Source organism: Bradyrhizobium macuxiense (genome assembly GCF_007993935.1).
Lineage (GTDB): Bacteria > Pseudomonadota > Alphaproteobacteria > Rhizobiales > Xanthobacteraceae > Bradyrhizobium > Bradyrhizobium macuxiense_A.
Window position 1 is genome coordinate 115,096 of sequence record NZ_VITY01000002.1, and the last position, 230,686, is coordinate 345,781.

Sequence of the window (230,686 nt, forward strand, 5' to 3'; positions counted from 1 at the left end):
TTTCGGGCCCAAGGCGCGCGCTACCAAAATATCGAAAACAACCCCATGCAAAGCAGCCGGTCGCCGCCGCCGGCATCCGAATGACGACTTGACACGTCGGGCAAATCAGCGCCACACTTCTAATATTCCGAAATCACATAAATAGCTGTCGTGGCGGTGACCGTCACCATGTCCAGGGATCACTACCCCGCGCGCGACGACTTCCGCTCGCCGGTCACGGCGTTCTCCGCCGCCCGGTTCATCAGCGAGGCGTAGTCGTGGCCGAACAGCACTTCGCAGAAGCGGATTGCGGCCTTGACCTGCTGCTGGCGGAAGGACCGGACCCGGGCATCGCCGCCGCGCAGCGACTGCACCAGCCCCTCGGTCGACTGCTCGACATAATGTTGCAGGTCCGAGAAGGTCCGCAGCGTCACCTCGTTGATGGCGAGCTCGCTGGCATAGGTGCGGCACACCGCGACGAAATCGATCAGGGCGGCGGCGTCCTCGACCTCGGACTGGTCGATCTTGGCGCCGGCGGTGATGTCCTTGTCGGCGCGCTGGCGCAGGATGCGGCGGACCCGGCCCGGCACGCTGTCGATCTCCGATTGCAGCGCGTTGGAGGTATCGGCGCGGACCGACGTCAGCTGGCGCCCCCAGGTGGAATCGTTGCGCAGATCGAGCTCGGTGCGCAGGCCGCGGACGCCGTCATGCAGGGTCTTGAGCTGCTCGCCGACATAATCGAAATGTCCGCGCCGGATGTCGGTGCGCAGGCAGGCGGCGACGAATGACAGGTCATGCAGCGCGATGGTGACGGCAATACCATAGGGCGTTGCCGCAACCCGCAGCTCGTCGTCGGAGGCCGCCATCTTGATGGCGAGGCGGACGATTTGCCAGGGCGCGGCGAGCCGCTGCGCAATCAACGACAGCGCGAAGGGCAGCAGCTGCGGTGTCTGGAGCGACGGCAGCTTCAGCGCGTCGGTCGCGGAGGCGATCTGGGAATCGGCAAAAACGCGGATCTGGCTCGGCAGCCGGCTGCCCAAGGTTTCCAGCGCCTCGCGGGCCTGCAGGACAAGGCCGATCGGCAGCAGATCCTCGACGACGCTCGGCGGGCCGACGCGCGACAGCGCGCGCTGGCGGTCGTCCTGGGTGGGTGATGCGACCTTGATGATGGCCTCTGCGGCTGCAAGCTGGAACTTGCGCGCGGCAACCTCCATCGGACCGCTCTCGGTCGCCGCCGCCAACGCCGCCTCGAACTCGCGGGCCGCCTCAGGCGCGCCCTCGCGAGCCAGCCACTGCCAGATCGGCAGCAGCGAGGCGCGCCGGAGCTGGCCGGGCCGGGTCGGGAAATTGGTCTCGGCGAGGAACGGCTCGAGCGGCCGGAACAGCAGCCGCGCCGGATCGTCGCTGCGCGGCTCGATCCGCTCGTCCTCCTCGGCGCCGCGCACGATCTTGCGCAGCTGCTCGAGCACCAGATTGGCCACAGTGACATCATCGCCACGTTCGACCGCGCGCTCCAGCTCCCGCATCAGCAGCGCCTGCGATTGCGGCGGAAGCTGCGCGAGATAATCCCTCAGCCGCTCGGTCGATTTCTGGCTCATGCGCCCGGTCGTGAAAGCTTGGTGCCCGGCAAACGCCGCAGCCCGTCCGCTTGGGATGATAGAGGTGGGCGCGTTAAGAACGCGTTTAGGAATAATGCGGTCCCGAGGCCGGACTTGCACGGGCCTTAAGCCTGATGGGAGTTGAGCTGGATCGGCAGCGGAGGTTCACCTCCCTTGGGAGAGGTCGGCGCGTAGCGCCGGGTGTTACGGTCCCTCCTTCGAGCTGCGGCCCCTCACCCGATTTGCTTTGCAAATCGACCTCTCCCCGTTGGGGAGAGGTGAAGCAAGTGCATGGCCGAACCGATTCGATCCAAACTCATCCTGCCTAGACCGCCGGCAACACCAGCTCGGCCCGCAGGCCGCCGATCGGCGCGTCGCTCAGCACGAGCTTGCCGCCATAGAGGCCGGCGAGGTCGGTCACGATCGACAGGCCGAGCCCCGAGCCGGGCTTCGACTCGTCGAGCCGCTGGCCGCGGCGCGACACCTGGGCGCGCTCGGCCTCCGACAGGCCGCGCCCGTCGTCGTCAACCACGATGCGCAGCCTGGGGCCCACGCCCGACGCCTCGGGCGGGACCACGCTGACCTCGATGAACACCTGCGAGGCCGCCCATTTGCAGGCGTTGTCGACGAGATTGCCGACCATCTCCTCCAGATCCTGCCGCTCACCGCGAAACCGCGCCGCCGGGTCGGCCTTCGCCTCGATCGAGAGGTCGCGGTCACGATGGATCTTCTCCATGGTCCGGCGCAGCGCCTCGATCGCAGGCGCGACGTCGGTGATGGTAGAGACGATGGTGGCGCGGGCGGCGATCCGCGCCCGCTCGAGGTGATGCGCGACCTGGTCCCGCATCACATCGGCCTGCTCCAGCACCTTGCTGGCAAAGGGATCGGCGGCATGCGCGGCCGCCTCGTTCACGATCACCGACAGCGGTGTCTTGATCGCATGCGCAAGGTTGCCGACATGGGTGCGCGAGCGCTCGACGATCTCCCGGTTGGCATCGATCAGCGCGTTGGTCTCGCGCGCCAGCGGCGCGATCTCGACCGGAAAGCGGCCCTCCAGCCGCTCGGCGCGGCCGGAACGGATATCGGCAATCGCATCCGAAATGCGCTTGAGCGGCGCAAGGCCGTAGCGCACCTGGAAGATCGTGGTCAGCAGCAGCACGATGCCGAGGGCGGCGAAGGTGCCGCCGAGGTAATAATCGAAGCTGCGCGTCTCATCGAAGATCTCGGTGGCGTCGCCGGCGACGCTGACCAGGAACTTGCCGTCGACGCCGAGATCGACCGGCCGCTCCACCACACGCAGGCTCTGGCCTTCGGGCCCGTCGACATAGCCGAGGCGGACGCCGGCGGCGGTCAGCTCGGCGCCGTGCTCCTCGAGCTTCGGCAGCTTCTTGTCCCACAGCGAGCGCGAGGCGCGGGTCTCGCCCTTTTCGGTATCGGTGCGGGTGATCTGCCAGTACCAGCCCGACAGCGGCAGGTCGAACAGCGGCTCGCCGAGCGACTGGAACTGGCGGTCGGCCGGCTCGTCCGGCGTCGCCACCTCAGCGATCAGGGTGCGCAGATAGAGATTGAGCCGCCGGTCGAAGGCGCGCTCGGTCGCGTCGCGATAGACCGACGACAGGATGACGCCGGTGATCGCCAGGATCACCACCACCCAGGCGGTCGCCGAAACGAACAGGCGGGTTGCAAGCGAACTGCCGCCCATCAGGGCACGTGCTCGAGCGTCGTGTCAGCGGGCCGCGACCTGACGAGTGCAGACATGGCGAATCCAGTCCTCCTGGCGCGGATCATGCCGATGCCCGCATGGCGATCAAGCGCCTTAAGAGCATGATCCGAATGTATAGGAGATGCTCTTATCCCTTTGTTTGGTCGCGCCTTCTTCTTCGCGCGAACCAAAACATCCAGTTTGCTCGAAATCGCTTTAAAGCGCGATGCGATGTGGCTGGTTCGACATCGCGCTTTAGCCTCTCTTGAGCATGATCTTTTCGGAAAACCGCTTCACACTTTTCCGGATCATGCTCTAGGCCGGCGGCGACAGCATGTAGCCGAGGCCGCGAACCGTCTGGATGATATCGACTTCCAGCTTCTTGCGGATGCGGCCGACGAACACCTCGATGGTGTTGGAGTCGCGGTCGAAGTCCTGATCATAGAGATGCTCGACCAGCTCGGTGCGGGAGACCACGCGGCCGGTGTGGTGCATCAGATAATCGAGCAGATTGTATTCGTGCGAGGTCAGCTTGATCGGGTTGCCGTTGACGGTGACCCGCTTGGTGCGGGTATTGAGCGCCACCGGCCCGCAGTTCAGCTCGACCTGGGCGTGCCCAGTGGCGCGGCGCAGCAGCGCGCGGATCCGTGCCAGCACCTCCTCCAGATGGAACGGCTTGGCGACATAGTCGTCGGCGCCGGCGTCGAAGCCCTGAACCTTGTCGCTCCAGCGGTCGCGCGCGGTGAGAATCAGCACCGGCATCACCCGCTTGTTCCGCCGCCAGGCCTCGAGCACCGAAATACCGTCCATCTTCGGCAGGCCGATATCGAGCACCACGGCGTCATAGGGCTCGCTGTCGCCAAGGAAATGCCCCTCCTCGCCGTCGAACGCGCGATCGACCACATAGCCGGCGTCCGTCAGCGCGGTGGTGAGCTGGCGGTTCAGATCCGGGTCATCCTCAACGACGAGCAGACGCACTTTGGCCTCCGAGAGTGAGCTTTGCGATAGTCCGGCATCAAATGAGGCTTCCGGCCGTGAACGGCTTATGAATGGATCCGCAACGCAAAGCTTATTTTTTCGTCAGGTGCACCATCCCGGGAACCCACGCAAGGCGCCGGATGCTGTTCCGTAGTTAAGCCCCAGTGTCCGAATTCGCGTTTGAGGGTGTCCTAGTTCGGATTAAGCGAACAAAACCCGAGCCTTGGCCGAATGTTCTCAGTCCCCGCTGAGCGGCCATATTCCACGTTCTGGACACATAAGTTCCGATGATGCCCCATTTCTCGTCCGACGCACGCAATGTTTTCCGGCGTTCACCGTGGGTTGACGGGAGGCCTTGCACGTCTTTGGGAACTTTTCCGCTCTCTCGTCTTTCTCCATTTTTTGGGGCAGCAACGTCAGCTTTGGAGAGAGGAGCCATGAAGCGGCGCCGGCGAATTAGGCAGATATATCCCCTTGAAGAACGCCTTACCGAAGAAGCCAAACGGCTACGCAGACGGGCTAAGGCACTCCCCCCAGGTCGAGAGCGCGAGGCGCTGCTGAGACGAGCCAGGCACGACGAAACCACTGCCCATTTGACGGAGTGGCTTCTGTCCCCCAGTCCCAACGCGCCCATCTAGGAGGGCGCCCAATGCAGACAAATCACCATCATATCGATGGCGTAGAGGTCGCCTTCGTCAGTCTCGGGACCGTGTCGTTCTTGGCCCTCATCGCGAGCATGATATGGCTTCTGTTGGGATGATGTCTCGGTAGAAGCCGCCTCAGCGACAGCGGACCGAAGCTGACGACACGTTTGCGCGTGCTGCGCCGGGCCTTTTTGCTTGCTCTCAAGAAGCGGCCCCAGAGAGGGGCACAAGCTGGGGCCGCAAGTTTCTCATTTTGATCGTCCAAGGCGCTGCCCGGCAGGGGTGCAGCACCCGAACGTGAGACAACCCGGCGCGCGTCGCGCTCGTTCCTAATGGAAACGGCCCCGGCACCCTTGGAGGCAATGCCGAGGCCGTTCCGTATTTCCATTCTCACGCCGAACCGCCGCTTGCAGGTAATAGACGGCCCCTCTGGGCTTGTAAGTTGATCTTAATGAAATAGCCGCCCAGCGACCGCATGATTCGCGAGGACTCTGGTTCCAGAAATCACATGTGTGAATCAAATTGCCGGAATGTCCTGATTCGTTCGTCGGAACGTAGGACGGCACCAAGCGCCGCAGCTTCCATCGATCAGATGCGGATGGAATGAGATGGGGTTTCAGATTGCGGTAATATAGAACCTAAGCCTAGAGGTGTGTTCTCTCATCTTCTCGCAACCAGCCCGTCGGCTCCGTGAGCGGTGTCACGGACGGCCGCTGGTTAACCTTCGGCGGGCATTTAATTATCGCGGACATGAGCAATGCGCTAATCCAGCGCGGCGGGGTACAGGGACCGGGAATAGTTTGTTGCTTGTTTCGAAGATCAAGACGTTTGCCGTGGTTGCCGGCTGGCTTGCGCTGGTCTTCATCGCGTTCGTCACCTTATCCCCAATCCAGGACCGTCCGTCGTTCTTGCACCCGCAGGCCGAGCGCTTCGCCGCCTATGCCGTGATGGGACTGGCCTTTGTGCTGGGTTACCCGCGGCGTACCGCGCTGATCGTGCTGTTTGTGGTGTTCAGCGCCTTCACGCTCGAAGCGATGCAGTTGCTGACACCGGACCGTCACGGCCGGCTGCTCGACGCGATCGTCAAGGTCGCGGGAGGTTTTGCCGGCATCGGCGCGGGTCACTTCATCCTGCTGGTGCTGCGCAGCCAGTTCGGCCGCTTGAGGTCGCGCGCGGAGCATTCGCCGAGTTAATCGCGCTTCGGCGCCTCCGCCGACTTGTTGCCCTCTTGTGTCATGCATTGCTGAAAAAAGTGCAGCCGGTCGCCGTTCATTGGCACGGCCCCCGGTCGCTTGTACGGGTAGACCATGTAGGCCGCGCGCAGGCACCGCTTCGCCGTCTCGGCATCGGGTGCGGCGATGGCGGCATTCGACGACAGCAACAGCGCCAGCACGGCGCTGAACCGAATGGGCGCGCCGCTCACGGCCTCTCGCATTCCGAGTAGAACACGCCATTCGCGGCCGCCAGCCGCTGCAGGCAATGCCGCTTGTCGGTCACCGCGCCCTCGACCGTGAAATCGTAGGCCTGCGCCTTCAGGATCAGCGCGTAGCGTCCCGGCGACAGCGGCGCGTCGTCGCGTGGCTGAACCTCGAACATCTGCGGATCCTCGCTGAGCGGCGCAGCGCGGAACGGGATCGAGATGTTGCGGATCACCCAGGTGTCGTCGCCCGGCGAGACCACCGGCTTGCCGGTCGCATCGAACGTGGTCTGCTGCGTCACGCGCGCGATCAGGCGCACGTCGATCGGGTCGGAGGCGCCGCCGGCGCCTTCGCGCCGGAACACGATGAAACGCAGATGCCCGTCCGGCAGCGCGGTCTCGCTCGGCTTGGTGATCGCGGCTGAAATCGCAATGCGTGGATCCGGCGCACGGCCCTGGATCAATTGCAGCTCGTACAGCTTGCCGCCGCTCTCGGCGTAGACACCATAGGCGGTCGGCAACGGCCGTTTTGGTGCAGACGGTTCAACGGGCACGGCCGGCGCAGGCACGGCTGCGACGACCGCTGGCCTCTGCGTTTGAGGCGGGGCCGGCGCGAGCGTGCCCGCAATCATCGCGCGCGCCGGCGCCAGCGACACACCACGCTGCTGCAGCAGGACAATGGACGCGATCAGTCCAAAGAGAGCCAGCATGACAAAGTAGCGCAGCGGCGCCGATGACGACCATCGCGGACGGCGCGGCACCCCGGCCGGCGCGGCGGACTCGAGCGGCGCGACGAATGCCTCCTCGGCATCGATCCGGGGAGGTCCTTCGATCCGCCGCGCGGCGCCCGCCGCCAGGAATTCCGGCAGCGCCCGCGCCGGCGGCACCGAAAACGTCTCGACCAGATGATCCCTGGTGTGCGCCTCGACGCCCTCGATCGCGGCCTCCAGCGCCTGCATCAGGCGCTGTTTCTCGCCGGGATCCTCGTGCGCGAGCTGCTGCAGCTTCTGCCGCGCCAGCTCGTAGACCGCGCTGCGCAGCTGCTGCGGGTCGGAACGCACGGAGTCGATGGTCCGCGCCAGCACCAGCGCGAACTCCACCTCGGGATGCGCAGGGCTCACGTCCCTGACCGTCCTGTGAGCCGGCGTCGACGTCATAAATGTTAGTCTGGTTTGCTCTTAATGTTACAACATTGTAGGCGGTTTTTAATGTTAACACAAATGACGACACCCGCGGATGACGCCGCGGTTTGACGTTACCGATCCGAGCAGCTGCAGGGTTCATTGCGCCGATCTTTGCAAATCCTGGACGACTGGTTCTTCGCGCCGAAGCGGGACCGCCGATCGTGGCCGGATCTCCTGCTGCTCGCGGGATGGATCGCGCTGGCCGGCTTCCAGATCGCCCGTCACGTGATGTGGCGCGACGAAGTCCGCGCGCTCACCATTGCCCTGAACGGCGACGACCTGATCGCCATGCTGAAAGGCCTGCATGGCGAAGGCCACCCTGCCCTTTGGTATCTGCTGCTGCGCGGCGCGCATGCGGTGTTCGGCCGGGTCGAGGTGCTGCCCGGCGTCGCCTTCGTGGTCGGGCTCCTTACGGTCGCCCTGCTGATCTTCCGCTCGCCATTCCCGCGGCCGTTGATCCTGCTGATCACGAGCCATGCGCTGCTGTTCGAATATGTGGTGATGGCGCGGAACTACGGCATCTCGGCCCTGTTCCTGTTTGCGATCGCAGCCTGCTATCCGGTGCACCGCGACCGCGGCCTCCTGCTCGGCGCGCTATCGTTCCTGCTCGCCAACACCAATGTCGTCGGCGCGATCATGGTTGGCGCTTTCCTGCTGTTCTGGCTGCTCGACCTGCTCGAGGCCCAACTCGCGAACCAACCAGGCTGGCGCTGGTCGCCGCAGCTGACCAATTTCACGATCAACGCCATCATCGCGACGATCGGCGTCGCGATCTGCGCGGTGACGATGCTGCCGACCTACAATGATGCGGCGGCCCGCGACTGGTCGCATGCTTCGCCGCTGGCGGCTGCAGCGCTTTCCCTGGTGAATCCCGGCGCGACGTCACTGGGCGCGCTGTTTGCCAATCTGCTGCCGGGGATCGCAGGCTCGGTGCTCTTGTTCGGCGCGACGCTCGGGCTGCTGCCGCGGCGTCCGGCCTTTCTCGCCGCCATCGCCGCCTTGCTGCTGACCTCGCTGTTTTTCGCCGTCGCCGCCAACGGTGCCTACCGTCACGCCGCGGTCTGGCTGTGTTTCCTGATCACGCTGTACTGGATCGGCTGGGGCCGGATCACCGCTACATCCGCCTCTCGAGCGTGGCACGATCGGCTGTTGCCCGCGACCGGGCGGGTGTCGGTGCTGCTGGTGCTCGCGATCCAGAGTGCCGCCGGCATCAACGATCTGCGCAATGCCGCGACCGGCGCCGTCGCGAGCCGCAGCGCCGATCTCGGCCGCCTGATCGCCTCGCGCCCCGATCTCGCCAACGCGGTCATCCTCAGCGAGCCGGAGTATCTGGTCGAGGCATTGCCGTATTACATCAAGAACCCGCTTTATCTCGCGCGCGACCGCAAATTCGGCAGCGTCGTGATCTTCTCGCGCAAGGGCAGGATGGACAGCGATCTCGGCGAGACCTTGCGCCTGGCACGCGCGCTCCGCGAGACATCAGGTGTGCCCGTCCTCATCCTGCTGGCCTATCGGCTCGATGAGGTCGTGCCCGACCGGATCTATGACGAGGGCAAGGACTGGCGAACATTCCGCGCCTCGGCCGCTGAGATCAGCGATTTCCGCGCAGCGACCACGATGCTCCGCCGCTTCGGCCCCGCCAAAACCGACGAGAGTTTCGACGTCTATCTCCTCAACTAGGCGATCGATCGAGGACACCATGAAGGGACCCGCGCGATGGCGCTGATGGACAGCAAGATCGAAACCCGCAAGCCGCCGGCCGCAGGTGTCCGGCAGTACCTCGCAATCCTGCGGCTCGATCACAGCACCAAGCACATCTTCATCGTGCCCGGGATCATTCTCGCCTGGCTGTTGCGCGGCGCGAGGAGCGAGCATCTCGCCGCCGACATCGCGCTTGGACTCGTGGCCGCGGTCTGCGTCGCGTCGGCCAACTATGTCATCAACGAATGGTTCGACCGCGACTTCGACCGGCATCATCCGACCAAGTCGCAACGCGCGGCGGTGCAGAGCGCCATGGACGGCAAGATCATCGGGCTGGAGTGGCTGGTGCTGCTTGCAATCGGTCTCGTCTGCGCGGCAGCGAGCAGCCGTCTGATGCTGCTGGCAAGCAGCATCTTTGCCCTCCAGGGCGTCGTCTACAACGTCCCGCCGCTTCGCAGCAAGGACAAGGCCTATTTCGACGTCATCTCGGAGTCCATCAACAATCCGCTGCGGCTGTTGATCGGCTGGGCGATGGTCGACCCGACCTCGCTGCCGCCGGGCTCGGTGATCCTGTGCTACTGGTTCGGCGGCGCGTTCCTGATGGCCGCCAAACGGCTGTCCGAATATCGCGAGATCGCCGCGTCCCATGGCAGGGAGCTGCTGGCGCGCTACCGCGCGAGCTTTGCTGATTATAGCGAGGTGTCGCTGACCGCCTCGTGCCTCAGCTACTCGCTGTTCTCGGTGTTCTTCCTCTCGGTGTTCCTGGTGAAGTACCGCATCGAGTACATCCTCGCGATGCCGCTGGTGGTGATGCTGTTCACCACCTACTTCTCGATGTCGACATCGCCGGGATCGTCGGCGCAGAAGCCAGAGAAGCTCTATGGCGAGCGCGGCCTGATGCTGATTGTGCTGGCGCTGGTCGCCGTGTTCCTGGCGGCGAGCTTCGTCGACATGCCGTTCCTCGCGCGCCTCGCGGAGCAGCACTACATCACGCTGGAATAGCCGCGATTGGTTAGCGGCGGCGCGGATGCGCCTTCTGGTGCCAGGCCCAGGCCGAGCGAATGATGTGGCCGAGATCGGACCGGCTCGCCTTGAAGCCGAGCCCGCTCTCCGATTTCGAGGGATCGGCGACCAGGATGGGCGGATCGCCGGCCCGGCGTTCGCGCACCACGCTCGGCACCGCCTCGCCGGTCTCGGCGCGGATCGCGTCGAGCACCTCGCGCACCGAATAGCCGGTGCCGGTGCCGAGGTTGAACACGCCGCCGGCGTCGCCTTTCAACAGCAGCTCGAGGGCTGCGATATGGGCGCTCGCGAGATCGTCGACATGGATGTAGTCGCGCACCGCGGTGCCGTCAGGCGTCTCATAGTCCTCGCCGAAGATCGCAAAGTCCGGCACGTGCCCGAGCAGCGCCATCAGCGCGCGCGGAATCAAATGCGTTTCGGGATCGCGAAGCTCGCCGATGGTGCCGGAAGCATCGGCGCCGCAGGCGTTGAAATAACGCAGGCAGACCGATTTGAACTGATAGGCCGCGCGATAATCGGCCAGCATCTGCTCGATCATGTATTTGGAGCGGCCGTAGGGATTGACGGTCGGCCCCGCGGCGCTCTCGGGAATCGGATCGCGCCCGGCGTTGCCATAGACGGCGCCGGTCGAGGAAAACACCAGGCGGTCGCAGCCCGCCTCCCGCATGCCGCGCAGCAGGCCGAGCGTGCCGGCAACGTTATTGCTGTAATATTTCTGCGGATCCGCGACGGACTCGCCGACCGCGCTGAAGGCGGCAAAATGCATCACGGCGAGCGCATTGTGTTCGCGGATCGTGGCCGTGATCCTGTCGTGATCGGCAACGTCGCCGGTCACGAGCGGTCCCCATTGCACGAAGTTGCGGTGACCGGTCGACAGATTGTCATAGACGACCGGGAGAAACCCGGCCTCGGCAACGGCCTTGGCGCAATGGGATCCGATATATCCCGCGCCGCCCGTGATGAGGATCGAACCCCTGCTCGCCATCGAAAATGCCGTCCCTGCGCGGGCCAATCCCGCGCCTCAACAGATGCAATGGTCGATGGGTACGACATTCCGTCGGGCGCGGCAAAATGCCGATGGGAATAGCGTTAAGACCGGACGGATTTGCGCCAGCAGTGACGGTTAACGCGAGCCCAGCGGAACGTTGGTCCGCTGCCCGATTGGCGGCCCGTAGCGTGACGGCCTGCCGTAAGGGTAAACCGGTGTCGCCGGCGGGACCGGCCGGGTCGCCTGCGGCCGCGATGTCGGGACACCGCCGCCCGGGCCATCGATCGAATAGCGCTGTGCGCCCTGCGTGATCTGTCCGGTGCCTTGCGCGAGCGCCGGGGCAGCCGTGGCGACGACCAGCGCCGCAATCGTGACAAGGCCGGCCAGCTTCATGTCGATGCCTCGATGGGTTGGATCGGGATCAACCGGTCACGCCTCCGATCGTTCCGCGCGCCGTCGCAGCCATCGCGATCTTCCTCACATGAAACGGCGCGGCGAAATGTCTCGCCGCGCCACGTTCAATCGATCGGGCTAATCTTCGAAATTCAGGCGCCGGCCTGCGCGACGGCGGCCCAGTGATCGGGGTTCGCCGGGGTCTGCATCCTGACCCAGCGATAACGCGCCTGCGACCAGGTGCGGATCTGCGCATTCAGATTGTCGAGCACGACGTCGCCGCCCCCAACGCGGACCACCAGCACGAGATGATGCTCGCCCCAGGAGGTCACCACCTCGCTCAGCAGCAGATTGCGCATCGGCCAGCCGCGCGCCAGGAGCTCATGGCGCTTGCTGACGGCGTAGTCGTTGCAATCGCCGCGCGCCGGATTGATCAGCCATTCCTCGCCGGCGAGGCCGCGTTCGTTGCGCTGTGGCACGATGCGACGGTTGACCGACGCGTTGACCTCGATCAAATCGGCGATGCGCTGCTTGGTCAGGCGGGTGGCGCCGCCGCGGAACACCATGCGGGCGCGGGCCGTCGGCTTGCATTCATCGGCATAGCGCATGCAGAACATGGTGTAGGCCATCGGCGCCAGCGTCGGCTCGCTGAAACGGATCTTCTCGACCACGCCGCCGAGCGGCAGCGGAAATCCGATCATTCCGGCCTGGGTGTCCTGCGCGCTTGTCCCGAGCGCGACGATGGCCAGAAGCAAGGCCATCACTCTCTTGACGCTGTACATTCTTCACTCCCCAAAGTGACGGGAAGCAAGTACGGGAAATGTCTTGAGTTAAGGCTCAGGCGCGCGGCGGCATTTGTTTCAAATGCTCGGATGCGCGCGAGCAGTCCATTAACCAAGCCGGTTCCCGCGCCGGCAAGCCTTTCGGCTGCCGAATGATAACGCGAGCGAGGGCCAACGGATCGCGCCTTAGCGCACTTCCGGGCGCTTTTTTCTGAGGATTCGCGGCCGTCAGATGAAGCGGCAGTTGCGCGCGGTAGCGCTGGTTCCCCATGCAGGCATGGTTAGCCTGACCTGAAGCAGCCGGAGCGCTCTGTTAGATCTAAACTGTCGCCCGTTGCCTCGGCGCGATCCCGCACCAGCTCATGACGAGATCGGCGAGCATCTTGATCTCGAGATCCGCGGGCGTGCCGCCGGCGAAATCGGCCACCGATTGTCCCAGCGCGACGGCGCGAACATAGGCCGAGCGGCTTCCGATCATCGGTCCGATCTCTTCGTCGAGCGTATCCAGCTCCTCGATCAGCTGCTGGCCTTCGAGCGTGCGCTGGTCGACCCGGTTCGGTACGATCATGGCGCGGAGCGCCGTTCGCCGCGCTGCGCGCACCTCGCGCACGATGTCGATCGTCCGCGCGGTGGCCTCGATGTCGAGGCCCGACGGCGTACACGGCATCAGCACGATGTTGGCGACCGCGAGCACGGCGCCCAACACCCGGTCGTTGGGCGCGGAGTCCACGACGATGATCTGATGCGGAATCTGGCGCATCAGCTTGGCCCATTCGGCGACGGGGCGGGTTTCCGGATCAAGCTGGTAGACGGGGAACGTCAGATTGCCGGGCTCGGCCCAGTGGCAGGCGGACGCCTGGGAGTCGGCGTCGACCAGGCCCACCACGCCGGTGCGCCGGTCCAGCTCTGCGGCGAGCAGGACCGCAAGAGTCGTCTTTCCGACCCCGCCCTTGCGCTGGGCAACCGAGATGACAAGCGGCATCGCTAGCTCCTGGCGTTATCCCCCGTGCGTGCGCGGGAGGACACCTTCATCAACGAGCGTCAGCATCCGGGGCAGACAGACCCGCCTTGCGTCGTAATTGTCCCTCACGAAGCTCCGCGCCTTCATCCGCATCTTCTTGAAGGCTTTGGGCCGTGACAGCACCGAGACTACCTGATCGGACAGCGCATCAATATCAAAAAACGGCGTCAGCAGGCCGTTGCCGTCAGAGATGATGTCGCGCAGCGGCGCCGTGTCGGACGCCACCACCGCACATCCCGCGCTCATCGCCTCCAGCAGCGACCATGACAGCACGAAGGGATAGGTCAGATAGACGTGCACCGAGGAAATCTGCAGCAGCTCGAGATACGGTTCCCGGGGAATCCGGCCGAGGAAATGCACGCGGCGAAGATCGATGTCCGACCTGACTTCGCCCAGGAACATCGATTTCCAGCTCGAACCCTCCGGCGGATTCGCGCCGTACGACGTCCCGCTGCCGCCGACGATGACCACCTGCGCATTGGGCCGCGCAGCCATGATCCTCGGCAGCGATCGCATGAAGACATGGAATCCGCGCACCGGCTCGAGGTTGCGCGAGACGTAGGTGATCACTTCGTCGTCCGCGGAGAGTGTGGCGCCGTTCGGAAGCCGAAACCGCGCGACGGGGTTGGGCTTCACCTCGTCGGTGTCGACGCCCTCGTGGATGACCTCGATCTTGCTTTGAAACTCGCGGGGAAAGGTCGACCTCTGCCACGGCGTCGGCGAAACACCGGTTTCGCATTCGGTGAGCGCCAGCAGCGTGGTCGCGTTCTTCAAATGGAGCGCGACATTGCCATCGAGGCCCGTCATCGGAAATTCGGGATCGAAGCCGACGTCCCTGCCCTCGGCGCCGTAGTAGAACTCGCAATAGAGGATGATGCGCGCTTTCGGAAACATCGTGCGCAGCGGCAGCGTCTCGCCCCAGCCGGGATGCGCGAAGATCAGGTCGGGTACGAAGCCCTGTCCCGACAGCGACGACAGCGCATACAGCACCTCTTCGGCACGCCGCGCTTCGACGTCGAAGCGGCGGGCAAAGGGATGGACCATCGCGGAGTCCGACTTGGTCGTCGAATATTTGAGCAGCCGGATATCCGGCGTCGTGCTCGCAGTCGACGAGCCGACCGCAACGACCTTGTTTCCGGGCTGCTCTGCGAGCGCACGCGCAATGTGGCGGTATTGAGCTGGAAAGTTGTTGTGGACGAAGAGGACGTTCATTGGCGGGCGAGCGCGCCCCCCGGCCGCGCGGTCTTCGGTTGGGGTCAGGGTCGATACCATGACCGGCAGGGTGTCTTCGATATGCACGTGCGAAACTATCTCACCGGATTAACATTAAGCCCCCTTCTATCACACAGATTTTTGGGGCACACTGTGTGAGAAACATATCGACCCATCCGTTAGGCTCGCAGGCGACCATGAACGAACAGATTCAGCAGAAAACCATTGACCTGGCACGAGGGCTTTTCCTTGTTCGCTACAATGGCGCGGAAGACAAGACATCACCTCCGGTGGTGCGCGTATATGCGGATCGCGCCAGCGCTAACAATTGTAACATTATTACCGGGCCCGACGGGGCCAATGGAACCCTGTTCGCGCCCGAGACCGCGCTGGTCGTGTCGGTCGCCCGGCCAAGCCGCCTGATCGTCGAGGTCACCGCAGGACGCACCGGCGGGTCGACCGCCGCCAATATCAAGATCGAACCGCTGACCCAGGGACAGCCGGCCGCGCAGCCCGCCAGCCAGCCGTTCGACACGGACGAGCCCGATCCTGGCCTTGACCGTGGCGAGCTGAACGACCTCAAGCTGCTCGCGCATGTCGCGGGTCTGGGCGACGTCACGGTCGGCCCAAATAGCTGGATTGCCGGACCGGCCGCTCCGGCCCGGATCGAGGGAATTTCCCTCGATTGGCCGAACAAGCCCTACGATCTCAACCTGCAATATGCGGTCAAGTTCGCCAGGCCGCAGCGGGGCGACAACCAGTTCGTTCCGCTTGGAACCTTTGCCGGAACCCGCGGACGCGCGCTGGCCATCACGGGGTTCTCGCTGGAAGCCACAGGCCCCGGCGCGGATCGCTACACCATCGCGGCCGAGACCATCTTCCTGGGCGCACCGGCCCTGCGCGTGACCGGGAACCGGATCGTGGTGGCCGGGCCTTCAGGCCGGGAACCGCTGGTGGGCCTCAAGCTCAGTGTCGAAGAGCACCGGGTGCAGGCAGCGCCGCTGGCGCCGCGGCAGCCGAGGCGCGCTGAGCCCGTCGCCCCGATGCCGCGCCAGGAGGCGCCGCGCCTCGAGGGTCGGGTGCGCGTGTTCCGGAGCCGGCAGAGCGCGGTCAAGACGGCGGGCTGACCATGCGCGCAGACAAGGGCGACATTTGACCGCCGACGCGCGCAGCATCGCCTTTACGTCGAAAACGCTGCATCACGTCGATCTCGAGCGGGCCGCTGTCGCGGCGCTCGAGGCGCGTGATTTCCGGCGCGCATTCGCGCTCGCCGACCGCCGCTGCCGGATCCTGCCGCATCCCGGCGCCCGCGCTCATCTGCTGCGCGCGGAGGCGCTGTTTCGCCTCGATCTCAGGGATGCGGCTGTCGCGAGCGTAGCCCGGGCGCTCGAGCTCGAACCGGACGATCTTGTCGCCGCGCGGCGAATGATGGCCTGGGGCGACGGCCTTCCGCAGCTCGAAGCCGCGCGAAGCATCGCGCGGCACGATGACGATCCGGATTCAATCAGGAGCGCGCTCCTGCTGCTCGAGCAGAACGGCCAGGACAGCTGCGCCCGTGTCGACTTCCTCGATGAGGAGGTGAAGGGCTGGGTAACGTGGCGGGGGGACGACCCGCAGCTTTCGCTGGCGCAGGCCGATCAATCCAGCACCATTCAGCTTCCCGCCGACCCCCGTCACAGATTTGCCCTCAACGGGCGAAGCGCCGCGAGCTTCCGTCTGATGCGGCCGGCGTCCGCGACTTCGCAACGCCTCGAGATCGCACAGGCCGACCACGTCATCGCAAGCATTCAACTGCCGGCCAACCGCGCACCGGATCGCCGCGATGCGCCGCAGCGGCCGCCTCGCGCGCGCAACGGCGAAACGCCGCCGCTCACCATCATCATCCCGGTCTACCGGGATCTGGCCGCAACGCGTGCCTGCATCGAGAGCGCATTGACGGCCGTCGCCTGCACGCCCGGCTCGACCATCGTCGTCGTCGATGATGCCTCGCCCGAACCCGCCATCAAGCATCTGCTCGGCGAACTGGCTGCAGAGTTGCGCATTCGGCTGCTGACCAACGCGCACAATCTCGGGTTTGTCGGCGCGGTCAACCGGGCCCTCGGCGAGACGGGCGCGGGCGACGTCGTGCTACTGAACTCGGACACGATCGTGCCGAAATATGCGCTGCAACGCTTGCGAAGCGCGGTGCGATCGACGCCGCGCGTGGGCACGGCGACCCCGCTCTCGAACAACGGCGAATATACCAGCTTCCCGGTCCCGAACCGCTCCAATCCCCTGCCCTCGCCCGTCGAGCTGGAATTGCTCGACGAATTGGCCGGCATGGCCAATTCGGGGATGGCCATCGACATCCCCAACGGCATCGGCTTCTGCCTCTACATCACCCGCGAATGCCTCGACGCCGTGCACGAGCTCTCCGACGACTTCTATCGCGGCTATCTCGAAGACGTCGACTTCTGTCTGCGCGCCGCGGAGGCCGGCTTCCGCAACGTGTGCATCCCGTCGGTCTTTGTCGGACACGAGGGTTCGCGCTCGTTTCTCGGCGAGAAGCGTTCCCTGGTGCTGCGCAATCTTCGCGTCCTCGAGCACCGATACCAGCGCTATGCGACGGAGTGTGCGGCGTTCCTGATTGCCGATCCGCTGCGCGATTGCCGCGCGGCGCTCGAGCTCAAACTGCTCTCCACCGAACGGCGCGCCGCCGACCCGCACGTCATCCTCTGCGGTTCCTTGATCGGCCGCGAGATCGCGGTCAGACGATGCAGGCAACTGGCGGCGAACGACAAGCGCGGTCTGGTCGTTCACATCAGCGCCGAGGGCGAGCGCCGGATGGCCGCGATCATCGACCCGGATGGCGAAGCTCCGCAGTCGATCGCGCTCGACGTTGCGACGCCCGAGGGCCGCGAGATCTTGCTGAAGTGTCTCGCCGATCTGCGAGTCGGCTCGCTCGAGATCGCCGAGCCAAACCGCATCCCCGGCGCCTGCCTGGCACAGCTCACGCAACATTTCGCCTACGACCTCCTGGTCACCGACACTGCATTTGCGATCCACGCCACGATCGGATCGGGCGTGCATCCGGACTGGACAGGCCTCGTCGAACGGGCCCGGCGCGTGATGGTGATCGGCGAAAATGGGGCCGAGTTCTCCGAAGCGGTGCTCGGCCTGCGGGTGACAAGGCTGAGCGCCCCGCCGACCCAGCCGGTGCCGCCGCGCGCCGTGAGCGGCGCGGCGCGTCTCGGGCTGCTCGCCCTGCACGCCAGCGCAGCGGAATTTCGTTTCGTGAGAGCGCTGAGCGATCAAATGGCCGAAGCCGACGAGGACGTCGCGATCATCGTGCTGGGTACCACCCTCGACGATCTCAAACTGATGCAGCGCTCGAACGTCACGGTCACCGGCGAAATCGCCGCCGACGACGTCACGACGCTGATCGAAGGTCACGGCATCACGAAACTGGTTCTCGATATCGGCGAACCGGCTTTCGGGCATCCGCTGGTGGACGCGCTGCTGGCAACCGGATTGCCCACTGCCGCAATCGAATGGAGTCCGGCACCACCGGCAAGCAGCCGAAATGCCGACCTGAAGCTGCGACCGGGCCTTGATGCCGATGAAGCAGTCGCTGCCATATGCGACTGGGCAGCCGAGGACGTGCTGCTACATCCCGATCGGAGGCGCGGTCGGCTGAGGCGGGAGGTTGGCGCGCGGCTTCCATGACCGCGGCGGCCATGCGAGCGACGAAAACGGCGTCGAGTCCAGCCCCAGCAGCGGGCTGTAATAGGGATCATCCAGCAGCACTTCGCCCCACTTCGCGCGCAGCATCGAAAGCTCGTGCCCGAAGCGTGCCTTGCGATCCGGCGCGGAATCGCGGCCCCGGCTGGCCGATTCCAGGTGCACGAGCTTTGCGTCCGGCGTGAACACGATCCGCTTTCCGAGTTGGCGCAGCTTCAGGCACAGATCGATATCGTTGAAGCTGATCGGGAAGCGGACCTCGTCCATGCCGCCGACGGCCAGGAAATCGCGCTTGCGCATCAAGAGGCACGCGGCCGTCAGCGCCGAGCATTCGTGCGCGACCTGGAGCAGGTCGCCGTAGCCGGGATCACCGTCCATCCGGTCGTTGAATGCGTGCGCCGCCGAGAAATTGGCGCCAAGCACCACCCCGCCATGCTGCACGACGCTGCTCGGCCAGAGCAGCTTGGCGCCGACGGCTCCGACATCGGGAGCGGCGAGCCGCCACAGCATCTCCGCGAGCCAGCCGTCATCGAGCGCCTCGATGTCGTTGTTGAGAAAGCAGACGTTATCCGTATCGACGCAATCGACGGCAGCGTTGTTGATCGCTGCGAAGTTGAACGGTCCCTCGACCGAAATCACGTCGATCTCGTCGTCGGACAGGCCCTCCAGATAATCCAGCGCGTCAGGCTCGCTCGAGTTGTTGTCGACGACAAGGATGCGGGCGTTGGTCTCATGTGCGGCCGGCAGGACGGTTTCGATGCATCGCTTGAGAAGCTCGGCGCGATTCCGGGTCGGGATGATGATGGTGGTGCGCTCATTCCAGTCGACGACGCGCTTGACCCGCACGGCGGGAAGCAGACCCGCTGGCCGCGGCTCGACATGCGCCTCGACGCCGGCCCGCGCGAAATACGCCTCGCTTGCGGCGACAAGCTCGGTGGTTGCAGTGGGCGCATCAATTCCCGGCAACGCCGCAACCGCCCCCGGCAGATGGTAGGTTCGCTCAGGCTCAACACAGGACAGGAAGATGTCGTAAAGCGACGCCGCTGATCGCAGCGCCTCCACGGCACGCTCCCGGCGCACTGCAAAGCAATAGGCGCCATAGCTCTGCTCGAGCGCACGTTCGAGATCGAATGCTGGAAACGCAAGCGGCCAGACGGCGCCGGCACCCGCGGCGACCTCGACGTCACCATAGACGAGATCGCAGCCGGGTTCGGAAACGAACACATCGGCGAAGCGCTGCAGGGCATCTTCGGCGAGGATCGTCCCGCTCAGGCAGAAGACGAAGAACGCGCTGCTCGCGGCATCGCCGTCGATAAACTCGTGCGCAGATGTCGGATCGAACCGGCTGAACCCACGCGCCGGCAGGCACACCGCCGACCAGGCCGCATGCCGCTGGGCCTCGAGGCTCTCGATGCTTTCGTCCAGCCTGGCTTCGCCGATCAGGACGACCGCGGCCTCGGATGGAACGTCAGACTCGATTGCCGGCGAGAAGCGTTCCTTCCAGCTGCGATAAGTGTGAAATGGCACCGAAGCGGGCAACAATTGATCGAACAATTGTCCGCGCAACCGCTCGCTATCCCAGCGTCCGAGCTCCGCGATGGTCTGCTCCAGGCCGCGCTCGAAAGCGACGAATGCGATCGGCTCCGAGATCACGCTCCGTCCCGAAACCGTCCGTGCGGACAGTCCGCGCACGCGGCCATCGGCAAAATGCTCGGGCAGATGAAAATCGATCCGGCGGCCGACGCCGAACTCGCCACCCCGCGCAACGTTGGTCCACCCGGTTGGCTTCACGGTCATCACCGGCCGCTGCGCGATCAGGATTTCGATGTCTTCGTCGATGTCCTGCGCAAGCCAGCCCTCGAAGCGCAGACCTCCGGCCCATTTGATTTCGCCGATCCGGTGCCACTGCGCGTCCGGCGCTGCGACATCGCAGCGAATCGGAACACCGACAGCACTTCCGATATTTGCCAGTCTCGCCTCGATGATGCCGGCGTTCGCGCCGACCTCATCCTGCACGTTGAAGGTAAATCCAAATCGGCCGTCGCCGATTCCGGCATCGGCCAGCTCTGTTACAAACTCGTCACACAATGATGACATGTATGGCTCGCCGTCGACGAGCAGCTCGACGGTGTAGCGCCGGCCGAGATCGGCGCGGTCGTAAACAAATCCAGAAAACGTCGTGCGATCGTATCTGGAGAATTGCGTTTGCAATGACGCGTATTCAGCTCCTGAGGGCCTCTGCTTGCCAATCGTCTTCGTGCTCATGTCCAACCCTCAAACGGCGGTTCGATTGTCAGTCGATTTCAAGTTGAGAATGTGTCCATGGCGCGTCAAACGTGACTAGCGCGCACTCAACTGCACTGAGGCCATCACCGTTTGCACAAAAAGCCGCCGAGCTCCAACACAAACTATCCGTTATAAAACTTGGCGTTATCGGCGCCAATTGTGCTAGTGCTAACTCCTCCTCTCCACACTGATCGACGAGCGGATTCATGAAGATTGCAATGGTTGGAACGGGATATGTAGGTCTCGTATCCGGAGCGTGTTTTGCCGACTTCGGCCATCAGGTCGTTTGCGTCGACAAGGACGCTGGCAAGATCGAAGCCCTGAAGCGCGGCAAGATCCCGATCTACGAAACTGACCTCGATAAGCTCGTCGAGACCAACACCGCCGCCGGACGGCTGACCTTCACGACAGAACTCGCGGGAGCCGTCGGCGACGCCGATGCCGTGTTCATCGCGGTCGGAACACCCTCGCGGCGCGGCGATGGCCATGCAGATCTGAGCTACGTCTATGCAGCCGCCAAGGAGATCGGCGCCGCGCTCAAGAAGTTCACCGTGGTGGTGACGAAGTCGACCGTGCCCGTGGGCACCGGCGACGAGGTCGAACGCCTGATCCGCGAGACCAGTCCCAACGCCGATTTCGCGGTGGCTTCGAACCCCGAATTCCTGCGCGAAGGCGCTGCGATCCAGGATTTCCGCCATCCCGACCGGATCGTCGTCGGCACCGAGGACGAGCGGGCCAAGAAGGTGATGGGCGAAGTTTATCGTCCGCTCTATTTGAACCAGGCGCCGATCCTCTATACCGCGCGGCGTACGGCGGAACTGATTAAATACGCAGCAAATGCCTTCCTCGCCACCAAGATCACCTTCATCAACGAGATCGCCGATCTCTCCGAGAGGGTTGGTGCGAACGTGCAGGAGGTCGCGCGCGGCATCGGGCTCGACAACCGGATTGGAACCAAGTTCCTGCATGCCGGCGCCGGCTATGGCGGCTCCTGCTTCCCGAAGGACACCCGCGCCTTGTTCAAGACGGCGCTCGATCACGACGTGCAGCTGAAAATCGTCGAAGCCACGCTGACCGCGAACGACAACCGCAAGCGCGCGATGGCGCGCAAGGTCGCCAACGTGCTCGGCGGCGAGCTGCGCGGCAAGACGATCGGTGTGCTTGGCCTGACCTTCAAGCCCGATACCGACGACATGCGCGAGGCGCCCTCGATCCCGCTGATCAACGGCCTGATCGATTTCGGCGCCAAGGTTCGCGCCTATGATCCGGTCGGCATGGAGCAGGCACGCAAGGAATTGCCGGAGATCGAGTACTGCACGGACGCCTATGAATGCGCGCGCCAGGCGGATGCGCTCGTCATCGTGACCGAGTGGCGCCAGTTCCGCGCGCTCGATCTCAAGCGCATCAAGCAGGAGATGAAGCATCCGGTCGTCGTCGACCTGCGCAACATCTACCGTCCGGACGAGATGGCCGCGCACGGCTTCACTTACGAGAGCATCGGCCGGCCGCGCTGAGCGGCCGCAACCGGCCGGCGACGATAGCCACAGTTCGATCCAGGAGCCCCGTTCCGAGTCAATCGGAGCGGGGTTTTGAATTTTATCCGAGGCGTTCTCCTCGCGAACCGCGATCGGCTTCGCCGGAAAACGCGCTAGGCGTGGGCGGGCACGCCGAGTTGGACGAACGCATCCAGCTCGCGCGCAAGCGCTTCCTGCCAGGTCGGCATCGCGACCCCGAACTGCGCCTTCAGCCGCGTCAGATCCAGCCGCGAATTGCCAGGGCGTACCGCCTTGGTCGGGAAATCGGCCGTCGCGATCGGAACGATATTGTCGACGGCAAGCGTGACGCCGCGCGACCGCAGCCCGCCGACGATGGCGGTGGCAAAGCCATGCCAGCTGGTTTCGCCGGCGCACACGAGATTGACGACGCCGCCCCTGCTCACCAGCTGATCGTGCAACGTCGTGATGTTCGGCAGGACGATGCCGGCGACCGCACTGGCGATCGCTTGTGCCGTCGTCGGCGCGCCGATCTGATCGGCCACGATCCGCAGCTCCTTACGCTCGCCGGCAAGCCGCGCGATGGTGCGCAGGAAATTGGTGCCCTTTGCGGCATAGACCCACGAGGTGCGCGCGATCAGATGCGCCCCGCCCGCCGCCTGGATCGCGACGTCGCCGGCAAGCTTGCTGGCGCCGTAGGCCGACAACGGTTCGGTCGGGCTGTCCTCGCGCCATGACCGGTCGCCTGACCCGTTGAAGACGTAGTCGGTGGAGAAATGCACCAGGGGCACGCGGTTCGCCGCCGCCCATTTCGCGAGCGCTTCGGGTCCCCTGGCGTTGACCAGGAAGGCCAACTCGCGCTCATCCTCGGCGCGATCAACCGCCGTGTACGCAGCCGGATTGATGATGAGATCGGGCTTCAGGCTCTCAAGCTGGGCCGTCACCATCTCCGGCTTCGACAGATCGAACTCCGCGGTCGGCGGCGAGATGATGGTGCCGTGACTTTCCAGCAGAGGCTTCAGTGCACTGCCAACCTGGCCGCGCGTTCCCGTCAAAAGAATCCGCATCAGATCTGTCCATAGGTGGGAAGATTGCTGGCATCGGCGAGCAGCGGCGCATCCGCATCCTTGGCCGACAGCTGTGGCTTATCGACGCCCCAATCGATCCCGATCGCGGGATCGTTCCAGCGGATCGAAAGCTCGTCCTTGGGGCTGTAGAAGTCGTCGCATTTGTAGAAGAAGTCGGCGGTCTCCGAGAGCACCACGAAGCCGTGGGCAAAGCCGCGCGGCACCCATAACTGCCGGCGGTTGTCCTCGCTCAATTCGACCGCGACATGCTTGCCGAAATTCGGGCTGCCGACACGCACGTCGACGGCGACGTCCAGCACCTTGCCGCGCAGCACGGTCACGAGCTTGCCCTGGGTGATCGGGTTCTGCAGATGCAAGCCCCGCAGCACGCCATAGGCCGAGCGGGACATGTTGTCCTGCACGAAGGGGCGCGTGATGCCGTGCTCGACATAACGGGGCGCCTGGTAGGTCTCGAGAAAGAAGCCGCGCTGGTCGCCAAACAGCTTCGGCTCGACGATCAGGACTTCCGGAAGTTCGGTCTTGATGACGTTCATTTAACAGGGGTTCCAGTTTTGGGCAGGCCCGAAATGTTAATTTGCTACTCATAACAAACTTGTGCGGCGCACGCTATCTGTTATGTTTTGATAGTCAAACTGTGAGGGACCATGAAGGGCATTATCCTCGCCGGTGGAACCGGCTCGCGCCTCTACCCCGTGACTACCGTCGTCTCCAAGCAGCTGCTGCCTGTCTTCGACAAGCCGATGATCTATTATCCGCTGTCGACGCTGATGCTCGGTGGAATCCGCGATATTCTGATCATCTCGACGCCGCAGGACAAGCCGCTGTTCCAGCGGCTGCTCGGCGACGGCAGCGAGATGGGTGTCCGCTTCGCCTACGCCACGCAGGAGACCCCGCGGGGTCTTGCCGACGCCTTCATCGTCGGCCGCGAGTTCATCGGTGATGACTCCGTCGCGCTTGTGTTAGGTGATAACATTTTCTACGGCCACGGCCTGCCGAGCATGCTGTCGGCCGCCTCGGTCCGTAAGAAGGGCGCCACGGTGTTCGGCTACGTCGTGAACGCGCCGGAGCAATACGGCGTGATCGAGCTCGACGGCACCGGCCGGGCGCTGTCGATCGAGGAGAAGCCGAAGCGGCCGAAGTCCAACGTCGCCGTCACCGGCCTCTATTTCTACGACAATGACGTGGTCGATATCGCAGCCGGCATCAAGCCGTCGCCGCGCGGCGAGATCGAGATCACCGACGTCAACAAGGCCTATCTCGAGCGCGGCGACCTCTATGTCGAGGTGCTCGGCCGCGGCTTCGCCTGGCTCGACACCGGCACGCATTCCTCGCTGGTCGAGGCCAGCCATTTCGTCCAGATCCTGGAGCAGCGCCAGGGCCTGCGCATCGCCTGCCCCGAGGAGATCGCGCTGCGCCAGGGCTACATCTCGCTCGAAGCCTTCGCGCGGGTGGCGCAGAAGACCGCAAAGAGCAGCTACGGCGAGTATCTGCTGTCGGTCTACCGTTCGTTCCAGGGTCAGCCCCGCACAGCCGAGGTATTCAAACATGCGGTTTAAGGGATCGACGATTTTCGTCACCGGCGGCGCCGGCTTCATCGGCTCCGCCGTGGTCCGTCACCTGCTGCGCGACACCCACGCCCGCGTCGTCAACATCGACAAGCTGACCTATGCGGCGAACCTGGCCTCCCTGCCCGGCTCGAGCGAGAGCCTGAACTACACCTTCGAAAAGGCTTGCATCTGCGAAGGACAGGTGCTGCGCCGGCTGTTCGAGAAATATCAGCCCGACGCGGTGATGAATCTTGCCGCGGAAAGCCATGTCGACCGCTCGATCGACGGTCCCGGCGAATTCATCCAGACCAACATCGTCGGCACCTTCACGATCCTGCAGGAGACGCTGCGTCACTGGCGCGCGCTCTCGCCCGAGAAGCGCGACGCGTTCCGTTTCCTGCATATCTCGACCGACGAGGTGTTCGGCTCGCTCGGCGACGAGGGGCTGTTCACCGAGACCACGGCCTATGCGCCGAACTCGCCCTATTCGGCCAGCAAGGCGTCATCCGATCATCTGGTGCGCGCCTGGCGCGAGACCTATGACCTGCCGACCCTGGTGACCAACTGCTCCAACAATTACGGCCCCTATCATTTCCCGGAAAAGCTGATCCCGCACATGATCATCAAGGGGCTCGCCGGCGAGCCGCTGCCAGTCTATGGCGACGGCCAGAACGTCCGCGACTGGCTGTTCGTCGAGGATCACGCCAAGGCGCTGACCCTGGTGCTGGAGCGTGGCGAGGTCGGCGAGACCTATAATGTCGGCGGCCGCAACGAGCGCACGAACCTCCACGTCGTGGAAAGCATCTGCGACTTGCTCGACGACGTCGCGCCGGCTGCGGCAGGCCCGCGGCGCCAGCTGATCAACTTCGTCGCCGACCGTCCCGGCCACGACCGCCGTTATGCCATCGACGCGACCAAGCTCGAAACCGAGCTCGGCTGGCGCGCCGAGGAGAATTTCGAGACCGGCATCGCCAAGACGGTGCGCTGGTATGTCGACGAGCAACCCTGGTGGCGCGCGATCCTGGAGCGCGGCTACAAGGTGGAGCGCGTCGGCCTGAACCAGTAGCCGCCGATCTCTCCAAATCAGCGGCGTGGATAGCCAGCACGAAGCCGACAAACGCGATGACGATTCCACTGAATCCCATCGCAGCTTGGCGAGTCGTGACCGCCTTCCGACGGTGGATTGGCAGCCACCCGCACCGCCCGCCAAACAACAAATCGAGAAACCACGGGGTCCCGCCATGAAAATCGCAATGGACGGTCAGGAACTGACACTGTTCAAAAGCTTCGTGGATCTCTCGAAGCGCTATCTGGAATTCGGCTCGGGCGGAAGCACCTGGCTCGCCTGTCAAACCAGGAAGGAGTGGGTCATCTCGATCGATTCCTCCCTGGAATGGCTCAACAATGTCGGCGACGCCACGCGCGATGCGAGCACCAAGCCGCTGCTGCTGCACGTCGATATCGGCAAGCTGCGCGAGTGGGGTTATCCGATCGAGAAGGAGAAGGAGAGCTCCTGGCCCGAATATCACGAGCGTGTCTGGGAGCGTCCGGAAAGCAAGACCGCTGATCTCTATTTCATCGACGGCCGGTTTCGCGTGGCGAGCTTCGTGCAGTGCGTGCTGCACGGCGCGCCCGGAGCTTTCATCGCAATTCACGACTTCGAGAACCGCCCCCACTACCATTCCGTGCGGACGGTCGCGCAGGAAATCGCGCGCGCCAACAACATGTCGATCTTCCAGAGGCCTGCCAGGATCGACGTCGATGCCGCGCAAGCCCTGCTTGCGAAATACCGGCTGGAGCCGCTGTAGCGCGCTCGCGAGCAGAATTCACTTTAAGCACAGTCAGAAAACAATCGGGCGCGCCGCTGGCGCGCCCTCCTCCAGCAAGATCTGGGTCCCGGCTTCAGCCTTGGATTCAGCCCTGGACCAGTTTCTTCAGCTCCGGAAGAAACCTTTGGATCGTGGCGTCTTCGACGTCGTTGCGATCGCGCAGCGTGAAGAACTCCATCGCGCGGATCTTCTCCGGATCTCCGTCGGCGAGCGGCCGGCCGCGCTCGCGCTTCTTCAGCAATTGCTCGCGTGACTTCGTGTAGTAGTGATTGATCACGAGCTTGCTCCGCTTGGGAGCCGTGCAGCGGCCGCCGATCGGGAATACCGGCGTGCCGTCTTCCTGGACGTAGCAGCCCAGAACCAGCGATTGATGGGGATGCAGATAGGACACGATGGTGTCCGGCCGCACGATCGACTTCATGATGAAATGATCCGGGAAGTCGTCCGGAGCGCGACGCGTGAAGGACTCGATGCACAGGCCGGCCGGCCGCGCGTCGTGACCGTTCGATCCGAAGTTCAGCCAATGCACCGCCACCGCCGGCGCCGGGCCGAGCTCGGCCAGGACGTCCTTGATGTTGCCGGCTTGCGTCGGAAACAAATACTCATCGGCATCAATGAAGGCGCACCATTCCGCACAATTGCGATAGGTGTCGATCGCATGCGAGAAGGCGCGCATCTGGCCAAATTCGCCCGCCACGAAATGATAGGTGATCATCTCGGGCCACGGGAAGGACTCGATCACGGCGCGCGTGTTGTCGGTGCTGCCGTTGTCGTAGAGGTAGAAGTGATCGAAGCCGACCAGCCTGTGGAAGTGCAGCCACTCCAGGAGATCGTCGCCTTCATTCTTGATGGCGCACACCGCGGCGAGGCCGTGCTTCTTCCGATCGACCCCGACATAGAGCTTCTTCGCCTCCATCACGCGCAGGAGGCCGGCAAACTCGCGCCGCAGGTTTTCACTTTTCGGGGCCGCAGCGAGCGCGGACAGATAGACGTCCTGCGCTTCATGGGCTGCCCCCATGTTGAGATCCGCGATCGCAAGACGATGCAACACCCGCGAGTCGGATGGCATCTGCTTGACGAGGTCGAGAAGGATTCCACGCGCTCCGGCGAAATCACAGGCCTGCACAAGCGCTGCCGCCTTTGCAAACTGGAATTCCTTGTAATCGCCGAATTGCTGCTCCAACTGCTCGACCGACTGGATGAGCTCGTCGGGCTTCGGATTTGCGATCCGCCCGGAAAAGAAATCTCGAAGCTTTGTCTCGATCTCACTTGCTGGAAGCGTATCGAGATTCACGCCTGAGCTGAAACTAGACAATGCAGGAATTTCCATGTCCAACCTGAGCCGCTCCCCACGAGATCAACAAGCAATTACCATTGGTTCGCACCACGAATTCCCTATTAGCGCACTTATCCTACAAGAATAAGGCTATAACACGTAGCGCTCACATTTAACTGTTGTAAGGTTATTTCGAGGAAAATCAATACAATAGAGTACAGGGCTCGGTGTCATTTGCACGAAACCGTCGCACGGGACGGGAACGACCGGAGATCGCCAATGGACAATGGGAACGAAGCAATCCGTAAGCCGTTTGCGCTTACGAGACGGATGTTTTTGACATCGTTATCCGCAAGCCTGCTGCCCGGCTCGCTCAGCGTCCTGGGTTCCAGTCACCCTACTGCGGCTGCGGCAGCTTCACGGCCACTCGTCGGAGCCATCCGATGGGACGCATGGTATTCGCCGGGCTCGCAGCCGACGGAAGCCATGAAGCAATCGCTCGGTCCGCAGAAATATCGTTGGCGGGCCCCCTTCTTCGGCGCCCAGATCAACCGCGATCCAAACGCGCTGGATTTTTCGAGCTCGATCGAGGCCGAGATCGACAAGGAAATCGACCAAGCGATCTTTGCCGGACTGGATTATTGGGCATTCGCCGGCTACGGCGCCAACCACCCGATGTCGAAAGCCCTGTATGCGTTCAGAACCCGTCCGAAGGCAGCCCAACTGAAGTACTGCATGTTTACCGAGCTCGGTCGATGGGGATCGGCAGCCAAGCTGTCGCCACTCCCCCACGAGCACATCGGCCTGATGGCGGACAAGAACTATCTGAGGGTCGAGGGCGATCGGCCGCTCTACTTCCTCGGCTTCATCAAGGGCGCCGACGTGCAGCGAAGCTGGGGAGGCGTGCAAGGTCTCCGCACCCAACTCAGCAAGTTCAAATCCGATGCGACCGCATCCGGCGTCGCGGAACCGTACATCGTGCTGGCAGGCGACACGAAATTCCTGAGCCAGGAGGCCGCCAATCTGGGCGCCGATGCGCTCGGATCGTATGCGATCACGACCGGCAACGGCCGCGGGAGCTTTGCCGACCTCGCGAAGTATGCCGAGAAAGGCTGGAATGCCTTGGCCGCGAGCCAGGTCCCTGTCGTGCCCACGGTGATGACAGGATGGGACAGGCGCCCTCGCATCGAGCATCCCGTGCCCTGGGAAACGTCGCAGCGTCCGGGCGACGGCATCACCAATTTCTATACCGCTCCGACGAAGCAGGAACTGACGAGCCACCTCGCGCAATCGATCCGCTGGGTGAACAGCCAAACACCTGATCTCCGCGCTCCGGCGGTGCTGATCTACGCCTGGAATGAAAATGACGAGGGTGGCTGGCTGGTCCCGACGCTGCCGTGTCAAACGGAGCGCCTTGAAGCGCTGCGCGAGGTTCTCAAGACGACGACACGGGCGGCGGCGAAGAACCTTTGCTAGGCCGGTTCAAGCGAGGTGCGGCGCCGCTTGCGTAAAGCGGCGCCGGACTCACAAACCAAGATCCGTTCCGATTGCGTCGGAACGGACAAGATCGGCTTCACGTTCCGATCAGCGCCAGCGAAGCGGCCTGGTCCGGTCGTTCGATTCCACTGTCCGGTGCTCGAGATGATAGGGCGCGTAGATCTGCTTGACCCAATAATTGAAGTTCGGGTGCAGCTTCACGAAGTCGTAGAATGAATCGCCGAAATTGGACGGGCTCAGGCAGGTCTTGTTTTGCGGCCGCGACGAGATCGCATTCAGGCAATACGACACCATGCAAGCCTTCGTCTCGCTCTCCGCCACCTTGCTCAGACTTCGGAAGCTGTTGGTGGAGTGCAGCCGGTACAGATAGCGGTCGGCCTCGAGGTAAGCCGGCTCGACCTTGGTGACGGCGCGCAAGGCGAAGTCCCAGTCGTGGCAGTATTTCAGGTCGGCAAGCCAGCCCACCTGCCGCAGCAGTTCGCGGCTGAAGACGAAGTTTCCGGTCGACGCGGCAATCTGGGAATCCAGGAATGTCCACGACAGCGGCGCGCCGGCAATCTGCGCCCGGTCGATGGCATAACGCAGGCGCGTCGGAAACTGGTAGTTGCTGATCGACTTTCCATGCTCGTCGATCGGCTCGACGGCCGAGAAGCCGAAAAACAGCCGCTCGTCGCCATGCTTGTCCGCGAACAGCTGCACGCGGTCCCTGGAAAAGGCATCGTCCGAGTTCAAGAGGAAGATCATGTCGCCCTTCGTCAGCGACAATGCCCTGTTCCAGGTGTAATGGGCGCCAAGATTCTGGGGGTTCTTGAGCAGCTTGCAGGACACGAAGCGCTTTCCGAACGACCGCTTCTTGATGACCCGCTGCGCGACTTCAAAACTCCGGTCCGGCGAATTGTCGTCGACGATGACGAGCTCGATATCGGCAAACGTCTGCTGGTAGACGGTCTCGAGGCATTCCTCGAGATACTGCTCGTGCTTGTAGCACGCGATGACCACACTTGCGAGCATCGGCGGCGACCTCAACGTCTCACGATGATCGAATGGCGCGACCTCACCAGCGCGCTGGCGCCGTCGCCGACCTCCAGGACCGCGAGCTGATATTCGCCATCCGGCAAGTCTCGAATCGAGAACGACAGCTGGAAGCCGAAGTAGCAATCCTTGCTTTCGGCCTTCATGTATTCCTTGACGTCGACGCGCTCGTGCCAATCAACGATCAGACAATAGCCGCCGTTGATTGCGCCTTCCGCCGCAAGCCCCGACAGGACCAGGAATCCCGTTCGCTGCCTGCTTGCCTCGAAGGCGTTGCCCGCACAAATCCATCCCCGCACCAGGATCTCAAAGCGCGGATCAACGATCACCCGTTCGCCGGTCTGGGAATTGATGTTCTCGATGACCAGCAGCGAACCTGCCGGATTGTCCGACGCGCCGTCCGCCTCAACCGGAGTGCCGCTTCGCAGGCGCTGCACCCCCGAATGGGTGAGACCCGACCGGTGCAGGCTTGCGAGCACTTCGACATGCGTCGAGGCTTCCTTCACCGCCCACTCAAGCTCCTGCCTGCTCAGGCAATCCAGCAGATCCGGGCTGTTCCTGATCTGCGCCGATATAGGCTCAGCCGACGCGACCCTCCGCACAACCTCAAGAAAGGCGCGTCCATGGCGCGAATCCGGCTCGAGGTGAGCCCCCTCGGCCCATTCGTTCCAGGAATTGATGAACACCAGTGACTCGGAGAAGCTGTTGCCCTTGGCCCGTAGGGTGGCGTCGCGAAGCCAGACCTCGAACGCCTCCGGGCTGGACCTCGTGAAGACGTGACCGCGCGGTCCCTTGCGCGGCGTATTGTCCCAACGCGGCATGACAGCAGGAAAGAACGGGAAGTCGTAGGTCTTGCCGATCGACGATCGCATCGCGTCGACATAATCGTACACCTTCCCGGCGAAGGTCGCCGGAGCATCGACTTCGGTCGGCGGCACTTCCCGCGTCGAGACCGTGTGCGGCGGAAACTCGATGGCCGCATCACAATTGACGTCGCGCGGATCGAACTCGCCGAAGGTCATCGCATTGCAAATCAGAATCTCGCCAATTCCGAGCTCCCGGGCTCGCTCGCGCCAGATCTCGAACAGACGCTGCTTGTCCGGCAGCAATGACGGCCGGTAGATGACGATGACCTTTCGACCATCGACCGTGATGTAGCGCTCGTCGAGCAGCAGGTCGGCCATGTCGTCGATAAAGCGGACATCGTCGTCCAGCGAGTGATTTTGTCCGAGCAGCAGCTCGGCATCTGAGCCGTCCCACCGGCGGGACCAGTTCTCGTTGGCCCAGCAGATGCAGAAAGGCAGGTTGGGCTCGCCGTCCTCGAGCAAGAGCTGAAGCGGCTTTTCCAGCAACCTGCGCCCCTGGAACCAATACACGTAGTAGCAGAATCCATCGATGCCGTACTTGCGCGCGAGGTCGCCCTGCTGGCGGCGCGTCTCCGGCAGCCGGACGTCGTAGAATCCAAGATCGGCCGGCAGCCACGGCGATTCATGAGACGGAAACTGGGCGCGCATGCGCGCGACATTGGTCCACTCGGTGAACCCCGGTCCCCACCACCTGTCGTTTTCTTCAAATGAATGGAATTGCGGCAGGTAGAAACAAATATAGCGCACCTCCTTGGTGGAGGCGTCCGCCGGTCCCGCAACGCTTCGGTTGTCGACGCTGGGAAACAGCAGATCGTCGTAGTCTTCGAGCGAGAAGCCCAGCGCAACGACCACTTCGCTCGGCGTGAAGTTCTCGAACAGCGGGATCTCGTAATATTCCCCGTCGTTCAGGCTGATGCGCAGATAGATCTGCACATGCTTGGGCTCGACAAGCGTGTTTCTCAGGGCACGTGCCAGACGACGGCGCACGCCCGGCGTCGACAGATCGATCCGAAATCCGGGACGCCCGATCACGCTGCGCGGACCGATGCGGGCCGGCATGGATCGGCCGGTGCGCCCCTCTTCGACACAATGGGACGCGATGAACAGCGCTATCGAAACCGTTGCAGCGGGCGACTGGGCATCGACGATCCAGCCCGAGATTCCCCGCCCCGAATATTCGAGGATCGCGCCACGCAACCGCGATCCCGACTGGAGATCGCTGATATCGGGATCCAGGAACAGGCTCTGCGGATGGTCGTCCTGCTGAACCGGACTGGCAACGGGCAACATATCCTTCGTATCCCTGACGCTCCGTTCGACCATCTTGTTCATTGCCACTCGATCTCCTGCCAACGCTTAACGCCGGCTCCAGTTTCTTTCCCGGTCGCGCGGATGTTCGATCCCGGGATCACGCTGCCTGACACGCCCCTGATCATGACCTTTCGGTTCTTATCGATCATCTTCACACAACCAGAGGTGCAATGAGCATTTATTCCGCGAACCCACATTAACGCAATCTCTCTATCGTCGATATGAAAGCCATTGTTAGTTCTGCCTAGATTGTCACGCAGAGGTGCACGCTTCCGTGCCTTCGCGCCCAAAAACAAAGCCGTTCACCGTCTCTGCCGTTGCGCGCGTGCGACGAGATGTCCGCCTCCAGCAATCTCAGCCGACGCTCTCGCCCATCGCCTGCAGACGACGTAGCGCGCCTTCGTTGTTCTGCTGCGCCGCCTTTCGATACCAACGCAGCGCCTGGTCGCGGTCCTGCGCGACGCCGTTGCCGGCACGCAATGCGTCGCCGATGGCGAGCTGGGCTTCGACCATGCCCTGCTCCGCAGCTGCCGCGAACCATTCGGCCGCCTTCGCCGGATCAGCCTCGCGGCCCTGGCCGCGCCCGAGCATCACCGCAAGGTTGTACTGCGCCGTCGCGTGGCCCTGGCGCGCCGCGGCCTCGTACCACGTCACGCCCTGCGCAAGGTTCTGCTCGACGCCCTGCCCGGTGCAATACATAACGGCAAGCTTGAACTGTGCTGCGGCATTGCCGCCATCGGCGGCCTTGACGATCCAGCCGGCGGCAGCCTGCGGATCCTTGAGGCCGCTCTTCGGATCGGAATACAGCAGCGCCAAGGTGTGCTGCGCCTCGACATGGCCGGCGCTCGCCGCGCGCTTGATCCATTGCGCCGCCGCCGGAAGATCGACCGTGCCACCGGACCTTCCCATGTGAAGCCCGCCGAGTTGAAACGCCGCCGCGGAATGACCGGCCTCGGCGGCATCGGTCAGCAACGTGCGTGCCTGCGCAAGACGCGCTTCGGACGGCTCCTCCTGGATCAGAAACACGGCATAGGCGGTCTTCGCATCAGCGTCGCCGCCGTTGGCCGCCTTGCTGAGCCATTCCGCTGCGCGCACCTGATCGCGCGGCACGCCGTTGCCCGCCGAGTAGAGCCGCCCCAACTGCACGCCGGCGGCGCTGATGCCGCCCTCGGACGCGCGCTCGAACCACTTGATCGCGGTCGCGACATCGCGCGTCACGCCGTTGCCGTTGAGATAGAACACCGCGATGTTGTGGGCCGCAGTCGCGTGACCGCTCTCGGCCGCGCGCTCGAACCACTTTGCCGCCTGGCGGACGCTGGGCGGAACGCCGGTGCCGGTGGCATAGAAGCGTCCGGTAAAGAACTGCGCCTGCACGTCACCGCGCTCGGCCGCCTTCTCGTACCAATACGCCGCCTCGCGCAGATCCGGCTCGGCAGCCGTGCCGAGCGCATAGAACTCAGCCAGCGCCTGGATCGCCGGCAGGTAATCCTTGCGTGCCGCCTTGCGCAGGGCGGTCTCGGCCTTGTCGAGATCCTTGGCAACCCCTTTGCCGCTCAGCCGCAACAGCGCGATGTTGTACAGCGCGATGGCATCGTCATGCGCAGCCGCGCTCTGGAATAGTCGCGCGGCCTCCTCGACATTTGCGGGAAGCCCGGTGCCCTTGAGGCACATGAATGCAAGCGCGACCTGCGCGCGGACGTGGCCCTGCTCCGCCGCCTTGTGATACCAGATCGCGGCCTGCGCGAAGTCGACGGGAACGCCACGCCCCTGATAATGCACGTCGCCGAGCGCGAATTCGCCGGCCGCCGCCTTCTGCTCGGCCGCGGCCTCGTACCAGCGCAGGGCAACGGCATGATCCTTGGTGCAGCCATGTCCGTTGGCGTACATGTCGCCGAGGATTGCCTGCGCGTCCGCCTTGCCGGCCTCCGCCGCCACCGACATCCAGAGGAAGGCGGCGTCGAGGTCCCTGGCCACGCCGATTCCGTTCGGGAATACCAGATCGTGGAGATTGGTCGCCTTGTCGCCGAGGCGCGCCGCGGTGGATTGCCGCCACATCTCGGGCTTGTTCGGTCCGACGGACGCCTTGACCCCGTGGAAGTAGATCAAGCCGAGCTGGAATTGCGCTTCGGTATGTCCATTCAGGGCAGCGCGTTCATACCACGCGACCGCGTCCGGAATGTTGCCGATAACACCCTCGTTCCTCGCATAGAGCAGCCCGATCCGGTAATCCGCCTCCGGATTGCCGGCGCGCGACGCCAGCCTCCAGAAGCGCAACGCCTCCAGATACTGCCGGTTCTCGTAAGCCTCCAGTCCCCGTTCGAACTGCGTCGCTTCCGAACGGGACGACCCGGGCTTGAGCCGGTCGAGAAGGGTTCGCGTCAACACCGTCATGGCTCGCGCATTGCTTCTTTGGCGCTGCGCAGCATGCCGCCGAGCAGATACATCGCCACCGAACGGGTGCCGACATTGACATCGCCCTGCAGCGTCATGCCGGGGATGAGGCGAAAGTTCTTCGGAACATCCTTGAAGTTGGTCTCGTCGACCGAACATCGCGCCTTGTAGTAGGCATCGACGGGCTTTCCGTCATCATCGGTGGTGAAGGCGCCTTCGCTGATCCAGCGAATCTTGCCCTGCGCCGTGCCGTGCTCGGCCGCGTTGAATGCATCGATCTTCATCGTGCAGGGATCGTTCGGCCGGACGAAGCCGACGTCGCGGGACAGGATCTGGATCTCAGCCTCGAGCCGCGTCTTGAGCGGCATCAGCGTGATGAAGGGGTCGCCCGGCTTCAGCACCGATCCGACCGAGAGCTTGGCGAGGGTCAGCACGACCGAGGGTTCGGCTGCCGTCCAGCGGACGAGGTCCTGGTGCTTGATCGCCTTGTCATACTGTGAACGGGCCGTATCCAAATTATTGCGCGTCGTCACCAGATCCTGGCTCAGCTGCGCGTTCCACTGCTCGGTAAAGGCGTTGCGATCCGCCTTCAGCGACTCCAGCTGGTGTTGCGCTTCCAGCAGGGTGTTGTGCGTGTTGTCGATCTGACGCAGCAGTTCCAGCCGATTGTCCTGCGACAGATACAGGTTCAGCTTGGATCCGCTGCCGCTTTCGGCCAGCGTCGAGCGCATGTCCTCGATCTTTCCGGCGATATCGGCACGCTGGCTGTACCGCTCGTCGTCCTTCTTCGCCTTCTGGATCGTCGCTTCGGTCTGACTGATCTTGGAATCGTAGCTGTTCACCTGCGCGTGGTACTGCGCGACGCGTTGATCGTAGAGCGCCTTTTGCAGGGCGTTGTATCTGGTGGCATCCTGATCCGAGGATTGGCCGAACGACAACGGCTTTCCGGCGAGCTCGGCTTCGTCCCGGGCCACCTGTGCCTCAAGGCTCGCGATCTGCAGCTTGTATTGCGTGACGTCGGCCGCGGTGAAGGTCGAGTCCAGGGTCGCAAGCAGCTGCCCGGTGTCAACCTGCTGACCTTCCCGAACATCGATCGTCTTGATGATCGATGCGTCCAACGCCTGCAGCACGTTGATCTGATCGACCGGGACGATCCTGCCGCCCACGCTCGTGATCACCCGATCGACGCGCGTGAAGCACATGATCGCCACGACGGCTACCATGAACGCCGACAGGACGAACAGCGTCGCGCGGGCCAGCAAGGGCTCGGGCGCCTCGCGGATCGCATCGGTTTCGGACTGAAACTGGCGGACGGTCGCGAGCGAAGCTTGATTAGGAGACAAGGGTCGGGCTCCTGAAGTTCTTTTCGGTGCGGCCCGCCGGCACCAGATGCGTGTTCTGCTGGTACCAGAGCGAGCTATAGATGTCGTTTCGTTCCAGAAGCTCGTCGTGGCGGCCGATATCGTTGACCACGCCACGATTGAGCACGAGGATCGCGTCGGCCTTCGTCAGCGACGACAGGCGATGCGAGATGATGATCAGCGTGCGCCCCTGCGCGATCCGCGAAATGTTCGCGTTCACGATCGTCTCGCTCTCCGCATCGAGCGCGCTGGTCGCCTCGTCCAGGATCAGGATCGGCGGATTGACGATCAGTGCCCGCGCGATCGCGAGGCGCTGACGCTGGCCGCCGGAGAGATTGGTCGATCCCTCATAGATATAGGTCTCGTAGCCGCGCGGCAGCTTGTCGATGAACTCCTCGGCGCCGGCCAGTCGCGCGGCCCTGACGACATCGTCGAAGGTCGCGTCGGGCTTGGCGGCCGCAATATTCTCGCGGATCGTGCCGCTGAACAGAAAGTTCTCCTGCAGCACCACACCCACATTGCGCCGGAGATGGTCGACATCGTATTCGCGAACATCGACACCGTCGACCTTGATCAGACCACCGTAGTCGGAGTGCAGGCGCTGCAGCAGCCGCGTGATCGTGGTCTTGCCGGAGCCGCTCTTGCCCATCACGCCCAGCGTCGTGCCGAGCGGGATCTCGAAGGAGATATTGTTCAGCGCCGGCGACACCGCGCCCTTGTACTTGAACGTGACGCCGGAGAATTCGATATGCCCCTTCAGCGGGACCCGAACGCCATGGCCGGAACGTCCCTCCTCGGGCGGCTGATTGACCAGCCTGCCAACGATCGTGACCGCGGTGCGCGCCTCGTCATACTGGTTGATGAGCTGGGCCATCTGCATCAGCGGGCCGGCAACGCGTTGCGACAGCATCAGAAACGCGAACAGCGCTCCAACGTAGACTGGATCGCCGCTCGACACGGCGAGGTAGACACCGAACGCATAGGGAGCACTCACCGCCAGCCGTTCCAACGGCTTCACCACTGTCTGAATGGCGGTTCCGGTCAGGCCTTCCGCAAGGCGAGCCTTGGCGACGCGCGCCACAAGCACATCCCACATGTGGCGCTGCCGCGTGTCGAGCGCCAGCGACTTGATGGTCCGCATGCCGTTCAGGCTCTGGATCAGAAACGCTCCCTGCACGCCTTCAGCGGCCAGAGTCGCCGAGGATTTCTTCCGGTAGGCGGGCAGCATCAGGATCAGCCAGGTTACGATTATTCCGGCAAAGGCAAGAACCATCAGCGTCATGATCGGGCTGAAGAAGAACATGACGGGCAGGAAGAAGAACAGCGTCGTCGAATCGAGGATGGTCCCGAACAGCTGTCCGGTCAGAAAGCCGCGAATTCGGAACACTTCGCGAATATCCCGCGAAATCAAGCCGACCGGATTCTGCTCGAAGTAATCGATCGGCAGATTGAGCACCTTCTCGAACACGTAGGTCGACAGCTTGACGTCGAGCCGTGCCGTCAGGCGCTGGACCAGGTACTGCCGCAGGAACGTGAACGCCGCCTCGAACAGGATGAGCACGAACATCGCAATACACAGCACGTAGAACGTGTTGTAGGCCTTGTAGAAGATGACCTTGTCCGAGAGCAGCCGCCAGAACATGATCGGTCCGAGGCCCATGAAGCCCAGGATCAGCGCCGCGATCGCGACGTCACGCAGGATACGCCGTTCGCGGAACAACAATGCGGTAACGAAGCCGAAGCTGAACGGCTGGGTTTCGTCCGATATCTCGTAGTCGCGCTTGGCCATGACGACGTCGCCCGACCAGATGTCCTCGAAGCGCGGCTGATCGATCACGAGCAGCGCATCCTCGCTCGCGTTCGGATCCTGCAGGACCACCCGGGTGCTGTCTTCATCGCCCTCGAGGCGCAGCAGCACCATGTGGCTGCCGTCGCGCAGGCGGACGATCACCGGCAGCGCCCGCTTGAGGTGGCTCAGCCCCTTCCAGTCCAGCGTGACGGCCTTTGCCGTCATGCCCGAGGTATTCGCGCATTTCAGAAGCTCGGGGAGTGTGACCTCCTGGTCACCGAGGAGATTGTCCTGGATGAGCTGGGTCGGGGTCAGATGCAGACCGTGCTGTCTTGCCACGATGACCAGACACGCGAGGCCCGAGGGTGGCAGTCCCTCCACCGAAGGTGCGCCGACGAGCGAGAGGTGTTTGGTCATGGATGCCTCGAAGTTTCGACTGCGCAAGATCGGGTCGTTAGCGAGATATAACTTATCACTGTTAGTTCGCTAACGCAGCATTTTTGGCATGCGGTTCCGAAAAGATATATGTGTCGGAACAGGCAAGGAAGCCAGTTCCGACCCTTGCTGCCGTTGGTTTAACCACGGAACCTTATAACATTATTTAACATCGACAATCACGGGGCGGCCGTCACCGTCTCCCGGAAGTCGAAGCCGCAGGCCTCGAGCTGCGGCTGAATCCGCCTGTCCTCGGCCTCCGGCATGAGCGCCAGCGCGCAGACCTCGAAATTCGCGCTGCGAACGGAGACGGTCGAAAACCCGGCGCTGAGCAGCAGGGTTCCCATCCGGTCGCACGAAAAGCCGGTCTTGTGCGCCATATGATGGCGTCCCTGCTCGATCGCGCCGGAGTGCCCGTAGATCATATCGAGCGGCCGTATCGGACCCGCCGGCGAGACATAGGCGACCGCGCCGAGGCCCTGGGTCAGCATGTGCTGGGCCACCGCCTCCAGGTCGGGGGACATGATCAGCGCGAAGCCGTCCGGCTTGAGAACCTCGCGGAACTGGACGAATGTGGGGTGAATCTCATGGGCATAGAGATGTTCCATCAGATGCGAACACCAGATCGCGTCGAACGAGGCCGGCCGGCACAATTTGGCGAGATCGGTAATCGAGCCGACGATGTCCGGTTTCACGCTTCCGTCGACGTCGAGGCGAATCTCCTCCCAGTCATGCGATGACAACAGCGGCTGGATCCGCTTGGCAACCGTCGTTCCAGCGCCGGCATTCAGCATTTTTTTCTTGGCCAATTCGAGAGCTCCGCGGTTCGCACATGATGCGGCAGGTTTCTGCAGCGATCGTCCGTCTGATCCAAAGGGGTGGCGAGGCTGCAGGAAGCCATCACAACTCCTCGTATCAAGCGAGTTAAACGCCTTTACAAAAGCTACGTGGTCCGAATGTGACGAACTAACTTGTAACATTTTCCGGTTGAAGTGGAACTTGTGATGGAGACGGCCGCATGCGACGCGGACCGGCGACCAAGTTCCGGTCGTCACGTTCGCACGCAACACGGCTCAACGAGGGTTGAGGAGGATACCTTCGCCTGGCGCGGACCTCAGATCCTATAGCCTGGTCGAGTGACCATCGTTGAAGATCAGATATTCGATGTTGCTGATCTGGGTCACCTGGCCGTTGCTGAAGTTGACGTCCAGAGAACCATCCTTGCCGGCGGTGATGCCGGTCACGTCGGTCGAAGCGTGATCCAGGAAGGTCAGCGAGTCCTTGCTGCCGGCGCCACCGTCGACGGTGTCACTGCTGGTGGCATTGGACAGGTAGAAGTAGTCCTGACCGGATCCGCCAACCATCGAGGCCGTACCGCTGGCGGAACCGACGAACGACGAACCATCATTGCCGCCGATCAGCGTCTGCGTGCCCGAACCGGCGACCATCGTATCGTGGCCGGCGCCGCCATGCAGCGTGTCGTTGCCGGCACCGCCATAGAGCGAATCGTTGCCGTCCCCGCCGTCGAGCAAGGTCGCGTGCGACGCATCGCTGCCCGAGTAGAGCACGTCCTTGCCGCTGCCGCTGTACTCGGCAACAGTGCCGGTACCGCCGACCAGCAGGTCATTGCCGGCGCCGCCATACAGCGTGTCGGCGCCCGCACCGCCATAGAGCGAGTCGTTGCCGTCACCGCCGTCGAGCGAGGTCGCGTGCGACGCATCGCTGCCCGAATAGAGCACGTCCTTGCCGCTGCCGCCGTACTCGGCAACGGTGGCCTTGCCGCCGACCAGCAGGTCGTTGCCGGCCCCGCCGTACATCGTGTCGGTACCCCCACCGCCATACAGCGAGTCGTTGCCGGCGCCGCCATCCAGGATCGTGCCGTGCGACGCATCCGAGTGCGAGTAGATCGCATCGTTGCCGCTGCCGCCATATTCCCCAACGGTCCCGGCTGCGCCGATCAGCAGATCATTGCCGGCCCCGCCGTCCAGCGTGTCGGAGCCGATATCGGCGGGGTTAAAGCCAGCACCGGCAACCAGCGTGTCGTTGCCCTCGCCGCCATCGAGCAAGGTCCCGAACGTCGCGCCGGAGCCGGAATAGAGAATGTCGTTACCGCTGCCACCGTACTCCGCAACGGTCCTGATGCCGCCATTCATGAAGTCGTCGCCGGCGCCGCCATACAGCGTGTCGGCGGCGGCACTCGCACCGCCGTACAGCGTGTCGTTGCCGTCACCGCCCGACAGCATCGAGCCTTGATTCGCAAACAGGTCCGCGTAAAGCACGTCGTTGCCGGCGCCGCCGTAGAGCTGACAGCTGTATACGCCGGCAACGAGCGTGTCATTGCCCGAGCCGCCGTCGAGGATCTCGTTGCCGTAACCCGCGCTCAACCAGTCGTCGCCGGCGCCGCCATACAGGCGATCATTGTTCCAGCCACCGAACAGCAGGTCGTTGCCGCTGCCGCCGTCCAGCGTGTTGATCCGGTCCGGTGAGTCCGGCGAGCTGCCGGACAGCAGAGTATCGTTGCCGCTACCACCATGCAGGTCCGACCAGCTGCTGCCCCAAAGCCAGTCGTTGCCGGCGCCGCCGTAGATCTGGCTGTGACCCACGCCGCCGCCGTACACCGTGTCGTTGCCTGCGCCGGCAAGAACCGTCGTGCCGCGGTTGTTGTTGATGGTGATCTCGTCGTTGCCGTCGCTGGTCGCGACGATCACCGGAGCGGCGCCGTTCACCGTCAGCGTCACGTCGCTCTTGGTGGCTTCGATGATTGCCTTCAGCTTGGCGTCAAGCTTGATCGTATTGTTGGCGTTGGTTTCGATCAGAACGTTGGCGTCGGGATCCGGGTTGCTGATCCCGGCCCCCTCCTGCACCGGGATCGTCGCGCCGTCATCCGGGCTGGTGTAACCGATCCCCGCGCTGATCAGATAGTCGAGAATCTGTTGCCGGCTTGCGTGATCGATCGCGGAGCTGATCGCGGCCTTGAGCTGCGTCTGGTTCAGGTTCTGCGTCACCATCGATATAGCCTCTGCTTGAACGCGCTACATAATCGCTAAGCAAATACTCAAACTATCCCGATGACTGACAATTGGAGCAGGCTGCAATACTGCAAGCCTATCAGACAACATTTGATATCACCACCTGCAATCGCAAAAAGCGCGGCCTCAACCTGGGTTGAGGCGGCGCCTTCGCTCAGTGAAGAGCTGGTCGTGCAGATCCGGGATCCTACAGCCTGATCGATTGACCGTCGTTGAAGATCAGGTACTCGATGTTGGTGACGTGGGTCACCTGACCGTTGCTGAAGCTGACCTCCAGAAAACCATTGTTGCCGGCGCTGATACCGGTCAGATCGGCCGAGGCGTGATCCAGGAAGGTCAGCGAATCCTTGTTGCCGCCACGGCCGTCGATCGTGTCACTGCTGTGCGGATTGGACAGGTAGAAGTAGTCCTGACCGCCGCCGCCAACCATCGTGGCCGTACCAGTGGCGGAGCCGATGAACGACGACCCGTCATTGCCTTCGCTCATCAGCCACTGGTGGCCCGAACCGGCGATCAGCGTATCGTTACCGGCGCCGCCATACAGCGAGTCGTTGCCGGCGCCGCCATAGAGCACGTCGTTGCCGTCACCGCCAACAAGCCAGCTCGCGCGCGACGCCTCGCTGCCCGAGTAGAGCACGTCGTTGCCGCTGCCGCCGTACTCGTCACGGGTCCCCTTGCCGCCGATCAGCGTGTCGTTACCGGCGCCGCCTTGCAGCGTGTCGTTGCCGGCGCCGCCATGGAGCACGTCATTGCCGTCACCGCCATCAAGCATGGTCCGGTGGACCGCATCGCTGCCCGAGTAGAGCACGTCGTCGCCGGCGCGGCCGTACAGCGTGTCGTTGCCAGCGCCGCCAACCAGCATGTCGTTGCCGGTACCGCCATCCAGAATGTCGGTACCCGCTCCGCCGTAGAGCGAGTCGTTGCCGTCATCGCCAGAGAGGTACGAGCCGCCCCCCGCAGTGCTGCCCGAGTAGAGCATGTCGTTGTCGCTGCCGCCGTATTCGGAACCGGTCTCGGCGGCGCCAACCAGCACGTCGTTGCCGGCGTCGCCATGCAGCGTTTCGCTACCAGCAAAGACACCACCAACCAGCGTGTCGTCGCCCGCACCGCCTTCGAGCACGACCCCCAACAAGTCACGCGCGTTTGAATAGAGAATGTCGTTCCCGCTGCCACCGTACTCCGCAACAGTGCCGGCGCTGCCAACCAGCAGGTCGTTGCCGTCGCCGCCATCCATCGTGTTGGCAAGGGCACTCGCAGCGCCATACAGCGTGTCGTTGCCGTCGCCGCCCGACAGCATCATCATCGAGCCTGGACGCACCCACTCACCCGCGTAGAGCACGTCGTCGCCGGCGCCGCCGTCGAGCTCGCCGCCGAAGCCCCCAACGCCGAGCAAGTATTGGCCTCCGACGAGGGTGTCATTGCCCGGGCCGCCGTCGAGAACCTCGTAGCTAAGACCCGGACCCGCGCTCAACCAGTCGTCACCGGCGCCGCCATACAGGCTATCCTCGCCCCAACCACCAACCAGCGTGTCGTTTCCGGTACCGCCGTAAAGCGTGCTGGGTTTGCCGCCCTCCACGCTGCCCGACACCAGCACGTCGTCGCCGCTATCGCCATACAGTTCCGACGGGCCACCACCGACCACCGTATCGTTGCCGGCGCCGGCAAAAACCGTCGCATCGCCGATAAAATCCGTACCCCTGCTGCTCATAAAGGAGACATAGTCGTTTCCGGCGCCGGTCGCGACCAGCACCGGGCCGCTGCCGATCACCGACAGCGTCACGTCGCTATTGGTGGCTTCGATGATCGCCTTCAGATTGGCGTCGAGATAAACCGTATTGTCGGGATTGATTTCGATCAGAACATTGGCGTCCGGATCCGGGTTGCTGATGGCAGCCCCCTGCTGGACCGGGATCGTCGCACCGTCATCCGGGCTGGTGTAACCGATCCCCGCGCCAATCAGATAATCCAGAATCTGCTGCCGGGTCGCTTGATCGATGGTGGAGCTGATCGCCGCTTCGAGGTCGGTCTGGTTCAGATGGGAAGTCGCCATCGACGTAGTCCTGGTTGGAATACAAGGATTCAAGCCATTCGTTAGCTCTCTCGAAAACTCACGTGAGAGCAGCCCGTCGCACTACTCAAGGTTATCATATCAGAGCGCCACATGCCGCCCCAAAAAAGCGCCGCCTCAACCAGGGTTGAGGCGGCGCCTTCGCTCAGTGAAGAGCTAGTCGTGCAGACCTGGGATCTTACAGCTTGGTCGAGTGACCATCGTTGAAGATCAGGTATTCGATGTTGCTGATCTGGGTCGTCTGGCCGTTGCTGAAGTTGACGTCCAGAGAACCGTCCTTGCCGGCGGTGATGCCGGTCACGTCGGTCGAAGAGTGATCCAGGAAGGTCAGGGAGTCCTTGTTGCCGGCACCACCGTCAATGGTGTCGCTGCTGTGGAGGTTGGACAGGTAGAAGTAATCCTGGCCAGAGCCGCCCACCATCGAGGCCGTACCGGTGGCGGAGCCGACGAACGAGTCCTTGCCGTCGCCGCCGATCAGCGTCTGGTTGCCCGAACCGGCGACCAGCGTATCGTTGCCGGAGCCGCCATAGAGCGTGTCGTTGCCGGCACCGCCGTAGAGCGAGTCATTGCCGTCACCGCCATAGAGCGAGGTCGCATGCGACGCATCGCTACCCGAGTAGAGCACGTCCTTGCCGGCGCCGCCGTACTCGGCAACAGTGCCGGTACCGCCGACCAGCAGGTCGTTGCCGGCGCCGCCATACAGCGTGTCCGCACCCGCACCGCCATACAGCGAGTCGTTGCCCGCGCCGCCGTCGAGCCTCGAGCCGTGCGAGGCATCCGAGTTCGAGTAGAGCGCGTCGTTGCCGGCACCGCCACTGAGCAGGTTGTTGCCCGTACCGCCAACCAACACGTCGTTGCCGCGACCGCCCGCCAGATCAGACGAGGTACCGCCGTAAAGCGTGTCGTTGCCGGAGCCGCCGAGCAGCGTGTCGGAGCCGGTGCCGACCAGCAGATCGTTGCCAGAGCCGCCATCCAGCGTGCTGTGACCGGAAGCATTGTCGATCAGCACGTCGTTGCCGGCGCCGCCGCTGAGCGAGTCGTGACCCGCACCACCGAAGATCGTGTCATTGCCGGCGCCGGCGAGAACCGTCGTATCACCGGTGTTGTTGATGAAGACCTGATCGTTGCCGGAGCCGGTCGCGACGAGCACCGGGGTGCTGCCGTTGACCGACAGCGTCACGTCGCTGTTGGTGGCCTCGATGATGGCCTTCAGGTTGGCGTCTGTGTTGACGGTGTTATTGGCGTTGGTTTCGATAAGAACATTGGCCGACGGATCCGGGTTGGAGATGCCCGCACCCACCTGCACCGGGACGGCCGTTCCGTCATCCGGGTTGGTGTAGCCGATGCCCGAGTTGATCAGATAGTTGAAGATCTGTTGCTGGGTCGCGTGATCGATCGTGGAGTTGATCGCGTGTTTGAGGTCAGTCTGGTCGAGATTGTAAGTCGCCATCGATGTAGCCCCTGCTTTGGGATACGAGGATTCAAGCCGCTCGTCCGCACCTAAGCTGTTGAATCACAACTGGTTTGTTGCGACGCAGCTCAAATGTGGACATACGTTACGAACTTGTTAAGTCCATTGTTAAGTCCGCAATGCCGGAGTGTCAATCAGCAATGCGCCATTAACGACTGGTTCCATCTGATTTATGTGAGACTTAGCACCACTTCGCACCTGCGCTAACATTCAGCGCAGGCAAATCTCAAATGTTAGCCGCGACGCAAAAAAGGGTAGTGATTATACGGGGTTTCATCGGCCCTCGGGATCGCGCAAAAGCCCGGAATTTCACTGATGTTGTGCGTGCTTCGAAGCGATTTTCTGCTCTGAAAAAATATTTCTGCGCCGCATGAGAGCTTTTGCAAAAAAGCGTCAAACTTCACAACCGGCCGGCGGTCTGACCTGTGTTATGGCTGGTTCCGGTTGCAGACCAGAGCTCCGGGCGAGCAAAAATCGGGGAATCGATCGCAGAATCGGGAGCAATCCGACCACCTTGTCGAAGCCGCCGGCGTCAGAGCAAGCGCCCGACATAACAAATTAACATCAGATTTGCCGCGCCCCGTTAGGGACGACGACGCAGGAACCGCGCAGGACGGCGCCCGACCCGGCGGAGCAACCGCCTGCATCGCTCATTCAGCCGCGGCGCGCGCGTAGATGGCCTCGAGCAGCCGGAGATTCTCATCCGGCGCGTAGCGCGCGAGATAGACGGCCCGCGCGGCCTGCCCCCATGCCGCGGCGCGATCAGGGACGGCCAGAAGGTCAGTAATCCGGTTTCTCAGCGCGGCCGCGTCGCCCGCCGGCGCCAGCGCGCCGGTCTTGCCGGCGCTCACCACCTCGGCAAGCCCGCCGATCTCGGATGCGATCACCGGCGTGCCCCGTGCGAAGGCCTCGACCACCACCATGGGAAATCCCTCGTACCATAGCGACGGCACGACCAATGCCTGGGCGTTGGCCATTTCCCGAAGCACCTCCGCGCGCGAGCGCGCGCCGAGGAAACTGACATGACCGGGCGCGCGGGCCTCGAGCGCGGCGCGTTCCGGCCCCTCGCCCACGATCCGCAAGGGCACATCGGTCCCCGCAACGGCGTCGAGCAGCACGCCGACGCCCTTCTCGCGGCTCAGCCGCCCGACATAGAGCAGCCCGGCGCGCGGCGTGGCCGGATCAGGCGCTCCCGGATCGGCCATGAAGTTCGGCTTCACATCGATCCGGCCTGCGTCGAAGCCTGCTTGCGCGAACAGGGTGCGGGCAAACTGCGTCAGCGCGATCAGGCGCAGGCCGGGATGGGTCCAGGTGCCGCGGCGCTGATGCTGCGCGATCATGTAGGCCGAGGCCAGCGAGCCCGGCAACGATCCGCGGTAGCAGCGATGGGCGACGCCCCAGAGATGACCGCGGTCGAGGCACTTGTGGCAGATGCGGCCATCGCGCAGCAGCATGCCGCCGGTGCAGATGGTGCGATAATTGTGCAGCGTCACCACCGCAGGCACGCGCCTTTGCCGGCAGACGTCGAACACGGCGGGCGACAGCAGCGGGAAAAAATTGTGAACGTGCACGATGTCGGGGCGGAAGCGCTCGATGGCCTCCGCCATGGCCTGTTTTCCCCGCATATTGTCGGCGATCGACAGCGTCGTCGCAATCCGCGCGGCGAGCGAGTTGATCGCTTCGTTGCTGACCGTGAGGGTTTCAACGCTGTGTCCTGCGCCGCGCAGCAGGTCGACTTCCGCTTCGAACACGACGTCCTCGCCGCCGCGTCCCTGATACCTGTTGTGCGCGACCAGAATCTTCATGACCGGCGCGCCGGATCGGGAACCCAGCGCAGCTCGGTCACCAGATCTTGGCCGGTAGCGAGCGTACCGGAGCCGATCAGCGTCGTCGCCGGCACCTTGAGATCGAAGGACGGCGAATACCAGCCGGCCGGCATGGCCTCGTCACCGCGATACGATGTCCAGCCGAGCCCCTCCGGCAGATCGAGCTCGCCGCGTCCGCCGGGCCATGCGAGCAGCGCCCTGTGCCCATCGAGCCTGCATTCCACATCAGGACCGAGATGCCAGCTGAGGCTCGCCGGCACCGCAGGCCCTTCATCGGCAAGCACAATATCCGTGACGACGAGCCGCATCGCCTGACGCTGCAATCGCACCGAGCGCCGATGCACGAGACCGGCCTCGTCCTGATATCCCGAATGCTCCGCGACCCAGCTTGCGTCCGCATCACGATCATCCAGGCCGCTTGAGGCGACCAGCCGGCTCTGCGCATGCCGCGTCCAGAGGAACGGTCCGCCGGACGCCGACTGGTCGCGCGCCAACAGGCAGAGTGTGTTGTGCGCCAGCGTGGAGCGGAAGTAGGCGCGCCAGCGCGGATCGCCGTGGTAGCAATAGGTGCCGGGGTCGGCGAAGATCTCGACCCCACCGATCCTGCATTCAAGCGACAGCGCATCCGCATGGGCATGCGCCGCAATGCGACCGAAGCCATGCGGACCGTGATCGCAGCGGCACCACACCGCCCTGTCGGCATCGACCAGAAACGTCTGCCCCGCCGCATCGAGCAAATGCGGGCGGCGCGCAGGCCGCGCTGCGATCGCACGCGCGTTGACGCCGTCGGTCAGAAGGAACGTGCGCAGATCGGGCTCCGGCAGATCGGGCCACCATGGCAGAGCGCCGAACAGGCGCGCGCCGGTGGCGAGCAGCCCGAGCCAGCGATTGCCGGCGTGATCGTCGAGCAACAGGCCGATGCCGTCGTCGCCATCGCCCTGCCGCGGCGGGTGCGCGCGATCGTCCAGCATCGCGGCAATGACGTCGCTCATGCGGCACATCGTGGTCCAGACCGCATCGTCGAGCGGATGTCCCGACGATTCGCCCTGCACCGCCGCGGCAAACAGCAGCTCGAGGACAAAGCCGTGATAGTCGGTCGCAAGCTCTCCATTGCTGCCGCAGCCAAGCGTTTGCGCAACGGCTTCGTATGCCAGCGTGCCGGCGGATTGCTCGCGCCATCGCGCGCTGTCGCGGAAGAACGGAAACACGCAGGCCGCCACGAACTGTCCGGCCGCCTCCGCGATCACGTGATTGTTGGCGGAGGAGCCACGGCTCGGGAACTGCGACAACCAGAATTGATGCGCGTAGAGCTGTGTCACGAACAGGTCGTTGTCCTCGAACAACGCGGGGGCGCCGGGCCAGTTCTGCAGCAGCTGGCGCACCCAGGCCCACGAGATCAGCCGCACGCCAAGCTCGATGCCGCTGATCCAGTGCGGGCCGCGCGGGAACGGATTTTCGCGCCACCAGCTTGTGAGATGCTCGGCCACGCGCCCGGCATAGCGCTCGTCCGAGGTCAGGTAATACGCTGATGCCAGCACCGTAAGATGATGGTGACGCGACGGCTCCCAGATGTATTTGATGTTTCCGACCGCAGCCTCGTCGCGATAGGGAACCGCAAACGCATACATATCCGCGGGCGCCCGCTTGCCGCTGCGGACATCGACGAACCAGTCGGGCGTTTCGCCGAGCGCACCATGATCCCTGGCAAAGATCCGCCAATGGCCGGCGAGAATCCGCTCCGCGCTCTGGATCAGCCGCTGGGCAGCTTGCCGCGGCGCGTCCACCGGCGACGGCAACGGCTTCAGCCGCGGCCGCCGAGGGCCCGGCGCGAGCCTGGCGCCGGCATGTCGCGCGATGTCGGGCGGCGTGATGCGCCAGAGCAGACGCAGCACCTGATCGTTCACCCGTCCGGCAAGCTCGGACGGCTCCATGCGCTGCAGCCGGCGCAAATACCAGGCCGGATTCATCTCAACGCGGTCGAGGCGCGCGCTGCGCCCTTCCCTGTCGCGCCGATCGTCAGATCGACCGGCATCCCCGCAGCCGCACTCTCCTGCACTACGAGCGTTGCGCGGGTGGTCGCAATCAGCGAATCCAGCGCGATCGGCATCGCGGCCCCCGATGCCACCGCCGTGACGAAGGCATCCAGCATCGGCCGCTGCCCCTTGTCGAGCCGCGCGGTCTTCGCCGTGCGTTGTCCGGCGTGCCAAACCTCGAAGCCCGAGAAATTGTCGAAGACGGCAAAGCCCGTGCTTGCCGAGATTTCGAGCGCCTCCTTCGGCACCCGCGCATCGCCGCCGGTGAGATAGCTGAGGCTCGCGACCGACCCGTCGGCAAAGTCGAAGGTGGCGACGAGATTGTCGACATCCTTGCCCGCCGTACTTGCAGAGACGCGCACCGGCCCGGCGCCGAGCCACCACGACAGCACGTCGATGAAATGCCCGCCTTCGCCGACGAAGCGGCTGCCTTCGCTCTCGGCCTGCAGATACCAGGATGATTTCTCCAGCGGGCCGGCGATGACGCGATATTGCAGGGTCTGCGGCCCTGTCGGCGCGAACGCCGCACGCATGCCCAACAGCAGCGGCGAGAAGCGGCGGTTGAAGCCGACCATCAGCCGGTCGTTGCCGGTCTCGCGGACCACCTGCTCCAATTGATCGAGTGCATCGGTGTCGATCGCCAGCGGCTTTTCGACGAACACCGCCTTGCCGGCGCGCAACGCTCGGATCGCGAGGCCGGCATGGGAGGCGTGACGCGTCGCGATCAGCACGGCATCAATGTCGTCGGCCTCGAGCACCGAGCCCGCATCCGTCGAGGCCCGCGCAAAGCCGAACTTGCGCACCGCGGTGGCGCCGCTGAGGCCGGTGTTGGTAGCGACTTCGACGAGATCGGCGCGCGCGTGATTGGCAAGCTGTGGCAACAACATGCTGGAGGCATAATTGCCCGCGCCGATGACGCCGAGCCGCACCCGGCCGCCGCGCAGGGCAACGGCCGGACGATAGATCATCTGGATCGCGCGCGGAGCCGCGTCCGGATAGGCGAACACCATGCCGAGGCCGACCTCGCCCCGGCTCATGCGCTCGAACGCCGACGTCGCCTGCTCCAGCGGCACGGCTTCGGAAATCAGCGACGAAAAGTCGAGCCGTCCATCGGCAAGCAGCGCGACGATCGCCTCCATGTTGCGCTTCTCGGTCCAGCGCACATGGCCGATCGGATAGTCGATGCCGCCCTCCTCGTAGAGCGGATCGTAGCGGCCAGGGCCGTAGGAGCGCGAGAAGCGAACGTCGAGCTCCTTGTCGTAGAACTCGTTCCACGGCAGGTTCAGCGTGCATTTGCCGATATCGACGATGCGGCCGCGGTCGCGCAGCAGTGCTGCCGAACGCGAGGCGAGATCGGGATCGTCGCTGCCCGCCGTGATGAACACGCAGTCGATACCGTTTCCTGCCGTCAGCTGATCGATCCGCGCGCGAAAGGAGGCCGCGGCATCGTCAGATGCGACCGCGCAGATCGCGGCGCCCGCAGCCTCGGCCTGACGACAGCGCGCCTCGAGCCGGTCGAGCCCGGTGACCACGACACCGGCGCTGCGCAGCAGGCGCACCATGATTTGCCCGATCAGGCCGAGGCCGATCACGCAGGCGGTCTCGCCGAAACGAATCTCGGACTGGCGCATCGCCTGCAGCGCGATCGAGGCGATCGTGGCGAATGCGGCCTGGTCGAGCGCGGCACTGTCCGGCAGCGGCACGCAGAGGTTCACCGGCACCCAATTATATTCAGCATGGGTTGCATATTGATTGCCGCCGCAGCACACCCGCTGCCCGACCGAAAAGCCGCCGACGCCCTCGCCGACCTCCACGACGGTGCCCGACAGCGAATAACCGAGCGGCGTGTAGGAATCGAGGCGGTTCATCACCTTCTGATAGGTCGCAACCAGTCCCTGCTGGCGGACCGAGCGCATCACCTTGGCCACCTGGTCGGGGCGCGCACGCGCCTTGCCGAGCAGCGACAGGCGGCCTTCGGTGAACTTCATCATCTCGGTGCCGGTCGATACCGCCGAGAACGCCGTGCGCACCAGGACCCCGCCGGGGCGGCAGCGCGGCGCCGGCACGTCGATCAGCTTGAGCTCGCCGCTCTTATAGTTCTGCGCGATCTGCTTCACAGTCGGTCAATCGCCTCAAGTTAACAGCGCTCTTGTATCGCGCCCGCCACCCGCAATGAAGCCGGGAATATCATCAAAGTTACTTCATGACTTGCAGATTAACATTCCTATCATTCCAGCAGCAGAACCGGTTTGGGCGAGATTTCAATCTCGCCATTGGCGACGGCTCCTTCGCCACCATCGAGGCCCTGGTAACGGCTGAAACGCGGGTCGACCCGATAGGAGGACCGCCCCTTGGTGCTCCAGAGGATCAGACCGTTGCGGCCATCCGGCATGCGAAGCTCGACGCGCCAGGTCGACGGCGACGTCCTGGCTGCGCTCACGACGCTGGCGCCGACCAACCATGACTGGACGGTGCGGTAGGCCACTCCGCTCGGAAGCAGCCCGCGCGCCGGATCCCATAATTTTCCAAAATCGCTGCCGCCGCCGGCGAACTCGTACCAATAGAACCGGTCGACGCCGCCGATCCATTTCAGGATGTAGGCGCGCGCCAGGCACCCGTCCGGATTGTCTTCATAGGACGACCAGCCGGCCTCGGTGTCCCAGATCGGCCGTGCGGATAGATCATGCGCGGCGAGGATCTGCTTGAAGCGCGCGATGATTCCGAGCACGGCTTCGGGTTCGCTCGTATAACCATGGAACGCGAACACGTCGGCATATTGTCCGCCGCCTTGCGCCATGAAGGCCTTTTGCCAGCGATAGCCGTCCGGCGTGCCGTTGGACGGCGGCGTCAGCACGGTCAGGCTGGGATCGCTGGCCTTGATGATCTGATAGGCCCGCTTCTGCATCTGGACCATGGTCGCGATGTCGCCGGAGTAATATTTGGGATCCTCGGGCTCGTTCCAGATTTCCCAGTATTTGATGCGGCCGGCGGCACGGGTGACGGCGGCGCGCACCCATTCATCCCATGACGCGAGATCGGCGGGCGGCGAGCTTGCGCCGGGCGTGAACGCCGGCGGCGCATCTTTCACCGACGCGGCCCAGCGTGGCGTGTAGGCGAGATTGAGCACGATCTCGACATGCTCGCGCTCGGCCGCCGCAAGGATGGCGTCGAAGCGCGCCCAATTGTAGATGCCGGGCGCCGGGTTGATCTGCGCCCAGTAAATCGCGCCCCACAGCCGAACGCCGTCGAATTTCAGCTCGGGCCATGGTTGCGACTGTCCGATCGCGTTGATCGTCATGCCGAAAAGCGACGGCGGGATCACGGCATTCACACGGCTCACATTGAGCGCATCGTTTGCGGCCGCGCCGCTCCACTGCAGCGGCCATTTATGGGCAAGCGGCAGCGCCGTGCTCAAAACCAGTGCAATCAACGCCCTTTGACCCCAATCCCTCACTCTGCCTGCCATGTCCCTGTCTCGTCGCCGTCACATCGGTGCCGGGATTGCATCATGCAAGCCGCGTATGTTAATGCCGATGTTAGTCGGATTGTGATGCTGTTAGGTCAATGGTATAGATCATCGCAGATGTCGAGAGCTGAACCATCACCGCGGCGGATCCTGATCATCGTCGAGAACCTTCCGGTTCCTTTCGATCGCAGGGTGTGGTGCGAGGCAACGTCGCTGCGCAAGGCAGGCTATGAAGTTTCGGTGATCTGCCCGAAAGGGCGCGGTCATGACGAAGCTTACGAATGCCTCGAGGGCATTCACATCTACCGCCATCCGATGCCGGTCGAGGCGCGCGGGATCGCCGCCTATCTCATCGAATACCCGGTCGCACTGTTCTGGGAGACGCTGCTTGCGATCAAGGTGGCGTGGAAGCACGGCTTCGACGTGATCCAGGGCTGCAATCCGCCCGACCTGATCTTCGTGATCGGCCTGTTGTTCAAGCTCGGCGGCAAGCGCTTCGTGTTCGATCATCACGACGTCAATCCCGAGCTCTATGAGGCGAAATTCGGCCGCAGGGACATGTTCTGGCATCTGCTGCGGCTGGTCGAATATCTCACCTTCAAGACCGCAAGCATCTCGATCGCGACCAACGAATCCTATCGCGAGATCGCGATCACGCGCGGCCGGATGCCGGCCAATCGCGTCTTCGTGGTGCGCTCCGGGCCCAATCTCGACCGCGTGCGCTCCCGCCCGGCCGATCCGGCCTGGCGCCGCGGCCGGCGCTACAGCGTCGGCTATGTCGGCGTGATCGGCCAGTCCGAAGGCATCGATCTGCTGCTGCAGTCGATCGGCCATATCGTGCACGATCTCGGACGCACCGACATCCAGTTCAACATCGCCGGCACCGGGCCGGAGTGGAATGCGGTGGTCAAGCTCTGCGAAGAGATGCGGCTGTCCGACTACGTGAACTTCACCGGCGCGATCGCCGACGATGCGCTGTTCACGATGCTCTCGACCGCTGACGTCTGCGTCAATCCGGACCGCGTCACGCCGATGAACGACATCTCCACCATGAACAAGATCATGGAATACATGGCGCTCGGACGGCCGATCGTTCAGTTCGACGTCCGCGAAGGCCGCCGCTCCGCGCTCGATGCCTCGCTCTATGCGGCGAAGAACGACCCGCAGGATTTCGCCAGCAAGATCATCACGCTGATCGATGATTCCTCGCTGCGGCAGTCGATGGGGGCCTTTGGCCGCAGCCGCGTCGAGCGCGCATTGTCCTGGACGCATGAGGAACCGAAGCTGCTCGCCGCCTATGAGGCGCTGTTCGCCAGGAAAATCCCTTGGAAGGTTTCCTGGCAGAGCCGCGCGCCACGCACGAGCGCGGCCAGCGAGCGGCCCGCGTCACAAAACTCCGGCGTCAACGCCAATGCGGCCGCCGGGCGGGCCTCGCGTTGAATGCCCTGCCGCCTCACTCACGCCAAACGCGACGCGGCCACGGCCGCGCACAAGTCCCTGCGTTATTGCAAGTCCCTGCGCTATTGAAGGTCGAAGCATGAACGTCAGCATTTTCGGCCTTGGCTATGTCGGGACGGTCTGCGCCGCCTGCTTCACCGAACTCGGCCACCAGATCATCGGCGTCGACAAGAGCGTCGCGAAAGTCGATCTGATCCGCAAAGGCAGATCGCCGGTGATCGAGCCGGGCATCTCGGACAAGGTGGCGCGCGCCGTTGCAACCGGTCAATTGACCGCGACCACCGACGCCACCGAGGCGATCGTCAACAGCGACATATCGATGGTCTGTGTCGGCACGCCGTCATCCGGCAATGGCAATCTCGACCTGACCGCGATCCGGCAGGTCGCGATCGAGATCGGCCGTGGTTTACGCGCAAAGAACGCGCCGCACACCGTGACGATCCGCTCCACCGTGCTGCCCGGCACCACCCGCGGCACCGTCGGGCCGCTGATCGAGGAAGCCTCCGGCAACAAGATCGGGCGTGATTTCGACCTCGCCTTCAATCCCGAGTTCCTGCGCGAAGGCAGCGCCATTGCGGATTTCAACGCGCCGTCGAAGACCGTGGTCGGCGCCTTCAACCAGGAAACTGCCGACCGCGTCATGGCGCTCTACAAGGACCTGCCCGGCGCCAAGATCACCCCGCCGGTCGAGACTGCGGAACTCGCCAAATATGTCGACAACAGCTGGCACGCGCTGAAGGTCAGCTTCGCCAACGAGATCGGCACGATCGCGAAGACCCTCGGCATCGACGGCCGCGACGTCATGAACATCTTCCTGCAGGACACGCGGCTCAACATCTCGCCGGCTTACCTGCGGCCGGGTTTTGCCTTCGGCGGCTCCTGCCTGCCCAAGGACGTCAAGGCGTTGAAGCATCTGGCGCACAGCCGCGGGCTGTCGACCCCGGTGCTCGAAAGCATCCTGCCGAGCAACGACATGATCATGTCGCGCGGCGCCGACTGGATCCTGTCGCATGAGGGCCGCCGCATCGCCTTCCTCGGCATCAGCTTCAAGGCGGGCACTGACGATGTGCGCGATAGCCCGTTTGTCGAACTGGTCAAAGGCCTGCGCGGCGAGCAGCGCGAGATCCGGATCTACGACCCCAATGTGCAGTTATCGCAGCTGATCGGCGCCAACCGGGACTTCCTGATGCGCAACCCGGACCTGGTCGGCCTGCTGCATGACGACGTGGCGGAGACGATCGAATGGGCCGACATCATCGTGCTGACGACGGCCGATCCGCGCTTCGTCGCGGCGCTGAAGGCAAGCCGCCCAGACCAGACCGTGCTCGAACTATCTGATATCGGACTGCCCGCTGAAGTCAGCGCCCGAGTGAGCGGCTTCCACTGGTAGGAAACATCATGGCCACCATGGCCCGCGACCGTCCCGAAATCCGCTTTCACGACGAGATTTCGTCGGGGTGGGAGACGCTGCATCAGAGCCGCACCTTCAGGGCGCGCACCGCCGCGATGTTCGATCTGCTCGGAAACGCGGACCTCGACGGGCAGCGCTGGCTGGATGCAGGTTGCGGCACCGGGACGCTCTCCCGCCTGCTCGCCGCACGCGGCTGCGACGTCATCGGCGTCGACGCCTCGCCGGAGATGATCACGGCGGCGCGCCGCGGCCTGGCCGACGGCACGCCGGCCGAACGGCTCACATTCCGGCAGATTCCGACCATCGCAAACCTGCCGTTTGCGGATCGATCCTTCGACGGCGTGCTTTGCGCGAGCGTGCTGGAATATGTCCCCAACGTGGCGCAGTGCCTCGCCCAGATCCATCGCGTGCTCAGGCCCGGCGGACTGCTGCTGGTCTCGGTTCCAAACCGCGGATCGCTGCTGCGCCAGAGCTACAAGCTCGCGCATGCGGCCTCCTCGCGCGCGTCGGCGCGGCCGCTGTTCCGCTACCTCGCCTTCTCCAAATTCGAGGCCTCGCCGGCCGTGATGCAAGGCCTGCTGCGACAGCATGGTCTCACGATGCTGGCGACCGGGTTCGCCGGCTCCCCGCTGCCGCCGGCGCTCGATCGCCGGCCGACGGTCGGCACGCTGATCAATATTCTGGCCCGCCGCGACGGCTGATGCGGCGCGCAGGCGCCGGCCTCAAACCTTGATCGCCATCAGCGACTTGGTCATGCCGAGATATCGTTCGCGATAGATCTTCGCGTCGGGAAACGTTTCCGTCATCTCCCGCCAGTCGAACAGATGCCAGTCAGGCGCGGTCCGCTTGAACCAGAAGCGGTTGAACAATTCGATCAGCGAGATCTGCAGCCGCCTTGGCAGCAGTACGATGATGCCCGGCAGCCAGGTGTGGCTCTCGATCGGAAAGTACCGGTACGGCGTCTGCACGTAGAAGGATTTTGCGACCCGCGAAATCTCGCCGGCAAAGCGGTTCTGGTGTTCGCGCGCGACATTCAGAAAATCCGCGTCGCTCGCGATCGTCACGACGTCCTGCTTCGGCCCGGTGACATGCTCGATCACCGACGAACAGAAGCAGAAATCGAACGCCCGATCGTCGAACGGCAGGCGCTCGGTCTCCTGCAGCAGCACGGTCTTGAAGCCGAAGCGCTCGCGCGCGGTCTTCAGATCCTCGGCCGAGATGTCGCAGACAGTGATGTCGGTATGAAACGGCAGGATCGCGCGGATGTGCCGGCCGGTGCCGCCGCCGAGATCGAGAATCCTGGCACTGAGCGGCACATTCACGGTGCGGACGAGGAACTCGCCGCGCCGCTGGCGTGCTGCACTGGAAAATCGGGCCTGAATGGCGCCCAGCACTGTCAGTCTCCTGCTACTTGATGGCCTCGAAGAAGATCGACTCGTCCGGCCGATTGTCGAGCCGGTCGATGTCGGGACAGACCCCCTCGCGATACGCCCGCGTATGGGTCTCTGAACATCCCGCGTCATGAAACAGCGCCGCGAGCGAGGCACGCGTATAGCCCCAGTGATGCGCGAAGGCCACCTCGTTGCGACGCTCGATCTCGAACACGCCCTTGAGGAAGGCCTGCGGCGCAGAGGGATCATAGAGCGCGACGATCCTCTCCATGTCGGGCACGACGATGCGGCACACCCCGCCGGGCGCCAGCACCCGCGCGATCTCGCGCGCCAGCCGCCCGACCTCATCAGGGAACAGATGCTCGAAGACATGCGCACTGAACACCGCCGAGAGGCTGCCGTCGGCGAACGGCAACGGCTTGGTCAGGTCCATATAGCGGAGCCGGGCAAACCTGCCCTGGCGATGCTCGGCATAGCGGGCATCGCTCAGCAGGCCGGCGAGATGCAGCGCCTTCGCCGCGAACGGCAGGCGTGCGATCCACTGATGCATCGTGATGTCGGTGTTGATCCAGCCTTCGATGCCGCAATTGAAGGCGCCGATATGCAACCTCGGGAGTGCGGCGCGCCTGTCGTCGGTCATGCCTGCCCCCGCGCCGAATTGGTCAGCACTACTGTGATCACCGACGCCGCACTGGAGGCCACCATCGCCGCAACCGCGCCCATCACCTGCCAGGCCTGCGCCGCGAACGGCAACACGCAGCACAGTGCGACGAGGCCGGCAATCCGGCTCAGCATGAAGCGCTGCGGCTTGCCGGTCGCGAACAGCGGCAGCGCGAGGCCGAGCCACACGGCGTCAAGCGCCATCGCCGCGCCCATCAAGGCGAGGCTGCCGGCGCCGATCTCGTAAGTCTGTCCGTGGATGACGAGCGCAAGAATGCGCTGGCCGAACAGCACGACCACCGCGCCATAGGCGGCGGCGACCGACCCGAGCAGCAGGGCGTTTTCGCGCGCGGCCGCGGTGACCGCGCCGCGCCTGCCGGCGCGCAGCCCGGCTGCGATCTCCGGCAGGCGGACCGAGAACATCGTCGCGCAGAACTGGCTCAGCGGCGCGAACAGCAGGAGCAGGATCCGCAGCGATGCGCTCGCGTCGAGCCCGATCAGGACGCCGCACACCGGGATCAGCCCGATGCTGCCGATCCAGTAGGTCAGCGAGGTCGCGACGAACCAGCGGCCATTCCTGAACAGCCGGCGCAGCGAGCCGCGGAAAATTCCGGCGCGCGGCCGGGCCAGCTCACCGGTGTGCGCCAGCAACAGACTGGCGGCGAGCGCCGCCGAGATCGCGATGCACGCCATCGCCGCCGCGGCGCCAGTGAGCTTGAGCACGATCATCAGCCCGGCCGAGGCGACGAGCGCCACGCAATAGGTCAGCGAGGACGCCACCGCGCGCGGCAATCGCCCGTCGAGATAGCAGATGCGGCGGAACATGCTTTGCAGCCGAACGGCGGGGATCGCAAGCCCAGTTGCGATCACGAGCCCGCCTGCTTCGCCGCCAATCGCGACGATCACCGAACCGGCAATCACCAGCAGCAGGCCAAGCGCAGCCGAGACAACGAGCGACGACAGATAGAGGCCGAGCCGGAGTTGCGGCCACAGCGATTTCGGAATGCGATGCGCCGCCGCCGGCAGGCCGTCGTCGAACAGGCCGCGCAGGAACACCGCCTCGATCAGGATCGAGAACGACCAGGCGATACTGAATTGGCCGAACGAATTGATATCGAGCACATTGGCGAGCACGATCGTCAGCAAGAAGGCGGAGCCGCTGAGCAGCGCCTGGTCGATCAGCCCGAGCGCGACATTGCCCCCGACGCGGCGCAGCCGGCGAAGCGCTCCGCCCACGGCGCCAGCCACCCGGGTCTGGGTCGCCATTCGGTCGAGCCTTTCGGTCAACGCACTCACGCCTCACTCACACGCAATCTGGCGAACGCACGCCGCGGCGCTGTTTGCAGCCGGGCCTCCGGGCCGAAATAGCACCAGAACACCAGCACGCAGCCGAAGTAATTGTGCAGCAGCTGGCTCGAATCGTTGGCCGACGCGATCACGACAAACAGCAGCATCGCAAACGGTGCGAGCCAGTACATCCCTTTCCGCTCGAACGTGAAGACGATGGTGTTCCACAACGCGCGCGCCAGCAGCAGCATATAGAGCGCACCGCCGAGCAGGCCGAACTGGAGGAAGGCGTCGAGATAGGAATTCTCGAATGAGCCGAACTCGGTATTCCAGGGCGCCATGCTGGTCAGCTCGTTCGCCGGCGAGTTCGGCAGTTCGTTGAAGAACCCCGAGAAGCCGTAGCCGAGCCAGGGGTGTTGCCAGAAGAAGTACGGCCAGACCGACCAGAGGAACGAGCGGCCGGTCAGGTTTCCGCTGCGGCCGACCAGCCCGTACAACTCGTCGCTCGGCACGGCGAACACAACGAGCGCAACGAAAGCGAGGCAAAGCCAGTAGATCGAAGCAGCGCCTCTGTGCCCGAGCACCACCAGCAGCAGCCCAAAAGTGATGGCGAGTGCAGTCAGCATGCTGATCAGCGGTCCGGCGGCGCCGGCCGCGGCGAGCGCAAAGAGATGACATCCCATCAGCAACAGCGACCAGCCGAACTGCTTGCGCGGCCCCGCCAGCATGCGCACGAAACAGATCAGCACCATCAGGCCAAAGAATGCGCCCGCGAGATTCTTGTGGCCGAACACGCCGGCATAGGCCTGGGTTCCGAGCACCGTCGGCCGATGCAGCGGATCGTAATCCCATTGCGAGCCGATCACCGGAAACAGCAGGACGTGTACGATCAGCACCACGATCCCGATCCGGAACAAAGTGTCGACGAGACGGTCGACCGGGCAGCTGACCACGACCCATGCCGAGAACATCGTGGTGAGCAGATACATCGCAAACTTGACCGACGAGCCGGCGGGGTCGGCGCTCAACGCCAGCGACACCAGCGCAAAGGCCATGAATGAGAGATAGAGATGCGATTGCAGCATCAGCAGGCTGAAGCGCTTCCGATCGACCGCAACATGCAGCATCAGCAGGATATAGAGCAGCAGCCACGCAATGCGGAACAGCGTGGACTCCCCGGCCCGTTCCGCGAACGAGATGCCCTCGATGAAATTGAACAGGAAATAGATGCACCCCAGCACCATCACCAGATAGGCGTGCAGAAAGACATCGGTTCGAAACCACCATCGGCCGATCATTGAACGGCCTCCTGCCGGGCCGGCGCCCTCGCGAGATGATCGACCGCGGCCATGAAGCGCGCCGCGGCGTCGGCAAGCGCATTCTTTCGCACGCTCTCCCGAGCCTGCTGCGACATCGCCTCCCAACGCGCGGGATGTTCGAGCAGGCCGCGCGCCGCGTCGACCCACGCCTGCTCATCAAGCGCGCAAACATGGCCGTTGACGTGGTCGCGCACCAACTCGCCGCCAGCTCCGACATGCGGCGACACCAGGCACGGGACTCCGCACTGCAAGGCTTCGTTGCACACCAGCCCCCACGGCTCCAGCAACGAGGGCAGTAGCAGCAGCCGGGATTGCAGAAAGACTTCCGATATCGCCTGCCACGGCACATAGCTGTCGTGGCGGACATCGATGCCGGCGCCATCGAGCCGCGCCAGCATGCGCTGCTCGGCAGCGCCGCTCCCGACCACGCGGACCCGGAGCCCAGGCAAGACCCGGCCCAGCGCGATGGCGATGGTCTCGAAGAAGATCGCATTCTTGGCGTCGTCATTGATCCGAGCGCACCAAAGCAGATGAAATGGACGGTCCTGGAAGCCCGGGACGGTCTCCGGCGGATCCCATGCCGGCACCAGCGGCACCACGAACAGATCGTCGTCGCGCACACCCTCGCCACGGAAATACGCCCTGCCCTTGTCGCTGCAGCACACGACCGCCTCGCACTGGCGCAGCAGCCATGGCCGCGCCAGCCGATGATAGGCCGTATTGGGCATCGTCTCGCGCCAGCCATCGATCGTCAGCGCGAGCGCCTTGCCGTTGGCGCGCGCCCACGCCGCGCCTGTTAGCATCGAGGGATAAAGCCCGTTGACGAACAAAAGGTCGGGCGCAAGCGCATTCAAGGCGCGCCCGATCCCGATGTTGAGATGGGTGTGACGCGACCGCGAGAGCGGGATCGAGACGCCGGGCACCGTGCGCGTCGCGTAGCGCGGCGTGAACGATCCCGCCCACGAGCGATCGGCTTCCTGCGCGGTGCAGGACAGCACCGCGAGATCCAGTCCACGATCGACCAACTCGTTGTAGAGCCGGTTGGTGTAGGGGGTGATCATGTTGTTGAAGACGACCACGCGCGGCGCCATGGCTTAACCGCCCCGTGGCGGCGTCTGCGCCTCGCCGCGCCTGCAAAGCGCCCCGCAATGATAGGTCGCAAGCCGGGTGGCGAACGCCGGGCTGACCGACAGCAGCGACTTCCGCACAATGCTCTTTGCGAGCCCCTTCAGCCGCGAAGAATGAAATGCGTGCACCGGCAGGCTGTGGTCATAGGTGCCGAAGCCGGAGACATGGAGCCCGGCGGTCTCCAGCACCAGGCGGAATGTGTCGGGCGTGTAGAAATTGATATGCCCGATGTCGAGCGTCGATTGCAACGCCCGGCGGTTGGTCCGCGCGTGCAGTTCGCACGGCACTTCGATGTAGATGAAGGTCCGCGCAACGCGGGCAAGCTCGTACAGCAATGCGCGCGGTTCGGGCACGTGCTCCAGCACATGGCTGGCATAGACGAGGTCGAACGATCCGTCAGCGAACGGGATCGTTGCGCCGTCATAGCTCGACCAGCGGAACGGTGCCGTTGCGGCGCCGTCGATCTCCAGGTTCGTCGCGGGATCGATGACGTCGATGCCAGTGAAGTCGCGGCCGATGCCGATCGCGGACAGCCGCGCCAGCACCGCGCCGGTGCCGCAGCCGACCTCGAGCACATTGCCGACATTGGCGGCGGCGGCCCCAAGCAGGCCGGCGATATGATCGGCCTTGTCGACGGCGCAGACACGGCGCCAGTCGCGCTCCTGCGCCGAATAGACGCCTTCATAATGCGCGTTGTGCTGTCCGACGCTGAATTCCATCGTCATGGCCTGGCCCTCGCCTCCGGCGGCATTCGGGCAAGCTCGTCGAGGCGGTCGTTCGATTTGCGCTCCAGATTGCGTCGCTCAGCCGGTGAGCGGCGGTCGAGATCGTATCCAATGTCGGCCATGGTCTTTGTCAGGATGTCGACGTTCCGTTGCGGGACCGCCGCAAGGCCGGCCAGCAGCCTGTCCCGATGCGTCCAGCCTGGTCCCTTCAGCAGATCGATCGCCTCGGTGTACAGTTCGGTCTTCACGAGGCGCGCGAACTCGGCAACCACCGCGTCCGACAGGTCGGGCGGCAGCGCGTCGAGCATGGCGAGCGCCATGGCGCTGCGCTTGACGACGATCCAGCCCTCATTGGATCCGAGCCGGTACGACATCCGCAACAGGTCGAAATTGGCATCGCTCAAGCCCTGCCTCGTGTTGCGAAGCCAGAACAGCACGACCCAGAGATAGGGATCGGCCGGTGCGCAGCCGAGCGATTTGCGGACCGCCGCGTCGAGCTCCCCCATCCTTGCGTCCACCTGATCGCCGGATGCGAGTGCGTTCTCGGCGCGCCGCAGCCGGATCACCGCCGCGCTGCGATCGATCGCCGGCATGCAATCCTTTGCCGCGGCCACGCGCGACAATAGCGGACCGAGGTCACCAAGCTCGGCATCGCTGACCGGCACGTTGCGCAGGATCAGATCCCTCGCGCCATCGAGCCGGGCCTGATCGACAAAGACCGGCAATGTGGTTGCGCCCCAGGCAACCGAAGAGCACGCGACCGCGGCCAGGAAGCCGCGCGCCAGCCAGGCGGCGGCGCGCCGCGGCATCTCGCCTCGCGTCTCAGTCGGTGTAGCCATATCGTCCATAGTGCGAGTTGTAATAGTAGTTCTTGCCGCCGTAGCCGCTGTAGCGGCTCATCGCGGCGATATCGGCCTTGTTGAGCACGACGCCGAGCAGGTTCTCGTTGACCGCCCGCGCGCTGCGCAGCGCGCGCTCGACCACCTGCACCTGGGTCTTGCCCCACTCCACGATGAAGACGAAGGAATCGACGAAGTGCGCGGTGATGCGGACATCGACCACCGGCGTCAGCGGCGGGAAATCGACGATCACGTAATCATAATGGCCGCGGACCGCGTCGATGAAATCCTTCATCTGGTCGGAGGCCAGCACCTCGTGCGAATGCGCGATGCGCGACCGCGTGGCGCCCGGCAGGAAGGCAAGGCCGGTCTCCGGATCACGCCACAGCGTGTCCTGCAAGGTCGCATTGTTCGACAGCACGTCGAGAATCCCACGCTCGGCATTGGCGGCGACCTTGCGGCTGAGCGAGGGATTGCGCAGATCGCAATCGACCAGCAGCACGCGCGCCCCGCTCTGCGCCACCAGTTGCGCGAACACGAAGGCCAGCGTCGACTTGCCCTCGTTGGGCAGCGCCGAGGTCAGGCCAAGGATCTTCGACGGCTTGGTGACATTGAGGTCGGCATTGACCTTGATCGAGCGGATCGCTTCCGAGAAGCGCGAGAACGGCGCATCGATCGCCGCCCACAGCACCGGCTCGTCGCCGCGCCGGATCGTGCGCGGCCCGACCGGAAGGTTGGGACGCCCGGCCGCCGGCGCCTTGAGCTGGCTTGGCGAGACGCGGGGAACGATCGCGACACAGTCGGCGTCGAGGATCGTCTCGACCATTTCAGCGGTGCGGAACACCCGGTCATAGAGGTCGCGCAACACGCCAAGCCCGAGCCCTGCGATCAGGCCGCCGAGCGTCGAGAGCGCGAGCACGACCAGGGTCTGCGGGTGGCTCTTGCTCAGGGGGCGCGAGGCACGGGTGATCACCCGTGCCTCGCTGACCGGGAACGACTGCTGCTGCACATTTTCCATATAGCGCTGCAGGAAATTGTCGTAGAGCGAGCGATAGGTCTGGGCCGAGCTCTCGAGCTCGCGCAGCGTGACCTGCGCCTGGTTGGTGGACTGCGACTGCGACACCGAATCGTTCACGGCGCGCTCGATCTCGTTCTGGCGCTGCACGGCGATCGCATAGTCGCTCTTGTAGCTCTCGGCGAGCCGCTTCAATTCGTCGATGATCGACGACTGGATCTCGCGCATCTGGTTGCGCAGATTGACGGCGGCCAGGTGATTGTAGCCATAGCGCGACGACCAGTCGGCCTCGCGGTTGGCGAGCTCAAGATATTGCGACCGCAGCTTGGTGATGACCTGGTTGTTCAGGGTATCGGCGACCGTGGCATCGGGGACGCCGCCCTTCACGACAGCCTCGATGCGATCGAGCTTGGCCTTGGCGTCGGTGACCTGCGACTTCACGTGGACCAGCTGCGTATTGAGCTCGCCGAGCTGCTGTTCGTTGAGCAGCTTGCCGCTGGACGTGACGATGTTGTTGGTCTTCTTGTAGTCGAGCACCGCGCGTTCGGCATTGGATGCTTGCGTCCGTAGCTCCTTGATGCGGTCCTGCAGCCAGGCGCTGGCACGGCGCGTTGCCTGATATTTGGAGTCGAGCTGGTCGACGATATAGGCGTCCGCGACGGCGTTGGCGATCTGCGCCGCGCGCTCCGGATCGAGCGAGCGGAAGCTGACCTCGATCACATAGGTCATGCCGCGGCGGCGGACGTCGAGCTGCTTCTGGAAGGCGCGCACCGCACGCCGTGTCCGGTCGAATTCGTTGGGCGGCGCGCTGCCGGCGAACAGGCCGGACACGAAATCCAGCACCGCTCCCGCCGCGCCGGCCCTGGAGCCGATGAATTCCGGATCCTCGTTGAGCTTGAGGTCGCGGATCACCGCGAGCGCCACGTTCTCAGACTTGAGGATTTCGACCTGGCTCTCGACCGCGGAGGAATCCACCGGGACGTCATTTGCCGGCGATTGCTGCTGGAAGGCCTGGAATTTGCGCGTGTCGATGATCATCGTGGCAAGCGCGGTATAGCTCGGCGCCGCCGTCATCAAATAGCAGATGCCGCCGAACAAACAGAGCCCGGCTGTCCCGAGGATCACCCAGTACTGCCGGAGCAGATAGGTGACGAAGGCGTCGAAGGTTTCCGCCAGCGACGGCAGTTCGGCCGGACGATTTCTCAGATCGACAGACGGCGGAATCTGGTTGCGCTGAAGCATCTCGTCCTATCGCCGCGCCGGCAGGCTGGTGCCTGCCCTCGCGCCCTCCAATGGCATCGGGAAGCGCCCCGCCGCCGACATCGAAGTGCATTGCTGCAGAGAGTTCTCCATTGGCGACCGGAAGCCCGCTCAGGGAGTCACTGTTGAAATCAGCGTGGTGCCGGCGCCCGTGATCGTCCCCGTCGTCGTGTTGCCCGAACTGCTGACCGACGAGGTGAAGCTGAAGATGCCGGTGTTCACGCTGTTGCCGCCGATCGCCTCGAGCGCACCGCCGCCGGCGCCGGTGGCGCCGATGGCGCTGGTCTGGCCGCCGGAAGCGCCGGCGCTGCCCGCGCCGCCGGCACCGGTCGCGGCGGTGCCGCTATCACCTGACGCCGCGGCAAACGCCATCACGGTGTCGAGATCCTTGGTATCGGCAATCGCCTGCTGGATGCGCGTCGCATAGGGCTGGTTGCTGCGCACCACGATGCGCGCGGCCTGGGCGAGGCCCGCGGCGATCGCCGTCTTCTGGTCCTTGCTGGCCTTGGCGAGCAACGCGATGAGCGGATCGAGCGATGTCGGATCGTTGAGGGCGAAGTCGCGCGCCCGCGAGGTCAATTCCACGCCCGCGTTCGGAAACTGGGTCAGCAACTGCTCAGGATTGGCCTTGAAATTCGTGACCGCCTGCGAGAGCTGGATCAGCCCGCCCTGCGTTTGCGCCACCGCGGCGCCGCCGGGCGCCGCCAGCGCCAACATGACCACCACCGCCAGGGCGGAAAAACCGCCGGATCGCTCAAATGTGAACACTGCTATCTCCCTAACGAATACTAACAGTTCGTTAGCATAGTCGGAGTTATCGCGCCAATTAAAACCCCTGCCCGGCCGCGCGCCCGGGCTCGCCCGCGAAATCAACGTTAACTGGCGGGCTCGATGCAACATCGGTGTCGTCGTCGCCGCGACCACGGCCGGCGGCTCCGCCGGAGCGGAACGATTGTGACAGACCCGCCCCAAGCAGGGCCGCGATAACAACGGCGTAGCCGGTGATCTGGAGCGAGAAATCGATCATCGAATGCAGCGCGCCGGCAGCCGACGCGCAGAGAGCCGCCAGCGGCACGATCACGTCGCGGCGGCGGGTCCGCACGCCATGCGCGAGCACGCCGAAGGCTGCGAGCAGCGCGATCATGACCGCGCCGGCCATTAACATTCCGCCGTCGGACGCCAGCTCGAGCCAGCTGTTGTGCGCCCGGTTCCAGGTCCCGCGCAGCGAGATGTCGTCGGTGCGATAGGCCGGATAGACCCATTCGAAGGACCCGAAGCCGTCGCCCAGCCAGGGATGATCCCAGATCATCCGCAACGTCGCGCGATAGGTCGAGAACCGCCCCTCATCCGACAGGCCGATCGTGCTGAAGCGCGCGCCGACGCCGCCGCCGAGCAGTTGCAACAGCGCCAGCGCGATCAGGCTGCCGACGCCGAGCGCCATGATCAGGCCGTAGCGGCGCGGCAGCCGGTTGCGAAAGAAGATCGCGGCCGCCGCGACCGCGGCGAGCAGCGAGATCCCGACGCCGCCGCGCGATCCGGTCAGGAACATCGCGACGAGGCAAGTGAGCCAGCCGAGCGCATGGCCGGCGAGCCGGCGCCGTGCCGGCCGATCGAGGCGCGCGAGCAGGCGTGGCAGGCTGGCCCGGCGCGACGGCCAATGCCGTTCGATCAGCTCGCAGCCAAACAGCAGCCAGATCAGCGCGCAGCAGCCATAATAGATGCCCGCCGTGTTGCGGTTGACGAAGGGAGACGTCAGCCACTCCAGCTGCGCTTGCTTCTCGTGAAGCAAATAGATCCTCGTCGGATCGATCGCGAAGGTGACGATGCCGGTGATCGCATAGGCAAGACCGGCCACCGCCACCGCGCGCAACAATCCGCGCGCCATCGCGCGGTTGGCGCCGAGCACGACGCCGATGGCAAAGCTCAGCAGGCAGACGATCCCGACACTTGCGGAGTAAAACGGCAGATTGGTTGCGATCGAGACTGCCGGCGGAAGGTCGGCGGGCAGCAATTTGCCGGCCTCGGCCCACAGCGCGTTCGGGGCCACCCCGAGCCACGGCCGCTGTGCCGATTGCTCGTGCAGCACCAGCATGGCGAGCGCCGTCAGCAGCGCCGTCACCGCGAGAATTGCGAGCTGGCTGCCGCGCAGGCGCATCGGCAGCACGCCGAGCAGCGCGATGCCGAGCAGGACCGACCAGATCGCGGACGCGACGCCGCCGACCGAGCCGAGCGGCAGCGGCGCCACGGCGACGACGGCGCAGAACAGCCACGACGACCATCGCACCGGCCACGGCAATGCCGTCGCCCCGCTTGAGCCGGTAGGTAATCGTAAGCGTGTCATGAAGCCGGCCGCGCCGGCTCACGCCCCAGTATCAGGGCGCAAGCTTGATCGAATTACGAAGTAATGTTGCGTTGTAGGCAGCCACGATCGGATCGTTCACCGTTGCAGTCACGAGGCGGATCTGCTGCATGAGCTTGGCGTCCTCGACGGATGCCGCGTTCGACGCATAAAGCACGTCCTTGTTGCGCAACTGGAAACGTGTGGCCAGGAAATAGCCGGCCGGATCGCGGAAATTGATGTTGTAGACGACCGGGATGATCGGCCCGGCATATTTGCTGACGTCGATCCCGAGCTTGGCCGCCACTTCCGGCAACTCGCCGCGATAGACGAACACCGAGGCCGGATCGGCCGAGGAATCGTTCAGGCCGCCCGCCTTCGCGACCGCCTCGGCGAGCGAGATCCGCCAGGCCTCGAAATTGAACTGGCCCTGCGCGCCCGATGCGCCGAAGGCGACGAAAGTCTGCGGCTCGCGGTAGACATAGATGGTGTCGCCCGGATGCGCGTAGATGTTGCTCTTGGGCTCGTAGACCAGCTGGCCGAACGGAACCGTGGTGCGCTTGCCGTCACGCTCCAGCATTACCCAGGTATCGAAACCCTGCCCCTTCGGGCCGCCGGCGCGCGTGATCGAGTCGAGCACGCGCTCGCCCGCGGCGTTGGCGGGAAAACGGTTCGGCGAATTGACCTCGCCGAGCACGGAGATCAGCGAGGTGCGCTGCTCGATCAGGGCGACCACGGCCTGCGGCTCGATCGCGCGGTTCTTCAGCGCATCGACGATCGAGCGCTGCACCTCGGTCTGCGTGCGGTTCTTGGCACGGATCGCGCCGGCATAGGGCACCGAGATGTTGCCGTCGGTATCGACGTTCTGGTTCGGCAGCGTAATGTAGTTGCCGGGGCGCACGCCGGCCTCGACCGGAATGAACAGACCGCCGGCGGCGGCCTCGAAGATCGTGACGCTGACGACGTCGCCGATGCCGAAATGGATATCCTTGGGCGGCGGGCCCTGAATGCCGCCGGCGAGTTGCGGCGCGAATGACGCCAGCACGTTCTCGACCTGCGGCGTGATCTTGACCATCGCATAGGGCAGGCTTTCCGGATCCCTCTGCCCGGCGACGACATCAGAACTGGTCGGACCGTTGGTCGGCATGTAATGGCAACCGCTGACCGAAACGGCGGCCGCAAGCAATATCATTATCCGAATGAAATTCGCACGCGACATTGAAATACTCCGGCCGTGCCGTAACACGCCGACTATCACAATCACAGGGTTCCGCGATATAGCGCGATACAATTGATAAAGAATGTTAGCAAGGTGAGGCAATTCGGCGACACCGGCACGGCGCCGTGAGGCAAACGGCCCCGCAACATCACTCCGGCTTTGATTTCGCGTGATGATCCAGTTATCGGTGAATGAGATGGTTTGAGTTAATCGATTGAGGGTTCGATGGTTCGCATGAAGCCACTGGCGATCGCGTTGGGAACCGTCGCCTTGCTGTTCGGCATTGGCAATTCCGGGGTTTTTGCCGCGGAATTGAGCACTTCCCCGGCCCCGCGCGCCGTGCAGCGCGTCGGCGGCAACTGCCAGCGGCTGCAATATTGTCATGGCGATGTCTGCCAGTGGAAACGGGTCTGCTGGCACGGCTGCCCCGATCGCTACTCCTGCGCGCCGCTCTACGGAGCCTATGGCCCCTATGGCGGGCGTGACTACTGGGCGGCCTATAGCTACGGCGATCTGCGCCCGTTCTGAATGTTAATCGATTAACAGAGCCGCCGACGTCCCGCATGCCGGCTGGCATCATGCCGGCGCGTTTGTGACGATCGACTTAACCCCGGCTTAGGACCCGGCCCGCTAGGATGCGGGCGCAGGGTTTGGTTATGTTATTTGTTTTCCTTGGCAATTTGATCGGCGGCGCCGTGCTTGGGCTGCGCCAGCGCTGTCTGGTGCTGGTACCGGTTACGCTTGCGGAACTCACGCTGCTCGCCGTCATCGGAGGCGCGCGCCTCGGGTGGTCGGAGACCGTGCTGCTCATGATCACCGCGATCGTATCGCTGCAAGGCGGATATCTCGCAAGCGCATTCGCGCCGCGGTTCTGGTCCCGCTCCTCGACGCCGTTACTCGCCCTGCGCCGCCCGCATTGATGCGGCACCACGCAGCCGCATCCGGCGCGCCCGATTTCCATTGACCTCGACGCGAGCGCGGGGCATCCCGCTGGCTTGCGTTCTCATCTTCCGCAGGAACCTTCCTCAGGACTTGTCCCTCTCGTGTGGAACGTCACGGCCTTCATCTGCATCCTGATCGGTGCGTCGATTCCGCTGGGTCTGTTCGACGCCTCGCTCGCCATCGGTCTCGTCGGCGCCGCAACGTCGCTTGGGCTGCTGGCAGGCCTGATGGTGATCCGTCCCGGTGAACTGTCATTCCTGAAGTCGGTCGCCGGCCCCGCGGTTGCAGCGGCGCTGGTGCCGATGCTCTGGATCATGCTGCAGATGTTGCCACTGCCGTTCCTGGCACATCCGGTGTGGAAATTCGCCGGCGAAACGCTGGGGACGCCGCTCAGCGGCAGCATCACGACCGACACCGGCGCAAGCCTCGGCGCGCTGCTGCTCTGGCTCGCGTTCATCTCGGTCATGATATCAGCCGCGGCGATCGCGATCGATCCGCGCCGCGCCGACATGGTGGCCCGCAGCATTGCAGCGACGGCGGCCGTCGCTGCCCTGATCCTGCTGCTGTACAGCGATCCGATCAAAGCCTGGCTTGGTGCCGCCGACGCTGCGCGCGATCAGACCGCAAACGGCTTCCTGGTCGTCGTTCTCGTTGGCGTTCCGCTCAGTCTGGCGCGCGCGCTCGATGGCGGCGGGCATGCCGATGGCCGCACGGCGGCGCAACTGGCACGATTGCGCTGGCTGCTCGCCGCAGGCATGCTGTTCTGCGCCGCCAGCGCCTGCTGGTACGGGCGGCGCGGCGCCGCGATCGCAATCGCTGCCGGCATCGCCCTAGTCCTGATGACCTTCGCCGCGCGAAAGCTTCATCTGCACCGCTGGAGCAGCGCCGGCGCTGCCGCGACGATCGCCCTGATCGCGCTGGCGACTGCGATCGCCAATCGTCATCCCGATGTGGCGCTTGCCGCAGCCTTCGCCGACGCGCCGGCCGACCTCGTGCAATCGACCTCCAATCTGCTCGCCGACCTGCCCGCGCTCGGCAGCGGCGCCGGCACCACCGCAATGCTGGCGTCGACCTACATGGACTGGCAAGGCGCAACCACGCGGCCTGTGGTGGCGACCAGTGCCGCCGCTTTGATCACTCAGTTCGGTTCCGCCATGTTCTGGACTCTACTCGCGGTTACCATCGTGGGCATCGCGGCGTTCACGGTCGGTGCGCGCAATCGCGGCCGTGACTGGTCCTATCCCGCGGCGGCAGCGGCCGTACTGCTGACGCTGCTGCTCGCCGCCTTCACCTTGCCGGAATTACCGGCGCTGCCCGGAGTGATCGTGTTGGGAGCCGTGATCGGAACAGGACTGGCGCAGCGGATCAGCCGTTCACGGTTGCAGGCGGGCTAAGCGGCAGATGCGCAGCCTCCTCCGGCGTATTGTCGGCCAGACCGGCGACCTCGAACATGACGAGGGCGACGAGACCTGCATCTATGCCGTCGGCGACATCCACGGACACGCCGACCTGCTGCACGAGATCTGCGCACGCATCGATGCCGATATCCGTCAATTCCGGCCGGCGCGGCCGATCCAGGTGTTCCTCGGCGACTACATCGATCGCGGTCCGGATTCGCGCGACGTGATCGCGATGCTCGATCAGCGCCGCCGCACCCGAAGCATGGTCTGCCTGCTCGGCAATCACGAGGCCTGCCTGTTGGAGTTTCTCGTCAATCCCGACATGCTCGCGCAGTGGCGGCAGTTCGGCGGCCTGCAAACGCTGATGTCCTATGGACTGACGCCCTCGCCCAATCCCGACGCGGAGGAACGCAGGGCGCTCGCCCGGCAACTGGTCCGCCAGATGCCGCCGGCCCATCTTGCCTTCCTGCGCTCGCTGCCGATCTGTTACGTGCACAGCCGCTACTTCTTCGTGCATGCCGGCGTCCGGCCCGGCGTCGCGCTCAACCAGCAGCGCAGGGAAGACCTGCTCTGGATCCGCGACGACTTCCTGATGTCGGAAGATGATTTCGGCAAGGTCGTCGTCCACGGCCACACGCCGGTGCAAGAGGCCGAGCTGCTGCGCAATCGCATCAATGTCGACACCGGCGCCTACGCGACCGGCCGCCTGACCTGCGTCAAGCTGGAGGGGGCGCGGCGAACCCTGCTGATGACTGGTAACCGGGCCGCACGCCATGGCTAGCACGATGGCTGACGCGATCCGGCGATACGCGCGGCAGCTGTCGCCGGCCTTCGCGCCGGCCGCAGCCGCCATCGGTGCCGCGACGCTGGCGTTGTCGGCCTGGTGGCTCGCGGCCGACGCACTGCGCGGCAAACCTGCGCTCGCAGCCGGCCTCGGCGTGGTCAGAAGCGAGCTGTGGCTGCGTGACGGCTGGAGCGAATTGCAGACCTCGCCCGAAGTGGCCGAAGCCGCCTTCACGCGCGCGCTCCGGCTCTCGCCGATGGACGCCGGCGCCTGGTTCGGCCTCGCCTCGGCGACCGGGCGGTTCGACTGGCTGAACCCGACCGCATCGAAGGCGTTGAAGATGTCCTACTACACCGGCTTCAACCGCAGCGACCTGATCGCGCCGCGCCTGATCCTGCTGGCGCAGGTCGATACCACGCGCGATGTGGAGCTGGTCGATCTGCTGCAGCGGCAGATCCGCCTGATCCTCACCCGCGCGCCGGAGCTGAAGGGCGCGATCGGCCAGGCCTACCGTGTGGCGACCGACGCCAACCGGCGCATCATCGAGGCGGAATTCAAGGACGCCAACCAGAGCCTTCCGGAGTAAGGCGAGCCGGCACGCGGGCGGCCGTCGGATGCCAAGCCGTCACGACGTCGGGCCGTCAGACACCCTTGTGCCGCAGCACCGCGCCGACTGTGCGCAGCAGGATGCGCAAGTCGAGCACGAAGCTCCAGCTCTTGATGTAGATCAGGTCGTGCGCGACGCGCAGCCGCATGTCCTCGATCGCGGGCGTCGCACCGCGCAATCCCTGCACCTGGGCGAGACCGGTGATGCCCGGCTTGACGTGCTGACGCTGCGCGTAGCTCGCGATCAGTTTCGAATATTTGTCGTCATGGGCCAGCGCATGCGGCCGCGGCCCGACCAGCGACATGTCGCCGCGCAGCACGTTCACCAGCTGGGGCAGCTCGTCGATGCTGCGGCGGCGCAGCGTCGCGCCGATCCCGGTCAGCCGTGAATCGTTCGGACGCGCCTGCACGATGACATCGCCATCCTCGAGCACATGCATCGAGCGGAATTTGAGGATGGTGAATGGCTTGCCGTCGAACCCGTTGCGGCGCTGCCGGAACAGGACTGGCCCCTTGGAATCGAGCTTGATCGCAATCGCCGTTCCGAGCAGAAGCGGCGCAAACAGCACCAGCAGGCCGCTCGACGCCACGATGTCGAACAGCCGCTTGCCCGCACGCTCAACCGAGGTGAGCGGCGAGCGCTGCATTTCCAGCGTCGGTATCGGGCCGCTCGCCACCATCCGCAGCGCGAGGAATCGCTCCGCGGTCCGATCCGGCAGCAGCCGCACCGGCAGCGGCGACGCCCGCAACTGATCACAGACGAACTGAATGCGCGGCTCCTGCTGCCAGGGCATGGCCAGGATGATCTCGTCGGCGCCGCACTCCCGTGCCGCACGAATGGCCGACGCGACAGCGGCGCGATCGCCTTCGTCGTCGGACTGGCCGGACACCTGGATCCGCCGCACCTCGCTGAGGCCGAAATCGCGCAGCAGGCTCGATTGCCGCACCCGGGACAATTCGTCCGCCATCCCGACCACGACCGCGCGGCGGGTCGCCAGCATGCCGCGATCGATCGCGCGTTGCAGCGGCGCCTGCAGCAGCATCCGCCCCGCCACCAGCCCGAGGCCACCGATCATGCCAAATGAGATCACCGATCCGCGCGAGACGCCGGAGCCGACCTTCAGGAGGAAGATGATCAGGGTCATCAGCAGGACGACCAGCAGCCATCCGCCGAGCAGGCTGCTCCAGCGCCGGTCGAGGCCGGCCAGCACCTGCGCATTGTAGAGGCCCTGCGACTTCGCCACGAACATGTGAAGGATGGCGGCGAGGACCCCGATCCCTAGAAAACCCTCGAAGCTGTTGCTATAAACCGTGTGGTAGTAGAACAGATGATAGGCCGCGCCGCCGATGATGCTGGAGAGCACGACGATGATCATCTCAAAGGCGATGGCAAACGCTTCGAGAGAGGCAAACGCGAATGAGAAGGCGCCGAAGTTAACCGGCACCTTCGCTAATCGAGCGTCCGAAAGGTCGGTCATCGGGAATTAACATTCGTGTTAACAATTCATATGTTTCATATCAGGCAGGTCGTGAGCTCGCAAGACCTGCCGGCAATATCAGGCAGAGAGCATCCATGAGTTCATCGGCTGGTGAAACCGAGGCCGCGCTGGTGGCCCTCCTCCACTTGATCCGCCTGATGGGCGCCGAGCTCGTCGCAGGCCAGCACCGCGACGACGTCGAGGTACTGGTCAAGGCGGTCGAAACAAAGCTGCGATCGGCCCGTTTTCCGGCCGAAATGCCGAATCAGGACATCGTCAAAGGTCTGGATCTCGCCGAGGCGAGGCTGCGTCCAATCCTCGAGGAGCTGCGCGCACGATCAGAGAAGGCGCACCTGAGCGACCAGCTGCTGCTGGCGCCCAGGCCTTCACGTATCCATTAACGGATCAGCTTTCGTCAACTCTGAACTTCACCACGGCGGGGTAAACCGTTCCCGCCGCCGGACCTGAGCGCAAGCTTCTCCTCGATCTTCATTTTCTCGAGCAGCAGATCGGTCACGATCCGGCGCAGCCGTTCATTTTCCAGCCGCAATTCGTCAATACGGTTGTGGACGTGGGGGATCCCATCTCGATCATCGGTGCGAGCGGCGAGTTCGGTCACAGTACCATTCGCCGGGTGGCCGCGTGCGGCCTCCTGCTTGCGCCAGCGGTGAAATGTCATCACGCTAACGCCCAGCACCTTGCACGCTTGGGCTTGTGACTGCCCCCGCGCCATGAGTTCCTCGGCCTGTTTGACCTTGGAACTGATCTCGTCAGTTGAATGACGCCTCATTGGTCATCTCATTGCCCCCTAGATTAGCAATCATCGCATGGCCTATAAGCTATGTAAATGCAACAGGAAATTCAAATTGAGGATTTCCCGGGGGTCTTTCGGGAGCCTCGAACTTGCCGTCGGTAACGCTGCATTTTGCGAAGAAATGCCGAAGCCGCAAGGTATTTACCGAAAAATATGAGCAATATTCCCGTGCCGGTCCGACCTCACAGGAAAAGTTATACGACTTTCTGTGTATGAGAATTTGATCTGGATAACTGGCGCACCGTTTGCATTCTCGAATGAGAAGCAAATGAGAACATCCAATCGGTCCGTCGACAGATTGTGAGTGCACCATGCCTCTCCGCGATAGTTACGCCACCGGTCAAGCGAGAGTTTCACAAAATTCTAACAGATTAATCCCGCGACCTTCACGTCCGGCAGCTTGCGGGCGCGCTCGCGCAGCGGTAGTTACTAAGACGTTAGGCGTCATGAGAGTTTCAACATATTTGAGGATTATTTTCACGAGGCCTAACACTCATAGCTCGATCCGCGAATTATCAATTAAGCGCTTTCCCACCCGAGGCCATCAGGCGGAACCACGACCGCCGGATCACCTGCGAACTATTCTGTGCTGACGACTTGTCAGAGCCAGCCTCTGATCAACACGTTTTACGAGGATCGAAACTATGGCGCGTCTCAAGGTCTTCGAGGGGAAGCAATCCGCGTCGAGCGAGGCAACCGACGCCCTGGAACGGCTCGTCGCCGAGAATTCCGAGCTCCGGCATACCGCCGTCGAGCTGGTCCTGCAGACCTGGATCCTGCGCGAGCGCCTGTCCGATGTGGTGGCGCACAAACCGGTGCGGCAAGAGCACTGACCCAGACACGAACCTCAAGGCAGACGTGCCGCAGAAGCCGACAGGCGGCCCGCAGCGCAATCGGCCGCCGATCCATACCTCAATCTTAAATTGAGCTATCCGCGAGCATGCGCGAGCCACCATCCTCGCCGGGCCGGCGCGGATGTGGTGGCGGCAATTGCGCGGTGAGAAATTCGCGGACGAACGTCAGCGATGAACCCGGCGCAACGCAGCGCGCGGGGTGGCCTGCTCACGCGATACACCGAACGAACGCGACGCAACCGGGCGCTCGTGAATTTCACGCAGCTCAGCGATGTCCAACATCAGCGCAACGACCTCGTTGCGCAGCGATTGGTTGGTCGCGAGCAACGCCTCTTCGATCGGCTGATGCAAATGTTGGATCTTGTGCTGCTTCATGGCGCGCCCTCGCTCTGCGGTTAAGGGTATGAGCGATGTGATTGAAGTTTCGATGACAGGGTTAGATCGCGCACATGGAAAGCGGTTAATGGGGCAGGTTTGCGACCAACGTTACACTGACCGAAATTTTTCCGATCTGGTTCCACAACCTGATCGCGAAAGGTTTAATCGATGGCCGCATTGTGTCGCTGCGATGGGATGTCGACGGCGGCGATGCGACACGCGGCCAAACAGCGCAGCTGGCACCAACCGCGGGGCGCGACCAAGAGCATGAAATCATTTAACGATCATTGATCGCAGCAATCGCGGGTGAAACCGGCGGAACATCTGCGGGCTATCACAATGTCGCCGCGTCAAAGGCCGGCGGCTTCAGGCGGTGTTCCAGCCTCGAACCAGATATTCCACCAACGACGCCATGCACACACTAAATCTGCTGCTCTCGACCAATCGGATTCGTGCTGCGCATATCAGGTTGAACCGTGCGGCATAGATGCCGCGACTGACGCCGCCATCTGCGCCAATCGCAAAATGTTTCGAACCGTTACTAGCATCGAAGCGCCGCGGACATCGGCGCTCTGATCGGCCCTGACGATGAGATGGAAAGATTCAACGCTTCACACGCGATCGCGCAAGAGATTCGCCTCGACCTCAGCCCAAACACGACAATGCTATTCCAATTCAAAACGGATGACGCCGATGCGTTTCGGCTTCAATAGAAGGAGAAAACCGCTTCGCGTTTCTCGCGCATGCGCTCGGCACGATCATCGCAGCGAACGGCCGGTCGTGCCATCAATCGCCATAAGCATCGCTAATTGGCAACGCGCGTCGTGATCTCACGCTATTTCGATTTGGGAGGCGTGTCGTCGTCCATTTTGCCACCATTGGCGACGCACCTGTTGAAATAGTCGCGCTGATCCTTCGCGCCGCCCCTCGCGCTGCCGGAAGCGGGATTGCCGGGTTGTCGCGGCGGAAATGCCCGCGCGACCAGAGCATCGCAGGCGCGCGCGACCTGGACGTCGATCGCGTGCGCCGGAGCGATTGCGCCTGACATAATCACGGCTGAAGCAACGGCAAAACCACTGATAACTCTCATTGCCACACTCCGTTCCACGCCGCGGAAGTTTTTTCTCGAGCCTGGATTGACGAGCAGCGCACTATTTCCGATCGACGTCGTGATAAGCCTGATACCAGTCGACAAATCTGGCAATGCCGTCCTCGATCCGCGTCTGCGGCCGGAATCCGATGTCGCGCTCCAGATCGGAGACATCGGCCGATGTCTCAAGGACATCCCCTGGTTGCATCGGCAGCAACTGCTTTTCGGCCTGGCGACCGAAGCCTTGCTCGAGCAGCGCCACCACGTGCATCAGTTCTTCGGGCCTGCTGTTGCCGATATTGTAGATGCGCCACGGCGCCTTGCTCGATCCCGGATCGGGATGCGCTCCCGACCAGTTGACGTCGCCCTCGGGCGCGCGGCCGATCAGCCGCACCATCGCCTCGACCACGTCATCGACATAGGTGAAGTCGCGCCGCATGTTGCCGTTGTTGAACAGCTGGATCGGCTTCCCCTTGGTGATCGCGTCCGCGAACGCGTAAAGCGCCATGTCCGGCCGATACCAGGTCCCGTAGACGGTGAAGAAACGCAGCCCCGTCGTCGGGATGCGATAGAGGTGGCTATAGGAATGGGCGAGCAGTTCGTTGGCTTTTTTCGTCGCGGCATACAGGCTGACCGGATGATCGACATTGTCGTGGATCGAGAACGGCAGCTTGGTGTTGGCGCCGTAGACCGACGATGAGGACGCAAACAGCAGATGCTTGCACGCGGTGTGCCGGCAGCCTTCGAGGATGTTGAGGAAGCCCTCCAGATTGGAATCCACATAGGCATGCGGGTTCTGCAGGGAGTAGCGCACGCCGGCCTGGGCCGCGAGATGCACCACGACCTCGAAGCGATAGCGCTCGAACATCGCCTTCATCCCGGCGCGGTCGGCAAGATCGAGCTTGAGGAAGGTGAAACCCCGGTGCTGCTTGAGCAGATCGAGCCGCGCGCGCTTGAGCGCCGGGTCGTAATATTGATTCAGATTGTCGATGCCGATGACCGGCTGCCCTGCCCGCAGCAAATGCTCCGCCAGATGAAAGCCGATGAAGCCGGCGCAGCCCGTGACGAGTAGATTGCCTGCGATCACCACGTTCCGCCTGTGCCTTTCGCCTTGCGCCGGACCAGGCCGCACACGCCATCAGGCGCGGGCCGCAGCTTCTGCCTTCGCGTTCCGGCCGCGGGGTGCGTCAGATGCTGGCGGCCGCAGGTTTGTAGTCCGGAAAGCGGCTCAGTACCGCGGCCTTCATGAACTTGAAGTGCGCAATCTCGGTCGCCAATTCCTTTAGCCGACGCTGGCCGTTGGATATCTCGGCGTCAAACAGGTCTTGATGATAATTGTCAAGCGCCTCGCGTTCCAGATATTCGTCGGTGCCGTTGCCCAGCGTTACCGCGGCGCGGGCCAGAACATCGTCGACGCGGCGGCCAAGGCCGGATTGCTCGCTTTCGGCCGCCTGCAACGCGGCCTCGATCGCGGCCATGATCGATCCGATCCGGGCGCGATCGGTCTCGGCATCGCGCTCGGCCGAGCGTGCCTTGAAACCTTCCTCGCTACGCCGCGACCGGATCAGGTCATGCGCGCGAGCCCGCAAAAACAGCTGAAACATCTGTCAGTATCCGGTTCGGGCCATTCAGGCAGTATCGCTCGAAAATCGCCCGGTCTTAGTTAAAAAAGGGTGAATCGCGCTCCTGCCCGGCCCTCAGGTCGGCCTTCCATTTGATCCAGGCCTTGTCGTGCTTGTGATAGAGCTCGAGCCAGCGCCCCTCGACGGCCGACGGCACCGGCTCGGCGCCCAAAGCTTCCCGGTCCAAGGCTTCCCGGCCCAAGGCATCCCGATCCTGGCCTTCCCCATCCAGCACCGGCAGGGAGGTGTCCAATCCCTCGAACTCCGACGTCTCTTCAAGCGTGAGACCGACCAGCACGCGCCGGCCACTGACGTCGACGACATACCGCCTCGGCGACTGCCCCCTGAGATCACTCATGCTGTGCAAGTTCCCTCGCGATCCGCGCAAGCCGACGGCGAGACCAGGCCGGCACGCGAACCCAGCCCGGCTGCCGCAACGAAGACAAGATGACCGATTGCATATCGCCCGCCAACCCCGACTCGCCACACCGTCGCGCTACCTCTGTGGAGCTAGCCCCGCTAGAACGCGCGGCGCATGTGGCCGAACGCGGAGACCGGCTGTTCCCGCCTCGACGATCGCGCGGCTGACGGCGCCACATAGGGCGCATAGATCCGATATTGCGCGCGGCGCTTGTGCGACCGCCACGAGCGCGCGGCGAAGCCGGAGAGGAAGCCGGCGACGAACGCCGCGGCAAGAATGAGAAGAGAAAGCATAACAATCGTCCACGTTAGCCCCGATGTTATTAACATTCGAAGTTGTGACGACATCATGATTGGGCGCGCCGAAAGAATGTTCAGCCGCTGGAATTTTTGTGCAATCAAACGGCGCAGCAACGGTCAGGCGCCAACACCGGTTGTTCTCGAGAGATCAACGTCTCAGGAGAACCACCACAGCATGAATTTCAGGAACATCGAGCTGAGGAGATAGATCCATCCCGCCATCGCCAGCATCGTCAGCCCGACGAAGACGCCTGAAACGCTTTTCTCCTTGAAGCGCGCCAGCAACGAGTTTTTTTCTTCTTGCGGATAGAACATCTCAAGCTCAAGACGCATCTGATTCAAATCAGCTAGCAGCCAATTTCGATGATCTCGTGACGCGTCAGGCGCAGCGCGCATCACAGATCTCTCGTGCAAAATCTCGTGAAGGCATGGGCCCTCGCTCAAAAAAAATTCCTGGCTCAAATTTTCGCTCAAATTTTCCTGGCTCAATTTTCTACGCGAGATGGTCAGGCATGATTTGACTCCGGCGACTGCAGCAGCCCGTGCGCCGGAATTTCCACTCGCATGTTGCGATCTGCGGCGCGGATGCGCGTCGCGCGCCAGGGCGGTCGCGCAGCTTGACCGGTGCCATGCATCCGCATGCCCGAGCGGCCGACGCCGGAAGCGAGCGTGATCGGCCGCACGCATCCCAACACGCGCATGGCACCCCGCTTCCAACTGCATCTCAATTTAACAATGAAGACCCCGCACGCGGGGAGACGATCGTCAGCGCCTACACTCGGAAGAAGGCAAACCAGATGATGCCGAGGATCAGCACGGCGAGCCCGGTCGAAGCCGTGAGCAGCGCGAGAACTGAAGGTCCGGGCTCGGCCTGGCGCGCCTCGGTCGGGGTTTCGATGATCTGACCGTGTCGTTCCTTAGCCATGGCGACCTCTTTGCCTAAGTGCCTGTAATTCCGGTCATTGCCGCTCCCCTTCGAAGGCCAACGCGGGATCCGGAGTGATGTTCCGAGCCGCTTGGCGGCGGCCCGCGTCAAACCGGCGCAGGCTGAAGCCACGGTTAACGCCGTTGCCAGATTCACCGGGTCGTGTTGTTTCAAACTGGGGTTCCCGGTGTTATCCTTGACCGTTCCGTCGGTTGCGTAATCGGAGTTTTCCCCATGGCCCCCCGCGCCAACTGGAAGGGCTTTTTGCGCCTTTCGCTCGTGACTTGCCCGGTTGCCCTGTACCCGGCGACGTCGGATACCGAGAAGGTCTCCTTCAACCAGATCAACCGCAAGACCGGCCATCGGATCAAATACGCCAAGGTCGATGCGGAGACCGGCGAGGAAGTCGCAACCGACGACATCATGAAGGGCTACAAGGTCGACACCGACACCTATATCGAGGTCACCAAGGAAGAGCTCGACGACATCGCACTGGATTCGACCCGCACCATCGAGATCGACGAATTCGTGCCGCGCACCGAGATCGACAGCCGCTATCTGATCCGCCCGTATTACCTGGTCCCCGACGGCAAGGTCGGCCACGACGCCTTCGCGGTGATCCGCGAGACCATCCGCAGCATGGACAAGGTCGCGATCGGCCGCGTCGTGCTGACCAATCGCGAGCACATCATCGCGCTCGAGCCGCTCGACAACGGGCTGATGGGCACGCTGTTGCGCTACCCCTACGAGGTGCGCAGCGAGAAGGAATATTTCGACGACATCCAGGATGTGAAGATCACCAAGGATATGCTCGATCTCGCCAAGCACATCGTCGAGCAGAAGTCCGCCGAGTTCGATCCGGAGGAGTTCGAGGACCGCTACGAGCAGGCGCTGATCGACCTGATCAACCAGAAGCGCAACGGCATCAAGATCGCCAAGCCCGCGGCCAAGGCCAGCGGCAATGTCATCAACCTGATGGACGCGCTGAAGAAGAGCCTCGCCAACGAGAAGCAAGCCGCTCCCGCCAAGGCAGAAGCAAAGGCCACGAAAGGCAAGAAGCCGAAGAAGCGCATCGAAGGCCAGCGCGAGATGTTGCTGCCGATCTCGGGCAGCGGCAAGCGCGAGCCCAAGGAAGCCGTCAAGCCCGAGCCGAAGAAGGCCGAGAAGGCGACGCGTGCGCAAGGCACTGCGGCACGCAAGAAGGCGGGTTGACCGGCGCATACGCGGCGGTGCTGCATCGCGGCGACACGCTGGTGACGCTGTAGCAAGCTGCCGGCTACATCATGAAGCTATCCGAAGACGCCCAGCAGAACGCGCGCTGGCTGGTCGCGGTCGAGCATCTCATCAACGCTGTGGAACAAGCGACGGCTGGCTGATGTTCGCGCGCATCGCGATGCTGCGCGTTGAATAGAGACCGCGGAGGGACGGCTGGACAGGAAAGTGTGAAGCGTGTCGGCAGCGCTTACTTGAATGCCGCACCGACGGCGCTGAATTGGCCGCTCACGCTGGTGCCGATGCCTTTGACGCCGGCGACGATCACGATGCTGATGCCGCCGGCAATGATGGCGTATTCGATCGCCGTAGCGCCGACATCATCACGCAGAAATCTTGCAAGCAACGCGCGCATGAAAAGCTCCTGTCCGACGCTCGCGGCTTTTTCTCCCGCGCCGTAGTAATATTCCAGCAAAACTAGGCCACATTGGTTGACGGCCCATTGAGGGACAGGATGAACGATCGCTTAAGGGTTGCAGAGAAACTCCGCGCTAGTTTTGCCTGCATCCTGACCTCGCCCCGCGAGGCAGCCGGCCGCGATTGGGCGTAAACGCATATCAGGACTACCTGATCGGCTCGCAGCTCGGCTTTACCGACCAGCGGAATCCTGTTCCTTTATCGGACAGGACGACAACGAGGCCGGAGCGAACCGGCCGCATCCAAAGGGAGTGACCGTCATGAAGCTCGGCACCGCGATCGCGGAAATCATGAAGCGCGAGGGGATCGAGATCCTCACGGGCTACCCGGTCAACCATTTGATCGAATACGCCGCCGCCGCCGATATCCGCCCCGTGATGGTGCGCCAGGAGCGCATCGGAGTGCACATGGCGGATGCTATCTCCCGCGTCACCTCGGGCGAGAAGATCGGCGCGTTCTGCATGCAGCACGGCCCCGGCGCCGAGAACGCGATGGGCGGCGTCGCGCAATGCTATGGCGAATCCGTGCCCGTGCTGGTGCTGCCGATGGGCTATGCGCGCCGTCTCGCCAACATCGATCCGAACTTCAATTCCAGCCAGGCGATGAAGGCGTTTTCCAAATCCTCGGAGCCGATCAATCTCGCCCCGGAGGTTTGTAACATTTTCCGCCGCGCGTTTACCAAACTGAAGAACGGACGCGGCGGGCCCGTGATCGTCGAGATCCCCGCCGACATGTGGAACGAGGAGGTGCCGGAGCCTTTGAACTACACGCCGGTGCTGCGCACCCGCTCCGGCGCCGATCCCGTTCACATCAAGGAAGCAGCCGCCTTGCTCGTCAACGCCAAGCGTCCGGTGATCTATGCCGGCCAGGGCGTGCATTACGCAAAAGCCTGGCCGCAGCTGAAGCGCCTTGCCGAGCGGCTCGCGATCCCGGTCACCACGAGCCTCGGCGGCAAGTCGTCATTCCCCGAGACGCATCCGCTGTCGCTCGGCTCCGGCGGCCTTGCGGTGCCGCGCGCGGTGCCGAAATTCCTCACTGAGGCCGACGTGATCTTCGGCATCGGCTGCTCATTCACCGAAACGTCGTTCGGCATCGCGATGCCGAAGGGCAAGACCATCATCCACTCGACGCTCGATCCGAACCACATCAACAAGGATGTCGAGGCCAAGGTCGGGCTGGTCGGCGACGCCGGCCTCGTGCTCGACGCGCTGCTGGAGGAAATCGGCAAGACCGTCACGTCCGACCGCAACGCCAGCGCGGTCGCGGAGGAGATCGCGGCCTCCCACAAGGAATGGCTCGCCAAATGGATGCCGAAGCTGACGCACAACGACGCGCCGCTCAATCCCTACCGCGTGCTGTGGGACCTGCAGCACACCGTCGACATCCACAACACCATCATCACCCACGACGCCGGCAGCCCGCGCGACCAGCTGTCGCCGTTCTGGAAGTCGGTCGAGCCGCTGTCCTATATCGGCTGGGGCAAGACCACGCAGCTCGGCTATGGTCTCGGCCTTGCGATGGGCGCCAAACTGGCAAAGCCGGACAAGCTCTGCATCAACGTCTGGGGTGACGCCGCGATCGGCTTCACGGGCATGGATTTCGAGACCGCGGTGCGCGAGCGGATTCCGATCATGTCGATCCTCTTGAACAATTTCTCGATGGCGATCGAATTGAAGGTGATGCCGATCTCGACCGAGAAGTATCGCTCGACCGACATCTCCGGCGATTACGCCGCGATGGCCCGCGCCTTCGGCGGCTATGGCGAGCGGGTGACCAAGCCCGAAGACATCATCCCCGCGATCAAGCGCGGCATTCAGAAGACCAAGGAAGGCGTGCCGGTGCTGCTGGAATTCATCACCAGCAAGGAGACCGAGGTGTCGCGGCCGGGGACGTGACGGCACCTCACACGCCCTCACCCACTTGATTTGACCGCGCCGGCACAGGCAAGCTCCCTCCGGGCAACGATCGGAGGGAGAGATGGCGCGCATCCTGGTGCTGGGAGCCGGCTTTGCCGGGCTGTGGGCCGCGCTCGGCGCCGCCCGCAAGCGCGACGAGATCGGCGCGCGGGCGGCAGATACCGAGATTCTCGTCGTCGATCGCAACGCCTATCACAACATCCGGGTGCGCAATTACGAGGTCGATCTCGCCGACGTCGCTCTGCCGCTCGACGAGCTGCTCGATCCGGTCGACGTCAGGCATAGGGTGGCTGAAGTCGTGGCGATCGATCCGGCAAAGCGCGAGGTCGTGGTCAAGACGGGCTCCGGCGCGGAGACGTTGACTTATGACCGGCTGGTGCTGACGACCGGCAGCGAGCTGGTGCGCCCCGCCATATCAGGCCTTGCCGCGCATGGCTTCGATGTCGACACCTATCAAGCGGCGATGCGGCTCGACGCGCATCTGGCGGCGCTCGGCAAGCAGCCGCCGTCGCCGGCACGTTCGACGGTTGCGGTCGTCGGCGCCGGCTTCACCGGGATCGAGGTCGCGGCCGAGATGCCGGCCAAGCTCGCAGGTGCCGGCATCAACGGCGATCATCGCGTCATCCTGATCGATCCAAATCCGGTGGTCGGCGCGACGTTTGGCGCGCATGGCCGCCCGGTCATCAACGAGGCGCTGGCCGCGCTCGGCGTCGAGACACGGCTGAATGTCAGGGTCAACGCGGTCAGCGCCGACAGCATCACGTTAAGCTCGGGCGAAATCATTCCGGCCGCGACCGCGGTGTGGTGCGCCGGCATGCATGCGAGCCCCCTCGCCGCGATGCTGCCGGCCGAGCGCGACAAGCTCGGCCGCCTCGCGGTGGATCACTTCATGCGCGTTGAAGGTCTTCCCGGCGTGTTCGCCGCCGGCGATGTCGCCGCCTGCCTGATCGACGGCGAGCATCCGACCGTGATGTCGTGCCAGTTCGCGCGGCCGATGGGCCGCTTTGCCGGGCACAACGTGGTGGCGGACCTGTTCGGCGAAAAGCTGCTGCCGCTCAATATCGACTGGTACGTGACCGTGCTCGATCTCGGCGCCTGGGGCGCGCTCTACACAACCGGCTGGGACCGCGAGGTACACACCACAGGCGCCGCCGCAAAACTCACCAAGCAGACCATCAACCGGCAGCGTATCTATCCGCCGCGCAACGACGATCGCACCGCGCTGCTCGCGGCCGCCGCGCCGACGATCCAGGCGGCGCCGCCGACGCGGAAGTAGCTTCTCCTCACCACCGTCATTGCGAGCGAAGCGAAGCAATCCATCCCTCCGCCCACGCGGATAGATGGATTGCTTCGTCGCTTTGCTCCTCGCAATGACGATGCTGTTCCGATTCTGCCTTACTGCGACAGCTTCACGAAGTCCGGAAACTTCAGCTTCCCTTCCGCGATCGCCTTCGGCCAGACCGTGATCTGCTTGCCGTTCTGCCACTGGAACACGAGGCCGGTGACGGCGCCCGGGCCGGACTTGATGCCGTGGGTGAACTCGTCGTTCTTGCCGTAGAACTGGATCTTGCCGATCGTGCCCTCGAAGTCGGTCTTCTCGAGCTCGGCGACCATTTTGTCCGGATCGGTCGAGCCGGCGCGCTGGATCGCTTCCGCGATGATGTAGACCTCGTCATAGGCGGTGTAGCCGGTATAGGCCGGCGGGGTGCCGAACTTGGCCTTGAAAGCGGCCGCGAACGGTTTTGTCTTTGGCGTCACCGCAACATCGGGCGTCGCCACCGCGAGCGAAGGCACGCCTTCAGCAGCGCCGTTGGTGTCGCCCCAGAACGTCGGGCTCAGCGCCTGCGCGCTGATGCCGAACATCGGGATCGGCACCTGCTGGTTCTTCCACTGCACGGTCGGCTGCACGCCGACATGGGAGATGCCGGTGACGATCACGTCGGGCTTGGCGGCTTCCATCTTGTTGAAGATCGGCGTGAAGTCGGTGGTGTCGGGCGAGAAGCGGATGTGCTCGACCACCTTCAGGCCGGCCTTCGGCAGGCAGGCCTCGTAGCCGACGTCGAGCGGCTTGGTCCAGGCCGCGTCCTCGCTCATGATCGCCACCGACTTGAACTTGAGCTGGTCGACCAAGAGCTCCTTGGCCGCGTCGCAGACGAGCTGCGCCTGCGCGGCCGAGGTCAGGTAGCCGTGGAAGGTGTACTTGTTCTTCTCATAGTCGTTGTGGATCGCCTTGGTGATCTCGTTCGAGGCGGCGCCGGGCGTGATCAGCGGCATCTTCAGTCGCGCGGCCCACGGCTCGAGCGCCAGCACGACCTCGCTGATGTAGCTCGCGATCACGGCCGAAACCTTGTCCTCGCTCACCGCGCGCTGGAAGGCGCGCACCGAATCGGCCGACGAGCTCTTGTTGTCGTAGGTGACGATCTCGATCTTGCGGCCCATCACGCCGCCCTTGGCGTTGATCTCGTCGGCCGCGATCTGCGCGCCGCCCGGCGTTGCCGCACCGGCGATCGACTGCACCTCGGCGATGACGCCGATCTTGATCGGATCCTTGGACTGCGCATAGGCCGGTGCCGCGAGGCAGAGCGCGAGCGCAGTCGCCAGCAGGCTCCCGCGGATGGCGGTTGAATATCCTGACATGATCATCTCCCTTTGCTTTGTTATTTTTCAATCGTCGAACGTCAGAGGAAGTCTTTGCCGGCCTCCGTGGCGAACCGGCCCGGATCGCCCTCCCAGACGATCCGCGCGTGCTCCAGCACATAGACGCGGTCGGCATGCGGAAGCGCGAAGGTCACGTTCTGCTCGCCGAGCAACACCGTGATCTTGGTGGTCTGGCGCAGTCTCTCCAACGCCTTCGACAGCAGTTCGAGGATCACTGGCGCAAGGCCAAGCGTCGGCTCGTCCAGGATCAGGATCTGCGGCTGCATCATCAGCGCGCGGCCGATCGCCAGCATCTGCTGCTCACCGCCGGACAGCGTCTGCGCCATCTGGCCTTGCCGCTCCTTCAGGATCGGGAACAGCTCGAACAGCCAGGCGAGCTGCTTGGCTCGCGCCGCATCGTCGAGATGCTGGCCGCCGAGATCGAGATTCTCCCGCACCGTCATCTCGCCGAACAGTTCGCGCGATTCCGGGCACTGCACGAGGCCCGAGCGGGCGATCTTCGCAGGTCCGGTGCCGCGCAGTGGCTGCCCGCCGCGCAGGATCTCGCCGCTATAAGGCAGGAAGCCCGAGATGGTGTTGAACAGCGTGGTCTTGCCGGCGCCGTTCAGCCCGACGACGGAGACGAACTCGCCCTCATGGACGTGGATCGAGACGTTCTCCAGCGCCTGCGCCTTGCCGTAATGCACGCTGACATTCTCGACCTGGAGCAGCGGCACCTTGTCCTTGAACGAGGTCTCGGGCCGCGCATGGGTCTCGATCGCGCCGCCGAGATAGACCCGCCGAACGGTTTCGTTCTTCATCACGTCCTCGGCGCGGCCGGTCGTGATCTCCTCGCCGAGATACATCGCAAGCACGCGGTCGACCAGCGCCGCGACGCTCTTGACGTTGTGGTCGACCAGCATCACCGCGCGTCCCTCGTCGCGGAAGCTGCGGATCAGCTGCGAGAACACGCCGACCTCGGCGCTGGTCAGGCCGGCGAAGGGCTCGTCGACCAGCACGACTTTCGGATCGCGCGCGATCGCCTTCGCCAGCTCCAGCCGGCGCAGATCGGCGAATGGCAGGGTCGGCGGGCGGCGGTCCATCACCGCCCCCAGGCCGACGCGCTCGGCGATCCATTTGGCGCGCTCGGTCAGCGCCTTGTCGGGAAACAGCATGAACAGGCTGTCGGGCAGCAGCGCGACCATGATGTTCTCGAGCACCGTCTGCCGGTTCAGCGGCCGCGAGTGCTGGAACACCATGCCGAAACCCTTGCGCGCGATCTTGTGCGCCGGCAGGCCCGCAACATTCTCGCCCTCGAACAGCACCTCGCCCGCACTCGGGCGCTCGATGCCCATGACGCTCTTCATCGCGGTCGACTTGCCGGAGCCGTTCGGCCCGATCAGGCCAAGGATCTCGCCGGGTCGCAGCTCGAAGCTCAGATTCTTCACCGCGGTCAGGCCGCCGAACCGCTTGGTCAGGCCGCGAACCGCGAGCGTCGGAGTTTTTGTCACAGTCTGGTCCATCAGGAGCGCGCCTCGCGTGACAGGGCCGCTCCGAGGAAACCGCCGGGGAAGAACAGGACGACGAGCAGCGCCACCGCCGAGACGATGAAGGTCGCAAGCTCGCCGGTCGGACGCAGGAACTCGCCGGCCACGATCAGGAATATCGCGCCGAGCGCGGCACCCAGCACCGTGCGCCGACCCCCGAGCACGGCTGACACGATCACGTTCACGCCGACCGCGACGTCGACCACGGTACCGACCGAGGCGGTGCCGAAGTAGAACACCAAGAGTGCCCCCGACAGGCCGGAGAAGAACGCGCTGACGATGAAGGCCGCGAGCTTGTGCTTGACGATGTTGAAGCCGAGCGCGCCGGCTTGCACCGGGTCCTGACCGCTCGCCTGCAGCACGAGGCCGACCGGCGATTGCGACAGGCCATACAGGATGGCCGCGCTGATCGTCATGAAGCCGAGCGCGATCCAGTAATTGGCGCCGGCATTGATGGTGATGACGTCGGGGATCGTCAGCCCGATCTCGCCGCCGGTGAGGTCAGCGAACACGACGACGAAGTTCTGCAACATCAAGACCGCGACCAGCGTGGTCAGGCCGAAATACGGTCCCCTCACCCGCAGCGCCGGCAGCGCCAGCACGAAGCCCGCGACGACAGACGCCAGCGCGCCGAGCAGGATGCAGACATAGACCGACCAGCCGAACTGGTTGTTGAGGATGCCGGCCGTGTAGGCGCCGGTACCGATCAGGAAGGTCGGCCCGAAATTGACCTCGCCGGCGAAACCGAACAGCAGGTCCCAGGCCATCGCGAACACGCCGAAATAGAACGCGACCGTGAGCAGCCCGAGGATGTAGCCCGAGACGTAGAGCGGCAGCGTCGCGGCAACCACCACGCAAACCAGCGAAATGAAGAACAGGCGCGAGGAGAAGAAGTTGGCCATCTCAGCGCCTCCCGAGCAGGCCTTGAGGCCGGATATACATCACGAAGACAAGCAGCAGCAGCGCCGGAATGGTGCGGTAGGCCGGCGAAATCATGTAGGCGGTGATGGTCTCGAGATAGCCGACGACGAAGGCCGCGATCAGCGAGCCCGAGACGCTGCCGAGGCCGCCGAGCACCACGATCGAGAACGCGCTCGCCGTCAGCGGCCCGACGCTGTAGGAGCTGACACCGAGGAACATGCCGAGCAGCACGCCGGCGATGCCGGCCAGGATGCCGTAGATGCCCCACACCACGATGTAGATCTGGGTGAGCTCGAGCCCGAGCAGCGTGACGCCGCGCGGGTTCATCGAGGCGGCCAGCACCGCCTTGCCGGTCCGGGTGCGGTTCACCAAGAGCCACAGCAGGCCGATCACGAGGCAGCACACCAGCGCGGTGAAGATGTTGTTGCGCGGGGTGCGGTTGCCGAAGATATCGACGACGCCCTCGACGATCGGCAGCACCGTCTTGGCGTTGTTGGTGAAGAAATAGGCGATCAGCTCCTGGATCATGATGCCCCACAGCAAGGTGCCGGTGAGGACGAAGATTTCCTTCTCCTCGTTGGGGATCCGCGTCGAATTCTGGATCGGCTTCACGACCGCGAAATAGGTTGCGAACGACACGATCAGCGCCACGCCGACACCGAACAGCGCACCGGTGTAGATGTCGAGATGCAGCACGCTGGCCGCGGCCCAGGCCGCGACCGCTGCGGCCACCATGATGGCACCGTGGGAGAGGTTGAGAACGCCGGAGACACCGAAGATCAGGGTGAAGCCGGTAGCGCCGAGCGCATAGAGCGCGCTGATGGCAAAGCCATCGATCAGGATTTGTAAGGCAAGCATCTCATATCGGCCGCGGCAGCAGGGCTGCCTGTTGTGGAGGACGCGGAACTGAATAGGGATGCTCCCGGGAACGGCCCGGGAGCATTGTCGTCAGTCAGTTCGTGGTGAGCTTGATGAAGCTCGGGAACTTGAGGTCGCTCTTGGCGACCTCCTTCGGCCAGACCGCGACCTGCTTGCCGCCCTGCCACTGCAGCATCAGTCCGGTGATCAGGCCCTTGCCGTACTTGATCGAATGGGTGAACGGATCGTCCTTGCCGTAGAACTGGACGCGCCCGATGGTGCCTTCCCAATCGGTCTTCTCCAGCGCGTCGACCATCTTGTCGGCCTCGACCGAGCCGGCGCGCTTCACCGCATCCGCGATGTAGTAGACCTCGTCGTAGGCGGTGTAGCCCGCATAGGACGGATAGTTGCCGTAGCGCTTCTTGAAGCCTTCTGCGAACGGCACCGACTTCGGCGTCACCGCGACGTTCGGGCCCGACACGCCCTGATACAGCACGCCTTCCGCCGCATCGTTGGTGTCCTTGCCGAAAGTCTCGTTGGTCGCCTGCGAGGAAATGCCGAACATCGGGATCGGCACCTGCTGGTTCTTCCACTGCACCGTCGGCTGCACGCCGACATGCGAGATGCCGGTGATGATCACGTCGGGCTTGGCGGCTTCGACCTTGTTGAAGATCGGCGTGAAGTCGGTGGTGTCGGGCGAGAAGCGGATATGGTCGACGACCTTGAGCCCGATCTTCGGCAGGCATTCCTCGTAGCCGACATCGAGCGGCTTGGTCCAGGCCGCGTCCTCGCTCATGATGACCGCGGTCTTCATGTGCTTCTGATCGACCAGGAGCTCCTTGGCGGCGTCGCAGACCGACAGCGCCAGCGCCGCCGAGGTCAGATAGCCGTGGAAGGTGTACTTGTTCTTCTCGTAATCGGCGTGGACGCTCTTGCTGATCTCGTTGGAGGCGGCACCGGGCGTGACGAACGGCGTCTTCAGACGCGAAGCCCAGGGCTCGAGCGCCAGCACCACCTCGCTGATGTAGCTCGAGATGACGACGTTGACCTTGTCCTCGTTGACCGCGCGCTGGAACGCGCGCACCGAATCCGCCGAGGATGAGTGATTGTCGTAGGAGACGATTTCGATCTTGCGGCCGTCGATGCCGCCCTTGGCGTTGATCTCGTCGGCGGCCAGTTGCGCCGCCTGCGGGATCGAGGCACCGGCAATCGCCTGCGCTTCGGCAATCACGCCGATCTTGAGGGTGTCGGCGGCCTGCGCCCCGACGGGCGCGAGCGCGACAAGGCCCAAAGCGGCTGCTCCGGCGAATTGCTGCATCGCATGAAATGGCAGTCGCGATGTTCTTGTCACTCTGTTTCTCTCCTCTTGTTGTTTTTCGGCTGCTTCGAGCTCTTGGGGGCGGACTATAGCCGCGACAAAATGCGCAGCAAGTGAAACTGCGCGCAGATCGCCATGCGCGGACGGCAACTAAAGTAGTGGGTCGGCGCCGGCAGGCTGAATAAATTTGAGGCAGCGCGGGGAATAAAATCGTGGGGCGCTCGTCATTGCGGGGCGCGCAAAGCGAGAGCCCGGAATGACGAGGAGATAGCGGCAGCCCCCTGCCACTCGTTGTCGTCCCTGCGAAAGCAGGGACCCATAACCACAGATCGCTTTTGTTGCGCGATGATGGAACGACGAGTCCCGTTCATAACACCGGCCGCGGCGTATGGGTCCCTGCTCCCGTGCGCAATTGCGCACTAGGCAGGGACGACAGAGGTGAGGCTGGCGACGTCACGGAAACGTCCAGCGACCGCGCGGGACAACGGCTGCTGGCGCCCCTACTCCGCCATCTCAGCCGGCGGGCGCGCGGCAGGACCGGCGAGCGGGCGCTCTTCCATCGTGATCATGCAGATCGAGGCGGTGGTCAGCAGCACGGCTGCGGCGCCGAACACGTAGCGGAACGCATGGATCATGTCGGCCATCGGGATCGCGCTCACGGTGCTAGCCGCCGCGGCGTGATGCTCGCCGGCGAGCGAGATGTCGGTGCCGAGCGTCATCAGCAGGATCGTGGTGAAGGCGGCGACCGTGAAGGACGCCATCATGGCGCGGAAGAAGTTCATCGCGCCGGTCACGGTGCCGACCTGCGGCCGTGCCACGGCGTTCTGCAGCGACACCACGCTGATCGGGAATGTGGTGCCGAGCCCGAGCGCGAACACGCTCATCAGCGTCAGCAAGCCCCACAGCGGCAGCGTCGTCACCGCCATGCCGATGGCACAGATCGCGGCCACCGAGGTGCCGACGATAGCGACACGCTTGTAGTGCTTGGCCTTCGCCATGGTGCGGCCGGCGATCGCCGCACCAAAGGTCGAGATCGCCGCGAGCGGGATCAGCGCAAGGCCGGCCTCGCTGGCGGTGAGGTGGTAGACCACCTCGTAATAGAGCGGCAGATGCACCGTGAGCCCAACCATGGCGCCGAGCGCGCAGCCGCCCGCGCCCATCGCGAACGGCACCACCGAGCCGCCGAGCAGCGACAGCGGCAGGAACGGCTCGTCGGCACGGCGCGCATGCCAGACGAAGGCGCCGGCGAGCGCGATCGAGGCGCCGATCATCGCGGTGATGGTCGGCGACAGCCAGGACAGCCGGGTGCCGCCCCAGGTCAGCACCAGCATCAGCACCACGGCCGAGGCCATCAGCAGCACGCCGCCGAGCCAGTCGACCTTACGCTTGCGGTGGAACACCGGAATCTTGCTCATCTTCGGCAGCAGCAGCGCCAGCGCGGCGGCTGCGAGCGGCAAGTTGATCCAGAAGATCATCGACCAGTGCAGATGCTCGGCGAACACACCGCCGACCACCGGGCCGAGAATGCCGCCGGCCATCCAGACGCTGGAGAAATAGGCCTGATAGCGTCCACGTTCGCGCGGCGTGACGACGTCGGAGATGACGGTCTGGACCACCGGCATGATGCCGCCGCCACCGAGCCCTTGCAGGCCGCGGGCAATGATCAGCATGGTCATGCTGGGCGCGATCGCGCATAGCACCGAGCCGACCACGAACAGGCTGAGCGAGGTGATGATCATGACGCGGCGGCCGTAGATGTCGCTCAGTGTGCCGAACACAGGCGCCACCGCGGTGGAGGCGAGAAGATAGGCCGTGATCACCCAGGACAGATTGGTGACGTCGTGAAACTGGCGCCCGATCGTCGGCAGCGCGGTCGCGACGATGGTCTGGTCGAGCGCGGCCAGGAACATCGTCAGCATCAGGCTGATCACGATGGTGCGGACTTCATCCGGATTGAGCGGTGCCGGCGGCGCCAGTGGCGGCGCATCGCTGAGTTCGATCACCTCGCTCGGGAGATGGGACAGCTCTTCGGCAATGTCGTCAGGCAATGTGGATTGGTCGGCAGGAAAACGGCTCTGCCGTTCATACTTGTTCATTTGGGGCGTAATGCTGCTGCGCGGGCGCGTCCCGCGATGGAATCATTCTCTGGTCCGCAACTTATGCAGCAATTGCCTGCTGAGGCAGGCACCTCAGCGCATGGGTGCATCCCGCAGCGATGTTCTCGCGACGTCGTGATCGCGGAAGCTCCGGCGACGTCATCATGACGTTCTGAAAATCTACTTGGAGGGCTTCGGCCGCTTCTTCAATTGTGCCCGTTTCGGCAGCAAGGCCGGCCAGCGCACGATGTGATCCTCGAGATCGGCGTCGTTGACATCGATCTCGGTGCCCTCGACCCGCCCGCGCACCGAGACCCCGGCCTCATGAACGGTGTTGGGATCGCCGGAGATCAGGGGATGCCACCAATAGAGGTCGCGCCCCTCGGCCACGAGGCGGTAGCCGCAGCTCGGCGGCAGCCAGTTCAGGGTGCGGACGTTTTCGGGCGTGAGGCGGACGCAATCCGGAACCTGCTCGGAGCGGTTCGCATAGTCCTTGCAGGCGCACAGGCCGGCATCGAGCAGCTTGCAGGAGATATGGGTGAAGTAGATCTTCCCGGTGTCCTCGTCCTCGAGCTTCTCCAGGCAGCAGCGTGCGCAGCCGTCACACAGGCTTTCCCATTCGGCGTTGGACATCTCCTCCAACGTCTTGGTTTTCCAGAAGAATCCTTCCTGGCCCGACGGGCGCTTGGGCGGTGCGGTCATGCTGTCCCTGAAATGGCAATAAAGCTCTTCTTGGGACGCCAGCGGCCCCTCCGCAAGGGGGTGGTATTGCGGGGTCGAAAAAGCCGGTGGGCAGCGTTAGGGCTTTCATTAAATTCGCAAGCCGCGCCATTGGTTTATGGCAGCCGCTCGGATAGAACGTGGAACGAGTCCCCAACGACGCAAAAGCGCCTTGGGATTGCCGCAACATCGAAGCAAGACGCTGGCCTGTGCCCGTTTCGGGCGCCCGCAGCGCTGTCGAAACTGATCAAGGGTCCGGTCCTTTCAGATCATGCCGTCGCATTGGAAACAGAAGGTCCGGAACTTCTTCCTGGACCTCGATGCGCGTATCGACTCGACGCTGTTCTCGTCGGGCAAGGGCCTGCGCGAGCTCTACGAGCGCTATTCCACCTTCATGGACCGCTTCTATGTCGGCCATTGGAAGCGCTGGGTGTTCATCGAGCCGCTGTCGGAGGCCGCGACCATCGGGCTCGGCGGCATGATCCTGATGCTGACGCTGGCGATCCCGGCGTTCCGCGAGACCGCCGACGAGGACTGGCTGAAGAAGTCCGACCTCGCGGTGACCTTCCTCGACCGCTACGGCAACCCGATCGGCAGCCGCGGCATCAAGCATAACGACTCGATCCCGCTGGAAGACTTTCCGGACAATCTGATCAAGGCGACGCTCGCGACCGAAGACCGCCGCTTCTACGACCATTTCGGCATCGACGTACCGGGCCTCGCCCGCGCGCTCGTCACCAATGCGCAGGCCGGCGGCGTCCGCCAGGGCGGTTCGTCGATCACCCAGCAGCTCGCCAAGAACCTGTTCCTGAACAACGAGCGCACTATCGAGCGTAAGGTGAAGGAAGCCTTCCTCGCCATTTGGCTCGAGACGCGGCTGACCAAGAACGAGATCCTGAAGCTCTATCTCGACCGCGCCTATATGGGCGGCGGCACCTTCGGTGTCGACGGCGCCGCACATTTCTACTTCAACAAGTCGGTGCGCGACGTGAATCTCGCGGAAGCCGCTATGCTCGCCGGCCTGTTCAAGGCGCCGACCAAATACGCCCCGCACATCAACCTGCCGGCGGCGCGCGCCCGCGCCAACGTCGTGCTCGACAATCTGGTGGATGCCGGCTTCATGACCGAGGGCCAGGTGTTCGGTGCCCGCCGCAACCCGGCGGTCGCGGTCGACCGGCGCGACGAGAATTCCCCGAACTACTATCTCGACTACGCTTTCGACGAGATGCGCAAGCTGGTCGACACTTTCCCGAAATCCTACACCGAGCGCGTCTTCGTGGTCCGCACCGCGATCGACATGAACGTCCAGAAGGCGGCCGAGGAAGCGATCGAGAACCAGCTCCGCCAGTTCGGCCGCGACTATCACGCGACGCAGGCCGCGACCGTGGTGTCCGATCTCGACGGCGGCATCCGCGCCATGGTCGGCGGCCGCGACTACGGTGCGAGCCAGTTCAACCGCGCCACCGACGCATACCGGCAGCCGGGTTCGTCGTTCAAGCCTTACGTCTACACCACGGCGCTGCTGAACGGCTTCACGCCGAACTCGAAGATTGTCGACGGCCCGGTCTGCATCGGCAATTGGTGCCCGCAGAACTATGGCCATTCCTATTCGGGTCAGGTCACGCTGACCCAGGCGATCACCCGCTCGATCAACGTGGTGCCGGTCAAGCTCTCGATCATGCTCGGCGGCAAGGAAGGCCCCAAGGCCGGCCGCGCAAAGATCGTCGAGGTGGCGCGCCGCTTCGGCCTCAAGGCGCCGTTGCCGGATACGCCGTCGCTGCCGATCGGCTCCGACGAGGTCACGGTGCTGGAGCACGCAGTGGCCTATGCGACCTTCCCGAACCGCGGCAAGGCGGTGACGCCGCATTCGGTGCTCGAGGTACGCACCGGCGCCGGCGATCTGGTGTGGCGCTGGGACCGCGACGGGCCGAAGCCGCGGCAGGCCATTCCGCCGAACATCGCCGCCGACATGGCCGGCATGATGAGCCACGTGGTCAGCGAAGGCACCGCGCGCCGCGCCGCGCTCGACGGCATTCCGACCGCGGGCAAGACCGGCACCACCAATGCCTATCGCGACGCCTGGTTCGTCGGCTACACCGGCAACTTCACCTGCGCGGTGTGGTACGGCAATGACGACTATTCGCCGACCAACCGCATGACCGGCGGCTCGCTGCCGGCGCAGACCTGGCACGACATCATGGTCGCCGCGCATCAGGGCGTGGAAGTGCGCGAGCTCAACGGCGTCGGCATGGGCCAGAAACTGCCGCCGCAGCCGGCGCAGGCCAATGCCCAGGCCAACGCCGCGCCGCGCGTGCTGGAAACCAAGCCGGGCCCGCCGCCGGTGCTGACCAAGCGCGGCGCGGATATCCTGGTACGGGTCGAGAAGCTGCTCGACGACGCTGCCAGAACGGCTGAGAAGACCACCGGCAAGACCACGCTGAACGAGCCTGCGAAGACCGGCAAGGCGGAATCCTCGAGCGCGCTGGCGTTCCCCGAAAACTACGTTGCCGCGGCCGGGCCGGATGGCGCGACGGCACCTGCGCCACGCAAGAACTGACGTGCGGCTGCTCCTCACCACCCTGTTGGCACTCGTCATCGCCACCGCCGTCGGCCTCGGCCTGACCTACGCGACGGCAACGCGCGGCACCGATCTCGGCACGCTGAAGATCGGCGCCTGGACCGCGCGGCCGAAGAACGGCACCTCCGACGTCGACCCCTATTCGCGCGCCACCATCGCGCGCAGCGGCGAGCTGCCGATCGGCACCGGCGACGGCATCGCGTTCTCGGCAACCACTGACGACAAGAACAAGCCGCTCGACGGCCGCTGCGACATCGTCGTCAGCGGCGTGACGCCGGCGGCGCGGTTCTGGACGCTGACGCTGTTCGACCGCAAGGGCCACCTCGTCGCGAACTCGCTGCAGCGCTACGGCTTCACCAGCCAGGAGATCATGCGCGCCTCCGACGGCACGTTCGAGATCCACATCGCCTCGCGCTCGCGCGCCGGCAACTGGTTGCCGACCGGCGGCATCGAGCGCTACGCGCTGATGCTGCGGCTCTACGACACGCCGGTCGGGGTTGCGACCCGCACCCAGCGCGACGCGCCGATGCCCTCGATCGCAACGACGGGCTGCCCATGATCCGGGTGCTGTTCACGATCCTCGCAGGCGTGCTGCTCGGCGGCGTGGTGCATCTCGTCAGCGTGCTGGCGCTGCCGCGCATCGCCTCGCAGGACGCCTATTCGCGGCTCACGCCGATGACCAAGCTCAACGAGGTGACGCAGCTGCCGCTGGCCGACCCGAGCCACTCGCCGATGCCGCTGATGGATCCGGCCTTCGCGGTCGCGATCTGCCGCTACGATCTCTCGACCGGGCCGCTCAAGCTCACCGTGCCGGTCAGCCAGGCCTACACTTCGGTGTCGTTCTACACCCGCAACGAGGTCGCCTATTACGCGATCAACGATCGCTCCGCCGGCAAGAAGGTGATCGAGCTCGACCTGATGACGGAAGCGCAGCACAACGAGCTGCCGGAGGACGAGGAAGTCACCGCCGCCGACCGGCTGATCATCGACTCGCCGACCTCGACCGGCCTGATCCTCCTGAAGGCGCTGGCGCCTGAGCCCGGCCTGATGCCGCAGGCGCAGGCCTCGCTCGCGGCCTCATCCTGCAAGGTGCAGACCGAGCCGGTTGCGGCCAAGCAGGAAGCGCCGCTGCCAGCTCCGGCCCCGCCGCCGGCGGCACGCAAACGCTAGCCGGCGACCGTCAGTTTCGGGATGGCGCCGAGCAGCGCGACGACATCCCGTTGGCTGTGCGTTCCCGTCTTGGCAAACACCGCTTTGACCTGGTTGCGGATCGTTGCGCGGCTTAGCCCGTGAAGCGCCGCGATATCACCGATCGTCTGTCCCTGCACGATGCCGCGGGCAACACGCGCTTCGCTGGGAGAGAGATCGAAGAGTCCGCGAATGAGCGCAAGGCTCGGCGCCTGGGGTGCCGTAACCGGCGTCACGATCAGGATGCCCACCGCCCCATCGAAAAGATCGCGGGCTTCGCCGGGCATCGACACCAGATGAACAACCACGCGGTCCTGATTGTCTGCGCGGCACGCCGCAAAGGAACGCACGCCCTTGTCAAGCGGCGACCCCAGCTGGGACAAACCGGCACGCAGGAGGGCGTCAGCCGCGGCGTCTCTCATCGCGATACGGTCCCCGGGGAGCCAGCGCAAGACGTCCGTCATCCCTTCGATCAAGGCGTTCGCCACCAGAACACGTCCGGATCGTTCAATCGCCAACGCCGGCAGATCGACGAGCGCCAGAGCCTCGGTCGCCGCCTGCATCCGCGCCAGACGCCAGCGCGTCGCCAGCAGGCTAGCCCGCGCGAGATGGGGACGAAACCGGTCAAGAAAATCGAGATCCTGCCGCGAAAAGGCCGGCTGGCCTGCGAGTCTTTCCATATGAAACACGACGAGCTCGCCGGAGGGACTATGGACGGCGGTCGCGCAGGCGTGCTCGAAACCCCACTTCTTGTTCCACTCCGTCCGATACGGATCGCGTTCCCATTCCTCTAGCGTGAAGACGTCTTGTTCGCTGACGAAACCAGGGTGATCCCGTGCCAGCAGCCTCGGGGTCGTCTCGGTACGACTGGACAGCCCCTCGCTGATGAAGGCCGAGAATGCCTCTTCGATCGATGGTGACATCACCACGCCATTCCAGACACCGCTCCACCGATCGCTGCCCGAGCTGATCATCACCATGCCGTGGGCGCCGCCGGCATGCGCAATGTCTTCCAGAACGTCCGGCCACAGGTCTGGAACGACAGCAGCCTCATGGATCCGATCCACGATGCGCTCGAAGTCAATGTCCGTCATTGCCACCCCCATCCGCCCCAAGACAATCGACGTCAAACAAACAGCCGGCGCAACTCCGCCCAAATACTGGCATCTCCATTGCCCGAATTTCAATCAGCAAGGTGGATGCAACGATCGCACCAGCATCGCTGGCAAGTTCTGCGACGCAGGTCAAGTACGGGCCGCGCGGTCAAATCAAACAGCGAGCGCGTGTCGGCCGCAACGGCAGGTCTCGTAGTCGACGGGATCGTGGCTGTTGACGATCGTGACATCGGAGCCATGCGCCGACTTCAGCTGGCGCAAACGCTCCTGGTTCTGGATCCGCGTCGCGCGATCCATATCCGCTCGGCGCTGGAACAGGCCGAGTACCAGCGGGATCCGCGGCCTGGCATCGAGCTGCGCGTGATGGAAATAGGCATCACCGGCGTGCAGCAGCCATCTCCCCTTGTCGCGCACCGCGATGCCGCAATGGCCGAGCGTGTGGCCCGGCAGCGGGATCATCAGAATGTCCGGCTCGCGGTCACCAAGCGCGCGCACACCCCTGAATCCGAACCAGTCCTCGCCATCAGCGCCGTAGAACGTCCAGTCCGGCCCATGCTTCCATTGCGCCGTGATGTAGCGTCCTTGCGGCGGTGTAACCTGATGCGTCACCGCCATATCGTATTCCTTGCGATGGACGTGCACCTTGGCTTTCGGAAAGTCCGGCACGCCGCCAGCGTGATCGCGATCGAGATGCGTGAGCAACAGATGGCGCACATCATCGGGCGAGAAGCCCAGCGCCTTCACCTGACGGACGGCGGTCTCGGCCGGATCGAGTCGCGGCGTGGTCTGCCGCACCCATTTGCGCCCGAGCCGCGGCGGGTCGCCGATGTCGTCGAGCCCGATACCGGTGTCGACCAGCACGAGGCCGTCATTGCTCTCGACGAGCAGGCAATGACAGACCATCCGCGCCCGCTGGAAGATGCTGCCGCTGCCGTTGACGAGCCGTTTTCCGATCGGGCACATCGTGCCCGTGTTGAGATGATGGATGCGCATGACAAATCCTCCGCTGACGCCGGCGCAGGCTTGCCACTCGCATTTCCATAGGTAAAATATTGTCTTTCTATCTATACGATAGGATAGGCCTATGGATATCCGCGAACTCCGTTATTTTGCCGCGGTCTACCGCGAGCGCAATCTGACCGCTGCGGCGAAGCGCTGCTTCATCTCGCAACCCTCGATCTCCGCGGCGATCACCAATCTCGAGGCCGAGCTCGGCACCACGCTGTTCATCCGGCACAAGAAGGGCATGGCGCCGACGGAATCTGCCGCGCAGTTTCACGGCATCGCCCGCAAGATCATCGACGACGCGGACGCGGCGCGAAACCTGTTTCGCAAACCGGCGACGAAGCAGGCGCTGACGCTCGGTCTGTTGCGGACACTCGATCAGGCCCGGACCATCGCCCTGCTGAAGCCGCTGACCGGCAACGTCGATCTCGCGCTTCGGCTGGTCGGCGCCAGCCAAAAGTCCGACGCGCGGATCGTCGCAAGAACCATGATCGGCCCCGGCGAGCACTTCATCCCGCTGTGGAGCGAGCGCTATGTCGCGGCACTGCCGCCGTCGCATCCCCTCACCCTCAAGGAGACGCTGCGAACCACCGACTTCGCCGGCGTTCCGAGGATCGATCGCTGCCATTGCGAGCAGCAGGAGTTTTTCAAGCGCACCGCGCCGCCGCGCAAGCCGGTGGCGATCGCGGAATCGGAGGAATGGGCGATGGCGCTGGTCGCGGCCGGGGTTGGCGTGGCGATCGTCCCCGAAGGCGTGGCCCGCGGCAATCCGGATGTGGCGGTGCGTGCGATCGATGTCGACGTGACGCGCCAGGTCGGCCTCGCCTACCCTTCAGCGCATCCGCCCTCCGATGCGCTGAAGGAGTTCATTGCGAGCCTGCCGCGGCAGGCCGACAGCCGCCGCGGCGGGTCCGCGATCAAGAAGGTGAAACGGGCCTAGCCCTTCGTCACCACGGCCTGCCCCGTGACCGGCCCGGAGACCAGCGGCGCATTGGCGGTGAGCCGGGCGAGTTCGTTGATCTGGCGTTCGGCATCCGCGGCCATGCCGTCGGGCGCCTGGATCACCAGCCGCTCCAGCGCCCAGCGATAGGACGAGATCCGCCGCTCGAGGGCCTGCTGGACCCACTGCACGATCAGCGTGTTCTCTTCCATCCGCGCCAACGCATCGGCCCGCTCGCGCGGCGACACGTCGGCGATCATGTTGAGGCTGGCACTACGCTTGCGGTCGAGCTCGATCACCTGGATCGCGGTGGCGAAGAAAGGCTCGAACCGGGTGATGTCGTCGCGTACCTGGTCAATCAGCAGCGAATAGCGCGAGGCGAACGAGCGATGCGGTTCGTCGATCAGGTTGCGACCATACGCGGTGCGATCGAACACCGCCTTCTGCCGCCACGGCGAAGGAAGCGGCTGGTAGTCGCCAAACACGCTCTTCCACGCCGGGCGCGACAGCGGCGGCTCGACGAACTGATAGGCGAGATCGCGCAGCTGGCGTTCGTGCTCGGTGAGCTGGAATTGCGAGGCATTCTTGCCGACGCTGCCGGTCGCCTCGGCGCCCATCCAGCGATGCATGTCGTCGTTGCGGAAGTCGGCGCGGGTGCGCCCGAAATCGCCGCCGCTGCAGCCCGCGAGCGCCGCGCCCGCCAGCAGCAGGATCAGCGCCGGGAGTGACCGCCGAACGACGGTCCGCTGCACAGGCTTGGGCATTGCACGCTGTCCGCGATCAGGAGCGGCGTCGGCGCCGGCGGCCCTGCGCAGTGCCCTGCTCCGGTCCGCGACCACCGCCGGTCTCCTCCGTCGTTCGCTCGATCCGGACGACGGGAAGGATCAGCACGGTCCCCATGCCTTCGCCGGCAGCACCGGCCATGCTCGGCCGCCGTGCAGCCGCATCTGCCGGAAACTCAACGATGGTGCCCATGTTCCGTTCTCTCTGGCCCCGCACGGACATGATTTGCCCCGCGCACGCCGAGTTAAGAACGGGCATGGTTAATGACATCTTAAACTGCCGATACGGACGGTTACGGATATGGCGCTGTGCCTTAATAGACACGCGCAAATTCGAGCGTTCGCCTTCACGGCTTGTTTTCCTTAACTGCGTCTTAAAACAGCCTGCGTAGGCTCGCTGCCACAGGGTTTTCAAACTGAATCTTACTGGCAAGTCGCGTACGCCGAGATGAGCGCAGCTCCGCTATTTCCTGGTTTCGATGGGCTGATGACGCTCTCCCGTCGTGAGGGCGTCGATATCCGCCCCACTCTGCTGCGCGTCCTGACCGACCTCTATGTGCAGGCCAGCGCACACTCCGCCGATGAAGAGCGCCAGTTCGTCGAGCTGACGTCGCGCCTGATCGACGAGGTCGACGACGCGACCCGCGCCGCGGTCCGCGCGCGGCTTGCGATCTATCCGGCAACGCCCGCCAGGATCATGGACAAACTCGGGCTGCGGCGCGCCGGACCGGACCAGCCGATGCCGGCTGCCGCAGCCATTGCCCCGCCCGCAGCGTCACCGCCGGCGGCGAGGATTCCAACCGAGGCCGAGCAGCGGATGGCGGCGAGCCTCGCGATGCGGCCGAATGATGCCGCCGAAATCTCCGACATGTTCTTTACCGCCAGCGCTAAGGAACGCGCGCAGATCCTGCACAATCTGCAGGAGACGCCGCTGAAGGCCGCGGCACGGATTCCGGCCGCCCGCGCCGCGCGCGCGATCCATATCCTGGAGATGGCGGCGTTTGCCGAGGACCTCGACAACTTCACGCTCGAACTCGGCGAAGCGCTGATCCTGCCGTCGCGGATCGCCACCGACGTCGTCAACGATCCCGGCGGCGAGCCGCTCGCCTGCGCCATGCGGGCGCTCGACGTGTCGAGCGCCGCGTTCCAGCGCATCCTGATGTTCCTCAATCCGGAAGCCGGCTCGTCGGTCAACTATGTCTACCGTCTGTCACGGCTCTACGATCGCCTCAGCGAGCGCTCGGCGCTGGTGATGCTGGCGGCCTGGCGCGGCTCGACCATGGCGGTGGCCCGCAACAAGTATCGCTCCGCGCTCTATGACGATGAGCGTCATCGCGTGCGCGCCGCGCCGCCGCAGACGCGATCCACGGTGCAACCGGGCAGCGCGCCCGCCATTCGCAATCAGAAATCCGGAAGCTAACGCGCGACCATTGCGTTCCAGCTTTATTGGGGGCATGCGTGGACTCGCTGGCGCGGCAAGCTCGCCGCGGCGCCCTGCCACCCGCCCCGCCGATTAACTCAGGGTGGCGAACGCGGCCGGCGTGAACTCGGCGACCTCGCGACCTTGCCGTACTTTCTCAAGCCAGGCGGCATCCTGCAGCAACGCGCGTCCGACCGCGACCAGGTCGAACTCGCCGCGTTCCAGCCGCCTGAGCAGTCCATCCAGCGGCGTGGATTGGGCGGTCTCGCCCGCCAAGGATGCGTAGACGTCGCCAGACAGGCCGACGGCGCCAACGGTTATCGCGGTGACCCCCGTGAGCTTCTTCGCCCAGCCGGCAAGATTCAGCTCCCGATCGATCTCGGGGAAAGCGGGCAGCCAGAACTTCGGCTGCGAGAGGTGGAAGGCATCCGCTCCGGCGTCGACAAGGACGGAAAGCCATTGTTCCAGCGCCTTCGGCGTCGCGGCCAACCGTGCACTGAAGTCTTTCGGCTTCCATTGCGAGAGGCGGAGAATCACCGGGAAGCCCGAGGTCACCACCGACCGGATTGCGTTCAGAATTTCGACCACGAAGCGAGAACGCTCGATGAGCGTCGAGCCACCGTATTCGTCGTCGCGCAAGTTGAGATGGTCGTAGAAGAACTGATTGATGAGATAGCCGTGCGCCCCCATCAGCTCTATGCCGTCGAAGCCGAGCCGCTCGGCATCCATTGCTGCCTTCGCGAACGCGTCGATGATGTCGGCCACGTCGGCCTCGCTCATCGGTTGATTGACGCGCTCGCCTGTCACCGAAAGCCCCGAGGGACTTTCATAGGGCGCAGGGGGTGTCCAGTCCGGTACCGCGTTCGAGAGCTTATGCCCCACATGAACCAACTGCGGCGCGATGCGCCCACCTGCCGCGTGAACCTCGTCCACCACTTTCTTCCAGCCGGCGAGCGCTGTCTCACCGTGGAAGTGGGGCATATCGGGCTCGTTGAGTGCAGCCGGACGACCGACCCCCGTTGCCTCCGTGATGATGAGACCGACGCCATTCTCTGCGCGGCGGCGATAATAGCCGGCGACCTCGGCGGTTGGTACACCGCCCGGAGACTTGGACCGCGTCATCGGAGCCATCACGACGCGGTTCGGCAGGTTCAGTGCGTTCAGGCGGTAGGATCTGAACAGGACGCCAAGACTGGACATGGGATGTTCCGGGGCGCAGAGAGAGCGACCGTCGCGATGGTGCCGGCGCATCTCCGATAGCCAAACCAGCGAAACGCCTGACGACGGCTTGCATCACGGCGTACCTAGGGCCGCGGACTGCCGAACGGGACTGCGCAATGCTCGACAACGGCTGTGCATCGGCGCACCACTCCGACCGACCGCGCTTCGCCTGGCTACGCCGCGCGGTCGCGAGGGGCTCGGCGGTCGTGTCCGGATCTGGTCCGAGCGCGAAGTCGTTGGATGTCGGGATTTGCGTCGCCGCTGTGGAGCAAGCGGCCATCAAATGCGCCTGCTTCCCCGGCAGCCGAGGCTGCGCCTAGGCCTTCGCCAGATCGAGAAAATGCCGTCCGGCGCGATCCTCGGTCTCGACGATCCAGGCGTCGGGATCGAAGCGCAGCTCCTTGGTCAATCGCTCCTCGACTGACGGCTCGGACACCGGCTGCGGCGCCGTCGGCACGAACAGCCGCTCGACCGGACGGCTGTCGTCATAGACCGTCTGCGGCGCCGGCGCGTACAGCATCGCGTTGCCATCCATCAGCGCCACCTTGACGAATACGGCACCGGCCTCTTCGGCGCCCTTCTTGCGGACCGCGCCGAACACGCCTTCGGTCTGGCAGCGGCGCAGATAGGCCGCAACCCAAATACTGGTTTTCAATCGCATGCGCCGACCTATAGGCCAGCGGCGCGGCCACGTCCAATTGTCACAGATGTCGTCACGCTGCGCGGGTTGACCGACACAATCGTCGCTCATATCCTTGCAGTTGCGGTGCAAGCCGCGCCCGGGTCCACGGGAAGGGTTGAACCCACTTGCACCGAATACGCGGCCAACGAAGCCTTTGTGCAGCCGGTTTTGTGGACCATCGGCGATGATGCACGGAGGTTGCCATGAACCGATCGCCCGCGCGATTGAATCTCGAACATCTGAAGAAGCAGGCTAAGGAGCTCATCCGCCTTTATCGGCGGCAGGCACCCGAAGCTTACGCCCGTTTCCGGCATGCGCTCCCCGCTGCGGCCGGGCGCAGCGACGCGCAAATCGCAGCACTCGATCTGCGGCTCCACGATGCGCAGTCCTGCGTCGCGCGCGATCTCGGCTTCGCCTCGTGGCCGGACCTGCGGCGCTATATCGAAGCACAATTGCCGCCGGGAAAAAGCAAGGCCCACCGTGTGCGGCGATGGCTGCAGCTGGTCTATGCCGCTGATGTCGCCGGCACCAGCGATCGCGCCAATCCGCGCGTCGCGGCGCGGATGCTTGCCGAGGATCCCGGACTTGTCGCCGATGATCCCTATCTCGCCTGCGCCATCGGCGACGAGGCGACGGTCCAGCGCACAGCGACCGGTGATCCCGCATGGGTCAACCGTCCCGGCGGTCCCCTAGAACTGCCGCCACTGGTCGCGGTCACGCATTCCAGCCTGCTGCAGATCCCGGAATTTCAGGCGCGACTGCATCGCTGCTCGCGCCTGCTGTTGCAGGCCGGCGCCGATCCCGACCAGCACATCAGCAGCCGCTGGCCGCCAGGATCGCTCGAGGCGCCCGATGACAGCAATCCGCTGTCCGCGCTCTATGGCGCCGCCGGGCAAAACCACGATCTCGAGTTGACCAGGCTGTTGCTCGAAGCCGGCGCCAATCCGAATGACAATGAATCGCTGTACCACTCGCTCGAAGGCTCCGTGACCACAGGCGTGCTGCTCGAACATGGCGCGCGGATCGCCGGTACCAACGCGATGTACAAGGTGCTCGATGACGAGAGCGTGGCGGCGCTCGAATTGCTGCTGCGGCATGGCGGCGATCCGAACGAACCCGCACGCAACGCGCCGTTGACCGATTGCGGTTCGCCGTTGATGTGGGCGATCCGGCGGCGGCGATCGCCAAGATGCATCGCGACGCTGCTCGACGCCGGCGCGGATCCGCATATCACGACACCGGACGGACTGAGCGCCTACCGCTACGCATTGCAGTTCGGCCTGACCGAAGTCGCCGGGTTGCTGCGCGAGCGCACCGGCGACGAGACGCTTGCCGACGACGAGCGGTTCGTTGCGGCGTGCGCGAGCGGCAACGAGAGCGAAGCACGGCGGCTCCGGGCCGCAAGGAGTGATCTTCCGGCTTCGCTTTCACCACAGCAGCTGCGGCTGCTTCCCGAGCTCGCCGGGGCAGGGGGCGATGATGCGGTGCGGCTGATGGTCAGGCTCGGCTGGCCCGTCGCGGTACGCGGCGGCGATTGGGATGCGTCGGCGCTCAATCACGCGGTATTCCGCGGCAATTCTGGGCTTACGCGCTTCCTGCTCGAGCACGGCGCAGAGTGGACCGAACAGCACGGCTTTGGCGACAACGTCTCCGGCTCGCTGTCGTGGGCCTCCTGCAATGAACCGATCAGCGGCGGCGATTGGGTGGGCTGCGCACAGGCGCTGCTCGATCACGGCATGCCGCACGCCACACCGGATCGCGACGATCCGGAATGGGTGCTGCTGGCCGGCCGCAAGAAGCTGTTCTCGGACGAGGTCAGAGACGTTCTACTGGGCGAAGCCGCCTGACGGCACGTCAATGTGTCGGATGCGAAATGGCCGGGCTCAAGCCCGGCCAAGCCCTAGTCGATCGGATGCCCGATCATCGTACCGAGTTCGCGCACCAGACGATCGGACATCTGGCCGGTCACCGGCAGCTTGCGTGCGCGCTCGAACTTCGCGATTGCGTGCTGGGTATCGGCGCCGATCGTGCCGGTCGGCTTGAGCTGGCCGTAGCCATATTCGGTCAGCGTCCGCTGGACCGCGGCGATGCGTTTGCCGGCCGGGCTCAGATGCTGTGTCGGGATCGGCGCCGGCGGACGCATGACGCTGGACGGCGTGGCGGCCGGAGACGCTGCGGCCGCCGGCGGCGCGGCGGTCGACTTCAACACGAGGTTGGCCATCGGATCGACCGGCTTGGCTTCAAGCGGCTTCGGTTCCGGCTTGGCTTCAACGGACCTGGTCTCGGCCGGCCTGGTCTCCACCGGCTTCACGTCGACGGGTCTCGACGGCTCCATGGCGGCCGGCTCGACCGATCTGGCCGCAGCCTCGGCGGGACGCGGGCGCGGCATTGGGCTGGTGACCGTGGCAGCTGGGGCCGGCGGCGGCAGCGTCACCACCGAACCGCCGAACATCGGCGACGGATGACGGCCGGCCTGCAGAAACAGCGCGTTGATCAGGATCGCAACGATGGCAGACAGGGCCAGCACGCCGGCGACGAGATCCTTCGGACTGTGCAGCAGCAGGCGCAGCACGAGGCCACGCTCTTCCTCGGCCGCGATGGCCACTGCCTTGGCGCCGCGGCGACGGCGCGGCGTTTCGTCATCATCCAAAGTCTGTCTAGGCACTCTTCTTCACCTGATGGGTTTGCTCTTGGAGACCGGATCGCAGTGCGGGCTTCAGCGTCGAGACATTGCTGGACGGCTCGACGGCGACCGGCGGGGTGAACGCCAGCGGCAGCGCGACCGACACGATGGTGCCCTCACCCACCTTGCTCTCCACATTCATCTCGCCGTGATGCAGGCCGACCAGCCCCTTGACGATCGACAGGCCAAGGCCCGTGCCCTCGTGGCGGCGCTGATAGGTCTTGCCGGCCTGGAAGAACGGATCGCCGATCCGCTTGAGATCGTCGGCGGCGATGCCGACGCCGGTGTCCGAGACCCGCAGCAAGAGCCGCGATCCCTCGACGCCGGCCGACACGGTCACCTTGCCGCCGCGCTCGGTGAACTTGATGGCGTTGGAAACCAGGTTGAGCACGATCTGCTTGAACGCGCGCGGATCGCCGTTCACGACCGGCAGGTCGTCGCCCACGCGGGTCACGAGGTCGACGCCGCTCTCGCGCGCCTTCAACGCCACCAGGTTGCAGCAATTGAGCAGCGCCGGCCGCGGCGCGAACGGCTCCGGCGAAATCTCGAAATTGCCGGACTCCATTTTCGACATGTCGAGGATGCCGTTGACGACGGACAGAAGATGCTGCCCGGAGTCGTTGATGAGCTGGGCGTATTCCTTGCGGCGGGCCGCGTCGAGCCCAAGCACGTCTTCCTGCGCGATCATCTCGGAGAAGCCGATGATGGCGTTGAGCGGGGTGCGCAGTTCGTGGCTCATGGTGGCGAGGAAGCGCGTCTTCGACGCGTCGGCCTGCTCGGCCGCGTTGCGCGCCTGTTCGAGCGCCTGCTCCTGCACCTTGCGATCGGTCACGTCGCGCATCACGGCGACGACTTCCGCATCAGCCGGGGTCTGGTCGAGCGCGCGGCAGCGCATCTCGACCCATATGAATTCGCCGGCGGTCTCGCCGCGCGCACCGTCGCGGCGCACCCGGAACTCGACACTGCGGGACTCGCCGCGCGCGGCGTCCGACAGCGCGGTGAGATAGGCCGGCCGATCGGCGACGTGAACACGGTCGAACAGGCCGTGGCCCGACAGCCGCGACGCCGGCACGCCGAGCATGATCTCGGCCGCGGGCGAAATGAAGCGCACCGCGCCGTTGCGGCTGTGCCGCGACAGAACGTCGCTCATGTTATGCGCGAGCAGCCGATAGCGCTCTTCCTCGACATAGAGCAGCGCGACGCTGGTGCGCGCCAGCGACTCCGCGCCGAAGGCGAGCCCGGCCGCATAGAAGATCGCCGATACCACGCCGAAACCGACCAGCGTGCCGTTCGACGCCACCGCGGGATCGACGGCCGGCAGCACGTGGTAATGTGCCAGCACGCTCAGCAGCGCCGCGCAGATCATCGCCAGCGCAAACGCAAACGCCACCACGCGCCGCGAGGCCGACAGCGCGGCCTCGATCGGAATCACGACGAGCCACACCGCGGCGAACGATGCGATGCCGCCGGTGGTCGCCGCGATCATCATCACGAGACCGGCCAGCGCCAGCGACGACAGCACATGGGCGCCCTCGTAGCGGCCGGTGCGCGACAGGAACCAGGACAGCAGGATCGGCGCGATCAGCCAGGCGAACGCCGCGACCTCGATCGCCGTCGGCGCGCCGCGCATCGCCAGAAAGGCAGGGAACGAAGCCAGCGCCGCCAGGCTGCCGAGCAGCCGCGGCGCCATGAAGGCACGATGGCGCGCACGCGTCAGCGCATCATATTGCGCCGACGGATGCAGCAGCGCATCCAGGCAATCGCGGATCAGACTCAAACTACTCACAGCACTCGCGCTTCGGCTCAATCGTCAAGACAGACGCGCCGGAACGCCTCCTTCGTGATTGCAGGTCAACGTGTCAGAGCGAACTTAAGCGAACGCTAAGGCGCGGTGGCCCGCTGCCGAACACGGTGCATTGGCGAGGCTTCGAGGCTGCCATTCACCGTTCATTTGTCAGGGATGGTGAACGGCTGGTTTCCGGCTGCGACGATCTATGGTTTCGAAATGGTGGACGCGGCGCAGCCGCCTTCTCCGGCGGCCAAAAGCCGTCATCAATCGAAAATTTACGGCGAATCAATTCAGGCGAATTTTCCGCGATTTTTCGGCGGATTTACTTCAATGCAGATACTTCCGATTTATCGACCGATGCTAACCGTGAGGGCAATAGCGGCATCGACCGCGCAAGAAGCAAGACAAGATAGACGACCGGGATCGCGCCATGTTCTTCCTGCTGCGTTTGGCATTCTGGCTCGGGCTTGTGCTCGTGCTGCTGCCGAGAGACAAAACTCCTGAAGCGGACAAGACGCCGCAGATCAGCGCATCGGACGCGGTGTCGGCCGCGACCGCGACGATCAACGACATGGGTCAGTTCTGCAAGCGTCAGCCGTCGGCTTGCGAGGTCGGCGGCCAGGCCGCGACCGCGATCGGCCAGCGCGCGACCGACGGTGCGCGCAAGCTCTACCAGATGATCACCGACAAGAAGCCGCCCGATCACACCGGCTCGATCGGCAAGGACGATACCGATTCTGCCTCCGCGTCCCGCGACACGCTGACCGCGGACGACCAGACCATCGAATTCCGCCTGCCGCCGATGCCGTGAGCGCAAACCAGCGCCCTCTCAAGCGAACTGGCCGCCGGTTCGCGCGAAGAAAACACGTCAAAACCGCAGGGAACCGGTTCCATTTTCGTCGCTTTCGCGGCCCGCCTTCCTATATAAGCCGTCAAGGACAGGACGTGGGCCACGATGACGACGATCGACGAAATCAGGGACAATTTTGCGCTGCTGGACGAGTGGGACGATCGTTACCGCTACGTCATCGAGCTCGGCCGCACCCTCGAACCGTTGTCGGAGGCGGAGCACTCGGCCGAGAACAAGGTGCAGGGCTGCGTCAGCCAGGTCTGGCTGTCGAAGCGGATCGAGCGCGATGCCAATGGCGAGCCGCGCCTGATCTATATCGGCGACAGTGACGCCCACATCGTGCGCGGCCTGGTCGCGATCGTGCTGACGCTGTTCTCCGGGCACTCGCCGCAGCAAATCCTCGACACCGACGCGCTCGCGCTGTTCGACGAATTCGGCTTCCGCGACCATCTGACGCCGCAGCGCTCCAACGGCCTGCGCTCGATGGTCGATCGTATCCGCAACGATGCGCGCGAGGCGCTGGCGTCCGCCGCGTAAGCTGTTACTTCCGCTTCCGCGCCTGCTGGCCGAGTCCCATCTTCTTGGCGAGCTGCGATCGCGCCACCGCGTAGTTCGGCGCCACCATCGGATAGTCGGCCGGCAGCCCCCATTTGTCGCGATACTGCTCCGGGGTCATGTTGTACTGGGTGCGCAGATGGCGCTTGAGCGACTTGAAGCGCTTGCCGTCCTCGAGACACACGAGATATTCCGGCGTGATCGACTTCTTCATCGACACCGCAGGCTTGGCCGGCTCGCTCGGCATGTCGCTGCGCCCACTCGACACCCGCAGCAGCGCGGCATGGACCTGACCGATCAGGTTCGGAATGTCGGAGGCCGGCGTCGGATTGTTGCTGAGATAGGCCGAAACGATGTTGGCGGTCAGTTCGACCGGCGTTTTGCCTGACGTATCGGACATGGCTCAACCTTCCCCGTGCTCTCGACGGCGCGGCGCCGCACGCCGTTCCGGCAGTATCCGCGCGCGACAATACATCAACAGAATCGCGTACTACTTCGCGAATATGAGCGGATTACAGGAAATCTGACAAGAACTGCCGTGTTTTAGACTTCGCGCCGGCCGTTCGCAAGTATTGCCGTAGATCTACGGTCTTTGCTCCAGATGCGAACGGAGCTCGTCGATCGAGGCAAACCGCATCATGCCCTCGGGCATTTGCGCCTCGATCGATCCGTCCGAATAGAGCGAATAGGCCATGCCGTCGACAACGCCCGATTTGAGCACGGTCACCGGGGGCTGCTCCTGCGGCGACGGCGGATGGCCTGATGACGGCGACGCTGCCGCCGACTGCGTCTCACCGAAAGTCGACGGCGTCCGTGGACCGCGCCGCGGGGCGACATCGACCGACCTCGGCCGATCGGCCTTCGGCCATGCGTCGTCGAACGTTGCCGGCGCGGGGTCGGCCGCCGCGGCCGGGCCCGGACGCAGTTCCGGCGACAGCAGATCCGGCGTCAGCGGCTCGGCGGTCCGTGTCTCGGTCCGCTCACGCTCCTTGCGCGAGGAGGAGAACAGCAGATTGCGCCGCTTCGGCGGCGCGCTGCCATCCGCGGGCGCTGCGCCCGGCGCGGGCGGCAGTGCCTCGGCCGGCGTGCCGCGCGTGGCAAGTTCGTCGTGCCAGGGCGGCGGGCTTGCGGCCCCGGGCGCGGCCGGCGGGACCGGCGGGGGTGCGGCGACCTTCGGCTCGCGCGGCGGCGGGAACACCGCATCGTCAGGGGCATTGCGCGGGGAAGTTGCAGGCGGAGCCTCAGCCCTGGCGCCCGCGGCACCGGGCTCGAGCCGCGCGGCGATGATTTGGAGTTCCCCAACCACGGCGGCAAGCGCCAGCACGATCGCGCCCGTGCACACGCCGGTCACGCCTGTCATGATCAAGGTGCCGCCGACGCTGAATTCCTTGTAAGGGATTCCCAAGCCGACCGCCGCCAAGCCCGCCACGACCAGGCCCGCGCCGACGACCAACAGACCAACCTTCATCGAACTAACCCCCGGGAGACCCGACCAAAAATGGGTGTGGGCCACCAACGCCACGATACCGTCATATTGCCCACACCGCCAACCGCCAATTGTAGGCGGAGTTCCCTAAAATCCCGCTTAACCGCGCAAACGTGCGTCTTCCTCGCGGTCACACCAGACGGCGTCGGCGCCCGCTCCCGTAGATTTACTGGCTACGAATTGCTGCCAATTTATTGCAACGCATCTGGGAAATTACGCCACAATTACCAATTACTCGGAAACGGAACTGCGCTATGGATGCCGGGGAATGAGGCCCTAAAGCGCCAAACTGGGCCACAGGCACGCCGGTACCACTAGCTATGTCATCGATTACGACGTCTGCCATCGAGGCGCCTGCGCGGCGCTCCGTGGAGAAGACCTGCGACGATCTCGCATTCCTCGTCCTCGGCGTGGTCGCCGTGGTCGCCGGCCTCACTTTCCGCGACTACGGCCTGGGATGGGACGATTACACCCACGCTGAATATGCCGACCTCCTGCTGCGCATGTACGGGTCCGGGTTCAAGGACACCGGCGCGCTGTCGTTCGCCAACCTCTATATGTACGGCGGCGGCTTCGATATGGCCGCGGCCCTGCTGCACAAGGTCATTCCGCTCGAATTGTTCGAGACGCGCCGCCTGCTCGGCGCGGTCGTCGGCGTCATCGGGCTTGCCGTAACCTGGCGCCTGGCGCGCCGTGTCGGCGGCCCGCTGGCGGGACTGGCGGCGCTGCTGCTGCTGGCGCTGTGCCCGACCTTCTACGGCCACATGTTCATGAACCCGAAGGATGCGCCGTTCGCCGTGGCGATGATCGTCCTGATCCTGGGTCTCGTTCGCCTGATCGAGGAATATCCGGCGCCCTCGCCGCGCACGATCCTGATCGTGGGCCTGGGAGCTGGCCTGTCGATCGGCTGCCGCGTCCTCGGCGGGCTCGCTCTGATCTACGCCGTGGTCGGCTTCATCCCGCTCTTCATCGAGGAATTCCGCAAGCAGGGCGCGCGCGAGGCAACCCACCGCTTTGCCCACGTCGTCTATGTGCTGCTGCCGGGGCTTGTTCTCGGCTATCTCGTGATGGGCCTGATCTGGCCGTGGTCGATCATGGAGCCCGGGCATCCGCTGGAAGCGGTGACCTACTTCTCGCACTTCTTCGAAAAGCCGTGGAAGGAGATGTTCGACGGCGCGCTGGTGTCGGTTCCGGACATGCCGTGGTCCTATCTGCCCACGCTGTTCGCGCTGCAGCTTCCCGAAGTGATGCTGGTGCTGCTGACCGCGGGGGTCGTCGCCAGCTTCATGTCGCTGTCGCGCATCGATGTGACCGCGAAGCGCAAGTCGATCATGCTGATGCTGACGCTGGCGGCGACCTTGCCGCTGGTGATCGCCATGGTGAAGCGGCCGGCGCTCTACAACGGCATCCGTCACTTCATTTTCGTGATCCCGCCGATGGCGGTGCTCGCCGGCGTCGCATTCGCCCGCGGCATGGACTGGCTCGGCGAGAACCGCCGCGCCTGGCAGCCTGCTGCACTCGCGGTGTTCGCGTTCGGCCTGCTGCTGCCGCTCAGCGAAATGATCCGTCTGCATCCGTACCAGTACACGCACTTCAACCATATCGCCGGCACGGTGCGGACCGCCGACAACTTCTTCATGCTGGACTATTGGGGCCTGGCGCTGAAGCAGGCCTCCGACGGGCTGCGCGAGCAGCTGGCCGAGCGGCAGGAAGTGCCGCCGCAGAACCGCAAGTGGAAGGTCGCCGTGTGCGGACCGCAGCGCCCCGCGCAGGTCGCGCTCGGGCCCGACTTTACGATCGGCTGGGACAGCAATGCCGCCGACTTCGCGATGACGCTCGGCGAGTTCTACTGCAAGGGTCTGGCCGCGCCCGTGATGGTCGAGATCAAGCGCGACGATGTCGTGTTCGCCCGCGTCTACGACATCCGCGGCCGCAGCATCTCGAGCCTGCTGGCAATCCCGGCGCCGTAGCGCGCAGCGCGTCCGTTACGCTCCTGCCCACTTCCGGAGCATGATCTCCCGGATCGTGGGCCAGCCGTCGCATGCTGACATGACTGTCACGCCGTTACGCTGCCTTGCCGCGATCCGGCGCCGACGCTAGGTTCGAGGCAGGAAACAGCCATCAACGGAGCAATCGGCCATGTCGCCAGCGGAAGCGCGCCTGAAGGAAGTGCCGTCGAACATGAGTGCGGCGGAATGGGAACAGCGGATCAATCTCGCCGCCTGCTACCGGCTCGTCGCGCTCTATGGCTGGGACGATCTGGTCGATACCCACATCTCCGCCCGCGTGCCGGGGCCCGAGCATCACTTCCTGATCAACCCCTACGGGCTGATGTTCGACGAGATCACCGCCTCGAGCCTGGTCAAGGTCGACCTCGACGGCAACCAGCTCTCGCAGAGCGAGTACAGCATCAACCCGGCCGGCTTCACCATTCACTCGGCGATCCACGAGGTGCGCGAGGATGCCGGCTGTGTGCTCCATCTGCACACGATCGACGGCACCGCAGTGTCGAGCGGCCCCGACGGCCTGCTGCCGTTGAATCAGACCGCACAGCTCGTCACCCACGACCTCGCCTATCATGACTATGAAGGCATCGCGCTCGATCATGACGAGCGCCCGCGCCTGCAGCGCGATCTCGGCAGCAAGAACCACATGCTGCTGCGCAATCACGGCACGCTGACGGTCGGCCGCTCGGTCGCCTCGGCCTTCGAGCGGATGTACCACCTGGAGCGCGCCTGCTCGATGCAGGTGGCGACCCGTGCGCTCGGCCCGATCGCCTACCCGGTCGACCAGCTCGCAATCGACAGGAACACCGAGCTGCTCTCCAACCCCGACCGCGCCGAGTTGCGCTCGACCCAGCTGGTCTGGCCGCCGCTGCTGCGCAAGCTCGACCGGGTCAATCCAGGTTACCGTGATTGAAATTTCACAATCTTCGGGTAGGCTAACCGCCAACACCCTCTGCACTATCGGAATCAAAACGCCGCCCAATCCCGGGCGGCGTTTTTGCGTTCGGGGCCGCTCGCCTATTTGGTGTCGGCGAAGGCGGCCAGGATCCGCGCCCAGGAGCGGATGCCCTTGTGGTAGCTCTTCAGGTCGTACTTCTCGTTCGGCGAATGGATGTTGTCGTCGTCGAGCCCGAAGCCGACCAGCACGCTATCGAGGCCGAGCGTGCGCTTGAAGTCGGCGACGATCGGGATCGAGGCGCCGGAGCCGATCAGCAGCGCCTCCTTGCCCCATTCGTCGGTCAGCGCGCGGCGGGCGGCCGCCAGCGGCTTCATGTTCCAGTCGAGCGCGATCGCCGGCGCTGAGGAATGATCGGTGAACTCGGCCTTGCAGTCCGCCGGCACGCGCGCCTTCACATAATCGCGGAACGCCTGTCGGATCTTCTCGGGATCCTGTCCCTCGACCAGGCGGAACGAGACCTTCGCCGACGCCTCGGCCGCGATCACCGTCTTTGAGCCCTCGCCGGTATAGCCGCCGATGATGCCGTTGATGTCGCAGGTCGGCCGCGAGGAGACCTGCTCGATCAGCAGCCGATCCTTTTCGCCGGCTGGCACCGAGAGGCCGATCGGCTTGAGGAACGTCTCCGGCGTCAGATTGAGTTGCTTCCACTGCGCCAGGATGTCCGGCGGCAGATCCTTCACGCCGTCATAGAAACCGGGGATGGTGATGTGGCCGTTGTCGTCATGCAGGCCGCCGAGAATCCGCGTCAGCACGCGGATCGGGTTCTGCGCGCCGCCGCCGAACACACCTGAATGCAGGTCGCGATTGGCGGCCTTGATCTTGACCTCGTCATAGACCAGGCCGCGCAGCGAGGTCGTGATCGCCGGCGTGTTGGGGTCCCACATGCCGGTGTCGCAGACCAGCGCGAAGTCGGCCTTGAGCTCGGCCTTGTTCGCCTCGAGGAACGGCACGAAATTCTTCGAGCCGATTTCCTCCTCGCCCTCGATGACGATGGTGATGTCGACTGGCAGCGATCCCGTGACATTCTTCCAGGCGCGGCAGGCCTCGACGAAGGTCATCAACTGTCCTTTGTCGTCCTCGGCGCCACGCGCGACGATGATCTTGCGCCCGTCGGCATGGTCGGTCACCACGGGCTCGAACGGCGGACGGTGCCAGAGATTCAAGGGATCGACCGGCTGCACATCATAGTGGCCGTAGAACAGCACGTGCGGGCGCCCGTCGGTTGAGCCGTTCAGCTTGCCGACCACGGCCGGATGGCCGGCGGTCGGACGCACCTCGGTCTTGAAGCCGAGGGTTGCGATATCCTTCGCAAGATGATCGGCAGCCGCCTTGCAGTCATTGGCAAAGGCCGGATCGGCCGAGATCGATTTGATCCGCAGCAGCGTGAACAGCCGCTCGAGACTGTTGTCGAAATCGGCATCGATGCGGTCGAGAACGGGCTGCAGCTTGGCGTTGGACATCGCGGATATCCTTTTTGTTTGGACATTGCGCCGAGTTGTAGCGCGCCGGCCGCCCGAGGCAAAGCTGGTTGCCTGCTCCGGTCGGATCGTCGCGATGCTACCTGCGCAGGATTCCGCCGAGCGCGCCGCGAACCAGCGCGCGACCGATCGAGCCGCCCACCGACCCACCGACGGACTTGCCGAGATCCGCGACCACGCCGCCGACCACCTTGTCGGTGACCGAGCGCGTGACGTTGCGCGCGATCACCTGCCCGGTCGAGAGCCGGCCGCGTTTGACATTGGTGCCGAAGATCGTGGCGGCGATCGCGCCGATCTGGCCGAGGATGCCGCCACCAGCGCCACCATCGGCCGGCGCCGCCGCGCCCGACAGCCGCTTCTGGATGATCTCGTAGGCGGATTCGGCGTCGATCGCGGTGTCGTATTTGCCCTTCACCGGGCTCGCATCCATGATCGCCTTGCGTTCCTCCGGCGTGATCGGCCCGATCCGCGCCGACGGCGGCCGCACCATGACGCGCTCGACCATCGACGGCGTGCCGCCGCCCTCGAGGAACGAGACCAGTGCCTCGCCCTTGCCGAGCTCCATGATCACGCGTGCGGTATCGAGCTTCGGATTGGGCCGGAAGGTCTGTGCGGCCGCGGCGACCGCCTTCTGGTCGCGCGGCGTGAAGGCGCGCAGCGCGTGCTGCACGCGGTTGCCGAGCTGCGCCAGCACTTTGTCCGGCACGTCGATCGGATTCTGCGTGACGAAATAGACGCCGACGCCCTTGGAGCGGATCAGCCGCACCACCTGCTCGATCTTGTCCATCAGCGCCTTCGGCGCATCGGTGAACAACAGATGCGCCTCGTCGAAGAAGAACACCAGCTTCGGCTTCGGCAGGTCGCCGGCCTCCGGCAATTCCTCGAACAGTTCCGACAGCATCCAGAGCAGGAACGTGGCGTAAAGCCGCGGGCTCTGCATCAGCTTGTCGGCAACGAGAATATTAACCATGCCGCGGCCGTCGCGGTCGGTTCGCATGAAATCCTTCAGTGTCAGCGCCGGCTCGCCGAAGAACTTCGCGCCGCCCTGGTTCTCGAGCACCAGAAGCTGGCGCTGGATCGTTCCGACCGTCGCCTTCGACACATTGCCATAGCTCTGCGCGGCCTTGCGGATCGACGCCAGCGGATCTTCGGCGTCGTCCGCGCCCTTCTTGCTGCCGTCGGGTGCGATCGCATCCAGCAGGGCCCGCAGATCCTTCATGTCGATCAGCGCGAGGCCATTCTCGTCGGCGACACGAAAGGCAACGTTGAGCACGCCCTCCTGTACGTCGTTCAGATCGAGCATCCGCGACAGCAGCAGCGGCCCCATCTCGGTGACGGTGGCGCGCACCGGATGGCCCTGCTCGCCGAACACGTCCCAGAACACGGTCGAGAATTGATCGGGCTGGAAGGTCAAGCCCATTTCCTGGGCGCGCTTCACAATAAAGTCCTTGGCCTCTCCGACCTCGGAGATACCGGAGAGATCGCCCTTGATGTCGGCTGCGAAAACCGGAACGCCGGCGCGCGCAAATCCCTCGGCCATCACCTGAAGCGAGACAGTCTTGCCGGTTCCGGTCGCGCCGGTAACAAGGCCATGCCGGTTGGCCAGCGCCAGCGTCAGCCAGGCTGTCTCCTGACCCTTGCCGATAAAAATCTTCTCGTCGGTATCGGCCGACTTGTTGTCGGAGGTCGTCATCGCTTCGCCTCTTCGCGCAGATTAGATACGTTCGATCGTCGAATCCGGCATCAATCGTTCGAACCGATGCCATCATATTGCATCTTGCAGGTGGATTAAAACTATTGACGGATGCCGACGTATGTTGTCGCCCAGTGGTTCCTCATACTTTATTCCCGGCCAAGTGACGAAAGGCATTGCGCATTGCGACAAGATGGTGTGAATCCGCCGCTCACTCTTGCAGCGAGGCAACAGTCACAACGCGATCGAAAAAGAAAACGAACTGAAATGCGCGGATCGCTTGTATTTCGTGACACAGGCGCTCAAGATAAATCCTCAAGAACGATCCGGCAAAGTCCGGTTGAGGCGGGGCAAGATGGACGAACTGGTTGGACAGCTGGCCGCGAAGGCCGGCATCGATAGCGCTGTCGCTGAAAAAACCATCGGCATCGTTCTTAGTTTCCTCCGTAACGAGGGACCTTCCGACAAAGTCCAGGCTCTGATCGACCAAATCCCCGGCGCCGAAGCGGCTATTGCCGCCTCCAACAACAGCGGCGGTCTGTCGCGGTTGATGGGTGGCGGGCTGATGGCTGTCGGCACCCGGCTCATGTCGCTTGGCTTGAGCATGGGTGAAATTCAAAACGTCGCGCGTGAACTTTTCAAGTTCGGCCGCGACAAAATCGGAGCGGATCAAATGGGCGAGATCATCTCGGGGACGCCGGGCCTCAGCCAGTTTGCCTGAAGCACCTCCCCACGCCCTTTGCACGTGCGCTCCCTTCTACCTGCATACGAGTATCATGACATACCCCCTCTCCGAGATCGAAGGCCTGTCCGCCTATTGCGCCACCAAACTGAAATCACAGGGTATCCGCACGACCGACGCGCTGCTTGAAGCCGCCCGCACCGTCAAGGGACGCAAGGCGCTCGCCGCCAAGACCGGGATCAGCGAACAACAACTGCTCGAATGGGCCAACATCTCCGACTACATGCGGATTCCCGGGATGGGCAAGGCGAAGGTCGGCCTGGTCCGCGCCGCCGGCGTCACCACGGTGCGCGAGCTCGCCCACCGCAACCCGTCGCGGCTGGCGCAGAGCATGAAGGACGCCAATGTGCGGCGTAAGCTCGTCCGCGTGATGCCTTCCGAGAAGTCAGTCGAGCTGCTGATTGAAGAGGCACGCAAGCTGCCTCCCAAAATCAGCTACTAGCGGCACCTATTAGCACCGCCTATTAGCCTGCCTTAACGGCATTCGGCGCCGCGCTTGCCAGCCATCATCACGACACCTTGACTTGGCGCTGCCGTCAGCGCAAAGCCTGCGCATGATGGCGACCAAGCCCATAGCATCTGTCGTGACCGGCCCGGCCGTATCAACGGTGCTGCCGGCGCTGCTGTCGCGGCCCTATCCGGCTGTGATGGGCATCCTGAACGTGACGCCGGACTCGTTCTCCGACGGCGGCCAGTTCATCGCGCCCGATCAGGCGCTGGCGCAGGCCCGCAAGCTGATCGCCGACGGCGCCGACATCATCGACATCGGCGCGGAATCGACCCGACCCTATGGCTCGCAGCCCGTCACCGCCGAGGCCGAAATGGCGCGGCTGCAGCCGGTGCTGGCCGAGGTGATCGCGCTCGGCGTGCCGGTCTCGATCGACAGCATGAAGTCGGAGGTGGTGGCCTGGGCGCTCGACCAGGGTGCTGCGATCGCCAACGACGTCTGGGGCCTGCAGCGCGACGCCGGCATGGCGGCCGTCGTCGCCGCACGCGGCGTGCCGGTGATCATCATGCACAATCGCGAGAGTGCCGATCCCGCAATCGACATCATGCAGGATATCGCCGCGTTCTTTGAACGCTCGCTCGAGATTGCGGCGAGTGCCGGCATTGCGCCCGACAAGATCGTACTCGATCCCGGCATCGGCTTCGGCAAGACCCAGGAGCAGAGCATGACCGCGCTGGCGCGGCTCTCCGAGCTCGACACGTTCCGCCTGCCGGTGCTGGTCGGCGCCTCGCGCAAGCGCTTCATCAGCACGGTCGTGCCGTCCGAGCCGCAGCAGCGGATCGGCGGCTCGCTCGCCGCGCACCTGATCGCCGCGCGGAACGGCGCCCGCATCATCCGCGCGCATGACGTCGCCGAAACCGTTCAGGCGCTACGGGTGGCCGCGGCAATCGAGGGACAGCAATGACCGACACGATCTTCATCACCGGGATCGTCATCCATGCCCGTCATGGCGTGATGGAACACGAGACCGAGGTCGGACAGCGCTTCGTCATCGACCTCGAGCTCTACACCGACCTCTCGGAATCCTCGCGCACCGACCGTCTCTCCGACACGGTCTCCTATTCCAACGTGGTGGCGACCGCGACCTCGGCGTTCAAGAACACCAATTACAAGCTGCTGGAGCGCGCCGCCGGTGCGGTGGCCGAGGACATCCTGGCGACCTTCCCGCGTGTCAGGGCGGTCAAGGTCACCGTGCACAAGCCGCATGCGCCGATCGCCGCGATCTTCGACGATGTCGGCGTGGTGCTGACCCGCTCGCGGCATCCGCTGCCACATGGCTGACGTCCTGATCGCACTCGGCGGCAATGTCGGCGACGTCCGCGCGACGTTTCGCAAGGCGATCGCCAATATCTGCGGCATGACGCAGGCCGCACTCGTGGCACGCTCGTCGGACTATTCGACGCCGCCTTGGGGCGATCAGCAGCAGGACAGCTTCATCAATGCCTGCATCGAGATCGACACCAGCCTCGATCCGCACGCGCTGCTGTTCACCTTGCACAAGATCGAAACCAAATTCGGCCGCGACCGCAGGAACGAGCAGCGCTGGGGGCCGCGCACCCTCGACCTCGATTTGATCGCCTATGACGACGTCACACTCGACAAGCCGGAACTGACGCTGCCGCACCCGCGTTTGTTCGAGCGTGCCTTCGTGCTGGTGCCGCTGGCCGAGATCGTTCCCGACCACGTCATCGCCGGGCGCCGCGTCGCGGATGCGCTGGCAAACGTCTCTACCGACGGTATTTTCCGCCTTGCGGACCTCGATTAAAAGTCGAACGGCCGCAAACAAAAGTTTGGCTTGGCCGCCCGCCCGTGGCAATTTCCGGCCAAATCAAAGGGCCCTCATGCTGGGCCGGTGAAGGACAATTTGGGCGGATGACGACCTCGACCGACGACTTGCCTCTGGCTTCGGATTTTCCGGCTGCGACCTATGACGACTGGCGCAAGCTGGTCGACGGCGTGCTGAAGGGCGCCCCGTTCGAGAAGCTGGTCGGCAAGACCTATGATGGCGTGAAGATCGATCCGATCTACCGCCGCGCCACCAACGCCAGTCCGCTTCCGGGCCGCGCCGCCGCGTTGCCCTGGCATATCCTGCAGCGGGTCGACCATCCCGATGCCGCGCAGGCCAATGCGCAGGCGCTGCATGATCTCGAGAACGGCGCGACCGGCCTCGAATTCGAGTTCGCCGGCGGTCCCGGCACCCGCGGCTTCGGCCTCGCCGATGCCAGCAAGAAGACGCTGGCGCGCGCCTGCGGCGGCATCCATCTCGATGCCGGCATCATGATCGCGCTCAACCCGGTGATCGGACGCGAGAACGCCGGCGAGACGTTCGCCGACATGGTCGAGGCCCGCAAGCTCGACCCGGCCAAGCTCGACCTGCATTTCAATTACCAGGCGCTCAGCACCATGGCGGTGCGCGGTGCCGCGGCCATCGCCTGGCCCAACTACGAAAAATCGTTCGGCCAGGTCGTCAACGGCCTGATCAAGCGCGGCTTCAAGGGGCCGTTCGTGCTGGCCGACGGGCGGCCGGTTCACGATGCCGGCGGCTCCGAGGTACAGGAGCTCGCCTTCACGCTCGCACTCGGCCTCGCCTATCTGCGCATGCTCGAAGCTGCCGGGATCGACCTCGATGCGGCGCGCGCCGCAATCTCGTCCCGCCTCAGCGCCGATGCCGACCAGTTCCTGACCATGGCGAAATTCCGCGCGCTGCGGCTGTTGTGGGCGCGGGTCGAGCAAGCCTGCGGCCTCACGCCAAAACCGATCTTCGTCAACGCCCAAACCGCCTGGCGGATGCTGACCCAGCGCGACCCCAATGTGAATATGCTGCGTGCGACGATCGCGACGTTTGCGGCCGGGCTCGGCGGCGCCAATGCGATCACCGTGCTGCCGCACACTCTGGCGCTCGGTCTGCCCGACGATTTCGCACGGCGCGTCGCGCGCAACACGCAGCTCGTGCTGCTCGACGAGTCCAACCTCGCCAAAGTGTCCGATCCGGCCGCAGGCGCCGGCGGCATCGAAACCTTGACCTCGCAGCTTTGCGAGGCGGCGTGGGCGCTGTTCCAGGAGATCGAGAAGGCCGGCGGCATTTTCCCCGCGCTCGAGCAGGGGCTGCTGCAAAACAAGGTCGCCGCGACGCGGGCGCAGCGCGAAACCAATGTGGCGAAGCGCCGCGACGTGCTGACCGGCGCCAGCGAATTCCCGAACCTGTACGAAGACGTCCTCGCGGTGCTGGACGTCAACCCGTCAGCCCCGGTGTCATCAGCCGGAGCCAAGGTGACCTTCGATGCCCTCGCGCCGATGCGGCTCGCCGCGCCGTTCGAGGCGCTGCGCGACAAGTCCGACGCCGCGCTGAAGGTGCGCGGCTCACGGCCGAAGATTTTCCTCGCCAATCTCGGCACGCCGGCGGATTTCACGGCCCGCGCGACCTTCGCCAAGAGTTTCTTCGAGACCGGCGGGATAGAGGCCATCGACAGCGAGGGCTTTGCCGACGCGGCGGCGCTGGCCGCGGCCTTTAAGGCCTCGGGCGCCGCGATGGCGTGCATTTGTTCCTCCGACAAGGTCTATGCCCTCAGCGCCGCGGAGGCCGCCAAGGCCCTTCACGGCGCCGGAGCAAGGCATATCTATCTGGCAGGGCGGCCCGGCGACCAGGAAGCGGCGCTGCGGGCGGCCGGCATCGGTGAGTTCGTCTTCGCCGGCGGTGATGCGCTGGCGACATTGCGCGACGCCTATCGGCGGATGGAGCAGGCATGACGGCAGAGGCACCAGCAAAACCCGTTCTGACTGGCGGCTGCCAGTGCGGCGCCGTGCGCTTTGCGGTGTCCGCGGCACCGAACCGGGTCAGCATCTGCCACTGCCGGATGTGCCAGAAGGCCTCCGGTGCGCCGTTCGCCTCGTTCGCCGACATCAACAAGGAGGATTTCGCCTGGACCCGCGGCAAGCCGGCGGCGTTCAAATCCTCGTCGATCGCCGAGCGCGACTTCTGCGCCGCCTGCGGCACGCCGCTCAGCTTCCGCCGGATCGACGGCCCCCGGATCGAGATCATGACCGGCGCCTTCGACCGGCCCGACCGGGTGATCCCGACGCAGCAGTTCGGAACCGAGTCCCGCCACGGCTGGGTTGTCGGCATCGCCAACCTGCCGAGCCAGACCACGATGCAGAATTACGGACCGGACAAGATGGCGACCATCGTCAGCCACCAGCATCCGGATCATGATTGAGATGCCGGGCGACCTGAATGAATGATATCGTTCTCGGAAACATGACAGGTTTCGCGGATGCTCGAACTGGCTCCGGGTCCACGTTCCGATCTCGTGCAACTCGACGATGCTGCGCTCGCCGATCGGCTGGACCGGGCTTGGGAAGGACTAGAGGACGCAAGAAAGCGTCATGGCTGGTTCTTTCGACTCGCGCTGCCGCGGTGGTCACCAAGGACGATTGTCAGGGACCCACGCGACTACTGGTATCCGTCACACATAGTGAGCGAAATCCGCGACATCCTTCGCGAGATTGAAAGACGCACGCAGGCAAGAATATGACCCGCATTCCCAATTTCGCCGACGTCGCCTTCCAGCCCGTTGCCGCCGCCGCGCCGGCCGCGAGCGCCGAGCCGTGGCTGACGCCCGAGGGCATCCCGGTGAAGTCCGTCTACAGCGAGGCGGATCTCGAAGGCATCGACTTCCTCGAGACCTGGCCGGGGATCGCGCCCTATCTGCGCGGCCCTTACCCGACCATGTACGTCAACCAGCCCTGGACCATCCGGCAATATGCCGGCTTCTCCACGGCGGAGGACTCAAACGCGTTCTATCGCCGCAACCTCGCGGCAGGCCAGAAGGGCCTGTCGGTGGCGTTCGACCTCGCCACCCACCGCGGCTATGACTCCGATCATCCTCGCGTCTCCGGCGACGTCGGCATGGCCGGTGTCGCGATCGATTCCATCTACGACATGCGCACGCTGTTCGCCGGCATCCCGCTCGACCAGATGAGCGTGTCGATGACCATGAACGGCGCGGTGCTGCCGATCCTCGCACTGTTCGTCGCGGCCGCCGAGGAACAGGGCGTGCCGCCGGAGAAGCTGTCGGGCACCATTCAGAACGACATTCTGAAAGAGTTCATGGTGCGCAACACCTACATCTATCCGCCGGCGCCTTCGATGCGGATCATCTCCGACATCTTCGCCTACACCTCGCAGCGGATGCCGAAATACAATTCGATTTCGATCTCCGGCTACCACATGCAGGAGGCCGGCGCGACGCAGGACCTCGAGCTCGCCTATACGCTCGCCGACGGCGTCGAATATCTGCGCGCGGGCTTGGCCGCCGGGCTCGACGTCGATCGTTTTGCCCCCCGCCTCTCCTTCTTCTGGGCGATCGGCATGAACTTCTTCATGGAAGTCGCCAAGATGCGCGCGGCGCGGCTGCTATGGGCCAAGCTGCTGAAGCAGTTCAATCCGAAGGACCCGCGCTCGCTCAGCTTGCGCACGCATTGCCAGACCTCGGGCTGGTCGCTGACCGCGCAGGACGTGTTCAACAATGTGATGCGCACCACCATCGAGGCGATGGCGGCGACGCAGGGCCACACCCAGTCGCTGCACACCAACGCGCTCGACGAAGCGCTCGCGCTGCCGACCGATTTCTCGGCGCGCATCGCCCGCAACACGCAATTGTTCCTGCAACAGGAGAGCGGCACCAACCGCATCATCGATCCCTGGGGCGGCTCCTATTATGTCGAGCGGCTGACGCAGGATCTTGCGGAAAAGGCCTGGGGTCACATCCAGGAGGTCGAGGCGCTCGGCGGCATGGCCAAGGCGATCGAGGCCGGCGTGCCGAAGCTCAGGATCGAGGAGGCCTCCGCCAAGACCCAGGCGCGGATCGATGCCGGCCGGCAGGCGGTGATCGGCGTCAACAAGTTCAAGCCCGAGAATGAGCGGCCGATCGACGTCTTGAAGGTGGAGAACTCCACCGTGCGGCGGTTGCAGATCGACAAGCTGGCGCGGCTCAAGAAGGAGCGCAACCAGACCGACGTCGATGCGGCGCTGGCCGCGCTCACCCGCTCGGCCGGCGAAGGCAACGGCAATCTGCTGGCGCTGGCGATCGACGCTGCGCGCGCGAAAGCCACCGTCGGCGAGATTTCGGACGCGATGGAAAAGGTGTTCGGCCGCCACCGCGCCGAGATCAAGTCCATCACCGGCGTCTACAAGCGAGAGGCAGCGGCGATGTCCAACAAGGTCGAAAAGGTGCAGGCGCTGATAGACGCCTTCGAGGAGGCCGAAGGCCGCCGCCCGCGCATCCTGGTCGCCAAGATCGGCCAGGACGGCCATGACCGCGGCCAGAAGGTGATCGCATCCGCCTTCGCCGATGTCGGCTTCGACGTCGATATCGGGCCGCTGTTCGCAACCGCCGACGAAGCCGCCCGCCAGGCGGTCGAGAACGACGTTCACATTCTCGGCGTCTCCTCGCTCGCCGCCGCCCATCTCACCGCGGTGCCGGAACTGAAGGCCGCGCTGAAGAAGCACGGCCGCGAGGACATCATGATCATCATTGGCGGCGTGGTGCCGCCGCAGGATTACGACGCGCTGTACAAGGCCGGCGCCGAAGCGATCTACCCGCCCGGCACCGTGATCTCCGATGCAGCCGAGGAGCTGATCCACAAGCTCAACGCACGGCTCGGCCATAGCGCGGCGGCGGAGTAGCGTCGCCGCGTCCCCCTCCCGTCAGGAGTTTTCCATGCGCGCCGCCCGCTTGATGACGCCTGCCCGCATCATGGGCCTGGCCGGCCTCGTGGCCTGTCTCTGCCTTCCAGCGCGCGCCGCCGATCAAAAGCCCGACGCCACCATCAAGAATGCGAGCATCGAGGCCAGCGTCTATCTCGACGACAAGATCAAGGCCGATCACGCGCTGGCGGTGGATTGCCTCGCCGAAGGCAAGAAGTGGATCGACAAGAACGCCGCCGAGGCTGCGAACGACCGCAAGCAGGAGCCAGATCTCTTCAAGGAACGCGGCGGCTATTCCTTCGAGCGCAAATATTCGGTGCGCTCCGTCGTCGACGGCCGCTATGTCAGCGTGCTGCGCGACGACTACATGAACACTCTGGGCGCGCATCCGAACTCCGACGTCAATACGATCCTGTGGGATACGACCGAGAAGAAGCGTATCAGCATCCGCCCCTTCTTCACCGAGACAGCGGACAACGGACCCACCCTGACGGCGATGCGTAAGGCCGTCGTCAGCGCCCTGAATGCCGAGAAGAAGCGGCGCGATGCCGGCGAGACGGCAACCGCCGAATGGTACAAGGAGCTGAAGCCGACCCTGCTCAAGATCGGCGCCGTGACGCTGGCGCCGTCGACCGTGTCAGGCAAGAGCTCCGGCCTCACCTTCCACTACCCGCCTTACGCGGTCGGCCCCTACGCCGAAGGTCAGTATGTGATCTTCGTGCCGTGGGAGACGCTGAAGCCATATCTGACGCCGGAAGGCGCAAAAATCTTCGCCGGCGCGCGGCCGAAGGGCGACGCCGACGATCAGCAATAGAGCTTCATCAACAGGCCGCGCCGGCGCCGATCCGCGTTCCCCTCGCCTGCAATGGCCAGCCGTTGTAAAGCAATACCATGATCGCCTCGAAGCCTGCCTCTCCCGATATAGCCGCCCTCGCCCAGCAGCTCCGCGCCGGCCACCGCGCCGCGCTGGCGCGGGCGATCACGCTGGTCGAAAGCCGGCGGGGCGACCACCAGGCCTCCGCGCGCGAGCTGGTGCAGGCGCTCTTGCCCGACACCGGCAAGGCGGTGCGGGTCGGCATCACCGGTTCGCCCGGCGTCGGCAAATCGACCACCATCGATGCGCTCGGCATGTTCCTGATCGAGCGCGGCCATAAGGTCGCGGTGCTCGCGGTCGATCCCTCTTCGGCGCGCACCGGCGGTTCGATCCTCGGCGACAAGACACGGATGGCGCGGCTTGCCGTCAGCGACGCCGCCTTTATCCGCCCCTCGCCCTCGTCCGGCACGCTCGGCGGCGTCGCGGCGAAAACCCGCGAGGCGATGCTGCTCTGCGAGGCCGCCGGCTTCGATGTCGTGCTGGTCGAGACCGTCGGCATCGGCCAGTCCGAGACTGCAGTCTGCGACATGACCGATTTCTTCCTGGCGCTGATGCTGCCGGGCGCCGGCGACGAGTTGCAGGGCATCAAGAAGGGCCTCGTCGAACTCGCCGACATGATCGCGATCAACAAGGCCGACGGCGACAATCTCAAGCGCGCCAATCTCGCCGCCGCCGACTATCGCAGCGCGCTGCACATCCTGGCGCCGCGCTCCGAGCACTGGCATCCGCCGGTCGAGACCTATTCCGCGCTGACCAGCGCCGGGCTCGACAAGCTCTGGCAGAAGATCCTCGACCACCGCACCGCGATGAACGCCTCGGGCGAATTCGCCGCCCGCCGCAGGGAGCAGCAGGTGAAGTGGATGTGGTCGATGCTGGAAAGCCGGATGATGGCGCGGCTGCGCAGCGATGCAGCGATCCGCGCCAAGGTGAAGAAGATGGAGGCCGAGGTCGCTGGCGGCCGCATCTCGCCCGCGGTTGCCGCCGAGCAGATCGCGGAGATGCTGCATTGAGCGGCCGACTGCGCATCCTGTTCACCGGCTTCGGACCGTTCCCCGGTGCGCCGTTCAACCCGACCATGCCGTTGGTGAAGCGGCTGGTCGCCCTGCGCCGCCCCGCCTTCGACGACGTTACACTGTCTAGTCACATCTTCGATGTCACCTACGCGGCCGTCGATCGCGAATTGCCGGAGCTGATCGCAAGCCATCGCCCGCAGGCGCTGTTGATGTTCGGCCTTGCCGGCCGCAGCGCGCATCTGCGGATCGAAAGCCGCGCCCGCAACGCGGTGACGACGCGGTTTCCCGACGCCGGCCGCCAGCATGCGCGCAAGGGATCGATTGCAGGCGGCGCCGATGCGCAGGTGTTCGGCCCGCACAGCGAAAAGCTGCTGCGCGCCGCGCTGATGACCGGCATCGACGCGCGGCTGTCGCGCGATGCCGGCAGCTATCTCTGCAACTATCTGAGCTGGCGCGCGATCGAAGTCGTGAACGGCGATAACGGCTTGCACCTCGCGCAATTCGTCCACGTTCCGCCGCTCGCGCACGACGGAACGGCTGCAGCGGGCAAATCATCCATCACGCTGGAAGCGCTGGTCGATGCCGGCGAAGCCATGCTGCTGGAGCTGGTGAAACTGACGAGGCAGGCTGCACGCGCGTGAGCGAGACGGATTGGACGGTGCAAGTGTCGCGAGAATGCGGCGGATGATCCGCAGCTCGCTGCAACACATTCGCCGTCGTCCTGGCGAAAGCCAGGACCCATAACCACGAGTGCTGATTGTTGAACAGGCTGGAACGACGAGACCCATCCATACTTCCGCCGCGGAGTATGGGTCCTGGCTTTCGCCAGGACGACGCTCGGAAGGAGCCGTGGACTCTCACGCCGGATCACCGCGTGCACGGGTGATGACACCGAATAAGCTGTTTGACATCTGAATCTGGGTTCTCACCCCGTCATTGCGAGCGAAGCGAAGCAATCCATTTTGCCACAAGCGGAGAAATCGATTGCTTCGTCGCTTCGCTCCTCGCAATGACTGCGGGGAGCCATCAGTTCCACCCGCGATTAACCCTACCGCCAACTATCGCCCGGCTGCGGCGGCGTGTTCACCAAGCCGCGGCGGATTTCGGGCTACTGATCGGGCGCGAACGTCACCGCTCGCGAATGTTTGCGAGGGCCACGCCCATGGACGTCAACCGCCGCCATCTCATCGGAGCATCCGCCGCCGGCGCAGCCGGCGCGCTGGCGATGTCGCCGGATGCGGTGCGCGCCGCGCAGTCTGCCGGCTCGCTCGGCCGCGACGTCACGCAATATGGCGTCCGCCCCGGCAGTCCCGACGATCAAACCCGCAACCTGCAGCGCGCGATCGATGATGCCGCTCGCGCGCAGGTGCCGCTGGCGTTCCCGCCCGGCGTCTACCGCAGCGGACTGTTGCGGCTGGCGCCCGGCAGCCAGCTGATCGGCGTGCGCGGCGCAAGCCGGCTGGTGTTCAACGGCGGCGCCTCGCTGCTGGAGGCCGAAGGCGCCGGCGGCATTGTCCTCATGGGCCTCACCTTCGACGGCGGTAACGTCCCGCTGCCGGCGCGGCGCGGCCTGGTGCATTGCCTGGCCGGCCGCGACATCCGCATCACCGATTGCCAAGTCACCGGCAGCGGCGGCAGCGGCATCTGGTTCGAGCAGATGTCAGGCGACGTCAGCAACAACATCTTCACCGGCATCGCATCGACCGCACTGGTGTCGTTCGACGCGCTCGGTCTGATCGTCTCACGCAACACCATCAAGGGCACCAGCGACAACGGCATCGAGATCCTGCGTAGCGCGATCGGCGACGACGGCTCGATCGTCGCCGACAACCGCATCGAGGACATCAAGGCCGGCCCCGGCGGCTCCGGTCAGTACGGCAACGCCATCAACGCCTTCCGCGCCGGCAATGTGATCGTGCGCGGCAACCGCATCAGCAACTGCGACTTCTCGGCGGTGCGCGGCAATTCGGCCTCCAACATCCACATCACGGACAACAGCGTCAGCAATGTCCGCGAGGTCGCGCTCTATTCGGAGTTCTCGTTCGAGGCCGCGGTGATCGCCAACAACACCGTCGATGGCGCCGCGATCGGCGTCTCCGTATGCAATTTCAACGAAGGCGGCCGCATCGCGGTGGTCCAGGGCAACATCATCCGCAATCTGTTGCCGAAGCGCCCTGTTGGCACCGATCCGAACGACGGTGCCGGCATCGGCATCTATGTCGAGGCCGACAGCACCGTCACCGGCAATGTGATCGAGAACGCGCCGACCTTCGGCATCGTCGCCGGCTGGGGCAAGTACCTGCGCGATGTCGCGATATCGGGCAATGTCGTCCGCAACGCCCTCATCGGCATCGGGGTCTCGGTGGTGCCAGGCGCAGGCTCCGCGCTGATCAACAACAACATGATCTCGGAAACCCCGCGCGGCGCGGTGGTCGGGCTCGACCACGCACACCCTGTTACGTCGGACCTGTCGGCGGCCGGCGCGCAGCAATTTGCGCAGCTCGTGGTCGGTGCTAACGCAGTGCGGCGCTGACCTATTATTTGAGCATGATCTCCGCGCAAGCGCTCCGCGCTTGCTCTACAGCGCGTTGCGCAGCAGAGGATAGCGTCGCTGGATGGTGTCGAGGTCAAGCACCGGCGGCGGCATCACCGCAGGGGGCATCTCCAGCCGCGGCGCGTCGGCGACGACGGGCGGCCGCTCGAGCACCTCGGCCGCCGTCTCAAACGCGGCCGCAACGGCAGTCATCGCGGCCTCCGCCAGGGTCGCAATCTCCGCGCGGCGCTCCGGCATCGGCGAGAGATCGGGCGGCGGCAGTTTCGACTTGCCACGGCCGAGCCAGGACAGGTCGATCGGTGAATTGTCGAGCGAGGCTTCGCGGGTCAGCAATTCCCGCCAGATGTCGACCGCCGCGCGGGCTTCCCTGATGTTCTCCAGAAAGGCCTGCTCGCTGTGATAGCGGCGCCAGCGTCCGGTCTCGAACAGCTCGTTGAGGTGCTCCAGCCTTTGCTCGGCGAGGTTGCACCAGCGCGCAACGATCTCCTGGCCTCTGGCCACGTCGGTCCGATGTGTCATTGAATTTGCCCGCAGGGAAAGAAACGGACGCAGACGCAACCGAACCGAATCAACTGGACGTGACACTGATATTCTGTGGAAAAGGTAAATAAAGTCTAACTAAATTCTTAATCGGCGGCGGGCGATGAAAGAAGTCCGCTCTACTACGGAGTTTCTTGCGCGAACCTTCGTCGAGTCATCGACTTGCATGATGGCGATGCGCGTCGCTTGCGAACGCGGCGCAGCCAAGAGATCCACAGCAAACCGGTACGGCCATCGCGCCCCGCCACGCCGCCGCGATCACCCAGCGGAGCGCTGGATGCCGTAGCCGCGTTCGGCCAGTCGCGCGTGCAAAGTGCCCCCAAAATGAAAGACCCGTCCGGGGGGACAACCGGACGGGTCAAAGCCATATGGGCGCTTGGGGTGGATGGGCGCTCGCGCCTGATATAGCCGGGGAGGGATAAACCGCTCCCACACACATAAGTCGTGAGAGGAAGGCGGACGTTCAAATCGTCGGCGATTTTTTTAACCTTTCGCCGCCAGGTTCCATCGCACCGTTGCAGGCGTCCGGTGCTGAAAATCACTGTGCCGCGCGGTGATTTGCAGCGGAATCCTCCGATGCGACCGACGGCGCGCCTTCATTCAACGCGCGGCTCACGGAAGTGTTATTGCCGTCCGGTGTCAGCGCGGGCTGCGGCGGTTTGTCCACCGCCGACGCGACTGGCGCGCTGGCCGCCGCCATCACCGCGGCGAGCGCGTCCGCTTCCCCGGCCCCGAACAGATCGTCGCGTCCGGGTGTCCCGAGATCACGGGCCGTGCCGGTCAGGATGCTTCGCACTTGGGCAGGCTTCAAAGCCGGACCGCGCTCCAGCACCAGCGCGGCGATGCCGCTGACGAACGCGGCTGAAAACGAGGTGCCCGACATCAGCTGGTACTTGCCGTCCGGCACCGGCACAAGGAGGTCGGCGCCCGGCGCCGCCAGCGCGACATAGCTGCCGCGGTTCGATGCCGCCATCAGCCGGTCGCCGGCGTCGATGCCGCTCACGGCGATCACGTCGGGATAGCCGGCCGGATACAGCGGCGGCGATTTTGGTCCGGCATTGCCGGCCGCGGCGACCAGCACGACGTCCCTCGCCGCAGTGGCGGCCAGCGCGCGCTCAACAAGTGCGTCCTTCGGTCCGGCAAAGCTCATGTTCACGATCTGCGCGCCGTGCGCCACCGCGTAGTCGAGGCCTCTGAGGATCACATAAGAGGTGCTCTCAGCGCCGCCGGCAACCGCACCGAAGGCGCGGATCGCCAGGATCCGCACTTCCGGCGCGCTCCCCGTCAGCTTGACGCGCGCGGCGATTGCGCCGGCGATGGCGGTGCCATGGGCATGCGGGCCATCCTTGCTGCCGAGCGCATCGAACGTATCGGCGACCGTGTTCGCCAGCTCCGGATGGGCAGCATCGATGCCGGAATCGATGACGGCAAGAGTGACATTCATCCCGCGCGCCAGCCTGTGCGCCTCGGGCAGGTGCAACTGCGTCTGCGCATATTGCGCCGGATCATTGCCGGCCGATGGCGTCTTCTGGTCCTGCAGCGCGTAACGGTAGTTCGGCTGCACGGAGCGGACGCTGCTGTCGCCTGCGAATTCGAGGCTCACGGTATCGGCCGAGCGATTGCCGGCGATGCGGAACAGGCCGATGGTCGCCCCCAGCAACGGAATATTCTGCGAGGCAATCCGCCGCAGGCCATGCCGGCGTGCGAGCGCGTCGGTCTGGGCCTCGGACAAGGCGCCGTCGATCTCCGCCACGAGCTCGTTCGGCACGGTTCGCGTGCCCGCCGCGTCCTGCGCGCGCGTGCCACCGCCGCCGGCCCTGCCCTTGCTCGCCACGCCCTTGCCGCCACCGCTAGCGGCACCCGGCCGGTCGGAGCATTGGCCGCGGTCGCAGCCGGCGGAGAAACGGGGTGAGTCGCGTGCATTGAGCGGCCGCATTCCCGATCGCGGCCCCTCGCCGGTCCACGACCCAGCCGGGCCGCGGTCGGCCGATAGCCGAGTGCGGCCAGCCATGCCGCCGAACCCGCCCGCGGCATTGCTACCTGCCCTACCGATGCCAGGATTGACCCGCGGACCGAGCGACATTTGTGGCCCGCCGCCACCAGGCGATCGCATGAAATTCTGGGCGTGGGCGGAACCGGACACGCAAACCAGCAGCAACGCCGCGGCCGCGACGGCCGCTCTGTTCGTCGATCTGGTCCGGCCGTTGGCGGCCATGGTGACCTCAAGTCGGCGCAGAACCGTCAGCCGCAGGCTACGGCGTCTCCACCGCGAGGCTGACGATCTTCTCTTTCTGCAAACGGGCAATCAGCGACGCGACGCTGTCCTTGTCCATCGCGCGGAACTGCAACCGGAACATGCCGCCCTTCCCGTCGACGATCGAGCCCTGGTAATTCTCCAGCAGCGACGTGATGTCGGCGATCCTGGCTTCCGGCGTGAAGCGAACCAACAGCCGCGTCGGCGTTGCCGCCACGCTGGCGCCGAGATCGCGGGTGATCGGCGCACTGGACGCACTCGGGGCTGCGCTCGGCGCAACGGCTGTGCTCGGCGCGCTGCGCTGTTCGGCGACATCGAGCGAGGCGGTCTGGAACGAAGCCGGCTGGCTGCGCATCAACACCGCGCCGATCACGCCGGCCTGCAACAGCACCACGAGCGCGCCGAGGCTCGACGACCAGGCCAGCGTCCGCGGCGACAATCTGGAAAAGAACTCCGAGATCCCGGCCGACATACGTGCACCCGCCGACGGCTTGCGCTCCGGCTCGGCATCGATCGCGGCAAACAGCTTCTGCATGGCGCGCGCCGAGGGCGCACCGAGGCTCTCGTTGAGGCCGATGGTCTCGGCATATTCCTCGCGGATGACGGCATACTGCCGGGCGAGCTTCGGATCGGAAGCGAGCGCGTCCTCGACGCGGCGCGCGTCACGCGCGTTCAGCGTGCCGGCCGCGTGCCAGGGCAGCAGCATCTCGACATCGTCAGGTTCTTGACCCTGCACCTTCTTGTTGCTCGCAGCCGTCATGGCCAACCTCGCTCGACACCGGCTGCCTTCAGCAACTCGGCAAGTTTCTTGCGCGCATAGAACAGGCGCGTCTTGACGGTGTTCTCCGGAATCCCGACGATCTCAGCGACGTCTTCCACGGATTTCTCGTGATAGTAGACAAGATCGACGATCTCCCGGTGTTCCGCTGATAGTCCCGTCAGGCACTTACGCAGCGTCGCGCCGGTGTCCTTCTTCTGCACCACCGTTTCCGGATCGTCGGACGTATCCTCGATCGCGTTCGCGGCCTCATCGTCCAGTTCGGCGTCTTTCCTTCGCCGCAGCGAAGACAACGCCTTGAACCGGGTAATCGCCAGAAGCCAGGTTGAAACGGCGGATCGTCCCTCAAACTTGCCCGCCTGACGCCACACGTCCAGAAAGACCTCGCTGATGAGGTCCTCCGCCACCTGTTCGTCCCGCACGAGCCGAAGCCCGAAGCGGTACACCCTGACATGATGCCGTCCGTACAGCACCTGCATGGCGAGCCGGTCGCCTTGAGCGATCCGAGCGATCAGAACCTCGTCTGAAGCCGCCTGTGTCGCGCTCAATGGCCGTCTCGCAAAGTTGGTCTGAGGGGGGTGGCGCGTGGTTCGACGCGAGAGCCAAGATTCTTCACATTACGGCAATGTCCAGACCGCATGTGTGATCTATGACACAGTCGACGATCCCAATGAGGAAAAATCGCCGGAGACTCGACAAGCGGTATCATAACACCAAAAACTCTTGCGGACGCCCACCGTCCGGCCGGACCATACCAAGCCTTGGCCGGCAAGCCAGCGCCGTTGCGAAGGCCGCATCGGCGCAAGCTCGCGGCAGGCGCGCTCCCGGTCCCTCGCGGTGAACGGATTCCCCTTACGAAACAAGGGTGATGACCGGGTTCCACCGGAGCAGATTCGGTTCCAAAAGATACCAAACCTAAAGGCTTTCCCACTTAGATTTTCGCCGGATTTCACCAATGGCGAGACCATGGGCAGCGCTGCGTCGTCACTTCCCAGCCCGGTCGCGGGCGCATCGGAAAGCGGCCGTCCCAGGCTGACGGTCGAGCGCTTGGCGCGGCGGGCCAGGCAGCGCCGCCAGATCCAATCGATGATCGCCGCCTGCTTCGTGCTCGATGCCGCCGTGCTGCTGATCTACGCACATGCCGGCACCACGTCGGTGCTGGTCGCGACGAGCTATGCCCTGACCGGCCTCTTTCTCGTCGCGGTCTATGTGCTGCTCTCGGAGCGCGGCTTTCACGAGCGCTTCCGCGACCACTACCTGGTCGCGCCGCAATCGGCCGTCAACATGGTGAACCTGCTGGTGTTCACCTACATCGCGCCGGAAGTCGGCGTGCTGTTCCTCTGCAACTTGTTCGTGGTGTTCGGCTTCGGTGCGCTGCGGACCTCGGCGCGGCAGACCGCTGTTGTCTGGACCATTATGGTGCTGGGCCTTGCCGCGCTGTTTCTCGGAACTGACAAGGCGATCGGGATGCCGACCGGCACCCGGATCGATCGCCTCGCCACCATGCTGGTGTTCGCCCTGACGATCGGGCGCTGCATGTATCTCGGCATTTTCTCGAGCTCGATGCAGCAATCGCTGTATCAGAGCGGCGTGAAGCTGAAGGAGGCCTACCGGCGCATCGAGGAGCTCGCCGAGCTCGACGAGCTGACCGGCACCTCCAATCGCCGCAGCATCATGCGCACGCTCGAGGACGAGATCGCGCGCTGTGCCCGCAACGGCAGCACCTGCGCGGTGGCGCTGATCGACCTCGACCATTTCAAGCGCATCAACGACGTCTACGGCCATCCGATCGGCGACGAGGCGCTGCGCACCTTCGCCATCGGCATGTTCGCCAATCTCCGGAGCATCGACCGCTTCGGCCGCTACGGCGGCGAGGAATTCCTGCTGGTGCTGCCCGACCTGTCGCAGGACCAGGCGATGCGTGCGCTCGAGCGGCTGCGCGCCATCATCGCCGATCTCGACTGGAGCGCATTCTCGCCCGGCATGCGGGTGACGATCTCCGCAGGCGTCACGACGCTCAAGCCGAACGAAAACTCCGACACATTGCTCGCCCGCGCCGACGGCGCGCTTTACGCAGCCAAGGCCAGGGGACGCAATCGCATCGCCAGCGCCTGATCTTTCATTTCCTATTCGGCGGCGGAGAATCCGTCGCCATCGCTCCAGGACAGAGTCATGAGTTTGAAGCCCGAGACCGCCCCCGAAAGTCTGCTCGACGAGCTGCAGACGACGCTTGCGCACGGCACCGTCGCCCGCCGTGTCGAGACGCTGCGCCGCGTGACCGACCTCTTCATCAACGGCTCAGTGAACTATTCGAACGAGCAGATCGTGCTGTTCGACGACGTTTTCCAATGCCTGCTCGAGCACATCGAGAACTCGGCCAAGGCGCTGCTCGCCAACCGCCTCGCCCCGATCGACACCGCGCCGCCGCAGACCATCCGCACCCTTGCATTCGACGATCTGATCGAGGTCGCAGGCCCCGTGCTGACGCTGTCGCCGCGGCTCGACGATGACACCCTGATCGAGACGGCGCGCAGCAAGAGCCAGGCGCATCTGCTCGCGATCTCCAACCGCAAGACGCTGAGCGGCGCCGTCACCGACGTGCTGGTGCTGCGCGGCAATGACGAGGTGATCCAGAGCGCGGTCAACAATCCCGGCGCGGAGTTCACCGAGCGCGGCTTCACCCGGCTGGTCAGCCGCGCCGAGGGCGACGACAATCTGTCGACCTGCGTCGGCCTGCGCCCGAACATCCCGCGGCATCTCTATCTCAAGCTGGTCGCCAAGGCCTCGGACACGGTCAGGCAGCGGCTCGAGGCTGCCAATCCGCAGCAAGCCAAGGAGATTCCGATCGCAGTGAAGGAAGCGACGCGGCGCGCGCGCTCGGCACCCTCCGGCGTGACGCCGGACACCACGATTGCGCATGCGCTGGTCAAGTCGCTCTACCAGGACGGCCGGCTCGACGAATTCCAGCTCGCGGCCTTCGCCGAGGCCGGCAAGTTCGACGAGACCAATGCCTCGCTTGCCGCGCTCGCCAATGTCTCGGTCAGTATCGCCGAGAACATGATGATCGAAACCCGCGCCGAGGGCGTGATGATCCTGGCCAAGGTCTCGGGCTTGTCATGGTCGACGGTGCGATCGATCATCAATCTGCGCGACGACATCTCGGGCGGCGAGCCGACCGACCTGCAGGCCTGCAAGGACACCTACGAGCGGCTGCGGCCATCGACCGCGCAGCAGGTGCTGCGCTTCCATCGCATGCAGCAATCCGCGCCCGCGGCTTAATCGCCGATCTGGCGTAGCCCGGATGGAGCGAAGCGCAATCCGGGATCCTCAAGCCGCGCCGAGCCCCCCGGATTTCGCTACGCTGCATCCGGGCTACAAAAGTCAGTACCGCAACGCCCGCGTCCCCATCAGCGCGCCGACGCTCGCGACGATCGCGGTCGCCAGCGTGTACCAGGTGGCGACGAACAGCGGCGAGTCATCGGTACAATGCGACGCATAGACGGTGGCCGCGAGGCCTGCGCAGAGCAGGCCCGCCACCGCGCCGGCGACCGCAGGCCGCGCCGGCGCGCCCTGCCGCAGCCCGTACAGCGCGCCGACCAGCAGCGGCAGCGACATCGCGGGGATCGCGGTCATGCATGCCATCGAGTTCTTGCCGATCAGCCGCGTCATCATCGGCGTGCGCTGCGGCATCATCATCTCGCCGCTGATCGCGGCAACGAGGATACCGGCGGGAATCAGCAGCCACCAGCCGAAGCTGCGCAGCGAGGCTTCCGGCCGTGACAGATGCAGGCTGACCGCGATCGCCGAGGCGGCTAGCGCCAGGGTCACCGCAAACTTCAGGTCGAAGAACGGATTATGCATCGCGGTCATCACGTCGGGCCGCACGCCGAGCTCAGCGAAGAAGATCAAGAGCGAGACCGGCGCCGCCGCCAGCAGCGCCAGCATCAGCGCAACACCGATCGGGCGCGCACGATACGCGTTGTCGGCGGCAAGGGTTCGAATGAGTTGATCGGTATCCATGCTCATTGGTCCCGTAATTTCGCGGTAAGGCTCGCAAGCCCGCGATGCAGGGCGACCCGCACCGCGCCCTCGGTCATCGAGAATTTCGCCGCGGTATCCTTGATCGAGGCGCTGTCGACCGCGATCGATTGCAGCACGTCGCGCTGCCGTGCCGGCAACGCCTGCAACTGGGCGGTGACCTCACTGGGCGATGCCGTCGGCTCCGGTGTTTCCCCCGGCAGCGTCTCGGCGAAGTCATCGATGTTGACGAAGATGCGCTTGCCGCGGCGGCGCAGCGCGTCGATCAGCTTGTTGCGCGCGATCGCGAACAGCCACGGCGCGAACGGGGCGTTGCTGTCCCAGGTCTGTCGCTTCAAATGAACCGCCAACAAGATGTCCTGCACGATGTCCTCGGACTGATCGACCGGTTGTCCCGCGCGCGCCAAGCCACGTCGCGCCGCGGCACGGAGTACCGGCGTGATGGCCTTGAGCAGGCGATGATACGCCGCGTCATCGCCAGAAATGGCCGACCGCATCAGGTCGGTCCATTCATCCTCACGTTCGCGCACGCAGGCTCCTGAATTGCAATTCGGCCGATCTTTCAGTTCGTTACGCGGTCAACCAAGAATATCACGAATTCGTGATCGCGATCCTCCGGTCAGGCCGCGCCGGAGATCGGGCGCAAAGAATCGCTCCGGCGGGTTTCCAGACGCCACGGCTCATAACACCGATCGGTCCGACAAGCATCGGGGTGCAGTAGCCGATCACCCGCTGGGACGAAATTGCCCAGCTTTTGCCCCCTGAGGCCCGAAGATTCCCTTTTTTTGCCCCGGTGTGGACACGCAGCGGGGTCTCATTTCGGCATTGGGACGGGCGAAATGGGGAGATCATCAGAATGAAGATCAAAGCCAATGGGCGCTTGGCCTTGATGGTTGCGACAGGGCTGACCGGGCTTGCCGTGTGTCTCGCTGTTCCGTTGCCGGCACATGCGGCCGGTTCGGACGCATCGGCATCGAAATCCGACAACGCAACGACCGACAAGTCCGCGCAACAGAGTTCGCGGCATGTCCGGCGCCATGCGCGTCACAGCTCGTCCAAGACCGCCGACAAGTCGGCTGACAAATCCGAGGGCAAGAAGACGGCCAGCAAGGACGCCGGCAGCGTGACGTCGGCCGGCATGCCGGCCACGGTCGCCAATGCCAATGCGGAGCTGACCTCCGGCGACGGCAATGCGAGCACCCCGCCGGCAAGCGTCAATCCGGTGATGGCCGCCTCCGACAAGCCCGCCGACGCGCACCCCGACGGCAGCGTGGTCGCATCCGACCAGCTCAACGACCTCGACCGGGCCCTGCAACAGGAGCAGCCGGCGGAACAACCGCAACCGGTTCAGCCACAGACCGCCCAGCAGGAGGCGCCGGCTGTGCAGCCGCCGCCCGCCGCCGCAGCGGCACCCAAGCCGGCCCCGGTTCTGGCGAGCAGCGACAGCGCGAGCTGGGACCAGACCTCACTGATCGGGAAGATCTTCATCGGCTTCGGCGCCCTGCTCACGGTGGCCTCCGCCGCACGGATGTTCATGGCCTAGCCGAGGCGCTTGCGGCTTGCGGCGCTGGGTAGCGCCGCACCGCGGCCCAAAGCCTCGCTTCGGCCCTTGAAGCGCATCCCGCCAGCGGGCACATTGCCCGCCAAATCAGGCACGGGGTTTGCGTCATGGCTACGTTCGAATTCATCATTGTCGAGAGCAAGGGACCGGTCGGCGTCATCACGCTGAACCGGCCGAAAATGCTGAATGCGCTGTCGTTCGGCGTGTTCCGCGAGATCGCCGCGGCGGTCGACGATCTCGAGGCTGACGACAAGATCGGCAGCATCCTGATCACCGGCAGCGAGAAGGCCTTCGCCGCCGGCGCCGACATCAAGGAGATGCAGCCGAAGGGCTTCATCGACATGTTCAACAGCGACTTCACCGCCATCGGCGGCGATCGCGTCGCGCGTTGCCGCAAGCCGACCATCGCGGCGGTCGCGGGCTATGCGCTCGGCGGCGGCTGCGAGCTCGCGATGATGTGCGACATCATCATCGCCGCAGACACCGCCAAGTTCGGCCAGCCGGAAATCACCCTCGGCACCATTCCCGGCATCGGCGGCACGCAGCGCCTGACCCGCGCGATCGGCAAGTCGAAGGCAATGGATCTCTGCCTGACCGGGCGGATGATGGATGCGGCGGAAGCCGAGCGCTCGGGCCTGGTGTCGCGGATCGTTCCCGCCGACAAGCTCCAGGAAGAGGCGCTCGCCGCGGCCGAGAAGATCGCCTCGATGTCGCGTCCGGCCGCCGCGATGGCCAAGGAGGCCATCAACCGCGCGTTCGAGACGCCGCTTTCGGAAGGCATGAATGTCGAGCGCAACCTGTTCCACTCGACCTTCGCGCTCGAGGATCGCTCCGAGGGCATGGCGGCCTTCATCGAGAAGCGCAAGCCGGTCAACAAGAACCGCTAAAGCGCGATGCGATCAGGTTGAAGCGTGATCGCGCTTTAGCTTTTTGTTTGCGCATGATCTCGTCGGAAAACCGCTTCGCAGTTTTCCGGATCATGCGTTGCGGCTCCGTTGCAGTGCCGCGGTGACGAGCGCGCGATAGGCGCGCTCGGCGACGTGTGCCGGCTTGTCGAGACCGAGCCGAGCCAGGCATTCGCGGTCGGCGGCATCGGGCGGATGCCGCATGCCCTGCCACAGCAGGCCGGCGAGTTGCAGCGACGAGCGCTGGGCCTGCTGCAAGATCTGCAGCGCCGGAATCAGCCGCTGCTCGACGTCGGTGAAGTCGCTGCCGAACGGGAATGACGGCAGCAGGCCCGAATCGCGCGCGGGCTTCAGCGCAGCGCTGATTCGCTCCGGACAGTTCTCGCGGTGCGCGGCGGGGATTTCGTGATCACGTGGCAGCTTGCCGGCATCCTTGGCCTGCCGCATCAACTCGCTTTGGAAACGCGAGTCAGACACCTCCAGCATCGCGGCGATCACGTCCGCGTCGGATTTTCCACGCGTATCCGCAACGCCATATTCGGTGACGAAGATATCGCGCAGGTGTCGCGGAATCGTCTCGTGGCCATAGGACCAGCGGATGTTCGACTGCGCCTTCTTGCCGGACTGATGGGTTGCCTCCAGCGCCAGCACCGAGCGTGCGCCTTCGAGCGCGAATGCCTGTGCCACGAAATTGTACTGGCCACCGACGCCGCTCACGACCTGGCCGTTGTCGAGCCCGTCGGAGATCGCAGCGCCGAGCAGCGTCGCCATCATCGCGTTGTTGACGAAGCGCGCATCGACACGGGCGCGGCGCTTGCCCTCCTCGTCGCCGAAGATCTCGTTGGTGAAGGACACAGGCATCATCTGGACTTGTGCCAGCTGCTCGGGCTTCATCTCGCGCAGCGCGCGATAGAAGGATTGCGGCCCCAGGAAGAATGCGCCGTGCAGCATCACGCCGCCAATGTCGCGCTTGAGAATGCCGGCGTCGATCAGCCCGAGGAACGCCTCGAACAGCATCTCGCTGACGCCATAGAGGCCCTTCTCGAACGGCCCGGTCTCGGCCGCTGCGGCCTGTGCGGTACCGGGCGCAAGGCGCTGCATGATGCCGTGGAATTGTGCGTTGTCGCGATGCCGGACCACGAGGCCCTGCGCCAGCGCATCGCCGACCTGCCCGATCCCGATCTGCAGCGTGCCGCCATCGCGCACCAGACCGGCGGCATGCAATCCGATGGCATATTTGGTGTCGCTGATCGGCTCCGACGGCGGCGCGAACAGCGGGAAATCGGTATCCGGACTGTCGAGCACCGCGGCGAATTCATCGGCCGGCAGGTCGCCGGGTCCGGGCATGAACGGCAGCTCGGAATTGACCTGGCCGATCAGCTTGAAAGACGCCCGTCCCTGTGCCCGGGCGCGCAGCACGTCGAGCGTCGTGTCGGTGTTGCAGCTCAGGCTATAGCGCGGCACGCCGTCGATGACGCGCTTGGCAACCAGCTGGGGAACGACATTCAGTCCGCGCGACAACAGGTACGACGCCGCGTGGGTGTAATTCGCGGAAATGTAGTGCTGCTGCGCGAACGGCTGATACAGCCACTGCCCCGCGAGGAAGAAGAACTCGATTACCTTGATGTTGGGCGGAAGCGCGCCGCGATGCAGCGCATCCGCATAGGCGAGATCCGGGTAGCCGCCGAACAGGCGATCTATCACCGGTCCGATGAAGCGCTGTTCGAGCAGGCTCTTCGGCTTCGGCTTTTCCAGCGTCAACGCGGAGAACAGCGTCAGGTTGATGGAGCGGTCGGCCACCGCCCGCGCATACAGCGCGTTGACGATGTGGTTGGCCTTGCCGAGGCCGAGCGGCAGCCCGACCACCAGTTCGGTTCCGACGTCACGAATGATGTGCTCCGCGATCGCCTCGGGGTCGGAGAACAGTATGGGCATCAGCAATGGACCCGGCGGAGACAGTGGATAACCGGCGCCGCGGAATCGGCACCCGGCGGTTCGAATTTATACTTCATATGACAGTCGCGTTCGCCTGTGACGAACCGGCAACAGACAACAACCGAAATGATGTGCAGATGTCGCGGGGCGGTTTGCCTGTGGCGGCGCCGCCCCGTAAACAGGTAGATGTGTCGACGGCGTCGGCGGAGGCGGACTGCCGGGGTTTGGTGTGCGGGATCACATGGTTGAGCGTGCCGCTGGTATTGGCGAGGTGGCGAGGCGCGTGCTTTTGTCGGGCATCGGCCTTGGCGCGCTGGTATGCGCGCTGCTGGCTGACACCGCGGCCCGCGCCGAGAGCCTGCCGGAGGCCCTGGTCAAGGCCTACCAGACCAATCCGCAGCTCAATGCCGAGCGGGCGCGCCAGCGCGCCACCGACGAGAACGTGCCGCAGGCGCTGGCCGGCTATCGTCCCCAGGTCAGCGCCGGCCTCTCGGTCGGCCTTCAGGCGGTGCGCGACCTGCTGCCCGGCAACGTCATCCAGACCGCGACGCTGAAGCCGTGGCAGATAGGGGTCACGGTGACCCAGACCCTGTTCAACGGCTTCAAGACCGCCAACAGCGTCCGCGTCGCCGAACTGCAGGTGCAATCCGGCCGCGAGGCGCTGCGCAATGTCGGCCAGGGCGTGCTGCTCGACGCCGTCACCGCCTATACCAACGTGCTGGCCAACCAGACCCTGGTCGAGGCGCAGCGCTCCAACGTCGCCTTCCTGAAGGAGACCCAGGCGATCACGCAGCGCCGCCTCAATGCCGGCGACGTCACGCCGACCGATACGGCCCAGGCCGAGGCGCGCCTCAACCGCGGCCTCGCCGATCTCAACGCCGCCGAGGTCAACTACGCGGTCAGCCAGGCCACCTATGCGCAGGTGGTCGGCAACTCGCCGTCGCAATTGCGGCCGGCGGAAACCACCGACCGGCTGCTGCCGCGCAGCCGCGAGGATGCGATCGCGCTTGCGCTGCACGAACATCCCGCCGTGACCGCGGCCGGCTTCGATGTCGACGTCGCCTCGACCTCGATCCGCGTCGCCGAGAGCAGCCTGATGCCGAACGTCACCCTGCAGGGCAGCGTCAGCCGCAGCCGCGACAGCGACCAGACGCTCGGTACGTTCGGGACCGACCAGGCCTCGGTGATCGGCCAGGTCACGCAGCCGATCTATGACGGCGGCACCGCGGCCTCGCAGACCCGGCAGGCCAAGGAAGTGGCCGCGCAGAGCCGCCTCGTGCTGGACCAGGTCCGCAACCAGGCCAAGACCGCCGTGGTCAGCGCATGGGTCGCCAATGAGGGCGCCAAGATCGCGGTGTCGGCCTCTGAGTCCGAGGTGAAGGCTGCCGAGGTCGCACTGGCCGGCGTGCAGAAGGAAGCCGCCGGCGGCCAGCGCACCACGGTCGACGTGCTCAACGCCCAGCAGGATCTGATCACGGCGCGGGCGCGGTTGATCGGCGCGCAGCGCGACCGCGTGGTCGCCTCCTACACGCTGCTCAGCGCGATCGGACGCCTCGACGTCAAGACGCTCAATCTCAAGACGCCCGACTACCTGCCCGAGGTGCACTACCATCAGGTGCGCGACGCCTGGCACGGCCTGCGCACGCCGTCGGGACAATAGGCCTCGTGGAACCGGTCGCAGCGCGAACCGGCCCTTTCCGCCCGCTCTCGCCGCCGATAACCTCCGCCCCCGCCGGCAACAGATAATGCCGGTGCGCGGAGTGCGCGCATAACAGCCGAGCACGCAGGGAGACGTCCAATGCTGACGCGACGCAGTATGATGCTGGCTTCCATCGCAGCGGGAGTGACCATGACCAGCAGCAACGCATTTTCCAAGGCCGCACAACCATCGACCCCGGTGAATTTCGACGTGCCTGCCGGTGCATGCGACTGCCACACCCACATCCATGGCGACCCCGAGAAATTCCCGTTCTTCGCGGGCCGCGTCTATACGCCAGAACCGGCCTCGCCGGAGGAGATGACCGCGCTGCACAAGGCGCTGCATGTCGAACGCGTGGTGATCGTGACGCCGAGCGTCTACGGCCCTGATAATTCGTCGACGCTGTTCGGCATGACGGCGCGCGGTCCGACGGCGCGCGGCGTCGCCGTGATCGACGACAAGACCAGCGAGAGCGATCTCGACGCCATGCAGAAGGCCGGCTTCCGCGGCATCCGCCTCAACCTTGCGACCGGCGGCGTCAACGATCCCAATGTCGGCCGGCAACGCTTCTCGGGCGCGATCGAGCGGATGAAGGCGCGCGGCTGGCATGTCCAGCTGTTCACCAGCCTCGCGATGATTTCCGCGATCAAGGATCTGGTCGCAGCAGCGCCGGTACCGGTCGTGTTCGACCATTTCGGCGGCGCCGAGGCCGCCCTGGGTACGGGTCAGCCGGGCTTTGACGACCTGCTCGCGCTGGTCAAATCCGGCAAGGCCTACGTCAAGATCTCCGGCGCCTATCGCGCCTCCAAGCTTGCGCCCGACTATGCCGACGCCACGCCGCTGGCGCAGGCGCTGATCGCGGCCAATGCCGAGCGCATCGTCTGGGGCACCGACTGGCCGCACCCGGATTCAGTGACGCCGGCGGGCAAGAAGGTCACCGACGTGACGCCGCTGTACCAGATCGACGACGGCCGCCTCCTCAACCAGCTTCCGGTCTGGGCGCCGGACGCCGCGGTACGCAAGACCATTTTGGTCGACAACCCCGCGCGGCTCTACGGCTTCACCTGAGGTTATCTTTCGGCCGGCGCGAGAAGTAGGAGATCAGCACCGGCAACGTGATCAGGATCACCAGCGGCGCCAGCATCATGCCAGTGACGACGACGATGGCGAGCGGCTTCTGCACCTGCGAGCCGATGCCCTCCGACACCGCCGCCGGCAGCAGGCCGACGCCCGCCACGACGCAGGTCATCAGCACCGGGCGAAGCTGCAATTCGCCGGTGCGGATTACCGCGCGCATCCGGTCATAGCCTTCGTCGATCAGCTGGTTGAACTGCGACAGGATGATGATGCCGTCCATCACGGCGATGCCGAACAGCGCGATGAAGCCGATCGCCGCCGACACGCTGAACGGGATGCCGGAGATCAAGAGCCCGAGCACGCCGCCGAAGATCGCCATCGGGATCACGCTCATCGCGAGCATGGTGTCGACCATCGAGCCGAAATTGAAGAACAGCAGCACCGCGATCAGCACGAGGCTGATCGGTACCACGATCGACAGCCGCTTGATCGCATCCTGCAGATTGCCGAACTCGCCGACCCATTCGAGATGCGAGCCGGGCGGCAACTGGACCTGCTCGTTGACCTTTTGCTGCGCCTCCAGGATCGCGCTGCCGAGGTCGCGGTCGCGCACCGAGAACTTGATCGGCAGATAGCGCTCCTGCTGCTCGCGATAGATGTAGGCCGCGCCGGAGATCAGCTTGATCGAGGCGACTTCCGAGAGCGGGATCTGCGTGATGCCGCCATTGGCGTTCGACGCCCCGATCCTCAGGTTCTGGATCGCCTCCGCGCTCTTGCGGTATTCGGGCGCGAGGCGAACGATGATCGGGAAGTGCCGGTCGCTGCCGGGTTCATAGAGGTCGCCCGCGGTGTCGCCGCCGACCGCGACCTTGATCGTGGCATTGATGTCGCCCGGGGACAGGCCGTAGCGCGCCGCGCGCGCACGGTCGACGTCGATCTGGACGGTCGGCTGGCCGAGCGAGGTGAACACCGCGAGGTCGGTGACGCCCTGCACGGTCGACAGCACGGATTTGATCTTGTTGGCGGTGTCGGTCAGCGCCTGCAGATCATTGCCATAGAGCTTGATCGAGTTTTCGCCCTTCACGCCCGACACCGCCTCCGAGACGTTGTCCTGCAGGTATTGCGAGAAGTTGAATTCGACGCCCGGGAATTTCTCCTGCAACTGCGTCAGCAATTGCGCGGTGAGCACGTCCTTGTCGTGGGTGTCAGGCCATTCGCCGGCCGGCTTCAGCGGTGCGAAGAATTCGGCATTGAAGAATCCCGCGGCGTCGGTGCCGTCGTCGGGACGGCCGTGCTGCGACACCACCGACACCACCTCGGGACGGCTGCGGATCAGCTTCCGCATCTCGTTGACATAGGCGTTGCCCTCCTGCAGCGAGATCGTCGGCGGCAGCGTGGCGCGGATCCACAAATTGCCCTCTTCCAGCTTGGGCAGGAATTCGAGGCCGAGGAACCGGACGAAGATGATGGTCATGACCACGAGGCCGGCGGCGCCGGCCATCACGACCTTGCGGTTGGCGATCGCCCAGTTCAGCGCCGGCAGATAGATCGCGTCGAGCTTCTTGACGATCCAGGTCTCGGTCTCGTGGATATGCGCCGGCAGGATGATCGCGCTCAGCGCCGGCGTGATGGTGAACGTCGCCAGCAATCCGCCCGCCAATGCATAGGCATAGGTTCGCGCCATCGGGCCGAAAATGTTGCCCTCGACGCCTCCCAGCGTGAACAGCGGCAGGAACGCGGCGACGATGATGGTGGCGGCGAAGAAGATCGAGCGCGACACGTCGGCGGCCGCCGACAGAATCGCATGGCTCTTCATCCCCATCACCGTGTCCTCGGAGATGTGCGCACGCTCGGCTTCCGATAGTGCGGTGGTCTGCGACAGCCGGCGGAAGATCGCCTCCACCATGATCACGGTGGCATCGACGATCAGGCCGAAATCGATCGCGCCGACCGACAGCAGATTGGCGGATTCGCCGCGCAGCACCAGGATGATCACGGCGAAGAACAGCGCGAACGGGATCGTCGCGCCGACGATCAGCGCGCTGCGGAGATCGCCGAGGAATATCCACTGCAACAGCACGATCAAGAGGATGCCGACCACCATGTTGTGCAGCACGGTGTGGGTGGTGAGCTCGATCAGATCCTTGCGGTCGTAGATGCGTTCGATCTTGACGCCCGGCGGCAGGATCGACGAACCGTTGATCTGGTTGACCAGTTGCTCGACGCGGGCAATCGTGGGCGAGCTCTGCTCGCCGCGGCGCATCAGCACGATGCCCTGCACGATGTCGTCGTCGCTGTCGATGCCGGCGATGCCGAGCCGCGGCTTCTCGCCGATCGTGACGGCGCCGACGTCCCTGACCAGCACCGGATTGCCGCCGGACTGCGAGATCATGGTGTTGGCGAGATCGTCGATCGAGCGGATCAGGCCGACGCCACGCACCACGGCCGATTGCGAGCCGATGTTCACGGTGTTGCCGCCGACATTGATGTTGGCGTTGGAGACCGCCTGCAGCACCTGCGGCAGGGTCAGGCCGTTGGCGACCAGCTTGTTGAAGTCGACCTGGATCTCATAGGTCTTGGTCTTGCCGCCCCAGCCGGTGACGTCGATCACGCCGGGCACCGCGCGGAAGCGGCGTTGCAGCACCCAGTCCTGCAGCGTCTTGAGGTCGAGCACGCTGTAGTTCGGCGGCCCCTTGAGGCGATAGCGGAAGATTTCACCGATCGGGCTTGTCGGCGAGATGCCGGGCTGCACGTTGCCCGGCAGCGGGGCGAGCTGCGACAGGCGGTTGAGCACCTGCTGCAGCGCCTCGTCATAGGTGTAGTCGAAGGAGAACTGCAGCTTGACGTCGGACAGGCCGTACAGCGAGATGGTGCGGATGGTCTTGAGGTTCTTGATGCCGGCGACCTGGGTCTCGATCGGGATCGTGATGTAGCGCTCGATCTCCTCGGCCGACAGGCCCGGGCTCTGCGTCACGATGTCGACCATCGGCGGGGTCGGATCGGGATAGGCCTCGATGTTGAGCTGCTTGAACGCAAGCAGGCCGCCGACGAAGACGGCGACGAACATGGCCACCATCAAGTAGCGGCGATTGACGGCAAGGGCGACGAGGCGATCCATTCAGATCGGCACTTTCAACGGTGAGAATTTGTCGTGTTGAGCATGGTCGATCCGGAAAGCCGGGTCCCCTTTTTCCGGATCATGCGTCTCAAGTGCCAGATGCGGCGCGGTCGATGAAGAGGCTTCCCTTCGTCACGATCTGCTCGCCCGGCTTGAGATTGCCGGCCACCTCGACGAGGTCGCCATTGATGAGGCCGGGCTTGATCTGGCGCAGCTCGATGGTCTTGTCATCGGCCCTCGCGACCCAGACGCGAACCTGATCGCCCTCGTAGATCAGCGCCTGCTTCGGCACGCCGACCGCGGGGTGATCGCCCTTCGAATACAGCGTCACATTGGCGAACATCTCGGGCTTCAGCCGCATGTCGGCATTGTCGATGGTGGCGCGGACCAGCAGCCGGCGCGAGGTCGCGTCGATCGCGGCGGCGACATAGTTCACCCGGGCGTTCAGCACCTTGCCGGGCAGCGCCATCACGCTGAAGCTGAGGTCCTGCCCGATCGCGACATTGTCGGCGTCGGATTCGCGGACAAAGGCGATCAGCCAGACCGTCGAGAGATCGCCGATCACGTAGACCGGGTCGCTGGCGCCGGTCGAGACATATTGGCCGGGGCCGGCCTTGCGCTGGACCACGGTGCCGCCGATCGGCGCGAACACCGTCGTCTCCGGATTGAGGCGGCCCTTCTGCTGCAAGGTCGTGATGGCTTCGTCGCCGAAGCCGAGGATGTGCAGCTTGTTCTGCGCGGCTTCCAGCAGCGTCTGCGCCGAGCGCGCATCGTTCTGCGCCTGCACCAGCGCGGCCTGCGCAGTCTGGTAATCCTTCAGCGGGATCGCCTTGCCCTCGGACAGGTCCTTGGCGCGCTTTTCCTGGATCTGCGCCAGGTCGAGCGCCGACTGGGCCTTGTTGAGACCGGTCATCGCGGCGACATAGTCGTTCTGCGCCTGCACGGTGTCGGCCGCCTCGATCACGAACAGCGGCTGCCCCTTCACCACGGCATCGCCCGGCCGCACCAGGAGACGGGTCACCCGCCCGGTATAGGGCGAGTAGACCGGGGTGGAACGGTCCTCATCGATCCCGATCTTGCCCTCGGTCACCAGCTCGGAGCGGAAGGTGTGCTCGGCCACGGTCTGGAAGGTCAGGCTGGCCCACTCGGCGGCCGACGGCGCATATTGCGTGCCCCCCTTGCGGGACTGGCTGGAGACTTCTGACGGCGCTTGCTTTTCCGAGCCGAAACGGGTGTAGCCATAGGCGCCGGCGCAGGCAACCACCAGCACCGCCGCGGCCACGAGCAGGCGCGGGCGGCTAAAGCTCTGCATTCTCTTGGTAAACTCTTTCAGCATGCGGTCCGCAGGGTCGATCGTTGCAGCTTCCGGCGGGACGGCCCCAGCGGTGCGCTAATAGTGCCGAATTGGCGTTGCAAACAACCTAAAAATCGCACTTCGGCGGTGCGGGTCGTTAAAGTTCGGATACCCTGAATGGTGGCTGAATGTCTCATCCGGGAAACTCCGGGGGATTGCTGCCGAGCGGCATGGCCGGACGGGACCATTGGGCCGGGGTCCTCGATAGCACGGCGGCGTGCCGGACCGAGCTCAGCGTGCCAAAACCGGACGGCAACCGCTCGATGAAGGGCAGCACCGCTTCCGCCTTGAGGTCCTCGGTCGCGAGGCCCGCCTCGAGGCGGCCGAGATTCCACAGCCAGCGCCCGGTTTGCGCCAGCGACAGGCGGACGTGCCAGCTGCCGCCTTCCCGCGCCTGGCGGGCCTTGGCCATCATGGCACCGAACGCCATGAAATATCCGGTGGCGTGGTCGAGCATCTGGGCCGGCAATTCCTTCGGTCCATCAACGCCGGCCGCCTGCCCCTCGGCGTGATTGAAGCCGGTCGTGGTCTGCACCAGCGAATCGAAACCGCGGCGCTCCGCCCACGGACCGGCATGGCCATAGGCCGACAGCGTCACATAGACGATCCCGGGATTGATGCGGGCCACTTCCTCCGGCGAGAAGCCGAGCCGCGCAATCGCCTGCGGACGATAGCCCTGGGAGAGAATATCGGCCTGCGCCACGAGATCGCGCATCACGCCCCGCCCCTCCTTGCTGCGCAGCTCGAGGAACGTCGTCAGCTTGCCGCGGCCGGTGTCGATGGTCAGCCAGGGGATATCAGGCAGGTCGGGACCCGAGATCAGCAGCACATCGGCGCCGTGCACGGCGAGCGTACGGCCGGCGACGGGACCTGCGATCACGCGCGACAGATCGAGCACACGGATGCCGGCCAGCGGCCGCTTCCCGGCGGGCCACGGCTTCGGCGCGGCCTCGCCGATCTTCTCGATCGAGATCAGCGGCAGCTTCGCCAGTTCCCGGGCGTGCGGCATCGCCGACCACTCGTCATATGAGCGCATCAAGGCGACGACGCCGCCGGCCGCATAGGCCGCGGTCTCGAATGCCTCGCCGTCCCACTGCAACAGCGCGGCCTGCACCTCGTCACGCTCAGCGTTGCAGCCGAGCACCTTGCAGGCGGCGTCGCGGTGATGCGGGAAGTTGGTATGGAGGCGGACGAAGCGGCCGTCGCGGACGCGGTAGACGCCGGCGATCTTGTCCCAGGCTGGCGGCGGCGGCTTGTCGTCGACCCGCAGGTAGCGCTCGCTGCGGCATTCCACGACGGCATGGCGGATGTCGACCGCGACGTCCTGCGCCTCACCGCTGCGGGCTTTCCAGATCTCGGCCGCCGCAAGGCCGGCCGCGGCGATCGGCGCCTGCGCGGCGGCTGCGACACGAAACGACGACGGCAATTGCGGCTCGCTGCCGGTCAGCCTGACCGCATCGAGCGCGGACGGCGCTCCGCCGGCGCCGGTCCAGACATCGGCAAGGATTTCACGGATGTCCTGCATGCGCATCCTCTTTGCGATTAATCTATGCCCGAGCATGATGACAAAAAGGCAATGCCCGATCCAAACCCTTATTTGGGCATGATCTTTTCGGAAAACCGTTTCACACTTTTCCGGATCATGCCTTGTTTGGGCATGATCTTCTCGGAAATCCGCTTCACAATTTTCCGGATCATGCCTTCTGGCCGACCCGAACAGGAGTTGCAATGGCTGCCATCGATCCCATCACCGCCGGCGGCGTCTTCCTCGCGACCGCGGCGACCGACGCGGTCTACGTCATGTTCACCTCGGCGGTCGTCGCGCGCAAGCGCGTGCCGGCGGCGACCTGGAGCAGCGTCTGGTACGTGCTCTCCTCCTATGCGGTGATCAGCTACACCGAGAACTGGCTCTATGTCGCCTTCGCGGCAGCCGGCTCGTGGGTCGGCGCCTATGCATCGATCACCTTCCTGCACCGCCCGCCGGGCGGACCGCCGGTCGGGGCTGCGGTGGAGTAGTTGGTTCGAGCTCGCTCCGCTGTCGTCCCTGCGAAAGCAGGGAAAGCTTCTGCCGGAATAGGGCTCCGGCAGAAGCTCGCACCGTTTGCTCCTACTTCAGCGCAGCTTGCCCGGCGAGCGAGATCACATTGTCCTGTGAGCCCGAACCGCCGCTGACACCGATGGCGCCGACGATCTTGCCGTCGACGATCAGGAGGTTGCCGCCGCGCGAGGCGATCACGTCGTCGAGGGTCGTGAGATAAGTGAAGTATGCGCCCTTGCCGATCAGGTTCTCGAACGTCAGCGTCGGCCGGCGATAGCGCGTCGTGGTGCGCGCCTTGTGCTGCGAGACGCCGATCGAGGCGTATTGGCAATTGTCCTGCTTCTCGAAATAGACGAGCTCGCCGGCCGGATTGACGATCGCGATGCAGAACGCATTCCAGTTTCGCTTCTGGGTCTCGGCGACCGCCGCAGCCGCGACCTTCTTGGCGGTTTCGAGGTTGATCGGCTCGCCATAGGGCGGCGGCGCGAGCGCATCGGGGACGACGTCGTTGGGATTGTCGGGATTGGAAGGCACCTGGGCAAATGCGCCGGTGGCCGAGACGAACGCGATGCAGGCCGCGCCGATGAGCGCAGTGAGATAACGCATGGAGTGCTCCCGAATGTTTGTCGTTGCAGGCCCCGGATCGATCGCCCGGGCGGCCGGGACGATAGCAACTGGCCGACGGCGCACAAGACGGCAGCGATCGATGTGCAGCGCAGTATCCGCGCGGCGACAATGAAAATCGCGTGAGGACGGCGGATATCGAGGTCGCGCATCTCGAACCGGGTAGAAGGATCGTAGGGCGGATTAGCCGAAGGCGTAATCCGCCATTCCCTCGGGGATCATTGCCGTTCGCCGAAGTCACCGCTCATCGCGACGTCACCACCCCAGTCGTCCGGGAACACTCCTGCGCGGACGTCGCGATGAAACGACGAGTGCGGCCAGTCACACACCCGCGCGACATGACGATGCTTCAGCGGATTGATGTAGCAATACTCGATGTGACGCACGTAATCAGTCTCGTCACGGATCAGGTGCTCCCAGAACCGACGTTGCCAAATTCCGCGTTCGTTGCGGGCGGTGCGAACGTCGCTGAGCTTTTCATGTCTTGGAAGGGCTCTTGCGAAGCGGTTCTTGACCAGTCGCCAGCGCGTCGAGAAATCGGTGTCGCCGGGCGGCAAAGTCCAGACCGCGTGCAGATGATCGGGCAGGATGACGAATGCGTCGATCGTGAAGGCATAATCCCGGCGTGTCGCCGCAACGGCGTTGCGCAATTCCGCAATGTGATCTACGAGCAAGGTTTGTCGCCGGTCCAGCAGGTTGACCGTAAAGAACCAACAACCACCGGGGATGAATGCGCGACGATAATTCGGCATGAGCTTTCACGTCGGTTGAACTGAACGGCGGATTACGCCTTCGGCTAATCCGCCCTACAATTCTGGTGATCCCCTCAATGGAAATCGCGTGACGGCGGCAGGATGCGGACGTTGCGGGGGTGGCGGATCCTTTGCGGCGAGTTGTCGCCGTGATCGCGGCGGTCGTCGTTGAGCGGCTCGATCAAGGCCGGGCCCGCCGGCACCGGGTGCTTGCTGGCGAGGGGCTCATTGGCGAGGCCGATCAGATCGTGGGAGCGGTCGGTCATGCGCTGCGCCACCAGATGCGTCACGCCCTCCGGGCTGCTCTGGATATAGCCCTCGACCAGGATCAGGCGCGCGCCCATCACCTCCTTGCGGTACTGCTCCATCACCTTCGGCCACACCACGATGTTGGCGATGCCGGTCTCGTCCTCCAGCGTCATGAACACGACGCCCTTGGCGCTGCCCGGCCGCTGCCGCACCAGCACCACGCCGGCGCAACGGACGCGGCGGCGGTCGTTGCCTTGATTGATGCTGTTGCAGGCGACGACGCGCTCTTTGGTGAACATCTCGCGCAGGAATTCCATCGGGTGGCCCTTCAGCGACAGGCGGATGGTCTGATAGTCGGCGACCACCTGCTCGGGGCGCGGCATCTCCGGCAGCGGTTCTGCGCCCTCATCCGGCTGCTCGCGCGCGGTCGCGGCCTCGAACAGCGGCAGCGGCACGTCGTCGGGCAGCCGCCGCACCGCCCACAGCGCCTCGCGGCGGTCGAGCCCGAGCGAGCGGAACGCATCGGCATCGGCGAGCAGGATCAGCGCGCGCTTGGGCAGAGCGGTATCGCGGGCGAAATCCTCCAGCGAGGCGAACGGCCGGCGGTTGCGCGCGGCGACGATGCGGTCGGCCCAGTCGAGCTCATCTCCGTCCAAGGCCGCGCGGGAGGTGGGCGGGTTCCCTCCCCCCTTGCGGGGTCCGAGGCGAGCAAAGCTCGCTCTCGAGGTTAGGGAGAGGGGTAAGCCGCACGGGCGGTGGTCGTGGCTTACCCCTCTCTCCAACTCTCCCCCGCAAGGGGGGAGAGAGCCCATCCGTTCGTGCCTTCCTGACTCATAAACATCTACGCTTCGCGTGCCCCGGAATGACGACTGGAGGGACTTCAACCTCTCCTCGTCCTCATCCAGCCAATGAAACCCGTCGATCTGGCGGAAGCCGAGCCGCACCGCGCAGTGATCGCCGACCTGCTCCTCCAGCGTGTTCTGCGCAAAGCTGAAGGAGACATCGACCTCGCGCACCGTGACGCCGTTCTTGCGGGCGTCGCCGACGATCTGCGCCGGGGCATAAAAGCCCATCGGCTGCGAGTTGAGCAAGCCGCAGCAGAACGCATCGGGATGATAGTGCTTCAGCCATGAGGAGATGTAGACAAGCTGCGCGAAGCTCGCGGCGTGGCTTTCCGGGAAGCCGTAACTGCCAAACCCCTTGATCTGGTCGAAGCAGCTGCGGGCGAAGTCCGGATCGTAACCGCGCGCCACCATGTTGCCGACCAGCTTCTCTTCATAGCTGCCGATGGTACCGACGTTGCGGAAGGTCGCCATCGAGCGGCGCAGGCCGTTGGCCTCTTCGGAGGTGAACTTTGCCGCCTCGATCGCGATCCGCATCGCCTGCTCCTGGAATAGCGGCACGCCGAGCGTCTTGTGCAGGACATTGTGGAGTTCATCCGGCGGGCCGTGCTCGGGCGCCGGCGATGGATAGCTTTCCTTCTCGACACCATTCCGCCGCCGCAAATACGGATGCACCATGTCGCCCTGGATCGGCCCGGGGCGTACGATCGCAACCTCGATGACGAGATCGTAGAAAGTGCGCGGCTTCAAACGCGGCAGCATATTCATTTGCGCCCGGCTCTCGACCTGGAACACGCCGAGCGACTCGCCGCGACACAGCATGTCGTAGACTTTTTTGTCGTCCTGCGGGACCGAGGCGAGCTCCCAGCGCTCGCCCTTGTGGTCATCGATCAGGTCGAAACATTTGCGGATGCAGGTCAGCATGCCGAGCGCAAGCACGTCGACCTTCATCATATGCAGCGCGTCGACGTCGTCCTTGTCCCATTCGATGAAGGTGCGGTCGTCCATCGCAGCGTTGCCGATCGGCACATAGGTGTCGAGCCGGTCCTGGGTCAGCACATAGCCGCCGACATGTTGCGAGAGATGGCGTGGAAATTCGATCAGTTCGGTGGCGAGCTCGACCGCGAGGTTGATCATCGCATTCTTTGGATCGAGCCCGGCCTGCCGCACCTGCATGTCGTTGAGGCCCTTGCCCCAGCTGCCCCACACGGTGTCGGCGAGCGCCGCGGTGACGTCCTCGGTCAGCCCGAGCGCCTTGCCGACGTCGCGGATCGCGCTGCGCGGGCGATAATGGATGATGGTGGCGATGATGGCAGCGCGGTGGCGGCCGTAGCGGCGATAGACATATTGCATCACCTCCTCGCGCCGCGAATGCTCGAAATCGACGTCGATGTCCGGCGGCTCCAGCCGCTCCTTGGAAATGAAGCGCTCGAACAACAGATCGACCTTGGTCGGATCGACCGAGGTGACGCCGAGCACGTAGCACACTGCCGAATTCGCCGCCGAGCCGCGCCCCTGGCACAGGATGTTCTGGCTGCGCGCATAGCGCACGATGTCGTGCACGGTGAGGAAGTAATGCGCGTATTTCAGCTCGGCGATCAGCGCGAGCTCCTTGTTCAAGGTGGCGCGAAGTTTTTCGTCGATCTCGCCGCCGAAATATTTGTCGACGCCGGCCCAGGTCAGGTCCTCGAGATGCTGCTGCGCGGTCTTGCCCGGCGGCACCGGCTCATCGGGATACTGGTATTTGAGCTGGTCGAGCGAGAACGAGATGCGTTTGGCGAAGCGCATGGTCTCCGTGATCGCGTCCGGCAGATCGCGAAACAGCCTGATCATTTCATGCGCCGGCTTGAGATGCCGCTCGGCATTGGCCTCGAGCCTGCGGCCGACAGCCTCGATCGTGGTCTTTTCGCGGATGCAGGTCAGCACATCCTGCAGCGGGCGGCGCGCAGGATGGTGATAGAGCACCTCGTTGGTGGCGAGCAGCGGCACACCGGCATCGGTGGCGAGGCCATGCAGCCGTGCGAGACGGCGCCTGTCGTCGCCGCGATAGAGCAGGCTTGCGGCAAGCCAGACACCGTCGGCGGCGCTGGCCTTCAGTTGCGCGAGCACGCCGAGCGCGTCATCAGTCTCGAAACGATGCGGCAGCGTCAGCACCAAAAGCTGACCTTCGGCGAAATCGACGAGATCAGGCAAAGTGAGACGGCAATCACCCTTCTCGACGCGCTCGATGCCAGCACCGCGCTTGCCGCGGGTCAGCAATTGGCACAGCCGGCCGTAGGCGGCGCGGTCGCGCGGATAGACCAGGATATCGGGCGTGCCGTCGATGAAGACGATGCGGGCGCCGACCAGGAACTTGGACGGATGGGCGACCTTCTCGCTGTCGAGCTCCTTCCAGGCGCGCACCACGCCGGCCAGCGTGTTGTGATCGGCGATCCCGATCACGGGGATTCCGAGTTCGCTCGCCTGATGCACATAGGCGCGCGGATCGGAGCCGCCGCGCAGGAAGGAGAAATTGCTGGTGATGCCGATCTCGGCATAATCGAGCGCTGGCATCGTCATGCGAACAGCCCGTGCACATACCAGTTGGCCGGAACGGACTTCCCCTCTTCGTCCCGCAGCTCGTTCTCATAGAGCCCGTCGCGAAAGATCCAGAAGCGCTGGCCCTCGGCATCCTCGACGCGGAAATAGTCGCGCGTCAGCGCCGCGCCGTCCTGCTTCCACCATTCCATCGCGATGCGCTCGGGACCCTCGACCCGCACCACCGCATGCAAGGCACGCCGCCAGGTGAATTGATGCGGCGGACCGTCCGGCACACTCGCGAACGGCACCTTGATCGGCTCGGGCCGCTCGAACAGCCTGAGCGGCCGCAGCGGCGGCTCGCCGGTGACGCGCTCCGGCCAGGCGGCGGCGCTGGCGGCGGCCAGATGATGCTGCGCCGGCAGCGCGAGCGCCGCGCGCTCGGGGATATGGCTCTCCAGCGGCAGATGCACGACGACGCGTTTGCCGCCGATGCGGGCGGCAATGCGGTCGATCAGCGCCGAGATCTCGTCATTGTCGTGCACGGTGGTGTCGAGGTCGCGCTGCTGCTGCACCACGATCTCGGTACGCCCTGCGGCAAGGCGAATGAGATCGAAGCCGAAGCCGGGATCGAGCGGATCGTTGAGCGCATCAAGCCGCTCGCGGAACAGGCGGTCGATCATCTCGGGCCGCGTCACCGGACGCCCGGTCTCGACCATGATCGCGCGCACCGCACCGTCGGTGCGGAAGAAGCTAGCTTCCAATTGCCGCGCGCCCTTGCCCTGCTTGTCCATCGCCGCAACCAGCATTTTGGCGAGGCTCGACAGCGTCAGCGCGATCACGGTGTCGGTCGCGATCGGTTCGGGGAAACGCTTCTCGACGATGTAATCGGGCAGCGGCTTGCGCGGGCTGATCGGGGCATCGCCCTGCCCGAGCGCGTGGCTGAGCAAGGCGGTGAAGGCCGCGCCGAACCGCGCCGAGATCTCATGCGGCGCGCGCGCGGCGACATCGCCGATGGTCTTCAAGCCGGCGCGGCGAAGGCCGGTGGTCACAGCGCTATCTGCGCCGAGCGCCGACACCGGCAGCGGGCCGACCGCCTGCGCCTCTGTGCCATCGACGACGATCTTGCCCGAGACGTGGCGCGTCAGCGTGCGCGCCGCGATCGAGGTGCCGGCAATCGCCGCGCTGACCGCAAAGCCGCGCCGGCTCAGCGCATTGGTCACGATCTGCAGCAGCGCGCGCTCGCCGCCGAACAGGTGCGCGCAGCCGGTGATGTCGAGGAACAATCCATAGGGTGCGTCGAGCGCGACCAGCGGCGTGAAGCGGTCGCACCAGTCGGCGATATCGTTCAGCGTCTTCAGATCGGCGGCGGGATCGGCGTCGTAGACCGTAAGCTCCGGGCAGATCGCCCGCGCATTGGCGAGCGGCAGCCCGATCGACAGCCCGGCCCGCACCGCGGCCTCGTCGACGGCATGGAGCAGGATCGCGTTGTGGTCTTTTGCGACCACGACGCTGGGGAGTTCCGCTTGCTTCGCCTCGTTCGTAAGGGATGCATGGACGGATGGGTTCCCTCCCCCCTTGCGGGGGAGGGTTAGGGAGAGGGGTAAGCCGCTCGGGCGGTGCTCGTGGCCACCCCTCTCTCCAACTCTCCCCCGCAAGGGGGGAGAGAGCCCTGCCGATGTGCTCACCTCACACGAAGGTTCATCCACTTCCCGCGTCTCAGCTTGCGAGGCGGTGTCCTGCGCGAGCTTGCGCTTGATGCGGTCGATGGGCAGGCGTGGCAGCCACAGGCTGAGGATACGCCGACGGTTCACTGAATTGGCACTCATCACATTTCCATTCCATGATCCATCGCCCGACCGGGCCATGACGATTGCGCACGAGTTCGGCCTCGACGCGCGGCGCGCCCCAAGGGCTCGCGGCATTGCCGGGCGGCGAATGCGCTGCGCGCACGATCCAGCGCGTTTCCGCGGTCGAGGGAATTGGCGTTGCCGCGATCCGCAGCACTAGCGCGGTGACGCCGGAGGCTTGCGCGGCCAGGGTCAATTTGCGGCTGGCGACGAGATCGAGCTGGCGCGCCTGGCCCCAGATCTCGAGCACGACGGCGCCGAGCGCATCGCAGGCGAGCGCGTCGGCCGCGGTGCGCAGGCCGCTGTCGACATCGGCGGCGCGCACCGTGACCAGGAGGCGCGGATCGAGGCCGAGCTCGGCGAGCCCGCGCATCGACAGCGCGCCGTTCTCGCGATCGGAGAAATCCTGCCGCACCCAGACCAGCGGCTTGCGCGCTGATATCCGTCCGGCGAGCCCCGCGATGAACCCGGTCGCAGCGCCGCCCTGATGGCTGGCCGCGAACACCTCGTGCAGCACGGCCGGCGCAAGCCCGCCGCGCAACATCGCGTCCGCGCCGGCATGACCGAGCGCGATGCGGTTCGGCATCGCCGCATCCGATGGCGCCTCGATGCGCGCGATGCTGCCGCGCAGAGACGCAAGCGTACCCGTGCGTGCGCCGTTCATGATGCGCCGCTCCTTCTCAATCAAAATTTGAGGCCGTCACTGACCAGAACAGAGAACCAGGGACTGGCCCATTTGTTCATGGTATGTTCTAATATAAAGCTAACAGGGCCCGCGGAGTCAATCGGATTGGTGAGCTCAGTGATTCATGAATGGAATCAATGGGATTCAGACCCAGACGAACCGGATGGGCCGTGATCTTCCGCAAGTCAGGCGCGCTGGCCCGAAAAAGGCGGCGTGACGGAAACGGAGCAATCGCATGCGTATCATCGTGCTCGACAACGACACCGATTTCGAGGGCTGGCGCAGGGCAGCGCGGCGATTGGCGTTGAATGACGTGAAGCCTGCGGAGGTCGCCTGGACCATTCGCCGCGATGACGAATTGTCGTCAGCATCCTGCGTGAATGAACTGCCTGACGCGCCGCAGGCGCAGTTCAACGTCCCCGCCATATTCGTCGAGCTCGCAAAGGCCGCAATCCTGCATCGCAATGACGAGCGCTTCGCCCTGCTCTATCGCCTGCTGTGGCGGCTGCGCAGCCATCACGACCTGCTTAGCGCGACTGATGATCCCGATGTCGCCGAGGTCCACGCCATGGCGCGCGCGGTCTATTGCGACATCGACCGGATGCACACGCATCTCCGCTTTCGCGAAATCGGCCGCGAGCGGACGGCACATTACGTCGCCTGGTTCGAGCCGGAGCATCGCATCGTCGAGCTCGCCGCACCTTTCTTCGCCGGCCGCTTCGCCGACATGCCGTGGTCGATCCTGACCCCCGACGTGTCAGCACATTGGGACGGGCACGCGATCTCGATCACGCCGGGCGTCGCCAAATCCGAGGTGCCGTCCGAGGACCGGCTCGAGGAGGCCTGGCGGCGTCATGACAACGGCCTCTTCAATCCCGCGCGGCTGAAGGTGATGGAGATGCCGCAGGCCTATTGGAGGAACCTGCCCGAAGACTCGATCATTAAGCCGCTGATCGAAGACGCCATGCGCATGACCAGCGACCCCTTCATCGCCCGCAAGGCGGCGGAGCCGCGGAAGCCACAGGATCCGCCGATGGCCCGCAAGCAAACTCAGGATGCGCAGGCGCGCGACGCCATCGCTGCCCTGCGCGACGAGGCCGCCGATTGCCGCGCCTGCCCGCTATGGAAGGACGCAACCCAGACCGTGTTCGGCGAGGGACCGCAGAACGCGACACTGATGCTGGTCGGCGAGCAGCCCGGCGACAAGGAGGATCTCGCCGGCCATCCCTTCGTCGGACCGGCCGGGCAGATGCTCGATCGCGCGCTTGAGGACGCCGGCATCGATCGCGCCAGCGTCTACATCACCAACGCGGTGAAGCACTTCAAATTCGTACCGCGCGGCAAGGTCCGGCTGCACCAGAAGCCGAACACGCCGGAGATCCGCGCCTGCCGGCAGTGGTACGAACGCGAGCTCGCCGCCATCAAGCCGGAACTCGTGGTGGCGCTCGGCGCCACCGCAGCGCAGAGCGTGCTCGGCAAGATCACCCCGATCAACAAGAACCGTGGCCGCCTGATCGATCACGACGGAACCAAGGTGCTTGTCACCGTGCACCCGTCCTATCTGCTGCGGCTGCCCGACGAGAAAGCCAAGGCGCTGGAATATCAGCGCTTTATCGACGACCTGAAAATCGCCGCAGATCAGTTGCGCAATTCAGCCCGCGCGGCCTGAGTTCCACAAAATCTGTGGAACCGGAGCCACACGCTTTCAACGTGAAATTGTTCTGGACGCAGACAAATACCTACAACCTTTAATTGATCCGTGGTACTGTGACGTGTTCCGCAGGTATCGGGCGTCATGTTCACGCCATGACGTACCCTGAGGCGGGCGCGCTGCGCGGTTTGCTAGCCCCGATCGTGCGGCGCGCCACCTCATCTCCCATCCTGCCTCTCATTCCTCCCCGCACCCGCGCCCCTCCCACAGCACCTTCTTCGCCTGCGACGCCCCTCACTCGCGACGCCGCCGGATTTCCGGTCGACAGAAATCTTGTTCAGACCTGCCGTCGTGGTCTCGCGGCCGCTGTGACCTTAGCCGCACACGGTGGGTGTGACCTCACGGCACACAGTGTGATCTCACTGCACAAAGTCTTGCCCTGCGAAATGAACGCAAGGCATCTCCATCGTCATTGCTGACCTTTGTTGCTGGAGATTGCCACGAGGCCGCGAAGGCCCGTTGCCCTTCAATGCGTTGCACAACAATTCGGCGCGATGTCCACCGTCTTGGCCGGCCGCCTCATTTCGCGGGGCGGATTTCAATTGCTTGTCATATGCATCGATCAAAATCGGAGGCATTGGGACAGGAGTTTACCATGAGCGATATGGCGTTACCCGGCTCGATCGAGCCCGCCTTGAAAAAGGGTCCGGACCTCGACAAGGGCTTCCACCCCATGACGGGGATCATTTATTTGGGCGTGGTCGCGGCCGCGCTGCTGTTCGTTGCCTACAGCATCTATTCCGACGTCGACGCCACCGGCACGCGCGTCACCTCGTTCCTGCCCTACATCATGCTGTTCGTTGCGCTGCTGATCGCGCTCGGCTTCGAATTCGTCAACGGCTTCCACGACACCGCCAACGCGGTCGCCACCGTGATCTACACCCGTTCGCTGCCGGCGCATGTCGCCGTGGTGTGGTCGGGCATGTTCAACCTGTTCGGCGTGCTGCTCTCGAGCGGCGCCGTCGCGTTCGGCATCGTGTCGCTGCTTCCGGTCGAACTGATCCTGCAGGTCGGCTCCAGCGCCGGCTTTGCGATGGTGTTCGCGCTCCTGATCGCCGCCATCATCTGGAATCTCGGCACCTGGTGGCTCGGCCTGCCGGCCTCGAGCTCGCACACCCTGATCGGTTCGATCATGGGCGTCGGCATCACCAACGCGCTGCTGCGCGGCCGTGACGGCACCTCGGGCGTGGACTGGTCGCAGGCGACCAACATCGCCAAGGCGCTGCTGCTGTCGCCGCTGTTCGGCTTCGCGCTCGCCGCCGGTCTGCTCTACGTCCTCAAGATCGTCCTCCAGCGCGCGACGCCCGCGCTGTTCGGCGAACCGGTTGGCGACCAGCCGCCGCCGTGGTGGATCCGCGGCATCCTGATCCTGACCTGTACGCTGGTCAGCTTCTTCCACGGCTCGAATGACGGCCAGAAGGGCATGGGCCTGATCATGCTGATCCTGATCGGCACCGTGCCGACTGCCTACGCGCTGAACCGCGCGCTGCCCGCAAGCCAGATCGAGCAGTTCGCCGCGCGCTCGACCGCGGCCAGCAAGGTCATCGAAGGCAAGGCCGCCGGTTACAACGTGCTCGGCAATCCGCGCCCGGCCGTGACCAACTATGTCGCGCAGCACCAGATCAACGAAGGCACCTTCCCGTCGCTCGCGGTGCTGGTGAACGACATCGGCAAGCAGGTTGCCCAGTATGGATCGCTGGCCAAGTTCCCGGCCGATGCGGTCGGCAACACCCGTAACGACATGTACCTGGCGTCCGAGGCGATCCGTTTCCTGATGAAGGACAAGGAAGCCGAACTAACCGCTGCCGACGTCGCCACCCTGAACGAGTACAAGGGCTCGCTCGATGCCGCGACGAAGTTCATCCCGAGCTGGGTGAAGTTCGCCGTCGCGATCGCGCTCGGCCTCGGCACCATGGTCGGCTGGAAGCGCATCGTCGTCACCGTCGGCGAGAAGATCGGCAAGACCCACCTGACCTATGCGCAGGGCGCCTGCGCCGAGATCACCGCGGCCGCGACGATCGCCGCGGCCGACGGCTACGGCCTGCCGGTCTCGACCACGCACGTGCTGTCGTCAGGCATCGCGGGCACCATGGCCGCCAACGGCTCCGGCCTGCAATGGGCGACGATCCGCAACATCGCGATGGCCTGGGTGCTGACCCTGCCGGCCGCGATGATCCTCTCGGGCATTCTGTACTACGTGTTCTACCACGTGTTCTGATGCCGCCACGGCTTCGGCGCGACACCGCGCCGGACACAAGGGCCCGCACCTCAGGTGCGGGCCTTTTGCTTTCGGCCGTCATTGCGAGGAACGAAGCGACGAAGCAATCCACGCCTCCGCAAGCGGTGAGATGGATTGCTTCGCTTCGCTCGCAATGACGGACAGGATGGAAGCGCACTCAGTCGGCATAGACCCTGGCGACCTCGGCCAACAGGCCGCGCGCCCATTTGTGCAGGCCCGACTTGGCCGTCCTTGCGCTCCAGTACATGTCGATCGAGATCGGCACGCGGAACGGCAGCGCAGCGACATGCAGGCCGCCGCGCATCGCCCGCGCCAGATGATGCGGGATGGTCGCGACCAGGCTTGTGCCGGCGACGATGCGTTCCAGGCTGTCGTGGTTCGGCAGGCTGACCGCCGGCTCGATCTCGATCTGCTTTGCCTTCAGCGCCTCCAGATAGAGCGGCTGCCACTCGCCGCTATGGGTGATGAAGACATGCTCGGCCTTGGCGTAGGCCGACAGCGCGATCCGGCCGCGCGCCAGCGGGTTGGCCGGGTCCATCACGCAGACATAGTGATCGGTGAGGATGTGGCGCCTGAAGACGCTTTCGCCGACGACCCCGACCGGACCCAGCACGATGTCGCACTGGTTCTGCTTGAGATGGACGTCGCCATGGCCCGCGGCATCGAGCAGGACGAGACGGACCTGTGGCGCGCCGGCCCGCAGCCGCGCGGTGAACTGCGGCATCAGGGTCTGACGTTCGTGATAGTTGCAGGAGATCGTCACGGTCCCCTGCGCCGTCACGGGGTCGAACTCGACCGGCGAGGCGAGCCCGTCGATCTCGCCGATCATGTCCCGCGCCCAGCCGGCCAGCGCGGCGCAGCGCTCGGTCGCCGTCACGCCATTGCCGTTGCGGACGAACAGCGGATCACGCAGTGCGCCGCGCAGCCGCTCGATCGCATAGCTGATGGTGGACTGGTTGACGTCGAGGCGCTTGGCGGCCGCGGAGAACGACTGCAGGTCGTAGACCAGCACCAGCGTCCGCAAGGTCCCGATGTCGATCGGATCGATGGTGGAATTGGCCGCCACGCAGCGCCTCCCGCATTTGTCGGCGCCCAGCCTAGCATAAGGTCATGGAATATTTCGATGACCTATATCGATCCCATCGAATTGAGTGATCACGCCCATTGGCGCTAGCTTTCGCAAAAAGCGCTCCGGGAGGACCAATGACCAGCGCCGTGCCTGTCGTCACCGACATCGCGTATCAGGATCTGCTCGACGACCCCTATCCGATCTTCCGCCGCCTGCGCGAGCTGGCCCCGGCGGTCTATGTCGAGCCCGCGAAGCTGACGCTGGTGACGCGCTTCGACGACATCGTACGGATCGAGCGCGATCCCGCGACCTATTCGGCCGACAATCCGGCCTCGCTGGTCAACAAGGTGATGGGGCCGACCTTCATGCGCAAGGACGGCGCCGAGCACGCGATCGGCCGCAAGGCGATCGAGCCGTCGTTCCGCCCGGCCACGATCAAAGAGCATTGGGCACCGAAATTCACCGCCATCGCGCAAGCGCTGATCGATGATTTGTCCGCGGCCGATGAGGCCGACCTGTTCGCCGCGCTGGCCGCGCCGATGGCCTCGCTCAGCCTGATGGCGATGATCGGGTTTCGCGAGATGCCGTGGCAGACCCTGGCCGACTGGTCGCAGGCACTGATCGACGGCGCCGGCAATTACGCCGCCGATGCCGGGGTCGAGCGCAAGGCGATGCAGGCGAGCGCCGATGTCGATGCCGCGATCGACGCGGTACTCGACGATCACCGCAGCAAACCGAACCCCTCGATCCTGTCCTCGATGGTCAACGCCGATCCGCCGATGCCGATCGAGGGCATCCGCGCCAACATCAAGGTGATCATCGGCGGCGGACTGAACGAACCGCGCGATGCGATCCTGACCCTCGTGCTCGGCCTCCTGCAAGACCCGACGCAGAAGCACAGCGTGCTGGCCAAGCCGGAGCTATGGCCGACTGCGCTCGAGGAAGCGGTGCGCTGGATCTCGCCGATCGGCATGTATCCGCGCCGCGTCACCCGCGATGTCGATCTTTCCGGCACCACGCTGCCCGAGGACCTTCAGATCGGCCTCTGCATCGGCGCGGCGAACCGCGATGGCAATCGCTTCGCTGAGCCCGACCGTTTTGACGTGATGCGGCCGAAGCAATCGCATCTGGCGTTCGGCGCCGGGCCGCATTTCTGCGCAGGCACCTGGGTATCACGGCTCACCGTCGGCAAGATCGTGGCGCCGATGCTGTTCGATCGCCTGCGCAATCTGCGCCTCCGCGCCGAGGTGCCGCCCGTCGTCCGCGGCTGGGTGTTCCGCGGCCCGGTGACGCTGCCGGTCAGATGGGATGCGTGAGGTAGTCTAGTTCGTCATTGCGAGGAGCGAAGCGACGAAGCAATCCATCGTGCCGCGCACGCGGATAGATGGATTGCTTCGCCTCGCTCGCAATCACGGTTGGACTTACAACGCTGCCAACGAGGATCACGCCGCCAGCGCGTCCTCCACGATCTTCACGAAATACGACGTACCGTAGACGATCGCCTCGTCGTTGAAATTGTAGGCGGGGTGGTGCAGGCCGGCGCTGTCGCCGTTGCCGCAGAAGATGAAGGCGCCGGGCCGCGCTTCCAGCATGTACGAGAAATCCTCGCCGCCCATCAGCGGCGGCATCGTATGCACGTTGCCGTCGCCGGCCACTTCCTTGGCGATGCGGGTCGCGAATTCGGTCTGCGAGGCATGGTTGACGGTGACGGGATAGCCGCGCTTGTAGTCGAGCTCGATCCGCGCGCCGGTCAGCTGGGCGACGCCCTTGACCACTTCGCCGATGCGCTTCTCGATCAATTGCCGGACCTCCGGGGTCAGCGTGCGCACAGTGCCGCGCAATACCGCGGTCTGCGGAATCACGTTGCGGGCATTGCCGGCGTGGAATTCGCAGATCGAGATCACGGCGGAATCCAGCGGATCGACGCTGCGCGACACGATCGACTGCAGCGCGGTGATCAGCTGCGCACCGACCATCACCGAATCGATGCATTTGTGCGGCCGCGCGGCGTGGCCGCCGAGCCCCTCGATGTTGATGTTGACCTCGTCGGTGGACGCCATGATCGGGCCGGAGCGGATCGCGAACGAGCCGATCGGAATCCCCGGACCGTTGTGCATGCCGTAGACCTGCTGGACGCCGAAGCGGTCCATCAAGCCGTCCTTGATCATGGCGGCAGCGCCAGCCCCACCCTCCTCGGCCGGCTGGAAGATCACGACCGCATCGCCGGCGAAATTACGCGTCTCGGCGAGATAGCGCGCCGCGCCGAGCAGCATCGCGGTGTGGCCGTCATGGCCGCAGGCGTGCATCTTGCCCGGCGTCTTCGAGGCATAAGGCAGGTTGGTTTCCTCATGGATCGGCAGCGCATCCATGTCGGCGCGCAGGCCGATCACCTTGACGTCGCCCCTGGCCGCGCCCTTCTTGCCCTTGATGACCCCGACCACGCCGGTCTGGCCGAGCCCGGTCACCACCTCGTCGCAGCCGAATTCCCGCAGCCGGTCCGCCACGAATGATGCAGTGCGATGCACATCATAGAGCAGCTCGGGGTTTTCATGGATGTTGCGGCGCCAGGCCTGGATATCGGGTTGCAGATCGGCGACGCGGTTGACGATGGGCATGAGAATTCTGGCCTCGGAGGTTGAACGTAAGTCACCTCTAGCATGCAAGAGCCGGTCCACCCAAACAGATGTGACATGCCGCCGGCTGGGGCCCGCATTCGCAAACGGGATACGACATGGTCCCCGGACACGGCATCGCGTGACTTTGCGCGAGCCGGCCGAGGCCGGGGCTGATACGATCGCACCCGACCAAAGCCTAATAGTGCCGGAAAACTCTCGCGCGAATACTACCTGAAGTTTCCGCACCAAAATCCTCCCACCTGCAAAGAAGGGGCGGCTGCATGACGCCGGATCAGGCGGTCCTGTTTTCCACCATCATCCTGCTGGTGCCGATGGGCTACTTCCTGCTGGCGGCGCCGGCGTTCCTGCTTGTGAAGCTCGACATCCCGTCGGTCACGCGCCTGCTGCGCGGCATGTTCAACGCCTACTTCCTGGTGCTGGCGACAGCCGGTGTGATCGGAGCGCTCGCCTTAGCCGCCGCTGGCCGGCCGGCTACTGCGCTCGGTATCGCCCTGATCGCGGCATTCGCGGTGCTGGCACGCCGCTGGTTTCTGCGCCGGCTCGATGCCGAGGCGGATGCGCGAGACTCGGGCGATCCGACCGCGGTGCGGCGGCTGCGCGGGCTGCATTGGGGCGGCATGCTGTGCAATGCGGTCCAGGTGTTCGCGCTGGTCGCCAGCATCCCCTACATGGCACCGCTACCTTGATCGCTATGCCTCGCCTTTCCGATGCGGATCGTATTTCGAAAGCACGTCCTTGAGGTAATCCCGGCTCTTCCATTCCGGCGCGGGCGGCTCGTAACCGGGCCGGGGAACGAACGGATTCGCCGGCACATCAGCTGAAGCGCCCATCAGGTCAGGAATGTAGCGCGGGCAATTCGGAAAGATTTCGCATTTGACGCGGACGACGACTTTCGCGCCATGATGCCGGGCAAGCGCGTCCGCGCTGTCGTCGATCGTCGCCTTGCCTCGGATCCGCGTGCGAAACGTCTTGCCGTCGAGGCGGACGAACAGCAAGCCGACATTCGGGTTGCGGTGAATATTGCCGAGCGTGCGGTACATGTTGTTGCCGTCGTACTCGGGGTACTCGAGCGTATCGGGCCCGGTGATCCTCACGAAGCCTGGATCGCCGGATCGCATCGAACAATCGACGTTGTCCTGATAGCTCGTCGCGATGAAAAAGAACCGTGTCTCTTCGATGAGCTTGCGATCCTGCTCCCAGAATTCGAAGTGGAGACGATGCTTCTCGAGACCGTCGGCGACGCGACGACCGTCCAAGCGGTCCTGCAACTCACGCATTCCGTCGTGGTAGAAAGGGGCGCGGATCGGGTCTTCCACGGGACTCCTCCAGCAAGGTAAGCAATTGATCTGCGAGTTCTGGCGCGGTGTCTTGTGCGTGCCCGGCCACCACAGACGGCTATTTCTCCGGAGCCTGCCGGTCGAACGCGCTCAGCACCGCAAGCGTCATGGCCGCAACACCGGTCTTGATCGTCGGCTCCGGCACCGGCGCGAACAACGGCGAGTGGTTGGACGGCAGCGGCGGGCCGCGGCCTTCGCGGGCGGCGGCGACGCGCTCCGGCTCATAGATGCCGATATTGAAGAACATCGAGGGCACCCCGGCGCTGACGAATTCCGAATAATCCTCGCTGGGCGTGCCCGGCGGTGACGGCTCGAACTTGTCGCCAAACGCCGCCTTCAGCACCCTTTCCGCGGTGCCGACCACGTTGGGATCGTTGATCACGGCCTTGGTCCCCTCGGTGATCGAAATCTCCGGCTCCGGCGCATTCGACATGGCCGCGACCGCCTTTGCCGTCCGCTCGATGCCGGCAAGCATCTTGGCGCGCACCTCAGGCTTGAAGGTGCGAATGGTGCCGAACAGCACCACGTCGTCAGGAATGATGTTTGACGCGGTGCCACCGTGAATTGAGCCAATGCTGACGACGCCAAATTCGGTCGGGTCCTTTTCGCGGCTGATCACGCTCTGGACATCGACGACAAAGCGCGCAGCCATCATCACGGGGTCAATCGTCGCCTGCGGCACCGCACCGTGTCCGCCGCGGCCACGGAATTTGATATAGAGGCCATCGGCGGCGGATGAGCCGATGCCGACGCGATAGCGCACCGTTCCATAGGCGAACGGGCCATCATGCAAGGCGAAACCGACATTCGGCTTTGGAAATCGCGTGAACAGGCCATCCGCCAGCATGGCCTTGGCGCCCGAGACGATTTCCTCTGCCGGCTGGGCGATGAACATCAGCGTGCCGTGCCACTGGTCTTTCAGGCCGACCAGCGTCTTGGCCGTCCCCACCCAACTTGCCATGTGGACGTCGTGGCCGCAGCTGTGGGCCACGAAGGTTTCGCGTCCCTGCCAGGTCGTCTTGTCGTGGCTGGCATAGGGAAGCCCGGTCTTTTCCTCCATCGGCAGCGCATCGAGCTCGGTCCGCACCATGATGGTGGGGCCCTCGCCATTCCTGTAGATCGCGACCAGCCCGGTCTTGCCTATATGCTCCGTCACCTCGAAGCCAAGCGCCCGCATTTCGGCAGCCAGCTTGGCCGCGGTCTTCTCCTCCTGAAATGCGATTTCAGGATGGGCGTGAATATCCTTGTAGAGCGCATCGAGTTTCGGATAGTCGGCCTCGACCGACTTCTCGATCGCGCTCTTCAGCCTTGCGACATCAAGCTCGGCATTCGCCCGGTGCGGCAGTGACGCGCAGAGCGCGGCGGACGCGAGCAGCGTGAGAACCATTTTGGTCATGGCAATCGCTCCAGCTGAAATCCGGACACGGCGTTCCGAATGCCCCATTACATCACAGGCGGGGCTCGGCGGCCTGATCTAAGCAGGCAACGCGATCGGAGACAACGGCCTGGCGAGCTAGCCCGACGTCAGCATCTGGCTGCGGATCTCCTGCGCGGTGCGGCGCAGCGGCAGCAGGAATTTCTTGCGCGCGCCGGCCTCGCTGACCGTGCCCGAGATCGTGTTGACGCTGAGCGCCGCGACCACGGAGCCTGCCGGATCGCGCAGCGGCACCGCGATGCCGCAGATCGCGGGATCGAGCTCACCGTCGACCCAGGCATAGCCGTCGCTCTCGACCCGCAGCAGCAGTTCACCGAGCCGCTCCGGATCGGTCACCGTGCGCGGCGTGACCTGCTTGAAGCCGCCGGTCGCAAGATAGGCTTCGCGGGTGCCGGGCGGCAGCGCCGCGAGCATGACGCGGCCGAGCGACACCAGATGCGCCGGCAGCCGACTGCCGACGCCGAGATTGGCGGAAAGAATCCGCCGCGCCGGCAGGCGTAGCGCATAGACGATCTCGTCCTCGTCGAGCACCGCCATCGCGCAGGACTCGCCGATCTCGTTGCGCAGATTTTCCAGCGCACGCTGCGCGTGGCCCCAATAGGGCAGCGCGTTGAGATAGGACAGGCCGAGCCCGAGCGCGCGCGGCCGCAGGCTGAAATATCGTCCGTCGGAAGCGCAGTATTTCAGCGCCACCAGGGTCGCGAGGATGCGGCGCGCGGTGGCGCGGTTGAGGCCGGCGGTATCGGCGGCCTCCGCCAGCGTGTGACGCCCCGGCGGCTTGCCGAGCGCCTCGATGATCGAGAAGCCACGCGCGATCGCGCGCACGAAGCCGTCACTCTCTTTGCTCATCGCGTTTTGCTCAAGGCTCTGCGGGAGATTTTGGTTCTGCTCATGACATCGCAAGCCGCATGGCTGCCTGCACATGACGCGGCCCTGCCCGCTTGTCAGGGGCACTCGACCGCGCTAGCGTCAATTCATACAGCGAATTAATTGTTCGCCTGGCGAACTCATAGCAGGAGGATACACGATGGCGCAAGCAGAAAGTTCTGCGGCCACCCCGTTCGAGACCGATTTCTGGAAGGACGCGAAGCTGCGCAAGATGTGGGACGACATCGTCCCCGGAGAGCCGCGCAAGACGCTGCCCTACAAGCTGACGCAGGAGGCGATCGCGCTGTACTGCCGCGCGGTCGGCGAAACCAATCCGCTCTATCTGGACGAAGCGGCCGCCAAGGCCGGACCCTATGGCGGGCTGGTCGCGCCGCCCGCGATCCATATTCTGCTGATGTTCGCCTGCACGCCGGCCGACGACTGGATGCGCTCGCCGGGCACTGTCAATGCCGGGCAGTCCTGGAGCTACAACATCCCCGCCCGCCCCGGCGACACCATCACCCTGCAGGCCCGCGCGCTCGACAAGTTCATCAAGCGCGAGCGGCTGTTCGTGGTGCACGACAACGTCTTCTTCAACCAGCATGGCGATGTGATCTGCTCGGGTCGCGGCCAGACCATCCGTCCGATGTAAGGAGGATCACCATGACCTCAGCGAATTTCGATGCTCTCAAGGCCGGCGACACCATCGACGGTCCCGTTTTCGCGGTCTCGCGCGAATCGATCCGCCTGTTCTGCGATGCCTCGCTCGACTACAACCCGCTGCATCTCGACGACGACTACATGAAGGGCGATTTCGGCAAGACCAATTTCGGCGGCATCATCTTGCACGGCATGAACAATTTCGGCCTGATCTCGCGCATGCTGACCGACTGGGCGCTTCCTGCGGGCGCGATCCATCGCAGGCTCGAGACGCGCTGGCTGAAGCCGGTGAAGCCCGGCGACACCATCCGTCCCGCAGGCACCATCAAGGCCAAGCAGACCACGTCGAAATCGCGCTGGGTGCTGGTCGACGTCGCCGTGCAGAACCAGCGCGGCGAGACGGTCGCCGCCGGTGAAGCGATGCTGGAATTTCCGGCGAGCGCAAAGGCGAGCTAGCGGCGCGCATTTTGATCTGAGCAAAGGCTCCACCTCGCCTCGCCCCGCCTGCGGGGAGAGGCCGGAATGCATCGCCAGATGCATTCCGGGTGAGGGGGAGCCTCCGCAGGCTCAACTCTCTCCGTCTATGCGGAAGCAGCCCCTCACCCCGTAAGAGCGGGGCGAGGGAGCCCAGTTCCCTCGCGGCGATGCCATTTGCGCAACAATCAAAAAGAGTCATTCGGAGGTTTCGATGCAGGACGCGGCCCATTCGCGGCTCTATGGACGGATCGCCTGGCGCCTGATCCCGTTCCTGCTGGCGTGCTACACGGTTGCGATCATCGATCGCTTCAATATCGGCTTTGCCAAGCTGCAATTCCTGCACGATCTGAACATCGATGACGCGGTGTTCGGGCTGGCTGCCGGCATCTTCTCGGTCGGGTATGTCGCGCTCGAAGTGCCGAGCAATCTGCTGCTGGTCAGGATCGGCGTCCGCAAGACGCTGCTGCGGATCATGGTGCTGTGGGGCACCGTCACCGTGCTGCTGGCGCTGGTGCAGAACCAGTATCACCTTTATCTGCTGCGCTTCCTGCTCGGCGCCGCCGAGGGCGGATTCTTCCCCGGCATCCTGTATTACCTGACGCTGTGGTTTCCGGACCGCGTGCGCGGCCGCATGACGAGCCTGTTCGTGATGGCGGTGCCGCTCGGCGGCGTCATCGCAGGCCCGTTGTCGGGCCTGATCATGGACCACATGCAGGGCGTCCACGGCCTGCACGGCTGGCAGTGGCTGTTCGTCCTCGAGGGCGTTCCCGCGGTGCTGCTCGGCATCGCCGCGTATCTCTATCTCGCTGATGGACCGCATGCTGCGCGCTGGCTCAGCGCCGACGAGCGACGGCAGGTGGCAAATGATCTCGCCCGCGACCGCGCCGCCGCCCCGGGCACGACCCGCAGCTTCGCGGCAGCGCTGCGCGAGCCGCGCGTCTATCTGCTGTCGTTCATCTATTTCGCGTTCTTCTGCTCGCTCAACACCATCCTGCTGTGGACGCCGACACTGCTGAAGCGCGTTGGCGTCGCGACCACCACCGAGATCGGCTGGCTGAGCGGCGCGATCTCGGTCGCATCTGCGATCGGCATGGTCGCGATCGGCTACAGCTCCGATCGCACCCGCGAGCGGCGCTGGCATGTGGTCACTTGCGGCCTCGTCGCGGCGGCGTGCTTCATCGCCTTGCAGACCGCGCAAAGCAGCATCCTGCTGACCGTGACGCTGCTTGCCATTGCCTCGGTCGGCATTTTCGCGATCCTGTCGCTGTTCTGGACCATTCCGAACGCGATGCTCGAGGGCAGCGCCGCCGCGGGCGGGATCGCATTGATCAGCGCGATCGGCTCGTTCGGTGGCGCGGTCTGCCCTGCCCTGATCGGCTGGATGAATGTCGCGACCGGGAGCATCTATGCACCGCTCGCCCTCGTCGGCGCCGTACTCGGAATCGGCATGCTGACGCTGATTGTCTGTGTTCCCCGAGCGAGACATCAGGTCACATTGGCCGAACCGAGCCGTCCCTGATCATCCAGCGCACGCCCGGTATCCACTGCCGGGCTTGTCTCGACCGGCTGCGTCTGGATAGAACTCGGTTCTGACTCTGTCAGAATCGAGTTCTATTTTCTTGTATTGACGCGTTTTCTTCACGCCAACCGGGCTCCACTTCGCTCGAAAACGCTTTAGAAGGCAGTCAACAAAAGACGCTTGCCGGGAACGAGGACATGCCGCGAAGGCTCGAGGGTGATTTCGACTACATTATCGTCGGCGCGGGCACGGCGGGCTGCATCATGGCCAACCGCCTGTCGGCCGATCTAAACAAGCGCGTGCTGCTGCTGGAGGCCGGCGGCAAGGACAACTGGATCTGGTTTCACATCCCGGTCGGCTATCTCTTCGCGATCGGCAATCCGCGCTCGGACTGGATGTTCAAGACCGAGGCCGAGCCCGGCCTCAACGGCCGTGCGCTCGCCTATCCGCGCGGCAAGGTGATCGGCGGCTCGTCGGCGATCAACGCCATGATCTCGATGCGCGGCCAGGCTGCGGATTACGATCACTGGCGCCAGCTCGGCCTCACCGGCTGGAGCTACGAGGACGTGCTGCCGGCGTTCAAGAAGCTGGAGGATCATTTCCTCGGTGCAAGCGAGCAGCACGGCGTCGGCGGCGGCTGGCGCATCGAGGCGCCGCGGCTGTCGTGGCAGATCCTCGATGCGGTCGGCGATGCCGCCGAGGAGATGGGCATCAAGCGCATCCCGGATTTCAACACCGGCGACAATGAAGGCACCAGCTATTTCCACGTCAACCAGAAGCGCGGCCGGCGCTGGTCGTCGGCGCGCGGGTTTTTGAAGCCGGTGCTGAATCGCAGCAATCTCAGGCTCGAGACCGAGGTGCTGGTCGACCGCATGATCATCGAGAGCGGCCGCGCCGCCGGCGTGCTGTTCCGCCAAGGCGACGAGGTCGTCGAGGCACGCGCCAAGGGCGAGGTGATTCTCTGCGCCGGCTCGATCGGAACCACGCAGGTGCTGCATCGTTCCGGCATCGGCCCGGCCGAATGGCTGTCGCCGCTCGGCGTCGACATCGTGGCCGACGTGCAGGGCATCGGCCACAATCTGCAGGACCATCTGCAGCAGCGTGCGATCTACCAGGTGTCGGGCGTGCGCACGCTGAACGAGACCTATTACAATCTCGTGCGCCGCGGCCTGATGGGCCTCGACTATGCATTCCGCCGCCGCGGACCGCTGACCATGGCGCCGTCGCAGCTCGGCATCTTCACGCGCTCGGATGCGACGCGCTCACGCGCCAACATCCAGTTCCATGTGCAGCCGCTGTCGCTCGACAAGTTCGGCGATCCCCTGCATCGCTTCCCCGCGATCACGGTGAGCGCCTGCAATCTGCAACCGACCTCGCGCGGTACGGTGCGCATCCGCTCGACCGCGCCCGACGACAAGCCGTCAATCGCGCCGAACTACCTTTCGACCGAGGACGATCGCCAGGTCGCGGCCGACGCGATCCGCACCACGCGCAGACTGATGAAGCAGAAGGCACTGGAGAAATATCATCCCGAAGAGTTCCTGCCCGGTCCCTCGGTCGGCGATGACGACGCCTCGCTCGCCAAGGCCGCCGGCGACATCGGCACCACGATCTTCCACCCGGTCGGCACCGCGAAGATGGGAGCGGCGAACGATCCGATGGCCGTGGTCGACGAGCGGCTGCGCTTCTACGGCCTGCACGGCCTGCGCATCGCGGATGCATCCGTAATGCCGACCATCACCTCGGGCAACACCAACACGCCGACCGCAATGATCGCCGAGAAAGGTGCGACGATGATCTTGCAGGATGCAAGATGACGCAGCCGCAGCGGATTTTCGTTGGCGATGCCGGATCGCAGATCGCGCTGGCACGATGGGGCGAGCCCTCGTCCGGCAAGCCCCCGGCGCTGCTGCTGCACGGCACCGGCTTTGTCGCCGAAGTCTGGACCGAGGTCGCGGAGGCGCTGGCCGCCGACTACACCGTCCATGCACTCGATCGCCGCGGTCATGGCCTGAGCCACAAGCCGGCCGCCGACCGCTATCACTTCCAGGATTTCGCCGATGATGTCTGCATGGTGGTCGAACGCCTCGGCCTCTATGACATCTACGGCATCGGCCACAGCGCCGGCGCGACCGACCTGATGCTCGCCACGAAGCTGATGCCGGACCGCTTCGCGCGGCTGTTCGTGACGGAGCCGACCGCGATGGATCCGCGCACCCCGCGCAGCGGCGGCCTGAGCGACATCGCACGCGGATCGGTGCAGGGCGTGCTGCGCCGCCGGGCCGAATTCGACAATGCCGACGATCTGTTCCGGCGATTGCGCGCCGCGCCGGCGTTCGCGCCGTGGACCGAGCCGTCACTATGGGCCTACGTCCATCACGGATTTGCGCGGCTCGACGACGGCCGCGTGCAGCTGCACTGCACGCCGGAAATCGAGTCGGGGCTGCTTGAGCCGATCTTCCAGGCCATGGAGCAGACCTACACCGGCGACGCCCGCGGCAATCCGTTCCCGTGGTTCTCCGAGATCGCCTGCCCGGTCCGTATCGCAACCGCCGAACAGTCATGGCCGATCTACAAGGAGATGGCCGACCGCGCCGCAGCGCTGATCCCGCACGCCAGCCGCTGGACGTTCGACAACGTCGGACATTGCGTCGCGCAGGAAGCGCCGGAGCTGATGGTTGCCGCGCTCAGGACGTTCGCGGCGCGCACCAGCTAGGCGGTGCACGCATAAAGGCGTTCTGTCCGCTCCTGGCCAAGGCCGAGACGGCACGGGTCCATAGACGATACTGACCAATTGCGCGCTGGACAGCAGCCGATCATCAAATCATCGGCGATCGCCGAATGGCCTCGCCGAGTAGACCGATGCACGCACCGGCTGGATCGTCAGCCGATAGACGATCAGATTGGTGCCATCGAATGCTTCAAGCAAGTAGTCGCAGACAGGGCAGTGATACTCACCCTTGGCGCCGGGTTTAGACCATAGCTCCAACCGCCGGAAACCTGCGCCACAGCACGCGCACGTTACATCCGCTTTCCACACGTTCATCCTCTTGGTCACGCTCTGTAAAAAGACTGGTGAAACTCGGCAAAGAAATGGGGGCTGTCACCTGACTGAGGCGAGACCAAATGTCATGGAGCCTCCCAGGCTTGCATTCTAGGCAAGATGCTTCGGCAGCAAAGTGCAGATTGTGCCTGAGGAGGATAACGACAGACGGCTGCCCTTGTTCGAATGAGCGCCCCCTGCAGAGCGAGCTCTTTGAAGGCGATTGCGTTTCGTTGATCTACGTCAAGCCCGCGCACCGAAATTGTCGCAGTTTCACCGTTCGCAATATCATCCGCTAAGGAGGACACGCCATGCTTCGTTGTATCCTCGCGGCACTGGCAGCTCTGGTGCTCGTTGCTGTCTGCCTGGTTCCTGATGATGCCTACGCCCGTCGTGGCGGCGGAGGTGGCGGCTTCCGCGGTGGCGGAGGCGGCGGATTTCACCGTGGCGGCATGCATGCCGGCGCCGGCAGAGTGCATGCTGGTGCTGGACGGATCCACGGCGGAGGATATCGCGTTGCCGGCCGCCCGCGTCCCTCACACCCGATCGCCGGCCGTCCGGGCTATCCCGGTCGACCGATTGCAGGTCGCCCCGGCCGTCCGGTCGCAGGATATCCCGGTTATGGCGGAGGCTACTATCGACCTGGCTGGGGATACGGTGCAGCGGCAGCCGGCGCTGCGGCCGCAGCCGGCGCATACTATGGCAGCTACGGCTACTACGGGAACCAGAACAACTGCTACTACAACGAATACAACCAGCTGATCTGCCCGCAATACTAGTATTGATGGCAGTGCGATTGAGCCGTGATGACTGGCCCGCTCGTGCGGTCGCGCCGGACGGGCGCGTTGACCAGACCTGTGATGACGTCTTGCGTTTGCGTTCCAGGGAGACAAACCGATGGAGTACGGCGCTTTTAGCGACGCGAGCCTGAAGATGATGCACGAGGCGGTTCGCGGCGCGCTCGAGGCCGATGATGAATTCGAGGGTCGTGGAGACGAGCCGGTTTTTCGGGTGCGAACGACAGCCGAGTGGAAGCGTCACGCCGCCAATCTCGAGGACGAGATGTCGAGACGAGGACTCCAGGTTGACGTCATAGACTGGACGAGCAGGCAGGGAGAGCTTGCACTTTGAGGTCGCGCGGCACAGGTCCACCGCAAGCGCTTTTCGTTCTTCCCTGCAAATTGCAGCCGGAACGGCTTGATCCAGATCAACGGCTCCCACGGGCGAATGGCGTTCAAACCACGCTGGGTAGGACCGAAAGATTGGAGGACAGCCATGAAGGCAAATCCAAAGACATTCGCGTTAGCTGCGACCGTCGTCGCATGTGCCACGCTGCTGTCCGTCGGCTGGTCGCAACACAGCGGCATCTCGGTTTCCGTTGAGCGCGCGCAAGCGCGCGTCGGCCGTCCCCTGACGCCCGCAAGCGTCGCCGGTGTTGCCCGCCGCCAGACACGACGTGCGGTGTACGGCACCGCTGCCGTGGGAGCTGCGGCCGCAGGCGCGTATGGCTATTATCACTATCCTTCCAGCGGTCAGGGCTTCGTCTGTCAGCCCGGCACGTATTTTCGCGGCGAAGACGGCCGCCAGCATCTCTGCCAATAGCCAGAGATAATCCGCGAGCAGGCTGGCGCGGCCGATCAGATCGGTCCGTGCGATCCCGGTGGCACCATATACAGCGTCATGGCAAAAATCGCGTAGATGAACACCAGCAAGACGCCAATAAACCAAGCCGACTTTCCGCTGTTGGTGATGAAGCAGGACGTGACGGAGGCGATCATGACCATCGTCACGGCACCTGGCCAGAACTGCAGGTCCATTGGCTTCGGACCGATGACGTAGCTGAGAAGAACAAGCGCCGGCGCGACGAACAGAGCGATTTGAGACGCGCTTCCGAGCGCGATGCTGACGCTCATGTCCAGCCGGTTCTTGCGCGCCGCAGAGAACGCGACCGCCATCTCCGCCGCAGCCCCGACCAGCGCGACGATGATGAAACCGACAAACGCCGCGCTCAAGCCCAGCGTCTCACCCGCCTTCTGCACCGAGCTCACGAATATCTCGCTCACCAAGGCAACCAGCACGGTAACCACGATGAGTGTGGCCGAAGCCAGTCCGATCGGCCAACCAGCGCCATCCGTCTCGCCATGGTCCCCGCTCTCAAATAGCTCCTTGTGGGTCTTGAGCGAGAACAGCAAGCCAAGCCCGTAAGCACATATCAGCAGCACCGCGAGGCCGGTGCTGAGCGTCTGCGCCATGACTTCGCCTCGTGCCTGATCAAGGTCGGCAACAGCTGCGGGGGCAAGCAGCGCAACCGTGGCCATCAGCAGCAGCGCTGCGTACATCCTCCCGCCGGCCCGATTGTACTCCTGAACGTGATGACGGAGCCCGCCGAGCAGGAACGATGCGCCGAGCATGAAGAGCGAATTGGTGACAATGGCGCCGGCGATCGATGCCTTGACCAGCATGTATTCTCCGGCGTGGAGTGCGGCGATCGCGATGATCAGTTCCGTCAGATTTCCGAGCGTTGCATTGAGCAAGCCTCCGATCGCATCGCCGGTCTTCTCGGCGACACTCTCCGTTGCGTGGCTGAGAAGCGCAGCCAACGGCACGATGCTCAGGACGGCAAGCACAAACAGCGCCGTGTGTGCGGTGGGAGCCACGTGTTCGACCACCAGTACGACCGGCACGAAGACCAGCATCCAAAGTATTGGATTGTGACGAATTTCCTTGAGCAAGAGGTGCATGGGACCGCCCGATTGAAGGGAGTTCGATAGTGCTTTCTGAGCGCCATCGGGCGATCGAGCTTGATCTAGCTCAATCCGGCGCCCGATCTCGCCGGGCACGCCCCCCCGGAATTCCCCGATCTTTCGAACGGTCGGGGGTGCGTCCCCATCTGCGGCTGTTTTCGCTGTTGACCTAGATCAACCCGCAGCGGCTCCGGCCATGTCCTCCTGATCGGGGACGTCCACAAGAGATCAGGAGTTTGCCATGACGAGGAACGCAGCTGTCGCAGCGGTTGCACTGTTGGTCACGACCTCGTCTCTCGCCTTCGCGGCGGAGACATCCTCGACTGTCGGCGTGGCGCCACCCAGCGCAGCCGATCTCAAGAGCCTGACCGACATGCGTGTCGGCGTTGTCAAGGCCGCCCTGCAACTCACGCCCGATCAGGAGAAATACTGGCCGGCGATCGAAGATGCGATCCGCGCACGGGCGAAGAATCGGCAAGCTCGGTTGGAGCGGATCGCCGAGTTGCACGAGAACGGCCCGATGGACGGCCTTCATGAAGGCAATCCGGTCGAACTCATGCAGCGCAGAGCGGACCGGCTCATTCAGCGCGGGACCGATCTCAAGAAACTTTCCGATGCCTGGGAACCGCTCTACAAGACGTTGAGCGATGATCAGAAGAGACGCATGGCATTCGTGTCGTACGCCGTCATGCGCGGCGTGCGAAATGCGATCGAGCAGCAAGGCGGTCCGGAGGACGAGGACGAATAAGGGACGGACGGCTGCCGCCCGCGCGCAAAAGAAAGTCGCCGTCCCCTTGCGGGGACGGCGGAAGCCACTCACGCAGTACTGGAACGATCAGAGCGTTTTCCAGCAAGGTGGACACCGGTCCGCGTGAGGAAAACGCGTCAAACAGGAAGCTAGTGTTTGCCGTGGTGCTCGGCGTGATGCCGGCTCGCTTCGGTGTGGTGATGCTGGGCGTGGCTGGCGTGACCATGGGCGCTGTGGGCGTGATGCGCCGCCTTCTCGTGATTGCCCTCTTGGTGGTGCTTGGCGGCTTCGCGATGATGACGCGCCGCGTGCTCGTGATGCTCGGCTGCCTTGTGATGATGCTCAACGCCTGCGTGGTCGCTCATGATGATCTCCCGGTGTGGCGAATGAAGTCTGCCATCCTTAAGCAGGAGCGCTGACATTATGCTGACGGCCGCAAGACAACGGTGTTGCGGCCGTTCATCTACGTTGCGCGGCATCGTCGTGCTGCGGCGCGCATCGTCGCCGCAACATCGCCGGTCATTCCGTCGGCGGAAAGCGATCGAAGGCCGGCAGCTCGTGCGCCGTTTCCATCCAGTGCAGCCGCTCCGCAACCTGGATATGCATCGTGGCCGGCACCGCGCCGGGATCGTCATAGGTGCCGCTCTGAATGTCGATGAACCCGGGCAACATGTTGCCGTTGGTGTAGAAAAGCCCGCTGCCGCAATTCGCACAGAAATACCGCCGGCCATGCTCCGAGGATCGGTAGATCTTGGCCTCGCCCTTGGTCACCTTGAGGGCGTCCTCGGCGACCATCACCCAGCCGACCATCGGCGCGCCGGCATGCCGCCGGCAATCGGTGCAGTGACATAGCGTGTGGACGACCGGTTCCCCGCTCACCTCGTAACGAATCTCGCCGCAGTGACAGCCGCCGGTGACGTTGCCCATGTTTTCCTCCGACCGATCAGTGGTTTGCCCGGTCGATAGCGTTGCAGGCCCGCCGCCTTCAATGGCGCATCTTGCCCTTGCGGCCACCTGTCGCGTGGTCCGCGCGGTCGCCGATCATGCGGTCGACTTCCCCGGTTCTCACGAAATCGTCATCCCTGCCCCCAACCCCCTCCAAAGCCGCGGGAATAAAGCCCCGGCCGCTCCGATCATCTCCCCGGAAACCCAATCCCTGGGCCCACGGGAGACTTGTCATGAGCGGACACGATCACAATCACCACGATGAGGAAAAAGGCGTCAGCCGACGCAAGGTGCTGGAATGCATGACCTGGGCCGGCACCGGCGTACTCTGGACCGTCACCGGCGGCGTGCCGCATTCGCTCGGCATCGTCGGCTCGGCCGCCGCTGCCGAAGCCACCACCGGCATGACCTTCATGCAGATCAGCGACAGCCATGTCGGCTTCGACAAGCCGGCCAACCCGAACGCCATCGGCACGCTGGAAGAGGCCATCAACAAGGTCAAGGCGATGCAGGTCAAGCCGTCCTTCATGATCCACACCGGCGACATCACCCATCTGTCGAAGGCGTCCGAATTCGATGACGCCGATCGCATCATCTCGCAGGCCAAGCTCGACGTGCATTACGTGCCGGGCGAGCACGACTTCATCGACGAGGAGGTCAAGCTCTACAAGGAGCGTTACGGCAAGGGCACCAAGGGCCCGGGCTACTATTCCTTCGACGCCGGCGGCGTGCATTTCGTCGGCCTCGTCAACGTCGTCGACCTCAAGGGCGGCGGTCTCGGCAATCTCGGCAACGAGCAGCTCGAATGGCTCGAGAACGACCTCAAGGGCCGCTCCAAGTCGACCCCGATCGTGCTGTTCGCCCACATCCCGCTGTGGACGGTCTATCCGCAATGGGGCTGGGGCACCGAGGACGGCGCCCGCGCGCTGGAATACGTCAAGGGCTTCGGCTCGGTCACCGTGCTGAACGGCCACATCCACCAGGTGATGCAGAAGGTCGAGGGCAACGTCACCTTCCACACCGCGCGTTCGACGGCCTTCCCGCAGCCGGCGCCGGGTGCCGCCCCCTCGCCCGGCCCGATGAAGGTCGAGGATGCCAAGCTGCGCAGCATGCTCGGCGTCGCCAGCATCAACTTCAAGCAGAACAGCCAGCCGCTGGCGATCATCGACACGCCGCTGCAGGGCTGACGGACAAGGCTGAGGAAAGAGACGATGAGTACGATCAATCGACGCGACTTCGGGATTGCCGTGGTCGCGGCCATGCTGCTGCCTGTCACGGCCGCCCGCGCCGAAGATACCGCGGTCCACATCGACAACTTCTCGTTCGCGCCGAACCCGCTCGACGTGAAGGTCGGCACGACAGTGACCTGGACCAACCGCGACGACATCCCGCACACCGTGGTGTGCGCGGGAAAATTCCGCTCCAAGACCATGGATACCGACGGCACCTTCTCGTTCACCTTCACGGAGCCCGGCGAATACAAGTATTTCTGCTCGCTGCATCCGCACATGACAGGCAGTATCAAGGTTGGGTAACGTGACCAGCCATACAATCGCAGCCATGCCCGGCCGGTGGCCCTCAGCCCCCAGCCGGGCACAAGCCGTCTCTCGACAAGCCGGGCAGGACACGATGGTTGTCAACGCGTCGCAAGACGATCCCGAAAAGGCACGGCGCTTCCGCGAAGCCGCGCTGCCCTACCTTGACGACGCCTACACCCTGGCGCGCTATTTGCTGCGCGATGCCGCCGACGCCGAGGACGCGGTGCAGGAATGCTATCTGCGCGCCTACAAGCATTTCGACAGCTACCGGGGACCTGCGATGAAGCCGTGGCTGTTCGCGATCCTGCGCAATGTCTGCCGCGCCGAATATGCCCGCCGCAAGACCGCCCCGACGGCGGTCGAGGAGCTGCCCGAAGGCGGCGAGCAGACCCCGATGTGGAACGAAGCCCCGGAGACACCGGAAAAGCAGATGCTGCGCCGCTTCGACGGCGACACCGTGCGCAAGCTGGTCGCGGCGCTCGCCGAGCCGTTCCGCGAGACCTTTGTGCTCAGGGAAATCCAGAATCTTTCATACCGCGAGATCGCCGATGTCGCCGCCGTGCCGGTCGGCACCGTGATGTCCCGTCTCGCGCGCGCCCGCGCCATGCTGCGATCAGCCTGGCTCGCGGAACAGGAGCGAGCGAAATGACCTGCGAGGAAGCCGAAGTGCTGATCCACGCGCTGATCGACGGCGAACTCGACGCCGGCCATGCACGCGAAGTGGAAGCCCATATCGAGGGATGCGCGCATTGCGCCGCCCTGATGAAGGAATATCAGGAGATCCGCCAGGCGATCGCCGAGAGCGACCTGCGCTACAAGGCGCCGCTCGAGCTGCGCCGCAAGATCGAGAAGGCCCTGCCACAGCCGCAGGCGGCGCCGAGCCGGCGCTCGGTACTGCGCGGCTTCGCGATGGGCTCGGCGGTATCGGCGATGGCGGCAACGGGCCTCGTCGCGATCGTGCTGCGCAACGACGACGAGCAGCGCATCGAGAACGAGGTGGTGTCGGCGCATCTGCGCTCGCTGCAGGCCGGCCATCTGATCGACGTGGTCTCGACCGATCAGCATACGGTCAAGCCCTGGTTCAACGGCAAGCTCGATGTCTCGCCACCGGTGATCGACCTCACCGCGCAGGGCTTCACCCTGATCGGCGGCCGGCTCGACTACGTCAACGCCCGCGAGATCGGCGCCGTGGTCTACAAGCGGCGCCAGCACGTGATCAATCTGTTCGTGGCGCAGACGGCAAATACCGAACGCAAGACGGCGAAGGTCTCGACGTTGCAGGGCTTCAACATCCGGCGCTGGAGCGACCGCGGCCTGAATTACTGGGCGGTCAGCGATCTCGGCGCCGACGAGCTCAGCGAGTTCGGCGACAAGTTCGAGAGCGCGATGCGCGCGAACAAGGAAGGGTGAGTTTCGAACCCTTGCTCCACATCTGTCATTGCGAGGAGCGACAGCGACGAAGCAATCCATCCCTGCGCTTGCGGCGCCATGGATTGCTTCGCTTCGCTCGCAATGACGGATGAAACAATCTCGTAGCCCGGATGGAGCGAAGCGCAATCCGGGAAAGGTCTCGCAAGTATCGAGAACCCCGGATTTCGCTGCGCTGCATCCGGGCTATAGGTTCAGGCTTACGCCGACTTGCGCACCGCGTTGTCGACCAGCGTCTTGCCGAGCGACCAGATCGCGCCGGGCACCTTGTGGCTGCCGGCGATCACCTCGTCGAACGACTTCTCGATCCAGCTGCAGTCTTCCTCGGTGATCATCAGCGGCGGCAGCAGCTTGATGGTGTGGAGACCGTGGCCGGCGACCTGCGTGAGGATCTTGTGATCCTTGAACAGCGGCACCGTGATGAGCTGGCAGAACAGGCCCTTGTTTGCGGTCTCCAGCAGGTTCCACGACGCCTTCAGCCGCAGCGATTTCGGCGGGCCGAACTCGACGCCGATCATCAGGCCCTTGCCGCGGACTTCCTTCATCAGTTCATAGCCCGGCACCATGCGCGTCAGCGCGAGGCGGAGCTCGGCGCCGCGCTTGGCAGCATTCTCGACCAGCTTCTCGGCCTTGATGACATCGAGCGTCGCGATGCCGGCGGCCATCGCCAGATCGTTCTTGGCGAAGGTCGAGCCGTGCACGACCGCGCGGTCCATCTGGTTGAAGATCTTGTCGAAGATGTGCTTGCGCGTCAGCAGCGCGCCGATCGGCACGTGACCGCCGGACAGCGCCTTCGCCAGCAGCACCATGTCGGGCTCGATGCCCCAATGCTCGATCGCGAGGAATTTTCCGGTGCGGCCGATGCCGGTCTGGATCTCATCGGCGATGAACAGCGTGCCGTATTTGCGGCATAGCGCCAGCGCGCCGGGCAGGAACTCGTCGGTGGGCATGTTGACGCCCTTGCCCTGGATCGGCTCGACGATGAACGCACCGACCTGCCGCGACGATAGCGCCTTCTCCAGCGCTTCGAGATCGTTGTAGGGGATCGGGGTGCAACCCGGCAGCAGCGGCTCGAAGCCGCTGCGGAAATTCGTATCATCGGTCAGCGACAGCGCGCCGTAGGACAGGCCGTGGAACGAATGCCCGCAATAGACGATGCCCGGCCGACCGGTCGCGCCGCGCGCGAACTTGATCGCAGCTTCGACGGTTTCGGCGCCGGAATTGGCGAAAAACACCTTGTCCAGATATGGAACATGTTCCAGAAGGCGTTCCGCGAGCACGCCGGCGAGGGTCGAGACGTCGAGCTGCACGAGATTGGGCAGATCGGCGTCGAGCACGCTCTTCAGCGCCTTGCGAAGGTCCGGATGATTGCGGCCAATCGCAAAAACGCCAAATCCGCTCAATAGATCGAGGTAACGAGCCCCCTGACGATCGAAGAGGTATTGGCCTTGCCCCTTCTGGAAGCCGACGTCATAGCCGATGGTCTTGAGGACGCGAACGAGCTGCTCGTTGAGGTGACGCGTGTGCATGGCACCGCGCTGCCCCTCGCGCTCCACAAAAATCTCGGAAACGTCTAAATTGGAACTTACCATTCGTTACATACGTCGGTTGATGGCCATCTCGTCAACTTAAAACGCTCGCTAGCGGCGTTTTGACCCCCGCTCGGATCGTCTAGTTAAGCACAGGTTTGGACCATGTTGCACTGCCCAAGAACTTTCGCGCGTACAATAGCCTTTTCAGGTTTATTTTTGGCCACCGTATTATCACCGGCACTTGCAGCGGATCCGACCGGCGACTGGAAGGTCGCAGACGGTGTCGCCACCATCCGCGTCGCCCAGTGTAATGGCAACATGTGGGGTGCGGTGTCCTGGGAAAAAACCCCCGGCGGAAAGGATAAGAACAATCCTGATCCTGCGAAGCAGAGCAGGCCTACGCTCGGCATGCCGATCCTGATCGACATGAAGAAGAAGGCCGGCGCCGACGCGTGGGAAGGCCAAGTCTACAACGCGAAGGACGGCCAGCTCTACAGCTCGACCATCAAGCCGGTCGGCACCGATCAGCTCGAGATCCAGGGCTGCGTGCTCGGCTTCCTGTGCGGCGGCGAGACCTGGACCCGCGTCGGTCCGCCGATCCCGGTGAGCGCCGCCGGCAACCCGGCTGCTGCCGGCAGCCCGGCTGCGAAGGGCGCCGCTCCCAAATCGGCTGCGCCGCAGAAGACCACCGGCGCCGTGGCGCCTGCCACCAAGCCCGGTCAGAAGCAGGCAGCCGGTGCTCCGGGCGCCGCCAATGCGTCGGCGGACACCGTGGGCGATATCTGCCTGCTCCCGGACATCGCACGACCGACGCACTGATACCGACGCACCAGTCCGGCTCGGCGGCAAATCGCGGCTCGGCGGCGCCTGCCGCCAAGCCGGATCGCCAACGCGTCAGGTGACGTCGTTGGCGATATCCTCGTCCTTGAGGGTTTCGCGCGGTTTGCCCATCAGCGCCGGCTGGAACAGCAGCACCGCCGCGAGCGTCGTGACGAGCGAAAGCGCAAGCAGCTTGCCCATGCTCGCGGTGCCGGGATGACTGGATAGCCACAGGCTGCCGAACGCCGTCGCCGTGGTCAGCGCGCTGAAAAAGATTGCGCGCGTCAGGCTCGATTGCAGCAGATTCGTCCTGCCTTGCCGCCATGCCGTGACATAGTAGATCTTGAACGCCACGCCGACGCCGAGCAGCAGCGGCAACGCGACGATATTGGCGAAATTGAGCGGCAGCCCGATCAGGACGCAGATCTCCAGCGTGACGATGCCGGCGACCAGCAGCGGCACCAGCGTCATCAGCACGTCGACGACCCGGCGCAGCGTCAGCCACAGCAGCAGGCTGATCGTGACCAGCGCCAGAATGCCGGCGTGGATGAACGCATTCACGATGACGTCGCCCGACTTCAGGATCGACACCGGTCCGCCGATCGCGGTCGGCTCGGCGGCGAGCACGGCGTCGGCAAAGCGGCGCAGATTGTCGTTGTCGTTCGGATCGCCCTTCGGCTCGACCTCGACCCGCATCAGGCCGTCCTTGGTCTTCCAGCTCTCGACCAATTCCGGCGGCAGGTTCTGCAGCGTGACGGTCTGGGCCTGCAGCGTATTGCGGAGCTGGTCGAACACGATCTTCATCGGCGCGACGAAGACGTCCTGCGCCTTGTCGCGAGTCGTCTGGTTCGAATCGGCGAGCTTCTGCAAGGCGTCGGCGAGCCGGCGCGCGGCAACCGCACCCGGCCCCTTGCCGTCGCCCGCGGTCTTGCGCAGGCTGTCGACCGAGCTCTTCAGCGACTCGACATTCTCCTGATCCGACGGCGCCGGATCGACCGAGTCAGGGTTGAGCGCGGGACCGAGCGTCTTGGCCGCCTGTGCGATCAGCTTCAGCTTGGCCGGCTGGTCCTCCGGCACGAAGCTGTCGAGCGACATCACGCGCGACACTTCCGGCAGCTTCTCGAGCTTGGCCTCGATCTTCTTGGCGTCGGCCTCCGAGTGCGTCATCACATTGATGGCGTTGGCGCCGGTGTTCGGGTCCTTCCTCAGATCGAGGAAGGTGGCGATCGATTCCGCCTGCTTGTTGCGCAGATTGATCGGGTTGAAGTCGAACTTCATGTAGTGCAGCAGCGGCAGGCCCGCGACCGTGACCAGCAGCGTGCCGACGATGATCGGAACACGGTGCTTCTCCAGGAAGTGGTCGAGCGGCGCCAGGAAGGCGTAGCCGACCGGCTCCCTCTCGCCAGGCGGATTGAGCAGGTCGAGCAGCGCCGGCAGCACCGTGATGCTGGTGATGAAGGCCACCAGCATGCCGGCGCCGGCGATCTTGCCGAGCTCGGAGATGCCCTTGTAGTCGGTCGGCAGGAAGCACAGGAAGCCGGCTGCGGTCGCCATCGCCGCGAGCGACAGCGGCACCGCCGAGCGGCGCGCTGCGTTTTCGAGCGCGAGTGTCAGATTGTCGTTCTTGAAGCGCTCGGAGCGGTAGCGCACGCTGAACTGGATGCCGAAGTCGACACCGAGGCCGACGAACAGCACCGCGAAGGCGATCGAAAGCAGGTTCAACGACCCGACCATCATCAGGCCGACCGCGGTGGTGAGCGCAAGGCCGATGAACAGGTTGACGAACACGGCGAAGATGATCTTGCCGGAGTGCAGCGCCAGCCAGAGGATGATCAGCACGATCACCACGGTGCCGATGCCGTTGGTGATCGCGCCGTCCTGCACGGTGGCGTATTCCTCGTTGGCGATCGGCACCGGTCCGGTCAGGCGCACGCGCGCGTGATACTCGGTGGCGAATTTCAGATCGGCCGCCGCCTGCCGGATCGCGTCGGTCGCGGCCTTGCCGGGCTCCAGTGCCGAATAGTCGATGATCGGCTTGATCTCGATGAAGGCGCGCTTGTCCGAATCGGTCAGCGGCTTGTCGCTGGTGAGCTCGCGCCAGGAGAAGGTCGCGCTGCCCTTGGCGAGGATGGTCTCGACGGTCTCGGAGATCAAGTTGAAGGGCGGCGCGGCATTGTCGAGCTTGACCTGTCCGCGCTTGACGCCGGCAAGGCCGGTCTCGAGCGCACCGGTCAGGCCGCGAATCGAAGGGTCGCCCGCCATGATCTCGATCAGCGGCGCGGCCGATTCGAGCTGGCCCGTGACCTTGCCGACCTCTTCGGTCGGCAGGAACAAGAGCCCGTTCCTCTCGAAGAATTCGCCGGAGCCGAGCGCGGTGATGGCCTCGAAGTTCTTCTTGTCGGCTTGCAGCTTCGCGGTGAGCGCCTTGGCGGCCGAGCTGGTCAGCTCCGGCGTCGCTCCCTCGACGACCGCCAGGATCAGCCGCTCGCGGTCAAAGGCTTCCTCGAACTGATTGTCGCGCTTGCGCCAATCCAGATCCGGCGAGATCAGCTTGTTGATGTCGGTGTTGATCGAGAAATTGCGGGCCGTGTAGAAGCCGGCGCCGATCGACAGCAGCACAGAGATAATCACAACCGGAAGGGCAAAACGCGTACAGGTCCTAACAACGGAGACGACAATATTTGTCAGCACTTCGTTTCTTTCTAATCTCGGGGAAGCATGGCCGAAAACGCCCGCTCTGTAGCGGAGTTCCCGGGACCGATCTAATGTTGTTTTGGTTATCTTCCTCGACGAGATGGTGAGGAGGTTCCAAACCACAGGAACGGCCACGAGTGGCCGGTATAAACCGCATCAGTGGGCGATAAAGTGACGAACAAGTGAGGGGGACGGACGGTCGCAGGACCTGAAATCCATACTATATTACCTCAAATCCTTCTCCTTGCCGGCTGCCCACCCGCTCGAAGCGCTACCTTTTTGCCACAAATCCCTGTATTTCCATGCCCTTGAGGGCGCGGATCACGTGCAGAACCTGAGATGGTGCGGACATTGCAACTGATGTTGCGAGGTCCGGCCTGGCGGAGTGCGTTGCCGAAAAGGCTGCAGGACTTGGAAGCAAGGCTTGGAAGCAAGGCTTGGAAGCAAGGCTTGGAAGCAGCGCTTGGAATGAGGCTGGTGCAATTTGCGTAACGGACGACCGATGGAAGTGTTTCTTGCTCAGCCGCGCGGCTTCTGCGCGGGCGTCGTGCGCGCGATCGAAATCGTCGAACGTGCGCTCGCGAAGTATGGTCCGCCGGTCTACGTCCGCCACGAGATCGTTCACAACAAGCACGTGGTCGAAAGCCTGAAGAAGAAGGGCGCGATCTTCGTCGAAGACCTGTCGGAAGTGCCGGCCAAGGCGGTGACCGTCTTCAGTGCCCATGGCGTCGCCAGGAGCGTCGAGGAGGAGGCGGAAGCCCGCGACCTGCCCGTGCTCAATGCCACCTGCCCGCTCGTCACCAAGGTCCACAACCAGGGCAAACGCTATATCTCGAAGGGCCGCGCCCTGATCTTGATCGGGCATGCCGGCCACCCCGAGGTCGAGGGAACCATGGGCCAGGTTCCGGGGCCGGTCCTGCTGGTCCAGAGCGTCCAGGATGTGGCGGAATTGCGGCTGCCGACCGACACTCCGGTCGCCTATATCACCCAGACCACCCTGTCCGTGGACGACACCAGGGACATCATCGCGGCCCTTCAGGCAAAATTTACAGATATTCAAGGCCCGGACATCAGGGATATCTGCTATGCGACACAGAACCGCCAATCTGCGGTAAGGGACCTAAGTAAGCTGGTGGACGTCATTCTGGTGGTGGGGGCCGCCAATAGTTCCAACTCGAACAGGCTTCGCGAAATCGGCACCGAGGTCGGCGTCGCGAGTTATCTCATTGCCGATGGGAGCGAGCTCAACCCGGACTGGCTGAAGGATGCCAAGGCCGTCGGCATCACGGCGGGTGCATCGGCACCCGAAGTTTTGGTCGACGATGTGATCGAGGCCCTGCGGCGCATCGGACCTGTTTCGGTCTCGGTCGTTCCGGGCCGTGAAGAGAATATCGAATTCCGGCTGCCGGCCGAACTGACTGCGGGCTGATCTGAACCCACTTCCCTTTGATAAGTGCAGAAAGAAAATCGTCTAATGGCTATACCGTTCTTCAAGGAAATGCGTATCGGCGGTTATCTGATCAAGCAGAAGCTGCTTGGCCGCAAACGCTATCCGCTCGTGCTGATGCTCGAACCCTTGTTCCGCTGCAACCTCGCCTGCGTCGGCTGCGGCAAGATCGACTATCCCGATGCGATCCTCAACCGCCGCATGACCGCGCAGGAATGCTGGGACGCGGCCGATGAATGCGGCGCGCCGATGGTGGCGATCCCCGGCGGCGAGCCGCTGATCCACAAGGAGATCGGCGAGATCGTGCGCGGCCTCGTGGCGCGCAAGAAGTTCGTCTCGCTGTGCACCAATGCGCTGCTGCTCGAGAAGAAGCTCGATCTGTTCGAGCCGTCGCCCTACCTGTTCTTCTCGGTGCATCTCGACGGCCTGAAGGACCATCACGACAAGGCAGTGTCGCAGAAGGGCGTGTTCGATCGTGCCGTCTCCGCGATCAAGGCGGCGAAGGCGCGCGGCTTCACGGTCAACGTCAACGCCACCATTTTCGACGGCCATCCCGCCGAGGAAATTGCCAAGTTCCTCGACTTCACGACCGAGCTCGGCGTCGGCGTCTCGATGTCGCCGGGTTACGCCTATGAGCGTGCGCCCGACCAGGAGCACTTCCTCAACCGCACCAAGACCAAGAAGCTGTTCCGCGACGTCTTTGCGCTCGGCAAGGGCAAGAAGTGGAATTTCATGCATTCCGGCCTGTTCCTCGACTTCCTCGCCGGCAACCAGGAATACGAGTGCACGCCCTGGGGCATGCCGGCGCGCAACATCTTCGGCTGGCAGAAGCCCTGCTATCTGCTTGGTGAGGGCTACGCCAAGACCTTCAAGGAGCTGATGGACACCACCGATTGGGAGACCTACGGCACCGGCAAGTACGAGAAGTGCGCCGACTGTATGGCCCATTGCGGCTACGAGCCGACCGCAGCCACCGCCGCGATCAACAATCCGCTCAAGGCGATGTGGGTCGCGCTGCGCGGCATCAAGACATCTGGCCCGATGGCGCCGGAAATCGACATGTCGAAGCAGCGCCCGGCGCAGTACATCTTCGCCGAGCAGGTCCAGAAGAAGCTCTCGGAGATCCGCCGCGACGAGGCGGCCGCCGCAGCTGCCAAGCAGCAAGCCAAGGCTTCCACGGCCGCGTAATCCGCGCCGCCAGGCACAGCAAAGCAAAAGGCCCGATCGCGATGCGATCGGGCCTTTGTTTTTGCGCCAAGTGCTTTGAGCTTGATGTTTTGAGCCTGGTGCGAGGAGCGCCCGTCCCCGCCCGAGACAGCGGATCAGGCCGCCTTCGCCGTGATCAGCACGTCTTCCGCCGGCATCAGCACGTCGTTGCCAAGCAGGAACCCGCGGCAGCTACGCAGCGAGCGCAGCGCGCGGTTGAAGTCGATCCCGGTCGACACCAGCGCCCGCAGCGTCCGCGGATTGCGCGCGATACCGCGCAGCACCTTGCGCAGGTCGATGTCGCCATTCGGCTTCACCGCGGATTTCGCCAGCTCCGGCAGCGCCCGATGCGCGGGATCGCTGATCACGCGCAGCGCGGCGAACGGAACGCCTGCTTTGGCGGCATAGGCTGCCGCGATATGGCTCTCCATGTCGACTGCGGCCGCGCCGGTCATCGAGCGCAGCGCAGCCTTGCAGGCCTTCGCCGCAATCACCTGTTCCACGCCGGCGAGCCCGCCGCGGACGATCCTGCGGCGCTTCAGCGCGGCGCTGGCGATCATCTCTTCATTCAGGGCGGATGCCGCCAGGAAACGCGTGTCCCCGGACATCACCTCGGTCGCGACTACGACGTCGCCCGACTTGAGCGACGGGTCGAGCCCGCCGGCCACGCCGAACGAAATCACGCCACGGAAGCTCGTCGGATCCAGCGTCGCCAGCAATTCACGCAGCTGCTGCGGATCGCTCGAACTGCAAATCACGATCATGCCGGGACCCGCTGCGATACGGGCCTCCTGCACCAATCCAGTCACAATTAATACCGGCCGAGGATCAATTCTACTGCCCACGGTCTCGGCGGCCCCCGCCTCAACAATCACATCCCGACCCCTACCACCCTGCTATTGGTGCTTCTCAGATTCCGATACCGCGCCAGCGCCCAGAGCGGAAAGAACTTCGAGTAACCATGATATCGCAAGTAAAATACCCGCGGAAACCCCGTTGCGGTGTATCGCTGCTCGTCCCACAGCCCTTTTTCCGTCTGTGTTGCCTTTAGGTACTCCACACCCCGCGCAACGGCGGGATTTTCGACCTCTCCGGCCGCCATCAATCCAAGCAAGGCCCATGCCGTTTGCGAGGCGGTCGATGGCGCAACTTCATAACCCTTGTAATCCAGCCGGTAGCTGACGGCGTCCTCGCCCCAGCCGCCGTCCTGATTCTGGACGGACGACAGCCAGTCGACCGCCTTCCGGACCATCGGGTCGTTGCGATCGACCCCTGCGACATTTAGCGCCGAGAGCACCGACCAGGTGCCGTAGACGTAGTTCAGGCCCCAGCGGCCGTACCAGGAGCCCTCGGCCAGCTGGGTGCGGCGCAGATAGGCAACGCCGTCGGCCATCGCCTTGCTGCTCTCGGCGGTCTCGCCGAGCTGGCCCAGCATCGAGATGCAGCGCGCGGTGACATCCTCGGTCGGCGGATCGAGCAATGCGCCGTGATCGGAGAACGGGATGTTGTTGAGGTAATATTCGAGGTTGTTGACGTCGAACGCGGCCCAGCCGCCGTCGCGGCTCTGCAGCCCCTCGATCCATTCGCGGCCCCGCGCGATCGCCTCATCATATTCCCGGGTTCCGGTATGACGCCGCACGCGATCCATCGCCATCACGACCACGGCGGTGTCGTCGAGATCGGGATAGTGGTCGTTGTTGTACTGGAACGCCCAGCCGCCGGGACGGACGTCCGGCGCCTTGACCGCCCAGTCGCCCTTCAGCTCCAGCACCTGGCGCGGCTTCAGCCAGTCGAGACCCTGCTTGGCCTTGGCGAGGGTGTCGTCGCCACCCGCCTCCTGCAACGCGTGGCAGGTCAGCGCGGTGTCCCACACCGGCGAGACGCAGGGCTGGCAATAGGCCTCGTCGTCGCGGATCACGAGCAGCTTGTCGATGCCGCGGCGGGTGGTCGCGCGCGGCGGGAAATTCTCGTCCTTGCCGAGCGCCTCGTACATCATGACGATGTTGGCCATCGGCGGATAGATCGCGCCCATGCCGTCTTCGCCGTTCAGCCGCTCTTCGGTGAAGGCGAGCGCGGCATCGATCGCGCGCTGGCGCAGGCTCTTCGGAAACATCGGCTCGATCACGCGCAGCACGGCATCGAGCGAGCGGAACAAATAGAACCAGCTCGCGCTCTGATGCGGCGCCTTCGGTGCCATGCGGACCGATTTCGGATCCTCCAGGAACAGCTCGTCGATGCCGACGCCCTTCGGATTCTTCGCGCGCGGCTTCAGCGCGGCGAGCACCATCAGCGGCACCATCGTGGTGCGCGCCCAGTAGGAAATCTTGTTGATGTGGAACGGCGACCATATCGGCAGCAGCATGATCTCGATCGGCAGCACCGGCGTTGCGCGCCAAGTCACGACGCCATAGAGCGCGAGCAGGAAGCGCGTGAACACGTTGCTGCCCGAAGCGCCGCCGCGCGAGAGGATCGCCTCACGTGCCCGCACCATGTGCGGCGCGTCGACGGAATCGCCGATCATCTTCAGCGCGAAGTACGACTTCACGCTGGCGCTCATGTCGAACGGGCCATCATGGACCAGCGGCCAGCCGCCATGCGCGCCCTGGACGCGGCGCAGATAGTTGCCGAGCTTGGCCTCGAGGGCAGCATCTATGGGCTCGGCCAGATAGTGACGCAGCAGGATGTACTCGGCCGGAATGGTGCTGTCGGCCTCGAGCTCGAACACCCAATGTCCGTCGGACTGGCGATAGCCAAGCAGCGCTTCGGTTGCCTTGGAGATGCTCTTCTCCAGCGCGACCGGATCGACTGCAACGCCGTGATCTCTCGAAAGCATTTCGCTCGATATCCTCTTCATCGCGACCCGGCTGATCGAAAGCCGTGGCCGCTCCCGAACATGATCCGATCAAATCGGATCATGTTCTCATTCATTTGTCGGTCGCATTTTCTTGACGCGAACCGGTGACCACTTCGCTCGAAAATGCTCCAGCAGGTCGAATCTCGAATCTAGCGCGTGGCCAGAACCAGATCGGCGGCGCGATCACCCGACCGCACCGATCCCTCGATGGTTGCCGGCAACCCGGTAGCAGTCCAGTCGCCGGCAAGGAACAGGTTTTTTTGCGCCGTTGCGGCCCCAGGTCGCAGCGCGTTCTGCTCCGGCGTCGCCTCAAATGTGGCACGGCGCTCGCGCACGATCTGCCAGGGCGGCAACTCGCCGGACACGCCGGCTGCCTTGCAGATATCCCGCCAGATCGCCTGCGCGAGCTCCTCGCGCGGCATGTCGACCAGGCGGTCGCCGTTGCTGATCGTGATCGACAGCCGTTGCGGGAACGCAAACAACCACTCCACGAGGCCGCCGACCACGCCGAGAATGGGCGCGGCATCGCGCGGCGGATCGACGCGGAAATGCGCGTTCACGATGGCGCGGAATTTGGTCGGGGTTTTCACGCCGGGCAGCAGAGCGGCCGCAGCGCGCGGCGGCACCGCGAGCACGACAGCATCGCCGGCCGCCAGCGTGATCTTGTCACCGCCGCCAAAATCGAGCTCCGTGACGCGATCACCGGACATGCCAAGCGTACGCAATTCGTGACTGAACTGGACGCTGTGGCCCCGCTCCTGCAGCAGCTTCACGGCCGGCTCGATCAGGACCGAGCTCAGGCCGTCGCGCGCGATCAGCGGGCGGCAGGCCTGCCCGCCCGCGAGCAGCGTCTCGCGCACGATGGCGCCGGCAAGCCCGGCCGAGCCTTCCGGCGGATCGACGTTCAGTGCGGCGAGCAGCAGCGGCTGCACCAGGCGGTCGTACAGCGTGCCCTTGCAGGGAATGGTGTTGCCGACCAGCGCCTCGGTGCCGGCCCAGGCCAGCGGCGCCAATGCGAGATAGTCGCGCAAGGTCGTGTCCGGGACGCGGCGCGCCTCGTCGAACACCCACAGCGGCAGGCGTGAATCGCCGAGGTCGAGCTGCCAGCGCTGGCCAGAGGCCAGATCGACAAACGGAAACTGCGCGCGCGCGGGCCCCACCAGGCCGGCCTCGGTACCGATCGAACGCGCGTAGCTCAGCGCATGGCGATTGCCCGACAGCAGGAGATGGTTGCCATTGTCGATGGTGAGATTGGTGGCGGCGTCGAAATAGGAGCGGCAGCGGCCGCCGGCCTGCTGCGTCGCCTCGTGGACGGCGACCTTGTAGCCGCCATTGGCGAGCCGCACGGCGGCGGAGAGGCCGGAAATACCGGCACCGATGATATGAACGGTCTTTTGCATCAGATGATCGCGTAACGAAGAAGAATGCCGATCTTGGCCGCCTTGGACACACGCACCGGCGCACGCGGGGCGGTGAAGCCGCGCGCGATCAAGAGATCGAGGATCGCGCGGTAGTATTTCGACATGATCCGCGGCGCGCGCACGGCGCGGCGCGAATTGCGCTTCATGATCTCGTCGGACTTCTGGAAATGCACCTTGGCGCGCTCGGCGAGCGGCGCACACACCTTCGGCAGCGCGCGGTCGGCGGTGACGCGGGCCGGGTCGTTGTTGGTGATGCCGGCGTGCCAGAGCCATTCGCGCGGCAGATAGAGTCGGCCGAGACCGGCATCTTCGTCGATGTCGCGCAGGATGTTGGTGAGCTGCAGTGCACGGCCGAGGTGATGCGCGAGCTGGATGCCATCGTCCTCGGGCAGGCCGAACACGCGCACCGACAGCCGGCCGACCGCACTCGCCACGCGATCGCAATACAGATCGAGCGTCGCAAGATCCGGCGCGCGGATGTCCTGCGGCACGTCCATCTCCATGCCGTCGACGATCGCGACGAAATCCTCGCGCTTCAGGCCGAAGGTCTTCACCGACGCGACATAGTCCTTCAGTCGCTCCGGCGGATGCCCGGCATAGAGCGCGTCGATGTCGTCGCGCCACTGCTGCAACGCGGCCAGGCGCTCCGGCCGCGGACCGTCGGAATCGGCGATGTCGTCGACCTGACGGCAGAAGCTGTAGATCTGGAACATCGCCTCGCGCTGCGCGTGCGGCAGGATGCGCATCGCGGCATAGAACGAGCTGCCCGACGCGGTGCTTCCGTAATTCGCGTTGGCCGCCGCCTCAGCACTCATGCGCCTGCCGCCGTCTTGGAGATCGCACGCCGTCCGGTCGCGCGCTGCGCGGTCTCGCCGGCGACGCCGCCGAGGCTCTGCAGCAGCAGTTCAACCTTGCTCAAATGCACGCGCTCGCTGAGCGGATCGCGCACCTTCAGCATGTTGACGATCTTGTCGGCGAAGGCCTGGATCACGGAGATTTCGAGCCCGAGCCGGAAGTCCTTCACTTCGGCGGCCAGCGACTTGCTCTGGTCGAGCAACACGGCGGTGCGCACCGCGAGCGCCTGCAGGCATTTGAGCAGGGCCGGCTGCGACTTCGCCTCGCCGAGCATCTCGACGGTCGCGCCCGCGGCGGCGAGCGCATCGCGCGGCAGGTAGACGCGGTTCAGGTTGCGGTAGTCCTTGCCGCAGTCCTGCAGGTGATTGTTGATCTGCAAGGCCGCGCAGAGCGCATCCGACGCGGCCCAGGTCGAGGTATCCTCGCCATGGACGTCGAGCATGAACCGCCCGACCGGCATCGCCGAATAGCGGCAATAGTCGATCACGTCGTCCCAGGTTTCGTAGCGCAGCTTGGTGACGTCGAGGCGGAACGCGACCAGCACGTCGAGCGCATGCCGCGGCGCCATACTGCGCTCGGCGAAGGCCCGGCGCAGATTGACCGCTTCCTGCTGGGTCTCGCCGTTGCCGAGCAATTCGGCCTCCATGAGGTCGAGATAGCGCAGCTTCTCGTCGGCCGGCAGCGTGGCGTGATCGGCGATATCGTCGGCGGTGCGGACGAAATTATAGAAGGCCAGGATCAGGGCACGATGCCGCGGATGAATGATCCACGACGCGACCGGAAAATTCTCGTCGCGGTGGGTCTTTCCGGATCGCAGGTCGCTCGCGGTGGTCATGGGAAATTTGGGCTACACTGGTCATGGCACGACGCAGGCGCGAACCGTCAGGCGCATGCGGGGGATTTGCGAGCCCCATATAGGGGAATACGCCACCAAAACCAATGCTATCTGTGACCGCCAGCATATGCAGCCGCGGCCGGCACGGAGCCAGCCGCGGTGTCGATAGCGGTCCCTTGAGACCTGAATTCGGTCTTATTGGCCGTGGGTCTTCAGCACCTGGTCGCAGGCGGCGCTGATCTTGCTGCGGTTCTGCTGCAGACAAGCGAGAATGGTGAAGTCGCCCTGATCGATCACGGAGCGGCAGTGACGCTGCACGTCGCGCGTGCAGGCCTTCTGCTCATCGGGTGTACCGCGTCCCTGCTGCTGCTGGGCGACGGCGCTGGACGCGAGCGGGATCGACAACAGGGCAAGAGCCAAGAGAAATTTACGCATCGTATTCCTTCATTTCCGACAGCAGAAAATCTGTTCCCGAAAGCGTTTCGGCAGGGCCGGGACGGATTTTGGGGATTGCAGACGCCACGTAACGCGGCAACGGATTGACGACAAGCACTGCTAAATGCGGCTAAATTTGCGGCGCTGTAAACCCCCACTTAAGTCATTGATCCACAACACTGATTCACGCCATCACTTTGTCGCGCTTGGCTATTGCGGATGGTACTCGCGCAAAGCTAGATGCCATCATGAGGCCAACGGTTTCTGATTCTGTTCGATGACGAAAGGCGTGGCGCACGCCGCCTCTGTCGTTTGAACCTAACATTCTTGGGTGACACTAAACCTTCGATGCGGCGAGACGCTTTCTTGCGAAAGAGGCGTTGATTTTGATGGGAAATTCACAATGAAACTGTTTGGTTCCAGCCTTTATGGTCAGGCCCTCCGAGCTGTGGGCGTCGGCGCCGCACTGATGCTGTCCGCCTCCGCGGTCCATGCCCAGGCCAGCGGCCCGTTTGCCGGTTTTGCCGGCTCTTGGACCGGCACGGGCACCGTGGCGTTGTCCAACGGCACGACCGAACGCATTCGTTGCAAGGCGGACTACAAGGTCGCGCCATCGGGTCTGAACCTGAAGCAGACCCTGCACTGCGCCAGCGACAGCTACAAGTTCGACCTCTCCAGCGACGTCACCAGCCAAGGCGACCGGATCTCCGGCAACTGGAGCGAGGCGAGCCGCAACATCTTCGGCAATTTGCAGGGCACCGCGGGTGGCGGCCGGATCGACGTGTTCGTCGAGGCATCCGGCTTTGCCGCCAACCTGAACCTGCAGACCAACGGCTCCAAGCAGGTGGTGCAGATCGACTCCAAGGGCGAGATTCGCGGCGTCACGATCACGATGACGAAGACCTGACACTCCCGATCGATTTCGCTAACAAACAAAAGGGCCCGGTTCCCTGCACTTCGGAACCGGGCCTTTTCATTGTCGGGATCAGGCCTTTTCGATCGGCGCGGGTTGCCCGCCCCTGCCGCGGAGCTTCTGCGACAGGTTGATCAGGAACATCGAGGTCGGCCGCAGGATGAAGAGGTCCGCGACCAGCGCTGCGACCATCGAGAACGCGCTGAGCCAGCCGAACAGGCGCAGTGACGGCAGATCGGAGAACACGGTGACGACGAGGCCGCAGGCCAGCACCACCGTGGTCAGGATCAGCGCGGGACCGACCAGAACGGTGGCGCGCTCGACCGCAAGTTCCGGCGTGACCCCGGGCTTGGTCTCGAGCCGCAGGCGGTTGAGGAAGTGGATGGTGGCGCTCAGCCCGAGGCCGAACGACACGGTCAACGCCACGACGCTGGCGAATTGCAGCCCCTCCCCGAGCAGCCACAGCACCGTGCCTGACAGCACCACCGGGAAGATGCCGGGCAGGATGCAGGAGAACATCACCACGATCGAGCGGAATGCCAGCCCGATGAAGATCGCAACCAGCGCGAACTCGACGGTGAGGCCGCGGTTGAGCTTTTCGATCATGTTGGCGCTGTTGCGCGCGGCAATCACCGACAAGCCGGTGACGGCAATCTCGTAGCCGGGATGCTCGGCGCGCACCTTGTCCAGCGAGTGATCGAGCTTGTTCACCACCGGGAGCAGCTGGCTCGAATCGAGATCCGGAACCCGGCCTGACACCACGACCGCGTCCTGATCCTTCGAGATGAAGCGGCGCACGAGATGCTCGGGAATCACGCCGACATATTCCTTCAGCGTCGCGACATCGTTGCTGCCGGCCTTTTCGGCGAGCCAGCGCCGCAAGGTTTCCAGCGACCAGACGTTGCCGACGCCGGCACTGTCCTCGACCATCGCGTGAACGTCGGCGATCGTCTTCAGCGTCTCCGGCGAGTAGAGCGATTGACCCTTGGGGAATTCGATCAGCACGTCGACCGGATTGGCGCCGGTCAGCTTGGCGTCGAGCCGGCTCGACGCCGCCACCGCCTGCCGCTTGTCCGGCACCTGGTCGGCGAGCCGGTAACGCGGCTCGAGATTGGCGTAGATGATGCCGAGGCCGCCGACGACGATCAGCGCGAGCAGGCTGAACAGCCCGGGACGGCCGACCATGCGCACCGCGATCCAGTAGCAGAAATTGCGCAGCGCCTGCACGCCGGCATCCGCGCTCTGGAACTTGACCGCAAAGACCTTCTCGTTGCGCACCAGCAGGATGCCGAACACCGGCACCAGCGAGAGCACCGCGACCAGCGCGATGATGGTCGCCGCAAGTCCGGCCTCGCCGAATTTGCGGATCAGGTCGGAGTCCGAGAACTGCAGCGCTATGAAGGAAATGCCCGCCGTACCGTGCGTCAGGACGCAGGCCGGGCCGACCACCAGCACCGCGTTCTTGAACGCGGTGAACTTGTCTTGCCCCGCGATCAGCCGGTCGCGCGCCGCGAATGTCAGCTGCATCGAGTCGGAGAAGCTGATCACCATGATGAGCGGCGTCATCACGTTGAGGAACATGTTGAGATTGAAATTGGCCCAGCCGAGGCCACCGAGCGCGAGCAGGATCGCGATCATCGGCGGGAACGCCGCCGCCACCATGAAGGATATCTTGCGGAAGAAGATGATGGCGATGACGCAGCCCGCGAGGATGCCGAGGATGTTGTAGGTCAGGCCGTCGCGCTCGACCGCGTTGCGGATCTCGAGCTGCATGACCGGCACGCCGGACAGCTGGGCATTGAGCCCGCTGCCGCCGAGATCGTCGGCCATGATCTTCCTGATGTCGCCGACTACCTTGCCGAGCTTGTTGCTGCCGACCACCTCCGGCTCGAGCGACAGCACGACCAGCGCGAGCGTGCCGTCCTCCGACAACAGCTTGCCGCGAATGATCTCGTTGCTTTTGACGGTTTCGACGAACTTGTCGTAGGCCGCGCCCTCGGGCAGTTCATTCGGGAACAGCGCCGCCGGCAGTTTGCCGGGCTCCGGCGCCTGGCGCGCGGAGAACAGCGACACCAGGCCGCGCACGCCCTCGACGAGCTGCAGGTCCGTGACCATGTCGCGCAGCTTGCCGAGATTGTCGCGCTCGAGCAGCGTCTTGCCTTCGACCACGACGAGAACGTCGAACTCGGTCGCCGGGAAGCGCTTGGTCACCGCCTCATATTGCTTGTAGTCCTTGGATTCGGAACGGAACAGCTGCGACAGCGAATCGTCGATCTTGATCCGATGCACGCCGAACAAGGCGCCGATCAACAGCAGAACGAGCACGATGCAGGACAGGATCGGCGCCCGCATCGGAATCAGGCCGAGACGCTCGATCCCGAACGCGATGCTGGGTCCCGACCGCGGCTCTTCGGCCTTCTCGACGTGGACCTGACTTTCGGAGTTCTTTTCGAGCATGCCCTGTCCAGTTCTGAAAACGGCTCAATCTGTCTAGCTTGGGTCTAAAGCGCGATGAGATCAGCTTGGATCGTCACCGCGCTTTAGCTCCTTGTTTGCGCATGATCTTTCCGGAAAACCGCTTCGCACTTTTCCGGATCATGCTTTAGGGGCGCGAATGAGGCGGGTGAGCGCAACTGATCGGCGCTAGTCCTTGAAAACACGCGAATATTGACCGGCGCCGGTTTTACCCGTCCGCCCCTGTGCTCGCAAGCACGAGGCTCCGACCAAATTGGCGGGGAACCGGCGATCCCCACCATTAAGTATCTGATTTGCCACACCCTGGGAGCGCATTCTGTGACGATCCACCGCCGCTTTCATCTTTCAACGCGACCCCAGTGATCTGGCGTGCCAGGCCTTCGCGCACAAGCCAGGAGATCCTGAACGCGGCTTCCGGATAACTCAGCCCGGCCCGGTGGATGTTGGAGACGCAGTTGCGGTCGGCATCGGTGAGTCCGATCCGCGGTGCAAAGGTGAGATAGGCGCCAAGGCTGTCGGGCGCGGAAAGGCCGGGCCGCTCACCGATCAGCATCACCAGCATGCGCGCGCCGAGGATGGCGCCGATCTCGTCACCGAGCGCAACGCGCGCGCCGGACGCGACGACCACCGCACCGGTGTCGATCCCGTCGGCCGCAAGCCGCGGCAGGAGATGCCGAATCAATTCGACGGCGTGCACATTGACCGCCGTCGGCGACAGGCCGTCTCCGATCACGATGGCGCAGGAGCACGCGGCGATGCCGCTGCTTTCCAGCGAGCGACGCGATGGGGAATCCAGCATGCGACCGAGATCCGGCCGGCGCAGATAGTCGCGCCGGTCGTGCGCCTGGCTCGACACCTCGCGCGGCGTGATGCCGAGGCCGGCAAGACCGGCCGCAATGCTGCTGATTTCGAACGTCGCGTGAACGGCGTCGCGCGCGCGGGCGTGGTCGAGCGTAAACGAGAGCAACGCATCAGTCGGCAGGCTGGCCCCGGACCGGCCGAGCCCGACGCGCGCCGGCGTAAGGTCACGCAAATCGGGGAGCGATGGGGACGTTGGCGCCGGCGGTGTCGTCATGCTGTCATTCGGCGGGGACGGAAGCCTCGCGCAGCCGGATCGAGTAGTTCGAAGCGTTCTGCCGGCCGCTGGAGGCTGCGCGCGCAAACGTGATCAGATGGTGCGCAACCAGCGTCGCCGAGATCAGCCCCTCGATATCGCCTCGTTTGAGCCGGCCGAGCGCAAACTTCCAGAATACGCGCCTGTAGTCGCCGAGCACGCCGACCTTCCAGAAGATGTTGCGCAGCATGATCAGGCCGCGCCGGATGTTCGCCCAGCTCTTCATCTCCGGGCTGACCGGCACCTTGATGCGGTTGGCATAGGTGTAGTTGCATTGATGCAAATAGCGATCGAACAGCTTCTTCGGCTCGTAGGCGATCTCCATGCATTTGCGCCAGGAACTCACCACGTCCTCATAGGGCAGCAGGAACTCTACATTGGAGTCGCGTCCCTCATCATCGATCAGCCGCCCCGCCTTTTCGAGCCGGTCCCACAACGGCGTCTTCGGCAACGCCTGCAGCAGATTGATCGTGAGCAGCGGAATCCGGGACTCCTCGACGAAGGAGATGAGCGCGTCCCCGGTCTGGGGCTTGTCGGTGTCGAGCCCCATGATGATGCCGGAGACGACCTCCATGCCGAACGAATTGATGGTGCGCACACCCTCCAGGATCGGAACCATCATGTTCTGATCCTTGTGCATAGCCTTCAGCGCGTCGGGATCCGGCGTCTCGATGCCGACGAAGATCGTCACGAAGAAGGCCTCGCGCATCTTCTCCAGGATCTCGGGCCGCTTGGCGATGTTGAGCGTCGCCTCGCAGGCGAGCCGCGTGACATAACCGGTCCGCTTCTGCCATTCGATCAGATGCGGCAGCAGCTCGCTCGCCGCCTTGCGGTTGCCGATGAAATTGTCGTCGACGAAATAGACCGTGTCGGTCGCGCCGCATGCGCGCAGCTTGTCGAGCTCCGCGATGATCTGCTGCGGCGACTTCAGCCGCGGATTGCGGCCATAGAGCCCGGGGATGTCGCAGAATTCGCACTGATAGGGGCAGCCCGAGGAGAACTGGATGCTGCCGAGAAAGTACTTCTTGGTTTCGGCGAGCTCATAGGCCGGCAGCGGGAAGTCCGTCATCGGCAGGCGGTCGATGGTCTTCAGCACCACCTGCTGGTCGGGGCGGCTGGTGTCATCGGCCAGGCGCCTGATCAGCTCGTTGGTCGCATCGCCGAGCTCGCCGACATGAAGGTAGTCGAATGAGGGGTAATAGTCCGGACACGCACTGACCGACGGGCCGCCGATCGCGACCACCAGGTCATGGTCATGCGCGCGGTGGCAGATGTCATTCATCTGCTGGCGCTGGATGTGCATACCGCTGACGAACACCGCGTCCGCCCACTCGAAGTCCTCCACCGTGGCCGGACGCAGGTTCTCGTCGACGAAACGGACCGGCCAGTTCTCGGGGAGGTATGCGGCAATCAGCAGCAGGCCCTGCGGCGGCATGAACGCCTTGACGCCGTCGGTCAGGGGGTAGGAGTGCTCGAAGGTCCCAAACGACGACGTATAGCGCGGAAAGACGCAGAGGATACGCCGTGCTGTCTTTATGCCCTCAGCTCTCATCAATAGACCCCGAAGCACCTGTAAATCTAACCACGGCGCGGAACGCTGGGCCAGAAATTCTTCAACATTGTGGCACTACCCAACGTCACAACGCCGAGATAGTTGCTCTGCAGAATTCTGCTATCCCGTCAGGTCAGGAGCCTGGCAGCGAGGTCGGGCAGACGTCCCGCATCGGCAACGAGGCGGAAGTCCTGCCCGGCGAGGCCTGCGCGCAACAGCCAGTCGTCGAATTCCGGCGCCCGCTTCAGGCCGAACAGGTCGCGGACGTAGAGCGCATCGTGAAACGATGTCGATTGATAGTTCAGCATCACGTCGTCGGCGCCCGGCACGCCCATGATGAAGTTCACGCCGGCGGCGGCAAGCAGCGTCAGGAGATTGTCCATGTCATCCTGATCGGCCTCGGCGTGGTTGGTGTAGCAGACGTCGATCCCGAGCGGCAGGCCGAGCAGTTTGCCGCAGAAATGATCCTCGAGCCCGGCGCGGATGATTTCCTTGCCGTCATAGAGGTATTCGGGACCGATGAAGCCGACCACGCTGTTGACGAGCAGCGGATCGAACGCGCGCGCCACCGCATAGGCCCGCGCCTCACAGGTCTGCTGGTCGACCTGGTGATGGGCGTTGGCCGACAGTGCCGAGCCCTGCCCGGTCTCGAAATACATCACATTGTCACCGACGGTGCCGCGCCGCAGCGACAGCCCGGCTTCGCGCGCCTCCCGCAACAGCGAGAGGTCGACGCCGAAACTGCGATTGGCCGCCTCGGTGCCGGCAATCGACTGGAACACGAGATCGACCGGCACCCCCTGCCCGATCAGTCCGAGCGTGGTCGTGACATGGGTGAGCACACAGCCCTGCGTCGGAATCGCGAGCCGCGTGATGACATCGTCCAGCAGCCGCAGCAGGGTGCCGATGACGTTCGGATCGTCGCTCGCCGGATTGATGCCGATGCAGGCATCGCCTGATCCGAGCAGCAGCCCGTCGAGGATCGAGGCGATGATGCCCTTGGCATCGTCGAAGGGATGGTTCGGCTGCAGCCGCGTGCCCATGCGCCCGCGCAAGCCGATGGTGTTGCGGAAGCGGGTGATCACCTCGCACTTCTTCGCGACCAGGATCAGATCCTGGTTGCGCATCAGCTTCGACACCGCGGCCACCATCTCCGGTGTGATGCCGCGCGAGATATTCCTGATCGCATCCGTGGTGGCGGCATCCGACAGCAGCCAGTCGCGGAAGCCGCCGACGGTGAGCGACGACACCGGCAGGAAGCCGGCGACGTCGTGGCTGTCGAGGATCAGGCGGGTGACCTCGTCGTCCTCGTAGGGGATGACAGGCTCATCGAGGAATTGCTTGAGCGGAACGTTGGCGAGCGCAAGCCGCGCGGCGATCATCTCCGCGGCACTGTCGGCCGCGATGCCGGCCAGCCGGTCGCCCGAGCGCGTCGGCGAGGCCTTGGCAAGCAGGATGCGCAGATCGTCGAATGCGTAATTGGTGGCGTCGATGGTGTGACGATAGAGCATGGGGAGGTCGCGTGGGGCTGGGGCAGCGTAACCTAGCACCTCTTTGCGAAAGTCGTGCCATCAGCTTGGCGCTGCGCGCCCGGGGATGTTGATGAGTGATGATGATGGCGGCGCTTCATTCAACACGGCGGCCGACAGTTGGAACCCGGCGGACTCAGGGGCCCTCATAAGACATTGGGATTATTTGGGGATTTTGACGGTTGCAGCCGCGCAAGGCGCGCGCGTTAAGAAATTATCCATGAAGATTTTGCATAAGCTTTAATCCGGCCGAAGGTGCTCCCCGGCCTCTTGGAGTGCCCTCAATGCCCGCCCCCACCACATCCCCCATCTCCATGTCCCGGCCTCCAATGGCGTCCCGATTCTCGCTTGCTGCCAGGCTGTACTCGACGTTTGCGCTGATTGCGGCGCTGACCGCGGCCATCACCGTCCTGTCCGACTACAGCGCTAGGCGTAACGCCGAGCTGACCGCGGCCGTCGACCTCGCCAGCCGTGCCGCACTCAACGTCGAGCGGGTCAACTCGCTGGTCTATGCCGTGGTGATGGAATCCCGCGGCATCTACATGTCGACCGACCCGGCTGCAGTGAAGAAATACGGCGACGGGCTGCTGGCGTTCAACGAGCGCATCCGCGGCGTGGTCAAGAACTGGGAAACCCTGGTGCAGACCGACGACGCCACTGAATTCGCCGTGTTCAAGAAGCGCATCGAGCAGTTCATCGAGTTCCGCAAGGAGCTGGTTCGGCGCGGCATCGAGATCGGCGCGGCAGCCGGCCGTGAGTGGGGCGACAACGACGCCAACCGCGACGTGCGCACCGCGCTGAACAAGGACCTCGAAGCGCTTTCCAAGGTTTACGCCGAGCGCAGCAAGAAGCTGGCCCAACAGACCGACACCAACCGTGAGCTGGCGCTGTTGCTGACCGGGCTCGGCGCCGCCGCCCTGATCGTGGTGGTGCTCGGCGTCTTGATCATTGCGCGCTCGGTGGCGCGGCCGCTGTCGCAGATCACCACGACCATCAAGCACGTCGCCGAAGGCGCCGACCATGTCGACGTGCCGCATGTCGATCGCGGCGACGAGATCGGCGCACTGGCGCGCGCCATCAAGGTGTTCCAGGAGGCGATGGATCGCAATCGCAGCCTGAACGCGCAAGTCGTGCGCGACTCCGAGGCGCGCGACGCCCGCGGCCGCCATATCGAGAGCTTCGTCGAGACGTTCCGCGGCACGATCGGTGACGTACTCCGCGCGGTGCACGACAACGCTACGACGATGCGTCAAACCGCGCAGACCATCGCGACCGTCGCGTCGGACGCCAACGGCAGGGCGGTTGCGGCAGCAGGCGCGACCGAACAGGCCTCCAGCAACGTCTCCGCGGTGGCGGGTGCAGCCGAAGAGCTCTCCGCCTCGGTCGAGGAGATCGGCCGCCAGGTCAAGCAGTCCTCCGGCGCCGTCGATCAGGCCGGTGCGCGCACCGACCGGTCGATCACCGAGATCGAGAGCCTTGCCGCCACCACGCAGCGCATCGACGGCGTGTTGAGCCTGATCCAGGCGATCGCCGAGCAGACCAATTTGCTCGCGCTCAACGCCACCATCGAAGCCGCCCGCGCCGGCGATGCCGGCCGCGGCTTCGCGGTCGTTGCGCACGAGGTCAAGGCGCTGGCCGGACAGACCGCGAAAGCAACCGCCGAGATCAGCGAGAATGTCGGCCTGATCCAGGCCTCGACCCGCAACTCGGTGGCCGCCGTGCGCGAGATCGGCCAGGCGGTGCGCGAGATCAGCAACGTCACCGCCAACATCGCCAGCGCGATCGGCCAGCAGGACGCGGCCACGCGCGAAATCTCCGCCAACGCGCAGATGGCCGCCCAGGGCAACGAAACCCTGGTGACGAATGTCGGTTCGCTCCGCGACGACATGGACCAGACCAGCAAGGCGGCGGAATCGGTGCTCGCGGCATCGAACGATCTGACCGCAACCGCCGAGACGCTGTCGCGCGAAGTCGAACAATTCTTCCGCAATCTGCGCAGCAATGCCGCCGAGGACTTGCGGCGGACCGGGACCTGAACGGGGTCAGACGCACCGTCGGGGGCCCGCGACAGGTTCCGGCCAATCCGGAATGGTTAAGATTTCCCCAACCCGCGCGCACAAATTGCCCGCTCTTGAGGTCGCCTTTCTCAATTTGATGCCTCCATAGAAAGTGTCAGAGCGCGGGGGCGCGGGGTAGTGGAAGCGAGCAATGAACGGGCTGTTGTCAAAGCCGAAGGCGGTGCCGACCAAACGGCTCCTTGCGCTCGGGATCGGGCTCGTCTTGTGCTTTTCGGCGATCTGCGCGTCCATTCTCTGGGAGATGGCCGGTAAGGATTATGAGCATGCAAAGGAGGGCGCGACCAACCTCGTCGCCTCCATCGCAAGCGAGATCGACCGCAACATCGAACTCTATGATCTCTCGCTGCAAGCCGTCGCTGACGGCGTCAAGCTGCCGGAGCTCGGCAAGGTCAGCCCGGAGCTTCGCCAGGTCGTGCTGTTCGACCGCGCCGCCACCGCCAAGGATCTCGGCTCGATCCTCGTGCTGAATACGGCGGGAGACGTCACGCTCGATTCCCGGACATTGACGCCCCGCACCGCAAACTACGCCGACCGCGACTTCTTCCAGGTGCATCGGACGCGAGCGAACAGCGGATTGTTCATCAGCGCGCCCTGGGTTACGCCAGACGGCGAATATCTGATCAGCTTGAGCCGCCGCATCAGCAATGACGACGGATCGTTTGCCGGTGTGGTCGCGGGCAGCATGCGGCTCAGCTATTTCCACAATCTGTTTCGCAAGCTGAACTTCGGCTTCGGCGACAGCATGGCGCTGTTCAATACCAACGGCGTCATGCTGATGCGGGCTCCGTTCGACATCGGCAAGATCGGGCAGAGCATCAGGGACTCGCAGGTCTTCAAGCAGTATCCGGCACGGCAATCCGGCTTCTACACGACGAAATCGATCGTCGATCATGTCGGCCGGCTCTATGTTTTCCAGGCGGTCGGACACCATCCCCTGATCATCGCCGAAGGTCTCGCGCTCGATGGCATCTATGCCGACTGGTGGCAGCAGGTCTGGCTGATCGGCAGCGTAGTGGCAGCGCTCTGCGGCTTCTCGATCGTCCTGATGTTCTATTTGCTCGCCGCCCTCAAACGGCGCGCCGCCGCCGAAGGTCGGCTCGCACACCTCGCAAGCACGGATGCGCTGACCGGCCTCGCCAACCGCCGCCGTCTCGACGATACCCTTGAGGCCGAGTGGCGTCGCGGCATGCGCGCCAAGGCGCCGGTGTCGCTGCTGATGATCGACGTCGATCATTTCAAGGCTTTCAACGACACCTACGGCCACCAGGCCGGCGACGCCGTGCTCGCCACCGTGGGACGATGCATTGCAGCCTGCACCAAGCGCGCAACGGATCTCGGGGCGCGCTATGGCGGCGAGGAATTTTCGGTGCTGCTGCCCGGCATCGGCAAGGCGGGCGCGTTGGAGGTTGCTGAACGCATCCGCGAGAAGCTGACGGCCGAGCGCGGGTCCCAGAATGAGTTGCCGACCGTCAGCATCGGATTGGCCTGCCTCGTCCCGGATCACGAGCGCACCTCGCGCGATCTGCTCAAGGCCGCGGACCTGGCGCTGTATCAAGCCAAGCACGAAGGCCGCGACCGGGTCATCGTCAGCCCGATCGGGTGGGACAAATCGGGCAAGCGGCACGCGGCCTGACCCGAGGTCTTGCCTCGCTCCACTCACTCCACCGGCAGCACGTCGACCGCGACGGTGAGCTTCTGCTTGCGCGCGCCGACGATGACGCCGTCGACCGGCGAGACGTCGGCGAAGTCGCGGCCGATCGCGAGAATGATGTGATCGTTGGCGACCATGAGATCGTTGGTCGGGTCGAATCCGACCCAGCCGAGCTCGCTGCCGCACCAGACCGACACCCAGGCGTGGGTTGCGTCCGCGCCCTGCAGCCGCGGCTGGCCCGGCGGCGGAATGGTGCGCAGATAACCGCTGACATAGGCCGCGGGCAGGCCGAGGCCGCGAAGCCCGGCGATCATCACATGAGCAAAATCCTGGCAGACGCCGTGGCGCTTCTCGAACACGTCGCGAAGCGGCGTCGAGATCACGGTCGCCTTGGGATCGTATTTGAAGTCGCTGCGGATGCGGTGCATCAGGTCGGCCGCTCCGGCGAGGATACCGCTGTCAGGCGAGAAGCTCGCGGAAGCGTACGCCGTCACCGGCCGCAGCACCGGCACCAGCGCACTGGCGAAAACGTAGCCGACCGGCGAGGCCGCATCGAGGCTCAATGCCTCGAACGCATTGTCACGCACGCTCTCCCAGGGCGGGCTGACGGCGTCACGCGCCGGCGGCTGTCGCGCCACCGAGACCCGCGAGCGGGAATCGATGCGAAGGCTGCGATGCGCGCTCTCGATCAGGACGCTCTCGGTCAGCGTGCCGAAGAAATCGCGCCGCGCGGTGCACTCCGCCGGCCTCGGGCGAATCTCGACCGAATGGGAGATCAGCTGCTGCCCGTCGCCGCTGATCGGCTCCAGCCGCAGCGCGCAGCGGGCGAAGCTGACCTGGGTCTCATAGCTGTAGGTCGTGACGTGGCGAATGTCGTAGATCACGCCAGCCCCGTGAGCTTCTCCGGCCGGCTGGCATTCGGTCCATGTGGGAAATAATGCAGCCCGACCGCGTCGGCGAGGTTGAGCAGGTCCTGCTCCAGCGCGAACAGCGTCTTGACGTCGAGACTCGACGCTTCGGCCGTCGTCAACATCGCCTCGAGGCCGACCGCGAGCCGCTGCGGCCGCTCGATCAGGCCGTGCTCCTTCAGGCTCGGCAGCGCGGCGATATGCTCGTTCAGCGCTGCGACCTGGAATGCGACCGAGCGCGGATTGTAGGGATCGAGCACCGCGAGATCGCGCACCGGGGTCAGCAGCGGCTGCACCAGATAGCGCGAGCGATAGGTGATCTGGCAATCGACCAGCGTGAGCAGGACGTCGAGGTCCTCGTCGCCGGCTTCGTCATAGGCGAACTGGCGGGCAAAGCGCGTGGTGTTGATGGCGCGCTCGGCGCGGCGGCCCATTTCGAGGAAGCGCCAGCCGGCGGCGCGGTTCATGTTCTCCTGCGCGAGGCCGGCGAAGCTTGCGAGCTCCTGCAAGGTCAGCTCGGCGGCGCTGACCACGCCGTCATCGTCATGAACCTCGATCGCGAGGCGGTCGGCCATCTCGGTGATGACCTGCCAGGCGTCCGGCGACAGCCGCTCGCGGAGCGATGTCGCGGTACGCTGCGCCGACCGCACCAGCGACAGCGCCGAGCCGAACTTCTCCTCGCTCTGCAGCGCTTCGAGCGCGACCTTGGCGGGATTGGCGCGCGCGGTCTGCGAGGCCGCGCCCCAGGTGACGAGCAGGCGCTGGATGCGCTCGGCCGAATGCATCGCCGGCGCGTTGCCGTTCACATTCGCCCGCGCCGGATCGCGCAGCGGCGTGCACAGCGCGCGGATCAGGCGAATGGTGGCCTCGGCGCGCTCGAGATAGCGGCCGAGCCAGAACAGATTGTCGGCGGCGCGGCTCGGTAGCACGCCGGCGATGCGGCGGATGCGCACCGTGTCGACCGCCGGCAGCAAGGTCGAGGTCGCGACCGCCTTGTCGGACACCACCCAGACGTCGGCGGACACCGCGCCATCGCCCATCGACACCGCGCGTGCATCGGCCCGGTCGGCAATCCGGCAGAAGCCGCCGGGCAGCACGGTCCAGCCGCTCGGCGTCGCCGCCGCGAACACCCGCAGCACGAACGGACGCGGCGCGATGCGGCCGTTCTCCCACACCGGCGTGGTCGAGAGGCGGACGAGTTCCTGTCCGACATAATCGATGCCGCGATGGCTGATCGCATCCTTCAGGCGGTCGCGGTCCGCGGCCGAGAGCTCGCCCGGCAGCACCGGGCCGTTGCCGGGAAAATCCGCAACGCCGCGGCCATAGGCGCCTTCGATCGCGAATTCGTCGAGCCGTGACAGCACCTGCTCGCGGGCCGACTTCTGGCCGCACCACCAGGTCGCGATATGCGGCATCATCAGGTCTTCAGAGAGCAGACGCCGGCACAGATTGGGCAGGAAGCCGAGCAGCGCCCTCGCCTCCATCACGCCCGAGCCCGGCATGTTGGCGACCACGACGCCGCCCTTGCGCAGCACTTCGACGAGACCGGGCACGCCGAGATAGGACGACGCATCGAGCTCGAGCGGATCGAGCATGTTGGAATCGACCCGGCGCAGCAGCACGTCGAGCCGCTTCAATCCGGCGACGGTGCGGATGTGGATACGGTCGCCGGAGACCGCGAGATCGTCGCCCTCGACCAAGAGGAAGCCGAGATAGCGCGCCAGCGTGGCATGCTCGAAATAGGTCTCGCTGAACGCGCCCGGCGTGAGCAGGCCGATCCGCGGCTCGTCGCGATCGGCGCTGGCGCGCAGCGAATCGCGGAACGCTTCGAAGAACGGTGCGACGCGCTCGACATTCATCGACTTGTAGAGATTGGAAAAGGCGCGCGACAGTACCAGGCGATTTTCCAGCGCATAGCCCGCGCCCGACGGCGCCTGCGTGCGATCGCCGAGCACCCACCAGCGGCCGTCAGGCCCGCGGCCGATGTCGGCGGCGTAGAGATGCAGGTAGCGGCCGCCCGGTGGCTTGATGCCGCTGACCGCGCGCAGATATTCGCTGCTGCCGGCGATCGCCGCGGCCGGGATGGCACCGTCGGCAACGAGACGGCCCTCGCCGTAGAGATCAGCCAGCACCATTTCCAGGAGCTGCGCGCGCTGCGCGACGCCGGCGGCGAGCTGCCGCCAGTCGGCCGCGTCGATGATCAGCGGCAGATGACTGAGCGGCCAAATCCGGTCCGAGGTATCGCCCGGCGCCCGATATGTGACGCCGGCCTCGTGCAGGTGACGATCCGCGTTGGCGAAGCGACGCTCGATGTCGGCCGGCGACAGCCCGGCAAAGGCATCGAAGAAACGGGCCCAGACCGGCCGCGGCGCGCCGTTCTCGGCGATATATTCGTCGGGAATGCCCGGAAGCCGGACATAGTCGCGGGTCCATTGCGCCATCCGGCGCTGACCGGGACGGGCCCGGCTCTCCTGACTGCTGCCTTGGCTGCTGCCCCGGCCACCCGACACGGTCATTACACTTCCCCTGCACCCCAGTTCGCTGGAGAACGCTCCAATTAGTGCAGGAGCGGCGTCCGCAAGTCGAGGGTCAAGGGAAACTCAATTGTGCGTTCCTCCGGTGGCGTTTCGATCCTGCCGGGGGTGTGGCCGTGTTCCTGGAAGCGCGCCAGCCGCCGCGCCTCGGCCTCGTAGGAATTGACCGGCTTGGTCTCGTAGTTGCGGCCGCCGGGATGGGCGACATGATAGACGCAGCCGCCGAGCGAGCGGCCGTTCCAGGTATCGATCAGGTCAAAGGTCAGCGGCGCGTGCACGGGAATGGTCGGATGCAGGCCGGAGGCCGGCTGCCAGGCCTTGAAACGGACGCCGGCAACCGCTTCACCGGCGCGGCCGGTTTCGGTCATCGGCATCCGCCTGCCATTGCAGGTGACGACATGGCGGCCCTCGACGAAGCCGGTGGCCTTCACCTGCAACCGCTCGACCGAGGAATCGACGTAACGCACGGTGCCGCCCGAGGTGCCCTCCTCGCCCAGCACATGCCAGGGCTCGAGCGCCTGCCGCAGCTCGAGGCCGACGCCACCATGGTGGACCCGGCCGAAGGCGGGGAAACGAAATTCAAGCTGGGCCTGGTACCATTCCGGCTCGACGTCGTAGCCGGACTGCTTGAGCTCGGCGAGCACGCCCAGAAAATCCTCCCAGAGGAAATGCGGCAGCATGAAGCGGTCATGCAGCGCGGTGCCCCAGCGCACGAACTTGCCCTGCTGCGGTTCGCGCCACAGCTTTGCGATCAGCGCACGGATCAAGAGCTGCTGCGCCAGCGACATCCTGGGGTCAGGCGGCATTTCGAGCGCACGGAATTCGACCAGGCCGAGCCGGCCGGTCGGCCCGTCCGGCGAATACAGCTTGTCGATGCAGATCTCGGCGCGATGGGTGTTGCCGGTGATGTCGACCAGGATGTGCCGGAACAGCCGGTCGACCAGCCATAGCGGCGCGTCCATGCCCGGCGGCGGCACGTGCGACAGCGCGATCTCGAGCTCATAGAGCCCGTCATGCCGCGCTTCGTCGATGCGCGGCGCCTGGCTGGTCGGACCGATGAACATGCCGGAGAACAGATAGGACAGCGACGGATGCCGCTGCCAATACAGCACGAGGCTCTTCAACAGATCAGGCCGGCGCAGGAACGGTGAATCCTCCGGCTTGCTGCCGCCGACAACGATGTGGTTGCCGCCGCCGGTGCCGGTGTGGCGGCCGTCGATCAGGAAGCGGTTGGCCCCTAACCGTGTCTTCGCGGAGTCCTCGTAGAGGCCGAGGGTGATGTCGACGGCCTCGCGCCAGCTCTGCGCCGGCTGCACATTGATCTCGATCACGCCGGGGTCCGGCGTCACCTTGATCACCTCGACGCGCGGGTCGAACGGCGGCGAATAGCCTTCGACATGCACCGCGAGCTGCATTTCCTCGGCGGTCGCCTCGATTGCCGTGATCAGTTCGAGATAGTCATCGACCTTTTCGACCGGCGGCATGAAGACGCAGAGCACGCCGTCGCGGACTTCGATCGCCATTGCGGTGCGCACCGGCAGCGGCTCGGGGATGTCCTTCAGCGCCTGCTTCAGCTCCGTGTCGGCAAGTGCCTCGCGCGGCGCCATCGGATCCTGCTCGACGATGTAAGGATAGTCCTCCGGCGGGACATGTTCGAGCGAGCCGATCGGCAGCCGCAGGCCGAGCGGCGAATCGCCGGGTGATGCGAACAGATGGCTGCGACGGATCTTCCAGCGCTCGCTGCGCCAGCGCGCAGGGATTTTATCGGCAAGCGGTGTCCAACGCTGGATCGGCAGCACAAAACCCTTCGGCGTCGTCAATCCCTCGTCGAACACCCGAGCCAGGCGCGCGCGCTCTTCGGCATCCGTCAGCTTGGAGTTATCGGGCGTGACGTTGGCCGGCAGCCCGGCTTCACGCTGCAGCCAGAACGCCGGGTCTTCATAAGCCGGCATGACATAGTCGGCGCCGAGTCCGAGCTTCTTCGCGGTGCCGACGACAAAGCGCTCGGCATCGGCAACCTCGGCCTTGCGCGGATTCTCGATCGACGCGATCAGATCGGCGTTCTTCCAGATCGGCTTGCCATCCTTGCGCCAGTAGAGGCCGAACGCCCAGCGCGGCAGGCTCTCGCCGGGATACCATTTGCCCTGGCCGTAATGCAGCAGGCCACCGGGCGCGAACCGCGTGCGCAGCTTGCGGATCAATTCGTCGGCGAGCGTGCGCTTGGTCGGGCCGACCGCGGCGACATTCCACTCCGGCGATTCCAGATCGTCGACCGAAACGAAGGTCGGCTCGCCGCCCATGGTGAGCCGCACGTCGTCCTTCACCAAGTCGGCATCGACCTGCTCGCCGAGCCGGTCGAGCCGCGCCCAGGATGCATCCGAAAATGGTCTCGTGATCCGCGGCGCCTCGCGGATGCGCTTGACGCTCATCTCGAAGCCGAACTCGACATTGGCCGCGCCTGCCGTCCCGGTCACCGGCGCAGCCGAGCGGTAGTGCGGCGTGGCGCAGACCGGAATGTGTCCCTCGCCGGTGAGCATACCGGATGTGACGTCGAAACCGATCCAGCCCGCGCCGGGCAGATAGACCTCGGCCCAGGCGTGCAAATCGGTGAAATCGCTCTCGACCTCGCGCGGCCCCTCCAGCGGATCGATATCGGGCCGCAGCTGAATGAGGTATCCGGAGACGAAGCGCGCGGCGAGCCCGAGATGCCGCAGCGTCTGGATCAGGAGCCATGCCGAGTCGCGGCACGAGCCGGAGCAAGCGGCGAGCGTCTCCTCCGGCGTCTGGATGCCGGCCTCCATGCGGATCACGTAGCTGATCTTCTTTTGCAACTGCGCGTTCAGTTCGACCAGGAAATTGACGGTGCTGTCGGCCTGGCGCGGGATCTCCTTCAGGTAGGCCGCGAGCAACGGCCCGGGCTCCTCGGTCTCGAGATAGGGCGCGAGCTCGGTCTTGAGATCGCCGGGATATGCGAATGGAAAGCTGTTGGCGTAGGGCTCGACGAAGAAGTCGAACGGATTGACCACCGTCATCTCAGCGGTGAAGTCGACCTCGACCCTGAGCTCGGTCGCCTTCTCCGGAAAGACGTAGCGCGCCAGCCAGTTGCCCTGCGGGTCCTGCTGCCAGTTCACGAAATGATTTGATGGCGTGACCTTGAGCGAATAGCTCAGGATCGGCGTGCGGGTGTGCGGCGCGGGCCGGAGCCGAATGGTCTGGGGCCCGAGATCGATCGGCCGGTCGTATTTGTAGTGCGTGACGTGATGCAGTGCGACGAAGATCGACACGGACCAAGGACTCCAGCAGCTTTTTTGAGCAGAACACTGGTTCCGGTATGGATCAAGCACTAACAACGGGCACGGGTGCCCAAGCGACGAGCGAAGCTCGTAGCCCGGATGGAGCGAAGCGCAATCCGGGATCTTCTCCGCGGCAAGAGTCCCGGATTTCGCTGCGCTCCATCCGGGCTACGGGACTAACGTCCGATCGCGCCTGACACCTGCGACGCAAGCTGCTCGGCGAGCATATGATAGCCCTCAGGGGTCAGATGCACGCCATCGGGCTGATGGGGCAGTCCGTGCAACATGCCGTTGGCAAGCATGATCACGGTGATGCCACGGGCGCTGAGACGGCTTTGAATATCCGCCGTCCGGTCAGGGCTGCCCTTGCGCCGATCGTTGCCGCCGGGCTGCAAGATGACCGCGCGGGTCCCGTTCGGGACGGCCCGGTCCAGCCGTTGCAGCATCCCTTCCGTGGTGTCGCCATTGATGCCGGCGTTGACGATACGGACGTTCAATCCCTTGGCCCGCAAGATCGCCTCGAGCTGCGCGGGATAGGCTTGGTTGCGCGCCACGCCTTTGCCGTAGGTGTTGCTCGCGCCAAGCGCCACGATGGTTGCGGCGTCGGCTGAGGCGACACCGACACCGAGGGTCAAAGCGGCCAGGAATGCGAAGCATCCAACAATGCCGAAACGGAGCGTACGCATGCGTCCTCCATCCAATCCGTAGCCCGGACGGAGCGTAGCGTAATGCGGGAAGCCGTATCCATAGAATTCGTCGTCCCTGCGAAAGCAGGGACCCATACCGCATGATCTATCGATGAAGCTCGGTGGCAGATGCCCTGCACATCACCACGGCCGGTGGTTATGGGTCCCTGCTTTCGCAGGGACGACGGCGGAGTTGAGGCCGGATTGTAGCTTCCAACCTACATCGTAGCTCCCAGCACCCACGGCGCGAACTCGGCGCCGCCGAAATCAAAACTCTCGCTCTTGGTCGGCTGGCCCGAGGCGGTCTTGAGGATGAGGTCGAAGATGCGCTGGCCGCATTCCTGCACGCTCTCCTCGCCGTCGAGGATGGTGCCGCAATTGACGTCCATGTCGTCTTGCATCCGCTTGTACATCGGCGTGTTGGTGGCGAGCTTGATCGATGGCGCCGGCTTGCAGCCGAACACGCTGCCGCGGCCGGTGGTGAAGCAGACGAGATTGGCACCGCCGGCGACCTGCCCGGTCGCGGCGACCGGGTCGTAGCCGGGCGTGTCCATGAACACGAAGCCCTTCTTGGTGACCGGCTCGGCGTAGCGCAGCACGTCGACGAGGTTGGTGCTGCCGGCCTTGGCCATCGCGCCGAGCGACTTCTCGAGGATCGTCGTGAGACCGCCGGCCTTGTTGCCGGGGCTCGGATTGGCATTCATCTCGGCGCCCTCGCGCTGGGTGTATTCCTCCCACCAGCGCATCAGGCCGACCAGCTTCTCGCCGACCTCGCGGCTGACGGCGCGGCGGGTCAGCAGATGCTCGGCGCCGTAGGTCTCCGGCGTCTCGGACAGGATCACCGTGCCGCCGTGACGAACCAAGAGGTCGCTCGCCGCGCCGAGCGCCGGATTGGCGGACACGCCGGAGTAACCGTCCGAGCCGCCGCATTGCAGCGCCACGGTGAGCTCGCTTGCCGGCACCGCCTCGCGCTTCACCTTGTTGGCATCAGCGAGCGCTTCCTTGACGAAGGCAACGCCGGCTTCCACGGTCTTGCGCGTGCCGCCGACCTCCTGGATGTCCATCGCGCGCAGGCGGCCGGCAAGCTTCTGCTCCTGCATCAGGCCGCCGATCTGGTTCACCTCGCAGCCGAGGCCGAGCACGATGACGTTGGAGAAGTTGACGTGTCGCGCATAGCCGCCGAGCGTACGGCGAAGCAGCGCCAAGGGCTCGTCCTGGGTCATGCCGCAGCCGGTCTTGTGAGTCAGCGCGACGACGCCGTCGACATTCGGGAAATCGGCCAGCGGACTGTCGCCGGTGAACGGGTTCTTCTTGAACATGTCGGCGACGATGCCCGCGACATGGGCGCTGCAATTCACCGAGGTGAGGATGCCGATATAATTGCGCGTCGCGACGCGGCCGTCGGCGCGGCGGATGCCCTCGAAGGTCGCCGGCAGATCGAAGTTCGGCACCGGCTTGACGTCGACGCCATAGGCATAGTCCTTGGCGAAATCGCCCATGCCGCAGTTTTGGGTGTGCACGTGCTGGCCGGGTGCAATCGGCTGCGTCGCAAAGCCGATGATCTGGCCGTAGCGCCGGATCGGTTCGCCTTGCGCGATCGGCTTGATCGCGACCTTGTGGCCGGCCGGAATGCGATCGACCGTGGTGACGCCCTCGGTCACCTCCAACCCCGGTGGCAGGCTCGCGCGCGCGATCAGGACGCTGTCGTCGGCATGCAGGCGGATCACTTGAGCCGAAGCCATGGGAGTTCTCCTTGGTGTGTTCTTCACCTCTCCCCGTCGTTCACGGGGAGAGGTCGAATTCTCGCAAGCGAGAATTCGGGTGAGGGGCGAGGCACAGGGCCAACTTCGACAAAGGTGCTCGCCGGATAGAGGCCCCCCACCCCAACCCTCTCCCCGCAAAGAACGGGGTGAGGGAGAGGATCCAGTTACGCCTTGCCGCCGGACTTCTCGCGGGTCGCATTGACCTGCATCTTGGCGTAGGTCTGCATCAGGCCGACCTCGTTCGACAGCGTCACGAGCTTGAAGCCCATGTTGATCGCGCGCACCGCGCCCTCGGCGCCGGAGCAGTGGATGCCGGGGTTGAGACCGCGCTTGCCGCACTCCTTGATGATCTTCTCGTAGATCTTGAGGATCTCCGGCTCGTCGCGATCGAGCTTCGGCACCAGGCCATAGGAGAAGCCGAGATCGGACGGGCCGATATAAACGCCGTCGATGCCTTCGACATCGAGGATGGCTTCCATGTTCTCGACCGCGGTCTTGGTCTCCATCATCGGCAGCAGCACGATCTCGTCGTTGGCGGTCTGCTGATAGGTGCCGGCCGAGCCGTACATGCCGGCGCGGATCGGGCCGTTGGAGCGCACGCCCTTCGGCGGATACTTCGCATAGGAGACGAGGTTCTTGGCTTCCTGCGGCGTGTTGACCATCGGGCAGATCACGCCATAGGCGCCGCCGTCCAGCACCTTGCCGATGATGCCCGGCTCATTCCAGGGCACGCGGACCATCGGCGTCACCGGATGCGCATGCATCGACTGGAAGCATTGCACCATCGAAAGATAATCCTGCACGCCATGCTGCATGTCGACGGTGACGCTGTCGAAGCCGCATTGCGCGATCACTTCGGCCGAAAACCCGGAGGGGATCGCGAGCCACGCGTTCACCACCGCCTTGCCCGATGCCCAGACTTGCTTGACCTTGTTTGCCATTGATCGCGTTTCCTTTTGTGCTTTTGGGGGGCTGACCTCAGCTGGTCGCCCGCTGGATCGAGACTTCGCTGACGCCGACTTCGCGCGCGGTATTCACTATCGCCGCCCAGGTGTCGTCAGGCAAGGGGATGCCGTTCTTGGTGCGATCGGCACGGGTCTTGCGCTCTGGATCGCCCGGAACCAGCACGGAATCCGTGCCCGCGATCGGCTTGGTGGCGCGGATAAAATCGGTGTAGCGGGTGATCTCGCCGTCGAAGAAATTGCTGGTGTCGATCACCTTGGGATCGATGTAGAACGCCATCATGCCGTTGGCGAAGCGACGGTCCGACGATGTCGCACCGGTGCCGGTCAGCGCGCCACCGAGCAGCTCGCAGATGAAGGCAAGGCCCGAGCCCTTGTGATCGCCGAAGGCGCGGATCGCGCCGGTTCCCTTGGTATGGTCGCGCGGCCCGTCGGGCGTGTACGGACCATACAGCACCTGCGGATCCTCGCTCAGCGTTCCGTCGGCATCGACCAGTGCGCCGATCGGCAGCTTCTTGCCGCCACGGCTAGCCACCAGGCACTTGCCCTCGGCAACGACCGAGGTCGCGAAATCGAGCACGATCGGGTCCTGGCCCTGGCGCGGAATGCCGACGCAATACGGCGCGGTGGACAGCCGCTTCTCGACGCCGCCATAAGGCGCGACCAACAGCGAGCCTGCCGCGGTAACGAAATGAATTGAAACAAGGCCTTCGGCGGCGGCCATTTCGGCCCAGTCGCCGACGCGGCCGAGATGGCCGGAGTTGCGCAGCGCAACCGCGGCAAGCCCCGCCTTCTTGCACTTCTCGATACCGAGCTTGACCGCGACCGGCGTGACGGTCTGGCCATAGCCGAACTTGCCGTCGACCACCGCGAGCGACGGCGTGTCGACCACCACCTCGGGGGTCTGGTTCGGCACGATCGAACCCATCTTCTTCCACCTGACATAAACCGGCACGCGGATCACGCCATGGCTGTCGTGGCCGGTGAGGTTCGCCGTCGTCAGATAGGTCGCGATGCGCTTCGCCTCTTCCGGAGAGGACTCCGAATGCGAGAACACCTCGGACACGAAGTTGATGAGATTATCGACCTTGATGGTGACCATGAAAGACTAGCTCGCTAAGTAAAGCACGGGAGGTTGTCAGCCGTGGGTCTTGGCGTGGCCGCCGAGATAGGCCGCCGCGATGGCTTCATTGCCCCACAATTCGTCAGGCTTGCCGCCGAGCACGATCCGCCCGGTTTCCAGAACAAAACCGTGATCGGCAACCGAGAGTCCCATGCGCGCATTTTGCTCGACGAGCAAGACCGTGGTGTCCTTCCTGATCTGCGAAATGATGCGGAACACCGCCTGCACGATCACGGGTGCGAGACCGAGCGACGGCTCGTCGAGCAGCAGCAGCCGCGGCTTGGCCATCAGGCCGCGCGCGACCGCGACCATCTGCAGCTGCCCGCCGGACAGCGTCCAGCCGAGCGCATTGGAGAACGCACGAATATCCGGAAACAGATCGAACATCGCATCGGCCTCGCGCGAAATCTGCGACGCCGACACCTTCCGGTTCGACGCACCGAGCATGATGTTCTCTTTCACGGTGAGGCCCGGGAACACGCGGCGCCCCTCGGGTACATGAGAGATGCCGAGCCGGACGATCGCTTCCGGGCCGAGGCCGGCGATCGATTGACCGTCGAACAGGATGTCGCCGGAGGCGGGTTTGGCGAGGCCTGAGATCGCGCGCAGCGTGGTCGACTTGCCGGCGCCGTTGGCACCGAGCAGCGTGACCACCTGCCCCTGCTCCACGGCGATGGTGACGCCGCGCAGCGCTTCGATCTCGCCGTAGCGGACCACGAGATTGCGGATTTCGAGCAGCGGCATCATTCGCTCCCGAGATAGGCGGAGACGACGTCGGGATGGCGCAGCACCGCCATGGACTCGCCGTCCGCAATGCGGCGTCCGAAGTTCAGCACCGTGATGTGCTGGGCGGCTTCGGAGACCAGCGTCATGTCGTGATCGATGATCAGGATGGTGAGGCCCTGCGCTGCAATGCGCTTTAGCAATTCATGCAGCTCGAGCTTCTCGGTCGAATTGAGGCCGGCGGCCGGCTCGTCGAGCAGCAGCAAGGTCGGGTTCGACGCCAGCGCCCGCGCGATCTCGATCAGGCGCTGATGGCCGTAGGAGAAGCTCGAGATCAATTCGTTGGCGCGGCTGCCGAGGCCGACGAAGGTCAGCGCCTCCATCGCCCGCTCGGTCAGCGCGTCGTCGCCCTTCCCGATCATGGTATTGCCGGGACGCTCGGCGCCGATCTCGACGTTCTCCAGCGCCGTCATCGAGCGGAACAGGCGGATGTTCTGGAAGGTGCGTCCGAGGCCCGCGGCGGTGCGCTGATGCGGCGCCATGTTGGTGATGTCGGTGCCGTCGAGCACGATCTTGCCTGATGTGGCCTTGTAGAGACCGGACAGCACGTTCAGCGTCGTGGTCTTGCCGGAGCCGTTGGGGCCGATCAGAGCGTGCACGCTGCCGCGCTTCACCGCGATGTCGACGCCATCGACCGCCTTGAGGCCGCCGAAATGCTTCGAAAGCCCGGTGACTTCGAGCACGATGTCGCCGCCCGTGGTCGCGGGCCTGAGCTGGAGCGCTCCGGCGACAGGCGGCGCCTTGGTGTGCGCACGCCAGCGCGTGAACGCGTCGGACACGAAGCCCCAGATGCCGTCAGGCATGAAGCGGATAATCAGGATCACCGACAAGCCGTAGATCGCGAGGTAAAGCCCGGGCACGCTCTTGAGGAAGCGCAGCCATTCCGGGATCAGGATCAACAGCCCGGTGCCGATCACCGAGCCGATCGGCGAGGCCACGCCGCCGAGCAGCGACATGGTCAGGAACTGGATCGATTCCGCAAACGAGAACTGGTCCGGGCTGACATAGGCGAAGCCGCCGGCGAACAGGCCGCCCGCGAGGCCGCCGAGCACCGCGCACACCGCAAAGGCGTAGACCTTGGTGCGGAACACGTCGATGCCGTTAACGCCGGCCGCGAGCTCATTGTCGCGCACCGCGCGCATGGCACGACCGAGCTTGGTGTCAGGCAGATGCCAGACGAGATAGCCAACGATCGCAAGCATCGCGACGCAGAACGCCAGATAGCTCTGCGAGGACTGGAACAGCTCGGGCCGGCGAATGTTGGCGACGCCGTCCGGTCCATGGGTGACGCCGACCGCGTTGATCATGACCAGCGTCACGATCTGCTGGAACGAGATCGTCACCATGGCAAGGTAATGCCCGCCGAGCCGCAGCGTCGACATGCCGAGGAATGCGCCGGCAACCAACGTGATCGCGCAGGCGCCAACCAGGCAGAGCCAGAAGTTCAGATGCAGGTCGGCGGTCCCGAGGCCGACGGCATAGGCGCCGAAGCCGAAGAACGCGGCCTGCGCCAGGTTGATCTGGCCGCACAGGCCGAGCACGACCGAGAGCCCGAACACCGCGATCGAGAAGGTCGTGGCCTGCAACAGGATGTTGAGGATGTAGCCGTCGAACTGCATGCCGGCGGCGAGCGCCACCAGCACCGCAGCGCCGATGAAATACGGCAGATGACGGATGATCAGCGGTTTCGAGCGCACGGCCGGCGCCGGAATCATGTTGTCGCTGGCGCTCATGCTTTCTCCGCGACACGTTCGCCGAAGATGCCCTGCGGCCGGAATACCAGGAAGGCGATCAGCACCAGGAAGGCAAAGCCGTCCTTGTACGGCACCGAGATATAGGCGGCGCCGAAGGTTTCGATGACGCCGAGCGCGAGGCCGCCGACGATCGCGCCGGCGACATCGCCGAAGCCGCCGATGATGGTCGCGGCGAACGCCTTCAGCGCGATGGTCGAGCCCATCTGGATCGAGACGAACAGCACGGGCGCCACCAGGATGCCGGCGAGGCCGCCGAGCACGGCCGAATAGATGAAGGTGATCATGATCATGGTCGAGACGGAAATGCCGAGCAGCGAGGCCATCTCCTTGTCCTGCGAGGTCGCCTGCAGCTTCTTGCCGAGCAGCGTCTTCTCGAAGAACCAGAAATTGAACAGCACCAAGAGGATCGTGACGCCGATGATCAACAGATACTGGCTGTCGAGATAGACCGGGCCGAGCTGGATGCCGGGCGTATCGAACCAGCCCTGCAGCACCTGCGGCTGCGGACCGTAGATCGCGAGCACCGAGTTCGACAGCAGGATCGAGGCGCCGATGGTGGCGATGATCACGGGCAGATAGGTGCGGTGACGCAGCGGATAGTAGACGCCGAGATTGAAGATGACGCCGAGCAGCGCCATGCCGGCCAGCGCAATCACGAAGGACAGCCAATAAGGCAGGCCGAGCTCGACGCAGACCACCATCAGATAGGCGGCCACCATCGAGAATTCGCCTTGCGCGAAGTTCACCACATTGGTGGCGCGGAAGATCAGCACGAAACCGAGCGCGACCAGCGCGTAGACCGCGCCGATGCCGATGCCGGTGAACAGCAATTGTAGAACCAGATCCATGACAGCGCTCGATCAGAACAGTGTGCGCAGAAGGCCAGCCTCGCCGCGTCGAACGGCGAGGCCGAGCCGCGATCAATCGTTGAAGTCGATGTGCTTGTCGTAGACGATCTTGCCCTTGTCGTTCTTCACGACATTGTAGCCGTGCAGACCATCGCCGTTCTTGTCGAAATTGTACTCGCCTTCGGCGCCGGCGAATTTCTGCGTCGCCAGAATGGCGTCGCGGATCTTGTTCGGGTCGGTCGAGCCCGCCTTGTTGATCGCCGCCGACAGAATGGTGATCGCATCATACGGCCAGGCGCTCTGGTTGTCGGGCGCGGTCTTGTAGGCATCGCGATAAGCCTTGCCGAACGTCTTCGCCGCGTCGCTCGAATCTTCGGCGAAGTCGGCGACCCCGTAGGTGCCGAACAGCGCGGGACCGGCGAGCTTGGTCGAGGAGACCGCCACCACCGAGGGCGAACCGACCCAGGGGATGTTGACGCCGAGCTGGCGGAGCTGCCGGGCAAAGATGCCGAGATCATTCTCGAAGGTGAAGTAGGTGCCGAGCACGTCGGCGCCCGACTGCTTCACGGCGAGCACGACCGGGGTGAAGTCCTGGCTCTGGTTGGCGTAGCCCTGGTCAAGCACCGGCGGCGCGCCGAGCTTGGTCAGCGCCTCGGAGAGCGCCTTGCCGCCCGCGGTGCCGAAGGCGTCGGTGGAATGCACGATCGCCCACTTCTTCTTGCCGAGCGTGTTGACGCCGAAATCGGCGATCACGCGGCCGGAATAATTGTCGTTCGGGCGGAAGCGGAACAGCCAGGGATTGCCGGAATGGGTCAGATCGGGGTTGGTGCCGCCGATCATCACGGGCTTGCCGACCTTGATCACGTCGGGCGCCATCGCCTGCACCTGGGTCGAGCGGATCGAGCCGAGGAAGGCAACGATGTCGGATTGCGCGGCAAGCTTGGAGAACGCCAGCACGATGCCCGGATTGGTGGTCTGATCGTCCTCGATCACGAGCTCGACCTGCTTGCCGAGCACGCCGCCGGCCTTGTTGACCGCGGCGAGCGCCAGCTTGGCGCCGTTCTGGGCCCACAGCCCCTGCTCGGCCGCCGGCCCGGTCACCGGCACGCACATGCCGATCTTGATGGTCGCCCCTTGCGCCCAGGCGCTGCGCATCAGCGCAGGAGCAGCGAGACCTGCCGCCAAGCCGGCGGAAAACTCACGCCTCGTCAGTTTCATTCAATCCTCCCTGTCATCCGCCGAACTTGATGTCGGCTGCGTTGCGACGAGCTGACGCGTCGATCTGTTGCCCTATCCGCAGCCACCAAGCGGCGCGACGAACAAACGTGAGCGCCGCTGCAGGGCACAAGACGCGCAACAGCGGCCATCAATCTGGCGTTTGCCGTAGCTAAACATGATTGCACATTGCACGCAATAGCCAAAAGTTCGCTGGTAACGGTGCGTAAATGCCTGCTAGGAGCAGCCATGACGCGATCACGTGATAATGTGACCGGCGGGCAGCCATCGATGTCGATTCCAAGAGCGAAATCGCAGACCAGACGGAAACAACCGGCCTATGCGCTGATCAAGAGCGCATTGGCAAAGCACATCCGGGCCGGTGACGTGCCTCCAGGCACGGTGCTCTCCGAATCGGCGATCGCGACGTTGTTCGGCTCCAGCCGCTCCCCGGTGCGGCAGGCCTTCGAACAGCTGGAGCACGTCGGGCTGGTGCGCCGGTTCGACGGCCGCGGCGTTATCGCCGGCAAGCGCAAGGTCGAACCACGGCGCGTCCCGATCACACCGGAAATGTTCGGGCTGACCGACGGGCCCGTCGATGCGGTGCGCAGCGACGCCTGGGACGCGCTTTATTACAAGCTCGAACGCGAGATCATCTACCGGTCGCTGTTCGGACGCGTCCGCGTCAGCGAACTTGCGTTGGCGCGGCATTTCCGGGTCGGACGTACGGTTGCGCGCAATCTGCTGCTCCGCGCGCAGGCGATCGGAATCCTGGAGAAAGGCGCCAAGGCGCATTGGTACGTGGTGCCGCTGGATGAGGATCGCCTGCGCGACATCTTCGAGGTCCGTGCAACGCTCGAACCACTCCTGCTCAAATCCGCGACGGCGAAGATTCCCACCGCACTGCTTGACCGGATGGCGGAGCGGCTGCGCGAGGGGATTCAATTCCGCGACCGCGTCGGCGTCGGCGAGCTCGACGAGATCGAAGGCGACCTCCATATCCGCTGCCTGGGCTACGGCGCCAATCGCGAGATGGTCGAAGCGCTCAAGCGCACCCACTGCGCCTTCGTGATCGGCAAGCATATTCAGGTGGCGCTGACCGCGCCGCAGATCGATTCCTTCATGGACGAGCATCTGGTGATCATCGAAGCCTTGCGCGCGGGCGACGGCGACGCGGCGGCCGAGATCCTGCGCCGCCATATCGAGTGGTCCCACTCGAAGGTTGCGGGCTGGATCGCCGAATTCCGCGCCATCAACGTGATCTCGCGCGTGCCTTATATGGCCTGACGCTACTCGTCAGCCTCCACTTCGGCATCCTCCGCCCCCATCCCGGCCAGACTCGCCTCCAGTGCGCCCAGCATCTCCTGCAGCTCCGCAAGCTTGCGCGCGCCATAGCGCCTCGTGATCGCGGCGTAGATCACCTCCGACGTCGGCGCCACCGCCTCGATCAGCTTCAATCCCTTGGCAGAGATCGAGACCACCGCCCGCCGCGCGTCGTTCTCCGCCGCCTTGCGCTCGATCAACGCTCGCCCCTCGAGATCGCGCAGGATGCGCGACAGGCTCGGTCCAAGCAGAAACGCCACGCGGGCGAGCTCGGTGACCTCGATCTCGTCGACCGCGGTGAGCGCACGCAGGATCCGCCACTGCTGCTCGGTCAGCCCGTGATTGCGCAGCGACGGACGGAATTGCCGCATCACCGCTTCGCGCGCACGGAGCAGCGACATCGGCAACGAGCGCGAGAATTCACGCATCGGAGTGCGCCGCGCCGCCGCGTCGTCGCCCTGTTCCGGCCGGATCTCGTCCAGTTTCTTGCGCGCCATCGCTCAATCCACCGCCAAAAACTTTTGCGTTGCAGCATGCCTTGATTCAGTTTGCGGGAAAGAACTTAACATGTTAATCATCTCCCGACATCCATTTTTGTGTAGCACGCATGGCCCTCTCCAAGGACGATATCCGCGCTGCCGCCGAGCGGCTCGACAATGCGGAAAAGACCCGCAAGCAAATCCGCCAGCTGTCGCTGGAATACCCCCGCATCACCCTCGAAGACGCCTACGCGATTCAGAAGGCCTGGGTCGAGATGAAGGTGGCGCAAGGGCGCGTCGTCAAGGGCCACAAGATCGGCCTGACCTCGAAGGCGATGCAGAGCGCGCTCAATATCGACGAGCCTGACTCCGGCATCCTGCTCGACGACATGTTCTTCGCCGATGGCGGCCTCGTGCCGACCGACCGCTTCATCGCAACCCGCGTCGAAGCCGAGCTCGCCTTCGTGATGAAGCATCGCCTTGCGGGGCCGAACTGCACGCTGTTCGACGTGCTCAACGCCACCGACTTCGTGGTGCCGGCGCTGGAGATCCTGGACACCAGGGTCGAGCGCGTCGATCCCGAGACCAAGGCGACGCGCAAGATCTTCGACACCATCGCCGACAACGCCGCCAATGCCGGCATCGTGCTCGGCGGCCGGCCGATCCGCCCGCTGGATGCTGATTTGCGCTGGATCGGCGCGCTCTGCTTCCGCAACGGCCAGCTCGAGGAAACCGGTCTCGCCGCCGGCGTGTTGAATCATCCGGCGACCGCGGTGGCGTGGCTCGCCAACAAGATCGCCCCGAACGGGCTGGCGCTGGAGGTCGGCCAGGTGGTGCTGGCGGGCTCCTTCATCCGCCCGATCGAGACCCGCAAGGGCGATACCATCCAGGCTGACTACGGACCTTATGGTTCCGTGAGCTGCTACTTCGCCTGACGCACTCAGCAGGAGCGCTGCATGCCGCATTTCACAATTGAATACTCCGCCAATCTCGACGGTCTCGTCGACATGGGCGCGACGGTCGAACTGGTTCGCAAGGCCGCGGTCGAGACCGGCATCTTCCCGCTCGGCGGCATCCGTGTTCGCGCCGTCAGATGCGAGCATTACGCGATCGCCGACGGCCGCAAGGCTTACGGCTTCCTCGACATGGTGCTCCGTCTCGGCGAGGGCCGCGACCTCGCCACCCGCAAGAAGGCTGGCGAGCACATCTTCAAGGCGCTGTCGGCTCATCTCGATCCGATATTCGCCAACAGCAAGTTCGCTCTGTCGTTCGACATGCAGATCAACGACAAGGAAACCAGCTGGAAACGCAACAACATCCACGACGCACTGAAGGTGGAGACGGTCAATGGATAAAGCGACAGCGAAATCGTCAGCCGACGTGTTCCAGGCCAACCGCGATCGTGCCGGTCCTCTGCTGGCGAAGCTGAAGGCCGAAGGCATCGGCAATGTGATCGACGGCAAGGTGGTGCCGGCGGCATCCGGCCAGACCTTCGAGACCAAATCGCCTGTTGACGGCACGGTGCTGGCGACGGTCGCACGCGGCAATGCCGAGGATATCGATCGCGCCGCAACCGCCGCGGCCAAGGCCTTCAAGGCCTGGCGCGACATGCCGGCGGGGCAGCGGCGTAAGCTGCTGCATCGCGTCGCCGATGCGATCGAGGAGCGCGCCGACGACATTGCCGTGCTCGAATGCATCGACACCGGCCAGGCGCATCGCTTCATGGCCAAGGCCGCCATCCGCGCCGCGGAGAACTTCCGCTTCTTCGCCGACAAATGCGGCGAGGCGCGCGACGGCCTCAACACGCCCTCGGACGAACACTGGAACATCTCGACCCGCGTGCCGATCGGCCCGGTCGGCGTGATCACGCCGTGGAACACGCCGTTCATGCTCTCGACCTGGAAGATCGCGCCGGCGCTCGCGGCCGGCTGCACGGTGGTGCACAAGCCCGCCGAATGGTCGCCGGTGACGGCCGATATGCTGGTCAAACTCGCCAAGCAGGCCGGGCTTCCCGACGGCGTGCTGAACACCGTGCATGGCTTCGGTGAGGAGGCCGGTAAGGCGCTGACCGAACACCCCGCCATCAAGGCGATCGGCTTCGTCGGCGAGAGTTCGACGGGCTCCGCGATCATGGCGCAGGGCGCACCGACCCTGAAGCGGGTGCATTTCGAGCTCGGCGGCAAGAACCCGGTGATCGTGTTCGATGACGCCGATCTCGACCGCGCGCTCGATGCCGTCGTGTTCATGATCTACTCGCTCAACGGCGAACGCTGTACCTCGTCGAGCCGGCTGCTGGTTCAACAGGGCGTCGCCGACCAATTCGTCGAGAAGCTCACCGCGCGCGTGAAAGCGTTGAAGGTCGGGCACCCGCTCGATCCCGCGACCGAGATCGGGCCACTGATCCATGAGCGGCACCTCGCCAAGGTCTGCAGCTATTTCGACGTCGCCAAAAAGGACGGCGCGACGATCGCGGTCGGCGGCAAGCCGCATGACGGTCCCGGCGGCGGCCATTATGTGCAGCCGACGCTGGTCACCGGCGCCAACGCGAACATGCGCGTCGCGCAGGAAGAGGTGTTCGGCCCGTTCCTGACCGTGATCCCGTTCAAGGACGAGGCTGACGCGATCGAGATCGCCAACGGCGTGCAATACGGCCTGACCGGGTATGTCTGGACCGGCGAGATGGGCCGCGCGCTGCGCGTCGCCGATGCACTGGAAGCCGGCATGATCTGGCTCAACTCGGAAAATGTCCGCCATCTGCCGACCCCGTTCGGCGGCATGAAGTCGTCAGGCATCGGCCGCGACGGCGGCGACTACTCGTTCGACTTCTACATGGAAACCAAGCACGTCTCGCTCGCGCGCGGGACGCATAAGATTCAGAAACTGGGAATTTGAAGCCGTCGTTCCGGGGCGATGCGCAGCATCGACCCCGGAACCTCGGGATTGCCCGGTGCGCAATTGCGCACCTGGAGTCTGGTCCTTCGGACCACCCCGGAATGACGAACAAAGATTGAGGAAACACCGATGCCCGTTCCGACGCACGTTTTCGATCCGCCGTTCAACATCATCCGCTGCAGCCATGCCGTGCTCGACGTCACGGACCTCGACAAGAGCGCGATCTTCTACGAGAAGACGGTCGGCCTCCACATCGAGGACCGCGACGACAAGTCGGTGTATCTGCGCGCCAGCGAGGAGCACCAGCATCACTCGGTGGTGCTGCGCAAGGCGGCGAAGGCCGCCTGCAACCGGCTCGGCTTCAAGGTCGGCAATGACGGCGACCTCGACAAGGCCGCCGCCTTCTGCTCCGAGAACGGCATCACCTACGCCTTCGTCGAGCAGCCGTTCCAGGGCCGCACGTTGCAATTCACCGATCCGTTCGGCTTCCAGATCGAGCTCTACGCCACGATGGAGAAACGCCCGCATCTCTTGCGGCGCTACGATCTCTACAAGGGCTGCCATCCGCAGCGGCTCGACCATTTCAACGTGTTCGCCGCCGAAGTGCAGGACACCGTCGATTTCTACGCCCGGCTCGGCTTCCGCCTCACCGAATATGCCGAGGAGGACGGCGACAACGGCCGCATCGCCGCCGCCTGGATGCATCGCAAGGGCAACGTCCACGACTTCGCCATTACCAACGGCAAGGGTCCCCGCCTGCACCACATCGCCTATTGGGTGCCGACCGCGATGAACATCGTGCATCTCTGCGACGTGATGGCCTCCTCCGGCTATCTCAAGAACATTGAGCGCGGCCCGGGCCGGCACGGCATCT

The 230,686-nt window shown here is 64.6% G+C and carries 197 protein-coding genes (1 of these 197 cut by a window edge); 82 read left to right on the forward strand and 115 right to left on the reverse strand.

What is annotated here, in order from left to right; all coding sequences use genetic code 11:
• Positions 1-182 precede the first annotated feature (182 nt).
• The 3 genes from FBZ93_RS04775 to FBZ93_RS04785 all read right to left on the reverse strand — a co-directional run bounded on the left by FBZ93_RS04775 (position 183) and on the right by FBZ93_RS04785 (position 4,257).
• Complete coding sequence (locus FBZ93_RS04775) at positions 183-1,577, reverse strand: hypothetical protein (protein WP_146984834.1); 1,395 nt, start codon at positions 1,575-1,577, stop codon at positions 183-185.
• Positions 1,578-1,902: 325 nt separating this feature from the next.
• The gene (locus tag FBZ93_RS04780) at positions 1,903-3,279 is read right to left on the reverse strand and encodes a sensor histidine kinase (RefSeq protein WP_146984835.1); all 1,377 of its coding nucleotides are present in this window, start codon (positions 3,277-3,279) and stop codon (positions 1,903-1,905) included.
• A 315-nt stretch (positions 3,280-3,594) separates the two neighbouring features.
• Complete coding sequence (locus tag FBZ93_RS04785) at positions 3,595-4,257, reverse strand: response regulator transcription factor (RefSeq protein WP_146984836.1); 663 nt, start codon at positions 4,255-4,257, stop codon at positions 3,595-3,597.
• A gap of 1,447 nt (positions 4,258-5,704) precedes the next feature.
• Between FBZ93_RS04785 and FBZ93_RS04795 the strand changes: the two genes are divergently transcribed.
• On the forward strand, positions 5,705-6,094 hold the full coding sequence (locus FBZ93_RS04795; protein WP_208763966.1) for a VanZ family protein: 390 nt from the start codon (positions 5,705-5,707) through the stop codon (positions 6,092-6,094).
• On the opposite strand, the gene FBZ93_RS04800 is transcribed toward FBZ93_RS04795, so the two are convergent.
• Both FBZ93_RS04800 and FBZ93_RS04805 read right to left on the reverse strand, forming a co-directional pair.
• Positions 6,091-6,324 (reverse strand): hypothetical protein, encoded by a 234-nt coding sequence (locus FBZ93_RS04800; protein WP_246667363.1) that lies wholly within the window; start codon positions 6,322-6,324, stop codon positions 6,091-6,093. The two genes, FBZ93_RS04795 and FBZ93_RS04800, sit on opposite strands and share 4 nt — an antisense overlap.
• Positions 6,321-7,439: a hypothetical protein gene (locus FBZ93_RS04805; protein ID WP_246667364.1), complete on the reverse strand. Its 1,119-nt coding sequence runs from the start codon at positions 7,437-7,439 to the stop codon at positions 6,321-6,323. The genes FBZ93_RS04800 and FBZ93_RS04805 overlap by 4 nt, the downstream gene beginning before the upstream one ends.
• 162 nt (positions 7,440-7,601) lie before the next feature.
• Between FBZ93_RS04805 and FBZ93_RS04810 the strand changes: the two genes are divergently transcribed.
• Both FBZ93_RS04810 and FBZ93_RS04815 read left to right on the forward strand, forming a co-directional pair.
• Positions 7,602-9,182: a hypothetical protein gene (locus FBZ93_RS04810; RefSeq protein WP_146984839.1), complete on the forward strand. Its 1,581-nt coding sequence runs from the start codon at positions 7,602-7,604 to the stop codon at positions 9,180-9,182.
• 36 nt (positions 9,183-9,218) lie between these two features.
• The gene (locus tag FBZ93_RS04815) at positions 9,219-10,205 is read left to right on the forward strand and encodes a UbiA family prenyltransferase (protein WP_246667365.1); all 987 of its coding nucleotides are present in this window, start codon (positions 9,219-9,221) and stop codon (positions 10,203-10,205) included.
• Positions 10,206-10,215: 10 nt separating this feature from the next.
• Here FBZ93_RS04815 and galE read toward each other — a convergent pair whose 3' ends face one another.
• The 5 genes from galE to FBZ93_RS04840 all read right to left on the reverse strand — a co-directional run bounded on the left by galE (position 10,216) and on the right by FBZ93_RS04840 (position 14,622).
• Positions 10,216-11,211: a UDP-glucose 4-epimerase GalE gene (galE, locus tag FBZ93_RS04820; RefSeq protein WP_146984840.1), complete on the reverse strand. Its 996-nt coding sequence runs from the start codon at positions 11,209-11,211 to the stop codon at positions 10,216-10,218.
• Between the two features lie 138 nt (positions 11,212-11,349).
• Positions 11,350-11,607, reverse strand: a complete 258-nt coding sequence (locus FBZ93_RS04825; protein WP_146984841.1) for a hypothetical protein — start codon at positions 11,605-11,607, stop codon at positions 11,350-11,352.
• A gap of 152 nt (positions 11,608-11,759) precedes the next feature.
• On the reverse strand, positions 11,760-12,389 hold the full coding sequence (locus FBZ93_RS04830; protein WP_167528927.1) for a transglutaminase-like cysteine peptidase: 630 nt from the start codon (positions 12,387-12,389) through the stop codon (positions 11,760-11,762).
• Between the two features lie 319 nt (positions 12,390-12,708).
• The gene (locus FBZ93_RS04835) at positions 12,709-13,371 is read right to left on the reverse strand and encodes a ParA family protein (protein ID WP_146984842.1); all 663 of its coding nucleotides are present in this window, start codon (positions 13,369-13,371) and stop codon (positions 12,709-12,711) included.
• 15 nt (positions 13,372-13,386) lie between these two features.
• Positions 13,387-14,622, reverse strand: coding sequence for a glycosyltransferase family 4 protein (locus FBZ93_RS04840; protein ID WP_146984843.1), 1,236 nt, complete (start codon positions 14,620-14,622; stop codon positions 13,387-13,389).
• Between the two features lie 197 nt (positions 14,623-14,819).
• Here FBZ93_RS04840 and FBZ93_RS04845 point away from each other — a divergent pair, with 197 nt between their 5' ends.
• Complete coding sequence (locus tag FBZ93_RS04845; RefSeq protein ID WP_246667366.1) at positions 14,820-15,749, forward strand: hypothetical protein; 930 nt, start codon at positions 14,820-14,822, stop codon at positions 15,747-15,749.
• Here the strand turns inward: FBZ93_RS04845 and FBZ93_RS41220 are convergent.
• On the reverse strand, positions 15,733-16,107 hold the full coding sequence (locus FBZ93_RS41220; protein WP_246667403.1) for a hypothetical protein: 375 nt from the start codon (positions 16,105-16,107) through the stop codon (positions 15,733-15,735). The two genes, FBZ93_RS04845 and FBZ93_RS41220, sit on opposite strands and share 17 nt — an antisense overlap.
• A 234-nt stretch (positions 16,108-16,341) precedes the next feature.
• Here FBZ93_RS41220 and FBZ93_RS04850 point away from each other — a divergent pair, with 234 nt between their 5' ends.
• Positions 16,342-18,327 (forward strand): glycosyltransferase family 2 protein, encoded by a 1,986-nt coding sequence (locus tag FBZ93_RS04850; protein WP_246667392.1) that lies wholly within the window; start codon positions 16,342-16,344, stop codon positions 18,325-18,327.
• Here the strand turns inward: FBZ93_RS04850 and FBZ93_RS04855 are convergent.
• Positions 18,268-20,607 (reverse strand): glycosyltransferase family 2 protein, encoded by a 2,340-nt coding sequence (locus FBZ93_RS04855; protein ID WP_146984845.1) that lies wholly within the window; start codon positions 20,605-20,607, stop codon positions 18,268-18,270. The genes FBZ93_RS04850 and FBZ93_RS04855 overlap by 60 nt on opposite strands.
• 227 nt (positions 20,608-20,834) lie before the next feature.
• Here FBZ93_RS04855 and FBZ93_RS04860 point away from each other — a divergent pair, with 227 nt between their 5' ends.
• Positions 20,835-22,142, forward strand: coding sequence for a UDP-glucose dehydrogenase family protein (locus tag FBZ93_RS04860; protein WP_050425699.1), 1,308 nt, complete (start codon positions 20,835-20,837; stop codon positions 22,140-22,142).
• Between the two features lie 134 nt (positions 22,143-22,276).
• On the opposite strand, the gene rfbD is transcribed toward FBZ93_RS04860, so the two are convergent.
• Both rfbD and rfbC read right to left on the reverse strand, forming a co-directional pair.
• Positions 22,277-23,188, reverse strand: coding sequence for a dTDP-4-dehydrorhamnose reductase (rfbD, locus tag FBZ93_RS04865; RefSeq protein ID WP_146984846.1), 912 nt, complete (start codon positions 23,186-23,188; stop codon positions 22,277-22,279).
• Positions 23,188-23,742 carry a dTDP-4-dehydrorhamnose 3,5-epimerase gene (gene rfbC, locus FBZ93_RS04870; RefSeq protein WP_146984847.1) on the reverse strand — a complete coding sequence of 185 codons (555 nt, stop codon included), beginning with the start codon at positions 23,740-23,742 and terminating at the stop codon, positions 23,188-23,190. Before rfbC ends, rfbD begins: the two co-directional genes overlap by 1 nt.
• Positions 23,743-23,853: 111 nt before the next feature.
• Here rfbC and rfbA point away from each other — a divergent pair, with 111 nt between their 5' ends.
• The 3 genes from rfbA (at position 23,854) to FBZ93_RS04885 (ending at position 26,564) form a co-directional block, all read left to right on the forward strand.
• Positions 23,854-24,765, forward strand: a complete 912-nt coding sequence (rfbA, locus tag FBZ93_RS04875; RefSeq protein ID WP_050630279.1) for a glucose-1-phosphate thymidylyltransferase RfbA — start codon at positions 23,854-23,856, stop codon at positions 24,763-24,765.
• Positions 24,755-25,822, forward strand: coding sequence for a dTDP-glucose 4,6-dehydratase (gene rfbB, locus FBZ93_RS04880; protein ID WP_146984848.1), 1,068 nt, complete (start codon positions 24,755-24,757; stop codon positions 25,820-25,822). Before rfbA ends, rfbB begins: the two co-directional genes overlap by 11 nt.
• 175 nt (positions 25,823-25,997) lie before the next feature.
• Positions 25,998-26,564 (forward strand): hypothetical protein, encoded by a 567-nt coding sequence (locus tag FBZ93_RS04885; protein ID WP_146984849.1) that lies wholly within the window; start codon positions 25,998-26,000, stop codon positions 26,562-26,564.
• A gap of 106 nt (positions 26,565-26,670) precedes the next feature.
• Here FBZ93_RS04885 and FBZ93_RS04890 read toward each other — a convergent pair whose 3' ends face one another.
• Positions 26,671-27,900 carry a glycosyltransferase family 92 protein gene (locus FBZ93_RS04890; RefSeq protein WP_246667367.1) on the reverse strand — a complete coding sequence of 410 codons (1,230 nt, stop codon included), beginning with the start codon at positions 27,898-27,900 and terminating at the stop codon, positions 26,671-26,673.
• A gap of 447 nt (positions 27,901-28,347) precedes the next feature.
• Here FBZ93_RS04890 and FBZ93_RS04895 point away from each other — a divergent pair, with 447 nt between their 5' ends.
• Positions 28,348-29,337: a hypothetical protein gene (locus tag FBZ93_RS04895; RefSeq protein ID WP_246667368.1), complete on the forward strand. Its 990-nt coding sequence runs from the start codon at positions 28,348-28,350 to the stop codon at positions 29,335-29,337.
• Between the two features lie 108 nt (positions 29,338-29,445).
• Here the strand turns inward: FBZ93_RS04895 and FBZ93_RS04900 are convergent, their stop codons facing one another.
• The 13 genes from FBZ93_RS04900 to FBZ93_RS04970 form a co-directional block, all read right to left on the reverse strand.
• Positions 29,446-30,369, reverse strand: coding sequence for a glycosyltransferase family 2 protein (locus tag FBZ93_RS04900; protein WP_146984852.1), 924 nt, complete (start codon positions 30,367-30,369; stop codon positions 29,446-29,448).
• Between the two features lie 11 nt (positions 30,370-30,380).
• The gene (locus tag FBZ93_RS04905; protein ID WP_146984853.1) at positions 30,381-32,588 is read right to left on the reverse strand and encodes a glycosyltransferase WbsX family protein; all 2,208 of its coding nucleotides are present in this window, start codon (positions 32,586-32,588) and stop codon (positions 30,381-30,383) included.
• Positions 32,589-32,921: 333 nt separating this feature from the next.
• Complete coding sequence (locus FBZ93_RS04910) at positions 32,922-34,958, reverse strand: tetratricopeptide repeat protein (RefSeq protein WP_146984854.1); 2,037 nt, start codon at positions 34,956-34,958, stop codon at positions 32,922-32,924.
• Positions 34,955-36,301, reverse strand: coding sequence for an HlyD family type I secretion periplasmic adaptor subunit (locus FBZ93_RS04915; RefSeq protein ID WP_146984855.1), 1,347 nt, complete (start codon positions 36,299-36,301; stop codon positions 34,955-34,957). The genes FBZ93_RS04910 and FBZ93_RS04915 overlap by 4 nt, the downstream gene beginning before the upstream one ends.
• Positions 36,291-38,525: a peptidase domain-containing ABC transporter gene (locus FBZ93_RS04920; protein ID WP_146984856.1), complete on the reverse strand. Its 2,235-nt coding sequence runs from the start codon at positions 38,523-38,525 to the stop codon at positions 36,291-36,293. Before FBZ93_RS04920 ends, FBZ93_RS04915 begins: the two co-directional genes overlap by 11 nt.
• Before the next feature lie 197 nt (positions 38,526-38,722).
• On the reverse strand, positions 38,723-39,337 hold the full coding sequence (locus FBZ93_RS04925) for a class I SAM-dependent methyltransferase (RefSeq protein ID WP_146985352.1): 615 nt from the start codon (positions 39,335-39,337) through the stop codon (positions 38,723-38,725).
• Between the two features lie 327 nt (positions 39,338-39,664).
• Positions 39,665-41,551, reverse strand: coding sequence for a calcium-binding protein (locus tag FBZ93_RS40480; protein ID WP_167528928.1), 1,887 nt, complete (start codon positions 41,549-41,551; stop codon positions 39,665-39,667).
• A 208-nt stretch (positions 41,552-41,759) separates the two neighbouring features.
• A complete protein-coding gene (locus FBZ93_RS41700; protein ID WP_146984857.1) occupies positions 41,760-43,622 on the reverse strand; it encodes a calcium-binding protein in 1,863 nt (620 codons plus the stop codon).
• Positions 43,623-43,818: 196 nt separating this feature from the next.
• The gene (locus FBZ93_RS04950; RefSeq protein ID WP_146984858.1) at positions 43,819-45,090 is read right to left on the reverse strand and encodes a calcium-binding protein; all 1,272 of its coding nucleotides are present in this window, start codon (positions 45,088-45,090) and stop codon (positions 43,819-43,821) included.
• 671 nt (positions 45,091-45,761) lie between these two features.
• Positions 45,762-46,916, reverse strand: coding sequence for a glycosyltransferase (locus FBZ93_RS04955; protein WP_146984859.1), 1,155 nt, complete (start codon positions 46,914-46,916; stop codon positions 45,762-45,764).
• Positions 46,913-48,904 (reverse strand): heparinase II/III family protein, encoded by a 1,992-nt coding sequence (locus FBZ93_RS04960; protein ID WP_146984860.1) that lies wholly within the window; start codon positions 48,902-48,904, stop codon positions 46,913-46,915. The genes FBZ93_RS04955 and FBZ93_RS04960 overlap by 4 nt, the downstream gene beginning before the upstream one ends.
• Entirely contained in the window at positions 48,901-51,087 is a 2,187-nt protein-coding gene (locus tag FBZ93_RS04965) for a bi-domain-containing oxidoreductase (RefSeq protein WP_146984861.1), read from the reverse strand. The genes FBZ93_RS04960 and FBZ93_RS04965 overlap by 4 nt, the downstream gene beginning before the upstream one ends.
• A gap of 110 nt (positions 51,088-51,197) precedes the next feature.
• Positions 51,198-52,436: a glycosyl hydrolase gene (locus FBZ93_RS04970; RefSeq protein ID WP_246667369.1), complete on the reverse strand. Its 1,239-nt coding sequence runs from the start codon at positions 52,434-52,436 to the stop codon at positions 51,198-51,200.
• A 117-nt stretch (positions 52,437-52,553) separates the two neighbouring features.
• On the opposite strand from FBZ93_RS04970, the gene FBZ93_RS04975 reads away from it, so the two are divergent.
• From FBZ93_RS04975 to FBZ93_RS04985, 3 genes are all read left to right on the forward strand, one after another.
• Positions 52,554-53,876: a glycosyltransferase family 4 protein gene (locus FBZ93_RS04975; RefSeq protein ID WP_146984862.1), complete on the forward strand. Its 1,323-nt coding sequence runs from the start codon at positions 52,554-52,556 to the stop codon at positions 53,874-53,876.
• Positions 53,877-53,973: 97 nt separating this feature from the next.
• A complete protein-coding gene (locus tag FBZ93_RS04980; protein ID WP_146984863.1) occupies positions 53,974-55,284 on the forward strand; it encodes a nucleotide sugar dehydrogenase in 1,311 nt (436 codons plus the stop codon).
• 8 nt (positions 55,285-55,292) lie between these two features.
• Positions 55,293-56,006, forward strand: coding sequence for a class I SAM-dependent methyltransferase (locus tag FBZ93_RS04985; RefSeq protein ID WP_146984864.1), 714 nt, complete (start codon positions 55,293-55,295; stop codon positions 56,004-56,006).
• Between the two features lie 21 nt (positions 56,007-56,027).
• On the opposite strand, the gene FBZ93_RS04990 is transcribed toward FBZ93_RS04985, so the two are convergent.
• The 11 genes from FBZ93_RS04990 to FBZ93_RS05045 all read right to left on the reverse strand — a co-directional run bounded on the left by FBZ93_RS04990 (position 56,028) and on the right by FBZ93_RS05045 (position 68,414).
• Positions 56,028-56,699, reverse strand: a complete 672-nt coding sequence (locus tag FBZ93_RS04990; RefSeq protein WP_146984865.1) for a class I SAM-dependent methyltransferase — start codon at positions 56,697-56,699, stop codon at positions 56,028-56,030.
• Positions 56,700-56,712: 13 nt separating this feature from the next.
• Complete coding sequence (locus FBZ93_RS04995) at positions 56,713-57,336, reverse strand: class I SAM-dependent methyltransferase (RefSeq protein WP_146984866.1); 624 nt, start codon at positions 57,334-57,336, stop codon at positions 56,713-56,715.
• The gene (locus FBZ93_RS05000) at positions 57,333-58,652 is read right to left on the reverse strand and encodes a polysaccharide transporter (RefSeq protein WP_146984867.1); all 1,320 of its coding nucleotides are present in this window, start codon (positions 58,650-58,652) and stop codon (positions 57,333-57,335) included. The genes FBZ93_RS04995 and FBZ93_RS05000 overlap by 4 nt, the downstream gene beginning before the upstream one ends.
• Positions 58,649-59,941: an O-antigen ligase family protein gene (locus tag FBZ93_RS05005; RefSeq protein ID WP_146984868.1), complete on the reverse strand. Its 1,293-nt coding sequence runs from the start codon at positions 59,939-59,941 to the stop codon at positions 58,649-58,651. Before FBZ93_RS05005 ends, FBZ93_RS05000 begins: the two co-directional genes overlap by 4 nt.
• Positions 59,938-61,053, reverse strand: coding sequence for a glycosyltransferase family 4 protein (locus FBZ93_RS05010; RefSeq protein ID WP_146984869.1), 1,116 nt, complete (start codon positions 61,051-61,053; stop codon positions 59,938-59,940). Before FBZ93_RS05010 ends, FBZ93_RS05005 begins: the two co-directional genes overlap by 4 nt.
• Before the next feature lie 3 nt (positions 61,054-61,056).
• Positions 61,057-61,815, reverse strand: coding sequence for a class I SAM-dependent methyltransferase (locus FBZ93_RS05015; RefSeq protein WP_146984870.1), 759 nt, complete (start codon positions 61,813-61,815; stop codon positions 61,057-61,059).
• Positions 61,812-62,654, reverse strand: a complete 843-nt coding sequence (locus FBZ93_RS05020; protein ID WP_246667370.1) for a hypothetical protein — start codon at positions 62,652-62,654, stop codon at positions 61,812-61,814. The genes FBZ93_RS05015 and FBZ93_RS05020 overlap by 4 nt, the downstream gene beginning before the upstream one ends.
• Positions 62,638-64,911, reverse strand: a complete 2,274-nt coding sequence (locus FBZ93_RS05025) for a polysaccharide biosynthesis tyrosine autokinase (RefSeq protein ID WP_167528929.1) — start codon at positions 64,909-64,911, stop codon at positions 62,638-62,640. The genes FBZ93_RS05020 and FBZ93_RS05025 overlap by 17 nt, the downstream gene beginning before the upstream one ends.
• Before the next feature lie 129 nt (positions 64,912-65,040).
• Positions 65,041-65,697 carry a hypothetical protein gene (locus FBZ93_RS40485; RefSeq protein WP_167528930.1) on the reverse strand — a complete coding sequence of 219 codons (657 nt, stop codon included), beginning with the start codon at positions 65,695-65,697 and terminating at the stop codon, positions 65,041-65,043.
• A 58-nt stretch (positions 65,698-65,755) separates the two neighbouring features.
• Positions 65,756-67,225 carry an O-antigen ligase family protein gene (locus FBZ93_RS05040; protein WP_246667371.1) on the reverse strand — a complete coding sequence of 490 codons (1,470 nt, stop codon included), beginning with the start codon at positions 67,223-67,225 and terminating at the stop codon, positions 65,756-65,758.
• Positions 67,226-67,301: 76 nt separating this feature from the next.
• The gene (locus FBZ93_RS05045; RefSeq protein WP_146984872.1) at positions 67,302-68,414 is read right to left on the reverse strand and encodes a polysaccharide biosynthesis/export family protein; all 1,113 of its coding nucleotides are present in this window, start codon (positions 68,412-68,414) and stop codon (positions 67,302-67,304) included.
• A 297-nt stretch (positions 68,415-68,711) separates the two neighbouring features.
• Between FBZ93_RS05045 and FBZ93_RS05050 the strand changes: the two genes are divergently transcribed.
• From FBZ93_RS05050 to FBZ93_RS05070, 5 genes are all read left to right on the forward strand, one after another.
• Positions 68,712-69,014 (forward strand): hypothetical protein, encoded by a 303-nt coding sequence (locus FBZ93_RS05050; RefSeq protein ID WP_146984873.1) that lies wholly within the window; start codon positions 68,712-68,714, stop codon positions 69,012-69,014.
• Between the two features lie 128 nt (positions 69,015-69,142).
• Complete coding sequence (locus FBZ93_RS05055) at positions 69,143-69,406, forward strand: hypothetical protein (RefSeq protein ID WP_146984874.1); 264 nt, start codon at positions 69,143-69,145, stop codon at positions 69,404-69,406.
• Between the two features lie 123 nt (positions 69,407-69,529).
• Entirely contained in the window at positions 69,530-70,822 is a 1,293-nt protein-coding gene (locus tag FBZ93_RS05060; RefSeq protein ID WP_146984875.1) for a hypothetical protein, read from the forward strand.
• A 7-nt stretch (positions 70,823-70,829) separates the two neighbouring features.
• Positions 70,830-71,609: a metallophosphoesterase family protein gene (locus tag FBZ93_RS05065; RefSeq protein ID WP_146984876.1), complete on the forward strand. Its 780-nt coding sequence runs from the start codon at positions 70,830-70,832 to the stop codon at positions 71,607-71,609.
• 4 nt (positions 71,610-71,613) lie between these two features.
• Positions 71,614-72,198 (forward strand): hypothetical protein, encoded by a 585-nt coding sequence (locus FBZ93_RS05070; RefSeq protein WP_146984877.1) that lies wholly within the window; start codon positions 71,614-71,616, stop codon positions 72,196-72,198.
• Between the two features lie 55 nt (positions 72,199-72,253).
• Here the strand turns inward: FBZ93_RS05070 and FBZ93_RS05075 are convergent, their stop codons facing one another.
• Positions 72,254-73,663, reverse strand: coding sequence for an undecaprenyl-phosphate glucose phosphotransferase (locus FBZ93_RS05075; protein ID WP_283810809.1), 1,410 nt, complete (start codon positions 73,661-73,663; stop codon positions 72,254-72,256).
• 128 nt (positions 73,664-73,791) lie between these two features.
• On the opposite strand from FBZ93_RS05075, the gene FBZ93_RS05080 reads away from it, so the two are divergent.
• Positions 73,792-74,097, forward strand: a complete 306-nt coding sequence (locus FBZ93_RS05080) for a hypothetical protein (protein ID WP_146984878.1) — start codon at positions 73,792-73,794, stop codon at positions 74,095-74,097.
• 14 nt (positions 74,098-74,111) lie between these two features.
• Here the strand turns inward: FBZ93_RS05080 and FBZ93_RS05085 are convergent, their stop codons facing one another.
• A complete protein-coding gene (locus tag FBZ93_RS05085; protein WP_146984879.1) occupies positions 74,112-74,486 on the reverse strand; it encodes a helix-turn-helix domain-containing protein in 375 nt (124 codons plus the stop codon).
• A 668-nt stretch (positions 74,487-75,154) separates the two neighbouring features.
• Between FBZ93_RS05085 and FBZ93_RS05090 the strand changes: the two genes are divergently transcribed.
• Entirely contained in the window at positions 75,155-75,343 is a 189-nt protein-coding gene (locus FBZ93_RS05090) for a hypothetical protein (protein ID WP_050424306.1), read from the forward strand.
• A gap of 186 nt (positions 75,344-75,529) precedes the next feature.
• Here the strand turns inward: FBZ93_RS05090 and FBZ93_RS05095 are convergent, their stop codons facing one another.
• The 8 genes from FBZ93_RS05095 to FBZ93_RS40490 form a co-directional block, all read right to left on the reverse strand.
• Positions 75,530-75,739: a hypothetical protein gene (locus tag FBZ93_RS05095; protein ID WP_050424307.1), complete on the reverse strand. Its 210-nt coding sequence runs from the start codon at positions 75,737-75,739 to the stop codon at positions 75,530-75,532.
• 838 nt (positions 75,740-76,577) lie between these two features.
• Positions 76,578-76,946, reverse strand: coding sequence for a hypothetical protein (locus FBZ93_RS41235; RefSeq protein ID WP_246667372.1), 369 nt, complete (start codon positions 76,944-76,946; stop codon positions 76,578-76,580).
• A complete protein-coding gene (locus tag FBZ93_RS05105) occupies positions 76,894-77,922 on the reverse strand; it encodes an NAD-dependent epimerase (RefSeq protein ID WP_433995380.1) in 1,029 nt (342 codons plus the stop codon). Before FBZ93_RS05105 ends, FBZ93_RS41235 begins: the two co-directional genes overlap by 53 nt.
• 97 nt (positions 77,923-78,019) lie before the next feature.
• Positions 78,020-78,436, reverse strand: a complete 417-nt coding sequence (locus FBZ93_RS05110; RefSeq protein WP_050424309.1) for a hypothetical protein — start codon at positions 78,434-78,436, stop codon at positions 78,020-78,022.
• A 55-nt stretch (positions 78,437-78,491) separates the two neighbouring features.
• The gene (locus tag FBZ93_RS05115; RefSeq protein WP_146984880.1) at positions 78,492-78,812 is read right to left on the reverse strand and encodes a hypothetical protein; all 321 of its coding nucleotides are present in this window, start codon (positions 78,810-78,812) and stop codon (positions 78,492-78,494) included.
• Positions 78,813-78,973: 161 nt separating this feature from the next.
• Positions 78,974-79,168 (reverse strand): hypothetical protein, encoded by a 195-nt coding sequence (locus FBZ93_RS05120; protein WP_146984881.1) that lies wholly within the window; start codon positions 79,166-79,168, stop codon positions 78,974-78,976.
• 162 nt (positions 79,169-79,330) lie between these two features.
• Positions 79,331-79,897, reverse strand: coding sequence for a hypothetical protein (locus tag FBZ93_RS05125; RefSeq protein WP_146984882.1), 567 nt, complete (start codon positions 79,895-79,897; stop codon positions 79,331-79,333).
• Positions 79,898-79,946: 49 nt separating this feature from the next.
• Positions 79,947-80,099 carry a hypothetical protein gene (locus FBZ93_RS40490; protein WP_167528931.1) on the reverse strand — a complete coding sequence of 51 codons (153 nt, stop codon included), beginning with the start codon at positions 80,097-80,099 and terminating at the stop codon, positions 79,947-79,949.
• A 234-nt stretch (positions 80,100-80,333) separates the two neighbouring features.
• Here FBZ93_RS40490 and FBZ93_RS05130 point away from each other — a divergent pair, with 234 nt between their 5' ends.
• Positions 80,334-81,311: a Ku protein gene (locus FBZ93_RS05130; protein WP_146984883.1), complete on the forward strand. Its 978-nt coding sequence runs from the start codon at positions 80,334-80,336 to the stop codon at positions 81,309-81,311.
• Positions 81,312-81,561: 250 nt separating this feature from the next.
• Here FBZ93_RS05130 and FBZ93_RS05140 read toward each other — a convergent pair whose 3' ends face one another.
• The gene (locus tag FBZ93_RS05140) at positions 81,562-81,786 is read right to left on the reverse strand and encodes a Flp family type IVb pilin (RefSeq protein ID WP_433995381.1); all 225 of its coding nucleotides are present in this window, start codon (positions 81,784-81,786) and stop codon (positions 81,562-81,564) included.
• Positions 81,787-82,048: 262 nt separating this feature from the next.
• On the opposite strand from FBZ93_RS05140, the gene FBZ93_RS05145 reads away from it, so the two are divergent.
• Positions 82,049-83,683 carry a thiamine pyrophosphate-requiring protein gene (locus tag FBZ93_RS05145; RefSeq protein WP_146984884.1) on the forward strand — a complete coding sequence of 545 codons (1,635 nt, stop codon included), beginning with the start codon at positions 82,049-82,051 and terminating at the stop codon, positions 83,681-83,683.
• An 82-nt stretch (positions 83,684-83,765) separates the two neighbouring features.
• Positions 83,766-84,980: an NAD(P)/FAD-dependent oxidoreductase gene (locus FBZ93_RS05150; protein WP_146984885.1), complete on the forward strand. Its 1,215-nt coding sequence runs from the start codon at positions 83,766-83,768 to the stop codon at positions 84,978-84,980.
• Positions 84,981-85,099: 119 nt separating this feature from the next.
• Here FBZ93_RS05150 and FBZ93_RS05155 read toward each other — a convergent pair whose 3' ends face one another.
• The 7 genes from FBZ93_RS05155 to FBZ93_RS05185 form a co-directional block, all read right to left on the reverse strand.
• Positions 85,100-86,341 (reverse strand): ABC transporter substrate-binding protein, encoded by a 1,242-nt coding sequence (locus FBZ93_RS05155; RefSeq protein ID WP_146984886.1) that lies wholly within the window; start codon positions 86,339-86,341, stop codon positions 85,100-85,102.
• A gap of 41 nt (positions 86,342-86,382) precedes the next feature.
• Positions 86,383-87,864, reverse strand: a complete 1,482-nt coding sequence (locus tag FBZ93_RS05160) for an ATP-binding cassette domain-containing protein (protein ID WP_146984887.1) — start codon at positions 87,862-87,864, stop codon at positions 86,383-86,385.
• Positions 87,864-88,790: a branched-chain amino acid ABC transporter permease gene (locus tag FBZ93_RS05165; RefSeq protein WP_146984888.1), complete on the reverse strand. Its 927-nt coding sequence runs from the start codon at positions 88,788-88,790 to the stop codon at positions 87,864-87,866. Before FBZ93_RS05165 ends, FBZ93_RS05160 begins: the two co-directional genes overlap by 1 nt.
• Before the next feature lies 1 nt (position 88,791).
• Positions 88,792-89,667: a branched-chain amino acid ABC transporter permease gene (locus FBZ93_RS05170; RefSeq protein WP_050424320.1), complete on the reverse strand. Its 876-nt coding sequence runs from the start codon at positions 89,665-89,667 to the stop codon at positions 88,792-88,794.
• Between the two features lie 94 nt (positions 89,668-89,761).
• A complete protein-coding gene (locus FBZ93_RS05175) occupies positions 89,762-90,985 on the reverse strand; it encodes an ABC transporter substrate-binding protein (protein WP_146985360.1) in 1,224 nt (407 codons plus the stop codon).
• A gap of 500 nt (positions 90,986-91,485) precedes the next feature.
• Positions 91,486-93,081, reverse strand: coding sequence for an MDR family MFS transporter (locus FBZ93_RS05180; protein ID WP_146984889.1), 1,596 nt, complete (start codon positions 93,079-93,081; stop codon positions 91,486-91,488).
• A 180-nt stretch (positions 93,082-93,261) separates the two neighbouring features.
• The gene (locus FBZ93_RS05185) at positions 93,262-93,783 is read right to left on the reverse strand and encodes a YcgN family cysteine cluster protein (protein WP_146984890.1); all 522 of its coding nucleotides are present in this window, start codon (positions 93,781-93,783) and stop codon (positions 93,262-93,264) included.
• 289 nt (positions 93,784-94,072) lie between these two features.
• On the opposite strand from FBZ93_RS05185, the gene FBZ93_RS05190 reads away from it, so the two are divergent.
• The 3 genes from FBZ93_RS05190 to FBZ93_RS05200 are packed head-to-tail and all read left to right on the forward strand — an operon-like array spanning position 94,073 to position 97,549.
• Positions 94,073-96,358, forward strand: a complete 2,286-nt coding sequence (locus tag FBZ93_RS05190; protein ID WP_146984891.1) for a transglycosylase domain-containing protein — start codon at positions 94,073-94,075, stop codon at positions 96,356-96,358.
• A gap of 1 nt (position 96,359) precedes the next feature.
• Entirely contained in the window at positions 96,360-96,938 is a 579-nt protein-coding gene (locus FBZ93_RS05195; protein WP_050424324.1) for a DUF1214 domain-containing protein, read from the forward strand.
• A complete protein-coding gene (locus FBZ93_RS05200; RefSeq protein WP_146984892.1) occupies positions 96,935-97,549 on the forward strand; it encodes a DUF1254 domain-containing protein in 615 nt (204 codons plus the stop codon). Before FBZ93_RS05195 ends, FBZ93_RS05200 begins: the two co-directional genes overlap by 4 nt.
• Here the strand turns inward: FBZ93_RS05200 and FBZ93_RS05205 are convergent.
• Positions 97,546-98,661 carry a helix-turn-helix transcriptional regulator gene (locus tag FBZ93_RS05205; protein ID WP_167528932.1) on the reverse strand — a complete coding sequence of 372 codons (1,116 nt, stop codon included), beginning with the start codon at positions 98,659-98,661 and terminating at the stop codon, positions 97,546-97,548. The genes FBZ93_RS05200 and FBZ93_RS05205 overlap by 4 nt on opposite strands.
• 174 nt (positions 98,662-98,835) lie before the next feature.
• Positions 98,836-99,675 carry an MBL fold metallo-hydrolase gene (locus tag FBZ93_RS05210; RefSeq protein WP_146984894.1) on the reverse strand — a complete coding sequence of 280 codons (840 nt, stop codon included), beginning with the start codon at positions 99,673-99,675 and terminating at the stop codon, positions 98,836-98,838.
• A 91-nt stretch (positions 99,676-99,766) separates the two neighbouring features.
• Between FBZ93_RS05210 and FBZ93_RS05215 the strand changes: the two genes are divergently transcribed.
• Positions 99,767-100,627 (forward strand): LysR family transcriptional regulator, encoded by an 861-nt coding sequence (locus tag FBZ93_RS05215; protein ID WP_146984895.1) that lies wholly within the window; start codon positions 99,767-99,769, stop codon positions 100,625-100,627.
• On the opposite strand, the gene FBZ93_RS05220 is transcribed toward FBZ93_RS05215, so the two are convergent.
• Together FBZ93_RS05220 and FBZ93_RS05225 are read right to left on the reverse strand one after the other, a co-directional pair.
• Entirely contained in the window at positions 100,624-101,391 is a 768-nt protein-coding gene (locus FBZ93_RS05220) for a hypothetical protein (RefSeq protein ID WP_146984896.1), read from the reverse strand. The two genes, FBZ93_RS05215 and FBZ93_RS05220, sit on opposite strands and share 4 nt — an antisense overlap.
• 16 nt (positions 101,392-101,407) lie before the next feature.
• Positions 101,408-101,602, reverse strand: a complete 195-nt coding sequence (locus tag FBZ93_RS05225) for a hypothetical protein (protein WP_024579523.1) — start codon at positions 101,600-101,602, stop codon at positions 101,408-101,410.
• 255 nt (positions 101,603-101,857) lie between these two features.
• On the opposite strand from FBZ93_RS05225, the gene FBZ93_RS05230 reads away from it, so the two are divergent.
• Positions 101,858-102,829 (forward strand): DUF2336 domain-containing protein, encoded by a 972-nt coding sequence (locus FBZ93_RS05230; RefSeq protein WP_167528933.1) that lies wholly within the window; start codon positions 101,858-101,860, stop codon positions 102,827-102,829.
• A 93-nt stretch (positions 102,830-102,922) separates the two neighbouring features.
• On the opposite strand, the gene FBZ93_RS05235 is transcribed toward FBZ93_RS05230, so the two are convergent.
• Both FBZ93_RS05235 and FBZ93_RS05240 read right to left on the reverse strand, forming a co-directional pair.
• Positions 102,923-104,029 carry an NADH:flavin oxidoreductase gene (locus tag FBZ93_RS05235; protein WP_146984898.1) on the reverse strand — a complete coding sequence of 369 codons (1,107 nt, stop codon included), beginning with the start codon at positions 104,027-104,029 and terminating at the stop codon, positions 102,923-102,925.
• A 337-nt stretch (positions 104,030-104,366) separates the two neighbouring features.
• Positions 104,367-104,711, reverse strand: a complete 345-nt coding sequence (locus FBZ93_RS05240; RefSeq protein ID WP_076862342.1) for a DUF1491 family protein — start codon at positions 104,709-104,711, stop codon at positions 104,367-104,369.
• Positions 104,712-104,935: 224 nt separating this feature from the next.
• On the opposite strand from FBZ93_RS05240, the gene FBZ93_RS05245 reads away from it, so the two are divergent.
• Positions 104,936-106,579 carry an ankyrin repeat domain-containing protein gene (locus FBZ93_RS05245; RefSeq protein ID WP_146984899.1) on the forward strand — a complete coding sequence of 548 codons (1,644 nt, stop codon included), beginning with the start codon at positions 104,936-104,938 and terminating at the stop codon, positions 106,577-106,579.
• 53 nt (positions 106,580-106,632) lie between these two features.
• Here the strand turns inward: FBZ93_RS05245 and FBZ93_RS05250 are convergent, their stop codons facing one another.
• Together FBZ93_RS05250 and FBZ93_RS05255 are read right to left on the reverse strand one after the other, a co-directional pair.
• Positions 106,633-107,397 carry a peptidoglycan-binding domain-containing protein gene (locus tag FBZ93_RS05250; RefSeq protein ID WP_246667373.1) on the reverse strand — a complete coding sequence of 255 codons (765 nt, stop codon included), beginning with the start codon at positions 107,395-107,397 and terminating at the stop codon, positions 106,633-106,635.
• The gene (locus tag FBZ93_RS05255; RefSeq protein WP_167528934.1) at positions 107,390-109,201 is read right to left on the reverse strand and encodes a PAS domain-containing sensor histidine kinase; all 1,812 of its coding nucleotides are present in this window, start codon (positions 109,199-109,201) and stop codon (positions 107,390-107,392) included. The genes FBZ93_RS05250 and FBZ93_RS05255 overlap by 8 nt, the downstream gene beginning before the upstream one ends.
• 433 nt (positions 109,202-109,634) lie before the next feature.
• Here FBZ93_RS05255 and FBZ93_RS05260 point away from each other — a divergent pair, with 433 nt between their 5' ends.
• Positions 109,635-110,015 (forward strand): DUF5330 domain-containing protein, encoded by a 381-nt coding sequence (locus FBZ93_RS05260; protein ID WP_146984901.1) that lies wholly within the window; start codon positions 109,635-109,637, stop codon positions 110,013-110,015.
• A gap of 144 nt (positions 110,016-110,159) precedes the next feature.
• Positions 110,160-110,591 carry a SufE family protein gene (locus FBZ93_RS05265; protein WP_146984902.1) on the forward strand — a complete coding sequence of 144 codons (432 nt, stop codon included), beginning with the start codon at positions 110,160-110,162 and terminating at the stop codon, positions 110,589-110,591.
• 4 nt (positions 110,592-110,595) lie between these two features.
• On the opposite strand, the gene FBZ93_RS05270 is transcribed toward FBZ93_RS05265, so the two are convergent.
• Both FBZ93_RS05270 and FBZ93_RS40495 read right to left on the reverse strand, forming a co-directional pair.
• Entirely contained in the window at positions 110,596-111,009 is a 414-nt protein-coding gene (locus FBZ93_RS05270; protein ID WP_050420182.1) for a MucR family transcriptional regulator, read from the reverse strand.
• Between the two features lie 183 nt (positions 111,010-111,192).
• Entirely contained in the window at positions 111,193-112,077 is an 885-nt protein-coding gene (locus tag FBZ93_RS40495; RefSeq protein WP_167528935.1) for a DUF2892 domain-containing protein, read from the reverse strand.
• 338 nt (positions 112,078-112,415) lie between these two features.
• Between FBZ93_RS40495 and FBZ93_RS05280 the strand changes: the two genes are divergently transcribed.
• Positions 112,416-114,065 (forward strand): glycosyltransferase family 39 protein, encoded by a 1,650-nt coding sequence (locus tag FBZ93_RS05280; protein ID WP_146984904.1) that lies wholly within the window; start codon positions 112,416-112,418, stop codon positions 114,063-114,065.
• Between the two features lie 169 nt (positions 114,066-114,234).
• Positions 114,235-115,014, forward strand: coding sequence for a class II aldolase/adducin family protein (locus FBZ93_RS05285; RefSeq protein WP_146984905.1), 780 nt, complete (start codon positions 114,235-114,237; stop codon positions 115,012-115,014).
• 104 nt (positions 115,015-115,118) lie between these two features.
• On the opposite strand, the gene FBZ93_RS05290 is transcribed toward FBZ93_RS05285, so the two are convergent.
• Both FBZ93_RS05290 and FBZ93_RS05295 read right to left on the reverse strand, forming a co-directional pair.
• The gene (locus FBZ93_RS05290; protein WP_146984906.1) at positions 115,119-116,519 is read right to left on the reverse strand and encodes a M20/M25/M40 family metallo-hydrolase; all 1,401 of its coding nucleotides are present in this window, start codon (positions 116,517-116,519) and stop codon (positions 115,119-115,121) included.
• Positions 116,520-116,616: 97 nt separating this feature from the next.
• Positions 116,617-118,230 carry a helicase HerA-like domain-containing protein gene (locus FBZ93_RS05295; RefSeq protein WP_146984907.1) on the reverse strand — a complete coding sequence of 538 codons (1,614 nt, stop codon included), beginning with the start codon at positions 118,228-118,230 and terminating at the stop codon, positions 116,617-116,619.
• A 355-nt stretch (positions 118,231-118,585) separates the two neighbouring features.
• On the opposite strand from FBZ93_RS05295, the gene FBZ93_RS05300 reads away from it, so the two are divergent.
• The 12 genes from FBZ93_RS05300 to FBZ93_RS05355 all read left to right on the forward strand — a co-directional run bounded on the left by FBZ93_RS05300 (position 118,586) and on the right by FBZ93_RS05355 (position 130,606).
• Complete coding sequence (locus FBZ93_RS05300) at positions 118,586-118,951, forward strand: DUF2267 domain-containing protein (protein WP_146984908.1); 366 nt, start codon at positions 118,586-118,588, stop codon at positions 118,949-118,951.
• 55 nt (positions 118,952-119,006) lie between these two features.
• Entirely contained in the window at positions 119,007-119,414 is a 408-nt protein-coding gene (locus tag FBZ93_RS05305; RefSeq protein WP_146984909.1) for a DUF4332 domain-containing protein, read from the forward strand.
• Positions 119,415-119,526: 112 nt separating this feature from the next.
• On the forward strand, positions 119,527-120,384 hold the full coding sequence (gene folP / locus FBZ93_RS05310; RefSeq protein ID WP_146985362.1) for a dihydropteroate synthase: 858 nt from the start codon (positions 119,527-119,529) through the stop codon (positions 120,382-120,384).
• Positions 120,381-120,761, forward strand: a complete 381-nt coding sequence (gene folB / locus FBZ93_RS05315) for a dihydroneopterin aldolase (RefSeq protein WP_021080795.1) — start codon at positions 120,381-120,383, stop codon at positions 120,759-120,761. Before folP ends, folB begins: the two co-directional genes overlap by 4 nt.
• Positions 120,754-121,245 (forward strand): 2-amino-4-hydroxy-6-hydroxymethyldihydropteridine diphosphokinase, encoded by a 492-nt coding sequence (folK, locus tag FBZ93_RS05320; RefSeq protein WP_146984910.1) that lies wholly within the window; start codon positions 120,754-120,756, stop codon positions 121,243-121,245. Before folB ends, folK begins: the two co-directional genes overlap by 8 nt.
• Before the next feature lie 107 nt (positions 121,246-121,352).
• On the forward strand, positions 121,353-123,227 hold the full coding sequence (locus FBZ93_RS05325) for a methylmalonyl-CoA mutase family protein (RefSeq protein ID WP_146984911.1): 1,875 nt from the start codon (positions 121,353-121,355) through the stop codon (positions 123,225-123,227).
• Positions 123,224-123,694 (forward strand): GFA family protein, encoded by a 471-nt coding sequence (locus tag FBZ93_RS05330; RefSeq protein WP_050420173.1) that lies wholly within the window; start codon positions 123,224-123,226, stop codon positions 123,692-123,694. Before FBZ93_RS05325 ends, FBZ93_RS05330 begins: the two co-directional genes overlap by 4 nt.
• 314 nt (positions 123,695-124,008) lie before the next feature.
• Positions 124,009-126,165 (forward strand): methylmalonyl-CoA mutase, encoded by a 2,157-nt coding sequence (scpA, locus tag FBZ93_RS05335; RefSeq protein WP_146984912.1) that lies wholly within the window; start codon positions 124,009-124,011, stop codon positions 126,163-126,165.
• A gap of 34 nt (positions 126,166-126,199) precedes the next feature.
• Positions 126,200-127,000, forward strand: a complete 801-nt coding sequence (locus tag FBZ93_RS05340) for a DUF3298 and DUF4163 domain-containing protein (RefSeq protein ID WP_146984913.1) — start codon at positions 126,200-126,202, stop codon at positions 126,998-127,000.
• A gap of 77 nt (positions 127,001-127,077) precedes the next feature.
• Entirely contained in the window at positions 127,078-128,070 is a 993-nt protein-coding gene (meaB, locus tag FBZ93_RS05345) for a methylmalonyl Co-A mutase-associated GTPase MeaB (protein ID WP_146984914.1), read from the forward strand.
• Complete coding sequence (locus FBZ93_RS05350) at positions 128,067-128,714, forward strand: pyroglutamyl-peptidase I (RefSeq protein WP_146984915.1); 648 nt, start codon at positions 128,067-128,069, stop codon at positions 128,712-128,714. The genes meaB and FBZ93_RS05350 overlap by 4 nt, the downstream gene beginning before the upstream one ends.
• Before the next feature lie 521 nt (positions 128,715-129,235).
• Positions 129,236-130,606 carry a TIGR03808 family TAT-translocated repetitive protein gene (locus FBZ93_RS05355; protein WP_146984916.1) on the forward strand — a complete coding sequence of 457 codons (1,371 nt, stop codon included), beginning with the start codon at positions 129,236-129,238 and terminating at the stop codon, positions 130,604-130,606.
• A gap of 45 nt (positions 130,607-130,651) precedes the next feature.
• On the opposite strand, the gene FBZ93_RS05360 is transcribed toward FBZ93_RS05355, so the two are convergent.
• From FBZ93_RS05360 to FBZ93_RS05375, 4 genes are all read right to left on the reverse strand, one after another.
• Positions 130,652-131,146, reverse strand: a complete 495-nt coding sequence (locus FBZ93_RS05360; RefSeq protein ID WP_146984917.1) for a TIGR03809 family protein — start codon at positions 131,144-131,146, stop codon at positions 130,652-130,654.
• 559 nt (positions 131,147-131,705) lie between these two features.
• Positions 131,706-133,382: a S8 family serine peptidase gene (locus tag FBZ93_RS05365; RefSeq protein ID WP_146984918.1), complete on the reverse strand. Its 1,677-nt coding sequence runs from the start codon at positions 133,380-133,382 to the stop codon at positions 131,706-131,708.
• A gap of 37 nt (positions 133,383-133,419) precedes the next feature.
• Positions 133,420-134,181 (reverse strand): hypothetical protein, encoded by a 762-nt coding sequence (locus FBZ93_RS05370; RefSeq protein ID WP_146984919.1) that lies wholly within the window; start codon positions 134,179-134,181, stop codon positions 133,420-133,422.
• Positions 134,178-134,747, reverse strand: a complete 570-nt coding sequence (locus FBZ93_RS05375; RefSeq protein WP_035652535.1) for a sigma-70 family RNA polymerase sigma factor — start codon at positions 134,745-134,747, stop codon at positions 134,178-134,180. The genes FBZ93_RS05370 and FBZ93_RS05375 overlap by 4 nt, the downstream gene beginning before the upstream one ends.
• A gap of 418 nt (positions 134,748-135,165) precedes the next feature.
• On the opposite strand from FBZ93_RS05375, the gene FBZ93_RS05380 reads away from it, so the two are divergent.
• Together FBZ93_RS05380 and FBZ93_RS05385 are read left to right on the forward strand one after the other, a co-directional pair.
• On the forward strand, positions 135,166-136,314 hold the full coding sequence (locus tag FBZ93_RS05380; RefSeq protein WP_146984920.1) for a GGDEF domain-containing protein: 1,149 nt from the start codon (positions 135,166-135,168) through the stop codon (positions 136,312-136,314).
• 57 nt (positions 136,315-136,371) lie between these two features.
• Positions 136,372-137,478 carry a DUF2336 domain-containing protein gene (locus tag FBZ93_RS05385; RefSeq protein ID WP_050420164.1) on the forward strand — a complete coding sequence of 369 codons (1,107 nt, stop codon included), beginning with the start codon at positions 136,372-136,374 and terminating at the stop codon, positions 137,476-137,478.
• Positions 137,479-137,580: 102 nt separating this feature from the next.
• Here FBZ93_RS05385 and FBZ93_RS05390 read toward each other — a convergent pair whose 3' ends face one another.
• Positions 137,581-138,219: an NrsF family protein gene (locus FBZ93_RS05390; RefSeq protein WP_146984921.1), complete on the reverse strand. Its 639-nt coding sequence runs from the start codon at positions 138,217-138,219 to the stop codon at positions 137,581-137,583.
• A gap of 2 nt (positions 138,220-138,221) precedes the next feature.
• A complete protein-coding gene (locus tag FBZ93_RS05395; RefSeq protein WP_146984922.1) occupies positions 138,222-138,767 on the reverse strand; it encodes a sigma-70 family RNA polymerase sigma factor in 546 nt (181 codons plus the stop codon).
• Between the two features lie 326 nt (positions 138,768-139,093).
• Between FBZ93_RS05395 and FBZ93_RS05400 the strand changes: the two genes are divergently transcribed.
• Positions 139,094-139,780, forward strand: a complete 687-nt coding sequence (locus FBZ93_RS05400) for a hypothetical protein (protein WP_146984923.1) — start codon at positions 139,094-139,096, stop codon at positions 139,778-139,780.
• 125 nt (positions 139,781-139,905) lie between these two features.
• On the forward strand, positions 139,906-140,685 hold the full coding sequence (locus FBZ93_RS05405) for an enoyl-CoA hydratase (RefSeq protein ID WP_146984924.1): 780 nt from the start codon (positions 139,906-139,908) through the stop codon (positions 140,683-140,685).
• Between the two features lie 90 nt (positions 140,686-140,775).
• Here FBZ93_RS05405 and FBZ93_RS05410 read toward each other — a convergent pair whose 3' ends face one another.
• Positions 140,776-142,638: an acetyl-CoA hydrolase/transferase C-terminal domain-containing protein gene (locus FBZ93_RS05410; protein WP_146984925.1), complete on the reverse strand. Its 1,863-nt coding sequence runs from the start codon at positions 142,636-142,638 to the stop codon at positions 140,776-140,778.
• A 241-nt stretch (positions 142,639-142,879) separates the two neighbouring features.
• On the opposite strand from FBZ93_RS05410, the gene FBZ93_RS05415 reads away from it, so the two are divergent.
• Positions 142,880-144,298, forward strand: a complete 1,419-nt coding sequence (locus tag FBZ93_RS05415; RefSeq protein WP_208763968.1) for a TolC family outer membrane protein — start codon at positions 142,880-142,882, stop codon at positions 144,296-144,298.
• Positions 144,299-144,436: 138 nt separating this feature from the next.
• On the forward strand, positions 144,437-145,405 hold the full coding sequence (locus tag FBZ93_RS05420; RefSeq protein ID WP_146984926.1) for an amidohydrolase family protein: 969 nt from the start codon (positions 144,437-144,439) through the stop codon (positions 145,403-145,405).
• Here the strand turns inward: FBZ93_RS05420 and FBZ93_RS05425 are convergent.
• The 3 genes from FBZ93_RS05425 to FBZ93_RS05435 form a co-directional block, all read right to left on the reverse strand.
• Positions 145,398-148,532, reverse strand: coding sequence for an efflux RND transporter permease subunit (locus tag FBZ93_RS05425; protein WP_146984927.1), 3,135 nt, complete (start codon positions 148,530-148,532; stop codon positions 145,398-145,400). The two genes, FBZ93_RS05420 and FBZ93_RS05425, sit on opposite strands and share 8 nt — an antisense overlap.
• A gap of 88 nt (positions 148,533-148,620) precedes the next feature.
• On the reverse strand, positions 148,621-149,868 hold the full coding sequence (locus FBZ93_RS05430; protein WP_146984928.1) for an efflux RND transporter periplasmic adaptor subunit: 1,248 nt from the start codon (positions 149,866-149,868) through the stop codon (positions 148,621-148,623).
• Between the two features lie 151 nt (positions 149,869-150,019).
• Entirely contained in the window at positions 150,020-151,411 is a 1,392-nt protein-coding gene (locus FBZ93_RS05435; protein ID WP_146984929.1) for a CoA transferase, read from the reverse strand.
• Between the two features lie 203 nt (positions 151,412-151,614).
• On the opposite strand from FBZ93_RS05435, the gene FBZ93_RS05440 reads away from it, so the two are divergent.
• Positions 151,615-151,902 (forward strand): hypothetical protein, encoded by a 288-nt coding sequence (locus tag FBZ93_RS05440; protein ID WP_050420153.1) that lies wholly within the window; start codon positions 151,615-151,617, stop codon positions 151,900-151,902.
• Positions 151,903-151,993: 91 nt separating this feature from the next.
• On the opposite strand, the gene FBZ93_RS05445 is transcribed toward FBZ93_RS05440, so the two are convergent.
• From FBZ93_RS05445 to FBZ93_RS05465, 5 genes are all read right to left on the reverse strand, one after another.
• A complete protein-coding gene (locus tag FBZ93_RS05445) occupies positions 151,994-152,530 on the reverse strand; it encodes a GlcG/HbpS family heme-binding protein (protein ID WP_146984930.1) in 537 nt (178 codons plus the stop codon).
• A 236-nt stretch (positions 152,531-152,766) separates the two neighbouring features.
• Positions 152,767-153,300 (reverse strand): REP-associated tyrosine transposase, encoded by a 534-nt coding sequence (locus tag FBZ93_RS05450; RefSeq protein WP_146984931.1) that lies wholly within the window; start codon positions 153,298-153,300, stop codon positions 152,767-152,769.
• Between the two features lie 74 nt (positions 153,301-153,374).
• Positions 153,375-156,950: an error-prone DNA polymerase gene (locus FBZ93_RS05455; protein ID WP_146984932.1), complete on the reverse strand. Its 3,576-nt coding sequence runs from the start codon at positions 156,948-156,950 to the stop codon at positions 153,375-153,377.
• Positions 156,947-158,566: a Y-family DNA polymerase gene (locus tag FBZ93_RS05460; protein ID WP_433995387.1), complete on the reverse strand. Its 1,620-nt coding sequence runs from the start codon at positions 158,564-158,566 to the stop codon at positions 156,947-156,949. Before FBZ93_RS05460 ends, FBZ93_RS05455 begins: the two co-directional genes overlap by 4 nt.
• 61 nt (positions 158,567-158,627) lie before the next feature.
• A complete protein-coding gene (locus FBZ93_RS05465) occupies positions 158,628-159,422 on the reverse strand; it encodes an ImuA family protein (RefSeq protein ID WP_146984934.1) in 795 nt (264 codons plus the stop codon).
• Between the two features lie 256 nt (positions 159,423-159,678).
• Here FBZ93_RS05465 and FBZ93_RS05470 point away from each other — a divergent pair, with 256 nt between their 5' ends.
• Both FBZ93_RS05470 and FBZ93_RS05475 read left to right on the forward strand, forming a co-directional pair.
• Positions 159,679-161,112, forward strand: coding sequence for a UdgX family uracil-DNA binding protein (locus FBZ93_RS05470; protein WP_146984935.1), 1,434 nt, complete (start codon positions 159,679-159,681; stop codon positions 161,110-161,112).
• Positions 161,113-161,749: 637 nt separating this feature from the next.
• Positions 161,750-163,372, forward strand: a complete 1,623-nt coding sequence (locus tag FBZ93_RS05475; protein WP_146984936.1) for an inorganic phosphate transporter — start codon at positions 161,750-161,752, stop codon at positions 163,370-163,372.
• A 178-nt stretch (positions 163,373-163,550) separates the two neighbouring features.
• Here FBZ93_RS05475 and FBZ93_RS05480 read toward each other — a convergent pair whose 3' ends face one another.
• Positions 163,551-164,459 (reverse strand): LysR family transcriptional regulator, encoded by a 909-nt coding sequence (locus FBZ93_RS05480; RefSeq protein ID WP_146984937.1) that lies wholly within the window; start codon positions 164,457-164,459, stop codon positions 163,551-163,553.
• Between the two features lie 137 nt (positions 164,460-164,596).
• Here FBZ93_RS05480 and FBZ93_RS05485 point away from each other — a divergent pair, with 137 nt between their 5' ends.
• A complete protein-coding gene (locus tag FBZ93_RS05485; RefSeq protein WP_146984938.1) occupies positions 164,597-165,778 on the forward strand; it encodes a cytochrome P450 in 1,182 nt (393 codons plus the stop codon).
• Positions 165,779-165,904: 126 nt separating this feature from the next.
• Here the strand turns inward: FBZ93_RS05485 and FBZ93_RS05490 are convergent, their stop codons facing one another.
• A complete protein-coding gene (locus FBZ93_RS05490; RefSeq protein WP_146984939.1) occupies positions 165,905-167,077 on the reverse strand; it encodes a M20 aminoacylase family protein in 1,173 nt (390 codons plus the stop codon).
• A 281-nt stretch (positions 167,078-167,358) separates the two neighbouring features.
• Between FBZ93_RS05490 and FBZ93_RS05495 the strand changes: the two genes are divergently transcribed.
• Entirely contained in the window at positions 167,359-167,784 is a 426-nt protein-coding gene (locus FBZ93_RS05495; protein WP_146984940.1) for a hypothetical protein, read from the forward strand.
• A 3-nt stretch (positions 167,785-167,787) separates the two neighbouring features.
• Here FBZ93_RS05495 and FBZ93_RS05500 read toward each other — a convergent pair whose 3' ends face one another.
• The 3 genes from FBZ93_RS05500 to FBZ93_RS05510 form a co-directional block, all read right to left on the reverse strand.
• Positions 167,788-168,414 carry a pyridoxamine 5'-phosphate oxidase family protein gene (locus FBZ93_RS05500; RefSeq protein ID WP_146984941.1) on the reverse strand — a complete coding sequence of 209 codons (627 nt, stop codon included), beginning with the start codon at positions 168,412-168,414 and terminating at the stop codon, positions 167,788-167,790.
• A 79-nt stretch (positions 168,415-168,493) separates the two neighbouring features.
• Positions 168,494-169,831: an amidohydrolase gene (locus tag FBZ93_RS05505; protein WP_146984942.1), complete on the reverse strand. Its 1,338-nt coding sequence runs from the start codon at positions 169,829-169,831 to the stop codon at positions 168,494-168,496.
• Positions 169,832-169,948: 117 nt separating this feature from the next.
• Positions 169,949-170,719, reverse strand: a complete 771-nt coding sequence (locus FBZ93_RS05510; RefSeq protein ID WP_050420144.1) for an IclR family transcriptional regulator domain-containing protein — start codon at positions 170,717-170,719, stop codon at positions 169,949-169,951.
• 178 nt (positions 170,720-170,897) lie between these two features.
• On the opposite strand from FBZ93_RS05510, the gene FBZ93_RS05515 reads away from it, so the two are divergent.
• The 8 genes from FBZ93_RS05515 to FBZ93_RS40500 all read left to right on the forward strand — a co-directional run bounded on the left by FBZ93_RS05515 (position 170,898) and on the right by FBZ93_RS40500 (position 178,038).
• Entirely contained in the window at positions 170,898-171,389 is a 492-nt protein-coding gene (locus tag FBZ93_RS05515; protein WP_146984943.1) for a MaoC family dehydratase, read from the forward strand.
• Between the two features lie 11 nt (positions 171,390-171,400).
• The gene (locus tag FBZ93_RS05520; RefSeq protein ID WP_146984944.1) at positions 171,401-171,853 is read left to right on the forward strand and encodes a MaoC family dehydratase; all 453 of its coding nucleotides are present in this window, start codon (positions 171,401-171,403) and stop codon (positions 171,851-171,853) included.
• Positions 171,854-172,085: 232 nt separating this feature from the next.
• Positions 172,086-173,393 (forward strand): MFS transporter, encoded by a 1,308-nt coding sequence (locus FBZ93_RS05525; RefSeq protein WP_146984945.1) that lies wholly within the window; start codon positions 172,086-172,088, stop codon positions 173,391-173,393.
• A gap of 197 nt (positions 173,394-173,590) precedes the next feature.
• Complete coding sequence (locus FBZ93_RS05530; protein ID WP_146984946.1) at positions 173,591-175,210, forward strand: GMC family oxidoreductase; 1,620 nt, start codon at positions 173,591-173,593, stop codon at positions 175,208-175,210.
• Complete coding sequence (locus tag FBZ93_RS05535) at positions 175,207-176,109, forward strand: alpha/beta fold hydrolase (protein WP_146984947.1); 903 nt, start codon at positions 175,207-175,209, stop codon at positions 176,107-176,109. Before FBZ93_RS05530 ends, FBZ93_RS05535 begins: the two co-directional genes overlap by 4 nt.
• A gap of 638 nt (positions 176,110-176,747) precedes the next feature.
• Positions 176,748-177,215, forward strand: coding sequence for a hypothetical protein (locus FBZ93_RS05545; RefSeq protein ID WP_146984949.1), 468 nt, complete (start codon positions 176,748-176,750; stop codon positions 177,213-177,215).
• Positions 177,216-177,333: 118 nt separating this feature from the next.
• A complete protein-coding gene (locus FBZ93_RS05550) occupies positions 177,334-177,567 on the forward strand; it encodes a hypothetical protein (RefSeq protein ID WP_146984950.1) in 234 nt (77 codons plus the stop codon).
• A gap of 144 nt (positions 177,568-177,711) precedes the next feature.
• Positions 177,712-178,038: a hypothetical protein gene (locus FBZ93_RS40500; RefSeq protein ID WP_246667374.1), complete on the forward strand. Its 327-nt coding sequence runs from the start codon at positions 177,712-177,714 to the stop codon at positions 178,036-178,038.
• Between the two features lie 35 nt (positions 178,039-178,073).
• Here FBZ93_RS40500 and cax read toward each other — a convergent pair whose 3' ends face one another.
• Positions 178,074-179,177: a calcium/proton exchanger gene (cax, locus tag FBZ93_RS05560; RefSeq protein WP_146984951.1), complete on the reverse strand. Its 1,104-nt coding sequence runs from the start codon at positions 179,175-179,177 to the stop codon at positions 178,074-178,076.
• Positions 179,178-179,421: 244 nt separating this feature from the next.
• Here cax and FBZ93_RS05565 point away from each other — a divergent pair, with 244 nt between their 5' ends.
• Both FBZ93_RS05565 and FBZ93_RS40505 read left to right on the forward strand, forming a co-directional pair.
• On the forward strand, positions 179,422-179,928 hold the full coding sequence (locus tag FBZ93_RS05565) for a Spy/CpxP family protein refolding chaperone (RefSeq protein WP_246667375.1): 507 nt from the start codon (positions 179,422-179,424) through the stop codon (positions 179,926-179,928).
• A 152-nt stretch (positions 179,929-180,080) separates the two neighbouring features.
• Positions 180,081-180,347 carry a hypothetical protein gene (locus tag FBZ93_RS40505; protein WP_167528936.1) on the forward strand — a complete coding sequence of 89 codons (267 nt, stop codon included), beginning with the start codon at positions 180,081-180,083 and terminating at the stop codon, positions 180,345-180,347.
• 100 nt (positions 180,348-180,447) lie between these two features.
• Here the strand turns inward: FBZ93_RS40505 and FBZ93_RS05575 are convergent, their stop codons facing one another.
• Positions 180,448-180,855, reverse strand: a complete 408-nt coding sequence (locus FBZ93_RS05575) for a GFA family protein (protein WP_146984953.1) — start codon at positions 180,853-180,855, stop codon at positions 180,448-180,450.
• A gap of 251 nt (positions 180,856-181,106) precedes the next feature.
• Here FBZ93_RS05575 and FBZ93_RS05580 point away from each other — a divergent pair, with 251 nt between their 5' ends.
• The 4 genes from FBZ93_RS05580 to FBZ93_RS05595 all read left to right on the forward strand — a co-directional run bounded on the left by FBZ93_RS05580 (position 181,107) and on the right by FBZ93_RS05595 (position 183,821).
• A complete protein-coding gene (locus tag FBZ93_RS05580; RefSeq protein ID WP_074129154.1) occupies positions 181,107-182,060 on the forward strand; it encodes a metallophosphoesterase family protein in 954 nt (317 codons plus the stop codon).
• 24 nt (positions 182,061-182,084) lie between these two features.
• Entirely contained in the window at positions 182,085-182,408 is a 324-nt protein-coding gene (locus FBZ93_RS05585) for a cupredoxin domain-containing protein (protein ID WP_146984954.1), read from the forward strand.
• 94 nt (positions 182,409-182,502) lie between these two features.
• Positions 182,503-183,060 (forward strand): sigma-70 family RNA polymerase sigma factor, encoded by a 558-nt coding sequence (locus tag FBZ93_RS05590; protein WP_146984955.1) that lies wholly within the window; start codon positions 182,503-182,505, stop codon positions 183,058-183,060.
• Positions 183,057-183,821 (forward strand): anti-sigma factor family protein, encoded by a 765-nt coding sequence (locus tag FBZ93_RS05595; RefSeq protein WP_146984956.1) that lies wholly within the window; start codon positions 183,057-183,059, stop codon positions 183,819-183,821. The genes FBZ93_RS05590 and FBZ93_RS05595 overlap by 4 nt, the downstream gene beginning before the upstream one ends.
• Before the next feature lie 218 nt (positions 183,822-184,039).
• Here the strand turns inward: FBZ93_RS05595 and hpnO are convergent, their stop codons facing one another.
• Positions 184,040-185,431 (reverse strand): aminobacteriohopanetriol synthase HpnO, encoded by a 1,392-nt coding sequence (gene hpnO, locus FBZ93_RS05600; protein ID WP_146984957.1) that lies wholly within the window; start codon positions 185,429-185,431, stop codon positions 184,040-184,042.
• A 102-nt stretch (positions 185,432-185,533) separates the two neighbouring features.
• Here hpnO and FBZ93_RS05605 point away from each other — a divergent pair, with 102 nt between their 5' ends.
• Positions 185,534-186,190, forward strand: coding sequence for a DUF2147 domain-containing protein (locus FBZ93_RS05605; RefSeq protein ID WP_074129015.1), 657 nt, complete (start codon positions 185,534-185,536; stop codon positions 186,188-186,190).
• Positions 186,191-186,265: 75 nt separating this feature from the next.
• Here the strand turns inward: FBZ93_RS05605 and FBZ93_RS05610 are convergent, their stop codons facing one another.
• Positions 186,266-188,881, reverse strand: coding sequence for an MMPL family transporter (locus tag FBZ93_RS05610; protein ID WP_146984958.1), 2,616 nt, complete (start codon positions 188,879-188,881; stop codon positions 186,266-186,268).
• A gap of 505 nt (positions 188,882-189,386) precedes the next feature.
• On the opposite strand from FBZ93_RS05610, the gene ispH reads away from it, so the two are divergent.
• Both ispH and hpnH read left to right on the forward strand, forming a co-directional pair.
• Positions 189,387-190,313, forward strand: a complete 927-nt coding sequence (gene ispH, locus FBZ93_RS05615; RefSeq protein WP_050626212.1) for a 4-hydroxy-3-methylbut-2-enyl diphosphate reductase — start codon at positions 189,387-189,389, stop codon at positions 190,311-190,313.
• A gap of 45 nt (positions 190,314-190,358) precedes the next feature.
• Complete coding sequence (gene hpnH, locus FBZ93_RS05620; protein WP_146984959.1) at positions 190,359-191,519, forward strand: adenosyl-hopene transferase HpnH; 1,161 nt, start codon at positions 190,359-190,361, stop codon at positions 191,517-191,519.
• 134 nt (positions 191,520-191,653) lie between these two features.
• On the opposite strand, the gene FBZ93_RS05625 is transcribed toward hpnH, so the two are convergent.
• The 6 genes from FBZ93_RS05625 to FBZ93_RS05650 all read right to left on the reverse strand — a co-directional run bounded on the left by FBZ93_RS05625 (position 191,654) and on the right by FBZ93_RS05650 (position 197,937).
• Positions 191,654-192,412: a phosphorylase gene (locus FBZ93_RS05625; RefSeq protein ID WP_433995382.1), complete on the reverse strand. Its 759-nt coding sequence runs from the start codon at positions 192,410-192,412 to the stop codon at positions 191,654-191,656.
• The gene (gene shc / locus FBZ93_RS05630; RefSeq protein WP_146984960.1) at positions 192,409-194,370 is read right to left on the reverse strand and encodes a squalene--hopene cyclase; all 1,962 of its coding nucleotides are present in this window, start codon (positions 194,368-194,370) and stop codon (positions 192,409-192,411) included. Before shc ends, FBZ93_RS05625 begins: the two co-directional genes overlap by 4 nt.
• A gap of 170 nt (positions 194,371-194,540) precedes the next feature.
• Positions 194,541-195,791 carry a hydroxysqualene dehydroxylase HpnE gene (gene hpnE, locus FBZ93_RS05635; RefSeq protein ID WP_146984961.1) on the reverse strand — a complete coding sequence of 417 codons (1,251 nt, stop codon included), beginning with the start codon at positions 195,789-195,791 and terminating at the stop codon, positions 194,541-194,543.
• Positions 195,791-196,627 (reverse strand): presqualene diphosphate synthase HpnD, encoded by an 837-nt coding sequence (gene hpnD / locus FBZ93_RS05640; RefSeq protein WP_146984962.1) that lies wholly within the window; start codon positions 196,625-196,627, stop codon positions 195,791-195,793. Before hpnD ends, hpnE begins: the two co-directional genes overlap by 1 nt.
• Positions 196,624-197,502, reverse strand: coding sequence for a squalene synthase HpnC (hpnC, locus tag FBZ93_RS05645; protein WP_146984963.1), 879 nt, complete (start codon positions 197,500-197,502; stop codon positions 196,624-196,626). The genes hpnD and hpnC overlap by 4 nt, the downstream gene beginning before the upstream one ends.
• 195 nt (positions 197,503-197,697) lie before the next feature.
• Positions 197,698-197,937 (reverse strand): hypothetical protein, encoded by a 240-nt coding sequence (locus FBZ93_RS05650; protein ID WP_050420121.1) that lies wholly within the window; start codon positions 197,935-197,937, stop codon positions 197,698-197,700.
• A 403-nt stretch (positions 197,938-198,340) separates the two neighbouring features.
• On the opposite strand from FBZ93_RS05650, the gene FBZ93_RS05655 reads away from it, so the two are divergent.
• Entirely contained in the window at positions 198,341-198,844 is a 504-nt protein-coding gene (locus FBZ93_RS05655) for a hypothetical protein (protein WP_146984964.1), read from the forward strand.
• A gap of 78 nt (positions 198,845-198,922) precedes the next feature.
• On the opposite strand, the gene FBZ93_RS05660 is transcribed toward FBZ93_RS05655, so the two are convergent.
• The 4 genes from FBZ93_RS05660 to FBZ93_RS05675 all read right to left on the reverse strand — a co-directional run bounded on the left by FBZ93_RS05660 (position 198,923) and on the right by FBZ93_RS05675 (position 205,502).
• Complete coding sequence (locus FBZ93_RS05660; protein ID WP_146984965.1) at positions 198,923-201,307, reverse strand: efflux RND transporter permease subunit; 2,385 nt, start codon at positions 201,305-201,307, stop codon at positions 198,923-198,925.
• A gap of 298 nt (positions 201,308-201,605) precedes the next feature.
• Positions 201,606-202,400 (reverse strand): ethanolamine ammonia-lyase subunit EutC, encoded by a 795-nt coding sequence (gene eutC / locus FBZ93_RS05665; protein WP_146984966.1) that lies wholly within the window; start codon positions 202,398-202,400, stop codon positions 201,606-201,608.
• 4 nt (positions 202,401-202,404) lie between these two features.
• The gene (locus FBZ93_RS05670) at positions 202,405-203,991 is read right to left on the reverse strand and encodes a B12-binding domain-containing radical SAM protein (protein ID WP_146984967.1); all 1,587 of its coding nucleotides are present in this window, start codon (positions 203,989-203,991) and stop codon (positions 202,405-202,407) included.
• 128 nt (positions 203,992-204,119) lie between these two features.
• Complete coding sequence (locus FBZ93_RS05675) at positions 204,120-205,502, reverse strand: ethanolamine ammonia-lyase subunit EutB (RefSeq protein WP_146984968.1); 1,383 nt, start codon at positions 205,500-205,502, stop codon at positions 204,120-204,122.
• Between the two features lie 91 nt (positions 205,503-205,593).
• Between FBZ93_RS05675 and FBZ93_RS40510 the strand changes: the two genes are divergently transcribed.
• From FBZ93_RS40510 to FBZ93_RS05685, 3 genes are all read left to right on the forward strand, one after another.
• The gene (locus FBZ93_RS40510) at positions 205,594-205,764 is read left to right on the forward strand and encodes a hypothetical protein (protein ID WP_167528938.1); all 171 of its coding nucleotides are present in this window, start codon (positions 205,594-205,596) and stop codon (positions 205,762-205,764) included.
• 85 nt (positions 205,765-205,849) lie between these two features.
• Positions 205,850-207,556, forward strand: a complete 1,707-nt coding sequence (locus tag FBZ93_RS05680) for a methyl-accepting chemotaxis protein (protein WP_146984969.1) — start codon at positions 205,850-205,852, stop codon at positions 207,554-207,556.
• A 172-nt stretch (positions 207,557-207,728) separates the two neighbouring features.
• The gene (locus tag FBZ93_RS05685; protein ID WP_146984970.1) at positions 207,729-209,231 is read left to right on the forward strand and encodes a sensor domain-containing diguanylate cyclase; all 1,503 of its coding nucleotides are present in this window, start codon (positions 207,729-207,731) and stop codon (positions 209,229-209,231) included.
• Between the two features lie 23 nt (positions 209,232-209,254).
• On the opposite strand, the gene FBZ93_RS05690 is transcribed toward FBZ93_RS05685, so the two are convergent.
• The 11 genes from FBZ93_RS05690 to FBZ93_RS05740 form a co-directional block, all read right to left on the reverse strand.
• Positions 209,255-210,133 (reverse strand): transglutaminase family protein, encoded by an 879-nt coding sequence (locus FBZ93_RS05690; RefSeq protein WP_146984971.1) that lies wholly within the window; start codon positions 210,131-210,133, stop codon positions 209,255-209,257.
• A complete protein-coding gene (locus FBZ93_RS05695; protein WP_433995388.1) occupies positions 210,130-212,598 on the reverse strand; it encodes a circularly permuted type 2 ATP-grasp protein in 2,469 nt (822 codons plus the stop codon). The genes FBZ93_RS05690 and FBZ93_RS05695 overlap by 4 nt, the downstream gene beginning before the upstream one ends.
• A 116-nt stretch (positions 212,599-212,714) precedes the next feature.
• Entirely contained in the window at positions 212,715-215,975 is a 3,261-nt protein-coding gene (locus FBZ93_RS05700; protein WP_146984973.1) for a DUF2126 domain-containing protein, read from the reverse strand.
• Between the two features lie 185 nt (positions 215,976-216,160).
• Positions 216,161-216,685, reverse strand: a complete 525-nt coding sequence (locus FBZ93_RS05705) for a GDSL-type esterase/lipase family protein (RefSeq protein ID WP_246667376.1) — start codon at positions 216,683-216,685, stop codon at positions 216,161-216,163.
• A gap of 203 nt (positions 216,686-216,888) precedes the next feature.
• Positions 216,889-218,412 (reverse strand): UxaA family hydrolase, encoded by a 1,524-nt coding sequence (locus tag FBZ93_RS05710; protein WP_146984974.1) that lies wholly within the window; start codon positions 218,410-218,412, stop codon positions 216,889-216,891.
• Positions 218,413-218,597: 185 nt separating this feature from the next.
• Complete coding sequence (locus FBZ93_RS05715) at positions 218,598-219,374, reverse strand: HpcH/HpaI aldolase family protein (RefSeq protein ID WP_029082154.1); 777 nt, start codon at positions 219,372-219,374, stop codon at positions 218,598-218,600.
• Positions 219,375-219,411: 37 nt separating this feature from the next.
• Positions 219,412-220,497, reverse strand: coding sequence for a malate/lactate/ureidoglycolate dehydrogenase (locus tag FBZ93_RS05720; RefSeq protein WP_146984975.1), 1,086 nt, complete (start codon positions 220,495-220,497; stop codon positions 219,412-219,414).
• A gap of 36 nt (positions 220,498-220,533) precedes the next feature.
• Complete coding sequence (locus tag FBZ93_RS05725; protein ID WP_146984976.1) at positions 220,534-221,262, reverse strand: ABC transporter ATP-binding protein; 729 nt, start codon at positions 221,260-221,262, stop codon at positions 220,534-220,536.
• Positions 221,262-223,034: a branched-chain amino acid ABC transporter ATP-binding protein/permease gene (locus FBZ93_RS05730; RefSeq protein WP_146984977.1), complete on the reverse strand. Its 1,773-nt coding sequence runs from the start codon at positions 223,032-223,034 to the stop codon at positions 221,262-221,264. The genes FBZ93_RS05725 and FBZ93_RS05730 overlap by 1 nt, the downstream gene beginning before the upstream one ends.
• The gene (locus tag FBZ93_RS05735; protein WP_050406735.1) at positions 223,031-223,903 is read right to left on the reverse strand and encodes a branched-chain amino acid ABC transporter permease; all 873 of its coding nucleotides are present in this window, start codon (positions 223,901-223,903) and stop codon (positions 223,031-223,033) included. The genes FBZ93_RS05730 and FBZ93_RS05735 overlap by 4 nt, the downstream gene beginning before the upstream one ends.
• Positions 223,904-223,975: 72 nt before the next feature.
• On the reverse strand, positions 223,976-225,121 hold the full coding sequence (locus FBZ93_RS05740) for an ABC transporter substrate-binding protein (RefSeq protein ID WP_146984978.1): 1,146 nt from the start codon (positions 225,119-225,121) through the stop codon (positions 223,976-223,978).
• Between the two features lie 246 nt (positions 225,122-225,367).
• Here FBZ93_RS05740 and FBZ93_RS05745 point away from each other — a divergent pair, with 246 nt between their 5' ends.
• Positions 225,368-226,405 (forward strand): GntR family transcriptional regulator, encoded by a 1,038-nt coding sequence (locus FBZ93_RS05745; RefSeq protein WP_246667377.1) that lies wholly within the window; start codon positions 225,368-225,370, stop codon positions 226,403-226,405.
• 2 nt (positions 226,406-226,407) lie between these two features.
• On the opposite strand, the gene hpaR is transcribed toward FBZ93_RS05745, so the two are convergent.
• Entirely contained in the window at positions 226,408-226,938 is a 531-nt protein-coding gene (hpaR, locus tag FBZ93_RS05750) for a homoprotocatechuate degradation operon regulator HpaR (RefSeq protein WP_146984979.1), read from the reverse strand.
• A 110-nt stretch (positions 226,939-227,048) separates the two neighbouring features.
• On the opposite strand from hpaR, the gene hpaH reads away from it, so the two are divergent.
• From hpaH to hpaD, 4 genes are all read left to right on the forward strand, one after another.
• The gene (gene hpaH / locus FBZ93_RS05755) at positions 227,049-227,855 is read left to right on the forward strand and encodes a 2-oxo-hept-4-ene-1,7-dioate hydratase (RefSeq protein WP_146984980.1); all 807 of its coding nucleotides are present in this window, start codon (positions 227,049-227,051) and stop codon (positions 227,853-227,855) included.
• Between the two features lie 21 nt (positions 227,856-227,876).
• Positions 227,877-228,275, forward strand: coding sequence for a 5-carboxymethyl-2-hydroxymuconate Delta-isomerase (locus FBZ93_RS05760; RefSeq protein WP_146984981.1), 399 nt, complete (start codon positions 227,877-227,879; stop codon positions 228,273-228,275).
• Positions 228,268-229,812, forward strand: a complete 1,545-nt coding sequence (hpaE, locus tag FBZ93_RS05765) for a 5-carboxymethyl-2-hydroxymuconate semialdehyde dehydrogenase (protein ID WP_146984982.1) — start codon at positions 228,268-228,270, stop codon at positions 229,810-229,812. Before FBZ93_RS05760 ends, hpaE begins: the two co-directional genes overlap by 8 nt.
• Positions 229,813-229,941: 129 nt before the next feature.
• A protein-coding gene (gene hpaD, locus FBZ93_RS05775; RefSeq protein ID WP_146984983.1) for a 3,4-dihydroxyphenylacetate 2,3-dioxygenase crosses the window boundary here: on the forward strand, positions 229,942-230,686 show its 5' portion. 239 nt of this gene lie beyond the right edge of the window; the window shows 745 of its 984 coding nt (coding positions 1-745); the start codon lies at positions 229,942-229,944; the stop codon falls past the right edge of the window.

Coding starts and splice junctions, on each gene's coding strand:
- FBZ93_RS04775 (WP_146984834.1), bottom strand. CDS start 1,577: ATGAGCCAGAAATCGACCGAGCGGCTGAGGGATTATCTCGCGCAGCTT.
- FBZ93_RS04780 (WP_146984835.1), bottom strand. CDS start 3,279: ATGGGCGGCAGTTCGCTTGCAACCCGCCTGTTCGTTTCGGCGACCGCC.
- FBZ93_RS04815 (WP_246667365.1), top strand. CDS start 9,219: ATGGCGCTGATGGACAGCAAGATCGAAACCCGCAAGCCGCCGGCCGCA.
- galE (WP_146984840.1), bottom strand. CDS start 11,211: ATGGCGAGCAGGGGTTCGATCCTCATCACGGGCGGCGCGGGATATATC.
- FBZ93_RS04825 (WP_146984841.1), bottom strand. CDS start 11,607: ATGAAGCTGGCCGGCCTTGTCACGATTGCGGCGCTGGTCGTCGCCACG.
- FBZ93_RS04830 (WP_167528927.1), bottom strand. CDS start 12,389: ATGTACAGCGTCAAGAGAGTGATGGCCTTGCTTCTGGCCATCGTCGCG.
- FBZ93_RS04835 (WP_146984842.1), bottom strand. CDS start 13,371: ATGCCGCTTGTCATCTCGGTTGCCCAGCGCAAGGGCGGGGTCGGAAAG.
- FBZ93_RS04840 (WP_146984843.1), bottom strand. CDS start 14,622: ATGAACGTCCTCTTCGTCCACAACAACTTTCCAGCTCAATACCGCCAC.
- FBZ93_RS04845 (WP_246667366.1), top strand. CDS start 14,820: ATGAACGAACAGATTCAGCAGAAAACCATTGACCTGGCACGAGGGCTT.
- FBZ93_RS04850 (WP_246667392.1), top strand. CDS start 16,342: ATGCGGCCGGCGTCCGCGACTTCGCAACGCCTCGAGATCGCACAGGCC.
- FBZ93_RS04855 (WP_146984845.1), bottom strand. CDS start 20,607: ATGAGCACGAAGACGATTGGCAAGCAGAGGCCCTCAGGAGCTGAATAC.
- FBZ93_RS04860 (WP_050425699.1), top strand. CDS start 20,835: ATGAAGATTGCAATGGTTGGAACGGGATATGTAGGTCTCGTATCCGGA.
- rfbD (WP_146984846.1), bottom strand. CDS start 23,188: ATGCGGATTCTTTTGACGGGAACGCGCGGCCAGGTTGGCAGTGCACTG.
- rfbC (WP_146984847.1), bottom strand. CDS start 23,742: ATGAACGTCATCAAGACCGAACTTCCGGAAGTCCTGATCGTCGAGCCG.
- rfbA (WP_050630279.1), top strand. CDS start 23,854: ATGAAGGGCATTATCCTCGCCGGTGGAACCGGCTCGCGCCTCTACCCC.
- rfbB (WP_146984848.1), top strand. CDS start 24,755: ATGCGGTTTAAGGGATCGACGATTTTCGTCACCGGCGGCGCCGGCTTC.
- FBZ93_RS04885 (WP_146984849.1), top strand. CDS start 25,998: ATGAAAATCGCAATGGACGGTCAGGAACTGACACTGTTCAAAAGCTTC.
- FBZ93_RS04895 (WP_246667368.1), top strand. CDS start 28,348: ATGAAGCAATCGCTCGGTCCGCAGAAATATCGTTGGCGGGCCCCCTTC.
- FBZ93_RS04900 (WP_146984852.1), bottom strand. CDS start 30,369: ATGCTCGCAAGTGTGGTCATCGCGTGCTACAAGCACGAGCAGTATCTC.
- FBZ93_RS04905 (WP_146984853.1), bottom strand. CDS start 32,588: ATGAACAAGATGGTCGAACGGAGCGTCAGGGATACGAAGGATATGTTG.
- FBZ93_RS04910 (WP_146984854.1), bottom strand. CDS start 34,958: ATGACGGTGTTGACGCGAACCCTTCTCGACCGGCTCAAGCCCGGGTCG.
- FBZ93_RS04920 (WP_146984856.1), bottom strand. CDS start 38,525: ATGACCAAACACCTCTCGCTCGTCGGCGCACCTTCGGTGGAGGGACTG.
- FBZ93_RS04925 (WP_146985352.1), bottom strand. CDS start 39,337: ATGCTGAATGCCGGCGCTGGAACGACGGTTGCCAAGCGGATCCAGCCG.
- FBZ93_RS40480 (WP_167528928.1), bottom strand. CDS start 41,551: ATGGTGACGCAGAACCTGAACCAGACGCAGCTCAAGGCCGCGATCAGC.
- FBZ93_RS41700 (WP_146984857.1), bottom strand. CDS start 43,622: ATGGCGACTTCCCATCTGAACCAGACCGACCTCGAAGCGGCGATCAGC.
- FBZ93_RS04950 (WP_146984858.1), bottom strand. CDS start 45,090: ATGGCGACTTACAATCTCGACCAGACTGACCTCAAACACGCGATCAAC.
- FBZ93_RS04955 (WP_146984859.1), bottom strand. CDS start 46,916: ATGAAGATTCTGGTCGCGCACAACAGGTATCAGGGACGCGGCGGCGAG.
- FBZ93_RS04960 (WP_146984860.1), bottom strand. CDS start 48,904: ATGAATCCGGCCTGGTATTTGCGCCGGCTGCAGCGCATGGAGCCGTCC.
- FBZ93_RS04970 (WP_246667369.1), bottom strand. CDS start 52,436: ATGGCAGGCAGAGTGAGGGATTGGGGTCAAAGGGCGTTGATTGCACTG.
- FBZ93_RS04975 (WP_146984862.1), top strand. CDS start 52,554: ATGTCGAGAGCTGAACCATCACCGCGGCGGATCCTGATCATCGTCGAG.
- FBZ93_RS04980 (WP_146984863.1), top strand. CDS start 53,974: ATGAACGTCAGCATTTTCGGCCTTGGCTATGTCGGGACGGTCTGCGCC.
- FBZ93_RS04985 (WP_146984864.1), top strand. CDS start 55,293: ATGGCCACCATGGCCCGCGACCGTCCCGAAATCCGCTTTCACGACGAG.
- FBZ93_RS04995 (WP_146984866.1), bottom strand. CDS start 57,336: ATGACCGACGACAGGCGCGCCGCACTCCCGAGGTTGCATATCGGCGCC.
- FBZ93_RS05005 (WP_146984868.1), bottom strand. CDS start 59,941: ATGATCGGCCGATGGTGGTTTCGAACCGATGTCTTTCTGCACGCCTAT.
- FBZ93_RS05010 (WP_146984869.1), bottom strand. CDS start 61,053: ATGGCGCCGCGCGTGGTCGTCTTCAACAACATGATCACCCCCTACACC.
- FBZ93_RS05015 (WP_146984870.1), bottom strand. CDS start 61,815: ATGACGATGGAATTCAGCGTCGGACAGCACAACGCGCATTATGAAGGC.
- FBZ93_RS05020 (WP_246667370.1), bottom strand. CDS start 62,654: ATGGCTACACCGACTGAGACGCGAGGCGAGATGCCGCGGCGCGCCGCC.
- FBZ93_RS05025 (WP_167528929.1), bottom strand. CDS start 64,911: ATGCTTCAGCGCAACCAGATTCCGCCGTCTGTCGATCTGAGAAATCGT.
- FBZ93_RS05045 (WP_146984872.1), bottom strand. CDS start 68,414: ATGCCGACCAACGGTCCGACCAGTTCTGATGTCGTCGCCGGGCAGAGG.
- FBZ93_RS05050 (WP_146984873.1), top strand. CDS start 68,712: ATGGTTCGCATGAAGCCACTGGCGATCGCGTTGGGAACCGTCGCCTTG.
- FBZ93_RS05055 (WP_146984874.1), top strand. CDS start 69,143: ATGTTATTTGTTTTCCTTGGCAATTTGATCGGCGGCGCCGTGCTTGGG.
- FBZ93_RS05065 (WP_146984876.1), top strand. CDS start 70,830: ATGCGCAGCCTCCTCCGGCGTATTGTCGGCCAGACCGGCGACCTCGAA.
- FBZ93_RS05070 (WP_146984877.1), top strand. CDS start 71,614: ATGGCTGACGCGATCCGGCGATACGCGCGGCAGCTGTCGCCGGCCTTC.
- FBZ93_RS05080 (WP_146984878.1), top strand. CDS start 73,792: ATGAGTTCATCGGCTGGTGAAACCGAGGCCGCGCTGGTGGCCCTCCTC.
- FBZ93_RS05085 (WP_146984879.1), bottom strand. CDS start 74,486: ATGAGGCGTCATTCAACTGACGAGATCAGTTCCAAGGTCAAACAGGCC.
- FBZ93_RS05090 (WP_050424306.1), top strand. CDS start 75,155: ATGGCGCGTCTCAAGGTCTTCGAGGGGAAGCAATCCGCGTCGAGCGAG.
- FBZ93_RS05095 (WP_050424307.1), bottom strand. CDS start 75,739: ATGAAGCAGCACAAGATCCAACATTTGCATCAGCCGATCGAAGAGGCG.
- FBZ93_RS05110 (WP_050424309.1), bottom strand. CDS start 78,436: ATGTTTCAGCTGTTTTTGCGGGCTCGCGCGCATGACCTGATCCGGTCG.
- FBZ93_RS05115 (WP_146984880.1), bottom strand. CDS start 78,812: ATGAGTGATCTCAGGGGGCAGTCGCCGAGGCGGTATGTCGTCGACGTC.
- FBZ93_RS05120 (WP_146984881.1), bottom strand. CDS start 79,168: ATGCTTTCTCTTCTCATTCTTGCCGCGGCGTTCGTCGCCGGCTTCCTC.
- FBZ93_RS05125 (WP_146984882.1), bottom strand. CDS start 79,897: ATGCAGTTGGAAGCGGGGTGCCATGCGCGTGTTGGGATGCGTGCGGCC.
- FBZ93_RS40490 (WP_167528931.1), bottom strand. CDS start 80,099: ATGGCTAAGGAACGACACGGTCAGATCATCGAAACCCCGACCGAGGCG.
- FBZ93_RS05130 (WP_146984883.1), top strand. CDS start 80,334: ATGGCCCCCCGCGCCAACTGGAAGGGCTTTTTGCGCCTTTCGCTCGTG.
- FBZ93_RS05145 (WP_146984884.1), top strand. CDS start 82,049: ATGAAGCTCGGCACCGCGATCGCGGAAATCATGAAGCGCGAGGGGATC.
- FBZ93_RS05150 (WP_146984885.1), top strand. CDS start 83,766: ATGGCGCGCATCCTGGTGCTGGGAGCCGGCTTTGCCGGGCTGTGGGCC.
- FBZ93_RS05155 (WP_146984886.1), bottom strand. CDS start 86,341: ATGTCAGGATATTCAACCGCCATCCGCGGGAGCCTGCTGGCGACTGCG.
- FBZ93_RS05160 (WP_146984887.1), bottom strand. CDS start 87,864: ATGGACCAGACTGTGACAAAAACTCCGACGCTCGCGGTTCGCGGCCTG.
- FBZ93_RS05165 (WP_146984888.1), bottom strand. CDS start 88,790: ATGGCCAACTTCTTCTCCTCGCGCCTGTTCTTCATTTCGCTGGTTTGC.
- FBZ93_RS05170 (WP_050424320.1), bottom strand. CDS start 89,667: ATGCTTGCCTTACAAATCCTGATCGATGGCTTTGCCATCAGCGCGCTC.
- FBZ93_RS05175 (WP_146985360.1), bottom strand. CDS start 90,985: ATGCAGCAATTCGCCGGAGCAGCCGCTTTGGGCCTTGTCGCGCTCGCG.
- FBZ93_RS05180 (WP_146984889.1), bottom strand. CDS start 93,081: ATGAACAAGTATGAACGGCAGAGCCGTTTTCCTGCCGACCAATCCACA.
- FBZ93_RS05185 (WP_146984890.1), bottom strand. CDS start 93,783: ATGACCGCACCGCCCAAGCGCCCGTCGGGCCAGGAAGGATTCTTCTGG.
- FBZ93_RS05190 (WP_146984891.1), top strand. CDS start 94,073: ATGCCGTCGCATTGGAAACAGAAGGTCCGGAACTTCTTCCTGGACCTC.
- FBZ93_RS05200 (WP_146984892.1), top strand. CDS start 96,935: ATGATCCGGGTGCTGTTCACGATCCTCGCAGGCGTGCTGCTCGGCGGC.
- FBZ93_RS05205 (WP_167528932.1), bottom strand. CDS start 98,661: ATGACGGACATTGACTTCGAGCGCATCGTGGATCGGATCCATGAGGCT.
- FBZ93_RS05210 (WP_146984894.1), bottom strand. CDS start 99,675: ATGCGCATCCATCATCTCAACACGGGCACGATGTGCCCGATCGGAAAA.
- FBZ93_RS05215 (WP_146984895.1), top strand. CDS start 99,767: ATGGATATCCGCGAACTCCGTTATTTTGCCGCGGTCTACCGCGAGCGC.
- FBZ93_RS05220 (WP_146984896.1), bottom strand. CDS start 101,391: ATGCCCAAGCCTGTGCAGCGGACCGTCGTTCGGCGGTCACTCCCGGCG.
- FBZ93_RS05225 (WP_024579523.1), bottom strand. CDS start 101,602: ATGGGCACCATCGTTGAGTTTCCGGCAGATGCGGCTGCACGGCGGCCG.
- FBZ93_RS05230 (WP_167528933.1), top strand. CDS start 101,858: ATGAGCGCAGCTCCGCTATTTCCTGGTTTCGATGGGCTGATGACGCTC.
- FBZ93_RS05235 (WP_146984898.1), bottom strand. CDS start 104,029: ATGTCCAGTCTTGGCGTCCTGTTCAGATCCTACCGCCTGAACGCACTG.
- FBZ93_RS05240 (WP_076862342.1), bottom strand. CDS start 104,711: ATGCGATTGAAAACCAGTATTTGGGTTGCGGCCTATCTGCGCCGCTGC.
- FBZ93_RS05245 (WP_146984899.1), top strand. CDS start 104,936: ATGAACCGATCGCCCGCGCGATTGAATCTCGAACATCTGAAGAAGCAG.
- FBZ93_RS05260 (WP_146984901.1), top strand. CDS start 109,635: ATGTTCTTCCTGCTGCGTTTGGCATTCTGGCTCGGGCTTGTGCTCGTG.
- FBZ93_RS05265 (WP_146984902.1), top strand. CDS start 110,160: ATGACGACGATCGACGAAATCAGGGACAATTTTGCGCTGCTGGACGAG.
- FBZ93_RS05270 (WP_050420182.1), bottom strand. CDS start 111,009: ATGTCCGATACGTCAGGCAAAACGCCGGTCGAACTGACCGCCAACATC.
- FBZ93_RS40495 (WP_167528935.1), bottom strand. CDS start 112,077: ATGAAGGTTGGTCTGTTGGTCGTCGGCGCGGGCCTGGTCGTGGCGGGC.
- FBZ93_RS05280 (WP_146984904.1), top strand. CDS start 112,416: ATGTCATCGATTACGACGTCTGCCATCGAGGCGCCTGCGCGGCGCTCC.
- FBZ93_RS05285 (WP_146984905.1), top strand. CDS start 114,235: ATGTCGCCAGCGGAAGCGCGCCTGAAGGAAGTGCCGTCGAACATGAGT.
- FBZ93_RS05290 (WP_146984906.1), bottom strand. CDS start 116,519: ATGTCCAACGCCAAGCTGCAGCCCGTTCTCGACCGCATCGATGCCGAT.
- FBZ93_RS05295 (WP_146984907.1), bottom strand. CDS start 118,230: ATGACGACCTCCGACAACAAGTCGGCCGATACCGACGAGAAGATTTTT.
- FBZ93_RS05300 (WP_146984908.1), top strand. CDS start 118,586: ATGGACGAACTGGTTGGACAGCTGGCCGCGAAGGCCGGCATCGATAGC.
- FBZ93_RS05305 (WP_146984909.1), top strand. CDS start 119,007: ATGACATACCCCCTCTCCGAGATCGAAGGCCTGTCCGCCTATTGCGCC.
- folP (WP_146985362.1), top strand. CDS start 119,527: ATGATGGCGACCAAGCCCATAGCATCTGTCGTGACCGGCCCGGCCGTA.
- folB (WP_021080795.1), top strand. CDS start 120,381: ATGACCGACACGATCTTCATCACCGGGATCGTCATCCATGCCCGTCAT.
- folK (WP_146984910.1), top strand. CDS start 120,754: ATGGCTGACGTCCTGATCGCACTCGGCGGCAATGTCGGCGACGTCCGC.
- FBZ93_RS05325 (WP_146984911.1), top strand. CDS start 121,353: ATGACGACCTCGACCGACGACTTGCCTCTGGCTTCGGATTTTCCGGCT.
- FBZ93_RS05330 (WP_050420173.1), top strand. CDS start 123,224: ATGACGGCAGAGGCACCAGCAAAACCCGTTCTGACTGGCGGCTGCCAG.
- scpA (WP_146984912.1), top strand. CDS start 124,009: ATGACCCGCATTCCCAATTTCGCCGACGTCGCCTTCCAGCCCGTTGCC.
- FBZ93_RS05340 (WP_146984913.1), top strand. CDS start 126,200: ATGCGCGCCGCCCGCTTGATGACGCCTGCCCGCATCATGGGCCTGGCC.
- meaB (WP_146984914.1), top strand. CDS start 127,078: ATGATCGCCTCGAAGCCTGCCTCTCCCGATATAGCCGCCCTCGCCCAG.
- FBZ93_RS05355 (WP_146984916.1), top strand. CDS start 129,236: ATGGACGTCAACCGCCGCCATCTCATCGGAGCATCCGCCGCCGGCGCA.
- FBZ93_RS05360 (WP_146984917.1), bottom strand. CDS start 131,146: ATGACACATCGGACCGACGTGGCCAGAGGCCAGGAGATCGTTGCGCGC.
- FBZ93_RS05365 (WP_146984918.1), bottom strand. CDS start 133,382: ATGGCCGCCAACGGCCGGACCAGATCGACGAACAGAGCGGCCGTCGCG.
- FBZ93_RS05370 (WP_146984919.1), bottom strand. CDS start 134,181: ATGACGGCTGCGAGCAACAAGAAGGTGCAGGGTCAAGAACCTGACGAT.
- FBZ93_RS05380 (WP_146984920.1), top strand. CDS start 135,166: ATGGGCAGCGCTGCGTCGTCACTTCCCAGCCCGGTCGCGGGCGCATCG.
- FBZ93_RS05385 (WP_050420164.1), top strand. CDS start 136,372: ATGAGTTTGAAGCCCGAGACCGCCCCCGAAAGTCTGCTCGACGAGCTG.
- FBZ93_RS05390 (WP_146984921.1), bottom strand. CDS start 138,219: ATGGATACCGATCAACTCATTCGAACCCTTGCCGCCGACAACGCGTAT.
- FBZ93_RS05400 (WP_146984923.1), top strand. CDS start 139,094: ATGAAGATCAAAGCCAATGGGCGCTTGGCCTTGATGGTTGCGACAGGG.
- FBZ93_RS05405 (WP_146984924.1), top strand. CDS start 139,906: ATGGCTACGTTCGAATTCATCATTGTCGAGAGCAAGGGACCGGTCGGC.
- FBZ93_RS05410 (WP_146984925.1), bottom strand. CDS start 142,638: ATGCCCATACTGTTCTCCGACCCCGAGGCGATCGCGGAGCACATCATT.
- FBZ93_RS05415 (WP_208763968.1), top strand. CDS start 142,880: ATGGTTGAGCGTGCCGCTGGTATTGGCGAGGTGGCGAGGCGCGTGCTT.
- FBZ93_RS05420 (WP_146984926.1), top strand. CDS start 144,437: ATGCTGACGCGACGCAGTATGATGCTGGCTTCCATCGCAGCGGGAGTG.
- FBZ93_RS05425 (WP_146984927.1), bottom strand. CDS start 148,532: ATGGATCGCCTCGTCGCCCTTGCCGTCAATCGCCGCTACTTGATGGTG.
- FBZ93_RS05430 (WP_146984928.1), bottom strand. CDS start 149,868: ATGCTGAAAGAGTTTACCAAGAGAATGCAGAGCTTTAGCCGCCCGCGC.
- FBZ93_RS05435 (WP_146984929.1), bottom strand. CDS start 151,411: ATGCAGGACATCCGTGAAATCCTTGCCGATGTCTGGACCGGCGCCGGC.
- FBZ93_RS05440 (WP_050420153.1), top strand. CDS start 151,615: ATGGCTGCCATCGATCCCATCACCGCCGGCGGCGTCTTCCTCGCGACC.
- FBZ93_RS05445 (WP_146984930.1), bottom strand. CDS start 152,530: ATGCGTTATCTCACTGCGCTCATCGGCGCGGCCTGCATCGCGTTCGTC.
- FBZ93_RS05450 (WP_146984931.1), bottom strand. CDS start 153,300: ATGCCGAATTATCGTCGCGCATTCATCCCCGGTGGTTGTTGGTTCTTT.
- FBZ93_RS05455 (WP_146984932.1), bottom strand. CDS start 156,950: ATGACGATGCCAGCGCTCGATTATGCCGAGATCGGCATCACCAGCAAT.
- FBZ93_RS05465 (WP_146984934.1), bottom strand. CDS start 159,422: ATGAACGGCGCACGCACGGGTACGCTTGCGTCTCTGCGCGGCAGCATC.
- FBZ93_RS05470 (WP_146984935.1), top strand. CDS start 159,679: ATGCGTATCATCGTGCTCGACAACGACACCGATTTCGAGGGCTGGCGC.
- FBZ93_RS05475 (WP_146984936.1), top strand. CDS start 161,750: ATGAGCGATATGGCGTTACCCGGCTCGATCGAGCCCGCCTTGAAAAAG.
- FBZ93_RS05485 (WP_146984938.1), top strand. CDS start 164,597: ATGACCAGCGCCGTGCCTGTCGTCACCGACATCGCGTATCAGGATCTG.
- FBZ93_RS05490 (WP_146984939.1), bottom strand. CDS start 167,077: ATGCCCATCGTCAACCGCGTCGCCGATCTGCAACCCGATATCCAGGCC.
- FBZ93_RS05495 (WP_146984940.1), top strand. CDS start 167,359: ATGACGCCGGATCAGGCGGTCCTGTTTTCCACCATCATCCTGCTGGTG.
- FBZ93_RS05505 (WP_146984942.1), bottom strand. CDS start 169,831: ATGACCAAAATGGTTCTCACGCTGCTCGCGTCCGCCGCGCTCTGCGCG.
- FBZ93_RS05510 (WP_050420144.1), bottom strand. CDS start 170,719: ATGAGCAAAGAGAGTGACGGCTTCGTGCGCGCGATCGCGCGTGGCTTC.
- FBZ93_RS05515 (WP_146984943.1), top strand. CDS start 170,898: ATGGCGCAAGCAGAAAGTTCTGCGGCCACCCCGTTCGAGACCGATTTC.
- FBZ93_RS05520 (WP_146984944.1), top strand. CDS start 171,401: ATGACCTCAGCGAATTTCGATGCTCTCAAGGCCGGCGACACCATCGAC.
- FBZ93_RS05525 (WP_146984945.1), top strand. CDS start 172,086: ATGCAGGACGCGGCCCATTCGCGGCTCTATGGACGGATCGCCTGGCGC.
- FBZ93_RS05530 (WP_146984946.1), top strand. CDS start 173,591: ATGCCGCGAAGGCTCGAGGGTGATTTCGACTACATTATCGTCGGCGCG.
- FBZ93_RS05535 (WP_146984947.1), top strand. CDS start 175,207: ATGACGCAGCCGCAGCGGATTTTCGTTGGCGATGCCGGATCGCAGATC.
- FBZ93_RS05545 (WP_146984949.1), top strand. CDS start 176,748: ATGCTTCGTTGTATCCTCGCGGCACTGGCAGCTCTGGTGCTCGTTGCT.
- FBZ93_RS05550 (WP_146984950.1), top strand. CDS start 177,334: ATGGAGTACGGCGCTTTTAGCGACGCGAGCCTGAAGATGATGCACGAG.
- FBZ93_RS40500 (WP_246667374.1), top strand. CDS start 177,712: ATGAAGGCAAATCCAAAGACATTCGCGTTAGCTGCGACCGTCGTCGCA.
- cax (WP_146984951.1), bottom strand. CDS start 179,177: ATGCACCTCTTGCTCAAGGAAATTCGTCACAATCCAATACTTTGGATG.
- FBZ93_RS05565 (WP_246667375.1), top strand. CDS start 179,422: ATGACGAGGAACGCAGCTGTCGCAGCGGTTGCACTGTTGGTCACGACC.
- FBZ93_RS05575 (WP_146984953.1), bottom strand. CDS start 180,855: ATGGGCAACGTCACCGGCGGCTGTCACTGCGGCGAGATTCGTTACGAG.
- FBZ93_RS05580 (WP_074129154.1), top strand. CDS start 181,107: ATGAGCGGACACGATCACAATCACCACGATGAGGAAAAAGGCGTCAGC.
- FBZ93_RS05585 (WP_146984954.1), top strand. CDS start 182,085: ATGAGTACGATCAATCGACGCGACTTCGGGATTGCCGTGGTCGCGGCC.
- FBZ93_RS05590 (WP_146984955.1), top strand. CDS start 182,503: ATGGTTGTCAACGCGTCGCAAGACGATCCCGAAAAGGCACGGCGCTTC.
- FBZ93_RS05595 (WP_146984956.1), top strand. CDS start 183,057: ATGACCTGCGAGGAAGCCGAAGTGCTGATCCACGCGCTGATCGACGGC.
- hpnO (WP_146984957.1), bottom strand. CDS start 185,431: ATGGTAAGTTCCAATTTAGACGTTTCCGAGATTTTTGTGGAGCGCGAG.
- FBZ93_RS05605 (WP_074129015.1), top strand. CDS start 185,534: ATGTTGCACTGCCCAAGAACTTTCGCGCGTACAATAGCCTTTTCAGGT.
- ispH (WP_050626212.1), top strand. CDS start 189,387: ATGGAAGTGTTTCTTGCTCAGCCGCGCGGCTTCTGCGCGGGCGTCGTG.
- hpnH (WP_146984959.1), top strand. CDS start 190,359: ATGGCTATACCGTTCTTCAAGGAAATGCGTATCGGCGGTTATCTGATC.
- shc (WP_146984960.1), bottom strand. CDS start 194,370: ATGCTTTCGAGAGATCACGGCGTTGCAGTCGATCCGGTCGCGCTGGAG.
- hpnE (WP_146984961.1), bottom strand. CDS start 195,791: ATGCAAAAGACCGTTCATATCATCGGTGCCGGTATTTCCGGCCTCTCC.
- hpnD (WP_146984962.1), bottom strand. CDS start 196,627: ATGAGTGCTGAGGCGGCGGCCAACGCGAATTACGGAAGCACCGCGTCG.
- hpnC (WP_146984963.1), bottom strand. CDS start 197,502: ATGACCACCGCGAGCGACCTGCGATCCGGAAAGACCCACCGCGACGAG.
- FBZ93_RS05650 (WP_050420121.1), bottom strand. CDS start 197,937: ATGCGTAAATTTCTCTTGGCTCTTGCCCTGTTGTCGATCCCGCTCGCG.
- FBZ93_RS05655 (WP_146984964.1), top strand. CDS start 198,341: ATGAAACTGTTTGGTTCCAGCCTTTATGGTCAGGCCCTCCGAGCTGTG.
- FBZ93_RS05660 (WP_146984965.1), bottom strand. CDS start 201,307: ATGCTCGAAAAGAACTCCGAAAGTCAGGTCCACGTCGAGAAGGCCGAA.
- eutC (WP_146984966.1), bottom strand. CDS start 202,400: ATGACGACACCGCCGGCGCCAACGTCCCCATCGCTCCCCGATTTGCGT.
- FBZ93_RS05670 (WP_146984967.1), bottom strand. CDS start 203,991: ATGAGAGCTGAGGGCATAAAGACAGCACGGCGTATCCTCTGCGTCTTT.
- FBZ93_RS05675 (WP_146984968.1), bottom strand. CDS start 205,502: ATGCTCTATCGTCACACCATCGACGCCACCAATTACGCATTCGACGAT.
- FBZ93_RS40510 (WP_167528938.1), top strand. CDS start 205,594: ATGAGTGATGATGATGGCGGCGCTTCATTCAACACGGCGGCCGACAGT.
- FBZ93_RS05680 (WP_146984969.1), top strand. CDS start 205,850: ATGGCGTCCCGATTCTCGCTTGCTGCCAGGCTGTACTCGACGTTTGCG.
- FBZ93_RS05685 (WP_146984970.1), top strand. CDS start 207,729: ATGAACGGGCTGTTGTCAAAGCCGAAGGCGGTGCCGACCAAACGGCTC.
- FBZ93_RS05695 (WP_433995388.1), bottom strand. CDS start 212,598: ATGGCGCAATGGACCCGCGACTATGTCCGGCTTCCGGGCATTCCCGAC.
- FBZ93_RS05710 (WP_146984974.1), bottom strand. CDS start 218,412: ATGGCTTCGGCTCAAGTGATCCGCCTGCATGCCGACGACAGCGTCCTG.
- FBZ93_RS05715 (WP_029082154.1), bottom strand. CDS start 219,374: ATGGCAAACAAGGTCAAGCAAGTCTGGGCATCGGGCAAGGCGGTGGTG.
- FBZ93_RS05720 (WP_146984975.1), bottom strand. CDS start 220,497: ATGGTCACCATCAAGGTCGATAATCTCATCAACTTCGTGTCCGAGGTG.
- FBZ93_RS05725 (WP_146984976.1), bottom strand. CDS start 221,262: ATGCCGCTGCTCGAAATCCGCAATCTCGTGGTCCGCTACGGCGAGATC.
- FBZ93_RS05730 (WP_146984977.1), bottom strand. CDS start 223,034: ATGAGCGCCAGCGACAACATGATTCCGGCGCCGGCCGTGCGCTCGAAA.
- FBZ93_RS05735 (WP_050406735.1), bottom strand. CDS start 223,903: ATGGATCTGGTTCTACAATTGCTGTTCACCGGCATCGGCATCGGCGCG.
- FBZ93_RS05740 (WP_146984978.1), bottom strand. CDS start 225,121: ATGAAACTGACGAGGCGTGAGTTTTCCGCCGGCTTGGCGGCAGGTCTC.
- FBZ93_RS05745 (WP_246667377.1), top strand. CDS start 225,368: ATGACGCGATCACGTGATAATGTGACCGGCGGGCAGCCATCGATGTCG.
- hpaR (WP_146984979.1), bottom strand. CDS start 226,938: ATGGCGCGCAAGAAACTGGACGAGATCCGGCCGGAACAGGGCGACGAC.
- hpaH (WP_146984980.1), top strand. CDS start 227,049: ATGGCCCTCTCCAAGGACGATATCCGCGCTGCCGCCGAGCGGCTCGAC.
- FBZ93_RS05760 (WP_146984981.1), top strand. CDS start 227,877: ATGCCGCATTTCACAATTGAATACTCCGCCAATCTCGACGGTCTCGTC.
- hpaE (WP_146984982.1), top strand. CDS start 228,268: ATGGATAAAGCGACAGCGAAATCGTCAGCCGACGTGTTCCAGGCCAAC.